A 230,686-nucleotide genomic window follows, 5' to 3' on the forward strand; every position below is an offset into this window, starting at 1 on the left:
GTCAGCAGCATCAGCAGCACTTTTGGATTAAATAAGCTCTTGACTTCTTGCTTGAGACTGGAAGGCTTGTCCTGCTGAATCACCGGAATGTAACGAATAATACCGAAGAGAGAAATCAAGCCGATCACAACAATGGCTCCAAAGGAAGCGCGCCAGCCGAGCTGCTGTCCGATAAAGGTGCCGAAGGGCACGCCAATAATGTTCGCTACCGTCAATCCGGTTAGCACCATAGAGATGGCCCCTGCCCGCTTATCAGGACGAACCAGCCGGGCAGCGATCAGGGAACCGGCACCCAGGAAGGTTCCGTGCGATAACGCAGTAGCCATACGGGCCGCAATCAGAAGCTCGTAGTTAGGAGCAATGACGGAAAAAAGATTTCCTAGAATGAATATGGACATCAGCAGACACAGTAGCTTCTTTTGTGGAACCTTATGGGTTAATACAGTAAGCACAGGTGCACCAATGGCTACACCAAGCGCGTAACTGGTGATTAATTGCCCGGCTTGCGGAATCGTAACATGAAGATCATGGGCTACATTGGGCAGAAGTCCCATAATGACGAATTCGGTCATGCCGATGGCGAAGGCACCAAGGGTTAACCATAGCAAGGAGGGGGGAAAGCGATTAGCTGTCATATTTTCTTGAGTACTCATAAGTTTCTTGTATCCTCCTGAAAAAATAGTAATGCGAGTATATCATTCCAGGCGACATCTGGCGACCCATTTTGCAAGAATTTTACATACTAAGCTGATAAGGTTTGTGTAATTTACAAAAGCGACAGGTTGGAAGGAGCCAATTATGTTATTTTGGTAGTATGATATGAAGATAGGGAATGACGTTGTAAGGAATAATCCGGGGAGGATATAACGATGACACTTAAAGTGGTACATAGGATTACGGACTTAATCGGGGATACGCCTTGTGTGCGGCTGCAACGGCTCACAGGACCGCAGGATGCGGAAGTATATGTGAAGCTGGAGTATTTTAATCCAAGCGGTAGTGTTAAAGATCGGGCCGCGGGCAACCTGATTGCCGAGGCGGAAAAGGCGGGGCATCTAAAGCCCGGAGGCACCATTATTGAACCGACCAGTGGCAACACGGGAATTGGTCTTGCGATGAATGCGGCAGCCCGAGGTTACCGCGCAATTTTGGTGATGCCTTCGAATATGACGAAGGAACGGATCAATATTTTAAAAGCCTACGGGGCTGAGGTCGTACTGACACCAGCGGAAGAACGGATGCCAGGAGCGATTCGCAAAGCTCTTGAACTGGGGACAGAAATTGAAGGAAGTTTTATCCCACATCAGTTTGAAAATGAGGCCAACCCCGATATCCACCGTACAACCACAGCACTTGAAATTTTAGAGCAGACGGAAGGAAAGTTGGATGTGTTCGTCGCTTCTTCGGGAACGGGTGGGACCATTACGGGAACAGGTGAAGTGCTGCGCCAGCATTTGCCGGATCTGCGGATTGTTGTGGTCGAGCCTAAGGGTTCGCCCGTACTGTCCGGGGGAAAGCCCGGTCCACATAAGCTGGTGGGAACGAGTCCGGGCTTTGTTCCTACCGTGCTGAATACGGAGGTGTATGACGAAATCATCCAGGTTTCCGATGAGGATGCGATTGCTGTGACACGAGCAATTGCTGCTCAGGAAGGGATTCTCGTCGGGCCCTCCAGCGGAGCTACAATATGGACGGCCATTCAGGAAGCTCGGCGTTTGGGAGCAGGCAAACGGGTACTCTGTATTGCCCCGGATACCGGAGAGCGTTATCTGAGCATGGGGATATTCGGATAAATAGACGCGAATCGGGGCCAAAGTGATACATGACCGTAAGTAAGTGGTAAAATAATTGTGTGATAGCGGTTTCAAGAGCTGTTTGAATATTGATAGCACGAAATATTTGAGGATTGAAGGAGGAGCAGCATGAAGATTATGCCTATACAGAAACGAGGGATCTCCAATAGTCGGCTGGTGCTCGGTTGCATGCCTTTTGGTGGAGAATGGAGCCATGCACCGTTTACACAGGAGCATGTTGTTGAAGCGGAGAGAGCTGTAGATGCTGCACAATCCATCGGAATTACGATGTTTGATCATGCGGATATCTATCGTATGGGAAAAGCGGAAGAAATTTTCGGTCGGATTTTAAAGGGACAGCCAGGCTTGCGTGAACAAATCGTCATTCAATCCAAATGCGGAATTTTTCTGCCGGATGGTACGCTCCCGGGTCGTTTTGATTTCTCATATGATCATATTATGGAGTCCGTGGACGGTATCCTGAAGCGTCTGAGTACTGAATATTTGGATATCCTGCTGCTGCACCGCCCCGATCCGCTGGTAGAGCCGGAAGAAGTAGCAAAGGCGTTCAGCGAGCTTAAGACATCCGGCAAAGTACGGCATTTTGGCGTTTCCAATATGAATGTAAGCCAAATTCGTTTTCTGGAGCGCAGCCTAACGGAGCCGCTGATTGCTAATCAGCTGGAGATGAGCCTGGCACATCTGCATTTTATAGATCAGACCGTACACGTGAACCAGCAGGCAGGGACGAATGTACATTTTGGCGAAGGTTTGCTGGAATATTGCCAAACCGAGGATATTCAGCTCCAGGCTTGGGGACCGCTGGCGCAGGGGCGTTTTAGCGGAGGTTCTCTGGAAGGAAAACCTGAGCATATCCGTAAGACGGCAGAACTGGTGCAGAAGCTGGCCTCTGAAAAGGGGACGACACGCGAAGCGATCGTCCTGGGCTGGCTTATGAAGCATCCGGCACGGATTCAGCCTGTCATTGGCAGCGCCAATCCTGAACGAATCCAAGCATGTCAGGATGCAGAACGCCAGAGCGAACTGATGACCCGTGAAGAGTGGTATCAATTGTATGTAAGTGCGCGCGGACAAGCCTTGCCGTAACTGGTACTGCGGACTAGCTTGTTACAGCAGACGTGTGCGGATGTAAGTGTATGACCTCGTTTCGTTTATACGTACTGTAGTTTAATAGGCTCTCCTTTCGTCTCATTAACAGACGGAGGGAGGGCCTTTACATGGATAGATCCTAATTTCTGCAGCAGCTATTCCTCTTCGTACCGTGCGAGGGCTTTGGCTGTTGTTTCTTTCATTCGTGAGATTAGCCGTGAGCCTTGGATGACCTTGACACGTTTGCCAAGGAAACGGATTTTGGATAGCACATATTCACATTCGTCTGCCTGGAAGGTGAGCGTAATACGATAGGTATCAGCTTCCTGTACATATTCGACCTCTTTTTCAAAACAGGAAAAAGCATATAAAATACGAGACATTTCACCGTTGTATACAGGAATAATTTCAATGATGCCCTGTTCTTTGCGCGACTCCAGTATACCGAGTATTCGTTGGGTAAACTTCTCGGCTTCTTCAGGAAGAATCTCATCCTCCGTAACGGTTACGATGTTGGATAGTTTAGTAGACATGAATGCGCGATGTCGGCGATTATACCATAGCAGACTCCATTCTTTTTTGACCATGGAAAACTCCAGCTTATAGGGAAATCCGGACATTCGCTCATGCAGGCGACCGTTGCGCAGTTTGTAAGTCATACAGATGCCGGAGCGGGATCGCAGAATGGAACGCAATTTACGCAGGAGCGGATGATAAACCGAAGCAGCAGGAACTCCTGCCTTTTCGCGTAGGCTGCCATCGGCCTCCAATGGCTCGTCGTCTGCAAGTAATTGCCGAAGCTTATCAAGTGTAGACGGGGTAAAAGCCTCTGTCGCTGCCGAGTCTGCAAGCATGGACTTAAGCCAGACTCTTTCCTGCGAGGTGGTAGCAAAAGCGCCCGATTCATCCAACCGTGAGACAATCTGATAGTTAAATATTTTCTCGAACAGGCTCATAATAGGCTTGCAGCTCCTTCCATTCCTGTCTGAATTCCTTACGCAGCCGCTGGGGCTCCAATACCTCACAGCTTGATCCGAAGCTGCGAATCCACGGTTTAATCTCAGTGATTCCATTCACTGTGATTTCGTAGATAAAGGATTCACTTTCTTCCTCCGTAATCGTACCCCATTGTCCTTGTGACAGCACACGTTCCCGAATAAAGTTGCGTTTTGCCCCTTCGGGATTAAAAAAACGTACCCTTACCTTCACGGGACGACCCGTATCAACAAGCCAGCTGTACCGCATTTTTTCCTCCAACACGGCTAACAGGTCGGCATAAAGCTGTTCTGGGACAGGCTTGCCCTCCACCAATTGGGTCATGCCCTCCATACGAAATTTCATGATTCCTTTGCCGCCCACATGACCAAGCACGTACCAACGTCCATATTGATGATCATAGATGACTTGCAAGGGCAGAATGGTATGTTCACGGCCTTCAGTCTCTTTTTCAAATCGTGGGTTGGTGTTCTGTGACCCGTACATGCTTCGTTTGGATGCCGAAAAATATAAAAAGTTTACGCAGCGGCGTTGCCGAATGGCATGCAGAAGCGGATGAATATGGGCTTCGTCCAGAATGCGTGAATAATAATGGTATTTATATAAAAAAGGCTCTGCCATCTCCCGATCTCCGAGCTGACGGCGCATGGCCTTTTTAAGATGATCTCGCAACAGATATCCCTGCACAGAGGGGAGCTGAGTGTTGGCCATAACGTCCACAAAATCATATAAGTCCAGTAATTCCTCGTCCGTCAGTTCTGTCACCAGATCGTTACGGACAGCATAGCGATAGGGTCTGCCGCCAGGCTCCTTACGAACTACGCCGACTTCGACCAGATATTTCAGATCAGAACGGATTGTTTTTTCATCCGGCAGTGCACTGTCGGAAGGCAGCCCATTGCAGCAAGCGTCCAGCAGTTCCATGGTGGTCATAGGCTGTGATTGCAGCGCTGTCAGCAGAAGGGATAAGCGGACGCTTTCCGATTCCTTGAGCGATTTGGCCCGAAACAGGAATAACAATAACGGATCAGCGGATTCGTAATAATTAAAGCGCAGCATCTCATTAAAATCATGTCCCTGTTCCGCAGGAAGCTGCTGTTGTACGGATTGGACGATTTCCTTGAGGCGCCGGATCGTCTTATCAAAGGTATGTACCGAAATGCCAAGTCTGTCTGCAAATTGCTGCCGATTATAAGCGCCGCTGGTTAGTGTGAGCATACGCAGGAACTGAATTTCTTTATCAAAACTCTCTCTCGCCATGATGCATTCCCCGTTTCTGTAGCCGTTCTCCGAAAATAAGTATCCCTTTATTCTAACAGGGAAGGGATGCAGGAAAAAGGTAATTTATTCATCTTTGTAATACTTTCACCATGTTCATGACTTCCAAAATAAAGGATTATAGGGATATAAGGTAGCACGATAAGTAAAAAGTCATACATAACAGAAGGGTGAGGCAACATGTTTGGACGATTCAAAAATGAAGTGTTATATCCATGGGGAGGTAAGCTTTCGATTTATGAAACGATTAAGCAGGGATTGGACTCTCAGGGCAGGCTTACGGATGATCATTTGCCGGATGATGAAGAATACTGGGCAGGTCACACGATGCGTTGGGTGGCAGGAGGGCTGGATGGAGCGTTTGGGCATCACGGCGCTGGCGGAGATGAAGAGACTGAGAAAATTAAGGAGCTAGCACACTTGTTGTCCAGACAATGCCGCAAGCCAGGGATGAAAACAAGACGTGAGACGTATGTACGCTTGATGGAGGAAAATGCGCTCAGCCTGATTGATCCGCTGCTAGATGCGGTGCGCGAACATCCAGCAATTCAGCCGGATCGATTGTATGAGGAAGCGCGTTGGCTGGCCGAACACGGAGCACATCGCAATGTGGTGAAGGTCGGTATTGCGCTGCTCGGATTGCTGGAGACAGAGCAGCACCACGAGCTTATTTTAACGCTAGCCAAGCATGATGAATTCACGCTATATGCGGCTGTAGCTATCCGTAATATTTCGGAGCAGGCCAATGAGCAGTTGTATAATTTAGCCTTACAGGTACATGGTTGGGGACGTATTCACGTAGTAGAACGGCTGGAGCCGGCGCGGCAGGAAATACGTGATTGGTTATTACGGGAAGGATTCCGCAATAATGTCATGTATGAGTATCTTGCTTATGAGTGCGCTCATAAAGGCGAGCTGCATACAGCCATCGCTGTACCGCATATTGATCGGGAGTTGTTTGACGGAGCAGGCGATATACTGTCGGCTTTGCTGGCGGCAGGCGGACCTGCGGAAAGTATAGACGATTATGAGCATGCCGCAATGGTCATAGGTAACTACCTTCGTCATGCTAAGACTATGTGTACGACTGTGAAGCATCTTACGATCATCATGGATATTGCGGACTTCCTCGATGAAGAAGACGATTCATGGGAGGCACGTTATGAGCATGAATGGACGCCGGAATTACGTAAACGTTACGCGTCGGTATGCCAGCAGATGATGGACGATCCGCAGTGGATGAAGCTGGTAGAGCAGGAACTACATCATGCAGATTCACCGCATCTTCACTGTGCCATTCGCGCAGCTCGAATGCTAGCACTAGATGTATGGCCCGTGCTATTTGATCAATTAAGCAAACACCCAGTCAAGCCTAATCTGTACTTTGAACTTAGCAAGACAGAGGATGAACAGCGGGCATGTAAGCTGGTGGCTTTTGCAGAAAAGCACTTGCCTCTGGGAGAGATAGCTTCCGGTCCTGCTGATGTGCCGGGCTTTGGACCGGAGTATGAAGCGCATCAATGTCTGGGGATGCTGCTGCAACTATTGTCTTCTTACGAAGGGATGGGACAAAAGCTAGTTGCTACCGGACTTTGGAGCCCGGTGACCTCCAATCGCCGTGCAGCGCTTCATGTACTCAAGGAATGGCCTTCTGAGATGTGGGGAGAGGCAACGATAGAGCGCCTTCGCTGCTTATCGGAAGCTGAAACGGAGGAGTCGATCAGAGAACAGATTCGGGAAATACTTTAAGGATAAGGGAGGGAACAACATGACAGATGTGAAGCATGGGCAGGGTTTCATTCAACCGGAAATGCGCGACACGATTTTGCGTGAGCTGCGCGCGTTGGAGCAGGAAGAGCAGGTGCGCATTGTGTACGCCTGTGAATCAGGCAGTCGGGCATGGGGGTTTCCTTCACAGGACAGTGACTATGATGTACGATTTATTTATGTAAGACCCATAGAATGGTATTTATCTATTTTTGATAAGCGGGATGTGATTGAGCGGCCAATCAGCAATATGCTGGATATAAACGGTTGGGATTTGAAAAAGGCGCTCCATTTATTTCGCAAATCCAATCCGCCTTTGCTGGAATGGCTGCAATCTCCGATTCCCTATCTGGAGCAATATTCAGTGGCCGATCAGATCCGTGCAATCTCGCCGTTAACCTTCTCTCCGAAGTCCTGTATGTATCACTATCTGAATATGGCACGGGGAAACTATCGGGACTATTTGCAAGGTGAACAGGTGAAAATTAAAAAATATTTTTACGTGCTGCGTCCGCTGCTGGCCTGTGGCTGGATTGAACGTTACAACAGTATGCCTCCTATCAAATTCGTAGACTTGCTAGCGGAATTCATTCCGGTAGATACCGAACTTTATCAGGTGATCGAGCATTTGCTAGAGCGTAAAAAAGCGGGCGAGGAGCTGGATATGGAGCCGCAGCTTTCGGTGGTGAATGATTTTATTGAGCAGCAAATTGCTTATTTTGAACAGAAGGCGCCTTTGCTTCAGCATATGGAGGGCGGACGGGATCAGCAATTGGACGAGATGTTCCGCGCTGCGGTGAATGAAGTATGGAAAACATAAGCTGGGAAGGAGAAGTGGAGTATGCACATCACGCTAAAAGCAACCGGAAACAATGCCGGGATGATTTCGCATTTGCTCGCCAAGAACCCTTACAATACGTATGATCGCACGGAAAAGGGTGCTCGTGTACGCATGGTGTACACCGTTTTTACGGAGGAAGAGGCAGAAATCGTCATTCAGGCCTCGCCAGATTCGATAGATTTGGTCAAAAATAGTCCGGATAGCTATGACATTACACAATATATTAATGATCGGGAGTTTGTAACCAGCAGCTTGTTTTGCACCTATATTCGCGGCGCGCTTGGCACGGCCTTGAACGGCAAACCCAAGGAAGACTATGCAGCATGGGTGACGCATCCTTTTGCGCTGGAGTTATCGTTTGGGCCTGTTGCGTCAGATTTGCCGGATGCTGTGGTGGAGGGACTATTTGCGCCGCTGGGCTATCAAGTGACCATCGAACGAGGGAAAGCGGATTATTCTTTTCAACTGAAAAATCGAAGCACCGTCAGATATGTCACGCTAAGTGGCCATCAGACGGTGCAATATGCGCTGCGTCAGTTATTGCTGTTAATTCCAGTGTTGGATAATTATAAGCACTACTATATTAGCGAAGAAGAGTTTGATAAGCTGAAACGTTACGGTGAAGGCTGGCTGCAAGAGCATCCGCTGCGCGAGCTCATCATTCGACGCACGCTTCATTTTACCAATCTGATTGAGCAATTTGAGCAATCTGATTCTGCTGCTACACAGACTGAAAAACATGCGGTCCAAGAACAAAACCATAATCACGAACAGGATCAGCAGCAAGATCAGTCACTGGAGGAAGGAAAGCAACAGCCTGTAATGCGGCTAAATGAGCTGCGGTATCAAGCCATTATGGATGTGATTCGCAAGCTGCCCCGAAGACAGAAAATCGTAGATTTTGGATCAGGGGAAGGGAAGCTTTCGGCTCGGATGGCTCGAATGAAGGGCATTGAAGAGATTTGGGCGGTGGAGCCGTCTGCATATGCACAGGTGAGGGCTGTGGAGCGTTTTGCCAAGCTGGAAAGGCATGCCGATGCAATTCGCCCTACACCTATGATGGGCTCTCTCTTTTATTATGATGAACAACTGCGGGGAAAAGATGTGATGATCCTGTGTGAAGTCATTGAGCATGTGGATAAGCATCGTCTGAATCGGGTGATGGATACGATTGTGACAGAATATCAGCCGGGTGTGCTGATCGTGACGACTCCCAATCGAGAATATAATGAGGTGTACCGTATGGATCAGCAAGAGCTGCGGCATGGCGATCACCGTTTTGAATGGAGCAGAAGCGAGTTTCGTGAACGATGCGAGCATTGGATTGAGGAAGCTCCTTATTCATTAGCGCTGGAAGGGATCGGAGAAGAGGTCGAAGGCTTTGGACAACCGACCCAAATGGCTGTATTTACGCGCAGAAAGGAGCCGAAGAATTCATGAGCATTTCATCCGAACGAACGATTAATCTACCGCATGCTGGACTGGTTGTGTTGGTAGGGGCCTCGAATAGTGGCAAAACCACTTTACTGGACAGGCTGGTGAGCGAAGGGATTCTATTGAAAACGGAAGTGGTATCCTCAGATCATTTTCGCCAGCTGGTCGGAGATACGGAATTTATAGACTGGAGCGGACTTCCAAGGCTGGAATCGGACGTGCTGTTTTATGAGTATCAGCAGATGTCAGCCAAGGCGTTTGAGGCGATGGATACCATTCTGGCTATGCGCTGTCGTCTGAATAAGCTGACGGTTGTGGATGCCACCCATCTGTATGCTGAGGATCGCCAGAAATATGTACAGCTGGCAGCCAAAGCGCATGTACCAGTGATGGCCTTGGTGCTGGATGTGCCCGAATCTGTGCTGCTGGAACGTGATGCAGGTAGGGCGCATCCCCGTGGTCGCCAACGGGTCAAGCAGCAGGCACAGCTGTTAAAGCGGAACCTGCGCGGTATCCGGGAAGAAGGTTTTAACGCTTGTTATGTCCTCAAGGATGTAGAAAAGCTTAACTTCGCCCGCCGTGCTCAGCCGCTGTTTCATGATATAGGTGCAGGCATTGATATCATTGGTGACATCCACGGGTGCTACCGGGAGATGCTGGAGGTGTTAGAGCGGCTCGGATATATGGAAGATACGGAAGGACTATACCATCATCCATTAGGCAGAAGACTGGTATCCGTTGGGGATGTGATGAGCCGTGGCCCAGAATCGTTACTAGCGGTGCAGTTTTGGAAAAAGCACGTGGATGCCGGACTCGCCTACATGATTGATAGCAATCATGGCTGGAAAATCGGTCGTTATCTTGATGGAAGAAAAGTAACTCTCAATCATGGAGATGAACGATTCGCAGAGGAACTGGTTCAATATGAACAAAAGGTGGGCAAGGCAGCAGCGGAACAGCTTAGAGGCGAGCTGAGGGATTTTCTGCTACATGCGCCCTCTCATCTTATTTTCGGCAGAAATGGGTTGCGACACCTGGTTGTGACTCATGCGGGGATTAAGGATCATTTTATTGGCAAACAGTCGGCACGTATTTCTGATTACTGTCGTTATGGAGATACGGATGGTCAGGATGCAGACGGAAAACCAATCCGCAAAGATTGGTTCGTAGACCATGAATCGGGAGAAATAGTAGTATGGGGACATGACCCGAGACCGCAGCCTACGATTGTGAACCAGACGGTGAATATTGATCAGGGTGTGGTATTTGGCGGCATGCTGACCGCTTATCGTTATCCGGAAAAGGAATTTGTCAGCGTTCCGGCTCATGAGAATTATGCGAATGACCCCGATAGCCCACTTGTCCGGTGGCAGAAAAAACGGTTTTCCCCGCCGAATTTACGTAAGCTCATCGCTGGTTACAGTGTACTGACGGAATCGTATGGCGAAGTGCGCGTACAAGGAGAATGGGTCAAATCCGCTATAGATACCGTGTCACATGTGACAGTACCGATGGAGGAACTGGTGTACATTCCACCAACTATGAGTCCTGCTCCCACGGTTTCCGCAGAAGAAGGATATCTGGAGCATCCGCGTGAGGCGCTGGCTTATTATCGTGGTCAAGGCGTACAAACGATGGTAGCGGAGAAAAAGCATATGGGTAGCCGGGCGATTTTGCTATTATTCAAAAACGAACAGGCTGCTGTCGAATATGTAGGATACCCGACATTAGGCACGATCTACAGCCGCAGCGGCCGCCCTTTCTTTGGACCAGGCCTTGCGAAGCAGGTCTTGGAAAAGCTGAATGCCGATCTACAGACTGCCGGGTATTTTGAGCGGAATCAGACGGATTTCGTGTTGCTGGATGCAGAAATAGTACCGTGGAATCTCAAGGCTCGGGAACTGATTGCCGCACAGTATGCGCATGTGGGTGAAGCAGCTCTGCTGGATCGCAGTAAGCTGGTAGACAAGCTGAAGCAAGCGAAGGCTGCAGGCCGGGAGGTTGGAGACTGGCTGGAGGAAATGGAACGGAAATATGGCAATGCCGTAACGTTCCAAGAAGCTTTTCAAAAATATTGCTGGGATGTAGACGGGCTGGATGAAATTCGTATTGCACCGTTTCATACACTGGCCCACAGCGGCCGGACGTTTTTTGACCAATCTCATCTTTGGCATATGGAGCACAACCGGGAGCTGGCAGGACTGTCCTCGCTGTTTATGGAGACAGAGTATCGGGTCATCACGGACGAAGCAAGCGAGGAAGAGGTTATCCGCTGGTGGAACGAGATGACAGAGGATGGTCATGAGGGCATTGTGATCAAGCCGGAACGCTTTTTGATGAAAAATCGGGACAAGATGATTCAGCCTGCAATCAAGGTGAGAGGCCGGAAGTATTTGCATATCATTTACGGTATGGATTATCTTGCCCCTGAGAATTTAAAGCGTCTGAAGCAGCGCCGAACGAACAAAAAGGAGCGTCATGCCCTGATGGAAGGAGCGCTTGGTATGGAGGGCGTGGAACGTTTTGTCCGTAAGGATACGGTGGATCGTATTCATGAATGCGTCCTTGCCGCGCTATCTTTGGAATCGGAGCCGATTGATCCGAGATTGTAGTTTGCGAAGGAGGGATTGAGATGGATAGGAGTACACCGTTAATTGATATTGGTGTGAACTTGATGCACCGTTCGTTTCATGCAGATCGGGAACAGGTGGTAGAGAGAGCAGCGGCTGCAGGAATTACACCGTTAATTATTACCGGAACCAGTGTCCGGAGCAGTCGGGAGGCTGCTCAGTATGCGGCTCGTTATCCGGGTAAACTGTACATGACGGCTGGCGTGCATCCCCATGATGCCAAAAGTTGCAGCACAGATACGATTCAGCAGCTCCGCCAACTTGCGGCTCAGCCGCAGGTCGTATCCATAGGGGAATGCGGGTTGGATTATAACCGTGATTTTTCTCCGCGTGATGTACAGCGCCGATGGTTTGGAGAGCAGATTCAACTGGCGGGGGAGCTGCATATGCCTTTATTCCTGCATGAACGAGATGCGCATGAGGACTTTGTCGCTATGTTGCGAGAGCATCAGGGGCTTGTTGATAAAGCGGTGGTGCATTGTTTTACCGGTACTGCACAGGAATTGCATACGTATGTGGAGATGGGACTGTATATCGGTATTACGGGCTGGATCTGTGATGAACGGCGCGGCAAGCATCTGCGGGAGCTGGTCAGGGATATTCCATTGGACCGGTTGATGATTGAAACGGACGCTCCATTTTTGACCCCGCGTAATTTGCCCGTGAAGCCCAAAGAAGGGCGTAATGAGCCGGTGTATCTCGCTCACATCGCCGCTACGATTGCCGAGTGCACAGGCCGCAGCATGATGGAGATCGAAATTGCGACGACGGAAACGGCCAAACGTTTCTTCGGATTATAGGATTGTCAAAGCCATGGATGTGGTATATATTATAGTGAATTAAAAAGCATTGTCGGGAGCTTGAGATAGTCAGGCTGAGAGGGTGGCCCTTGCCGCCGACCGTGAAATCTGATCTGGGTAATGCCAGCGTAGAGAAACCTAGAACACCTTACAAGAAACAGGAATACCGCCGATTAGCGGCGGCTAGTCGATGGATACGTTTCATATCCTATATCAAGTTAATGAGCTACAGTCTGTAAAAAGTTGCAGACGGACAAGCGTGTCTTGTTCTGTACCTGACTTTGGCTTGGTTTCAGTGCAGTAGACTGCTGTGCTATATGAGATATGTCGACAACTGATAATGTATGGTGATCATTTTATGACTGCGCATAAAGCTTGCCTGGAGATTCAGCTCCGGACAGGCTTTTTTTTATGGCCAAATGGCCTATTTTAAAGAAAAAGGGGAGCGTATCAACAATGAATACGAATGTAAGAGCGTCCAAAGGGCTGAAGCTGACTGATATTTTGGTCACGATTGTAATCTCCGTGGTATTCGGGCTGGTCTACAAAATATGGGGACCTGCCTATGATTTGATGAAACCATTCGGTCTGCACGCCGAACAACTAATGTATGGCATGTGGTTTATGGCTGGCACGTTCGCTTATCTTATCATTCGCAAACCGGGTGTTGCGATTTTGGCAGAGGTGGCCGCGGCAACCGTCAGTGCTTTTTTGGGAAGTGAATGGGGCATGTCCACCTTGTACTATGGTTTGCTGCAAGGCTTGGGAGCGGAGCTGTTCTTTGCGATTTTTCTGTATCGGAACGCCAACCTGTGGGTTGCTTCACTAGCTGCGGCAGGAGCGGCTGTCACTTCTCTGATTTTAGACTTCAGCTATGGGTATATTGATCAGCTATCGACCTGGAACTATGTTTTGTATATTGGATTTCGGATGATTGGCAGTATTGTGATTGCTGGAATATTCGCTTTCTATCTGGCTAAGGCATTGGAAGTAACCGGCGTTACGCGAAGTTTGAGACCGGCAACGGAACAAGATTATAAGGGGCTGGATTGATGAGTCCGACCAACGAAAATGTGGTGGCTTCGATCACCCGTCTTCGGTTGAAATTCCCCGGTGAGCAAGAGCTGCTTTTTCACAATATGTCCTTATCTGTTCGCAAAGGGGAAAAGCTGCTGCTACTGGGGCCGAGCGGATGCGGCAAATCAACGCTGCTTCAGGTGCTGAGCGGTCTGATTCCACGCACGATAGAAGTGCCTATGAAATGCGATGCTGCCGTGATCCCGAGTCTCTCTGGTATTGTATTTCAAGATCCCGACACACAGTTTTGTATGTCATATGCAGACGAGGAACTGGCTTTTGTATTGGAAAATAAGCAGGTTCCAAGGGAGCAGATGCCATCCCGTATTCGCGAGCTGCTAATGCAGGTTGGTCTTCCAACGGATGATATACATCTGCCCATTGCCAGCATGTCACAAGGAATGAAACAGCGGCTGGCGATTGCATCGGTGCTGGCTATGGAACCGGAAGTGCTTTTTCTGGATGAGCCGACAGCCTTGTTGGACGAGGAAGGTACTACACAGGTGTGGGATACCATTCGCAACATTTCGGCAGACCAGACGCTGGTGATTGTAGAGCATAAAATTAATGAAATTGTCCAGGATGTGGATCGGATTGTGGTGCTTTCTGCTCAAGGGGAGATTATTGCGGACGGAAGGGCGGAAGAAGTATTTCATATACACCGGCAGGTATTATCCGAGTATGGCGTATGGTATCCGGGAGTATGGGATGAATCGTCTTCACCACGTTGGAATGATTCTATGAAGCAGCAGAATGATGCGTTGCTTGCGGATAGTCTGTCCACTTCAGCATGTACAACAAATTTGCTGGAGTTGGAACATTTTAGCGGACTTCGGGGAGGGAGCTCAGTCATTTATGTGGAGCAAGCGCAGGTGAAGCCTGGCGACTGGATTGGTGTGGTCGGTGAAAACGGGGCTGGCAAAAGCTCGCTTCTGCTCTCTATGATGCGCTTACTTCACACGCAGGGGCGTTATCGCGTGTGCGGAGCTGAGGCAGGCAATACGGATCAACTGGCTGAGCGCATTGGGTTCGCGTTTCAAAATCCAGAGCTGCAATTTGTAGCGAACACCGTGCGAAGTGAACTGGAGTATTCGTTACCCAAGAGTTTGTTTACCGCTAAACAGTGCAGAGAACGAGTGGATCGAATGCTTATGCAGTTCGGATTGGAGCGACTGGATGAACGCCATCCGTATCAGCTCTCGCTGGGCCAAAAAAGGCGGCTGAGTATTGCTACGGCAATGATCCGGGAGCCGGAAGTGCTGCTGCTGGACGAACCGACTTTTGGGCAGGATGCGCGTAATACCTTTGTCATGCTGGATATGTTGGAACAGCTAAGAGCGGCAGGCACGGCCATTGTGATGGTTACGCATGACCCGGAAATTGTCCGTCGATATTGTACTGATATATGGCGGATTCAGAAAGGGGAACTACAGTATGAGTCTGTCCTTTCCTCATCATGAAACATGGCTGCATCGTGTGAATTCGGGCCTAAAGCTCGTAATGTTTTCTCTGCTGTTTGTGATCGTTATAGTCATCCATGATCCGAACGTTATGTTTAATGTTACATGTGCTATGCTGCTGTTGCTTGTCTGGTCAGGCCATCCATGGAAGCGGCTGCTGCTGTACGGATCTCCCTTTATATTGGTGTTTATTTCAACCTCAACAGGCATGATGATGTTTGGCAAAGGAGTGACGACCTGGTGGACATGGGGCCTGATCCATATTACGCAGGAAAGCTTTTACCGAGGGATGCATCTGGGCTTTCGTGCACTGAGTATGGCCGCAGCAGGGTTGCTGTTTGGTTTAACGACTCGTCCGGTGAGCCTTTTTTATTCACTGATGCAGCAATGGAAGCTCCCTCCCAAGTATACGTACAGCTTTTTGGCAGCTATGCGGTTGATGCCGATGATGCTGGAGGAATTTCAGGCTTTGAGACATGCCCACCGTATTCGAGGTTTGCACCAGCATGTGTCCAAATGGAATATGTATGCCACACTGCGCAGGTACGCAATTCCGCTGCTCGCTCAAAGTATCCGGCGTGCGCAGCGCATTGCTATAGCCATGGAAGCCAAGGGCTTTGCTAATGAAACCAAGCGTACGTATTATTATGCAATCGGCTATTCGGCTGTAGATATTATATTTATTTTGTATTTTGTGGTGCTGCTGATGCTAGCTTGGGGACTTGGTACCTGCTTTCCTTATGTGGGGGTATGGGATGTACGTTAATTGTTGTCAAAAGGCTTTGCCCGATTTCTGCTCTGTGGTATATTAATGCAATGGGAATTGACGGCTCGTACAGACCCGCCTGGGCTGGCGGGCTTATTACATTTTCCCGCAGTAATGGATCATCAGGAGGCCAAGTTTCATGATTACGCTGCATCAGGTAAACAAGCATTATACCACCTCAAGCGGCCCATTTCATGCGGTTCAATCCGTGTCTCTTCAAGTGGAGGAAGGGGAAATTCACGGTATCATAGGTGCCAGCGGTGCCGGCAAGTCTACGTTGCTCCGGTTGATGAATGTATTGGAAAGGCCGGATGAGGGAAACGTGGTTGTGAACGGGGAAGATCTGACTCGCATGCCGGAAAAACGTCTCCGTGAAGCGCGGCGATCCATAGGGATGATTTTTCAGCATTATCATCTTGTTCATAATCGGACGGTAAGTGGAAATGTAGCAATGCCGTTGGAGCTGGCAGGTGTCGCGAAAAAAGAGCGAGCGGAACGCGTGCGCGAATGCCTGCAATTCGTTGGTTTAGCGGATAAGGCAGAACAGTATCCGGCACAACTGAGCGGAGGCCAAAAGCAACGTGTGGCGATTGCCAGAGCATTGGCGAATCGTCCTGCGGTGCTGCTTTGTGATGAGCCGACCTCAGCCCTTGACCCGCAGACGACCGCTGATATTCTGGGCGTGTTAAGGGAGATCAACCGTGAACTGGGAGTTACCATTGTAATCGTCACACACGATATGGACGTGGTACGCAATATTTGTACCCGTGTATCCGAAATGCGGGACGGGCATTTACTTTCAACGAAACATGTAGCTGACCCTATGGTAGGTTCAACCTTGGAAGCAGGTGAAGCTGATGAATGACATGTTGAACATCATTGCACAGTATCAGTCAGAGATATGGAAAGCCATCGGGGAGACGTTTATCATGGTGGGGATTTCTATCGCAGCAGCTGTACTGTTAGGGCTTCCGGCAGGAACGATTTTATATTTGTGTGGTAAAGGGCAAAAATATGAAAATCGACTGCTCTTCACCATACTGAACAGTCTGGTCAATGTCATCCGCTCGTTTCCGTTTTTGCTGCTCGTGGTGTTTATGATTCCATTTACACGTTTGGTGGTAGGCACGGCGCTGGGCACGATGGCAGCTACGGTTCCCTTGTCAGTGGTAGCCATCGCCTATTATTCGAGACTGGTGGAACAATCGTTGCTTGAGGTGCCCAAGGGTGTGATTGAAGCCGCTACGTCTATGGGAGCATCCACGCTCCAGCTTATTTTTAAATTTCTATACGTGGAAGCCCGTTCCGGACTTGTACTGGGTTTGACCACATCCACCATTAGCTTCATTTCCTACTCCACGGTGATGGGCATTGTGGGCGGCGGCGGGGTAGGCGATTTTGCCATCCGCTATGGTTACCAGCGGTTTGAAACAGGCTTGATGGCGTTCACCATCGTCGTTATGATTATTTTCGTACAAACGATCCAGTTCACCGGAAGCACCATATCCCGCCGGATCGACAAGCGGTAAACGGCAGATTGTATGGCAATTCACTTGCAACACCCACTATGGGAAATAAAAATAACTTTACAGTACCTCAAAAGCGGAGAGAAGGATTTGAATCTGGAGAAGCGTTAGCGTTCGCCTTTGAAATGGGATTCAAACCTATCATCACTTTAAATGAGAGAATCCCATTTCAACAGCGATCGGAAGAACAATCTGCACGCGAAGCGGCTCGACCTCCCACTGTAACTCATTTTTTATCTTCCCAATCACAACTAATTTGGAGGTTCATCATCGAATGAGTCGGAAAAACAACATGAAAACGAACTTGAAATTACTTACACTATTTGCAGTGGTTATGCTGCTGGTTGCCGGATGCGGTGGTCAGAAGCAGGCTACACAAGAAACAACAACTAAAGAAGCAACATCCCAAAAAGAAGTGACCTTGAAAATAGCCACGCTGATCCCACCGATGACAGATGTGCTGGATATCGTGAAGCCACTGCTTAAACAGGACGGAGTCAATCTGGAAATTGTTGTGCTGTCAGACAATATCCAACCGAACAACGCATTGGCAAGCCGTGAAGTGGATGCTAACTTCTTTCAGCATGCTCCGTTTATGCAACAATATAATGAAAGCAACAAATCTGATTTGGTAGCGGTAAAACCGATTTACAACGCCATTTATGGCGCGTACTCCAAAAAATACAAGAACGTTAAAGACCTGCCCGAAGGTGCGACGATTGCCATTGCCAATGATCCGGCTAATACCGGACGTTCTTTGGTAATGATGGAGCAAAACGGTCTAATCAAGCTTAAAGAAGGTGTAGGCTATAATGCTACACAGGCTGATATTATTGAGAATAAGAAAAAGTTTGTGTTTAAAGAAGTGGATTTGTTGATGCTGGCGCGGTCGCTGGATGATGTGGACATGGCTGCCATGTATCCTGCATATGCCAAGCCGCTCGGTCTGACACCGAAGAAGGACGCGCTGATTACCGAAAAAGATGATACGCACTTTGCCATTAATTTGGTAGCGCGTAAGGATAATGCAGATTCCGATGCCATTCAAAAGCTGGCAAAACGAATGACCGGACCGGAAGTACGCAAATTTTTTGAGGACAATTACAAGGATAGCGTTGTTCCAGCATTTTAAATAAATAAGTATTGAAACATTATTTTTGATGATATTTGACCTGTATAATGGAGTGCAGTCTGTGAAGAGCAGATGGTCTCCCTTGTGCAGGTCTTTTTCTTTTTCATCCTTAATATGGGTAAAATTCATCGAAATCAGGGTACAAAGTCTTATTTTTTAAGATTTTAGTGTATTACAGCACTGTGAATTTTGGTCATAAAGGGTGATAGAGTAATGATAAGGAACCTATTAAAATAAATATACGAACAAACATTCGTTTTATGTTTTGTTAACGATGTTTGTAGGAGGGTCGAGAAATTCAGCTGACAACGGTTCAAAAGCGTCAATAAAAAGGAAGGGAAACAATATGAAGCTGTTTGTAACTGTAAAAAGTTTGGGAAAGCGTAAACCCGCACTCGCACAACAGGAAATAGAGCTGAGCCCTACTCCAGAAACATTGCGAGATTTGATTACAGCAACCGTTGCCCTGAATGTTCAAAAGCTACGGGAAAAGCAGGAGAGTGTCGCGCTGATTCCGTTCCTCACGGGAGAGGAAATTCAGGCACAAGGCGAGACAGGCAAAGTTGGATTCGGTTCCATATATAATGATGGTGTTCCTAATATTGAGGCTGCCGTGAACACGGCGATGCAGGCCTTTGAGGATGGTTTATACAGGGTTTTTGTATGTGATGAGGAAGCGATTGAACTGGACGCTCCTTTGTCACTTCATGCAGGGGATGAGATTGTATTTATACGCTTCACAATGTTGGCTGGAGGCCTATGGTAGAGGAGGAGACGAAATATGCATCAGGAGAACAATGAGCAAGAATATTTCGCCACACTGAAAGAGCGCACGACGCAACTGGGTGGACAACAGCAGGAGTTGTCTCAGTATGTTGTGGAACTGGGTAAGCTTCATTACATACAAGAGGTTGAGGAGCCATTTATCAAATGTCAGCAAATACTGAAAGAACGGGCGGCAGAAAGCGGAGAACCGCTGTTCAAGCCACTGGCAGAAGTGTTGCGTTCTCTAATTGGACAAACAGCTGGCGATGTGTTTGCACATCTAACCGAGCATGTGACCGAATATCCTTACAGCACTGGGTATGAGCGCAGACCGTTTCGCACTTCGGATATTACCGCTCATACTTCCCGGGTTTATAAAAAAATGGTGCAGTTGATCCGAATGGACTGTATCGGATTCTCTATAATGGATTATTTAACGAAAAAGGATTACGAACCAGGCAGGGATTACCGGATTCAGGAAACGATTGGGGATTGGATTGCTTACGAGCTAGACAACGGCAATTCACAGGTGCTAGAGGCGCTAAAAGCTATTATTTATGGGGATAATCAGGCGGCGCTACTTACGCGCAATATGATTAAAGGCATGCTGCTAAGCCATCAAGATGAGAATTATCACATGATTGGCGATCTGCTGGCAGCGGCCAGGCTTCAAGAGGGATTACGCCAAAGCATTGTGGAGCAAATGGATGAAGGAACTCCTCAGGCTCTCATTTATCTGTTAAAGGTGATCATCGACCAAGGCTTCATTCGATACAGTTCGGTAGTGCGGGCGCTTGCAGTCTGGACGGGCATGGGCCTGGAATCCGCCAATCAGCGGGTCGTTCGCCAACTGATCGAGCAGGCATATGAAGCATTGACTCGCAGTGAACTGCGCCAGGAATGGCTGACCAGCTCAAATGCTAACGAACTATATATGAGTTTGTGGGCTACGGCAGTACATGAAGAACGTGATTTATATGGACAGGTTCGCCAACTTATGGAGCAGGGAGCAGCATACCAGAAGATTGTAGCACAGTATGTACTGTCTAATACTAAAAACAAGGATCTGCGCCTCGGAATTGCGAGAGAATATCTGGATGAGACGGACCCGGAGCTTCGCTATTGGATACTGACGAACTATACAACTGATTATTTTTATGAATGGGTAGAAGGCGGGACGGTCGCGGATCGAATCGTTAAAGTGGCGCGCACTCCTTTGCTGGAGAGCAAAGAGGAGCGTCGTAAGGATTTTGAACGACTTCATAATCTATTTGTACATATGAAAAAGGGTGAGTCTACCGAGCCTTCCAAGGTGCTGGATTATGTAAACCTGTATCACCGCTCGGATGCACCTATTCAAAAAATGCTGTATCTCGCTGGTTATGATATGGATGCTTCCTGGATTGGGGAAATTATAGCCTTAAAGGATCAGATTAGCCCTAATCTGCGCGGCGAGATATTGAATCATTTTGTGCAGAACCCTGAGGATGCGGTACAGCGTGATTTTATTTTTTCCAGCTTGTCTGACAAAAGTATGAGTATCCGTGAGTTCGCTGTGGCCAAGGCGCGCAAGCTGACGCTGTCGGAACCAGAAATGCAGCAAATGGAAGCTTTATTAAAGCTCAAGACAGGCTCGTTGCGACAAAGTGTCATTGGTGTGTTGCTTTCACAATCGGAAGATCCGCTCGCTGGCTCATTGGAACGCTTGCTTCGTGCGAAGGCGGAACTGCAACGATTGGGTGGACTGGAAATATTGACAAAGATATATGCAGACCCGGATCGTGCCCAGCAGTATGAAAATCTGCGGGCTTTAGCGGATATCATTCAGCAACCCACCGCCAAAGAGGAGCAACTGCTGTCCAAGCTGGGACAGGAGGATGCTTATACAGGGACAAACGGCTTTGGCTTGTACGATCCGAATGTCAAGGAAGCTTGGTTGGAAGAGAAGGTTGATCTGGGTGATTTCCGAATGGCCGATGTTTTTGCTAGTCCATTGGAGAAGCTCAAGCAGTTCTTGAGTGGACTGGATGAGCTTGTTCATCATCATCGTGATGTGGAATATACTGCGGAGTATTATTCAGGCTACAAAGATACATTGCTTATTGGGACGAATCTTCGCCCTCTACGACTGGTTCAGGTCGATGAAGAAGTAGATTCCAGGCTGTCTTTATATCCTCTTTATGAGGAATGGGAACGTTATTTGCAGGAAAGCGGCATAGAAGCACGTGATCTGCTGGAGCTTGTTTTTTATGATCGATTGGAGCCAATGGACCGAACGTTGGATCGCTACTATCGATATTTCTCATTTAACTTTGGCTATTCAGAACAAAGCAAGCAAAAGCTGCTAGAAGGATGGCGTAAAGACTTCGCCGAACAAATGTATCCTTTAGAGCGGATTAACGAGGTTCAAAAGTGGATGGCAGAGCTGACCTATTCCGATCAGGTAAGCACATTAATTAATGCTTATTTTATGGACACAGCCGGTTCCGAAACATTTGACGTAATCGACCTTGCCTTCAATTCACTAATGCAAAGTATGCCTAAGGATAGACCTGTAGAGGATATGGGAATGTTTCATTTATTGTCCGGCCCGTGGTTGGCATTGGAGAAAGGGCGAGTCCATGATAATGAGTCCTTTAAACGTTTTTTCCATACCTTTGTGAACTACGCAGAATGGCCAGGCATGGAAAATCGTTTTTATTCTCCGCTGGATCTGGAGGATCACTTCAAAGCCTATGAAAAAGGACTGATCAGTGTAGGTGAAGTGTATCGGGAGCTGCTGGCCGGTAGTGAAAGCAGAAGGCATATGAGCACCTTAACCAATGCTCGTAATACATGGATTTCCAGCAAGCCAGAATTTTTGGAGATACGTCGTACGGTTATTGATCGACTGCTAGAGGTTGAATTGGTTCGAGGCGATTTGCCTACCGAAGCCACGTCAAAGGTGATGGGTCTGAGCCGGATTGAAGGCATGGATTATTTTATCCGTATTCTGGAGGGGCTCGACAAGGAAACGTTCGTGCGTGGTTATGTGTATGGCTACGGTGATCGTATTACCAAAAAAGAATCGTTCAGCCACTTGCTCAAGGCATGTTATCCAAGTGATGGCGAGGATGCTGCATTACTCAAGGAGAAGCTGAAGAACACTAAAATTACAGATAAACGTTTGTTGGAGGCGGCAATGTATGCCCCACAATGGATTGAGATTGTAGCAGGCTATCTCGGGTGGGAAGGACTTCGCAGTGCAGCATGGTACTTCCATGCGCATATCAATGAAGGCTTTTCGGCTGAGAAGGAAACGATTGTAGCTCATTATTCACCGATAGCTCCGCAGGATTTTAATGATGGTGCCTTTGATATTCACTGGTTTCATGAGGCCTATGAGACGCTGGGCGAGGAACGATTTGATCTGCTGTACGACTGTGCCAAGTATATTTCGGCTGGAGCCAATCATCGTCGATCCCAATTGTTTGCGGATGCGACGTTGGGTAAGCTGAAACGGAGTGAAATGGAAAAATCAGTGGAAGACAAGCGAAACAAAGACCATTTGTTGACCTACAGTTTGATTCCACTTGCCGAGCCGCCTGAACCAGATGTCCGCGAACGTTATGATTTTATCCAGAAGTTTCTGGAACAAAGCAAGAAATTCGGGGCACAGCGTAAGGCTAGTGAGGCACTGGTTTCACGGATTGCGCTCGGGAATTTGGCACGTAATGCAGGTTATGATGACGTAACCCGTCTCGTCTGGGACATGGAAGCTCGCAAGCTGGATGATCTCCGCTCTTATTTTGAGCCCCATGCCTTAGATGAGGCTACAACGATACAACTGGTCATTGATGATGAAGGAACGGCAGATATTGAAATTGTCAGCAAAGGGAAGACGCTGAAATCCATTCCGGCTCGTTTCAAGAAGGATGAGTATGTTACGGCGTTGAAAGAGCTTAAAGGAGATCTGGTAGACCAATATCGCAGAGCTCGCAAAGAATTAGAACGCTCTATGGAGTCTGGTACGACCTTTATGGTGAAGGAATTAAGAGGATTGTTAGGCAATCCTGTGCTTGCTCCGCTGGTGAGGACACTGGTTTTCAAAGCTGGTGATCACCTCGGTTATTTTAATGGGGATACGTTAGTGTTGACTGCTCCTTCTGCTGAACAGCATACTATTGGAGAAGAGGATAAGTTGGTTATTGCACATCCACTTCATTTGTACGAAAGTGGTCGTTGGAGCGAATTCCAGAAGGACTTATTCGACCGCCAGATACGCCAGCCATTTAAGCAGGTGTTCCGTGAGCTGTATCTGCTGAATGCTGATGAACGTGCCAACGCGACAGTTTCCCGTCGGTATGCGGGACATCAGGTACAGCCGAATAAAACGGTATCCTTACTAAAAAGTCGCCAATGGACAGTCAGCTATGAAGACGGACTCCAGAAGGTGTACTATGCCGAGAATCTGATTGCGAACCTGTATGCCATGGCCGATTGGTTCTCACCAGCGGATACTGAGGCTCCTACACTGGAGACCGTGCAGTTCTTTGATCGGACAACATATAAGAGCGTGCCTTTGGAGGAGGTTCCACCTGTTCTGTTCTCTGAAGTTATGCGGGACGTGGATCTGGTCGTCAGTGTTGCTCATGTAGGCGGCGTTGATCCAGAGGCTAGTCTGATAACCGTTGAAATGCGTAAGGTCATTGTACAGGAATCCCTTCGTCTGCTGAAAATTAGCAATGTACGCTTAGATGGGAATTACGCACGTATAGATGGGAATCTTGGCGAGTATGCGGTGCACCTCGGAAGCGGTGGGGTCTACAAGCAAGCCAAGGGAGCACTGCACATTATTCCGGTGCATTCGCAGCATCGTGGTCGCATCTTCCTGCCGTTTCTGGATGAGGATCCAAGAACAGCCGAGATTCTATCCAAAATAGCGTTGCTGGCTGATGATCAGAAAATCAAGGACCCACAAATTCTTGAACAGCTTCAAGCGTAGGATAGAAATTGTAATATAGAGAAATTCATAATTAACTCAACGTTCGCATCTAGACAAGGTTTCAAATCATCGACTGTGCAAGTGGAAGCTAAGTTTAGCTGCGGAGGTTGAGTTATTTAATATCAGGTATGCATCGAGCTCGAATAAGGAGTTATGCGTAAAAAGTTGTTCCTGTGTTTTGAAGGGAAGCTTACGACATCACAATTGACGATAATAGGAGAATACAGCGATGGTAAATAGCATCCTTTTACAAGAGTACACAACTGAGTATCAATCGCAAGTTGTCGATTTAATTTTACATATTCAACAGAACGAATATAATATCGCCATCACTAAAGAAGATCAGCCTGATCTGCTTGATATTGAAAACTTTTATCAGCATGGTAACGGCAACTTCTGGGTGGCTCTTCATGAAGGAATCGTAGTAGGGACGGTTGCCTTACTAGATATCGAAAACCATAAGACGGCGCTCAGAAAGATGTTTGTCAAACAAAACTATAGAGGCAAAACCTTTAATGTTTCGAATCAATTACTTCAGCATGCCATAGGATGGGCCAAGGAACGGTCTGTTGAGGGAATCTATCTTGGAACAACACCGCAATTCGTAGCCGCTCATCGTTTTTATGAGAAGAATGGATTTGTTAGTATAGTTCTTGATGAATTGCCAATGGGCTTTCCAGTTATGAAAGTAGATAAAAAGTTTTACAAATACACCATTCAATAAATGGCCTGAACCAAGACGATCCTAAAGGAAATTCCTGCTCAAAACTGACTTCGTGCTCGCCTCGCTGCCTTCCTGCCGAGCTGCAATACAAACTGCCGCCGAGCAGGAATTTCTTTTGTTTAGGACAGGTGTTTGCTAGAATGAAGAAGACCGTGTAAGCCAATGTTAACTATACAACTGGGAGGGATACAAGTATGAGCAAAAAGATTAAATGGGGAATTGTCGGTACGGGATGGATCTCAGATCAGTTTGTTGCCGATCTGCAACATGTTACGAATGGAGAAGGATACGCCGTTGGATCACGCAATATTGAAAGCGCTACCGAATTTGCAGCCAAGCATCAAATGGCACAGGCTTATGGTAGCTATGAGGAATTAGTGCAAGATTCCGAGGTCGATGCTATTTACATAGGGACTCCTCATCCTTTTCATAAAGAAAATGTTCTAGCAGCTCTACGAGCGGGCAAAGCCGTCTTGTGTGAGAAACCCTTCACCGTCAACAGCAAAGAGTTGGAGGAACTAATCCGTTACGCCCGTGACCATAAGCTATTCCTGATGGAAGCCATGTGGACGCGTTTTTTGCCTCCGATACGCCAAGTGCAGGAGTGGCTACATGCGGGACGTATTGGTGAAGTGAAGTTGGTGAAGGCGGAATTCGGTTTTCGCATAGATTGGAATCCAGAGGGAAGATTATTGAATCCCGAGCTGGGCGGAGGGGCATTATTAGATGCGGGAATTTACCCCGTTTCTTTTGCTTCGATGATCTTTGGCCCTGAACCAGAGCATGTATGGAGTACTGCTTATATCGGGGAAACTGGCGTTGATGAGACATTTTCAATCATGTTGGATTATGGAAAAGGACGTACAGCTATGCTTAATGGGGCAGTTCGTCTCGGACTGACGAATGAAGCTTATATCCATGGAACCAAGGGCTATATTCACATTCCGTCGTTCCTGAATGGTACATCGGCTACTTTAGTTGTGGACGGTGAAGAGGCGCAAAACTTTCAGGATGATCGTTCCTCTACAGGCTATGCTTTTGAGGCAGAAGAAGTTGGGCGCTGCTTGAACGAAGGTTTGCTCGAAAGCTCTACTATTTCTTTGGATGAATCATTAGGAATTATGAAATTGATGGATCAGATTCGTTCACAGTGGGGACTTCGGTATCCGTTTGAATAATCACATTGAATCCACAGTGCTTCCAGGGACCGTTCAGGTTCCTGGATTTTTTTGTTACCCAAACTTTTTTTATACATAAGTATTCCCAATTTCCTAAATAGAGGCTTTGGTCGCACGCTAAAAAAGACCATAGAAGCATGTCAAAGTGTGGGACATATGAATCATTTTTTATGATTATAAATAGTTAAAAATACGTCATTAAAAAGTTACAAAAGTGTAATCTTGTGATCGGTTAACTGAATTGTTAGCGTTCTCTTTTTATGAGAAAGAATGAAGGTCCTAGTGTTCTCCTTCCAAAAACTTTCAATGAAATTTCCGAAAATGTGCGGTAGGGTGGTAAACGTGTCACTTGAGCCATTGCGGCTTTTGCTGATTTGCTTGCTTACCCCGTGGCTCTGGATTTTTGTTGGAGCTCGCAGGGTCGAGAGCCTTTGCAAGCCTGTGAGCGTTGAATAGGCATTCACCTCATGACCAAACATCAAGGAGGAATTACAAACGTGAAAGTAAAATCAACATGGGTGTTCCGTATGGTGATGATGACAGTCATTGCGGCTGTTGTGATCGGACCTATGCATATTGCAGGAGCGGCAGGAAGCCGGACAGATCGGCCTTGGATGAACACGTCCATGTCGGCTGAGAAACGGACAGCATTGCTGTTACAAGAAATGACGCTGGAAGAAAAAATAGATCTGGTGACTGGTAAGGTCAACAATTATTATGGATTTTATAATAATTCGATGGAACGGTTGGGTATTCCAGCGTTAAAGATGGCAGATGGACCTGCGGGTGTGCGGATCGCCAATCCGGATGTGCAGGACAAGCAATCAACTGCGTTGCCGGCCCCTATTGCACTGGCTGCAACGTGGGATACTCAGGCTGCCAAACAGTATGGAGATTTGATTGGAGACGAGGCTTTTAATACAACTCATAATGTGGTGCTTGGACCGGGGATGGATATTGCCCGTATTCCATGGGGATCGAGAAACTTTGAATCTATGGGCGAGGACCCGCTACTGCAATCGCAAATGGTGACCGCTTATGTCAAAGGTGTACAAAGCCATCCTGTTTTGGCGACTGCGAAACATTACCTTATGAATAATCAGGAGACGGAGCGTTTCACGACAAATGTCAAAGTCAGTGACCGTGCGCTGCATGAAATTTACATACGCCCGTTTGAGGAGGCTATTGCCAAGGCAGATTTGGGCGGAGCTATGTGCTCCTTTAACAAGGTCAACGGCGAATCGGCATGTGAGAACAAGACCATCCTGACAGACCTTTTGAAAAAGGAAATGCAATTCAAGGGCTTCGTGATGAGTGATTATGGCGCGAATCTGAGTACAGTCGAATCGGCAAATAGCGGCTTGGACCTGGAAACACCGGGAACCCCTTATGGTAAATGGGGAGATCAGCTGCTGGATGCGGTCAAGACTGGTAAAGTAAGTGAACAAACGATTGATGATAAGGCTAAGCGTATTCTGGTGCAGATGTTCAGTAAAGGTTTGTTTGATCACCCGGCTCAAAATAATCAAATTGATGCCCGTGACCATGGTAAAACAGCCCGTCAATTGGCTGAGGAAAGTATGGTGCTGCTTCAAAATAAAAACAACGTATTACCGTTGTCTCAAGATAAACTCAAATCCATTGCTGTGATTGGTCCAGATGCAGATAACGGCACCGTGGCAGGCGGAGGCAGTTCGTTGGTGAACCCGACGTACACGGTGAGTCCGCTGGAGGGCATTCGTAATCGTGTAGGCAAAGGAGTTACCGTCCAGTATGCACCGGGCACGGATCCTATTTCTGCGGGGGACATTATGCCAGGTCCATCAGCTGTTCCGTCATCGTTGCTGACCACATCCGATCAGAAAGAGAATATCAGTGTTGGATATGCGACTTATGGCGATGCTGAGCAGGGACTGCGAGGCGAATACTGGACGAATAACAAGATGGAAGGCAATCCGGTTCTTGTGCGCAATGATGATCAAGTCAATATGAACCTTGGCTTTTATAATTATCAGGGTTTCAATGCGAAGTCCCCTAAAGTTCCCAATACACCAACGACCCTGAACGGTTTGATATCTGCACGCTGGACAGGGGCTATTGCAGCTCCCAAGGATGGTGACTATGCATTGTCATTAACCAGTTTGGGATCAAGCAAGTTGTATATTGATGACAAGCTATTTGTAGATAATCAGGGTACGAAGCTGGAAACAACGAAGAAAAACATCTCGTTCAAAGCGGGGGAAAAACATAAGATACGTATTGAATATCGTGCCGATTATCCGACAAATGGTCGCGATTCTGGCGGTATGGTTCGTCTGGGCTGGGAGCCTCCAGCAGATACGACAGACAAGCTGATTGACAATGCTGTAAAGCTGGCCAAAAGATCGGATGTTGCGATTGTGGTCACGCGTACGTATGAGAGTGAAGGCTATGTGGAGCGTTCCGATATGGAGCTGCCGAACAATCAGGATCGGCTGATCCGTGCGGTTGCCGCTGCCAATCCGAAAACCATTGTGGTACAAATGAGCGGCAGAGCTGTGCAAATGGACACCTGGCAGGACAAAGTTCCTGCGATCGTACAGGCATGGTTTGCTGGTCAAGAGCAAGGGAATGCCATAGCGCGCGTCTTGTTTGGGGATGTAAATCCTTCTGGCAAGCTACCGGTAACCTTCCCGGTTAACGAGCAGTCTACACCTGTATCCTCACCGGAGAAATTTCCGGGAATCAATGGAGTGGGTGACTATTCAGATGGTATTTTTGTAGGCTACCGTGGATATGAAAAATCGGGTATCCAACCTGCGTTCTCCTTTGGACACGGTTTATCCTACACGACTTTCGGATATAGTGATTTGAAGGTAAAACAGCATGCGAGTGGAAAGAAATCCGATCGTACAAGTTCAGTCGAGGTTTCGCTTAAATTGAAAAACACTGGGAAAAAAGCTGGAGCTGAGGTTGTACAGGTATACAGCGGTAAGCTCCCGACCAATGTAGAGACCCCATCCCGTCAACTGGCAGGTTGGGCCAAGGTGGAATTAAAGCCGGGCCAAGAGAAGAAAGTCCGCATTGAGCTTGACCCGAAAGCTCTCTCTTATTGGGATGAAAAATCCAAAGCATGGGTTATGCCATCTGGTGAAGTTCCGATTTATGTAGGCAGCTCCTCTCAGGATACAAGACTGACAGGAAGTGTTACGATTCCGGCAACCTCTACAGAAAAGGCAAAAAAGTAATCCCGTTATATTCCTTTTAAAGTGGTTAAATTTCAAGAGAGCACGGGCACTAGCACCGGCTCTCTTTTTGCTATAAGTAGGTAACCATTCTAATAGGATCTAATAGGTATGCAAAGGGAAAACCTAGTGAAAGCTGTAATAGTAGGAACGATGGAGACAGGATGATTATAGAGAGAGGAGGATATAGATGAAGAAACTCCAAAAACAACGACGTTCTGACTTCTTGCTGCTTATAGTTGCAGCTATCATCTTGATTGGTGCTATTCTGGTCAGTCTGGCTATGCAGAATGGTGTGAACACGGCAGGCGAAAAGAATGTCAGTATGTGGCTAACCACACCGGACCCCGCGAATCGTCTAACACAGCAAGCCCCAATTCCATGGAGAATAGACGACAGTAACGAAGCTGCAGCGAGTGCGGATACACTGACGGTTGAGATTAGACCCAATATTCGTTACCAGACGATAGAAGGGTTTGGTGCAGCCGTGTCCGGTTCGTCCGCATATCTGATGAATCATGGCATGTCTGCCAATCAACGTGACCAGTTGCTCAATGATTTGTTTACAGCTGGCGGCATTCAATTAAGCTATATTCGCCATACCATTGGAGCATCAGATTATTCAGTGGATGAACAGGGACAACCTAGCAGCTATACTTACGATGATGTGGCAACCGGCAAGGACTATGAGCTAAATCATTTTTCCATTGCCAAGGATCGGGATGTGATCGATGTGCTGAAGCAAATTCTGAGAAGAAACCAGGATCTACGGATTATGGGGACTCCATGGACGGCCCCGCCCTGGATGAAATATGGTGAGCAGATATATAACGGCTGGTATTTGGACTATACCGATCCGCGTGTCTATCAGGCGTATGCTGACTATTTCGTTCGTTATATACAAGCCTATGCGAACGAGGGAGTCCCAATTCAGGCGATTTCCATTCAAAATGAACCGGAATTCACCACGTCCAAGTATCCCAGCATGAGTATGGGAGCAGTGGAGCAGGCGAAATTTATCAAGCAATACTTAGGCCCTGCTTTAAGTCGAAACGATTTGTCTACCCACATTATTGCCTTTGACCATAACTGGGATACAGGGAGTGAGTATGCCAAGACCGTGCTGGGAGACGAACAGGCTCGAAGCTATACGCACGGAACAGCCTTTCATTGCTACCAAGGAGAGCCGACAGCGATGACAGACGTGCACGATGCTTTTCCGGATAAGCCTGTCTATATGACAGAATGCAGCGGAGGAGCATGGAGCCCGGGCTTTGGAGATGATTTAAGCTGGGATATGTCCAAGCTGATTATTGGCGCACCTCGAAACTGGTCGCAAAACGTCCTCTTTTGGAATATTGCACTTGATCCATCCGGCGGTCCGGCCAATGGTGGATGTACCAACTGCAGAGGTGTAGTGACCATCGACCCGTTAAGCGGTGCCGTTACAAAAAATGTAGAATACTATGCGATTGGACATGCCAGCAAATTTGTTCGTCCAGGTGCGGTACGTATTGATTCTACCCACTATAGTGGAAGTATCGAAACAGTCGCTTATCGTAACCCCGACGGTACGCTGGTCCTGATTGCCGCCAATACGGGAGAGAACACCAAGACCTTTAAGGTTCGGCAGGGAAATCAAGTTTTCAAATCAACCCTTCCATCCAAGTCAGCAGCTACCTTTCAATGGGAGCCTACAACTTCCTGATACGGTCTCTACATCAATGTTTATAAAAATTTTAGAGTGCTTAGCCCTAACTGGCTAAGTGCTCTTTTTTTTCTACCAAGTTCCAATTGTGAATAAATAAAATTTTAATATTGTTCAGAATCGGTTCAGAAGCGGATGATAAGATCTTTTCACTAACAAAAGAATGAACCGTGAACGAGGAAAAACTGGTGATCAAGAACCAATAAAGAATGGCAGAAGGCGCTAATTGTGACGTTGCTGGCAGGTATGGCATGAAGACCACAGCTTTGTTCATGTGGAAAAGAAAGGGGACACGTCAGTAATTGTGAGTAAAGCGAATACAGTATCTTTTACCGATCAATCCAATATGTCATCCCAAGCGTTGCAGGTGGTACAGGAGGCTGTGAAGCAAGGGCTGATCACCGGTTATCCAGATGGCTCATTTCAGCCAGATCAACCACTGACGGGTAAGGAAATGGCCGCTTTGCTGGCTAATGCACTTAAGCTTGCCGTAACGGCGAAAGCAGTAACTTTTAATGACACACAGGGGAGTTGGGCCCTTCCTTATATAGAGGCGGTGCGTGCGGCAGGTCTAATGACTGAGGACCCAACGGGAGCTTTCCACCCGGGTGCTCCGGTGAGTCATGAGGAATGTGGCAGTTCTATAACGAATCCAACACCCACACCTAACCATGTACCTGTTACAGCCACAGTTCCTCCCGATCAATATGGCATTGTAGGTTCTGAAGATACACTAGTAGATTTAAAAAATGTATTTTTTGGTGCTGATCAGGATGAGCTATCGTATCGTGCGATCACTTCAGATGTAAACGTAGTAAAAGCAGAAGTAGCAAGTCAACAGCTTACGTTAAAGCCCAAATCAGCAGGAAGCACACAGGTGTTTGTGACAGCAGAGGATGGGAAAGGTGGTAGAGCGAGCGTGTTTTTCACCTATACAGTCACTGGCTCTACTTATAGCTCAACTTTGATCTAATTAGATGTTACAAAGCTCGACGTTCACGTTGTATTTAGGGGTACCGCCTGGCAGAGCGACTATATTTCAGGTTCATTAGGAACCACAGGAGGCATTTCTTTTGTTCTTTTCACAATATGTCGATGGTGGAGACGGTCGCATCGTGCTGCAATTGTTTTACAACCGAGAATGTGACTTCTCTCATAAAATAGAAGGATATGAGCTGGAGGTTCACCAATTCATGAAAAATACGAACCGCATGAACGTGTCCAGCATAGCGCTATATCCGGTTAACCCATTAATACCGTATCTGATCATAAACAGCATCTTTTACGATTTTATAGATGTTACAAATGTTTCCTATTTTAATCAAGAGGGTCATTTTTATAACCCAAGCGAATTTAATACGGTCGCATATGTACTAAAATATCATGGAACTGTGGTAGATGTGCTTGGAGAGCCTCATTCGCAGGATCAATTGTTTCCTCAAGGTGGGACATTTGTTCGTAAACAAGGTATAACATGCGGATCGCCCGTTTTTAATCAGCAGAATGAGTGGATTGCATACCCGAAAGGTACTTATCAATATGTGGGAAGGCATACACCTTAATTGTGTATATTGGGGGGAGGCAAAAAAACTTCGAACAGAAAAGCTGAAGGTTTTCACTGCATGTATCTTACAATATTTGGCAGACTTACTTTTGCGAAATTAGTTTATAAGGATTGCTTGGTAAAAAATTAGAGATTTCCATACAGATTTGGTTGGATGCTTCTAATGGAGAAAGATGTGTAGTTATGCATGAGTTATGCTTGGCAGTAGCTTGCTTTTCAACGTTTCCCATCAATCTACCGGGTCATATTCTCCGGCTAACACAAGAATGGAAGAATTGTAACAAAAGATTAAGACTTCAATGAGCCAGAATTATAGTATCCTTGAATGAAAGTTCAACACTCCAAGGAGTAGTTTTCCTTCGCGGTCTCTACTCCTTTTGGCATTAAGCTATAAAGGGAAACGTTTGTTTAATCAAACAGCGGTAGTCTAGGACTTTATTTTTCGTCCAAGGCTGCTGCTGTCTTTTTTTTGGGGACAATCGGATACTTATTTTATCGAGTTTGCCGATTTTGAAAATTGAAAAGACGCTTGGAACTGTATATCTAGTCTAATATTTTACTTACTTATGCTTATGCCAGGTATTTTTTTATGATGTAGTTTTCCTATATTTATAACCAAATCGTTTTTGCCTCTGTTAACTTCCCTCGTGTCCTCAATGCAATTGAAGTAGCGATCCGTTATCAATTTTGATTGATTTGTCTTCTGTTATTAGTACAAGCATTTTTCATCCTCTTAGCATGTAATAGAGCATGAGGGGAGGTGAATCCAATTGGCTAATACACGTCGTCCAGTAAAAAAGAAAATAACGCAATATAACTCTCCAGAACACAGATGTCACAGAAGATGTCGCAGAGCTTGCTGGTATGGTGACCACTGGGATCTTTGCGAGGAATGCAGAGTAGACCATAACGGAAACAACAACAGCTCGCGCAAAAATAGTGGTAAAAGCAGCGTTGTGAAGAAAGTGAAAAAAATCAAGAAAACTTGCAAATGTGGAAAACGATAAGTAATCAAAAACATCTGTTTGCGCTTAAAAGCCTTCTCTGTTAATACAAGAGGGGGCTTTTAAGGTTATAAAACCACAATAAAAAACATATCGGGGGATATATCATGGGATGGTTAGCAGAGGGCGTAAAGAAGAAAACAATGACCATTCGAGAGTCTACGACATTATGGAGGCATACAATACATATGAAAAATGTATCTATATCACTAAAGCGATGAAAATAGTAAACACCTGGATTAAAAACTGTGGTACTAAGATTAAAAATTCCATTTTTATTTCCTCCTTATTAAGTTTTCTTCTTACGAAAATGTTGAACATAAACTACGACCCTAAACGATGTATAACTTTTTTCCTAAATTTCTAATGTACAAAAATAGTATTATATGATCAATTGATAGTCATTTACTATAAAATGATTAAAAACACTAGAAAATTTTAAAAAATATCACTATAATAGATGTGATAATGACAAATATTATAAAAAATGAGGTCTTGATTCCAATTCTAATTTAGCAAATGTACATCCGAAGATTTTACTTAAATAGATCAAAAAAATAATGGGAAGAGGGAATTTTGAATGAAGAAAAAATGGTTTACGCTACTTGCTACACTTACAATGGTGGCTGCATTAGGTACTTCTGTATCCGCTGCACCTGTTGTTCCGTCGGCTGATACTTCAGTTTCGGTTTCTGCTTCTGAAGCTTTAACAAAAGATCAAGCTACATCCGAAACTGCTGTCGATCAATCCGAGCAAGAGGCTCAAAAAGTTGTCACAAAATACTTAACTGCTATGCACGAAAAGAATTTTTCGGATGCAGTAAGTCTGGTCAAAGATTCGCGGTATCTAAGTGAAGAAAAACAAATTCAGAAGTATGAGGAATACAGTAATAGAACTGATTTTGACAAAATTGAAGTTGTTGGTGCCCAAAAAGAGTCCAATTCGAGTGTAGCAGTTACAGTCAAAGAGGATGGGGAAAAACAAAATTTGAAAGTAATCAAAGATGGTGAAGAGTGGAAGTTAGTTCTTGGTGATGGCAATCCTGCAACCGTTAAAGCACTGAATCCATCTGAAATTTCTACAAATGCGGCTGTAGACTATTATAGACTTAGTGGGGTTCAATATGGAACTGTACTAATTGGGGGCGACGCATTTTCTGTTGGTTCATCCCATTCGGCGACAATCAAAGGATGGCAAGACACAGGTATTAGTGACGTAAAAGCTGTTAATAGATATGAGATTGTGCAAGATGTATGGAATGGATGGAAAGAATGGAGTGTTCCACAGAAGGTATCTGGAAACAGTTCTGAAAAAGATTCTAGTACCTGGTACAGTAGATCTTTTGATGGTATCCCGGCAGGTAGTGGATATCATATCAGAATTACTGGACTAACCACACCAGACGGTTACGGTGCAAGCGGAGCAGGGAATGTTTACGTAAACTAAAAGGTGAATTTTTTAAAAAAACAGGTTTCTTATTACTGAAACCTGTTTTTTTCTTTTTTTTACTAGCTTTTACAGTTATACTATCTTGTAGAGGGAGGTGAGTGAAAATTGAAAAAGGCAAAAGTATTTTTTATTATGTTAATCGCTGGTCTAATTGTAACCGAACAGGCGGTTGATATTCTTACGACTCGTGGACGTGGGGAAGCAATTTACAAAATGGGTATGTTAATCCCTGCCCAAGATTTTTATCTATACTTATATGGGTCCATTTTTTTGTTGATAGGGGTCTTACTTATCTTGTCCCCTTTACTATTCAGAAAGTTTTTTATGACCAGAGAAAAAAGAGTATCAACTAGCTCTAAAGTAAAGTGGAATTTGAAAAGAGCGGTAGTATTTTCTATTGTGTTAATCGCTGGTCTAATTGTAACCGAGCAGGCGATTGATATTCTTACGACTCGTGGACGTGGTGAGGCTATTTACAAAATGGGTATGTTAATCCCTGCTCAAGATTTTTATCTATATTTGTACGGGTCTATTTTCTTGTTGTTAGGGATTTTGCTTATCTTGTCTCCTTTTCTATTTAGAAAGTCTTTTATAGCCAAGAAGAGTGTCTAAGGTTTGGAAACAATAGGGGTTGGTAAGCATGTCTACTTGCTCTGATTGCAGTCATAATAGGTATTATTTTGTTCGGATTTCTGTTTACTTATTTGTTTATCGTTATCAGAAGATGGAAAAGAAAGCGGAATAAAATGACTTGATTGGAATGAAAAAGACGTTTCTGGGAAAGCAGGAACGTCTTTTTAATGTTCCTCGTGCTTGGCATGTTCCTCGGCTCAATTGTTGTCTTCCGAAGACATTGGGATCTCGTACCAGTTCCTTCAGTTGAATTGTTTTCATTCAAAAAAACGAACGCTACATTTGAAGCTGCAATGCTGATTGATTGAGAAGTAGGGGGTTTCTGGAGAAATTCAGGAGAGCCCTTTTTAATACATGGTTGAAACTAAAGGCTGGTTTTAACCAGCCGGGGTATCTGTAGCAAGTAGACTGGCTGATCGACAAGTAAGGGAGAGACTCCCTCTGTTTCATATTTAATAAATAAAAATTTGACATCAATCAAATCATATTTCCCTCGGTTGTCCTCCAAAAAGTCTTGAAGATATCCCATCTCTCACTAACCATTAATAATGCTACTTTTGAGAGCTTCTTTTTCACTAGGAACCATACCTAACAGGAGAGAGGCAATACCTGCTGCCAAGCTAGGTGCAGTGTATCCTTTTGTAAATGCGATCATTAATGATCTCCTTGTACTTAAAGTTTTTAGATGATTATAATGAAAATATAGTTTATATTTAGACTTTTTGAAGTTGTAGAGTCCTAATATATCCAAACACTTCAATTACAAAGGAGAGAATTCATTTCATGAGTATACATTTAGAGTTGGATTCCTTGTCGGTTGAAAGGCTAGCAATGGTCCTTTCAGGACGGCCAGGCATGTTCAAGTTGTTTTATGATACAGAGGATTGTGGATGCAACGGCGTACTTACCATTTTGGTGATCGATGCACCGAATGCAACCGACACAGCAATTCAGTCCGATTCGTATTCTTTTTGGGTAGATCGGCAGCAGGAGCAGCAGTTCGATAGCCAAATGCGGCTTGAGGCAGATCCAAGTTACCCATCGTTCAAAGTAAGTAGCGATGCTGGTATATTGAGCAGCAATGTTAGAATTCAAGATCGGCGTGTAAACTCGTCCAAGGCGTGATATGCGGAGGTAATAAAAATATTAAGCACCAAAAAGCAATGCTAAATTAACACCAGCTTCCCAAAAACGAACCTTGTTAAGCCCATAGGGCAGAGGTTCGTTTTTACAATAATCTTTATGATAATTTCAGAAGGACGATGAGATGATGAAAAACTTGCTCGTTTCTGGCTATCGTGCCCATGAGCTGAATATTTTTAGTCAAAAGCACGAAGGTATTCCATACATTAAAAAGGCGATTGCAGGCAGACTGATTCCCCTGATCGAAGAAGGGCTGGAATGGGTAATTACCCCTGGTCAATACGGGGTGGACTTGTGGGCTTGCGAGGTCGTCATTGCATTAAAGGAGCAATATCCTCACTTAAAATGCTCTATTATGATGGCTTATCAAAATATGGAGGAAAAATGGAAAGAGGATAAAAAGGAATATTTTCAGCAGATTTGTGCCGAAGTTGACTATGTGGGAGTGGTTAGCCGCCAGCCGTATCAGGGAATATGGCAACTCAAGGCACGGGATGAACTCCTTTTCCGCAAAACAGACGGTTTATTGCTTGTGTACGATGAGGATGCCGGAGAGGGCAGCCCACGTTTTATGAAGGAACTGGCATTGAAAAAACAACAGGCAGAAGGCTATCAATATATCAGTATTAGCTCAGAGGATATCCAAAGCATAGCTGACGAAGAACGATTATTCATGGACCTCTGATTTTTAAAGCATTAGCCCGGATTTTTGAACAAAAAGGACGGAATCGTCCCTTTACAATGATGTAAGCGCTATCATAAGATTTAAACAACCATAACTTATCAGTCATATAAAATAAATTCATTGAAAATACAAACCATGAAAGGAGCTAATGATCAGATGAACAAAAAATTTCGGCATACTGTGTTGCTCTGTCTCGGTGTCATGTTGTGTGGAGTGGTCACTCCAATGGATAGCCCAATCTCAGCTGCGTCTACGAGGCAAATGGAGAAGCTGAACAGGGGAACTGTCGCAGTGAAGGTACCAGAGGGTATACTGGTGAGCTGGCGTTTATTGGGTACGGAAGCGGATTCGGTTGGCTTCAATCTGTACAGAGGGTCAAGCAAGGTGAATGATGCGCCGATTACATCGAGAACCAACTTTCTGGACAAGGCAGGTACGACATCATCTTCGTATACCGTTCGTGCCGTGGTCAATGGAGCAGAGCAGGCCGCTTCTCCAGCGGTAAAGGTATGGAACAACAACTATCTGGACGTTCCCATCCAGCAGCCTGCAGGAGGCACAACCCTGGATCATGTGAACTACACGTACAATGCCAATGATGCCAGTGTGGGGGATCTCGATGGGGATGGCGAATATGAGATTGTGTTGAAATGGGACCCTTCCAATTCTAAGGATAATTCGCAATCCGGTTATACGGGAAATGTATTTTTGGACGGATATGAGCTGGATGGAACACGCAAATGGCGAATTGATCTGGGACGGAATATTCGGGCTGGTGCACACTATACGCAATTTCTCGTCTATGATTTTGATGGAGATGGTAAAGCAGAGGTTGTATGCAAGACAGCAGACGGCACGGTAGATGGTACAGGAGTAAAGATTGGCGACGCTTTGGCTGATCATCGCAACACGAGTGGATATATTTTGAAAGGTCCCGAGTTTCTAACTGTGTTCTCAGGTGATACAGGCAAGGCTCTTAGCACGATTGACTATGTACCTCCGCGCGGAACGGTGTCCAGCTGGGGAGATAACTATGGTAACCGTGTGGATCGTTTTCTCGCCGGGGTTGCTTATCTGGATGGCGTAAGACCCAGCATAGTGATGGCACGTGGTTACTACACGCGCACCGTTCTAGTCGCATATGATTGGCGGAACGGCAATCTAAGCCGCCGCTGGACCTTTGACAGCAATAGCTCCACCAATGCCGGGACGGCTGGACAGGGGAATCACAGTTTGAGCGTGGCAGATGTGGATGGAGATGATAAGGATGAGATCGTGTATGGCTCGCTGGTTGTAGACGATAACGGGGTGAAGCTGGCTAACACGGGGATGGGACACGGCGATGCACTTCATGTAGGCGATTTGGACCCGGATCGTTCAGGTTATGAAGTGTTCAAGGTGAACGAGGACAAAAATGCCACTTACGGAGCCGCCATGTATGATCCGCGTAATGGCAACATTTTATGGGGCGTAAAAACAGGCAAGGATACCGGACGAGGCATGTCGGCAGACATTGATCCGCGTACCAAAGGAAACGAGCAGTGGGCACCGGGCATTGGGTTACGTTCAGCCAAGGGAGAGCTCATTACCAACACGATGCCGTCCTCCATTAACTTCGGAATTTGGTGGGATGGGAATCTCCTCCGTGAACTGCTGGATCATACCTCCTCAAGCGCTGGTAAAATCGACAAGTGGAACTATACGAACTCGACGACTTCCAACTTGCTTACGGCCACAGGGACGAGTTCCAATAACGGGACCAAAGGAACGCCGTCGCTGCAGGCTGATCTGTTCGGTGACTGGCGGGAGGAAGTCATTTGGCGCAAAAGTGATAATTCGGCGCTTCGTATCTATACAACACCTTATGAGTCAGAACACCGATTTTACACGCTTATGCATGATCCGGTGTACCGCCTGAGTGTGGCCTGGCAGAACGTAGCCTATAATCAGCCACCGCACACCGGATTTTATTTGGGAGAAGGGATGTCCAAGCCCCAGCAGCCGAACATATACACTCCTTGATGTGCAGCAGCTCGATAGTGGGGTGAGTGCAGGTTAAATGAATAGTATCAGATAGGGCTCCAGGCTAATCGGGGCTCTTTTTGTTATGGGCATAGAAGAGTACGTATGATTTCCATAATAATGGGAACACTAGTTCTTATCGAGGTAATTTATGTATGGAAAAGGAGGCGGAATCTGTGAGTTCTTTAACGACAGAAAGCATGATCGAGCTCGTAACTAATGTCGGATTCCCTGCAGCATTAAGCCTGATTCTGTTAAAATACATTCTCGTCACCCTTAACCGTAGATTGGAGCAGCTGGACCAATCTATGAAGCAAATGTCACGATCCCTGGAAGAGATCGAGGCAAAGCAGGAGAAGCGGTCAGAACCTACGCTCCCGGTAAATACGGACAAACTTCGCGCAGAATGAACAAAAAAAGGCAAATAGAAACAATTTAGCAACCCAATCGAGAAACAAAATTCTTATAATAGAGACGTGTGCAGTTTATGCAGACATATGATTATGGAGGTGTATAGAAGTATGAAAATAAATACGAAACTATCCGCACTATGTGTTGCGGCCACACTTTTGAGCGCGGCACAGGTTGCCGCTGCTGCGCCCGCTGTGTCCGCTCCAGCGAACGCAGCGCAACCAAGCGTCGCCGTTCCGTCAGCTACCGTACCGGCCCAGGTGCCAGCACCAGCAGCATCTGCGTCTGTTACGACGCCGGCTCCTGCGCAAGCGCCGTCAGTTCCAGCAACAACAGCCCCAGCCGCAGGTTCCGTCCAAACGGCTAAACCAGCAGCTCCGTCTGCACCAGCATCGCGCCCATCTACGTCGGTAGCGCCAGCGGCTGTCCCGTCCGTACCATCGACTGCCAAGCCGTCCAAGCCGCAGCAGCCGTCCACTTCGGCGCCAGCTGCAGCTACGGCTACCAGCGTGAATCCAATCCAGCTGGACAAGCTGAACCATGAGAGTGCGATTCCGCTTGTGCTGGAGGCACAGTCTCGTTATCAGTATGCCACCAGCGGTGGCAAATCGTTGGGCCAAGCGTTCCAGTTGAATGGTAAAAGCTACCGCTATTTGTCCGAGGACATCGGCACGAAGACCAAATTGATCAACTATCTGACGCAGGCCTATACCAAACAGGCCAGTGAGCAATTTGTCAGTAAATTTTTTGTTGAGGTCAATGGCAGACTAGCTCAGTTGAATGCAGATGGCGGCAATTTGCTAGAGTTTAGCCGGGCTACGGCGAAAATGGTAACCATGACTCCGGTGAAGCGCAGCTACCTGCTGACCGTGCCTTATCCGGCAGAAGCCAAACAGCCAAACGAGAAAATCACCGTGAATTTTGAAAAGGTCGGCAGCTACTGGAAGGTTAGCTCCGCGCCGCATGTTATTTTCTAAATTAAGATTTTGCAACGTTCTTTATAAATAGGGTAAAGTGATGTTAAGGCTTGTTTCGTAAGCCCTAATTCAACGCAGGGGAGTGCTGTGCAATGATGACACCCATCAAGGTAAAAAACGTTAAGGATATTGAGAAGATCAATCAAATCGTATCCAATTATACGTATGACATCTGGATTCATGGCAAAAGCGGCATGGCAGATGCCAAATCCATTTTAGGCATGTATGTGCTCAAGCTGGATGAGCCGCTAACTCTGGTTGTACCTGACAACGTCAATCCCAAAAAGCTGTTCAAGGAGTTGGAGGAATTTATTCATTTTCCTGCTCAAGCAGAATAAACAGCAAAGAAGCACCTGCAGACACTGCATACGCTATTTTTCAAAATGAATGCAAAGAAGCCATAGAACTCAGGTTCCACGGCTTCTTTTTTAATGTTCCTCCTCGTCCAAAAACGGGAGATTCACCGAATAGTACATAACCCCCATAAGCAGCACGCCACCCACCAGATTCCCAAGCGTAACCGGAACGAGATTATGGATGACGCCAGCGACAGAGACCGTACCCGGATGGTCCAGCACGAGCGCAATGGCGAAAGTACACATGTTAGCTACACTATGCTCGTATCCCGAAATGAAAAAGCAGAATACAAACAGCATCATAGCGAACATCTTTGCGCCATTTTCCTTCATAAACATCGGCACAAAAAAGGCGAGGCAGACCAGCCAATTACACAAAATAGCGCGGAAGAATAGCTGCATTGCAGGCGCTTCCATTTTATGCTCAACTACGTTCAAAAGAAAGCTGTTCACGCTGGAGGAGTCAAACAGCCCTGTCAGGTATATAAGGAGTGCGAATACCCCCGCACCTAACAAGTTACCTCCATAGCTGGCAGTCCACAATCGAAGCACCTGACCCCAGCGCAGCTTTTTACGGAGCGCAGCATAGGTGTAATAGAAGGTGTTGCCAGTAAACAAATCACCGCCGCCGTACGCGATCAGAATGATGGCTGCCCCAAAGGTGAGCGCCGCCATGGGATAAGTGAATGGAGAATGCTCCATGTAAAAAAAGTTACCCGTCTTGAAGGCGACAATAACGCCGAATCCGATAAACATACTCGCCAGCATGGAACGCGCCAAATACCGGAGCAGGCTTTGCTTGTAAATTTTGTACTTCTTCAGGGCTAGCTGTTCGACATTGCGTAAGCCTTCCGTTTCCATACCAACGACAACCTCCTATTTTCTCATATCTAAGTCATTAAACCGACTTGATTTTTCCCGAAACATGCTCAGCGTGTCAAACAATTCTGTTAGCTTAACAAACCAAGATTTTGCAGTCCGTATAAAATACCGTCTTCATCTGCGCGTTTTGTGACCATTTTAGCAGCGGCTTTGGCTTCATCACAACCGTTCCCCATCGCGACACTGTTATGTATAGTTGTCAGCATCTCCACATCGTTTAATCCATCGCCAAAAGCGTATTGATTCTCATCGGCAATGCCCAGTCTGGATGTAATTTCGCGGATTCCCTTTGCTTTAGAGCCAGAGTGAGGAACAACGTCCACTGAACTTGGATGCCAGCGTACAAAGTCAAATGCTTTGAATACCGCTTCATAGTAAGGCTCTTCTTCTGCTGTACACATTAACAGCGTCTGATATATATCTCTCCCTTGGAAATAGAGCGGATCGTACCCAACCGAAATCTTGGCCTTAAGCGTTTGGACCGATTTCTCCACAAGCTCATCGTTAGGAATATTGGCCTTCATGTCCATATGATCCATATATACGAGAGCATGATTATGTGTGAGTGCCAGATCAGTCATCGCTTGCAAGGCTTCTCGATTTAGCGGATTGGTAGCGACGACTTCCCCACGGAGCACGACATATTGCCCGTTAAAGCTAACGTAGGAATCAATTTCTAACTGCTCGCGGATATCCTTGAACATAAAAGGCGCACGTCCTGTTGCGATGGCTACCTCATGTCCTTGCTCTTTCAAAGCAAAGACTGCTTTTTCTGCCGTTAACGGCATCTTCTTTTCATCGTCCAGTAATGTACCGTCGATATCAAAAAAAATAATTTTTTTGTCTGACATGTCCTTACACCTGACTTTCAATAATATATTGTCGAAATAAACTCATATGGATTCATTATATCAAAGGAACTGCTTCTGGATACACAAATACGTATAAATCCTCATGAATGTCCGACCTCTATAGCTTACAATATGAAATAAGGATTACTGTAAACTTTAATGTCTATCTCCTATTTTCGAAGATGGGATGTGATCACCATGACAAAAATCCAAGTCACACCGGAGCAGCTGGATAACGTGGCCTCCCAATTTGCCAATGCCCACGGCATACTGTATAACCAGCTGAACGGTCTGGATAGCACAATGAACCGCCTTCACAGCCAGTGGGATGGTATGGAGAGAAATCGTTTTTATAATGACTATCGTACAGCTAAATATACGCTTTCTTCTATATTAAATAAGGTTCAATCCATTGAAATTGAGCTGAAAAGCATTGCTTTGAAGTTTAGAAATGCGGATGCTGGGAGCACACGTGGCTTCTGGTCAGCCTTGGCAGCAGCGATGAACGCTAGTGCAGCGCTGGCGGGTAGCGAAGAGGCTGGAAATCATGCTGAAGATATCGTGAATTCACCCAAAAATATAGACGAGTGGGAGCAGGCAGACGCGGATAAATATCATCAATATGAGGAACTATTGAAAAACGCGGAGACCATCGGCGACAAGCAAGTCATGCAGAAAATCCACGACCAGATGAATGTCCTGCGGCTGCAATACGAGGACTCGGTTACTCGCACAGATTACAATACAGGAGAGACTTCCAAGATCACATCCGATTCCCTTGTTGCCGTCACTGAACTGACAGGTAAAGACGGAAGCAAAACAGATATATCTATAGATAAAAAAGGAAATATTATAAGTTATGAGCAAAATACGGACAAATACGATTACTGGGTCCAAAAGCATACTCAATCAGCCGGAGAACACGCTCTAGGTAAAACGGCCCAGACCGTTACCGGATATGGAATGGGTCTTATTTTGTCGCGCGGGACTGGCGTCAGTGGAACAGGTTCGGGCGCAGCCTCCGGCTGGGGGGAACACGTTGTCGGCGTTGGTGGCGGTATGATCAGTGACAAGGTGCTGTTCTCTGTTCCCGATGAGGGAGAAACCCGTACCATGATCTACCGGACAAATAAAGAAACTGGGCATGTCGAGAACATGATCATCGTCACCAAAGGTGAGAATGAAATGAAGTATCGCTATTGGGAGGATTATAACTAGGTCTTGAGCAGTGAGAGATCATAACGTGAATACGAGTATCTATAAAATCTACAGACTTTTTCAAGACTAAGCGAGCGGAAGTGGAAGACTGCGAAGCTCATCAGTTGGTAAAATCTGTAGATTTTTTCGTGCACATATTTCTAAAATTCTATTAGAGTTATTTAATTGTTACATAGTATTTATAATTTAAGCAGCAATTTCATGGGGCAAAGGACATCTGACTCATGTAGTGTCTTTAATTTATGTTTTCAAATTTAGAGCAATCAGAGCTAAGAGCAAGGTTCAAAAAAAGAGTTTAATATCATAATTTGGATAAATACAATAATATAATAAGTGTGTATATTTGTTTATCTTTTAAAAATATTTAACAATTGCATAATTTAATTTTATTTATTTTTATGTAGTGAAAATAATGAAAAAAGCTATTCTTTCAAGAAAACGACTTTATCTAATGATAATCAACAAATTTCTACATTTTGCGACCTTTTATTTACAAAAATGTAACATTCGAAGGTTGACTTATTCATTGACTTTGTTGAAATAAATCGTTATTTTAATTCGTAAAAGGAGTAAAACATGGGTTGGAATAACGATTGATAAATTATTAATACAAGCTTATTAAATGCTAGTGCACGGTAATTACATATGATTTAATTTGTTTTTAAATGATTCTTTTTTTCATTAATTATGTCGATCATAAATTTCTGCTTTAATACTATAAAGGTTATAACTTGCAACAGAAGTTAAATTTGAAAAGTACACATATTCAGGAAGCTCACTGGAGAAGAGGTTTTCAGATGAATAAAGTATCTTTTATTTTTCCTGGGCAGGGTTCGCAATATGTAGGAATGAGTAAAGAACTATGGGATAATTTTACTGTGGTAAAGCGTTTATTCGATGAAGCGGATGATATCTTAGGTGTAAAACTCTCAAAACTTTGCTTTGAAGGAGATTCCCAAGAGCTTCTTCAGACCATGAATGCCCAACCAGCCTTACTTACTGCCAGTCTTGCTGCATACTATGCTAGCAGAGAAATACTGGAACTGGAACCTCAACTGTTGGCCGGTCATAGTTTAGGAGAATACTCAGCATTGGTGTGCAGCGGTTTTTTCTCCCTTCAAGATGGACTTCAAATCGTGAGAAAACGAGGAATGTTCATGCAGCAGGCTACAGCCAATGGGGTAGGGACTATGGTTGCTGTTGCGAATGTTTCTGCTACTATTCTGGAGAGCTTATGTCAAGAGATATCTACGGATCGTGATGTTATATCTATTGCCTGTCACAATTCAAACAATCAGTACGTGCTATCGGGACATACAGAACCTATGGCTCGAATAGTGGAGAAAATCAAACGTCTAGAACATAGTAAGGTTAACTATTTAACAGTAAGCGGGCCTTTTCACAGTATTCTGATGAAGCCTGCAGCAGATAAGCTTGCCGCAGAACTAAAAAAAATCCCGCTACGCAAGGGAAGGTGGCCGGTTGTTTCCAATGTAACAGCCTTACCACATGATGAATTCTCAATTTATGACTTGCTGTACAAGCAAATGATAAGCCCTGTACGTTGGACAGATACGATGGATTATTTATACCAGAATGGTATTACTGTTGCGCTAGAATTAGGTCCGAGAAAAGTACTTGGACAGCTAATGAAAGAAAGATATCCTAGTATCTCTACTTTTTCTATTAATACCAGTTCTTCTTTAAAAGAAGCGGACAAGTGGCTAAGTAAGCAGCAAACTACACGCAAATTTACACTTGAGCGTCTGGAGGAAGGCTTTGCAGCAGCGCTTATTGCACGAAATCGAAACGGGGATTACAAACAACATATGGAGGGAGTTGTTTACCCTAGTCAGCAGATCCGAAATAGGATCAATCAACTTCATAATCATAAAAATGATACCGTTTATAATGCGGTTAATACAGAGGTGTTAGAGCTCATTCGTACTATTCTCACTACCAAGCAAGTGCCCGAGCAAGAACAACAGACGATTCTTAATATGATCTAAATAAGATTCATCAATGATGTTGGAAATTGTAAATTTATTAACTGGAAGCTAATAAATCTTACGATATACGGGGGGAATAGCATGTATACAAAAAGGTTCAAAACCCTGGTTGATGTTATTACAGAACGGGGAAAGAGTGACCATAAATTTATAACCTTTATTGAGTCGGATCAAAACGAAACAACACTTACTTATAAAGATTTATATTGGGAAGCTCTAGCGTTTCTGGAGAATCTTCAGAATGCAGGAGTGAAGCAGGGACAGGAAATCGTATTTCAAATAGAAAATAATCGTCATTTTGTGAAAGCGTTTTGGGCTTGCATTCTTGGTGGTATGATCCCGGTACCTGTCAGCATCGGTAACAATGATGAGCATAGAATGAAGCTTTTTAAAATCTGGGATGTTCTTAACGATCCTTTTTTACTCATCGAGCCCAAAATATTAAAAGACCTTGAGAAATATACCCTGAAAACCAATCAGAATAACCTATTCGAAAATATCCGCCATCGTCATCAATTACTTCTTCAAGACCATGAACAACCTAAGCAATCCTTTGCAAAGATATACACCCCTCAATTGGAGGATATAGCATTTATTCAGTTTTCCTCCGGTTCCACAGGTGATCCTAAGGGAGTCATCCTAACACATCATAATCTCATTCATAACACAAGTGGAATTATAAATAGGACGGTCGTCACAGAGCAAGATTCGTTCTTGCAGTGGATGCCTCTAACCCATGATATGGGTTTAATTTACAATCATATTACCCCATTAGTTGCTGGAGTGAATCAGTACATTATGCCGACTTCGCTGTTCATTCGTCAGCCAGTACTTTGGATAAAAAAAGCTAGTGAACATCAAGTAAGCATTATATCCTCGCCGAACTTTGGATATAAGTATTTCATGCAATTTTTCAAACCCGAAAAAGCAATGAACTGGAATCTGTCCAAGATCCGTACCATCATCAATGGTGCTGAACCTATCTCTACTGAATTATGTGACGCATTTCTTGAGACATTAGCTCCTTTTGGATTAAAAAGAACGAGTATGCGAGCATCATATGGTTTAGCAGAAGCATCGGTTGGAGTTGCTATCCCGCCAATTGATGCTGACTATATAACCGTTTATGTTGATCGTAAGCACTTAAACATTGGAGAGTCTGTCTTGGAGGTAGACAAGACTTTTCATAATGCTCTGCCATTTGTTGTAGTCGGTCAGTCGTTAGATTATTGTGAAATCAGAATATGCAATGACGAGGATGAGGAAGTCGCAGATCGCGTTATTGGGCATATACAAATCAAAGGTGAAAATGTTACAAAGGGATACTATAACAACGAAAATTCGACATCCAAACTTTTGACGCTAGACGGATGGGTGAGAACTGGCGATCTGGGGTTCTTCCGTGAAGGTCAATTAGTCGTCACAGGGAGAGCAAAGGATATCATATTTGTAAATGGACAGAACGTTTACCCTCATGACATCGAGCGTATCGCTGAGGAAGTAGAAGGAGTCGAACTTAATCGTGTGGCGGCGTGTGGAGTTCGTGTTAATGGGATGGAATCAGAGGAAATTGTGGTATTTGTCGTATCCAAAAAGACGATAGAAAAATTTTCTCCAATTGCAACTCAATTAAAAAAACATTTGTATCGTCATGGAGGATGGGCGGTTCACGATATTATACCTATTAAGCAAATGCCCAAAACGACCAGTGGGAAGTTGCAGAGGTATAAGCTTGCGGCTCAGTATGAAGCGGGACATTATCAGGAGACTTCATTAGTTTTAAAAGGGATTATGGAGCAAGAAAACAAAAATCAAAAATTGCCTACACTTTCGTTTGAGATCGAAAAAGTACTTCACGATATTTGCTGCGAGGTATTACTTAGGGAAGAGGTTGATACGAGAGACAGCTATTTTGATTTAGGAGCCAATTCCCTACAACTGGTTCAGATTACAGACAAAATTGAAAATCAGCTGGGGATTAAGCTTGCAGTTACCGATTTGTTTGATCATCCCTCAATAGCTCACTTGGCAGAATTTTTAGCGAGCCCTACTGATTCTGAACAACAGCATATTCCTACGGATGATACGGATCACAATCATAGCAAGGACGTGGCTATTATTGGGCTCTCTTTGGACTTACCTGGTTCTTCATCTGTGTCACAGTATTGGGATCATATTGTCCAAGGCGATGACTGTATCGGGAACTTAGGCTCTCAACGTAAGCAAGACGCCATCGATTATTTATCAGTTGTGGATCAAAGGAAGGGAGAAGAAGAGTTTATAGAAGGCGGCTTCCTAGAAGAAATTGATAAATTTGATTATGCGTTCTTCAAGCTGAGTCCTGTGGAAGCTAGCTATATGGACCCTAATCAGAGATTGTTCCTTCAGACGGCATGGCATGCACTTGAAGATGGGGGTTATGCAGGGGATCGGATTCATGGACAAAAGGTAGGAGTTTACGTCGGCTTCTCAAAAGTGGGCTACGATTATGAGCGGATGCTCTCTAAAGGAGAACCGGACAAATTTCACCAGTATATTGTTGGAAATTTACCGTCAGTGCTGGCAAGTCGGATTTCTTACTTTCTTAATTTAAAAGGTCCAGCAGTAACAGTAGATACGGCGTGCTCCTCTTCACTTGTCGCGATTCATATGGCTTGCAAGGCGTTAGCGACGGGGGATTGCAAGATGGCGATTGCCGGAGGAATCCGAACGATGCTATTACCAGTGAAGCTGGGACTAGATATGGAATCGCCAAATTACAGAGCTCGTACCTTTGATGCAGAAGCGGATGGAACAGGTGTAGGAGAAGGGGTTGCAGCGGTTCTGTTGAAGCCTCTCGATCAAGCTTTGCAAGACGGAGACCGTATTTATGCAGTAATAAAAGGAAGTGCGGTGAATCAGGATGGTACAACGGTAGGAATTACTGCGCCTAGTCCTTCCGCACAGGCAGAAGTGGTGGAGGCGGCTTGGAATGATGCGGCTATTCACCCGGAAACTCTGTCATTTATCGAAGCCCATGGAACGGGAACTAAACTGGGGGACCCTATTGAGATTGCGGGATTGACACAAGCTTTTGAAAAATATACGGACAAAAAACAATTTTGTGCAATCGGTTCGGTCAAACCCAATATTGGTCACTTATTTGAAGCAGCAGGAGTATCCAGTCTTATTAAAGCAGTTCTGATGCTGCAAACGAGGAAGAATCCTCCGTTGGTTCATTTTAAGAAACCTAGTTCCCGTATTAATTTTGAATTGTCGCCGTTTTATTTGACAACAGAAGTAGCCGATTTAAGTTCAAATGATGCCCCACTTCGCTGCGGAGTAAGTTCTTTTGGTTTCAGTGGAACCAATGCTCATGTTGTTATGGAGGAGTTTATAGAAACGCGAACACATGAGGAATCTGTAAACACGCCGGATGGTGTTCATCTTTTTACGGTTTCTGCAAAAAATGAGCGAAGCCTGCATCATTTGGTTGAGGAATATGTGGACTATTTACGCCTAAATCCAGCGGTTTCCTTGGAGCAGATGTGCTATACCACACATATCGGCAGAGCTCATATGGAACATAAATTAGCAGTTATCACTTCCAGCTTAGAGGATTTATTACACAAGTTGGAGCGATGGACTTCCGGGAACCAACAAGAGAATGTACCTGATATGTATATAGGTTCTCATAAACAGAGCGTTGATCATAAACGGGAAAAAGATGATACGGTAGGTCGATTGATTACAGCTATTAGAGCAAGTGCACATACAGATATTCACGCTCTACGCCAATTGGGTGAACTGTATGTCAAAGGTATGGCTATTCCGTGGCAAGCGCTTTATACGGATGAGATCAAAATAATCCAGTCGCTGCCTTTGTACCCTTTTGAACGAAATCGTTGCTGGTTTACTCCAAAAGTAGTGCAGATAAGTAACGTAGGCAGGGAGGAGAGACGTATGGAGTCCGCGTACCCAAAAGAGCTGCAAGCTACAGATCAGATCGACTACACAGCGAATATTTCCAAAGTATTAAAAGATGTAATCAGTAAAGTTTCTGGTTTTACGGTGGAACAACTGGATGAGCAGATGCATTTTCTAGAAATGGGCTTGGATTCAATTATGCTAGTTCAAGTTCAAAAAGAAATTAGAGAACAATTTAATGTGGATGTTCCCATGAACCACTTTTTTGAAAGTGTCACAAACCTGGATCGTCTAACAACGTTTATTTCAGATTTGACATATACCACCCAATCAGTTGCGGCTGCGGATGCTCTAAATACGGTCGATGATCGGACAGAAGTCAATCCGGAAAATACGGTTGCTGCAAAGCCTTCGTCCGAGTTGGGTGGCCTGGAAAAGTTACTCTCTCAACAAATTGAATTACTGAACAACCAACAGCTGGGACTTACTCAAGTGTTGACCAAACAACTGGAGATGCTTAGTGGCGGTCAAGGAGGAACTATTCAGGCAGCACCGTTAACCACAAACAAAGACACAGTCAGTGTTCAGCCTACATCTCTGCATGTTGTGGCAACTGACGTGCCTATCACTTCTACAATTAAAGTAAATCCAACTACTGAATCCAAACCCTTTGTACCCTATCAACCTCTACTGATCGGTGAGGAAAGTGGATACAGTGCGCGGCAAAATGATTTCTTACAGCGTTTTATTAAACGATATACTCAACGAACCCTTGGGTCCAAGAAATACACACAGGAAAGTCGACTGGTTCATGCTAATAATCGTCATGTATCTGGGTTTCGATCCTATTGGAAAGAAATTGTATATCCTATCATTTCAGAGAGCGCTTCGGGTTCAAGGATATGGGATGTGGATGGGAACGAGTACATTGATCTAACTATGGGTTTCGGGGTTCATTTATTGGGTCATAATCCAGCTTGGCTAACCGATACTTTACGGAGCAATGTGCACGACCGTACGCCTTCGATCGGCCCTATGTCGAATACAGCAGGTGAGGTTGCTGCCTTGATTAGCGAGCTGACAGGTGTGGAGCGGGTTGCCTTTTACAATTCGGGGTCAGAAGCTGTTATGGTCGCTTTACGTTTGGCTAGAGCAGCTACAGGACGCTCCAAAATAGTACTATTTGCTGGTTCTTATCATGGAACATTCGATGGTGTACTTGCCGTGTCTGATCCGAACTCAAGCGGGGGAGAGGCTTTGCCCATGGCACCGGGAATCCCTTCGAGCATGATGGAGGATGTAATTGTACTCCCTTATAATCACCCGGATTCTATAAAAGCTATCAAACATTATGCACATGAACTTGCCGCCGTATTGGTGGAGCCTGTACAGAGTCGAAGACCGGATTTGCAACCAAAGGAGTTCTTGGAGCAAATTCGCCAAATAACAGCACATTCGGGAACGGCACTTATTTTTGATGAAGTAATCACAGGATTTAGAATTCATCCAGGAGGTGCTCAAGCCTGGTTTGGAATTAAAGCTGATTTAGTTACTTACGGAAAAGTGGCGGGCGGAGGTATGCCTGTTGGCATAGTCGCCGGAAGCTCAGAATTTATGGACACCGTAGATGGAGGTGTGTGGTCGTTCGGAGATAACTCCTATCCAGAAAACACGAATATTAAAACGTTCGTAGGTGGTACTTTCTGTACACATCCGCTGACCATGCATACGGCTCTAGCCACTTTGAAATATTTGAAGTCTGAAGGGCCGAATCTTCAGGAACAACTGAACCGAAGAACCAACGAATGGGTAGCAGAGCTGAATACTTATTTTAAGCAAAATAGTGTGCCTATCCACATGGTGAACTATGGCTCATTATTCCGGTTTGTTTCGTTTGGCGACATTGAGCTCTTTTTCCATCTGCTGATTGACAAGGGAATTTACATATGGGAAGGTCGCAATTGCTTTTTATCGACTTCTCATACAGATGGAGACCTTCAACAAATTACACAGGCTGTAAAGGAAAGTGTGAAGGAATTGAGAAAAGGGGGATTCCTACCTGACCATACGCCATCACCAGATGGAAATGGAAGCCGAAAAAATGATGTGGTTCCCCTCGAATCCTCATCGTTCCCTTTAACAAAGGAGCAGCAGCAAATTTGGTTTGCTACGCAATCCAGAAGTGATTCATCTACTGCATTCAACGAAATAGCAGCATTGCGAATGCAGGGTCAACTGCAGCTTGATACTGTAAAACGTTCAGTACAGACAATTGTGAATCGGCATGAGTCGCTACGGACGGTTGTTGACCCCAATGGTGAAGAACAGCATGTTCTTGAGAATGTGAATGTGGTCATCTCACTGAATGATTTCTCAGGATTTCCTCCATCAGAGCATAAAGAAAAGGTCAAGCAATGGTTTGAGGAAGAGGGGCAAAGAACGTTTGATTTGACGTCCAAAGAACCATTGTTCCGAACTCACATTTTACGTTTAAAACCGGATGAACATATTGTAGTATTCACGTTTCATCATATTATTGCGGATGGTTGGTCAATGGCAGTGTTTATCCGTGAATGGGAGCAAGTCTACACTTCTTTCTGCAAAGGAGAAAATATAGTCAAGCTGCCTGTACCGCCAAAATTCAAGGAATTTCAAGCTTGGCAACAGTTGGAACTAGAGCGTGCAGGAGTGAGTGAGGCAGTTTCTTACTGGGCACAGACATTGGATTCCGTCTCTGTCGCCATGGACATTCCGTCAGAGGACGGTGGTATGAAGAAACCAGCGTATAGTGGAAGAAGAATAAATATTCGGGCAGACAGTACGCTGACGAGAAAATTGAAAAAACTTAGTATTAAAGCGGGTAACAGTCTGTTTGTCACACTTTTGACAGCATATAAAGTATTTCTGCACCGTTTAACGGGAAACACCACGATAGTAGTAGGTATTCCTACCTCTGGTCAGTCTAGAATGGAACAAGTTAATTTGATCGGAAACTGTGTTAATATGCTGCCGATTGTGAGCCATATTACCAGCAAAGAATCATTATTTAAGTATATGACACAAGTTAAGCGAGTCATGCAGGAAGTCGAACCCCTTCAAAACTACTCTTTTGCTGATCTAATTGAGCGTATAGAAAACATACTGATTCCTGAAATGAATGTCATCTTCAACATGGATCGACCGATGCAGAATTTTCATTTTCATGGACTGGATGTTGAATTGATACCGACACCGATCCTGTACTCCAAATATGACATGTTTCTCAATGTGATGGAGGTTGAAGGAGAGCTTTGGTTTGATTTTGATATTAAAGCTAGCTTGGCCGCATCAGAAACAATGCAGATTTGGGCAAAGTACTTTTTGCACATCCTGAACACGATTGCTGATGGGCAGGAACGGGATTTTGTAGATATCTCACTCTTAAATCAGGATGAACTGAAATATGGGGCTAAAAACTACAGGGACTATGTGGAACTCGAATCCAGCGACATTACGGACAATGATTCACCAAGAGCCATCTATTTACTGGATCATTATCTGCAACCTGCGCCTGTGGGGACGATCGGGGAATTGCATGTAGTACAGGAAAACGAATCGCCTTCCGAAAATTTAGTATATTTACCGACAGGAATCCTGGCTTTGCGAACCGCAAACGGTGAATTGCGATTGTTGGGACCTGTTCAGAAGCGAGCCTATATAAAAGGACATGCCATATATACTGAACAGCTTGAACGATTTATTACCTCTATTCCACAAATTAGCGAATGCCAAGTGATAGCCCAGAGCATAGAGGGCAGAGCAGACACACATTTGGTTGCCTATGTTACGAGTCCTGATGATGGAATAGAGGAAATTCTTCGCAAGCAATTGCGAAATCATTTGCAAGACCAATGGGTACCTCAACAGATCGTTCAGCTTAAAAACATGCCCTTAAATTCGCAGGGATATGTAGACTTGTCGCAGCTTTCTACTATGAAACAAGTTGTTAGCAAAGAACCTGTTGAGGCAGTTAGTAGCACGGAGAGAAAAGTAGGAGAAATTTGGGAAACAGTGCTGGGATTGAATCGTGTTAGATCTGATGACAATTTCTTTGATCTAGGAGGAGATTCGTTGAAGGCGACTCTCTTGCTTGCCAGAGTTCATCAAGAGTTTGGCAAACGAATCCCTTTGAATGTACTTTTCCATTCACCGACAGTTTCGACCTTGGCCAAGGTGATCGAAGGAGCCAAACAAGGAACAGCCGTTTCTATTAAAAAGCTCGAAGAATGTACGCATTATGCAGTATCAGATGCCCAAAGGCGTATGTTTGTCTTACAGGATATGGGGATAGGTACAGCCTACAATATTACGGGTCAGGTGCGTATTGATGGGGATCTAGATATCCCTCGTCTTCAGAAGGCTTGCCTGGATTTGATCCGGCGTCATGAATCATTTCGTACTTCTTTTAATATCGTGGATGGCGAAATTGTACAAGTTATTCATGATGAGCCGACTTTTGAAATCAAAGTCACAGAAATATTGGAGAAAGATGCAGACGAGATGAGTCGCTTGTTTGTCCGTCCGTTTGATTTGCGCCAATGGCCACTTTTCAGAGCAGAATTGTTTCGCTTTGAGGCTAATAAACATATGTTGGTCATGGATATGCATCACAGTATTGCAGATGGGCTTTCGTTATCCATTTTCCTTAATGAACTCGTACAACTGTACCGGAGTGAAATTTTAGCTCCGATCCAAATTCAATATAAAGATTTTGTTGCATGGCAAAAGGAACAGTATACCAGTAATCGTTTGTTTGAACAGGAACATTATTGGAAAAATGTTTTGAACGGAGAATTACCTATACTGGCAATGCCTACGGACTTCCCTAGACCATTACATCAAAGCTACGAAGGGGCTGTATTGTCGTATAACATCACTTCAGCGATGACAGAAGAATTAAAGAAGCTTGCCAAAAATACGGGGACTACAGCTTTTATGATCCTGCTTGCGGCTTATAATATACTGCTCGCAAAGTATACGGGTCAGGAAGATATTATTGTAGGAACAGCGGTGGCAGGGCGTCAGCATCCGAACACGGAAACGATGATGGGGATGTTTGTCAACACGTTAGCTTTGCGGAACCGTCCGTCTCCTCAGCGTAGTTTTCATTCATTTTTGCAAGAGGTCAAAGAAACGACTCTACGAGCTATGGATTATCAAGACTATCCTTTTGAAGCATTGATTGAGAGACTGGATATCCGTCGTGACCAAGGACGCAATCCTTTGTTTGATACGATGTTTGTCATGCAGAATTTTGAGATGAGTTCTCTTGAAGCCAATGGAGTAAAATTTCATCCAAGTGAATTCAATCCAGGGATTTCCCAATTCGACTTGGTACTAAGTGCTGACGAATGGCAGGAGGGGCTAGCCTTACGCTTCAATTATTGTACCCAATTGTTCCGATCAGAAACGATTGATCGCCTTGCTAGCCTCTATATACAAATACTACGCTCCATTTTGAAACAACCTTGGAGCGAGATTGGGAAGTTGGAATGGTTGCCTGAGGAAGAGAAGTTACAGCTAATACACGGCTTTAACACTTTTGATCCGCCATCTTCATCGATAGTGAAGAAACAAGAAACGCTGCACTTGCAATTCGAAGAGCAAGCCCTCAAAAGTCCGGATCAAGTAGCTGTAGTTCATCAGGGACATGTGATTACTTATAAAGAGCTGAACGAGAAATCAAATCAGCTGGCGAGGGCATTAATGAAGCGGGGAGTAGGGGCAGACACTGTAGTCGGATTAATGGCGGGCCGTTCATTAGATTTGGCCGTGGGTATGTTGGCTATTTTAAAAGCCGGTGGTGCCTATCTTCCAATCGACAGTTCTTATCCAGAAGAACGAATTCACTTTATGCTTGAGGATAGCGGGGCTCCGCTCCTGTTGTTGAATGACTCATCTAATTACAATGCTACTACTTATGAAGGCTTAGTCCTAAATATGGACGATGATGAGTGGTATAAAACAGAAAGCAAGTTGTCTTCCAAGTGGGAATCGGATTCAAGTCATTTGGCATATGTGATCTATACATCGGGCTCAACCGGTACTCCTAAAGGAGTTTGTATTGAGCATCGAGCGATATTAAATACGTTATCTTGGAGAATAAATGAATACGCACTAGAAGCAACAGACCGTATCCTGCCATTGCTGTCTAGCTCATTTGATGCTTTTGTGGGTGCCTTTTTTACTCCGCTGCTGTCTGGAAGTACGGTGGTGCTGCCTACGAATGAGGAATTGAGTGAATTATCGGCTCTGAAGGCCTTAATTTTATCAAGTCATATTACACATCTCGTGTGTACTCCTTCCATGTACATGTCTGTTATAGAGGGTCTGGCTCCAGATGAAGCCATGTCTCTCAAGGTTGTAACGTTAGGCGGTGAGAAAGCAACGAAACGGTTGGTAGAAGCCAGCCAAGCCAAACATCCCGGCATTCAATTGTTCAATGAATATGGCCCAACAGAAAATAGCGTAGTTACAACGATGTTACGAGATATGGGGCCTGAAGAAGTGGGGTGTATTGGAAAGCCGATTCCCAATACGGGTGTTCTCATTCTGGATCAATACTTGCAGTTGCGACCAATAGGACTTCCAGGAGAATTATGTGTTTGGGGTAAAGGTATTGCGCGAGAATATCGTAATCGTCCTGAGCTTACGGCGCAGAAATTTATTCCGCATCCTTATTTGGACAATATGAAGCTCTACAGAACAGGAGATTTGGCGAGATGGTTACCTGACGGAACGCTAGAGTATCTTGGCCGAGCAGATCAACAAGTTAAAATCAGAGGCTACCGGATTGAGCCAGGTGAAATTGAAAGCACATTGTTGGCTCACAGAGCGGTAAAAGAGGCAGCAGTAGTGATTAAAGGAACAGATGACAATCCGTATTTATGCGCTTATGCCGTTTTGCGGGAATCAGTTACAGTAGATATTTTGAAAGACTATTTGTCGTCAAGCCTGCCTCACTATATGGTACCAGCCCATGTAATTTTGTTGGATGCGATGCCGCTGACAGCAAATGGTAAAGTTAGTAAAAGTGCATTGCCTGAACCAGGTGGTCATCTCAACAAAGAATTACAGCACGTTGGGCCCAATAATGAAACGGAGCAGCTATTGATCGAAATGTGGCAGGATCTGCTGGAGATTTCGCCGATTGGTATACACGATCATTTTTTTGAAATAGGTGGGCACTCGATGAAAGCTACTCTGTTGACTGCGAAAATCAACGAGGTCTTTCATATCGAAATTTCGACTCAAGATATATTTGGGGCACCAACAATCGAAGCACTCTCCAAGAAAATACTTGCTGCCAAGCCAACAGATTATCGACGAATTGAGGCAGTGACTGAGGAAGCTTATTATGAGGTTTCTCCAGCACAATCCAGATTGTTGGCCGTGCTGCCGCTGGATGAGACGGGTGTGGCTTACAACATGTCGGCAGCATTGATGATCGAAGGACATGTAGATCGAAGAAGAGTGGAGCGTACCTTTGAACAATTAGTAGCCCGGCACGAAGCATTTCGGACCTCGTTCGGATATGTGGATGATAGAGCGGTGCAATTTGTACAACCAGAGGTAAGCTTTGAACTTGGCTTTGCCCGGGCTGCTGGTGATATTACGACAAAGGGTATAGATACATTGATTCGTAATTTCATACGGCCTTTTGATGTTGGTAAAGCCCCACTATTTCGGGCGGAGCTTCTTCAAATGGATCGGGATAAATGTATGCTTCTTATTGATATGCACCATTTGATAGCCGACGGTACTTCTATCGACACCATTATTAACGAATGGAACAAGCTGTACAAGGGAGAAGAACTGCCCGTTTTACCGCTTCAATACAAAGATTACTCTGCTTGGCTCAGATCGAATACAGAAATTCATGCAAAGCAGGAACAATATTGGCTTGAGCAATATAAGGGAGAACTGCCCGTTCTAGATCTACCTACAGACTATCAGCGCCCACAATTGCAGAGTTTTGTTGGAGATATGGTGAAAATTGAGCTGTCCGAAAAGCTTGTAGAACAGTTGAACCTCACTTGTCTTCAAACAGATAGCACTCTCTTTATGCTCTTATTTGCTGCCTATAATGTGCTGTTGGGGAAATATGCGGGACAAGAAGATGTCGTAATTGGTATTCCAACGTCTGGACGAACGCATGCAGATACCAACGGGATCGTAGGGTTATTCGTTAATACACTGGCCATTCGGAACCATCCGGCTAGTCATAAGAGCTTCAAAACCTTTTTGAACGAAGTAAAAGAAAACACGCTACAAGCTCTGCAAAATCAATCGTATTCATTTGCCGAACTGGTTGATAAGCTGTCCATCAAGAGAGACTTGAGTCGAAATCCGTTATTTGACACGATGTTCTCCTTTATGAATACGGATGCACAGCAGTGGCAAGCTGATAACCTTTACTTTGAGTTATATCCGTTCAAAACGGGGATTTCCAAATTCGATCTTGTACTGAATGCCGAACAAAAGGCTGGGAGAGTTCATCTAGAATTTGAGTACAGTACAAAACTGTATAAAAAAGAAACCATTGAGCTTCTCGTCGAGCATTACCTAAATGTATTAGAGGAAATAGTCCAAAACGCTGATATGGCATTGAATGACATTAATCTCCTAAGCGCAACAGAAGCGGCTGCTATAGAGGAGCGTTATAACAGCACTGATATAGCTTATCCACAGCCGAGACCTATACATCATTATATTGAGGAGCAGGCTGGCAAAAGACCTGATGCTAGAGCCGTTATCTATCAAGATCAGGTGCTGACCTATAAGGAATTAAATGATCAGGCGAATGCGATAGCAGGCGATTTGTTGGCTAAAGGAATTGGACTTGGAAGTTATGTACCTATACTCATGGAACGGAGCCTGGAACTGGTAGTATCCATACTGGCTGTTATGAAAACAGGGGCTGCTTTTTCGCCTCTTGATACAGAGTGGCCTATTGATCGCTTACAGAGCGCCTTGCAGGATTTGGGAAGTTCTATCCTATTGGTCAATTCAAGTACTCCTATCAGTTCAGAAATAAATGCTGGAGAGTATCTAGCTATAGACTGCTCTGTAGTCGAAAAGAGGAGTAACGCTATCAGTAACCCGGTAGTAGATGTAGATATGGAATCACCAATCTATGTCATCTTCACTTCGGGTTCAACCGGCAAACCAAAAGGAGTTATTGCTGCCCATAAAGGAATCACCAATCGTTTTCTATGGATGAATGACTATTTTGGAACATCGGCTGCACAAAGTGTTCTCCAGACGACTCATCATGTATACGACAGCGCGGTCTGGCAATTGTTCTGGCCATTAATGAACGGTGGCACAACTGTTTTGCCAGAAACAGGCATGACAGTGGATGCTACGTACATGACAAATATTATTGAACAGGAGCGTATTTCTTTTACAGACTTCGTTCCATCCGTATTTAATGCTATTGTCAACCAGTTAGATCAAAATTCAACTCGAACTAAGCAATTGGATTCTCTTCAACAAGTTATTCTTGGTGGTGAGGAAATTACGCCATCGACAGTTCATACGTTTTTAACCATTTTTCCTCATGTTCAAATCACGAACCTGTATGGTCCAACGGAGGCAAGTATTGGCTGTGTTGCTTATCGAGTGACAGGAGATGAAGACAGAATTCCGATCGGAAAGCCAATTGCCAATACCAAGATTTATATATTGGACTCTGGACTAAAGAGGGTTCCCGTAGGAATTACAGGAGAAATGTATATTGCAGGTACACCACTTGGGATTGGATATTTGAATGATCCGATCAAAACGAAGGCCAGCTTTATAGATAATCCTTATTCAATGCCTGGCTATGAAAAGCTCTATAAAACGGGGGATTTAGCTAAATACTTGCCTGACGGTAATATTGCATTCCTGGGTAGATCCGATTTTCAGGTCAAAATTCGCGGGTACAGGATTGAACTTAGTGAAATTGAATATCATCTTTTAGGCATAGCTGAAATTCAGGAAACTGTCGTGATGGTCAAAGAAAATAAGGGAAGTTCTTATTTATGCGCTTATGTGGTATCAGCTAACCCAGTAGATACGGATCGTATCAAAATACAGTTGGCTAAGGAGCTTCCTGATTACATGATACCTTCGGTGTATGTTCCGCTTGACATGATTCCCATAACACCAGGCGGAAAGATTAACCGTAAAGCATTACCTGAACCTGACTGGAGCGGTGCCTTAGAAGTAGAGTATGTGGAACCAACAGGTGAGACTGAAGTATTGCTGGCCCACATATGGGAGGAAGTGCTTGCCGTAACAGGCGTAAGTGCGACTCACAACTTCTTTGATTTGGGAGGAGACTCTATTAAGGGTCTGCAAATCGTCTCACGTTTGAACACGCATGGCTACAAGCTAAGCATTAAAGAATTATTTTTGTACCCTCAGATTAGACAATTGAGCCCATTCGTTAAGGTGATCCGTCGGAAGATTAGTCAGGAAGCCATTGAGGGAGAGCTGCCTTTAACGCCAATACAGCAGCGATTCTTCTATCTACAGAAGGTAAGTCCTCAGCATTTTAATCAGTCCGTCATGCTATTTTCTGAAGACGGTTTTGAAGAGCAAGGGATTATGGCTGCATTTGACTGCATTGTTAAACATCATGATGCCTTAAGGATGACATTCTGTCAGAGAGAAGATCGCATCGTTCAATACAATGAAGGACTAAACAATCAACCACTATCCTTGACGATAAAATCACTGCCTGAAGGTCTACCAGCAGAAGCATGGATTGAGCAAGAAGCGACGGCTATTCAAAGTAGTTTCGATCTCACCACCGGTCCTTTAATGAAGCTTGGATTATTCCGGACTGCTGAAGGGGATCACCTGCTCATTGCGGTTCATCACCTGGTAGTTGATGGGGTTTCGTGGAGAATTATTTTACAAGATTTTACGTCCCTTTATCAGCAATATCAGCAGGGGACAGCACTACACTTGCCAGACAAAACGGATTCTTACCGCTCATGGGCACAAGAAATAAGCCAATATGCAACAAGCGAGGAGCTGGCGCAGGAACTGGAATACTGGGCACAGCTGGAGCAAACTCAGTCCGGAGCGTTGCCTAAAGACAGATCCTATGAAACCAACATGTTGCGTGATAGTGAAAATGGAAGTGTATCACTTGATAATGAGAACACTAGCAAATTGTTAAGACAGGTGCATCAGGCCTACAATACTGAAATTAATGACATTTTGCTCACTGCTCTTGGATTAAGTATCAAAGAATGGACTCAGCAGTCTCGTGTGTTGATCTATCTTGAAGGGCATGGGCGAGAAGAAGTATTTCAGGAAATGAACATTTCCAGAACTGTTGGCTGGTTCACAACAATGTATCCATTTTTACTGGAAGTGGACAATGCGCATGATCTCTCATATCAGATTAAGAACATCAAAGACAGCCTTAGAAGGATACCGAACAAGGGCTTTGGGTATGGGGTATTAAACTATGCTCAAGTGAATGAGTCTGGTGTGACTGCATTTCAGGCCGCTCCTGAAATTGCCTTTAATTATATGGGGCGTTTTGATACGGAACTAGATACAGATGTATTTACACTTTCTAAATTTTCCTCTGGAGAAGAGGCTAGTCCCTTCACGGAGAGATCTGTAGCGTTAGATATCAACTGCATTATTAATGAAAGCGAACAATTAATTATTACATGCAACTATAACAAGCAAGAATACCATCAACAAACCATTGAACAACTATTATTTTTATTCCAAAAACATTTGACGAATCTAATCGACCATTGCTGCAGCAAACAAGTAACGGAACAAAGTCCAACTGATTTTCTCTATGACAAGTTGTCAATCGATGAGTTTCAGAACCTGTCCCAACTCTTAAGTAACAAACTAAACTTGTAGCAAAGTGGTGAGCCGTATGAGAAACGCACTCATTCAAAACATTTATCCATTGACACCCATGCAGGAGGGGCTTCTATATCACTCCATTTTAGACGAGCACTCAGAAGCATATTTTGATCAAACGGTCATTACCTTAAATGAACGGTTGAATGCAGAGACGCTGAAGGAAAGCTTCCAAACCCTGATTGACCGTTATGATGTGTTACGGACTGTGTTTGTTTATAAAGAAACAGACCAACCGTTACAAGTCGTGCTGGCTAATAAAGAAGCAACGATTGATTATAGAGACATTACTGAATTAAATGAAGCAGAACAACGTTTATATGCTGATAATTTTACGATTAATGATCGGAAAATGCGTTTTGATCTTGAAAAGGATCTCCTGATTCGGATAAGTGTTCTTGCATTAAGTGATACAAGCTGCAAAATGGTTCTAAGCTTTCATCACATCATTATGGATGGCTGGTGTATTGGTACCATTGCGAAGGATCTGTTCCAAATTTACAGAGCTTATTCCATCAAGCAGAAGCCAGAATTGGACGCTGTATTTCCGTATAGCCGATATATCAGTTGGTTAGGGCAGCAAAATAAGAAGACAGCTCTTGCTTATTGGGAACAACAATTATCAGGTGTGGAAGAGCAAAGTGGCTTACCTCTTAGCAGCAAGTCAACTGAGGATGGAAGCTACAAGCTGAACAACCATATTTTCACCCTGGATGAGCAGTTAACCCGTGGTTTGGAAATGATAGCACAACAAAATCAGGTAACCTTAAGTTCTGTATTTCATGGGATATGGGGTCTGTTGCTGCAAAGATACAATAACACCAAGGATGTGGTATTTGGTTCCGTTGTTTCCGGTCGTCCAGCTGAGCTGGAAGGGTCGGAGAAAATGGTTGGATTATTTATTAATACGATTCCTGTACGTATTTGTCATAAAGAAGCACAAACATTTTCTCAGATAATCAAACAATTTCAGCAGAACATGATGGAATCGGGGAAGTACCATTTTCTATCCTTGGCTGATATCCAGATGCTAACCCCACTGGGTAAGAACTTGATCCACCATATCATAGCGTTCGAGAACTACCCAATTACTGAAGAGCTTGCGGGTGGCGAAGGAGAACAGCTTGTTTCAATTGTGGAAACCGAAGGTTTTGAGCAAACGAATTATGATTTTAATATTGGAGTCATTCCTGGTAAAGAATTGAAAGTTAAGTTCGGCTATAACAGTATTGCTTATCAAGCTTCAGATATTCAAAGAATTGAACTGCACCTAAAACAAATAGCTGAACAGGTAGTCTCTAATCCGCACATGGATGTGGACGATATTGATTTGCTTTCTGGCGAGGAAAAACACAGAATCCTGCGAGATTTTAATGATACAGATGCCTTGTATCCTCAAAGTCAAACGATTCAACAGCTTTTCGAAGAGCAGGCGGCGCTGACGCCGAATCGTTTGGCAGCAGCATTTGCTGATGGGCGGTTAACTTATCTGGAATTGAACGAACGGGCTAATCGATTGGCTCGCGTCTTGAGGATGAAAGGGGTGCAAACTGGCCAGATTGTTGGGATTGCAGCCTATCGCTCACCGGAGATGCTAGTCGGGATCATGGCTATTCTTAAGGCAGGGGGGGCTTACTTGCCAATCAATCCAGAGGATCCTCTGGAACGAATTCAATATATAGCGGGTAACAGCGGAACTTCCATCCTGCTGGTGCAGCAGGAAATCCAATCTACATTGAAGGATCTTTCACAGAATATCAGCGTGCTTGCGATCGGAGCAGACTGGGCAACTGAAAAAACTAATCTTGAACCTTACAGTGGGCCGGAGGATGTAGCTTACGTAATTTATACTTCCGGTTCTACAGGTAAGCCTAAAGGGGTTATGATTCGTCACACCTCTATAGTGAATCGACTTCATTGGATGCAAAAAAAGTATCCGATTGGTGTGGACGATACCATTTTACAGAAAACACCTTACACCTTTGATGTTTCTGTATGGGAACTATTTTGGTGGGCTATAGCCGGAGCTTCAGTCTACTTTCTTCCACCTGATGGGGAGAAGGATCCCAAGCTACTGGTGAACACGGTGGCAGAGCAGAAAATTACAACCCTTCATTTTGTACCTTCCATGTTGTCTGTTTTTTTGGAGTATGTTGAGCAGCACCAAGCAGAGGGAAAACTCAGCAGTATTAAACGAGTTTTCGCTAGCGGGGAGGCACTAACAGTAAAGCAAGCCAGACGGTTTAATACTCTGCTTCGAAAGCCGAATGGCACAACTCTGCATAATTTATACGGACCAACAGAGGCAACAGTGGATGCAACATGGTTTGATTGCCCGGATGGAGATGATTTGCAGAGTATTCCAATCGGTAAGCCGATTGACAATAACCGGTTGTACATTTTGGATCAGGAGGGGAGACTGCTTCCTGTCGGTATTCCGGGGGAACTTTATATTGCTGGTACAGGAGTAGCCCTAGGCTACATTAATCAACCTGATCTAACGGACGAAAGATTCACAGATAGTCCCTTCGTTATCGGAGAGCGCATGTATAAAACAGGGGACTTGGCAAAGTGGCTTCCTGACGGCAATGTGGAGTATCTCGGAAGAACAGACCATCAGGTGAAAATTCGTGGATATCGTATTGAGACTGGAGAAATCGAAAAGGTCCTGCTCTCTCATCATGACATCAGAGAGGCCGTTGTTCTATCTAGAAAAGACCAAGAGGACGAAACGTATTTATGCGCTTATATTGTGTCTGACCGTGAACTCTTAACACAGGAAATACGATCCTATTTGAAAGCGTCTCTACCCTTGTATATGGTACCTGCTCATCTAATACAGATTGCTGCGATACCTCTTACGACTAATGGAAAGGTGAACCGAGGAGCGCTTCCTGAGCCCCATCATGTGATTCGGGAGCAGGGGTTTGTAGCTCCTCGTACAGATACAGAAACTCGTCTAGTACGTTTGTGGGAGGATATTCTGCATGTGAGCCCAATAGGTGTACACAGCCATTTTTTTGAACTGGGTGGACATTCGCTGAAGGCTACAATACTGATCGGGAAAATTATTCGAGAATTCCAGGTCGAGTTGCCTATGCGTGAAATATTTGAGTATCCAACTGTGGAAAGTATGAGCAAACTCATTGAACGTACCATCGGGAGAGGGGCAGGTACATTTACCGAAATTGCTCTACTTTCTGGTCAAACCTATTATCCAGTTTCCTCCTCGCAAAGACGTCAGATGATACTACATCAACTTGAGGGAGCGGAACTGGTTTACAATATGCCTTCTGTCATGCTCGTTCAAGGCCATCTGGATCAGGAGCGGTTGAAAATGGCATTCACCACTCTGATTCACAGGCATGAAGCATTGCGCACTTCATTTTCATGGATCAACGGAGAGCCAGTTCAAAGCGTACATGACGAAGTAGAATTTGAGTTGAAGATTCATAGTCTGACCAGCAAAGAGGATTTAGAGGAACAGCAAATAGAAACGGTGCTAAGTGAATTTGTCCAACCGTTTGACCTGAGCCGTGCCCCTTTATTAAGAGGCGAGCTGATTCCGTTGACAGAGAACCAAAATATGCTGCTGGTTGATTTGCACCATATTATTTCGGATGGCGTTTCTATGTCTATTATTATGGATGAATTTGTAAAAGCGTATGATGGACAAGCACTTCCGCCTCTATCCGTTCAGTACAAAGATTATGCTAGCTGGCATAATGAGCAAGTAAATCATGGATTTATTAAAGATCAGGAATCCTACTGGCTGGACATCTTTAAAAATGAGCCACCTGTACTGGAGCTACCAACGGATTTTCCAAGACCGTCTATTCAAAGCTATGAAGGTAACACGGTATCTCGAATCCTGGGCGATGATATAACAGAGCCACTTCATAAACTCGCAGCTGAAACTCAAAGTACATTATTCATGATTTTACTGGCTGTATATAACGTTGTTTTGTCCAAGCATGCACGACAAGATGACATTGTCATCGGTACGCCGGTTGCTGGGAGGAGACATCCAGATACGGAAAAGATCGTCGGCATGTTTGTCAATACGTTGGCACTGCGTACTAGCCCTTCATCGGAGAAGAGTCTTTCTGCTTTTTTGGATGAAGTTAAGGAAGCGGTTTTATCTGCTTTTGAGCATCAGGAATATCCCTTTGAACAATTGGTCGAAAAGCTTGCGCTACGGAGAGATGTGAGCCGAAGCCCGATCTTCGACACCATGTTTGTTATGCAAAATACAAAAGGGCAACCCCTACAATCTAGTGGGTTGGAATTCAAACCGTTTCCGTTCAATCCAGGTGTTTCCCGATTTGATTTAACCTTGAGCGCGGAAGAAACAGGCAGCTATCTTCATTTAAATTTGGAGTACAACAGTGCTTTGTTTCAAAAGGATACTGTCGAACGCTTCTTGGATCATATGGTGGTGGTGCTAAGGTCTTTTGTAGCTCATAGCACACAAACGATAGGTGATACAGATTTATTAACAACGGTAGAAAAAGAAGTGATTTTGAAGAAATTCAACGGGACGGCTGCGCCTTATCCAAGGGAGAAGACGATTCATCAATTGTTTGAGGAGCAGGTGGAGCGAACACCGGAACATCCGGCAGCCCTATACCAAGATCGGCAATTGACGTACCGGGAGCTGAATACCCAAGCGAATCGGGTGGCTCACGTCCTGCGGAAGAAAGGAATCGGGCCCGACCAGATGGTGGGCATCGCAGTTCATCGATCGCTGGAGATGATCGTCGGCCTGCTGGGGATTTTGAAGGCAGGCGGGGCGTATCTGCCGTTACATCCAGAGGACCCGGAAGAACGGCTGGGATTCATGCTGGAGGATAGCGGGGCATCTATCCTGCTGACCCAGCGGAATCAGTTGGACCGCCTTCGTCCGCACGGAGCCGACCGCGAGCTGATCGCTATCGAAGATTTGCTGATGGAGGGGATGGAGCTTACAGGAGAAGAATGCGAGAAGAACCCGGAACCTGTTAACCGCTCGAGCGATTTGGTGTACGTGATCTATACGTCAGGCTCCACCGGCAAGCCGAAGGGGGTCATGATTGAGCACGCTTCATTGATCAACCGTCTGCACTGGATGGAACAACGAATTCCGTTTGGAGCGGAGGATGTGATCCTGCAAAAAACGCCTTATACCTTTGACGTATCGTTGTGGGAGCTGTTCTCGTGGGCGATTCAGGGAGCGACAGTATGCTTTTTGGAGCCAGGAGGCGAGAAAGACCCGGCAACGATAGCCGAAACGGTGGAGGCCAACGGGGTAACAGCAATCCATTTTGTGCCATCCATGCTGGGAGCGTTCCTGGAGTATATCGAGCACAGCGGAGCCGCCGGGAAAATGCGGAGTGTACGGCGAGTATTTGCCAGCGGGGAAGCGCTGATGACAGAGCATGTCCGCCGGTTTAACCGTTTGCTGGGAGCCGAAGGAGCCACGCTGCACAACCTGTATGGACCAACGGAAGCGACGGTAGAGGTGGCGTATTACGACTGTCCTGCGGAACAGGAACCGGAGAGTATTCCGATTGGGAAACCGATTGATAACGTGAAATTGTATATTTTGGACCATAAAGACCGATTGCAGCCAATAGGCGTACCGGGCGAGCTGCACATTGGAGGGGACTGCGTAGCCCGAGGATATGTGAATCGGAAAGAACTGACGGAGGAGAAGTTCGTAGCGGACCCCTATACGTCAGAGGGACGGATGTACCGGACGGGAGATTTGGCGAGATGGCTGCCGGATGGAAACATTGAATATATGGGTCGGATTGACCATCAGGTGAAAATTCGGGGCTACCGGATCGAACTGGGTGAGATTGAAGCGGCAATACTGGCCTACGAAGGGGTCCAAACGGCAGTAGTGCTTGCTCGTGATGACCGTTCTGGGGGAAGTTATTTATGCGCCTATGTTGAACATGCCCAGGAGTTCAATATACAAGCATTAAAGGCTCGTATTAAAGAAGTTCTACCCGAGTACATGGTGCCTGCTTATATCGTATCTATGGAAGCTATGCCTTATCTATCGAGCGGTAAGATCGACAGAAAAGCATTGCCTGAGCCTGATCACAGTCTGTCGATTGAGGTAGATTATATTTCTCCTTCCAATGAGGTTGAAGCGTTGATGGCCGAAATCTGGCAAGAGGTTCTTGGCTATGCTCCTATCGGAACGAATCATAACTTTTTTGAATTGGGCGGAGATTCAATTAAAGCTATTCAAATTTCCACACGTCTAAGTAAGCACGGATATCGTATGGAAATTAAGGACCTTTTCCGTCATCAAACGATAGGTAGCCTGACTCCGGATCTAAGAGCAGTCAGTGTTCAAGCCGAACAAGGGATTATTGAAGGAGAGGCTGAGTTATCGCCTATCCAACGATGGTTTTTTGAGCAAAAGTTCACGGAATCGAACTATTGGAACCAGGCTGTTATGTTGTATAGCCAAAAGGGATGGAAGGAAGAACTGGTCGATCAGGTGTTGTGTAAGCTGACAGAGCATCATGATGCCTTACGAATGACATATACAGCGAGTCTGGACAGAATCACTCCCGTCATTCATGGTACGAATCGAAAGGCATATGCTCTTACTGTTCTGGATGTAAGCCATGAGGCATCCATTGAAGAGGCAATCCAAACCCTTAGCGAAGCGATTCAGCGGCGTATGAATTTGGAAGAGGGTCCACTTGTGCAAGCAGGGTTGTTTCACACGGCTCAAGGTGATCACTTATTGCTCGCGATTCATCATTTGGTGGTAGATGGAGTTTCTTGGAGAATTCTATTGGAAGATTTGGAGCAAGGGTATATGCAGGCGCTTAATAATGAAGAAATTCTCTTCCAGGCGAAGACCCATTCTTGGAAGGACTGGACCCATCGCCTGGGTGATGATGCAAAGGGTGCGCGTCCAGCTCGTTACAAGCGTTATTGGGAGAATGTGATCCGTCATGCCAGTAAACCGCTTCATAAAGACTACCCGGTCGCTGACAGAAGAGGGAAAGACCTGAAAATCTGCAGCGTAAGGCTTTCCAAGCAACAAACAGATCGTCTGCAGAAGGATGTACACAAGGTTTATAGTACGAATGTAAACGATCTACTGTTGACAGCCTTTGGACTGGCATTGAGAGACTGGACTGATAATGATGAATTTACCATTTTTCTGGAAGGGCACGGACGGGAACAGATCTTTGATGATATAGATATAACCAGAACGGTCGGCTGGTTTACTACGATGTATCCTATTCATCTGGATATGAAGCATAATGCCGATTTAGCTTACCAAATTAAGCTGACCAAGGAAGCGTTGCGACGTGTTCCTAATAAGGGCATTGACTTCGGAATTCTGGATTATATGACCCTACACGATTTGAAAAGTACTAATCAGGGACATTTTGCACCTGAAATCCGGTTTAATTATCACGGCCAGATTGATTCAGGCTCCGTTGCGCCTTTATTTGTCGAATCAAAGTATTCTCCGGGCCGGACAGTAAGTGAGGAGACCGAGACACCATTTGTGCTTGATATTAATGGCAGTATCGAACAGGGGATATTAACCCTCGGGATTGAGTATAGCAGTCGTGAATATGCTGAATCGAGTATTCAAAAATTGGGAAACTTCTTGCAAAGTCGTTTGCTAGAAATTATTGAGCATTGCTCTGAAAAGAAGGAGAAGGAATGGACTCCCGCAGATGTGAGCGATGATGAGAATCTTTCAATTAACGATTTGGATGAGATTATGGCCTACTATAAAAATAATACATCTTCCTAGGCGGTGGATTATGAGTAAAGATCTGCAAATTCAAAGTATATTCCGATTAACCCCGATGCAACAAGGAATCTTGTTCCATAGCCTGCTAGATCAAACTTCGTACGCCTATTTTGAACAAGTGAATCTTACCTTGAACGGCTTACTTGAGGTAGAGCTTCTGGATCGAAGTCTTTCTGTTCTGTTTGAGCGCCATGAGATATTGCGCAGCAATGTTTTTCACGTCAATATTGAAGAGCCTAAATTGATCGTATTTCGGCAGAAGCATCCAGCAATTCACTTTGAGGACATTTCTTCACTAACGCAATCTGACCAGGTGACCTATATAGAACAGTTTGTTCAACGTGATAAGGCCAACGGATTTGATATTACCCGGGATGAGTTATTCCGGGTCTCCATATTGCAGTGTGCGTCTGATGTATACAAGCTGATCGTTAGCTTCCACCACATCATTATGGATGGATGGTGCTTAGAAATCGTTTTGAAAGAATGGTTCCAGATCTACACATCATTGCAAAAGAATGAGCCAGTTCAATTGGGGGAAGCTCCTTCTTATGAAAAATACCTCAAGTGGTTGGACAAGCAGGATACAGATATAGCGCTTACGTTTTGGGAGCGATATTTGGATGGTTTTGAACAGCAGAGTATCTTGCCTGCGAATGGTAAAGGGAGCCACGTTGATTACGATCCACAGCAGCAAATCTTTAGCTTTGATTCGCAATTAACGGGTCAGTTGGAATCACTGGCCAAAGAACTCAAGGTTACTTTGAGTACATTGTTTCACTCTATCTGGGGTTTGCTATTGATGAAATACAACAACACCCGCGACGTGGTATTTGGCTCTGTCGTTTCCGGTCGTCCGTCAGATATTCCGGGAGCAGAAAACATGGTAGGCCTATTTATCAATACTATTCCAGTGCGTATATCGAGTGAAGAGGATCATCTTGTTTTTTCGGATTTCGTCCAGCATGTACAACATTCGGTTATGGAGGCGGGGCAGCATCATTATGTGCCCCTTGCTGATATTCAGGCGGGTAGTTTGTTGAAGAGTAATCTGATACACCATATTTTGGCCTTTGAAAATTTCCCGGGTATGGAGGAATCTTCTGATCACGAGAACGAAAACAGTTTAGCGGTTTCGGAGATGGCTGGCTTTGAACAGACTAATTATTCGTTCAACCTTAACGTTGTCCCCGGTGAGAAACTGCGGATGAAATTCAGCTATAACGGTCTATTATACGAACCAGAATATATAGATCGATTAGGTCGACATGTTGAGGAAATCGCCCGCACTGTAGTTTCGTCTGCTGATATAGTTTTGCACGAAATAGATATCATTCTGCCAGAAGAAAAAGAAGTGATTTTGAAGAAATTCAACGGGACGGCTGCGCCTTATCCAAGGGAGAAGACGATTCATCAATTGTTTGAGGAGCAGGTGGAGCGAACACCGGAACATCCGGCAGCCCTATACCAAGATCGGCAATTGACGTACCGGGAGCTGAATGCCCAAGCGAATCGGGTGGCTCACGTCCTGCGGAAGAAAGGAATCGGGCCCGATCAGATGGTGGGCATCGCAGTTCATCGATCGCTGGAGATGATCGTCGGCCTGCTGGGGATTTTGAAGGCAGGCGGGGCGTATCTGCCGTTACATCCAGAGGACCCGGAAGAACGGCTGGGATTCATGCTGGAGGATAGCGGGGCATCTATCCTGCTGACCCAGCGGGATCAGTTGGACCGCCTTCGTCCGCACGGAGCCGACCGCGAGCTGATCGCTATCGAAGATTTGCTGATGGAGGGGATGGAGCTTACAGGAGAAGAATGCGAGAAGAACCCAGAACCTGTTAACCGCTCGAGCGATTTGGTGTACGTGATCTATACGTCAGGCTCCACCGGCAAGCCGAAGGGGGTCATGATTGAGCACGCTTCACTGATCAACCGGCTGCACTGGATGGAACAACGAATTCCGTTTGGAGCGGAGGATGTGATCCTGCAAAAAACGCCTTATACCTTTGACGTATCGTTGTGGGAACTGTTCTCGTGGGCGATTCAGGGAGCGACAGTATGCTTTTTGGAGCCGGGAGGCGAGAAAGACCCAGCAACGATAGCCGAAACGGTGGAGGCCAACGGGGTAACAGCAATCCATTTTGTGCCATCCATGCTGGGAGCGTTCCTGGAGTATATCGAGCACAGCGGAGCCGCCGGGAAAATGCGGAGTGTACGGCGAGTATTTGCCAGCGGGGAAGCGTTGATGACAGAGCATGTCCGCCGATTTAACCGTTTGCTGGGGACCGAAGGAGCTACGCTGCACAACCTGTATGGACCGACCGAAGCAACGGTAGAGGTAGCGTATTACGACTGTCCTGCGGACCAGGAACCGGAGAGTATTCCGATTGGGAAGCCGATTGACAATGTGAAATTATATATTTTGGACCATAAAGACCGATTGCAGCCGATAGGTGTACCGGGCGAGCTGCATATTGGAGGGGACTGCGTAGCCCGAGGATATGTGAATCGGAAAGAACTGACGGAGGAGAAGTTCGTAGCGGACCCCTATGCGGCGGGGGGACGGATGTACCGAACGGGAGACTTGGCGAGATGGCTGCCGGATGGAAACATTGAATATATGGGTCGGATCGACCATCAGGTGAAAATTCGGGGCTACCGGATCGAACTGGGTGAGATTGAAGCGGCCTTACTCGCGTACGAAGGTATCAAGGCGGCTACAGTACTTGCCCTTGATGATCGAGATGGTGGCAAATATTTATGCGCATATGTTGAAAGCGGAGAAAGTTTGAACACATCTATTTTAAGGGCACATTTGAAGGCACTTATACCGGATTACATGGTGCCAAGTCATTTCGTTCGGCTAGATGTTATGCCGCACCTGTCCAGTGGCAAGGTTAACCGTAAAGCGCTACCCGAACCGGATCATGGGATGCGAGCCATCAGCTACGTTGCACCAAGAAACGAAACGGAAAGAAAACTAGCCGAGATTTGGGAGAAGTTGCTGGACATATCCTCCATCGGTATACATGACAACTTTTTTGAACTGGGTGGACATTCACTAACGGCGACTCGACTTATGTCTCGAATCAATAAGTTGCTGCAAGTTGAAATTCCACTCCGTGATATTTTTGCACATCCGACCATCGAAGAAATGAGTGTTTTGATCTGCGGACCAGAGGTTGCAGCTGGGACGATGATGGATATTGCTCCTGCCGAGCTACGCGATTCTTATCCGGTAACATCCGTTCAAAAGAGACAAATGATTTTACATCAGTTTGAAGGAGCAGAAACAGCATACAATATGCCCTTTGCCTTACTGATGGAGGGAGAACTGGACATCCAGCGGCTGGAGCAAGTGTTCAGGGATCTAATAGATAGGCATGAGGCATTGCGGACATCATTTGAGTGGGGCACAGAGGAGCCAGTACAAAAAATTCATAGTGAGGTTCCATTTCAACTGAGTTTTCAACAAGCTGATGATATCGGAATAGAAGCACAGGACAAACAGATTCAAGCGATATTCAAAACGTTCGTAAGACCGTTTGACTTAGGTCAGGCTCCATTGTTGCGGGCGAAGCTGGTGCGTATTTCGGACAATAGGCATATTTTAATGGTAGATATGCACCATATTGTTGCAGATGGTGTTTCCATGAGCGTTTTGGCTAATGATTTCACGACATTGTATCACGGGAACTCACTGCCACCATTGCGTATTCAATATAAAGATTACGCCGTTTGGAATAGTGAGTGGATCAAAGAAGGAAACTTGATTAAGCAGGAACAATACTGGCTAGATTTGTTTTCGGATGAGCTTCCTGTCCTTAATCTACCAACTGATTTCACGAGACCTCAAGTACAAAGCTTTGAAGGTGACCGGTATTCTTTTCAAGCTGATAAGACACTTCGTGAAGGTCTACAACAATTTGTTACAGAAAATCGGACCACTTTATTTATGGTACTGCTATCGGCTTACAACGTATTGCTGCATAAGTATTCAAGCCAGGAAGATATCGTGGTAGGGTCTCCAATAGCAGGTCGTAATCATACGGATTTAGAAAATATTATGGGGATGTTCGTTAACACACTTGTGCTGCGCAACCGCCCAGCTGCTGACAAAACGCTCAAGCAATTTTTACTGGAGGTGCAAAGAAGTAGCCTGGAAGCATTCGAACATCAGGATTATCCAATAGAAGATCTTGTGGATAAACTCGATCTTCACAGGGATTTAAGCCGAAATCCTCTGTTTGATACGATGTTCTCTCTAGAAAATACCGATTCGGTAAGCTTACAAGCTGACGGGATATCCATATCGCCCTATTCTGTTGAAGCTGGCATAGCCAAAGTTGACTTAACGTTAACAGCAGAAGCGGATCAAGAGGGACTCTCTTTTCGAATTGATTATTGTAATAAGCTGTTTTACAAAGAAAGTATTGAGAGAATGTCGAAGCATTATTTGCAGATTTTACAGACTATTGTGGACTCTGCGGATGCACGGATTGGCGACGTAAACATGGTAACTGCATCCGAAGAAGAGATTTTGTTAACGAAATTTAATACGGTACCCGCTTCTAACGAGAAAGATAACCGAAAATTGCTGCATCAGCTCTTTGAAGAGCAGGTAGCGAAGACGCCGGAGCGTGTCGCAGTATCGTTCGAGGAACAACAATGGACTTACAGCGAGTTAAACGATAGAGCGAATCAGCTTGCCAGAGTGCTTAGAGAAAAAGGAGTTCAGGCCAATACGCTTGTAGGCATGATGGTAGAGCGATCTTTTGAAATGATAGTCGGAATCCTAGGGATTTTAAAGGCTGGGGGTGCGTATGTTCCTCTGGCACCAGATTATCCTGCGGAGCGAATTAGTCTGATGCTATACGATTGCAAGATAACACTATTATTGGCTTCCCATCATGTCCTGACTGAATCAACTTTCATAAAAGAGGCAGGAGCAGATGGGTTTGCAGGGGAAATCCTTGATTTGGATCAGCTCGATACTATCGTTAAGGATTCGGATTCTAGTAACTTACCTTATGTGAATGAACCGGATGATTTGGCATATGTGCTATATACCTCTGGCTCAACAGGTAAACCAAAAGGGAATCTGACCATGCATTATAACGTGGAGAGATTGATTAAAAACTCCAATTATATCGATCTTACGGAACAGGATATTCTCTTGCAGTTATCCAACTATGCCTTTGATGGGTCAGTCTTCGATATATTCGGCGCTCTGGTCAATGGTTCTAAGCTGATTCTCTTACGTAAAGAGAATATGCTGAATCCAGAAAAACTGTCTTCCTTAATTCGAAATGAAAGTGTCTCGGTATTTTTTATTACTACCGCCTTGTTTAACACGTTGATAGAAACCAATATTGAATGTTTTACTACAATTCGCAAAGTACTTTTTGGTGGAGAGCGGGTTTCGCTACCGCATGTGAGCAAGTTGTTTGAACATATCGGGCCCCATAAAATGCTGCACATGTACGGTCCTACCGAAAGCACGGTCTTTGCTACTTGTTATGGTGTAGATCAGATTCATGAACGGAAAGGTACAATTCCGATTGGAGCCCCGATTACAGGTACTACTGTGTACATTCTGGATAAAAATCTTAAATTGCAGCCTATTGGTATACCGGGAGAGCTTTGTATAGCAGGGGATGCACTATCCCAGGGCTACTTGAACCTACCTGATTTTACAAACGAAAAGTTTATAGACAATCCATTTAATCCAGGCGAGAAAATGTACAAAACAGGTGATATTGCAAAATGGCTTCCAGATGGAAATATTGAATTTGTAGGCCGCCAAGATCATCTGGTGAAAATTAGGGGTTTTCGTATAGAGCTTGGTGAAATTGAAAATCAACTACTGTCCCATGAACGTATTAAAGAGGCAATAGTTGTAGCTAAATCGGATCCATCCGGCCAAAACCGTATTTCTGCATATATGGTGACAGATGGGGAATTAAATACTTCAGCTATTCGCCGTTACTTGGCGAAGTATTTACCAGATTACATGTTGCCATCCAGCTTAATCCTGCTGGACAGTTTGCCACTGAACGCTAATGGCAAGGTGGATCAGAAGAAACTGCCAGAGCCTCATATTAACTTAGACTTGAGCACGCTGTATGAACCACCAACAAGCCCTACGGAAGAGAAGTTGGTCAAAATTTGGGAAGGCGTGCTGGGACAAGAGGGAATTGGAATTAGTCACAGTTTTTTTGACCTTGGAGGAGACTCTATTAAGGCCATTCAAGTGATCGCAAGGTTGAGCCAAGAGGGATTAAAGCTGGATATGAAGGACATATTTCAGCACCCTACTGTTCAGCAAGTAGCACCATATGTCCAACGTCGTTCCAGAATCATTGACCAGAAGGCGGTAACAGGTGAGGTACAGCTAACTCCAATCCAAAGATGGTTCTTCGAAAATGTACAGGATGATCGGAACCATTTTAATCAAGCAGTTATGTTGTTTACTAGTGGTGTATTTGATGAAGAAGCCCTAAAGACTGCTTTGGAGAATATTATTATTCACCATGATGCCCTACGAATGGCGTATGAGATTGGTCAGAGTTCTGTTTGCCAATACCATACGGAAACGCAGTTAAGGCCTTTTCATTTAAATATTTATAATCTACAAGGAAATAACGATGCTGAAAGCAAGATTGAGGAAGAGGCGAGTCGGCTACAGGCTACCATGGACTTAAGAGCAGGCGAGATGATTAGGGTGGGCTTGTTCCAAACAGATCAAGGCCAGCATTTGCTGATTGCTATTCACCATTTGGTTATTGACGGGGTCTCCTGGCGAATCTTATTGGAAGACTTGGAGAGCGCATATACCCAGGCATTACAGGGTAAGGCTATCGCTTTGCCGGATAAAACGGACTCTTTTCAGTATTGGTCCGACCGGCTTGCAGAGTATTCGAACAGTCGGACTTTACTGAAGGAGAAGGCATATTGGCAGCAAATTGAAGGTGTTCAATGTGAGTCCCCATTTCCTCAGAAGAGCACAGTTACTGATGAGGGTGGAGTGAAAAAAGAAAGAACGAGCATAGCTGTCCGGTTGGACAAGCAAAATACACAGCTACTGCTTGGAACTGCTCATCAGGCCTATAATACCGAAATTAATGACTTATTGTTATCAGCACTTGGTTTGGCTATTAAACAATGGGCGGGTAGTAAAATCTTCGCTATTAATCTTGAAGGACATGGCAGGGAAGAGATTATGGAGGAGATTGATGTTACTCGAACCATAGGTTGGTTTACTTCGATGTTTCCTATTGTTCTGGATATGAGGGATAGTGAAGATATTTCATCTGTTATTCGGCGAACTAAGGAAATGATTCGGCATATCCCTAATCGAGGGATTGGCTATGGAGTTCTGAAGTATTTGACCGATGTGGAACATACTCAAGATTTAGATTTTAACATACAGCCACAAATCAGTTTTAATTATCTGGGACAATTTATGGATGGTACGCAAGAGGGGAGCTTTGAATCGTCACCGCTATCTCCGGGACGTTCTGTTGGTGAAGGGGCAGAAAGTCATTTTACACTGGACATTAATAGTATTGTTTCCCAAGACCAACTGTTACTTGAATTTGGATATATTCGTGGCGAGCATGCAGACCATGCTATTGAACAATTATCCCTTATGTATATTGAGCATTTAAAAATGTTAATTAATCACTGTACAAGCATTTCACAGAAGGTTCTCACCCCATCTGATTACCAAGACCATACTCTCTCTATTCCTGAGCTAGATCAGATTCTCAAGCAGTTTGGTGGGACTGAACAAGTAGAGCATATTTACCCGTTAACACCTATGCAGCAGGGAATGCTGTTCCATTACATGATGGAGCCGGAAACTACAGCTTATGTGGAACAAGTCGCGATTGAAATGGAAGGTGAACTGCAGCAGGAACTTCTGGAACAGAGTTTTCAAGAATTGTTGGCAAAATATGAAGTATTACGTACGAATTTTGTGTTTACCAGTATACGTGAACCTCGGCAAGTAGTGCGTAAACATCAACATGCAGAGTTTCAGTTTTATGACCTTACCGGGATGGATGAGCAAGAAATTACCGCTTATCTTGAGGATCACAAAAAACAAGATCTTCTGCGTGGATTTGATTTATCCAATGAAGCACTAATACGTATAAATGTATTAAAAACAACTCCTGATAAGTTCCTTATGATGTGGACCTTCCATCATATGATTATGGATGGATGGTGCGTAGGGATTGTCTACCACGATTTTATGAGCATGTATCTAGATTTGAAAAATGGTAGACCGCTTAAGTCTGAGACAGCCCCTGCTTATTCAACTTATATCCGTTGGCTGGAAAAGCAGGACAAAGGGGAGTCCATGCAATATTGGAAACAGGCTTTGGATGGATATGCGCAATGTGCAGTTATACCGAAGACGTTCAAATTGCAGGCTAAAGAAGGTGGTTACCGGACGAGTCAGCTGGAATTTTCGTTAGACCAAACAATGACACGACGATTAACAGAGATTGCATCTCATAATCGGATTACAGTCAACACGTTGTTCCAATCCATATGGGGGGCATTGCTTCAAAGATATAACAATACCAACGATGTAGTATTTGGAGCCGTAGTTTCAGGGCGACCGCCAGTAATCCCAGACATTGAGAGCATGGTAGGTATTTTCATTAATACTATTCCCGTGCGAATTTATGGCGAGGAGAATGAAAGCTTCATTGAAATGGCCAAGAGAGCTCAACAAAGCTCCATCGAATCTGTTAAGTATGAGTACACATCATTAGCGGACATTCAGTCCGTAACCACACTGAAGCAAAGCCTGTTAGATCATATTATTGTGTTTGAAAATTACCCTGAGTATGGCGAAGAAGAGGCGCTACAGAAGCACAATCTGAAAATTCATGTGCGAGATATGGCCTTTTATGAACAGACAAACTATGACTTTAATCTTATTGTTTCCCTGAAAGACGAACTGAACATTAAATTTCTGTACAACGCTGATACCTTAAGTAGAGAATTTGTGGAACGTATAAAAAATCATCTAAATGGCGTAGTCCGACAAATCGTGGATAATCCAGAGATGAGTATATCCTCGATTGAAGTAACTTCTTTACCGGAGAAAGAAGTGATTTTGAATGAATTTAACAATACGACAGCGATCTATCCGCGAGCGAAGACAATCCATCAATTGTTTGAGGAGCAGGTGGGGCGAACACCGGAACATCCAGCAGCCCTTTACAAAGGACGGCAGTTAACGTATCGGGAGCTGAATGCCCAAGCGAATCGGTTGGCTCATGTGCTGCGGGAAAAAGGAGTAGGACCTGATCGTGTGGTGGGGATCGCGGTTCACCGATCGTTGGAGATGATTATCGGACTACTAGGAATCTTGAAAGCAGGTGGAGCCTATCTGCCGCTGAATCCAGAGGACCCTGAAGAACGACTGGCGTTCATGCTGGAGGACAGTGGAGCATCCATTTTATTGACCCAGCAGGAGTTAGTGGAGCAGCTTCGCTGTCATGGAACAACCAGGGAACTGATCGCTATCGAAGATTTGCTGGTACAGGAAAAGGAGCAAACAGAAAGAGAAAAGAATCCGGAATCGATCAATCGCTCGACGGATTTGGTGTATGTGATTTACACCTCGGGATCTACGGGTAAGCCTAAAGGAGTCATGATTGAGCACGCCTCGCTGATCAATCGTCTGCACTGGATGCAAAAGCGGATTCCGTTTGGAGCGGAGGATGTAATCCTGCAAAAGACACCGTATACCTTTGATGTATCGTTGTGGGAATTGTTCTCGTGGGCCATCCAGGGGGCAACGGTATGCTTTTTGGAGCCGGGAGGAGAGAAGGACCCGGCCACAATAGCTGAAACAGTTGAGTCTAACCGGGTAACGGCATTGCACTTTGTGCCGTCGATGCTGGGCGCGTTTCTGGAATACATGGAACACAGCGGAGCTGCGGGGAAAATGCGCAGTGTACGACGGGTATTTGCCAGCGGGGAAGCGCTGATGACAGAGCATGTGCGTCGGTTTAACTGTCTGATAGGAGGCGGCGGTGCCACGCTGCACAATCTGTATGGGCCAACGGAAGCGACCGTGGAGGTGGCGTATTATGACTGTCCTGTCGAGCATGAACCGGAGAGCATTCCGATCGGGAAGCCGATTGATAACGTAAAATTGTACATTTTGGATAAGAAGGACCGTTTGCAACCGATAGGGATACCTGGCGAACTGCATATTGGAGGCGACTGTGTAGCGCGAGGATATGTGAATCGGGAGGAATTGACGGAAGAGAAGTTCGTAGAAGATCCATACGAGCCGGGAGGACGGATGTACCGAACAGGGGATCTGGCCAGATGGTTGCCGGATGGAAATATCGAATATATGGGCAGAATCGATCATCAGGTGAAAATCCGCGGATATCGGATCGAACTGGGTGAGATTGAGGCGGCTTTGCTTGCGCATGATGGAGTTCGGGCAGCGGCAGTACTTGCCCGTGCTGATGACCGAACGGGGATGCCTAGTTTGGGGGCGTATGTTGTTGCCGAACCTCATGTGACAACGGCAATGTTGCGACAAAATTTATCTGTCTCAGTTCCAGAGTATATGATTCCAGCCTATTTTGTATTCTTGGATCAGATGCCGCTCACGTCGAGTGGTAAGATTAATCGTCGTATGCTATTAGAGATTGAGCTGGAATTTGGTACCGGAACGGAATATGTGGAGCCAAGCAGTGAGCTGGAAAAGGAATTAGTTGAGATCTGGATGAGTGTACTTGATATTGAACATGTGGGTATCGACGATAATTTCTTTGAACTGGGAGGACATTCTTTAACGGCTATTCAGCTTGCATCCAGGTTACAGGGGATTTGGAGTAGTGAATTACGGTTGAGCAGTATCTATCAATACCCTACGGTCAGAGAGTTGGCACTACATGTGGAAGGGATGGAAGAAAACCATTCTGCACTTGCTCAACAATTTGATCAAATTATAGCGTTGCTGCATCAAAAGCTGAACGTTAAGGGATGGTTACAACAAGAGCAATTCAATGGAAAATCTTATATCGTTCTGCATCTAGAAGATGGAGCCATTTCTTTTGAAAAAGAGATTATGGAACTGTTGGACATGAAATGCGATGAATCAATTCAGCCTCATTACATCACTTGGCATGGAGAAGAAACCCTGAGACTGGAAGAGGCCAATCTTGAAGACATTAAGAGCATATGGACAGAAAGAATTGACAATGATTTGGACGTTTTCTCCAAAGCTATTTTAAGCCTAGGAGTGATAGAGAGGCTGCCTGTTTCTCCAACACAACGTTACCATCTCCAACATAGTGATATTTCTGGCACGATTATTCCGCTAGAAAAACATATGAACATGGAATATGTGGAAGAAGCGATTCGGCAGATTATTCGAGAGCAGGATTTGATGAGAAGTACGCTGTGTGAAGAAAACGGAGAATTGCAGTGGCAAGTAAGGGAAGCACCAGATCATCTTCCTGTACCACTGGTTGATATCTCTATGTACGATGAAGATACACAGCAAGTGATTCTGAATAATATCGTCTGGCCTTATTTTTACAGGCAGCATGAACTGAGCAATTCACTCTTATATCGGATATTGATTGTGAAAAAGAATCTGAAAGACTACATGCTTATATTACCTTTTTCGCACTCGATCTTTGACTTTATGAGCAGTGAGATTATTAAGCACCAGTTCAACACTTATTATGAATGTGTACGAGCTGGAAAGGAAACGCCTAAAGGGAGCAGAAATCGTTACTCTGATTTTACAGCTCATATTATGGAAGGACCTCAGGGTGTTGATGATCTGGAACTAGCTACTACCTATAATCTAGATAAGTTTGATCGTGCAATTGGTCGTATAACCGATTTTGTAAGTCAAAAAGCAGTACTTGAAGGGCATACAACTGTCATTTGGGATTTGAAATCTTCCGAGAGAGCAGTTCACTTGGACAACACAAGTCATTGGGAGGTTGCATTCTTTACGTTCACTGCTTTTTGTAAAATGTATTTCGAGCTTAGTCAGGTACCCATTTGGGTAACGCAGTATGGCCGAAGCTTTGGAGAGAAGCGTTACTATGATGTTATTGGTGAATTTGTGGATCATATCCCGATACTAACAAATTTAGACCAAAACCTGGTATCTCTAGAACAGCAGGTTCGCCAAAGTGTTCAATGGGCAGCTGAACATAATATCAGCTTTGCTAACTTAATGTATAACCCGGATGTACAGAACGATTATCCTTTATCTGGAGGATACTTGCAGCAGGCTTTGGATAGAATGCCAATTGTATTTAATTTCCTTGGTGAGCTGAGAAGTGAGCATCAACTCCTACAAACGGTGGATCTGGGTAATGTCAATGTTGAAGGAAGAACACGAATCTTATGCGAAGTTTGGCATGATAGCGAGTCTAATCTGTTTGTGGCACTAACTCTACCTTTTTCAGAAGACGAAAGTATAGTACGGAATCATCTACAAAGTGCCTTGGAGCAATTGGAAAGACGCTGGGCAACCGTTCTGTAACTCTTGCCCTAACCGAATAGGGGGATCTCATGAATCAGCCAAAGGAATTTTCGTTTTATGCTCGCCGGAACCTATTTATTTTTTCTGTGACCAGGCTTATATCGGAGCTAGGAAGTTCGATTTTTAAGTTTGCTTTAAGTCTATATATTTTGGATATCACCGGATCGGCCACTGTATTTTCAATGGTGTTAGGCTTGTCCATTCTGCCCGGAGTATTTGTCAATATTTTTGCAGGGGTAGTTATAGACCGGAGCAATAAGAAGAAAGTGCTTGTCATAACCGAAATATTAAGCGGAATAGCGCTACTAATCTTTTTACCCATTTTCTTGTTGGATTCAACCAATGTCATGTTACTTGCCGTGTTTTCCGTTATATTAAGCCTAATTCAATCATTTACGTTCCTAACGCTGAACGCCTCAATTCCTAACTTAGTGGAAAGAGACAACGTTCATAGCGTAAACTCTTCCTATCAAAGTATAGGAGCAATCATAAATGTACTGGGCCCGATCCTGGGTGCCATAACTTATCGAGCTTGGGGCTTGGAAACGATTGTGATGATTAACGGAATAACATTTATTTCGGCCGGATTGATGCAACTATGGTTACAATTTAGGAAAACTGATGAACAAACGGTATCCTCAAGTTATTTAGACAGTGTCAAAGATGTGTTTGCGTATATAAACAAGCAAAAAGCCATAATGTATTTACTTGTTATCTTTGTTGGTATCAATTTTATGCTCGCTCCATTAGTCCAGGTTGTGCTGCCGTATGTGACTTATCAGGAACTTCAACTTTCAGCTCAGCAACTATCTGTTATTCAAGGAGCCTGGTTCGTAGGAGTCATTGCGGGAGCCATTGTGGTTTCACGTCGGAAAGTACATCAATTTGTTATTACCAAAATATTTATCCTGTTTCAGCTTCAAGCCATCTTATTCCTAACATGGTGTTTCCCATTATTGTTTCCCTCAACATCAGGAAGCCTGATACAGATGACGTTCATCTTCATTATGATTTTGGCAGTAACCGGATTTTTTAATTCAATGAGCAATGTTCCCATGATTTCTTATGTGCAGCTGTATACTCCAGAACATATCAGAGCCGGGGTGTTTGGTGTAATCAGCTCGATCACTATGCTAGCAACTCCGCTCGGAATCGGGTTGTACGGAATACTATTGGATAGAATCCATTGGGTATACCTTCCTCTGGCATCGGGAATAGTTGCTCTGGTGATGGGGATCATGGCTCATAAGAACAAAGCATTACGTAACTTTTTCAGTCAAAATGCCGAACCAGTCCTTAATAGCGTAGGTGAAAAAGAACGAGTATCAGCATTATAAACTGAATTTCTGCCCATGATGATGTGATTGAAGGACCTGATGTTAATGGAAAGGCCAACTTATGTTGGCCTTTTGGTCTTTCAGTTATTTTTTGCTTTGAGTCACTTTCCCCTTCACATCACCGATGCTTACTTTTCCATTGCCGCTCTGAATAATGACAACATCTTTTGCAACTTGATCAATATCCAGAGAGCCGTCACCTAACTCAATATATGCAGTACCCCCTATTTTATCTGCTTGAATATGTCCGTTTACATTTTCAATATTGACATCAGATGAGCTATTTTGAATAGTAATCCCACCATCTCTGTTGGTTAAATCAATGGCTCCACCGATTTCTTTAAGCGTGATATTACCATTCACATTTTCAATGCTTACATCCGAGGCTAAATTCGTTACTTGAATATCTCCATCTCTATGTGGATGTTTAATTTCTAGTTTCATTTTTTCCGGAATGGTTAGCTTGACATCAACTGTTTGGGGACCTGTTGACATGAATTGTCCCTCGAAAAAAGTATTAAGAGTAGCTACACCATCTTTTCCCTCCAGACTTAATTTTAGCTTATCCATGTTGCTGCCATTAGCAACGACACTGGCTTGTATTTTATCTGTATTCTTGTTTCCGACAACTTCAATTTGACCGTTGCTATTATCTAGAACTAAGCTGGAAATACCGGCAGATGATAATTCAAGTTCCTTGTTTAAAGATGTTGCAGGTTTGGATGAACAGGCTGTAATTAACAGTAACATTGAGATCATCACTAAAGTAGTGAGCCATTTCATTACAATCACTCCGTTTCAGAATAGTTAGTATAGATTTAGATTACATCCCGTTTTGTAAAAATAGGATATGAAACGAGATGCATAGCGACCAGATGAAGTAGAAGGAGGAACAGTGAGAAGCCCAAGGTCATTCCTTCCACTGGCGTCGTTCCAAAAAAATAAGGATTGAGATCTGTACTGGAAAACACAAAGTATTTTGTCCAAGGCCATCCATTCATGGTGATACTCAGGACGAATCCTGCTATAGCTGCCAGCATAGAGAACACAATAGAAAATGTAACACTGCGAAATGCTGCAGAAATCATAAATGCAAATGTCAACACGATAACCATAAAAGGTATATTAAATAAAAACCCTCCTAACAAGGCTTGAATCATATCTGCCTGCTGAATGGTTTGATCCTTGACGAAGAAGTAGGGATCGCCGATCCCCTTAAAGCCAAACATTAATCCACCGAAAAATATGGCAGCCAGAAAAGTAAGCAAAACCAAAAATATTCCAAACAAGAGAGTTGCAATATATTTAGAAAAATAAATTTTTGAGCGTGTAGCTGAACGTGTCAGTAAAAATTTGATTGTACCGGCAGAAAACTCAGAGGCTACAATATCGCCAGCCACGATAAGAGCTAAAAGAGAGATACCTACAATTAAATTTCTGGATTGGCTCACTGTAAAACTCCAAGCATTGGATTGAGGAGCGATGTTATGGTCCAAATAATACTGATTCATCAAAATTTTTTCTGCTGCCATTTTTTTCTCAATGGGTAGAGCGTCTGACTTTGCTGCATCTCTCGTTAGCTTTGAATTTTCATGCTGTAAGAGTGTTTTCCATCCTTCATTGTACTCAGTCATACCAGAACTTTTTAAATTAGCCATCTGGATTAATACATACAAAATAAGCAGTATGATGATAAGCCAGGTACGTTTACGCTTATAAATCTTCATGTTTTCATTGCGAATTAACTGAATCACTTTTCAATTCCCCCTGTGATTTCAATGAATTTATCCTCTAGTGTCTGTTTCGTAATCTGAACGCTGTATATGTTCACCCCCGTATCCATAAGTTTCTTTGTAATACCCGGAATTTGATCCTTTGTAATGTCAACTTGTAGAGTTTGTTGATCTGCAATAATTTCTTTCCCCGCCAGCATGGACTGGAATACAGGAAGAGCCAATTCCGGTCTGTCTACCTCAAACCGAACAGGAGCAAGCCGATTATCCATCATCTCAGCTACATTATGGATACCAATCAGTTTTCCCTTATTTAAAATCGCTACCTGATCACACATCAGTTCCATTTCAGCCATAAGATGGCTAGAAATAAGAACACCAACGCCTTCTTTTTGAGACAGATTGATTAAATGTTCCCGAAGCTCTCTTATTCCTGCTGGGTCTAAACCATTGGTAGGCTCATCAAGTACAAGTAAGGAAGGTTTATGGGCCAGTACAACGGCTAATCCCAGTCGCTGCTTCATTCCTAGAGAGTAAGTTCCCACTTTCTTATCAATGCTGTCCTCAAGTCCGACGAGCGAGATTACTTCCTGAATACGTTCCGAAGAAACCCCTGGAGACATTCTTGAGAAATGAATCAGATTGTCATAGCCGGATAAATATTTGTACAGATCTGGATTTTCGACGATAACTCCAACATGTCTCATTGCCTTTTCAAAGGAGCGATCAATATCTTGGCCGTGGATAAATACCTGGCCTCCCGATTTTGAACTTAACCCCACGATCATCCGAATAGTGGTCGTCTTGCCCGCTCCATTTGGGCCAACAAGACCCATGATTTCCCCCGCCTTTACATCCAAGGACAGTCCTTCAACAATGGTTTTCTTTCCAATCTTTTTACTTAAATTACGAATCTGTAATAGTGACAACAACGATTCCCTCCCCGCCAACAGTTTGATTGTCTATAAAGTATCAGGAGTGCAGTCATACTCCCTAGTGACAAAATGTCATGACCTTGTTATGATGTGAAAAGATTGAAAAAATTACCTTAATTTAAGAAGAATGGGGTACTTACATGCTTGGATGCAATATGCGCTGGTCTTGGCAGGAATGGATTGTTGCTGTATTCCGAATCTTGTGGTTGATTTGCTTTGTTTTGCTATCGTATCAAGACCGCCCATCTTTCCCTTTCACTGTTGTATTTATCTCTGTTCTCGTTTGCTATTCAATACCTTTGTTCATTGATCGAATTCATTACCGCTGGTATTTGTTGGCGGAAGTATTTCTAGTGGGTGGAATTTCTTTGCTATTTGCTCATCAATATGAGCTTGTCCGACTATTTCTGCCAGCTGTTTTTACGATTTCGTTTTATAGCCGTGGCCGTTCACATGCGGTAACTTTTCCTCTTGCGTTGGTGATGTTTTGTCTGGGAGGAAGAGGGGCGTTTCATTGGACGATAGAAGACGTATTCCAGAACCTAGTGGATGCTTCGTTTGTATACGGTATTGGTTTCGGATTACAAATGGCATTTCGTTCTATAGATCGGATCAAACAAAAACTCGAATTAATAAAAAAGCAGTATCAAACCCTGGAGCAGTATTCGACTCAGGTTGAACAAATGACACTATTGGAAGAAAGATACCGCATGGCTCGCGAGCTGCATGACTCGATTGGTCATACATTCACTTCCATTATCTTAGGTATGGAAACATTACGTCCTTATATCTCTTCTGAAGAGGGGACTGAAAGATTGCAGTCTGTTCTTCAACTTGGTCGCACAGGGCTCGAAGATATCCGAAAGCAAGTTCATCAGATGGACCCTATGGAGGAGGATCCATCTTTGGATCTATCCTTGCTAAATATCATTAATGAATTCAAAAAGAATACTGCCATTCGTGTTGTGTTCAGAACGATGGGGGAGCCGCTTCCTGTCATAAAACAGTCAAAACTGACCTTGTACCGCTGTTTACAAGAATTATTGACTAATGCCAGCCGACATGGGCATGCCAATTCTATTCAGGTGCTTCTTCACTACGACCGTAACCAGATCATTTTGCAGGTGCAGGACAATGGGAAGGGAAGTGACGAAATTAAGTTCGGGTTTGGTCTTTCAGGAATGAAAGAGCGGCTTTCGTCTCTTCAAGGCAAGCTATACCTTCATTCCAAAGAAGGCGAAGGAACGATTGTGACCTGTTCTATACCATTGCTTCAGGATACAGATGTTAGTAATCCAGAGATCAAGGTATTGTTGGTCGATGATCAATTACTAATTCGGGACAGTTTAGGCCTATTGCTCAAAAACGAACCTGATTTTCGAATTCAAACGGCGGAAGACGGAAACGTTGCTGTAGATCAATGTGCCAGCGACCCGCCAGACGTTGTATTAATGGATGTACATATGCCCCAGATGGACGGTATTACTGCGACGAAGCTAATTAAAGAAAGCTGGCCTAACATACGTGTAATTATGATCACCACCTTTGATGACATTTCGTATGCTACGAAATCACTTGCTTTGGGTGCTGAAGGTTATGTACTAAAATCAATTGATCCAAGAGAGCTGGCTAATACGATACGGCTAGTGCATCACGGAGGAACGATGATAACCCAAGAAGTAGCAAGTACATTGTTTCAGCAAATGACAGGGACGATGAAGAATCCTTATGGACTGACAGAGCGGGAGTTGGAAATTCTACATTATTTAACTGAAGGACACCGTTATAAAGCAATTGCAAGCAAGGTTCACTTGTCTGAAGGAACAGTTCGAAACTATATTTCGACCATATACTCAAAAATGCAAGTGCAGAGCCGTGACGAAGCAATTGAAAAAGCTAAAACAGAGTTGCTTACAGACTATTAATAAAATGCAAGATGGGTAGACTGCGTTTGTCACTTGTTTAAACAACGTGAAAGAGATATCCTACATTAGACAGAGGTTTTCAGCTTCGGAATTAAAAGAGTAGCTATATACGACCGAACCTAATAGATTGAAGTGAAAATAGCGTCGTCCTAAATTTGGTCGACGCTATTTTTGTATGCTGTGATCCGCAAGTATGTGCAACGTTTACCTTAGCAAAACCGTATATGTAGAATAGCAACTGTATTTTATTGCATATCCATAGAAGTCTACCATACTACAAACTTGCATTTGCGCTATCAAATGGGTGATAATGGAAGAGATACTTTCGACAGAAAATAGGGCTAAAGATAGAGAGGATACCTACAAAAGGTAGATCGGATTTACCGCATTTTTGTATATTATTGTAGAATAAGATCGTAATTCAGGTTATAGTAAAGGAAGAAATTAACTAGGATAGATTATACCCAAATACGTAATTGTGGAGGGAAATATGAGTACATTTAAAAATTGGTTGAATACAACTAAAAAAGGACTGGGCGACCAGGTTAAGAAATTTAAGAACAAAGATTTTATGGAAGCTGTTGTTGCAGGTTGTGCATTAGTGGCATTTGCCGACGGTACTATTAGTCCGGAAGAAAAAACAAAAATGGCCGGATACATAAATATCAGTGAGGAATTGAAAGTGTTTGATATGGGTGAGGTCATCAACCGTTTCAATCACTATGTAGCAAACTTTGAATTTTCACCTGAAATCGGCAAACAGGAAGCGTTAAAAGCGATTGGTAAATTAAAAGGCAAGCCTGAAGTAGGTCGACTTGTCGTCGGCGTATGCAGTGCCATTGGTGCAGCTGACGGTGACTTTGATGCCAATGAGCAACGGATTGTTGCTGAGATTTGTGGTGCGCTTGGTTTGAATCCGTCTGAATTTAGTCTGTAAATTTTACGGAAGGGAGGTGTGTTAATCAGTGGCTGTAATTAATCTGGTCAAAGGCCAGAAAATTGATTTGACCAAGGGAAACACAGGACTAACCAAGGTTATAGCCGGATTGGGATGGGACCCCGTGCAGTCCAAAGGATTTTTTGGTTTCAAGAAGCAACCCAATATTGATTGTGATGCTTCTGCCATTTTGCTGGATGCCAACGGGAAACTAACTCAATCTGACAATGTAGTATGCTTCCATAATAAAAAAAGCCCGTGCGGCTCAGTCGTGCATTCCGGTGATAATCTGACCGGAGAAGGTGACGGCGATGATGAACAGATTATGATTGACCTGGCACGGATTCCGGCCAATGTCGATAAAGTGCTTGTTGTTGTGAATATATATGATTGCGTAAACCGGAAACAGGATTTCGGCATGATCGAGAAAGCGTATATCCGCATTCTGGACGGTGCTAATTCTAAGGAACTGGTGACGTTTAATTTATCTGATAATTTTGAGGGAATGACTGCACTGATCTGCGGAGAACTCTATCGCCATAACGACGAATGGAAGTTTGCTGCAATCGGTGCAGGCACCCATGCCGTACATATTGATGTGCTGGCTCAGCGTTATATGTAATTTTAGATTGCTCATACAAAACTAATGAGAAACGGGGTACTTACTCATGGCAATTAACTTATCTAAAGGTCAAAAAATCGATTTGACGAAAACAAACCCAGGCTTGTCCAAAATCACGGTTGGTCTCGGCTGGGACACCAATAAGTACGATGGCGGTAAAGATTTTGACTTGGACGTATCCGTATTTTTGGCGAATGCGGACGGCAAAGTGGAAACGGAAAAGAACTTCGTCTTCTTTAATAATCCACAAAACGAGAACGGTTCTGTCGTTCATACCGGAGATAACCGCACAGGTGAAGGTGACGGAGATGACGAGCAAATTAAAGTTGATCTGAGCAATGTACCTGCTAACGTAGAAAAAATCGCTTTTACGATTACGATCTATGATGCACAAGAACGCAGCCAAAACTTTGGACAAGTGTCCCGTGCCTACGCACGTATCGTAAATGAGGCAAACAATGAAGAATTGGTTCGCTTTGATCTGGGAGAAGATTTTTCGATCGAAACAGGCGTCGTGGTAGGCGAGTTGTATCGCCATAGCGGTGAGTGGAAGTTCAATGCCATTGGCAGCGGTTACCAGGATGGTCTTGCAGGCTTGACACGTGATTACGGCTTAGCTTAAAAAATCTACACAAAGAAGGCAGGTATGCAGTATGACGATTAGTCTTTCCAAAGGACAACGTATTGATTTGACCAAAACGAATCCAGGCTTGACTCGTGTTGTCGTAGGTCTTGGCTGGGATACCAATAAATATAGTGGCGGCGCAGAATTTGACTTGGATGCTTCGGCTTTCCTGCTATATGAGGACGGTAAAGCGAAGGCAGCTGACGATTTTGTATTCTACAATAACCCAACAGGTGGAGCGGGTGCTGTTACCCATACAGGCGATAACCGCACAGGTGAGGGCGACGGGGATGACGAGCAAATTATTATTGATTTTGCAAAGTTTCCTGCAAATATCCATCGTATCGGAATTACAGTTACGATTTATGACTATGAGGCACGTGCGCAAAACTTTGGACAAGTGTCCAATGCCTTTGTACGTGTGGTAGATGCGGCAACGGATCGTGAAGTGTTGCGCTACGATTTGGGAGAGGATTTCTCCACCGAAACAGCTGTGGTATTCTGTGAATTTTACCGTCACAATGCAGACTGGAAATTCCAGGCTATCGGTAGTGGTTTTGCTGGTGGATTGGGTGCGCTTGCTAAAAACTATGGCTTGGACGCTCAATAATATCCACATGGGGGTGGTGTCCAAAGGGCGCTACCTCTTTCTTTTTAAGCCATTGAAGGGCGTACGCTGAACACGACAAACGGACAGAAAGGTGACACAATCATGGCTGTTATCGTAGTAAAGGGGCAGAAGGTGGATTTGACCAAAACGAATCCGGGCCTGAGCCATGTCAACATAGGGATCGGTTGGGAGTCCTCAGCGGCTCTGGAACTTGATACTTCTGCATTTTTGCTGGGCCCTGGAGGGAAAGTATCAGGCGATGAGGATCTGATCTTTTACAATAATCCGACTACACCTTTTATCACCTATTCAGATGGACAACAGTTTGGTGACAAGAAACAATTTTCCCTGGACCTAACCAGAATACCTTCCCATATCGAGAAGATTGCGTTTACACTGACCATATATGATGCGGATCAGAAACGGCAAAATTTTGGACAGGTTCAAGGCGGATTTATACGTTTTGCTCATCCGATAAGTGGAGAGGTTTTACGATTTAATTTGGATAGTGGCTTTACAGTCGAGACGGCCATTGTAATAGGCGAGCTGTACCGCCATAACGGTGAATGGAAATTTAATGCGATAGGCGCAGGTTTTTCCGGTGGATTGGATGCGTTGTGTGAAAATTTCGGCATTGAAGTGGAAAATAATCCGGCCCCTCCGGTGCCGGTGCCTACACCACCTCCAGCACCTCGACCAGCACCCACACCGCCGCCTGCACCTCCTGTTCCAAAGCCAGAGCCATCTGCAACTCCGGTAAATCTGAATCTGCGGAAAATTGAGCTGAAGAAAAAGGGCGATACCATTAACCTGAAAAAGGGCTCAGGCGGATTAGGTGAAATCCTAATCAATCTGAACTGGAATCAGGTACAGCAGAGCAAGGGCTTTTTCAGTCGTGGCTCCAAGGGTGTCGATCTGGACCTGGGCTGCTTGTATGAGATGAAGAACGGGGATAAAGGTGTCGTTCAGGCGCTTGGGGAAGTTTTTGGTTCTCTAAATCGCTTCCCGTACATTGCTCTGGATGGTGACGACCGTACGGGCTCTGTGAAAACAGGGGAAAATCTCCGTATTAATGGGGCTAAAATTTCTGAAATTAAGCGAATTTTGGTGTTTACCTTCATTTATGAAGGAGTCACGAACTGGTCACAAGCAGACGGGGTAGTCACGCTGTACCAGAAGGACGGGCCAGACATTATCGTTCATATGAATGAACATGACAATCGCAAAGGGATGTGTGCGATTGCAATGATCCAAAATGTGAACGATGAAACGTTTAGTATTGAGAGACTCGTACAGTTTTATGGCGGTCATCGTGAAATGGATCAGGCATATAACTGGGGCATGCGCTGGACGCAGGGTAGTAAATAAATTGAATTATCGGAGGCACTCTTTTCATGTTGAATGATTTATTTAAAAATATCAGCGAGAACTACGGGCATTTCTTTTCATGGACTGATGTGGTAGGTACGCTTACTGACCCGGTGAGTTGGGGGATTATTGGAACTCTCATTTTGCTGGAAGGTCTTTTGTCGGCGGATAACGCCTTGGTTCTCGCAGTTATGGTTAAGCATTTACCAAAAGAGCAGCAAAAGAGAGCCTTATTTTACGGGATTTTAGGTGCGTATATATTCAGGTTTCTGGCCATCGGCTTGGGTACCTTCCTAATTAAGTTCACGCTGATTAAGGTGCTGGGTGCGGCTTATCTGCTCTACATCGCTTACAAGGGCTTATTCAAGTCCGAGGGTGATGGGGAAGTGAAAAACAAACCTACTTCTTTCTGGAAAACCGTATTAATGGTCGAACTGATGGATATTGCCTTCAGTATTGACAGTGTCATTGCCGCTTTTGGTGTGAGCGAGAAAGTATGGGTTCTGTTCCTGGGTGGTATACTCGGCGTTCTGATGATGCGTGGTGTTGCACAAGTGTTCCTCAAGCTCATTGATAAATTTCCGGAACTGGAACAGACAGCCTTTATTATGATCGCCATTATTGGGGGTAAAATGTTGGCTGCTGCTTTTGGCTTTCATATGTCGCAAGTATTATTCTTCGGCATTTTGATTGCCGTCTTTGTAGGCACAATGATTCTTAGCTCGGCAAAAAGAAAGAAAAAGGCCGACAAAGAGGCTTAATGTACAAAGTATAGCGAAATCCCTCCTGAAACTAAGGGGGGATTTCTTTTATACCCGAGGCACAGGGCTTCAGTCAGGCGAGATAGAGCAAGAGGAGGGGAAGGGCCCTGAAATATTTTAATGATTTAACCTCTGAGGAAGTAGAAGCGATCTTCTGTACTCCACCGATGGAGTTTCATAACCGTTCACCCAAAAATATATTGGCTTATGCCATAGGAGCGGCTTTGTACATGCCGGCAACCCGCTCGGAGGTAGCGGAAGAGATCAAAAATGGAAAGCATGAAGGACTAACCACAGTCATTCTGGACTTGGAGGATGCTATAGGGGATCAGCAGGTCGAACAGGCCGAAGAATCGCTGGCACAGCAACTGCTTCTACTATTGTCCTATGTACGGACAGGGATGATGAGTGAACAGCAATTACCTTTGCTGTTTGTACGTGTGCGCTCTGTGGAACAGCTGGAACGACTGCTGAACAGTTTGGGAGAAACCCTGGCGCTGCTCACGGGCTTTGTCCTCCCCAAGTTCTCTTCTGATAATGGACGGGCGTATTTTGCACTCATTGCTGAATATAACCGGACTATGCATACAGGGGCAGGAGACGCAAGCCGTACGCCTGTGTTGTATGGATTGCCGATTCTCGAAAGCTCTAAAATTATTTATCGGGAAACTCGTTGGAAAGAACTGCTGGCGATTAAAGAAATTTTGGATGAGGTTCAGGAATATGTGCTGAATGTACGAATTGGGGCCACCGATTTCTCCAGTCTGTATGGGCTGAGACGCAGCCCGGATATTACGATTTATGAAATTGCCGTCATTCGGGATTGCATCGCAGATATTATTAACTTGTTCGGACGCGTGGACTCGGACTATGTCGTTTCCGGTCCTGTATGGGAGTATTTCTCTCACCGAGAACGTATCTTTAAACCTCAATTAAGAGTATCGCCCTTCGAAGACGCATTTGGGAAGCCGGGACGCTACTTGCGAATGGACTTCATCTCAGATGCAGTGGACGGACTGATTCGCGAAGTCATGATGGATAAAGAGAATGGGATTATTGGCAAAACGATCATTCATCCGTCCCACATTAAGCCGGTACAGGCCATGTATGCGGTGACCCATGAAGAGTATATGGATGCACTTGAAATTGTTGAACGTAACGACGGTAGCCTAGGTGTATTCAAGAGCACCTATGCCAACAAAATGAATGAAATTAAGCCTCATTTGAATTGGGCTTATCGTATTATAAATAGATCTAAAGTATACGGGGTGTTACATGAACAACAACATTTTGTCAGTCTCTTACCCAACCACGAAAACACATCTGCTGCCAATTCTGGAGCAGTTCAGCGTTAAAATTACGGAGACTCATAATCCATTCCGTCTTCCTGTGGACAAGCTGTTTGCAATGGCGGCACGGGTCAATAAAAAGCGTTCGTTTTTGTTTGTCAGCAAGGTGCTGGGCAAGCATATTCCGGTAAAACCATACACCTCTCTGTTAAGTGGGGCGGCACTGGCGATCCTCCTATATAAAGAGCTTGTCCCACAGTCAGGACAACAGATGGATAAACTGATTGGAGAGGCCGTGAGAGGACTCCTTGACCCGAATTATGCAAAAGAGGCCTATCAAAAGCTGATGGATGAGCGTTTGGCTTTTTCTTTTCCAGAACCGATTAAATTTGTTGGTTTTGCCGAGACCGCTACAGCACTGGGACACAGCATGTATCGGTTGTTTGATGGCGGTGCCACGTATATTCATACGACACGCGAGGATATTCCGGGCCTTCGGCCTATTATTCGGTTTGAAGAAGAGCATTCACATGCTGTTGATCATCGTTGTTATGCACTGAATGAGGATGCTTTTGCCGGAGATGGACCCATTGTGCTGGTAGATGATGAGATTACGACGGGAAAAACAACGCTTAATATTATACGGGATATTCAGGAACATTTTCCGCGCAAACAGTATGTGATAGCTTCGTTATTGGACTGGCGGACAGACAGCGACGAGCGAGCTTTTGCTGATCTGGAAGCAGAGCTAGATATTAGGATTACGCCTCTAAGTTTGCTCAAAGGAAAGATAGAAATACAGGGAACACCGATACTGGATCACGCAGAATATGCCGGACAGACCGGGAACGCAGAGCATGCAGCCACTAGCACCGCAGAGGTTAATAAAGATTTGTCTGGAACAATTGACCGCTGTTTTGAAGAGGATGCTTCCGCTTTTGAGCGGATATCACATACCTCCATATCTACCGACGGGTACGCCAATACAGCTCCTTATCTTAAATATACAGGCCGTTTTGGTCTACAATCCGCCGACAATCCAGCGCTGGATGCAGAAATCGCGTACACAGCTGAACGACTGAACCAACTTCGTTCAGGACAACGAACACTGGTAATGGGTACGGGGGAATTCATGTACATTCCAATGCGGATTGCAGCGGAGTTAGGCCCGAACGTATATTATCAGTCCACCACACGCAGCCCGGTGTATCCCCATAGAGAAGAAGGGTATGGCGTCGCAAGTGGTGTGACCTATCCCTCACCTGAGGACAGTACGGTACGCAATTTTATTTATAATGTAGAGCCAGGTCAGTATGACGAAATATTCGTTTTGCTGGAAAGAGAGTCGGACCCAGAGCGAATGAAGCCCATGTTGGAGGCATTGAGCGGTCTGGGCTGTGATAAAGTGCATGTCGTTTATTTTAATGGTTTAACTAGGCAGGAGAGTAAAGGAGCGCGGATATGAAGCAAGCACTTATGGAGCAAATACAGCAGAAGAACATTCATCCGCCCGTACCGCTAGGCAGTTATCCTGCCTCGGATGTCACTTTTTTATTAAAGGATTTGAGCCGGGTTGCGTTGGAAAAAGGGACGGAGGATCGGGAAGAAGCGATACAGTCAGGCGTCCATTATTCAGAAATGCTGCCAGTGGAATACCAGCCCACAGCAGAGTATATTGGATTGTTTCACGAAACGCTTGCCCAATCTGCCGAAAAGGTTGCATTAGCGGCAGCTTCTGTGGCTGAGATGATTGTGAGAAAAAGAGGATTGAACACGGCGATTGTTTCTCTTGCCAGAGCAGGGACGCCTATTGGTATCCTGATCAAGCGTTATATTGACTGGAAGTATGGCGTATCCTTGCCGCATTACAGTATTTCTATTATTCGTGGCAAAGGCATTGACCGGAATGCTATTTTGTACATTCTACAGCAGCATGGGCTGGGGATTGAACTTCAGTTTGTCGATGGCTGGACGGGGAAAGGCGCCATTCGTCAGGTGTTGATCGAGGCCTGCCGTGAGATGAATGCAGATTACGGACTGCGCCTAAATGATGATCTGGCGGTGCTGGCCGATCCGGGTAGCTGCTCGGAGACCTTTGGTACACGAGAAGATTATTTGATCCCGAGCGCTTGTCTGAATTCAACCGTATCAGGTCTGATGAGCCGGACGGTATTACGCGATGATCTGATAGGTCCGGACGACTTTCATGGGGCTAAATTTTATGAATCCTGGCGGTCGGTGGATCAATCCAATACGTTTGTGGATACGGTGTCCGGTTATTTTCAAGCCGTGGCTAAAACGGCGGCTGCCTATGCGGAACAGATGACATTGAATCCGCCTGTCGTGACGTGGCAGGGCTTACGGGATATTGAGGCGATTCAGCAGGCATTTGGGATTCGGGATATTAATCTGGTCAAGCCGGGAGTGGGGGAGACGACTCGCGTACTGCTCCGCAGGGTGCCATGGAAAATTCTGATTGACCGTGAAAATAATCCGAATCTTCAGCATATTATGCTGCTGGCCAAGGATCGTGGAGTGCCTGTTGAGGTATTTGAAGGATTGACCTATTCCTGTTGCGGAATCATCAAGCCGCTCAAGGGGGGACAAGAATGATCTACGCCAGTGACCTGGATCAGACGCTGATTTACTCCAAACGCTCGCTTGGCGTGCCGCTGGAGTCCCCTGGTCTGTTGCCTGCGGAACAGATCGATGGGGCGACGTCGGCCTTTATTTCTGTACAAGCTTTGCAATGGCTCAAGACACTACCGGCAGATGTCATGTTTATGCCTGTGACGACTCGGACCATGGAACAGTATAGACGAATCACCGTGTTTCAGACGGAGCTGGTTCCCGCATATGCCGTGACGAGTAATGGCGGAAACATCATTGTCGGAGGCGAGGTGGACCGAGAGTGGAATCGACGTATTCACGAACAAGTACGCCGCGATGGTGCTCATGCGGAAGAGGCACGTCAGGTGTTCGGACAGGTTCTTCATGAAGACTGGGTCATAAACGAGCGTTTTTGCGATGAACTATTTTATGCTTTTGTAATTGAACGGGATCGGATGCCGCTGGAACAGGTGCTGGAGAAGGCGCGGATGATGCATGAAATGGGCTGGGAGGTATCCATTCAAGGGCGCAAAGTATATCTGGTGCCTGCGGCCGTGAATAAACAGGCAGCCGTGGCGCATATCCGTAACCTCACCAATGGGGGAGCTGTAGTTGCATCCGGTGACTCTTTACTGGACCGTTGTCTGCTGGATTATGCCGACTATGCGATTGCCCCGCGTCATGGTGAATTGTATCGGGAACAGCAGCGGGATAAGCTAGAGGTCAATTACCGATTTACGGAAGTGTCGGGGGTTTATGCAGCAAATGAAATTATGGAATATGTCTATGAAGTGCACGGGAGCGTGTCAGCGGCTCGTACTTCATGATTAAACTAATAGGGGACGTGGCGCTGTGAAGAAGGTCAAAGTGTATTTTAACCGCTGGTTTTCGGTGGTGTATCATTATATGAATGCTATTCGTAACAATGAGGACGGTATTCCGTTCGAGATCTATGCCACACACTCTGATCCGCAGCACATGGCACTGCAGGCCAGTGATGTAGCTGAAGTAGAGCCGCGCACGAGCGGTGTGGAGTATGCACAGTTTTGTGCTGATTTTTGCAGACGCCATGAAATTGATATCTTTATTCCGCGGTGGAATATGCTCGATATTAGCAAGCATCTTTATTTGTTCGACGATATTGGTACAGAAGTAATGGTGTGCCGGGATACCGAACTGCTGGAGCAATTGATGGAGAAGGATCTTTTTTATGAATCTATTCGTCAAAAGGATATTGTCGCCATTCCCGATTATGCCATTGCCAGTAATGCCGAGCAGTTTAAACAGGCTTACGAGTCATTAATAGCGCTTGGGCACAAGGTGTGTTTCAAGCCATGTAATGCAGAAGGTGGAATGGGCTTTCGTATCATTGATAATGAACGTGATCCGCTGGAGGAACTGTTCGGCCATGCACTGAATCATATTTCGTTCGAGGAGGCCTATCGCGTATTGTCTTCCACAGAGACGTTTCCCAATTTGATGGTGATGGAACTGCTGGAGGGATACGAATACAGTATCGACTGCTTGGCTGACCGAAACGGAAAATTGTTAGCAGCTGTTCCGCGTAGGAAGGCAGGAGGACGATTACGGCTGCTGGAGCAGCATCCTGAGCTGTTGAAGGTGGCAGAGAAGGTCGCTGAGGCGTATCACATTCCGTACAATTATAACATTCAAGTGAAATATAACGGCGAGCAGGCCAAGTTGCTAGAGATCAATCCGCGGATGTCTGGAGGACTTCATGTATCGTGCTTGTCTGGTATCAATTTTCCTTACCTGGCGGTGAAATCGGCTTTGGGTTATGAAATCGGTTCACTACACCCGCAATACGACATTCTAGCCAGTCACATCGAGCAGCCAATCACGATACGCAAATCCTTACATTGACATAGGCAAATATTGTTTTCTACAATATGGTAAGGGTTTACGTCAGGAGGTATAAGCTATGACTTCTAAAATGTGGGGTGCCACGATTGCTGTGGTCAGCTACCTGATTGCGCTTTTACTAAGTTATTGGTTGCCGTTGTTTGTGTGTCTGGCAATCCCGATCATTTGTATCGGAGGATACAGTGCTGTCATGGCTGTTCGCCATCCTCGTCCTAATCTGACCGGTTCCGTGATTCCGGTGATGCAGGAGCAGGCTGATCAGGCACAGCAACATAAAAAGGAAATCGCCGCACCGCGAGAGTCTATAACAGGACAAGCACGTTTGCCGGATCAGGTGAGCAGTGAATTTGCTCAGGTCATGGAGTATTTGGAAGTACTGGAGGATATGGTGATCTCCGAGGGGCAGAAAGATGCGCTTGATAACGAGATTGTCGAGAAGGCGCTGGCTCTATTTGCACGTTTGCAGCGGGTCATCCCGCTTTTGCATGAATTGAACAATAGTGAAGTGAATCACACGGTTCGGAGATTGATTTTGAAGGACTTGAATGGACTGATTAACCCGTTTCTTCGTCTCAGTGGCGACGCGAAACGGACCAACCGCAGGACGCTACTAAACGGATTGCGAGATGTAGATAGCAAAATATCTGTAATTGTATCCACGGTGGAGCATAAGGACCTGATGGAATTACAGAGCAAAGCAGAGCTTATTCACCAGCGGTACAGCAGCTCCGAATTGTAGGTTATTTTAATAGAATACAAAATCAGCAGCATAGCTGCTCTGAAAAACACTATTAGCTTTCAGCAACAGTTGTTTTCAGAATAGGAGGTTAGCATGATGGCGACCCCATGGGCTGAATTGAAAAAAGAAGATGAACAAAAGGTGACTGAGGAGGCTTCACAGCTGATTCAAAAGGTATCGCAAAGCGATGTTATGAGTCTGGATACCTTAATGGATGACATTGGCAAGCTGGGGGTTAAAACGCAGGAACGGGCGGGACAAACCCTTAAAATGTTGGATCGTCCGGTAAACGACCTCATGTCCGGTGATCGGGCTGAGGTTTCAAATATGATCTTAAAACTCCGGGATGAATGCGAAACGCTCCAGCAGAGTAAAGATGTAGGTTTTTTTGGCAAGCTCCTGCGTAAAAGCCCGTTGAAAAACTATATCTACAAGTATCAGTCGGTGAAGACGAACATCGAGAAAATCATTACTGCCTTGAGAGATGGCAAGGATAATCTGGAAGAGAATATCGTCAGCATGAGACAGTTGAAGAAGGCTTCCATTGAAGAAATCTACAATTTACAGACGAAAATTGCCTTTGGTAATCGCTTGAAAGAGCTGTTCGAAACCGAGATTGCCAAGCCGGAAAATGAAAATCGTAAGCCTCATCTGGAGCGGGGATTGCGCAAAGTGGTTACTCGCACACAGTCGATGACTGAAATGATTTTGTTATACAATCAGGCGATTGCAGCAACGGATATTATTAATGATAACAATGATAAACTGATTGATTCTGTTAATAATGCGATTGATAAAACATCGAATCTGATCACCGTATCGGCTATGATCGCGATGGCACTGGCGGACCAAGATAAAATTATTTCAGCCGTTGATGCGACTAACCGTACGATTGAGGATCAATTCAAGGAAAATGCGAAGCTTCTCAAAACGACGACCGAGAGAACAACGGATCTGCTTAGCAAGCCTTCTATGTCATTGGAGGCTGTGAATCAGGCGATTGGTGATTTGGTATCTGCTTTGGATCTGTCTGAAAAATCGAACCGTCGAATTATTGAAAGTTGCCACGATTATACAAGTAAAATGACAGCAATCAATGCCAATCTTAGCCAGCGTTTGGGCATCGAAGGGAAAGAACAATCCAAACCACTGAAGGACAACCATTCTTCTGAGGGGCTAAGTTCGTTTTTGAACTGATAACTAATACTCAATAAACAAAATAATCTATGAAAAAAGACGCCAGGGTGATTCCAAAAGGCGTCTTTCTTTGGTTTGGCAGCGGAGCATAAAGGACATGATGAACATATATAGCATTCTCGTGCATAAACTCTTAAAAAGTGAAATGACAAAGGAGAGAATGAGCGTATGATGTCCTTTATTTTGGGGTGTGTGATTGTCTTTTTACTCGTGGCTGCCAGTAGTGAAAAAGCAGACTCTATTGTGGAGTTAAATGAAACTGTGAAATAAAATTTTTTATTGAAAATCATGCATTTTCTGATAGGATAGAGTTAAATATTGGAATCCCAAAGGAGAATGCATGCTGGAATTTTCATTTGAAATCATCGATGAATCGAAAATCAACATTGTATATCAGTATGGGAGCAGCAGCTTCAATTTTAATTTATTTTTTAACTACGGTGTGTGGACGCTACATCCCTTTGATGGGATTCTGCTGCAAAACAAGGAAATGTGCCGTCTGATCGTTACGGATCTGTTTAAGAACAAAGATTTTCATGTCATGCTGGCACGTGAAAATATTTTATTGTCAACCCTTCGTACCTCTATTGATCTCAATCCCGAAACTCGGGGAGAGCGATATCAGGAACAGGATTTTGATGAGCTGTCTGAATTTGCTGAGTCACACAGCTTTGAAGATGTGCTGCAAATCGAACAGGATTCCATCCGCGAGCGTATGGATTTTTTCCAAAACATTATCCAAAGGATGTATATGGAAGGATTCGGTCCGGAAGACAATGATTTTAACAAGGTGCAAGCGATCCTCCGCATTTATAAGGCTGCACATGACCAACTCGGAGAATTGAGCGACTTTCCTCTAAGTGGCGACGAGCGACGACGCAGATGGTAGATTAGACGAGTTCCCGTCATGGCTGCAAGAAGCAAAGGAAAAGCGCATTTATTAAAATAAAAAAAGAGAGAGTCCCATGAATAAAATCCACGGAACTCTCTCTTTTTTTGTAGATCAGTTACAAAGCGGCAGGACAAGTGATTTACTCTTGGTCTAATTCACTCCTACACCTACTCTAAAACATGTAGAAGCTCTATTGGCGGTTGCCAGTGGAGCGGGCAGAATTGTTCTGGTGAAGCGAAGCGTTTGGAAGAACAATCTGCACGCGCAGCGCCCACCAACCGCAAGAAAGCTCCTCATCCCCCTAACTCATCCCCATTAATACTATCGAGCAAAATATAAGTCCCGTTCCGCACCCCGAAGTATATACCTTGAGGTGGCGGAACATGGATGTTTTCCAGGCTGACAGAGATTCATCGGAACGCAAACGTTCATTTTCCTCCTGCAATGCCTTGGATTGACGAATGAACAACTGCCCGATGTCGGCAAATCCCCGCAGAAAGAGGGTGAGAAAGCCACTTTGCAGGACATGGAAGATTGCACCGATTACCAAGCCTAGCAATCCTAACAGAAATAGTAGATTTGCAGTAGCCAGGTTTTCACGACCGTACACGAGATGGGGGGCGGCGTATAGAAATCCTAAGGTACCGATAATCAGGGCAGTGATCCCAAAACGTAAAATCATTATTTTACGACCCGTTTTGCAAAACGGAGATCTGGATTCGAACGAGCATCGAATACGATGCCTTGAATTTTAGGACTAATTAATGCAGTGTCCGCAGAGAACTGGATCGGTATAATCGGCAAATCTTCCATCAATACATCTTCCGCCTGATGAAGCTGTTCAAAGCGTTTAGCCGGATCAAGCTCAAAGGTTGAGGATTCGATCAGTTTGTCATACTCCGGGTTGCTCCAGTTGGTAAAGTTGTTCGAATTTTTGGAAGTATAGTGTCCCAATACGCCAAGTGGATCAAGGAAGTTTCCTTCCCAGCCCATACGGGCAATCTGGAAGTTCTTTTGTTTAAAGGTATCAATGTATGTTTTCCATTCCTGATTCTCCAGCGTCACTTCAACGCCCAGATTCGTTTTCAGCATTTCCTGAATAGCTTCAGCTACTTTTTTATGCTTGTCCGACGTGTTGTACTTGAAGGTGATCGGAGGCAGCTTGGTCAAACCTTCTTCTTTCAGTCCTTCAGCCAGCAATTGTTTTGCTTTTGTTGCATCAAACTCATAGTATTTTTTCGGCGCTTCATCACGGAAGTCCTTACCAGATGGTGTTGTTGTTCCGTATGGAACATAACCGTATGCCGGAGTTTCGCCACCTTTGGTTACGTTGGTAGCCAGTGCTTCACGGTCAATGGCGTAGGCAATGGCCTGTCTGATTTTTTTATTGTCAAACGGCTTTTGTTTTACGTTGAAAGAATACGTGTACACACTGAAAGATGGGTGCGACAGGAATTCCTTGCTGCTCTTTTCCTGATCCAATGTATCCACTGGAAGGCTCAGGATCAGATCCAAATCACCTGTTTTGTACATTTGATAATAGGTTGTGGAGTCTTGCACCATTTTGAAGTTAATCGTTGCCATCGTAATGGCATCTTTGTTCCAGTATTGATCGTTTTTCGTCAGCGTAATTTGCTCGTTATGTTTCCATTCCTTGGCTACATACGCGCCGTTGCCGACAATCGTGTTAGCTTCTGCTGCCCATTTGTCGCTTTTCTCCACAACAGCTTGGTTCACAGGTAAATAGGCGTGACCCACAGCAATCGTAGGGAAGAAGCTCAGCGGTGATTTTAGCTCAACGACAAGCGTTTTATCATCTTTAGCCGTAACTCCTACGTCTTCAATTTTACCTTTGCCTGTGTTGTACGCTTCGGCACCTTTGATGTAGTAGAGGGCAGAAGGATCATAAGCAGCCGTTTTCGGATTCAGTACCCGTTTCCAGGAGTATTCAAAATCCTTAGCTGTCAGCGGGTCACCATTCGACCATTTTGCACCGTCACGAATGGTAAAGGTGTATGTTTTGCCGTCAGGAGACACATCTACTTTGCTGGCAGCACCTTCTACGATTTTACCGGCTTTGTCGTATGTATACAGCCCTTCGTACAAGTTATCAATGACAAAATAGGACGTTGTATCTGATGCGAAAGCAGGGTCCAGTGTATAAGGCTCGCCACCTGCCAGATTGGCTGTAATTTCTTGCGGAACATCTGCTGGAGACGCAGCGGACGAGTCATTGCTTGCTGTCTTATCCCCAGTGCCAGAGCATCCTGCCAAAGCCGTTACGGCTAAAAGTAAGATGATCGTCATCCAATGCATTTTTTTCATCGTGGTTTTCCTCCATTATTATGGTTAGTTATTTGAACGTTGTGTATAAATCTCAAAACGATTTCAAATCAGCAATATTATAGAGAGCGAAACGATCAGCCGGGATTTATTCATCCTCCTTTCCGGCAGGTATGCCGCGTGTGCGCACTTCCATAAAGGAGCTGCCGTTTTTTCTGCGGTTAGGCGAGAAGCTGCGGATCATGATGACACCCCTCCTTGTCCAATTTGGATATCTGCGTTGTTAATGCTGTGAACGCGGGTCAAGTGCATCCTGAAGCCCGTCTCCAAGTGTATTGAACGCCAGCATGGTGAGCGATATCATCAACCCGGGGAAAAATAGGCGCCACCATTGGCCACTTAAAATAACGCCGAGCGAATCGTTGGCCATCGTCCCCCAGCTGGCTGAAGGAGACTGAATCCCCAGACCGAGAAAACTCAGGAACGATTCGGCAAAAATAGCCGACGGAATAGTAAACGTCAAATTTACGATAATGATTGCTGCTGCATTCGGCAGTAGATGCCTGAAAATGATGCGTGAATGAGATGTCCCCAAGCTGCGGGCTGCCAGTACATATTCCTGCTGCTTAAGCTGTAGGATTTGCCCACGTACTACCCGGGCCATGCCGACCCATCCAGTAATAGATAAAGCAATAATCATCGTGAGCAGGCCGGGCTTCATAATGACGAGCAGCAGAATGATGACCAGCAGATAAGGAATGCTGTACAAAATCTCAATAATTCGCATCAGGACATTGTCGATTCGGTCGCCCATTTTACCATGGCCTGCACAATAACCAGCTACACAGCCGACGAGAATGCCAAGCACTAAATCAATGGCAGCAGCAGCAAAACCAATCATAAGTGAAATTCTAGCTCCGGCCCATGTCCGTGCCCATACGTCCCTGCCCAGATCATCCGTGCCAAACCAATGCTCTTTCGAAGGAGAGAGATTCGTCTTCAAAAGGGACTGGTCACTCGGAGCATAAGGAACCATGGAAGGTCCGACAATCGCCAGCACAATAATAATGATAAGTAGGGAAAGCCCCAACAGAGCAAGCTTGTTGTTAAAAAGTCTGCGAAGCCGATCCCGCCAGGGTGACTCTTGGGGTCTGGTCAACGTGGGGGTGGGCATCTGGCTGCGGTCTACAAGACTAAAAAGGCTGTCCTTTTCGACAGTAGGTGCTGCTTTCATGTTAATCTCCTTTGCTGACTAATTTGATTCGTGGATCGACAAGGCGATAGGAAATATCAATTAAAAATAAGGTGACGACCAGAATGGCACTGTAGAAAATGGTCGTACCCATAATGACTGGATAATCCCGGTTAAAGATACTGTCTACAAAATATTTACCGATGCCGGGAATGGCGAATATTTTTTCGACGACAAAGGTACCTGTAATCACGGAAGCGAATAGCGGTCCGATAAAGGACAGCACCGGAATCAATGCATTGCGTAGTCCGTGACGAATGACTACTGCCCAAGAGGACAATCCTTTCGCTTTGGCGGTGCGTATGTATTCCTCATGCATGACTTCCAGCATACTTGTCCGCATAAAACGGGCGATAACAGCAAGAGGTGAAACAGCGAGAGCTAGCGATGGAAGCACCGTATGCTGCCAGGTTCCCCATGAGGCGACCGGAAGCAGATGCCATTTGACGGCAACATACTTGATTAACAGTGGTGCCAATATGAAGCTGGGTATGGAAATACCCACAATGGCGATAAACATCGAAATATAATCCAGTGGTCGATTATGGTGTAAAGCAGCCAATGTTCCAAGCGCAATACCGGCTATAATCGCAACCACGATGGATTGAATACCCAGCAGTGCAGAAGGTGGAAAGCCTCTGGCGATAAGCATATTTACGTCAGTCGTTTTCGATTGAATAGACGGCCCCATATCCAGCACGAGGAGATTTTTGAGATACAACACATACTGCACAGCGAGCGGCTTGTCCAGATTGTACCTAGCACGCATGTTTTGCAATACGGCCTCCGGAATCGTCTTGGAATCGTTCGAGAATGGATCTCCCGGAATGATGTGCATGATAATAAACGTTAAAGTGACGATAATCCATAACGTAATGAGCATCGTGAAAAGACGTTTTAAAATGTACATGGGACTTTATTTCTCCTGTCTATCAAGCTGATTTACATTCTATTGCTGCTGAATCTTCGAAATAAATAAAAGTATATAAGAATACTAGGAAATGATAAAACGGATAAGGTAACATGTCAAGGTAAGGTTTTACATTATAGAACACAGGTCAAATTTTCGTCACAAGTTTTCCATGTTTATAAGGCTAAGATTCCGCTGATTCCTCTCGACGAGTATCCTGCGGTATGTTATGATGATACTCTGATAACGTGTTAACGAACTAAAGCGTTTGCCACCTGTTTTTGAATACGGGGGTCACCATTGTTGGAGGGGAATAAGATGAGAAAAGCAGCCATGTTTACGATGATGATTGGGTTGATTATGATCGTGTTGGCCGGATGTTCCGGCGCTAAGGATAGCAGCAAGTTGATTATTGGAATTGATGATAAATTCGCGCCGATGGGCTTTAGAGATGAAAATAATGAGCTGACCGGTTTTGATATTGATTATGCGAAGGCGGCAGGGGAACAAATGGGCAAGCAAGTGGAATTCCAGCCGATTGACTGGTCTGCCAAAGAATCCGAGCTGAACAGTGGACGTATTGATCTCATTTGGAATGGATACACCATTACAGATGAGCGTAAGGAAAAAGTACTGTTCACGAAGCCATATTTGAAAAATAGTCAGGTCATTGTTGTTCCAGCTACCTCCAGTCTTTCCAAGCTGGCTGATCTGGCGGGCAAAACGGTGGGACTCCAGACGTTGTCCTCAGCAGCCGATGCATTGGATGCGAATCCGATTAAAAGTAAATTGAAGTCAGTGTCCGAGTACCCGGACAACGTTCTCGCTTTGACAGACTTGAAAACTGGTCGCCTGGATGCAGTTGTCATTGATGAGGTTGTTGCCAAGTATTATATGTCCAAGGAACAAGGGACGTATAAGCTGCTTGATGAATCACTGGCTCCTGAGGAATACGGCATCGGCGTGAAAAAAGGGAACGAAGAGCTGTTGAAGCAACTGCAATCTGCTTTGGATGAGCTGCACAAGAACGGAAAAGCGGCTGAGATTTCAAAAAAATGGTTCGGTGAAGATAAAGTATTAAATTAATATGTAATGTAATGAATTAAGGGTTTAGGAGTCGAAGGTTATGAGTATGGAATATATTTTACGAATTATGAAGCCTATGCTTGAAGGGGCACAGATGACGGTTATTTTATTTTTCATTACCCTCATCTTGTCTATTCCGCTGGGGTTTATCGTTACACTGCTGGCCAAAAGTCGGTTTAAACCTATTGCCTGGCTGATGCACACGTACATTTATGTTATAAGAGGCACGCCGCTTTTGCTGCAATTATTGTTCTTTTGTTTTGGTCTGCCAATGTTGCCTGTCATTGGCGAGTACCTGGTACTGGACCGTACAACGGCTGCGGTACTGGCATTTGTACTGAATTATGCGGCTTATTTTGCAGAAATTTTTAGAGGCGGAATGTTGTCGATTGATAGAGGGCAATACGAAGCTTCGCAAGTGCTGGGCTTAAGCAAGTCGCAAACGCTGATTAGAGTCATTGTGCCGCAAATGGTACGGATTGCTTTGCCTGCGGTAACCAATGAGGCGACGACCCTGGTGAAGGATACAGCTTTGCTGTATGCGGTAGCGGTACCGGAACTTTTGCATTTTGCCAATACAGCTGTAAACCGCGATTTTACGATTGTGCCTTATGTTGTAGCGGCCGTTATTTATTTGTTGATGGCTTTGGTGCTTACCATATTCTTCAGAGCGCTGGAAAAACGCTTTAAATTTGAGTAAAAGGAATGTCGGATATGAACACAAACGCAATAGAAGTAACCGATTTGAAAAAATCGTTCGGCCAACTCGACGTTCTGAAAAGAGTGAGCTTTAATGTTAAGGCGGGCGAGGTTGTAGCTGTCATCGGTCCTTCAGGCTCAGGGAAAAGTACCATGCTCCGTAGTTTGGTACACCTGGAAGATGTGACGGGTGGGACGATTCGCATCCATGATAAAGCACTGGTGGAAAATGGTCACTATGCTCCGGCAGGTGATATTAAGAGCATTACTACCGGAATGGGCATGGTGTTTCAGCATTTTAATCTGTTCCCTCATTTGACGGTGCAGGATAATCTGGAACTGGCTCCAAAGCTGGTGAAAAAGGTGAGCAAGGCTGAGCTGCGACGCCAGAGCGCCGAGTTGCTGGCTAAAGTCGGCTTGGCGGATAAAGCGGATGCGTATCCGTCCCGATTATCGGGGGGACAGAAGCAGCGTGTAGCGATTGCCCGGGCAATGATGATGAACCCTGATATTTTGCTGTTTGACGAGCCAACCTCGGCCCTTGATCCCGAGCTGACAGGCGAGGTGCTGCGAGTGATCAAAAAGCTGGCTGAGGAGCACATGACGATGGTCATCGTGACGCACGAAATGAATTTCGCGAGGGATGTGGCGGATCGCGTCATTTTTATGGACAACGGAGAAATTGCGGAATCTGGTACACCGGAGCAGATTTTTGGCAATCCGCAGTTGGAGCGGACAAAGGTGTTTTTGAATCGGGTGGAGGCTTAAAAACATAGTTCTTTCCAGGGGAGGCGCTGCGCGTGCAGATTGTTCTTCCGATCGCTGTTGCAACGGGATTTTTTCATTAATATGACACCTGGTAAGGTTAAAACCCCGTTGCAAAGGCGAACGCTCCGCTTCTTCAGAACAATTCTGCCCGCTCCGCTCACCGACCACCTGGTATGTAATATGTTTTTAAGCAGGAAGTGTGAGTAGGAATAAGAGAAAGGGAGATGGCAAAGCGCCATCTCCCTTTTTTGCAGTTGTTAGGTTGCAATAAAAGCTGACACTGGCTAGTTCATTTCTTAATTCATGAATTCATTTCTTAATTTGCGGAATTCTTTAGGTGTTTTATTATAATGTTTTTTAAACGACTGAATGAAGTGATTTACGTGATTGAAGCCCGCTCTGTGGGCTATTTCAGTGATAGTATATTGTGTTGAGGTTAGTAATTCACTGCTTTTCTTGATGCGGTATTTAATCAAGTAGTCGTAAGGTGTCATATGAATAGTTCGCTTAAAACTACGAGTGCACTCTGAAACACTTAAATGTGCTATATCGGCAATTTCTTGCAGGGTTATGTTGTTGAAGTAGTTTTGATGGATAAAGGTAAGCATCAATTGAAGTCTTTCCTGTTGTATTTTCACGTATTTAGGTGCTTCCTCAGAAGAAAGCGAAATATTAGATATTAAGATGAACCATAATTGTGCTGTTTTGATGGCTACTTCATATTCCCATCCCCAACTTTTTTTCATATCAAACTTCTGTTTCATATCCCACAGCATTTGTAGTATTTGAATTTGCCATTCAGCATCTCCCTTAATTATTAGTGACATTAAGGAGGAATTTGTATAAGGCAGTACATAATTTTTTTCCATCGCGCTATCTGCATAAAAGCCCAGCAGCTTCTCCGGGAAATTAAAGCTGACATATTGACCGTTGTGTGAAAGCTGGGTAGTCACGTGAAGAACACCTTTATTAATTAAAATGGCCTGGCCTGTGTCTAATTCATGATCAACCCCATTCACTTGTATAACAAGTTTTCCCTTAGTAACCAAAGTGATCTGTAGTTCTTCATGCCAATGTAGATCGTTAAATCCTCTACCTTTAGGAATACTTTCATGAACCGAATGGGTGTACATGATGTATGGAAATGAAACATCGGGATAGAGAATGGTCTCGTGCAGTTGTTTTTCCATTGAAGAAAGATTCCTTTCTTATGACGATATTCCTATATAAATGAAAGATATACTTACACAAAATAAATAAAAGCGGTGATATTATTATACTCAGTTCAGTTTATTATTCAATTGTTCTGTGCACAGACAATGGGTCAAAAACATCTGAGAGGGTCATTATGAAAATAAATAAAACATCGCTATCTTTGAATCCGTATTTTTTACTGTTCATCAGTATTTTGTCGGTTTCCGTCTCTTCCATCATGATAAAATCTTCACATACTCCAACCTCCGTGGCTGGAATGTATAGATTGTATATGTCAGTCATATTAATGCTTCCTTTTGTACCCTGGAAAATGCTCCGCACCTCAGATATGACCAAAAAAGATTGGGGTACCGTTTTCATGGCTGGTCTTTTTCTCGGATTACATTTCTTATTCTGGATGGAATCTTTGGCGCATACCTCAGTTGCGAGCTCCATGGTCATCTTATCCTTGCAGCCTTTATTCGTAATGATTGGTTCATACTTTATGTTCAGAGAACGAGTAAACCTATTCACTATTTTTTGCTTGATCGCTGCTCTTATCGGTTCAATCATTATAGCTTGGGGAGACATAGGGACTTCGAAAGGGGCATTAATCGGAGATGGGTTATCCCTATTAGGAACAATCTTGGTTTCGGCTTATATGATAGCAGGGCAGAAGGTAAGCCACAAAATAAGTGCAAATTTTTATAGTGTGATTGTCTTTTTTCTTGGCGGCAGTGTCCTGCTAGTCTACAATTTGGTGAATCATTATTCCTTGATCGAATATGACTCGTCGGATTGGACGTATTTCTTATTACTTGCAGTAATTCCAACTATTTTTGGTCAATATATTTTTAATCTGCTGTTGAAGTCAATGGGGGCAACTACGGTGTCAGTGGGTATTATTGGAGAGCCTGTTCTCGCCATCCTTCTCGCCTACTTATTCTTGGGAGAAATAATGTCTGCATTTCAATTCATAGGTGGAATCATGACTTTATTCGGTATGGGGATGTATTTTTGGGCAAAATCGCTAAAGTTTGCGGTTGCAAAATATTAAAATTGTCTACGGTTTATCGTGAAATTTAAGAAAATAATGGATGAGGGGAATACTTACATGGCAACGATTGATGATTTTTTGAAACTCGATGTTCGGGTTGGAACTATAATTAAAGCTGAGTTTTTTGCAGAAGCCAAAGTACCTGCTATGAAACTTGAAATCGATTTTGGACAAGAGATTGGAATAAAAAAATCGAGTGCACAAATTACAAAAAGATATATGGCGGAGGAGATTATAGGAGAACAAATCATAGCTGTAGTCAACTTTCCTCCTCGACGGATAGCAGGCTTTAATTCAGAGGTATTAGTCCTTGGAGGTATCCCCGAGAAGGGGGACGTGGTCTTATTGAAACCAGGTATTAAACTACCTGATGGAACACCCATCGGATAATAAATTATTCCTGTTTCATCTGTGACCTTTTCATGAAGAAGGGAATTGGTTGCGAGTATAGAATTAATACCTTAGAAAACTACTAAATTTTGGAGGTTGGTAGCATGTCTGTAGTAGCTCAATATCTTCAGGAATGGCTAAGGCACAGATCGGTGTTGCAAGAATTGGTTGAAGTCATTCCTGATGAGCATATTGACTTTAAGCCTTGGGACAATGCGATGCCCATGGGTTCCCTAATCGTTCACATAGCCAGTTCTATGAAAATGTTCGTGGATACCGTAAAAAATGGTACCTTCACTCCACCGACAAAAATAGACGAATATCACACAATAGCCGATGTACGCAACATCGTCGATCAATTGACGGAGGAAACAATCCGAGAATTGAAGGAATTAAATGCTCAACAGCTAGAACAGGAGATTGAATTTAGGAACTTTCTCGGCACTGGGAGCTTCTGGCTATCCATGGCGAAAGACCATGAGATTCACCATAAAGGTCAATTATTTACGTATGTACGAATGGTTGGAGTAGAAAATGTGCCTTTTATGATTAAGCAACCACCTCAAAATAAAAACTAACGTTCGATGTATTATCTAACGAGCTCAACACCTCAAACAGTAGATTCATAAATATAATGAAACGGCAGCCATAAAAACGGCTGCCGTTTTCTCCATTAAGGAGCAGCTTTATCCTAATGCCTCTCCATAAGCTTAGCTTACTCTGAGAGCGGGATATCTTCTTCTGATTGGTTATTTGAAGAAGGCTTTTTATTGAATGCCAATAACAATATCAGTCCGATGATACATATTACACCTACCCATTGAAAAAAACCAAAAGGCTCTTTTAACCAAAACACAGTTGTTAGAACAGCAGCTAGAGGTTCCAGACTACTTAGAAAGCTTGTTTCTTTTGGTGAAAGACTCTGTAAGCTTTCTATATAGAACCAAAATGCGATCATTGTGCCGAATATGATCACGAACGCTAGATATAAAATGGTTTCTAGTGACAAGCTTTGAAAGTCTATCTGCCAAGGTGGATGGACCAAGCTTAGTCCAAAACCGCCGATGACCATCGCCCAACCCACAATAACTAGGGAATCGTATTGCTTCAGAAGAGGTATTGCGTATAAGGTATAAAAAGCCAGGGCTATTGCTGATAAGATCCCCCAAACGATTGCGACCGTCGGAACGGATAGCTGAGAAATGGAGCCGTTTGTTAACAAGAAGAAACAACCCACTAAAGCCAGCAAAATCGCTGACAGATCCTTTCGTGTGAAGACAGTGTGCTTTCGCAGAATTAAATAAATGATAATCATTATAGGCGCTAAATACTGTAATAGTGTCGCAACAGCAGCATTACCTCGTTGGATCGATGCCATATACGTATATTGAACTGACAGCATACCAACCAAACCGTAGACAACGAGTTGGAAAGCAGTCCTTCTATTTTTCCACACACCCCATATTTGTGTACGGTCTTTTATTAAAAATTGAAGGGCCAAGAGTAAAACACCAGCAATGAGCAAACGTGTTGTTACAAGCCAATTTACATCGATTTGTTGAAAAAGTTTTTTTGCAACGGTCCCACTGATCCCCCAAAATATAGCTCCTGTGATAACAAGAAATAATCCTGTTTTTCTAGCTGATTTATCCATGAATGCTCTCCACCTTGAAATATAATAATAGTGTTATAATAGGTGAAAAAAATTTTAAATTATACCTGAATTTGATGTTAAAATATAAATATATTGAGGTCGTGATGATTTGCAAATAAAAGATTTCATAATTGGCCAAAACCTAAAAGAACTAACCGAGCATCGGACGGTCGTACTACCGGTTGCATGTTATGAAACAACGATTAACCAAAATATACATGGATATATACCACTGCATTGGCATGATGAAATTCAATTTGTTCTGGTTGTAAAAGGGGAGGCGATCTTCCAAATAAATGAGGATAAACGAATCGTACGACAAGGTGATGGGTTATTTATAAATAGTGGCTGCCTACATATGGCGGAAGATCAGAATCAATCGGGTTGCGTCTATGTCTGTTTAAATGTTTCTCCTCATTTCGTTTTATCACAAGAGCTTTACACACCTTACGTAGCTCCTTACATTCAAGCGACAAATTTACCTTATGTATACATAGATTCTGACGAGCTTTGGGGGAAAAACATTTTAGATGCCATGTTGAAGATTAATCAATGTATTCAACATAAATCTCCATACTATGAAATCGATATTACGATGTATTTAACATTAATTTGGAAAAACCTAGTCATGAATGGCTTTCCATTAGAATACGACCAGGTGGAAATGGTAAAGAATCAACGGATCAAACAAATGTTAAACTGGATCTATTTGCATTATGCTGAAAAAGTCACATTAGATGATATTGCAAAAGCTGGTCAATTGAGTCGTTCGGAGTGCTGCCGATATTTCAAACGAATTTTAAAGGTAACTCCGTTGAATTATGTAATGGATTATCGGATTCAAAAAAGCTTAGTCTTATTGCAACAAGCAGAATCTAACGTTACAGAAGTTGCCTATAAGGTTGGATTTAACAGTACCAGCTATTTTATAGAAAGATTCAGAAAAGCGATGAACATGACACCATTAGCCTACAAAAAATTAAAAATGGATGATTGATATTCAGGGCTTTTTTATCTACCACGCTAAGTAGCGGCGGAATCTAAAAAGACAGGATCGGTTAATGTCCTTATCCTGCCTTCTTGCATGTTATATGTTTTCTACTGTACTAAATGATCCAGCTCTGGCTGCAATTTGTTCCGCAGCACATACAGCATAATAGCTCCAACAAGGAACGCGACGGCATCCGCAATGACGAGCGACCAGACCACCCCGTGGAAGCCACTCATTCGATTGGCAATGTATAGCACGGGGATCAGAGTAATTCCCTGTATGACGGACATAATAAACGCAGCGGTTCCCTGCGCCGTTGCTTGGAAAATCCCCGTAAACAACGTGGTCATCCCCGTAATGAACAAGGATAAGAAGGTCACATGCAGAATGTAGCTGCCCATTACAATTAATTGCGGGTCATTGGTAAATAAACCAATTAGATGGTCGGAAATCAGATAGACGATGATGCCAAACACGACTGCCAAGGCCAAAATCGCTTTGATTGTAAATCCAATGGTTTGTTTCATTCGTAATTTATTCGCTGTAAAACTAAAGGCAATCAATGGTACAACACCCTCGCATAAGCCCATCAAAATAAACTCAGGAAATTGTAATAAACGTGAGGAAATTCCGTAAGCCGCTATGGCCTGATCCCCATACTCGACAAGAAAATGGTTAAAGACGAGTGACATTGCACCCATGAAGAGACTCATAATAAACACGGGAACTCCGATTTTGAATACATTGCTCAGGATATCCTTGGTAGCCTTGAACCATTTTATGGAGATGGTTAAAAATTGACTCTTATATCCCATATGGAAGGCGTAGAATATACTCGCAACCACATTAGAAATAACCGTAGCTGACGCAACGCCGATCACGCCCCAATGGAAAACGAAGATGACCAGCGCATCGAGAATAATATTCACGACAACACTGAGTATCATACCGATCATCGACGTAATTGCAGCACCCTCCGAGCGCACGATATTCTCCAGTGTGAAGAATAATACGACGAATGGCGAACCTATAAGCATAATCGTGACATAGTCCTTCGTGAAGCCGAAGGAATCAGGTGTAGCCCCCAGACCCTGAACGAGTGAATCGATCAACGGGAGACCAAGGGCCATCAAGATAAGACCGAGAACTAAACTGCTGTAAAAGGCGAATGAAGACACATTCTTTACATCAGCATACTTTTTCTCTCCCAGCAATCGGGAGATAAACGCACCGCTGCCGATACCAACCAGGTTTCCTACCGCCATAATGGCCGCGAATAACGGCAAGGTTAGTGCGAGTGCGGTTAACATGGCGGTATTGTGGAGAGTGCCAAGGAAATAGGCATTTAAGATGGAATAGATGACACTCATTGACGTACCTAGCATCATCGGTACAGCGAAGTGAGCTACGGCTTTAGCGATCGGTGCTTTTTCAAAGTAATGGAGGTTTTTTGCATCCATGCGAGTCACTGCTTTCTTTATTTATTTGGCCTAATCTAACACCGTTAGATTGAACCTTACAGTGTTAGATGTTATCATGAATTAATAAATCTGTAAAGAATAAACTTACACTGTTAGATTAAAGGGCGGATAACCGATGAAAAAGCAGCAACCTCAGATTTCGGAAGGTAAGATCTTAGAAGCTTCGTGGGAGCTTCTAGGGGAGGATGGTATCGAGAAATTCAGCTTGAGACGATTGGCCGATCGGCTGGGGATTCAGGCTCCCTCTCTATATTGGTACTTCAAAAGCAAGCAGAATCTCTATCAGCGTCTGGCCAACCAGGTATCGAAAACGATTCTGGAGGAGTTTCATTCCGAGGGGGACTGGAAGGAGCAACTGAGGGAGCTGGCGGTAACGATGCGGAGTGTACTGTATCGGTACCCCTGCTCCACGCAGCTCATGATGATGACGCTGCCCCACGAACCGGACATCATCCGGTTCACCAACCGTATGCTGCTCTGCGTGGAGTCGGCGCCGCTTGAGCAAGAGCAGAAAATGCAAGTGGTTACAACGCTTGTGAACTATGTCTCCTACTTCGTCCTGGACGATTATCAGCATGAACGTAATGTCTCCGCGCTCCTTAAGGATAAGGACAAGGGAGCACTTCCGGGTGAAGAGATGGTTCACCTTCTGGATTCCATGAGTGAGACAGAAGTAGGACTATTCCGGCGGATGTTCAAAAATGGGCTGTTCGAACTGATGGGAACCGATAGAGCATTTGAGTTCGGATTGAAGCTGATTTTGTTGGGGATTGAGCAGGTGATCAAGGAGCAGGAAAGTAGTATGTAAAAAAAACGCCCATCCATTATTGGATGGGCGTTTTTAATTAGGTTTGCGTTTACCCTAAATTGTTATTGAATATATAACTTTATTCCCCACTATAGCAGCTCAATATAAATTTTTTGAAAAAATTTCGTTGCAACAGCGAGCGGAAGCACAATCTGCACGCGCACGCTCACTTCCTTCGTCGTAACTCATCCCACAATACGATTAGGTTGAAATCCTATATAAATCGGTTGAAAATGTTGATTTTACCAATGGACAAGGATTTGTACAATAGAGTTGTAGCGCTTACATTTCCAAGGAGGTTGCGGCGAAATGAAGAGACTTCAGGTGATTGGCAAGCAAATCAGGACCCCGAGATCAAAAAGGAGGCCGTGTTGATGAAATTTAAGGGAATATTGGCGGCGTTTTTGTTTTTAACCACAGCGTCTGTGTTGTTTGGGGCGCATACGGCAGAGGCTCATGAGCTATCTAATGACAAGCTGACAATCCAGACAGGAGAGCATGGGGAAATTTCATCTATTCGTATCAAAGGAGATGCTTTTCCGACTGAATATGTCATGAACGCATCGGTGACACCTGAGCAGAACACGGCAGATCATCAGTGGCTAGGGGAGCTGATGTTCACGTACCGACTGGATGAAGGTAGCTGGACGAAGGCATGGACAAATAAGTCGGCAGACGCACGTAAGATTACGACCAGCGGCAACCGTGTTACGGTCACGTATGAGAACTCAAATAATGCAGAAGGCATACGCAATTTTAAAGTCATTGAAACCTATTCAGCGGAGTCGAATGGTTCGGTACTGTGGAACATACAGGTACAGAATACGAGTGGCAAAAAATTAGAGATTGGCGATTTTGGATTGCCTTTACCTTTTAATGAGCAGTGGACCTATGGTGATGCGATTTACGAAACGAGAGTCGTGACGCATTCCTTTGTCGGCAATAACGGCTCCTATATTACAGCTGGGCGTCCGAGCGGCATTGGTTCTTCGCTGCTACTGATTCCTGATTCCACCACAGGTGCTGGTTTTGAGTATCAGGATCATTGGCGAGATGAGGAGCATCCGGGCAGCAAGTGGGCCTGGAATCCGGCCAACGAAGGCAAATGGCTGGAGGGATTGAATGTATTTTATATTCATTCCAATGTGATCAAGTCCACCAACCGTGGATATTTACCCAACACAAGCCTGATCCTGAATCCCGGTCAAAGCAAAAACTATGGCTTCAAGTTTCTGGCGGTGAAGGACGAGCATGATGTAAAAGATACGTTGTATCAAGAAAACTTGGTGGATACTACGGTCGTACCAGGCATGATTGTGCCTACGAACCAAAAGGCGAAGGTGGATCTGCGTACCAAGCAAACGATCAACAAGGTGACCTATCCAGACGGAACCGTTATTCCGCAGACGGATAGCAAGGCCGGAGGACACCACATTTATGAACTGAAATTTACTAAGCTGGGCCCGAATTTCATTACGGTGGAATACGGCAATGGCAGCAAAACGGTTTTGCAATTCTATGCCATCGAGCCGATTGATCAGGCGCTACAACGGCACGCTACCTTTATGGTAGACAAAACCCAGTGGAACGTGCCAGGTGATTTGCGCGATAAGGTATTTGACGATTGGATGATGCATACCAAATCCAAACGCAACATTTTCAACGGCTATTGGGGCTGGGGGGACGATTGGGGTCTGACCCACGGACAGTTCCTGGCTGAGAAAAACACACTCTCTCCAGTCGCCAAAGAGGTGCGGGCTGTAGACGATTATTTGGAGACAGCGATCTGGACGAATCTGATGAATGGACATCATGAGGACTATTTAATTCATGATTTCCTGATGCCGGAGCCAAATGATACACCGACCTACCGGGGATATGCCTACCCGCATGTATACAACACGTATTTCAGTATGTATAAGATTGCCAAGGAATACCCGGATCTCGTCACTTACAAGCATCCGAAGGAAACCTATTTGCTGCGGGCCTATAACATTTTCAAAGCTTTATATGAAGGACCTGTTGCGTACAACTGGGAAACAGGTTTGATGGGTGAGCTGACCACACCGGATATTATTCAGGCCCTTCATGATGAGGGCTACGATGATGAAGCGAATGATCTCAAGGAAAAAATGGATCGCAAGTATAACAATTTTAAAAATACAAAGTATCCTTACGGTTCTGAATATAGCTACGACAATACAGGCGAAGAGGCTGTATATACGTTAGCCAAGCAGAATATAGATACAGAGGGCGAGCAAAGTAAAGCCCTGGAAATGATGGGGAAAATTAATGCCAAAACTCGTGCGTCACGCGGTCATATGCCTGTATGGTACTACTATACCGATCCGGTGACGATTACCGGGGAGAACTGGTTTAACTTCCAGTACACGACTTCACTTGCGGGATATGCGATGGATGACTGGATTCGTCATCATGAGGACAATCATCGCGAGGAGCAACAACGGCTGTCCTATGCTGCCAAAATTGCCAATGTCGGAGCGATTAACTCCGGGCAAATCAGCTCGGATCCTGAGAACATCGGGGCGGTCGCATGGACGTATCAAGCGGAAAAAGGCAATAACGGAACAAACGGCACCGGCGGCGGTAAAAACGTCCCGCTCTTTAACGGCTGGCGCGGCATGAGCGGTGAGGCTGACCTCGGATTGTTCGGTGCACTTAAAACCTTAAGCGCGGATATCGCGGTTGATCCGATATTCGGATTGACGGGCTACGGTGCAGAGGTGAGCAAAAGCGGTAACGTGTATACGATCAAGCCGCTGGACGGTTTGTTCAAACGGGTCAATTTGATCACGGAAAAGCTGTATATCGAGCTGGAAAAGGATCAGTATACTGAAGCCAAGCTGGCAACATCCAAGGATAATGTATGGCTTCAGTTGAAAAATCAAACGCCGGGCCAAGCTCATTCTACGTACGTTACATTTGATGGTTTAAAGAAAGGAACGTACCTGGTTAAAGTGGGGGGACAATCGCAAGGCAAGTTTAATGCGTATGCACCAAGCAATAAGCTTAAATTGGAAATTGGTACAGCATCCTCCTATACGGTAGAGCTGACACCAACCACACCAGATCCCAACAAAGCACCTGTCGTTGATGCAGGCAAAGATTCCAAGGTGAAGCTGCCAGATCAGATTATTCTGAAAGGTACGGCTACAGATGATGGGCTTCCGCAAGGAAAAGTGACAAGCGAGTGGAGTCTGGTTGAAGGACCACAGAACGCGAAGGTCACATTCAGCAACAAGACATCAATACGTACGAAGGTGGATGTTTCCGAGCCAGGAACGTATATCTTCAAGCTGACAGCCAGCGATTCCCAGTTATCAGGAGAGGCTAAAGTAACTGTGATCGCTGAACCGGCGGCACCGTTACCTGAACGGCTTGCCGTTTACAAGTTTGACGAAACAAGCGGTGCTCTTGCTGTAGATTCATCAGATAGCGGCAATGATGCTAACGTTAAGGGGACCGTGGCATGGGCTGCGGGTAAAACAGGCAATGCTGTCAGTCTGAACGGCAAGGACAGCTATGTGCAGCTTCCGGCGGGAATTGTCAGTCGGGCACAGCAATTGACCGTATCCGGTTGGGTCAAAGCGAATAGCCTGAGCGATTATGTGCGGATTTTTGACTTCGGCTCCGGGACCAATGAATATATGTTCCTGACCCCTAAAGCCGGGAACCGGATGCTATTTGCCATTACGAATCAGGGTAACGGGCAAGGACAGGAACAGACGATTGATGCCCCTGTATTGCCGACAGGCGTATGGAAGCATGTTGCGGTCACGCTTTCGGGTTCCACAGGTATTTTGTACGTGGATGGGAAAGAAGTGGGACGCAATACCAATCTGACATTGAATCCAACCAGTCTGGGACAGACGAAAAATAATTTTATCGGTAAGTCCCAGTACCCTGATCCATATTTCAATGGTCTGGTGGATGACTTCCGGATCTACAGCCGTGCTTTGAATGCAAACGAGGTAGCAGGTCTGGCCTCTGGTACAGCACAGAGTCTGGTGGCAACTGAGAACATTACTGCATTAAAAGAGGTGAATGTAACCACTCATGTGGGTGAAAAACCTGAACTGCCAAGCGTAGTGGAAGCTACGTATGGAGAAGGCTCCACCAAATGGGTAGCTGTGGAATGGGAGGATATGGACCCTGCACAATATGCTGCTCCAGGTTCGTTTGAATTGAAGGGCAAAGTGGAAGGGACGGAGTTGAAGGCAATAGCCAAGGTGACCGTAATTGAGGGAGGGGCCGTGGCTTCACCGGCAACATCAGTTAGCCCGGAGACTTCAGTAACCCTGCCAACTACGACATCCCCGGTAACATCTGCCTTACCGCCTCGGCTTATCAGCCCAGCTAAATCAGTGGGGGTATCCTGAAAGGGCGGCAATAACGCATAGTCATGACTAATCTTTCCCATCGTCGCTTTCCTCCTGAAAAGGGGAGAGTGGCGGTGGGTATCCTTGCATATGAGGTGCAAAACCGCGAACAAAAAGGTGAATGGGGGACAAAGTATGAGCAAGATTACATTTCTGGGTGCAGGCAGTACGGTATTTGCTAAAAATGTGCTTGGCGATTGTATGTTGACACCTGCTTTGCAGGGCTTTGAACTGGCGTTGTTCGATATTGACCCCGTAAGGCTGAAAGATTCGGAGAATATTTTATCCAATTTGAAAAAAACAACAGGGAGTACCTGTGTGATTCGCTCCTACACTGACCGCAAGGAAGCGCTACGTGGAGCAGCCTATGTAGTAAATGCCATTCAGGTGGGCGGCTATGATCCGTGTACGATTACGGATTTTGAGATTCCTAAAAAATACGGTCTGCGCCAAACGATTGCCGATACGGTCGGCATTGGCGGCATTTTCCGCAATTTAAGAACGATTCCGGTGATGCTCGATTTTGCAGCAGACGTGCGCGAAGTATGCCCGGATGCACTGTTCCTCAACTATACAAATCCGATGGCTGTGTTGACGAATGTAATGAACGTACACGGCGGTGTCCGGACAGTAGGGCTGTGTCATAGCGTACAGGCGTGTATACCGGAGTTGTTCAAAAGTCTTGGACTGGAGCAGGCAGGGGTAAAGGCGAAAATTGCAGGTATCAATCATATGGCATGGCTGCTCGAAGTGAGCAAGGACGGGGTGGATTTGTATCCTGAGATTAAAAAGCGGGCTGCCGCCAAGCAGCAGGAAAAGCATCATGATATGGTGCGCTTTGAAATGATGCTGAAATTCGGCTATTACATTACGGAATCGTCCGAGCATAACGCAGAGTATCATCCGTATTTTATCAAACGGACATATCCAGAGCTGATTGAACGGTTCAATATTCCTTTGGATGAATATCCGCGCCGCTGCGTGAGCCAGATTGAACGCTGGGAGACGATGCGTGAAGAACTTTTGGGCAATCAGGATCTGCGCCATGAACGGTCGAACGAATATGCTTCTTATATATTTGAGGCAATTGAAACCAATCAGCCTTTTGCCATTGGCGGTAATGTGATGAATACAGGCTTGATTACCAATTTGCCGAAGGAAGCCTGTGTGGAGGTGCCCTGCCTGGTGAATCGTAATGGGGTTACGCCGACCTTTGTGGGTGACTTGCCGCCCCAATGTGCTGCACTGAACCGAACGAATATCAACACCCAACTATTAACGATTGAAGCTGCGATTACGGGGAAAAAAGAACATATTTATCACGCCGCCATGCTGGACCCGCACACTTCAGCTGAGTTATCCATGGATGATATCGTTTCTCTGTGTGACGACCTGATTGCAGCGCACGGGACATGGCTTCCCGCTTATGTGTAAGGGAGGCCAATGAATGGGGGGCAGAGGGCGTCAAAAGTTTGCCGGGATTCCTACGATCCGTGGGAAATTTATCGTATTGACGCTGGTACTGACCGTCATTCCGATGGTAGTGCTGACCTTTACCTTTTACCGGATTGCGGCCCATTCTCTTGGTGAGAAGTCAGAAGCACTGGCAATGCAGTCCCGGCAAATGAGTGAAAATTACGTTAATGCGACACTCTCCGATTTGAATGATCTAACCAACGCCATTCTCAGCAATCCTGATGTGCAGTCCACACTGGAGACCAAGCCAGAAGATGATTATGAATACTTGCGGAACGACGAAACACTCAGCATGGTCGTTCGTACGCAAACCCAGACCAAGCCGTATATCACGTCCTCGCTCATCTATGCCGCCAATGGCGGACTCAAGCATTCTCTCTATCAAGGGAATGTTTCGGTCCGTTTTGGCGGCCTTCCTACATTAAAGGAAGCACGTGTGTACTACCGCCGTCTGCTCGCCGAGCAACCTATGATGTGGATGGCTCATCCGCCGTTTGAATCAGGGCGCGGGATGGCGGAGGATCGTATTTACGTCGGGAAGCTGCTGCGAAAAACGACTGGAGATTATGAGCCGCTTGGATTTTTGCTGTTGGAAATCGACAAGGCCAGTCTGTTTCGTGGGCTTGCTTTTCATGAAACAGACAGCAATACCCAGATGTGGGTGCTCGATCAGGAGGGCGAGCCTGTATACCGATTGCCGGAGCAGAGCATTGCGGACCCATCGCTATTGCGACAAATCGCCAAATCTGCTGTGGATAGACCCGTGCTTACGAAGGACTGGAGAACATGGAACGGCCGCCAGACGATGATTTCCTACGGACCGTTAAACGAGGGACAATGGACGCTCCTACAAAAAGTCGATCAGTCCGTACTATTCGAGGACGCGCGGCAAATTGGGGCCTGGACCATCTGGACCTTTTTGATTGCACTGGTGTTGGGCTGGATGCTGTCTTATCGGCTAAGTGATACAATTCGTCGCCCCCTGCTTCAATTGAGCCGATTAATGGCGGTGGATGGGAGTGTGACCACCACGGCCTCAGCCCAAGCTCCTGAAGCTCCTGCTTCCGTTGTATTTAACCCTAAGGATGAGGTAGGGCAGATCGGGGAGCGATTTCTTCATATGATGCAAAAAAATCATGAGCTGTACGGGCAAGTATACGAAGCGTTGCTGTCGCGCAAACAGGCCGAGTTTCGCGCGCTTCAGGCGCAGATTAATCCGCATTTTCTGTACAACACACTGGAGTCACTGAAGGGAATGGCGCTGGCGAATGGGCAGCGGGATATGGCAGAGGTGATTGGTGCCTTCGGTAAATGCTTTCGCATTTCGCTAAGTTATGGTCGAGAGCAAATCAGTTTGGGACAGGAAGTCGAGCATGTAAGCGCCTATGTAAAGGTACAGCAGTTTAGGTTTCGGAATTCGTTCGAGTGGATATGCGAAGTCGAGGAGGATATTTGCGGGTTTTACGTACCCAAGCTGATTCTCCAGCCACTCGTTGAAAATGCCATTTACCACGGTTTGAAAGGGCGTACCGACCGCGGCTATATTATGTTATCCGGTGCGAGGGAAGGCGATGCTTTGCGTTTAACAGTTAGCGATGATGGGGGCGGTATTGGAGCCGAGCGTCTGGACGATATTCGGAAATCGCTAGATGCCGAGCGGGGGAGTGCGATTGGCTTTGGACTCCGCAATGTACATGAACGTCTTCGGCATTATGGTCCCCAATATGGTCTGTCTGTGACAACCGAGCTGGGTCAGTACACCTCGGTTACCTTACTGGCACCCATTCGAACCGAATAAGAAAGGGGAGGATGGCATGTACCGGCTGCTGATTGTGGACGACGAATATCATATTCGGGAGGGACTGAGGCTGATGGTGGCGGAAAGTGGCCTGTCAGTGGAAGTCAGTGATATGGCGGAGGACGGCGCAACGGCATTACGGTTGTATACGGAGCGGCGACCGGACATGATTTTACTGGATATTAATTTACCGGATATGAGTGGGCTGGACATAGCCAAAACCATTCGGGAAAAGGATCAGCAGACCCCGCTGTTATTCCTGACAGGGTACGAATCCATGACGTATATTCGTCAGGCCGTTTCGCTTCAAGCGGTTGATTATTTACTCAAGCCAGTGACAAGCGAAGACTTTGAAGCGGCTCTGAGACGGGCTGAGGATCGCATTGCGCAATGGCGTAGAAGCGAGGAGGAAGCTATTCACCGTCATCGTTCATTGGAGCCATTGTACAGGGAGCACTTGCTGCTGGATCTGCTCCAGCAGCGGCGCCCCGCAGCCGAGGTCGTTCAGGAGATGGACGGGCTGGGATTTTTCGGCGAGACGAGCAGACCGCCTTATACTGTGCTGTGCTGTGAGCTGGAGGAGGCCTCGCAGCAGGTAGCATCCGCTCCTAGCGAGTCGCAGAGTTCCACCAATAAGAGCACGCATGTATTCGCCGAGTTGGCTTGGGAGGCTGCGGCAGCAGCCGGGACGAAGGCGCATGGTGCGGCGGTTTCCCGTGATCGGCGTGTTGTACTGCTGGCGGCGGCATCTTGCAGGGCAGCGGAGCAGACGGCCCGGCAGATTCGTCAGGCGGTGCAGGAACGATTGAGTCAGGGGATGTCCATCGGGATTAGCCGTCCCGTACAACAGATGGAGCAGCTTCCTGAAGCATATGAGGAAGCAGTACAGGCTGTGGAGCATCGGGGGTGGGTGGGCTATAGCCAGATCATCCCCTTCGAGAGCATTCAGGCGGCTGAGCCGAACAGTAGTCATTTGCTGGAGAAGGAATTGCTGATGATTACGGAAATTCGTGCCGGCAATGATGCTGCTGTACATGCGATTTTGCAGGAATGGTCTGGACAATTAGCGGGCTTGCCCGTCAATCAGGTGAAAATGATCGTCACTCAGCTTGTTCTGTTCGTTATGCGTATTGTTCAGAGCGATGCATCCGAAGGACAAACATCCATACAGCAGCAGGACCCATTATTGGAACTGTCCCGATTGCGGCACGGACCTGAGATGATTGATTATGTATCGCGCTATTTTGTCCGGGTGGGTCGCCAAGTGCGGGAATCGCGCGAAAAGGGGATTCCGCGCAAATTCCAACGGGCCAAGGAATGGATTCGTGAGCACCTTCAGGAGGATGGCGGATTGAACCGTCTTGCAGCGTACATGAATATGAGTCCCAAGTATTTGAGTGCCCGTTTTAAGCAGGTTACAGGTGAAAGCTTCGCTGAGTACCAGACGCGTGTGCGCTTCGAGCGAGCCCGGGAATTGCTGTTGGACCCGAATCGTAAGGTAGCAGAGGTGGCGGAGGCTGTGGGCTTCGCAGATACGAACTACTTTAGTATTGCCTTTAAAAAGCATACCGGATTAACGCCAACGGAATTCCGCAAAACATTTTTGTAAACGCGCTGTTAAAAAAATCATACCAAAACAAAGAGAGTCTGGAGTCGTTAGGTGGTCGGCTTCGGGCTCTCAGCGCATAATAGGCTTGTAAGGAGAAACCAGTTCAGGAAGGGGCCGGTTGATTTGCGAAAACGAAGGTTACGGACATGGATGGCTCTGGTGATGACGGCGATGCTGACAGGGCTGACGGCGTGCAGTGGTAGTGCTGGCGAACCGGCTAATCCCAATGCGGTCGAACTCAAGTTTATGTACTGGGGGAGCAATGACGAAAAGCAGGCAATGGAAAAGATGATTCAAAGCTTTAATGCATCCCATCCGAACATTCGGGTGAAGGGCGAGCATGTTCCTGGTGACTACACCACGAAAATTAACACTTTAATGGCTGCCAATCAGCTTCCTGATATCGCCTACCTGGGCGATTCGCTCACGATGAAATGGGCAAGTGAAGGTAGACTCCTAGATTTATCCTCCTATTATGACGAATATCCCGAATTAAAAAACAAGCTCAAATCCTCCTATCTTTACAGCGAACCTGGCAAGTCTATCGGCAATTACACTGCGTTGGAAGTGATGCAGCTATTTTACAACAAGGAATTGTTTACAGAAGCAGGGGTACCCGTTCCTCCGGCTGATCCTGAAAAAGCGTGGACATGGGATGAATTCCTGGAGATTGCCAAAAAGCTGACCAAGGATCAGAATGGCAAGCACCCGGGAGACAGCGGATTTGATCCGAAAAATATTGTGCAATACGGCTTTGCCTTTGGCAACGACCGCAGCTCCTGGGGGCCGCTCTTAGCAAGCAATGGCGGAGGTTTAACCGACAAAACAGGCAAGAAGTATACTCTGAACCGCCCTGAGTCGGTAGAGGTGTTTCAGAAGCTGCAAGATCTGGTTTTCAAGGAGCATGTTTCTCCTGATTTGATCCAACAGCAGGACATGCCGTCCAATACGATTCGGCTCCAGACCAAAAAGGTGGCTATGGTGGTAGACGGAACATGGTCCCTGCTCGATTTTTCAAACAACAAGCAGCTGCAATGGAGTATCGGCGTTTTGCCGAAGCTTAAAGAGCCCAAAACGATGATCGTTGCGGGGGCCACAGTTATTTTCCAGAGCACCAAGCACCCGAAAGAAGCGCTCGAATTTTATTTGTACCATAACAATCCTGAAAAGGTGGATCTGTTCAAGTCCGGTCTGTGGATGCCTATCGAAGAAAAATATTATACCGACGAGCAGGCCATCCAGTCGTGGACGAATAATGCAGCACATCCACCGGAATTTCAGCAGGCTGGCATTGAGTATGCCAGAGATTATGCGATCAAGCCGTCAACTTCGACTCTTCGCAACTGGCCTGATATTGGTTCCAAGCTGACCCCAGGGCTGGATCTAATCTGGACGAACAAGAAGACGCCGCAGCAGGCGCTGGATGAACTGGAACCCATTATTCAGCCACTGCTTCAAGGAGTGTATCCGGATGAATAATGCGGCAGGACAGCTGCGAAAGGAGAACGGCCCATGAAGCGACCGAAATCAGGAATGATGCGCATGGAGCGAAACTGGGGTCTGCTATTCGCGCTGCCTGCCATCCTGGGATTAATGATATTTACGATTGGACCGATTGTGGCATCGTTCGTATTCAGCTTGACCGATTGGACGATTGGTGGACAGATGACCTTTATTGGATTGGATAATTACCGAACCATTTTGACCGAGGATACTACCTTTTCCCAATCCATGTTCGTGACCACGTATTATGCACTGGGCAGCGTACCTCTAGGCTTGGCGGCAGCTTTTATCATTGCACTGCTATTAAATCAAAAGGTAAAGGGTTTGTCGGTGTTCCGCACGATTTACTATTTACCTACCATTGTGCCGAGTATTGCCAACACGATGCTGTGGCTGTGGATGTTCAACCCAGATTTTGGTCTGTTGAACTCGCTGCTGGAGAGTGTTGGACTGCCGGGGAGCAAATGGATTTATGACGAGAATACTGCAATACCCTCGCTCATCATGATGAGCACCTGGGGGATCGGGAATACGGTCATTATCTTTTTGGCGGGACTTCAGTCGGTTCCCACCCATCTGTATGAAGCAGCTGAGGTAGACGGCGGCAATAGACTGCATAAATTTTTCCATATTACGATTCCCTCGATGACACCAACCATCTTCTTCAATTTGGTTATGTCTTTAATTAGCACCTTTCAGGCATTCAATCAGGCGTATGTCATGACAAACGGGGGACCTAACAATTCAACCCTGTTCTATGTGTTCTACCTGTGGCGTACAGCCTTTACGGAGACCAAAATCGGCTACGCCTCAGCGCTGGCCTGGATCTTATTTTTCGTCATTATGGTCCTAACTGTTCTGATTTTCTCCACGTCCAAAAAGTGGGTTCACTATGAAGGGGGGGAACGCTCATGAATCAGGTTACTTCTTCTGTCAAACCTTCAGACACACCGCAACATCCACTTCCACAGCCTGAACGCTCCCGAAGTCCTGCTACCGCCGCCCGTTCCAAACCATTCCAAATCAGTCGCATCGTACTGTATATCGTTTTAATGATAGGCAGTGTTTTAATGCTGTTGCCATTTGTATGGCTCATTCGTAGCTCTCTGATGGGAACATCGCAAATTTTCGTATTCCCGCCAGAGTGGATACCCTCTCCTTTTCAATGGAGCAATTACCCAGAAGCGCTGACTTCGGTACCGTTCGGTAGGTATTTTCTGAATACGTTCATCATTGAGGTGTGTGTGCTGGCAGGAGTAATGATGACCTCGATTGTGTCGGCGTTTACCTTTGCCCGCCTGCGCTGGCCTGGACGTAATCTGATTTTTTCTCTGCTGATCGGATCGATGATGCTGCCTTATGCGGTGACGCTCATACCTACTTTCGTCATGTGGCGTGAACTGGGCGGGTTGAATACATTTCTGCCGCTGATTGTTCCTGCATGGTTTGGTGGAGGGGCGTTCAACATCTTTCTGATGCGACAATTTATGCTGACGATTCCGCGCGATCTGGACGAAGCCGCTTATATGGATGGAGGTACACCGCTAACTGTATTATGGCGCGTCATTATTCCTTTATCTTCGCCTGCATTGATCGTGATCGGGATATTTACCTTTATTGATGTGTGGAACGACTTTTTGGGCCCGATTATTTATTTGAGTGACGAAAAGCATTTTACACTGGCGCTGGGGCTGGCGACTTTTCGGGGATTGAACAATACCAATTGGCCTTACCTGATGGCGGCATCCAGCACGATTTTGGCTCCGATCGTCCTGATATTTTTTATCGGACAACGCTATTTTATTGAAGGCATCACACTGACAGGGATTAAAGGCTAAAAAGGAGGCTGATGTAGCTTTGGATAAACCCAACGGTTCAGCAAAACGGTTACAGGGTGTTCCAGGCAGACTGGCTCGGTTACGCTCGGAATTCCCGGCTCTAGGGATAGATGCACTACTTATTACACATGGACCCAATCGACGATATATGACCGGATTTACAGGCTCCGCCGGAATTGCGCTCGTTACGCAGGAAGAGGCTTTGTTGGTGACGGATTTCCGCTATATGTTGCAGGCAACAGATCAGGCAGCAGAATATTCAGTTATTCGGCATGAGGCACAAATCTTCCAGACCATCGCTGACCTCACAAGTAAATTGGGTGTTCGTAGACTGGGTCTAGAGAGTCGGCATGTCTCACTTCAACAGTCAGGACAGCTTCAAGCCGCACTAGGATCGTTGGAATACGTGCCAACGGAGGATGTAATTGAACGGCTGCGTGACGTGAAGGACGAGGAAGAGATTCACACCATCCGTGAAGCTGCGCGTATTACCGATGCCGCCTTTACGGAAGTGCTGAATTATATTCAGCCTGGAGTTACAGAGCGGCGGATTGCGGCGGAACTGGAATATCAGCTCCGGCTCGCAGGCGCGGAATCAGGCGGTTTTGCGTTCATTGTTGCTTCAGGTGAACGCTCGGCCCTGCCCCACGGACTGGCCAGTGACAAGGAAATTGGTCAGAACGAGTTTGTCACGATGGATTTTGGCGCAAATGTGCGTGGTTATCTGTCTGATATTACGCGTACCGTATTCGTTGGAAATCCATCAGAACGGCACGAGGAACTGTATGCTATTGTGCTGGAAGCGAATATGACGACGATTGCAGGACTTCGCCCTGGCATGAGCGGTCGGGAGGGAGACAGTCTGGGGCGGAATGTGATTGCCTCCTATGGCTATGGAGAACAGTTTGGTCACGGATTGGGCCACGGCTTTGGCTTGGAGATTCATGAGCAGGTGCGACTGTCCCGTGAGAGCCAATCTGTGCTTGTACCGGGACATGTCATTACCGTGGAACCGGGCATTTATATTCCGGGCTTCGGCGGAGTTCGGATTGAGGACGATGTACTGATCACAGATGACGGTGCCAAGGTGCTGACTGCCTCGCCCAAGGAGCTGCTTTTGTTATAAAACACACTGGCGTTATAGATAACTATCCATGGCTTGAAAATAATTCCAATAAACGAGATGGAGGGATCAAATGAACACGCGTAAAAGGAAAACCAAAGTATGGCTGATCACACTGGCAACTTCTCTCATTGTGGCTTTGACACCAGCTCTTCCGGCTCAACAGGCTTATGCCGAGGAAGAATCGGATGTAAAAGTCATCGACATCTTTAGCCGGACGGTGAACGACTATGGTATAGATCTGGTCGATTGGCAAGGGTATCTGGCGAACCCATATGTGAAGCTAAAAGTGAAGCCGCCTGCCAATGCCGCTTTTCCGTTAACCGTTACGTTAAAAGCGCAAGGCACATCCCGACTGATGATGGATTTGCCAAGTACGCTGTCGGCGCAAGGAGCAAGCAAAACGCTGACTTTTGCCAATGCACAGGAGGAGAAGGATTTCCGGCTGGCCATTCATCCTGACCGGATTGGAGGAAACGGTGAAATAGAGAACTATACATTGTCTATGTCCGTTGCCGAAAATAACGGTCACACAACCACTCAGTCTATTCCGATTCGTGTGCTGGATCAGGACGATAATGAAGAACCCACAATCCCCCTCCATTTTGACTACAGATTCGATACGATCAAGCCTTATTTCAATGACGCGGCTACCAAAAAAGCCGCAGAGCTGGCAGTGAAGGACTGGTTCTATTTCTTTGATCTGAAGCCATTTGATGAGGTTCCTGCCAATGCGGAAGTAAACCATTTGCCAGGAGATGATTGGCAAAATGAAATACAGGTGACGAATAACAAACCCTACAAAGGCATGTGGGTATTTATGAGAGGGCTAAACGGGCCGTATTCTACGGGCTTTCCGGCAGCGAATGGCAATTATCATACACGTAACGGTGTGACCGTCCCAGGGAACTTAAACCGTTCCTATAGTCTGATCCTGGATTTCTATGATGATGCCATTCCATTCACATCGGTGGACGATGAAGAATGGTATCAATCCGATCTGTCCAAGGTGACGGATGTGCATGGGCTGATCATGCACGAATTCGGTCATGCAATTGTATTCAGCGACACGTTCCCAGGCGTCAAGGCGCTAAAGGAAGCGGCTGGCAATGACCCGGATATTATGGCCTATCAGCACAGACCGGCTGCATTGGACGACAGCTATCATCTCTCTGGAGAGCTTGCAGAGGTCGATAGATTGAGCGGACAAAATGGAGGCTGGCGCCACCTGTTCCCGACCCGGCGCTGGATGAACACGAAGCTTTCGCTGCTTGTAGCAGAAAAGGCAGGCTGGCCGCTGCGCAAGGACCTGACTCTTTTCCTCGCGCCAGAAATCATAACAAAGCAACTGCCAGCACCCGTCAAAGGAAAGACATACACGGCGAAGCTGGAAGCCAAGGGAGGCGTACCATTTTACGATTGGACGGTGACCCGCGGTCAACTGCCCACAGGCTTTACACTGGACCGCTTTACAGGAACGATTAGCGGAAAAGCAGACAGCGGAGCAGCCAACAAGACGTATACGTTCACGATACAGCTGCGGGATTATGACGAGCTAAGCAAGCCTGTCACGCAAAGCTTTACGATCAAGCTGTAATGAATGCCCCCAAGAGGCGGCTGTCCCGAATGTCCTGACTGAACTTGGATGGGGCTGAATGACTATAAAGCAACTTGCCAAATAGAGCTTTGGGGCAAGCCGCCGGATTGTTTTCCATTCATATGGAAACGGTTGAAGGGAGGGAAAACGAATGAAACACGATGCGGCGGATCTGGTCATTGTAGGCGGTGGAATCATCGGTACAGCTATCGCTTATTATGCAGCTAAATCTGGTATGAAGGTCGTGCTGGCTGAACGAGGGGAAATTGCTGGAGGTACTTCTTCCCGATGTGATGGAAATATATTGGCAATCGACAAAGAGCCCGGCTTTGACAGTCGGATGTCACTGTTATCACAGAAGCTGGTGGCAGAGCTGGCTAAGGAACTGGAAGATGAATTTGAGTATCGTGCGCCTGGAAGTATTCTGGTCTGTGAAAACGACCATGAGATGCAGGCCGCAGAGCAGTGGGTCACCCGCCAGCAGCAGGAAGGGCTTCCGTTTCGCATGCTGGATCAGCAGGATTTGCAAGAGGAATGGCCGCATCTAGCCAAAGATTTGCCGGGCGGACTGGAGTGTGCGACAGATTCTACTGTAAATCCGGTGCAGATGACGTATGCCCTGGCCAGGGCCGCGCGTCGGATGGGAGCCAGGCTATTGCCGCGCATGCCGATACAGTCGGTTCTCAAGGACGAAAGGGGAAACGCCTGCGGAGTGGAGACGCAAAACGGCGTGATCCATGCTGATGCAGTAGTGTTGGCCGCAGGTGTATGGACACGCAGCATCGGTGATTCGGTAGGTTTGGACCTTCCGATTATACCGCGCAAAGGACATATACTGGTGTCTGCCCGAATGCCTTCGATCGGAAACCGCAAGGTGATGGAGTTCGGTTATCTGATGAGCAAGTTCGGAGGTCAGCGGAGTGTAGATGAGGTTTATGAAAAATATGGTGTAGCGCTGGTATTTGAGCCCACCGCATCCCAGAACATTTTGATTGGCAGCAGCCGTCAGTTTGTCGGTATGGATACAGGAGTTGATCAGCAGGTGATTCGCTTAATCGCCCGCAGAGCCCTTCGCTTCTTTCCTGCCTTGGCCAATGTGCCGCTGATGAGGGCGTATACGGGTTTGCGTCCATGGACCCCTGATCATTTGCCCATCATATCCGCAGTGGATGAAGTACCGGGGCTATTTATCGCTTCAGGCCATGAAGGAGATGGTATTAGCCTGGCGGCGGTTACGGGTAAGCTGGTGACCGAAATGGTACGCGGCGAACCCACTTGTATTCCGGTAGAGCCGCTGCGTTATGACCGATTCGGAGAGGCTTTTACCAGCCACGATATTCACGGGGAGGTAACTGGATGAGTGCAGCGGGCAGAATTACTACGATTGATACTCATACGGGAGGCAATCCGACGCGGACAGTCATCCACGGCGCGCCTAAGCTGGTAGGGCATACCATGCTGGAAAAGATGACTTATATGGCAGCGCACCATGATGATTTTCGCCGTCTGCTGATGTTTGAGCCGCGTGGTCATGAGGTGATGTCAGGCTGCATTTTAACAGAGCCTTGTCATCCAACTGCAGATATGGGTGTGGTCTTTATAGAAACAGGCGGCTATTTGCCGATGTGTGGTCACGATACGATTGGCGTCTGCACGGCACTGGTGGAAGGTGGCCTGATTGCTGCGGATAAAAAATTTATATTGCTGGACACTCCGGCAGGCCCGGTTCAAGTACGGCTGGATATAGATGAGGGCAAGGTGAAACAAGTAACGTTCACCAATATTCCTTCCTTTGTGTACCGCCGTGAGGTGGAGGTTCAGGTAGAGGGCATCGGTCGAGTTACTCTTGATATTGCCTATGGAGGCAACTTTTACGGCATTATAGAGGCGGCCTCCATCGGTCTTGTCCTGGATCAGAGCAATGGAGCAAAAATTGTACGAACAGCGGTACAGATTCGGGAGGCGGTGAATGCTGCTGTTGAGGTAGTACATCCTGAAAATCCGGTTATTCAAGGATTGACGCATATTGAATTTTACGGAGAACCCGTGGCTTCACAGGCCGATTGTCGCAATGTTGTCGTCATTCCGCCGGGCGGTATTGATCGCTCTCCTTGTGGCACAGGAACCTCAGCCAAGGTAGCGGTGCTACACGCCAAGGGAAAGCTGGGCTTGCATGAGGCGTTTGTGCATGAAAGCATCACTGGCTCCATGTTTCGGGCTGAAATTGTGGGCGAGACGCAGGTAGGTCCTTATCCGGCCGTGATTCCGCAAATTACAGGCTCGGCTTGGGTGACGGGACATCATCAATTTGTGCTGGACCCTGACGACCCGCTGAGAGAGGGATTTTTGCTGATGTGAGCATTTTGCATCATTTAAATAAGTAAATAAAAATGGGAGAGGGTAGGTGAGTATATGGCACGTTTTGAAGGTGTATATGTGGCCTTGGTTACACCGTTCACGGCAGAGCTGGAGGTTGACCATAAGCGTCTGACCGAGCTGTGTGAGCGTCTGATTGCAAGCGGTATTAGCGGACTGGTACCTACGGGATCGCTGGGAGAGTATGCTGCTTTGTCTCCAGAGGAACGATCGCAGGTGGTGCATACGGTCATTGACGCTGCGGCGGGACGTGTTCCTGTTGTAGTCGGCTCGGCCGCTCCATCCACTAAACAGGCGGTACATTGGGTGCAGCATGCCAAGGATGCCGGGGCAGCGGGTGTCATGGCGTTGCCGCCCATTAATTATAATCCATTGCCCCATGAGGTAACGACTCACTATGAAGCATTGTCAGAGGTAGGCCTGCCGATCATTGCGTATAACAACCCCCATGATTACAAGGTTGACCTGACCCCGGATATTCTTGCGGACTTGTCACACATTGAGAATATTGTAGCAGTCAAGGAATTTTCCGGGGATGTACGGCGTATTCACGCTATTTTGGACCAGACAGAGCTGGAGGTCATGGTCGGAGTAGATAATCTGGCGATGGAGGGAGCATTGTTCGGCGCGACAGGCTGGATTTCGGGGGTACCTAATGCGTTACCAAAAGAAGGAGTAGAGCTGTTCCGGCTTGCGCAGGCGGGAAATTTGGCGGAAGCGTCCGCGTTGTATCGCAGACTATTGCCGCTGTTCCACTACGATGCCAGTCCGCAATTGGTGCAGTCCATCAAATATATGATGGAGCTGGCTGGATTCCCGGTCGGTCCGACACGGCCGCCCAGACTTGCGTTGCCACAGGCGGATTATGACCGGATTCGTGAAGCTTTTGAGGTGGCAGTTCGTCCGAGCGGGGTTTCATCTTGAATGGGGGTGAAGACGATGGAGAGCCGAAATTGGATTGGCGGTGAGTGGCTGAGCCCTTCCGGCGAGGAGATGGTGGTTCGTAATCCTTCGGCGTTGCAGGAAGAAGTGGGGGTCGTCCATTTCTCCAATGAGCGTGATATTGCCCAGGCCGGGGAAGCAGCACGACTGGCACAGGCAGGATGGGCAGCATTAAGCCCGGCAGCACGGGGAGCTTACTTGTTCAAAGCAGCCGGGTTGTTGGAAACAGCCGCACCTGAATTGGCTGAGCTGGCCAGCAGAGAAATGGGCAAGCCGATTACCGAGATGCGAGGAGAGGTGATGCGAGGTGTCCACCTGCTTCGATATTATGCGGCAGAGGGTGTACGTTCCATCGGTACAGTCATTCCTTCGAATGAGTTGGGAGTACTCCAATACACGAAGCGTATCCCGCTGGGGGTAACGGCTGTCATAACGCCGTGGAATTTTCCGGTAGCGATTCCGCTGTGGAAAATCGCTCCTGCACTCTTGTGTGGCAATACGGTCATTTGGAAGCCTGCCGAACATGCTTCATTAACCGCAGTACGGATCGCTGAGCTATTTGAAGCGGTGCAGCTTCCGCCCGGCGTACTGAACCTCGTCATTGGGCAGGGGAGTCGTATAGGCGATGCCCTACTGGAGCATCCAGCATTGGAGGCGGTCAGCTTCACGGGTTCTACCGCTACAGGTTTGGGCATTGCTGAACGGTGCGCACGTCGGAACATCAAATACCAGACTGAGATGGGCGGCAAAAATGCTGCCGTGGTGCTGAAGGACGCGGATGTGTCGCAGGCGGTGGCGATGATTGCCAGCGGTGCCTTTCGATCAGCCGGACAAAAATGCACGGCCACCAGCCGGGTGATTGTAGAACGGTCTGCCTATGAGACGTTCACAGAAGCTTTACGCCAAGTGGTGGAAAAAATCCAGATCGCTCCAGCGCTTGACCCCGGTGCGTATCTCGGACCTGTGGCATCCAAGAGTCAGTACGAGAAGGTCATGTCCTATGTATCGCTAGCTCGCCGGGAAGCTGATATTTTGGCGGAAGGTGGAGCCGCCGCCGGGACAGATAACGGTTATTATGTGCGTCCACTGCTGGCGGCTGGTCTGGATTCGTCCCACACCTTGATTCAGGAGGAGGTTTTTGGCCCAGTCATCAGTGTCATACAGGCCGACGACTTTGAGGATGCGATTCGGCTGTGCAATGATTCTATTTATGGGTTAAGCGCTTCCCTGTTCACCCGCGATTTGCGGCTTGCTCATCGGTTTCTGGATGAAGCGGACGCGGGAATGGTACGGGTTAATCAGGAGACGGCGGGAGTTGAGTATCAGTCTCCGTTCGGTGGTCTGAAGCAGTCAAGCTCACATACCCGGGAACAGGGTCAGGCGGCGCTGGATTTTTATTCAGCGATTAAAACCTGTGCGATCAGCTATGCGTAAACGCGCGATGGGACGAAGTGATACGGTTGGGACGGAAGTGCAGGGGGAAAAGACCCATTATGCAGAAAACCAGTATGCTGAATCTCCGGGTGTGCAATCAAAAACGTTTGGCGCGTCAGGCCATGTGCTTGTGTGTCGATGTGAAGAAGTGAGTATTGCACAGATGGAGCAGGCTTGCCGCATGGGTGTGGATACTGTTCGCCAGCTTAAAATGGCTACGCGGGTGACCATGGGGGCATGCCAGGGCAGGGTATGCCGACAATTAGTGGAATCATGGTTTTACAATCAGGTTCCTGCTGCCCGCCGGGAGGCGGAGTTGTTATCTCAAAGGCCCCCGGTGCGTCCCGTAACGTTCGGTCAGCTGGCAGAAGGAGGTTCCCTATGAGCCGTGCACGTATCGTAAATCATCCGATTTTGGGACCCAAGCCAGAGCGGCGGCAAGTATCTTTCATGTTTGATGGTCGTCCCATGCAGGGATTGGCTGGAGAACCACTAGCGGCAGCGCTCCTCGCCAGCGGTGTCCGTTTGCTGAGAAGGCATGAGGAATCCGGTACGGCCAGGGGCGTATACTGTGCTATTGGGCACTGCAACGAATGCCGTCTGACGGTTCATCCGTTTGGTACGGTTCGTTCCTGTCTGACCAAGCTGGAAGAAGGTATGGTGGTGGAAACTGGACGGCAGCTTTCGAATGAAATCACAGGGAGAATTGTGACATGAATAAAATGGCACATCTCATCGTCATTGGCGCAGGTCCGGCCGGACTGTCTGCAGCGGCATCGGCTGCTGAACAAGGATTGCCAGTCACGGTACTGGATGAGTTTACTGAGCCGGGTGGACGTATGCCCGGGCAATATCATGAGGAAGGCAGTCAAGGCTGGTGGATCGGAAAGCATGTTTCGGATGAGCTGATTACCCGTTGCGCGGAGCTTGGGGTGGACATTCGCTGTGGCGTTTCTGTACATGGCATGGAATATACGACAACGTGGGAAATTTCCACTTCCTGTGGATTGCTCACGGCTGAGTACGTATTGCTGGCAACCGGAGCGGCTGAGATTCCCGTTCCGCTGGATGGCTGGACGTTACCGGGTGTAATGTCCATCGGGGCTGCGCAGGTGCTGACCAATGTTCATTACGTCAAGCCGGGAGAGCGCGGCATCATCGTAGGCATGAACGTATTGTCGATGGCGATTGCCCGCGAACTGTCCGTCGCCGGGGTGAAGGTAGCGGCGATTACACTGCCGTGCGCGGGTCCGCTGGCTGGTGTAGCGGCAGATCCGACAGCCTCCGCGAAGCTGCTGCTTCAGCTGTCAGGGTTGGCGCCTGCCGCCTGGATGCGCGCCGGCGGCAAGCTGGCAGCGACGATGCGGATGGAGAAGCTCATCGTGCGCTGCTATCCCCACAGAGGCTTCCGTCTGTGGGATATCCCGATCCGTTTGCGGACAGCAGTGCAGTCCGTCAACGGGCAGGACCGGGTCGAATCCGTGACCCTGGTCCACGTTAAACCGGACGGCTCGCCGATTGCTGGCAGCGAGCGCGTCGAACCCGCCGACTTCGTGGCGCTGAGCGGCGGCTTGTATCCGCTTGCCGAACTGGCGGCGGTAGCCGGGTGCAAATTCGTGTACAGCCCTGAACTGGGTGGGCATGTTCCACTACATGGTGAGCGAATGGAAACCTCGCTCAAAGGGCTGTACGTTGCCGGCAATATTACCGGCATCGAAAGCGGGCTGGTCGCCATGGCTCAAGGGCGATTAGCAGCCGCTTCCATGATCCAAGCTGCTGGACTTGGCGGAGCAGGCGGGGAACAACGGGTGCAGGAGGCAATCCGTGAGGTTCATTTTGCACGAAAACATGCGTTGATTCAATTTCATCCCGGCATTACAGAAGCGAGAACGCAGCTGTACCAGCAGTGGGGGCAAATCTCTTCTGGGAGCGGCGCGTAACGGCTCGTTAGGTTGGATATACGTTTTTTACTCCAAATTTGCCTTAAAGGAGGAACGGAAGATGACTCTTAAAGCAAAGGCTCATATGCAAGCAAAGCCGTTCGCACTGAACGAGGTAGTATTGACCGAAGGTCCCTTCAAGCAGGCGATGGAGCTAAACCGATCTTACCTGTTGGAGCTTGAGCCTGATCGTCTGCTGGCGCGTTTTCGGGAATATGCCGGGCTTGCGCCCAAAGCGCCTCAATATGAAGGCTGGGAAGCGATGACTATTTCTGGTCATACGCTGGGACATTATTTGTCCGCTTGCTCCATGATGTTTGCTTCAACAGGCGATGAACGTTTTAAGGAGATCGCACATTACATTACGGATGAACTGGATGTTTGCCAGGCGGCGCATGGTGACGGATATGTATCTGGTATTCCTGGGGGAAAGGAACTTTTTGAAGAGGTATCTGCCGGAAATATTCGTTCGAAGGGCTTTGACCTGAACGGTGCCTGGGCTCCTTTGTATACACTACACAAGTTATTCGCTGGTTTGCGTGATGCGTATCATCTGACAGACTGTGACAAGGCATTAGGTGTAGAGCGCAAACTGGCGGACTGGCTCGAAGGAATTTTGCAGCCGATGAGCGATGAGCAGATGCAGCAGATGATGTTTTGCGAATATGGAGGCATGAATGAGGTATTGGCGGATTTGTATGCGGATACCGGGGAAGAGCGCTACTTGCGGCTGGCTGAGTGCTTCTGGCACAAGCTGGTGCTGGACCCGCTTAGCTCACAGGAGGATTGTTTACAAGGCATTCATGCCAATACACAGATTCCGAAGCTAATCGGGCTTGCCAAGGAATATGAGCTCACGAATGACACGAAGCGTCGGAAGACGGTAGAATTTTTTTGGGAGCGGGTGGTGGATCATCATTCGTATGTCATTGGCGGCAATAGCTTTGGAGAATATTTTGGCGCGCCAGATGGCTTGAATGATCGCATCGGACCGCATACGACGGAGACATGCAACACCTATAACATGCTCAAGCTGACTAATCACCTGTTTCAGTGGAATGTTTCTGCCAAGGAAGCGGACTTTTATGAGCGAGGTTTATTCAATCATATTTTGGCTTCTCAGGACCCGGTTCACGGGGGTGTTACGTATTTTCTGTCACTGGCCATGGGCGGGCACAAGCATTTTGAAAGCAAATTTGACGATTTCACGTGCTGTGTCGGCACAGGGATGGAAAACCATGCGAGCTACGGCAGCGGTATTTATTTTCACGATCACGATAAGCTGTATGTCAATCAGTTCATTGCCTCCACGCTGGAATGGAAGGACAGAGGCGTTACGCTAAAACAAAACACGTCCTATCCAGATGCAGATCATACGACGCTGGAGATTCAATGCGATCAACCTGCCTCATTTATGCTACTCATCCGCTATCCATATTGGGCTGAAAAAGGAATTACCATTCGTGTAAATGGCAAGGAACAATCGGGTGTATCGGAACCGGGCAGTTTTGTCTCTATCGCCAGAACGTGGATTGACGGGGATGTTGTAGAGGTGACGATTCCGATGTCGCTGAGATTGGAGCAGATACCAGATAACCCGGATCGGGCGGCTGTCATGTATGGACCGCTGGTGCTGGCAGGTGATCTGGGACCCTTAGAAGATCCTAAAGCCAAAGAGTTCCTCTATACCCCGGTATTCATCCCTCCAACAGAAGAACTGGATCATTGGATACAGCCCGTGGAGGGCAAAACGAATACATTCCGTACCTTAAAAGCAGGGCATCCCCGAGATGTGGAACTGTCTCCGCTGTATAAAATGCATGACCGTACCTATTCAGTCTATTGGGACATTTTTACGAAGGAAGCATGGCAGGAGGCGGAAAAGGAATACACAGCAGCACGCGAAAAGCTGGCGATTCTGGAGCAGTGCACGATTGACTTTGCCCAACCCGGAGAAATGCAGCCGGAGCGGGATCACAACTTTCAGGGAGATGCTTCGACTCGCACCGGATATGTGAATAACCGACCTTACCGGAATGCGGGAATTGACGGCTGGTTCTCTTTCGATTTGAAGACAGATCCGATTGCTCCAATGCTGCTGGTTATCACGTATACGGCTACGCTGGAAATGCCAAACTGTGATTTTGATATTTTGATTAACGATCATCTGCTTGAGCATTTTAGTGAAGGCTTTGATGAGGCTGACAAGTTTTACAACGTGAATGCCGCTATTCCGGCTGCATATCTGGAGGGTAAGGATATAGCCACAGTGACCTTCAAAGCCAAGCATGGACAGCGTATCCGCAGATTGTTTGGGCTGAGGATGGTTAACAAGGATGTGTATGAGCAGCTATATCAAGCTGGGAGTCCAGGTGCACATGAATGATTTTTTGAGCTGTTTCGTGAGAAAATTAACGTTTGATTTTTAACCAGTAATGATTTATGATGTAAGAAATATTGGATGATGCTGGAATAATCCATAGGATATGAACTGATATATTCATAGTTTTTGCGCGTGAAGCACACGGGCTGTTTCTTCCTTCAGAGGGGAGAGGCAGCCCTTTTTTAATGAGATTTTGCAGAAATATAAGTTATATAAGGAGGCAATTCTATGATTTAGAGCGGGAGATTTCTCATAGGAAATGATTTTTAGAGTAGTTATATTAGTTATTTTTCTTATAGATTTTGTAATTGGGAAACCCTATAATATATAAGTTGTATCCAGTATTTTCCGAAAGTGGGGATGCGATGAGTTTATGAGATTAGAGTTGATATACATAGTTTATAAGTTTAAGCAGACAAAGGGGATCGAGAGATGAGTATGAAAAAATGGGTGTTGAGTTTGACCGCAGTCACGTTGCTATGGGGCGGGGCAAGTACGATTCCAATGGCGGAGGCGGCAAGTAGCACCAAACCAATTGAAGTCTTATTAAATGCGAAAAAAATACAATTCCCGGATGCCAAACCTTTTCAGGATAGTAACGATTATGTGATGGTTCCAATCCGGTTTGTATCCGAGGCATTGGGTGCTAAGGTGAGCTGGGAGAAAACAGGCGGCCAATTAGCCGTGTCGATTAATAATGATGCACATGCTGTTAATATGACAGTGGGGCAAAACACCGCTACCGTGGATGGGCAAACGAAAACGTATGAAACGAAGATTATCTTGAAGCAAAACCGTACTTTTGTGCCGCTGCGGTTAGTGAGTGAGGGTTTGGGACAGACGGTAGAATGGGATAAGGTCAGCCGCTGGGTCTGGATTGGGAAGAAGGAAATCGCTGCGCTGGAGGATACGGGGCATCAGGCGGTGAGTATTGAGCCGTATAAGAAGGCGATTGGGACAATTCCCGCCCTTTTGAATAACAGTTCAGATCAGCCATATGACAAAGTTAGGATATTTAAACAATCTGATTTACCTATTAAGCTGCTTAGGGATGTTTATTCTGTTGAGCCATACACAAGCCATAAGGGTGTACCTTACCTAAAAATGAGAATTAAAACGAAGTCTACAGCAGGTGGAATTTTTTTCATTACTAAAAATAAAGATTCACGTCTTCGTCCTCCTTTGAGAGAGATGACACAAGATAATGGTGATGGGACAAAAATGGTGTATTATCCGATTTATTCGTCTGCAGATGAACTATTTCATGGTGTAAAAAACTATAAATCTTTGAAGCTCCAAGACATTGAGTACATCGGATTCCGTTTGCAAGCAGATGGATATATCCCTCTGATGGTCAACCCGTGGAAAGGTAATTAAGTGTATGAATAAGACACAGCGCATTCTGGCCGTATTGCTTGTGGGGGTACTGCTCTTATTGCAGCTCCCACCTTTTTCTTTTTCAACAGATAAGGTAGCAGCCGACACAGAAATCACACCGCTGTCTTACTATGCAGTTAAGAATGATCGCTACTTTGTCGGCATGATGTACTATGACATGTGGAAAAATACTGCTGGTGTATGGGTTACAAATGGTAAAGAGCCCGGAAAAGGTATGTACGGTGAGGCTACATTTACTTACAAGTTTAATTTTCCGGGTAGAAAAATAAAAAGTCTTGAAGCAGTACTTTATAAACCTAATGACGAAAAAAATAAACTGAATCCTGACTATACGAAATACTTTCAGAAATCTCGATCTGATCTTTACGATGATTTCTCTGATTACATAAGTAAAGGAACAGATAGTGAAAAGGATATCCGTCCCTTTCAAAAGCAAGGACTTGGTACGGATACCACCGTCATTCCGATAACAGTAAATATAAAACTGGATCCGAACGTCCAAGCAGAAAATATCAAGGAAGAGAGCTGCCCTACCTGTGCCAAAGAAGTAGAAGCCTGGCGCATCTACCAGCCCATTCTATTCAAGATCGAACTGGAGGGTGGTCTGATCGTCAAGCATTTTACCACTGATGGAAAATCGCTTAACAACGTATTTACACCAATAGAAGATGAACTTAAACCTGATCAACCGTATGATTTCACCCCGCCAACCAATCCGAAATATGAGTATGTGGGTTACAAGAAAAGCACGACAGGTAAACCGCCAAGCGGAGATATCTTGCCGGGAATTGTACCCGGGTTTACCTATGACGGTTCTTTTGAGCAGTTTACCGCTTACTTGTATTACAAAGAAGCTCAGGGCTGTCCTAAGCCTGGAGAAAGCCAAGAGGGAGCGCCCTCAGATTGCCAAGATCATGAACAGCCAACGAATGGTGTTGTCTGCTCCCGTCCCGTTCCAGGCCTGCGCTTGGAAACTGCCGAACTGGACCCAGTAGTATCTGCTGTGATCAAAGCGGACCAGCGTGGTCGGGAACGATTTGACGTATCCAAAGGTATTCCTACCTCTGAAAGCCTGTACGGTCATGTACAAGCCAAGAGATACCTTTTTCAACATAAGTTTGTGAACATGACGGGTCAGTGTACATATACAGTAAACGTAAAACGGGAGTACCGCTTGAGTTGGCGGCCTAAGAAAAAGTCTCGGCGGAATGAGACGGTGAAGCGAACGTATACTTACCAAATTGTCCGTCCGTACTCCTATTGGAAAATAGACAACTTGGAGGTATATGGCATCAAGGAGGCTACGTTGCGAAACTATGCGTTACCCAATGAAGCAATCACCCTGCGTCCGCAATCCTATACTCCCCCTTCTTATATTGCGGCGACCCAGGGTAACTTTTATCCGCCCCCTGCACCAGGCACAGTGGACGGAGGTAGTCGCAGCAAAAATGGCGGCAGCAGCAAGCCCAGTGTGCCTGATGATCGCAGTGTACTGAAATCTAAGGCAGAGGAGGCAGTTAAGGAAATCGAAGTGGAGAACGATACTTTGACCTTTGAAAACAAGATCATTATGAATCCAGAGCGCGTCAAGGTAAATGGCCCTAAACCAGGTGTGATTCCCTCTTCCGGAGCGATTGGGGCCGAAGTGCTGTACAGTCCGGATCATGTGATTGATAAGCATAAGATGAATAAACCCAACACGCCCAGCAGTGGTAACATCACTTACGCTATTCTCAAAGGAAATATCAATGGAGGTGCGGATAAAACGTTGCCGATACAGGGAATCAATACGGTGACTGTCCACACTCCCGTAGTGAATCTGTCTAAAGTATCGGATGATGCTGCTCATAATCAGAAAACCCAACCTACGAAGGGGCGATCCGCACTTATTTTGGAGCGTCCTTTCCGGGTGACGATTTCGACAACAGGTCCGCATTTGAATATTCCCGGCTATGGTGATCGGGAGTATGCCAAATATGTACGAACCAAGCAGGTGCGCTTTCCGTTCGATGTGTACGACCAAGGAAAGACGCATTTTTATCCGCGAGGTACCTGGATCGACATTCCGGTGCTGCAGTTGGACACAGACTTTTATTTACCCGTATGGGTCGATGAAGGCAATTATACAGTTGAGTTCCGCACCATTGCCGAAAATGCACCGGATGGATTTACCGAACAGCGCCATGCCAACACGGATATCGCCCATCATGTTGCCAATGATGTGGTGAATATTGAAGTCATCGGACGGATGTATGATTTTCATATCACGGATATTGCTGATTACCATTGGGAGCGAGTATTTCGACAGCAAAAAGGCAGCCCTGTACATAGCGGTCTGTCCTATTGGACAGGGCTTGGCAATATTGACGGGGAGCCCAGAGGGAACACGGAGCCCTTCACATTGCCTGTTCGCCCAGGTAGTCACCCACATGAAGGTTACGCAAATGTGGCGGTCAAGACAGGCTACCATTTCAAGTTTGACCTCAAAACCAAAGGCAATATGTTCGGCGCACAGGATGGAATTCGCATTACCCCTTCATTTTATTGGGTGAGCAAAGATGGGCGACAGCGGGAAGAGGTGGATTTGTATACACATGCAGGTAGCCGAAAATTTATCCGTGTAGGATCGGCAGAGGACCGGGAAAAGCGATATGTTATTTTGAATGAACGGCTACGCAATGTCCCTATGGAGGAAATGCAGGATACAGCAGCCTACCAATATCAACATGGACTGAGTGAAGCAGAGCGAAGTCAGTTAATGCTGGAACATTATGTGGCGCTGTATGTCCAGCGTATTACACGTAGCAAGACCTGGGTTGGACGCTACGACTGGCTGGTGTTGCCTGCGGCTGTGCGTACCTTGATCGGTCCAAAGACAGACCTGCCGAAGGGGGTTGATGCCGATCGTGCGAATGCAGCGATTCAGCGCTGGTATGGCGAGTATAGTCTGCCTGCTGATGTGTACGCCATCACCAAAGCGACGGATTTGCGCGAGGTCAGTCACCGTCAGGAGCTAAACGAGCATACAGATATATTCAAGAAGACAGGCTTTATAGTGGTTCGTTTTAATTTGGAATCACTCCGTCAGGGGGACACCAAGCATCCACATTTGCAATATATCAATGGCCCGCTTTTGAACCAATGGCAACTGGAGGGATATCGTAGAGAGATAAAGGACCCGCACGGACACACCTTTCATTTACAGGATGGAGATGTCGTGTTTTATCATGCAGACCAGTCCAGCCGGGATGATTTTCGTTCATTTGTCCCTCACTAATTGGGAAATATACAAATTAAAGATAACCTAAACTTATCCTTTGCTTGTATAACCAGTAAAAAACAGTTGAATAAGCAGGAGAAGGGACGGGTTAATGTAAAGCGAGCCAAATGAGCAAGCCTGGATTCTCATCCAGGCTTGCTTACTCTTGCATTGATGTTATTGGGCTGGCACAGGGATTTTCATTTCCAGTTCTTTGATATACGTTTTGTCGCCTTTCTTCACTTCGTTGCCAACCTTGTCATTCACTTGTCCCACAATGCTCCAGTCGGTAGGCTTGACGGTCAAAGTGAACGGCTTAATCGTCACGTATTTCGTGCCCGGTTTAAGAGCATCGTATAGCTCATCCACATGATATTTTGTCTTAGGCTTGCTGTGGAAATAACCGAATTTGCGCTGCTCTAGAATGTTGCCCTGATCATCTGCAATATCGTAATACATCATCGTTGGCGCATACTTTCCCGTCTGCTCCTGAGAAGCAGGCACTTCACCTGTACTGTCCAGCACTAGACGAGTCGTTGTTGAGGTGGATTTCAGCTCCTTCACGGTATAGCTGAAGTTATTGCTGGTCTTCGTCTCATTCGGTTGGACCACAATCATGGTGTTGTCGATTTTCACCGGAACTTTGAATTCATAGGGCTCGTTGACACCTGTCATCGAAGTTTTAACCGTCAACTCAAACTCGTCCGGCAAAGATCCTAACTGCATGAATTCCCCCATGACGGAATTCTTTTTATGCGGATCATCACCGTATATGAATTGTTGAGAGTCAACCTTTTTTCCATTAATCTGTACTTCGGGATGCTTAAAGTAGCCCTTAAGCTGATTCTTCTCAGGCACTTTATGTGCCTTTACCCATTCGCCATCGCTATTTTCAGTTTTGGCATCCATAGGTACATAAGGGCTTATAGAGCCTTCCGGCAAATTCTCACCTTTACGCTCAATGGAGAAGGACAGGCGTGTACCGTCATACAGAACATCGCTTAATGTCAGCGTAATTCCGTCATGCGTCACACTTTCATTAGGATGACTGAGAATGCCCTTATCTACAGCAGTCTGAATTTCATCCGAGCTCAATCCATAAAAAATACTGCCAATTCCGGGAATCTGCTTGAGTGTAGCCGCCATCGTGGGTGATACAAACCCGGCGCCTACCACTCCTGCCCCTAATATGCCAACTACGGATGCCGCCAGGACAGCCCGTTTTGCAAACTTTGGTTTCGTCGTCTTTCTTTGTATGGCTCTATTTTCAATCTCCTTCATAATTTGATCACTCATACTGCCTCTGGGCATGACAGATTCATGGATCCAATTTTCCAACGGGTCCATTTCACGCTCATAAGGTGGTGTTAGATGTTTGTCCATTAACAAGTTCTCCTTTGCTTCTGTGGTCCAGCAGCTTGCGCCGAAGCCGCTCATATTTTTTGCGGATGGTTGCCGACTTTAAGCCCATGATGCTGCTAATTTCCTCAAAGCTGTATTGCTCGACAGCCTTCAGTAGCAGAATATGACGTTCTTCTGGGGTAAGATAAGTCAGCAGCTCTTCAATCACACTTATATAAGGTGATACTTGGGCGATGGACTCTTGTTCCTTGACCTGCTGAACCAGTTTGAGCCAGCGGCTGTGTTTCCTTTTGATATTCATTAAGTGATGATAGGCTATCTTGTATAGCCATGCCGAGAAGCTGGTCTGTCTGCTGTATTGATGAAGATGCTCATAAGCTCTGATAAAAATGTCCTGAACCGCGTCCTCTGTGGCTTCATGATTCTTCAAAATATAAAAGCAGTAGGTGTACATCTGACGCTCGAATTGCCGAATAATGATTTCATAAGCCTGCTGTTCACCAGCCTTGATACGTTCTATGGCCAGCTCAATCTGGCTGTATTTGTCCTGTGTATCCCCGGGGATGGTTGCCTGCAAGAGCTCACCTCCTTGTATTTATGTCTATATAACAATCGCAACGGGTCATTTTGTGACATCATTTTTGTGGAACCTTGATAGGTATGTATGTTTGATCACAGCTCGTTCATTTTATCATTTTATGATATTCGGATATTCTCACTTCAACTAACATGGTCGACTCACAAATGGACCGTTTTAAACGGTCTAATGGGGTCATTTCAATAGAAACGGACAACAACACGGATTTGTGTAGAGAAATACTCGGATATTTAAACGCGTTTGGGGGAACAGCAAAACTATAATAATAAGGAATTTAAATTATGTAAGCGCAATCATTTTCTGTATTTGCTTGTCATCACAATACAATTGAGGAGGACGAATTGGATGGCTCAAAGGAAAGGCGCATGGCAAAAGGGAACCTTGACCGCCGCGTTGGCAGCAATGCTGGCGATGACGGGCACGACTGGAGGAGTGGCTGCGGAAGACTTATCCGAACCCACGCTGCAGGCAGAATCAGCAATCGCAGTAGAACAAAACCGTAGTGGCAGCATTCAGCTGGAAAAGCTGGATCGCGGTCTGGTAGCTGCGGCGACGCAAGAGGGTGTATTTTTAAGCTGGCGGTTATTGGCCCAGGAAGTGAATGGCTACAGTTCAACAGGGCTGACAGGAGCAGACTTTAACGTATACCGTGATGGCAAGAAAATCGCGACGGTGACGGACAGCACCAATTATCTGGATAAGGAAGGAAACGGAAATGCGGTGTACAGGGTCGCTTCAGTCGTTAAAGGGAAAGAAAAGGATCGCAGTGCCAAAGTGAAGCCATGGCAGCAGGGTTATTATGAGCTTCCTCTGCAAAAGCCTGCTGATAGCGTAACACCCGCAGGTGAATCCTATACTTATTCGGCCAACGATATGAGTGTGGGGGATGTGGACGGAGACGGCCAATATGAATTTTTTGTAAAATGGGACCCATCCAACTCCAAAGATGTATCTCAGAAGGGGTATACCGGAAATACGTATGTCGATGCGTATACGTTCGAGGGCAAGCTGCTGTATCGGATTGACCTCGGTGTGAATATTCGCTCAGGTGCCCATTATACACAGATGATGGTGTATGATTTTGACGGCGATGGCAAAGCCGAGCTGATGTTCAAGACCGCTCCGGGGACCAAGACGATTACTTTTGACAAAAAGGGCAAGCCCAAAAAAGAAAAATATATTACCCTGCCCCGTGAGGATCGCAAAGCCGGAATTACACATAAAGATGATTATCGTTTGAGCCGCACGGATTATTATGAGCATGTAGTGAATATGTTTATGAACTGGACGAAGCATGAAGAAGTGGTCAAGGGGCAGTGGCCTGCTACGCTGGAGGAATGCTTTGGTATTGCTCCAAAGTATAGCTACCCGTTATCCCGAAAGGATGCGGAAAGCCTGACGGATTACTTTATGGATGTGTATGCTCCTGCGCGGAGCGACAAAAACAAGCTGAGAGAATATGAAGGTTTCATTGTGGATGGACCGGAGTATTTGACCATTTTTAAAGGGAAAACAGGTACCGAGCTGGAGACGATTCGCTATGAGCCAGAACGCCACGACGATGGACTTATGTGGGGAGACTACGCTATGGCCCGGATTGAACCTGCTAACCGTGTGGATCGTTTTCTGGCAGGAGTAGCATATCTGGATGGACGCAAACCATACGCCGTATTTGCACGCGGATATTATACTCGCTCCACCTTGGTCACTTATACGTGGGATGGTCGCCATCTCCAAAAACATTGGATGGTGGACAGTGGCTGGGCACCGATGACCAATCCGTTTAATGATAGCCCGCACGGACGGGATGGAACGGACCCGAAATTCGGCACCTTGACTACACAAGGAGCGCATTCGCTGAGTGCCGCAGACGTGGATGGAGACGGCAAAGACGAAATTGTATATGGCTCCGCCACGATCGACCATGATGGCAGCCTGTTGTACAGTTCATTTGATGTTATGCCTCCTGAAAGCGCAATTCCGGGCCAAACCGCCAGATTGGGACACGGTGACGCGCTGCATGTGACCGATATTGACCCTGATCGGCCAGGAAAAGAAATCTTTATGGTGCATGAAGGCGGCACCTATGCCCCTTATGGTTATTCGCTGCGGGATGCCAAAACGGGTGAAGTCATCTACGGTGGGTATTCCGGTAAGGATACAGGTCGGGGGATGGTCGGTGACATAGACCCGGATCAGCGAGGACTGGAGACTTGGGCCATAGGCTTGTGGACCGCTGCGGGCAAACAATTGGATACCAAGATGCCGGGTACCAATATGAGTATCAAATGGGCGGCTGATATGACCACACAAATCGTGAACGGGGCGATCGACGTAACCCCAACCATTGAAGATTGGAAACGAGGCACATTACTCACCGCAGCAGGTACCAAAACGAACAATTATACCAAAGGAACGCCATCGTTGGTCGCTGACATTTTCGGAGATTGGCGCGAGGAAATGCTTGTCCGTACAGCGGATAGCTCGGCGATCCGTATCTATTTGAGCACCGAGCCTACAACGCATAAATTGTACACGTTGATGCATGATCCGCAGTATCGTGTGGATGTGGCGCGTCAAAATACCGGCTATAACCAGCCGTCCTACACGAGCTTTTACTTTGCATCCGATATGAATTGGGCGAACGTGCCGATTCCCAAGCTCTATACACCAAGAGCCTTGATGAATGAAGAGAGCAGTGACGAAGCGGATGAGGTAGAGGCAACGGAGGTAGATGAAAAAGAAGTCGATGAAACCAAAGTTGATGGAACAAAAGTCGATGGGGCAGAAATAGATGAGAAGGAAATAGAGGGAGAGTCAGCGGTCCCTGTAGTTCCTGTAGTTCCAGCAGAGGATCAATAAACGATTAGCCGGAGACTAAAACTGTATCACCCCATCCATTAGTTAATAGACCTAGAAAAATGGCAAGCCTCTAAATCATCAGAGGCTTGCCATTTTGTATTCTTAAAGTTTAAGAGTATAGACGATTCTATCCATGGTTGGTGTTTCTGGTTTTAGAACATCTCTAAAATAGAAAATTTGCTGAAAGCAGCGGAGAGAAACGGAACGATTGCGAAAAAGCGTCAGCGGTCGCCTTTGTATCCGGATTTTTACCACTAAGCTATTCAATAATATCCGGATACAACAGCGATTGGAGCAACGTTCCGTTCGCGGAGCGTCGCCAGACCCCCTCTTTTACTTTTCTATTTGTAAAGGAGTCGATTCTCTAAATATCGGCTCAGTTCTGATATGCGTAATCTGATAAGGCCTGGAAGAATCTTTGACCCGCGCCAATAGCATCTCAGCCGCCATAATCCCCATTTCGTTGTTGTAAATATGCACGGTGGATAAATGAGGCTCTACAATCCGGGATTCAGGAGCGTTATCAAACCCAAACACAGCAATATCTTCGGGAATTTTCAAGTTTTTGTTTTTGAGCGCTTTCATGACACTGACGGCGATAAAATCATTGGCGCACACGAACGCAGATGGAAGCACGCTCATGCCCTCCAATTGTTTATCCATCCAATCCGATTCGGAGAAAAAATTTCGGTCCTGATCAACGATGCAGCAAGATAAATCCACACTTTGGCCTGCTTCGATTAAAGCACGGTTATATCCAACCCACCGCTCGTTGAAGCTTTTGCAATGTTTATAATCCCCAACAAAACCGATCCGCGTAAATCCACGATCAATCAGGCTTTTGGTAACAGAATAAACGCTATGTTCGTTTTCCATCAACAATAAATCCGCTTTCAAATCAGGACAAAAAATGTCCACCGAGCAATCAATAAAGATTGTAGGCAGTCCCAAACTCGTAACGAGCTCACTATACTGTGGATCGAACATTTCAATACAAATGATTCCGTCAACCTTAGAGGCTTCAAAATTATTAGGCAGTGTTCCCGCTTGGATTTCGTTTTCCCGCACAATATGAATCGACAAATTATACCCTTCTGCACTTATTCTTTTTTCCAGCCCACTGATCAGAAAGGAGCCAAAATGCGAGCTGTTCGGCAGATTGCATGTAAACAGGGCAATGTTACCTTGGTTCTTAGGGATGATACTGTCAGTTTCCACATAGGCAAATTGCTTATATTTGAGCTCGATCGCTTTTTTTATGACCTTGTTCCGAGTATCAACCGGGATGCTCTCACTACCGTTAATGGCTTTGGATGCGGTGTTTCGGGAGATTCCCAAAGCGTCAGCAATGTCTTGAATGGTGACTTTTTCTTTCTTCATAGACAGGTTCCACCTTCACTTAATAAATGGATTGCCTGAGAGGTACAGTTGCCTCTGCCAGCTTTCCGTTCAGACCTAAAATGTATCCTAAATGTATAATAGTTCGCATAAAATAGCAATGTTGAGATTACAAATGTATAAAATATTTTTACATTTGTAAAGTTTATTTAATAGCCTGTATTTATCTTTATCAGATCGAAAAATGAACTGAAATTCAAATTTGTATAAGCTGGATAAAAAAATGCTCATTGAAACAGAGAGGGTACATTAGGGCCGCATAAGTGAAGCGGTCATTGTTAATGGGGAACTTTCAGATTTGGACCATAGGGGATGATTATTTTTTTTTTGTTACAAAAGCTCAGAATGACAATAATATTTTGGTCAAATGTAAATAAAATATTTTACAAAAGTTATTGACGAATGATAATTTGATTTGGTAAATTGAAGATGAAAAATGTAAGCCTTTTCAGTTGTCTTGTACAGACGGTTATTACAGATGGGGGGAACGCACATGGCAAACTTGGCTAAGGCAGCTCAGAGACATGCCGCACTGGGGGAGCAAAGGTCCATTCGCAGCAAGCTGGACTATATTCGCAAAAACTATTTTCTTTACGTACTGCTGGCGCCTGCACTGATTCTTACGATTCTTTTTAAGTATGTTCCGATGTATGGGGCCATTATTGCATTCAAGGATTTTAGCCCGCTTAAAGGGATATGGGGAAGTGACTGGGTTGGACTAAAATACTTCACTAAATTTTTAGAATCGCCCAATTTTACGGATATTTTCTTTAATACGCTGAAACTGAGCTTCTATGGACTTGTACTCGGGTTTCCTGTACCAATCCTGTTAGCGGTCATGCTGAATCAAATCCGCAAGGCGGGATTGAAAAAGAATATCCAGCTTGTGTTGTACGCCCCTAATTTTATTTCGGTCGTTGTCATTGTGGGAATGCTGTTTATTTTCTTGTCTCCGACCGGACCTTTGAATCAAATCATTGCATCGGTGACCGGCAACCCTGTGATCTTTATGACAGAGCCTGAATATTTTCGCTGGATTTATATCCTGTCTGGAATTTGGCAGGGGGCGGGGTGGTCTTCAATCATTTATGTAGCTGCGCTCGCTAATGTTGATCCCGAACTGCATAATGCGGCAAGTCTGGACGGAGCCAACCTGCTTCAGCGCATATGGCATATTGATTTGCCGACGATTAAACCGATTATGGCGATTGTTTTTATCCTGGCAGCAGGAGGAATTATGTCGATTGGGTTTGAGAAGGCGTATCTTATGCAGACATCCATGAATTTGCCTACTTCTGAAATTATTCCTACCTATGTGTATAAAGTCGGCTTGCAATCCGGCAATTATGCTTATTCTGCGGCGGTCGGGCTGTTTAATTCGGTGATTAATGTGGTTTTGCTGCTGACCGTTAACTTTATCGTCAAGAAGCTCAATGAGGGAGAAGGGCTTTATTAGGAAAGGAGCCTCTTTATGCATGTCAAACATTCCAATCTGGACCGCTTCATCCTAGGTGTGAATTACATTGTGCTCACTTTAGCTGTTTTGATTATTGTAGTTCCCTTGGGTTATATCGTGATTGCTTCGTTTATGGACCCGACCGTTTTGTTAAGCAAAGGGCTATCCTTCCGTATTTCGGATTGGAGTGTGGAGGGATATCGGAAAATTTTGTCCAACCCGGCGATGCTCCGTGGGTTTGCCAATTCGGTGTTCTATTCTTCATGCTTTGCCTTGATCTCTGTGACGGTTTCGATTTGCGCTGGCTATGCCTTATCGGTGAACAGCTTGGTGGGGCGAAATTTCTTTATGACATTGTTTATCATCACCATGTTTTTCAGTGGAGGTCTGATTCCAACCTATTTGTTGGTCAAAAATTTAGGGATGCTGGATACCGTATGGGCTATTCTTCTTCCCGGTGCAATCAATGTGTGGGATCTGATTTTGGCACGAACGTTCTTTAAAGGTGTACCTAATGAATTAAAAGAAGCTGCCAACGTGGACGGAGCCTCGGACTGGACGATATTCTTTAGAATTGTCCTGCCGCTGTCCAAACCCATTATCTTTGTCATTGCGCTATATGCCTTTGTTGGTCAGTGGAATTCTTATTTTGATGCCATGATTTATCTGGATAATGCACAGCTGCATCCGCTTCAATTGGTGCTGAGATCGATCCTGATCCAAAACCAGACGATGCCTGGCATGATTAGTGATCAATTAGCAATGGCGGAACTGAAACGTCTTTCGGAAATGATCAAATATTCATCGATTGTCATCTCCAGTCTTCCACTGCTTGTGATGTATCCCTTTTTCCAAAAGTATTTTGAAAAGGGCGTTATGGTCGGCTCTTTAAAATAACAGATGCCGCACACTTCATTTGCTATATGTGCTTTTTACCATTATCCGATGGAGGTCATCCAGATGAAAACAGTCAAAACTGCCTCATTTGCCGCACTGGCGGCGATCTTAGTTCTTTCCGGCTGCGGCAGCAGCAATTCTTCTAATGAGAGCGATGCAACAGATGTGAATGGAAAAGTGACGCTCAACTTTATAACCCAAAGCTCTCCACTCGCTCCGGCAGACCCGAACGACAAGCTGATCAACAAACGGCTGGAAGAAAAAACGGGCATTCATATTCGTTGGAAGAACTTTACCAGTGACCAGTTTGTGGAAAAAAGAAATCTGGCTATTGCCAGCGGCGATTTGCCGGATGCAGTGTTCGACGCGGGCTACTCGGATTATGACTTGCTCAAGCTAGCCAAAGACGGTGTCATTATTCCGGTGGAGGATTTGATTGAACAGCATATGCCGAATTTTAAAAAGGTATTGGAGCAATCACCGGAATATAAAACGATGTTGACTGCGCCGGATGGACATATTTATTCCTTTCCGTGGATTGAAGAATTGGGGACAGGAAAAGAAGCGATCCAGTCCGTGGATGATTTGCCGTGGATTAATGTGGAGTGGCTGAACAAGCTGGGCTTGTCCATGCCAACAACGACCGAAGAGCTGAAGCAGGTCCTAATTGCCTTTAAAACAAAGGACCCCAACGGCAACGGGCAGGCGGATGAGATTCCATTATCGTTTATAGATAAGCCTGGCGGCGAGGATTTGGCCTTTTTATACGGAGCCTTTGGGCTGGGAGAGAACTGGGATCATACAGTAGTGACGAACGATGGGAAAGTCGTATTTACAGCAGCGGATAACGGATATAAGGAAGCAGTCAAATATATTCATGATTTATACAAGGAAGGGCTGGTGGACATAGAGTCCTCCCAGCAGGATTGGAACACTTATCTGGCCAAAGGGAAGGATCACCGCTATGGTCTGTACTTTACATGGGATAAGGCCAATATTACAGGCCCGAATAAAAAATACGATCTCATGCCGCCGCTGGCTGGACCGGATGGACATGTGAATGTTACACGGACGAATGGCATCGGCTTCGATCGCGGGCGCATGGTGATCACCAGTGCTAATAAGAAGCTGGAAGCGACCGCCAAGTGGATTGACCAGCTGTATGATCCGATCCAGTCTATACAGAACAACTGGGGAACTTACGGGGATACCAAGCAGAAGAATATTTTTGAGTATGATACGGCAAAGGGAATGCTGAAGCATCTGCCGCTGGAAGGCTCGGCTCCGGTGGAAATCAGACAAAAGACGAACATTGGTGGACCGTTAGCTGTATTGGATGAATACTACGGAAAATACACAACCCAGCCAGAAGATGCGACATGGCGATTGGGTTTGCTCAAAAAGGTGATGGTTCCGCATATGCAAGCGGATCATAATTATCCTAAAGTATTCTTCTCTATCGATGAGCTGGATCGATTATCGACCATTGAAACCGATCTATTCGCCTATGTTCTTCGTAAACGTACGGAATGGTATCAGAACGGCAAGGTCGAAGAGGAGTGGCCGGAATATTTGCAGGAGCTGAATAGTCTGGGATTACAGGAATGGCTGCAAATCAAACAAGCGGGTTATGACAGAAGCACAAGTAAATGAATCTTTTTTTGAGGGAGATGGAGTATATGAACGTGATTAGGCAAGAGAAATATCGCCCATCCTATCACTTTTCACCAAAAAGCGGATGGATGAATGATCCGAATGGAATGGTTTATTATGAAGGACGCTATCATTTGTTTTATCAGCATCACCCATTTGGCACCACATGGGGACCTATGCATTGGGGGCATGCTGTCAGCACTGATTTGATGAATTGGGAGGAGCAGCCAATTGCCTTGGAGCCGGATGAGCTAGGAACGATTTTTTCCGGGAGCGCTGTAGTGGATGAACAGGATACATCCGGATTTTTTGGCGGCAAGCCGGGCTTGGTAGCCATTTTCACCCATCATGCTTCGCTTCCGGGGACGGAACAGGTGCGGCAGTGCCAAAGCCTTGCCTATAGTACCGATTCGGGGAAAACCTGGATTAAATACACAGGCAACCCGGTGCTGGAGGATAAGGAATGCATTGATTTTCGGGACCCGAAAGTGTTTTGGCATAAGTCTACAGAGCAATGGGTGATGGTGCTGGCCTGCGGTCAGACGATTCGAATCTATCATTCTCCGAATCTGAAGGAATGGACTTTTGCCAGTGAATTTGGACACGGCATTGGTAGTCATGACGCGGTGTGGGAGTGCCCGGATTTATTCCCGCTATATGTTGATGAGAAACGCGAACAGGTGAAGTGGGTCATGCTCGTAAGCATTGGCGATACCCCGGGGATTCGGGAAGGGTCTAGAACACAGTATTTTACGGGTGAATTTGATGGGACAACATTTGTGGCAGATGCGGAAAGTGAAAAAGTCCGCTGGCTCGATTATGGCAGAGATAACTACGCAGGTGTGTGTTGGTCGGATATCCCGCCAGAGGATGGACGACGCCTGTTTATGGGCTGGATGAGCAACTGGAGATATGCCAATCAGACACCGACGGAGCGCTGGAGAGGTGCCATGTCCATTCCGCGAGAACTCGCGCTGGAAACGAGAAAGGGCACAGTTGCGCTTGTTCAGCGCCCTGTTCGGGAGCTGGAGGGATTAAGAACCCCTGTCCTGTCACTCACAGAACCATCTTGGGAGGAAGTGCGGAACGCATTGTCTGCCTTGCAGCTGGATTGCTACGAACTTGTGGCTGAATTTGCAACCACTGGAGACTTTGGCTTTAAAGTGCGGGTAGCGGATGGACAAGAGACACTCGTCGGTTATACTTCCGCCACGCAGGAAGTATACGTAGACCGGACACGGTCTGGTCGCTCGGATTTTCATGAAGACTTTGCAGGCAGACATGGGACCTCATTAACAATCTTACCGGATCGCATGGACATCCGCCTCTATGTAGATCGCTCGTCTATTGAAGTGTTTTTCGATCGCGGACAGGTAGCCATTACCGACTTAATATTTCCTGATGCAGAAGCTAAGACCCTTGAAATATTCTCAGCAGAAGAGCGGGTTACGTTATTTTCGCTGGAGCTTTATGCGCTAAAATGAGATTTTCTTCATAATCCGTACTGGAAGGTAGGAAATTGGCGATGAGGATAGAGCTCACAAACACGCGCACGAATCTGACGAACTGGCAGATTAAAGGGCAGGGACACATAGAAAATAACATCCAGGGACTTTTGTTGAGGTCAGAGCCACAGGAAAATGTGATGGCTATGTCTGGAACTACATCGCAGGATTTTACTTTTGAAGCGGATGTGATGGTCACAGACATACAGGCAGACGCTACCCTAGTATTCCGTTCCAGTGAGGATGGATGGTCTTCCTATATGCTTCAAATCGTGCCAGCTGCCGGATTATTACGGTTGCGCGATGCTGCCGGGGATATCGAAAGACTCAAAGAGGAACGGCCAGTAGAATTACAAAAAGGAGATATTTATCATCTCAAGGTGAAGGTAGAAGGCTCGCGTCTTAAAGTGTACTGGGATGAAGGGTATAGCCCGATTATAGATGTGGTCGATACGACGTACGCATCAGGATATTTGGGACTGAATGTCTGGAATGGGTCGGCATTATTTCAGAACATTCAAGTCAGTGATATGGATACGAATGTAGATGAACCGCTCTTGATCCGTGGAAAATGGCAACCGGACCTCAAAGGGCAAAAAGCTGAGGGAACAAGTTCTGAAGGAGCATTGAAAATATTTAGTACGACAGCTGCCGATCTGGTCATGGAAGGTAGTGTGACGCTGAATCCTTCTGAACCGGGAATGGAAGCAGGACTATTTTTCAGAGGGAATCAGGTGGGAACAGAGGGCTATATTGCTTCTGTGCAAGGAGAGAATCATCAGATCCGGATACATCTGAGAAAAGCGAACGGAACGTTGATTACAAGCTCGGTGATGACGTATCTGGATACATCGGGCAGTAAACACAGTTTGGAAATCATTGCACACGGAGAGCGGATTCGCGTGTTTGTAGATGGCTACACGCCTGCTGCGATTGACATCGTGGATAGCAGTTATTCCGGTGGTTTTACAGGCATAAAGGCAACTGGTGGGACGGCTTATTTTCAGGATTTCTACCTTACCTCCGTCTCGAATTACTATACCGAAAAATATCGCCCACAGTATCATTATTCCCCTGCCAGAGGTTCAGCCAGCGATCCGAACGGATTGGTATATTTCGAGGGAGAATATCATCTATTTCATCAGGATGGTGGACAATGGGCACATGCAGTCAGCGTGGATTTGCTGAATTGGAGAAGGCTTCCTTTGGCATTAAAGTGGAATGATTTGGGTCATATCTGGTCCGGCTCGGCTGTAGCTGATCTCAGCAATACTTCCGGATTGTTCAGCGACTATGGCGGGAAAGGGATGATTGCTTATTACACCTCCTATAATCCCGATCAGCCCAGGGGAAACCAGAGAATTGGCCTTGCTTACAGCACAGACCGGGGGCGGACATGGCAATACCCAGTAGACCACTCGATTGTAATTGAGAATCCGGGCCAAAATGAAAACGATCCTGGCAACTGGGATTTTCGTGATCCGAAAGTGGTATGGGATGAAGCGCATCAGCGCTGGATTATGGTCGTGTCGGGAGGTGACCATATCCGCTTCTTTACCTCCGCCAACCTATTAGATTGGAGCTGGACGGATAACTTTGGCTATGGTGATTATATACGGGGCGGGGTATGGGAGTGCCCAGATCTATTCCCGCTCGCGGTAGACAAGAGCAACACCTCTAAATGGGTGCTAATGATTAGTACTGGAGCCAGCACGAACACTCAAGGCTCGGATGCGGAATATTTTATCGGTGAACTGACATCTGATGGCAAATTTCAAAATGATCTTCCGCCGGGGAAGGTGTTGAAAACCGATTGGGGCAAGGAATTCTATGCCTCGATGTCCTTCTCCAATGTACTCGGCGGGCGGCGTATCATGCTGGCATGGATGACGAATTGGGACTACCCTTTCAGCTTCCCAACTTCACCCTGGAAGGGGCAGTTTAGCATCCCAAGAGAGTTATCGCTAAAAACAACCCATGAAGGCATCCGCTTAATACAGCATCCGATATCCGAACTGACTTCGCTACGTTCTCATTTATTTTCGCTAGAACATGCAAGTATCACGGAATCTTCTCCGAATATACTGGAAGGCTTGAAAGCGGGTGCCTATGAAATTGAAGCGGAGTTCGAATTCCCTTCCGTTGGGATGGCATCGACTTTTGGGTTTTACGTACGGGAAGGCGGTGAGCAAAGAACGGTAGTCGGCTATAAAACAGATGTACAACACATGTTTGTAAATCGTGCTGAATCAGGGCTTACTGATTTCTCTCCTCTATTTTCAACGCTTCATGAAGCATCGCTGGCACCGGTCGGGAATCGAATTCAAATGCGTATATTTGTGGACGAATCCTCAGTCGAGGTGTTTGGTAACCGTGGAGAAGTCGTATTTTCTGATATCATTTTTCCAGATTCGGCGCGTAGAGGGATGAGCTTCTATACTCAAGGTGGTGAGGTGAAAATTGTTTCTCTTCATGTGTATGCGCTACACAATCGCTGGAGGGTTACAGAGGTTTCACCCATCAGACTGATCATGGATTACACTCAGCTGGAGCTTGCGGAAGGACAGTCGAAACGTCTGTATGCGAGTGTGGAGGATCATTCCGGGAGAAAAGAACATTTGCTGAATTGGGAATCCAGCAACCCCGCAGTCGTCAAGGTGATCTCGTCAAATGAAGGCTACGCGATCACGGAGGCACTTTCCCCTGGAGAAGCCATTGTTACAGCCTCCATCCCAGGAGATACGGTAAGAGCAAGTACCTCTGTCACTGTGCATGGCGGGATGTTTTATACCAACCTTTCAGGTTGGGTGCCGGATGTCTCCGCATCCCACTGGATGGTGACGACGGATGGTATGCGCGGAAGCTATATTAGCGATGCAAATTATATGGCTTCTGAGCAGGCGAAAGATTTTACGTATGAGGCTGATATGAAGCTGTATGGAAATGGGAGCGCTGGGTCCATGATTTTTCGTGCCAATGCTGACGGGGCGAGTGGCTATTATTTGAATTTGGACCCGAACATGAAATCCATTCGTCTTTTTTATAAAAAAGAGGGTCGATTTGAGGAGCAGCAAGTGCTGGCCAAGGTTCCAAGATTTGTACTGCCGGGAGTAACCTATCATATTAAAATCCAAGCAGAGGGATTACGCCTTCGTATAGAGATTGATAACGAACAGGTAATGGACTTGGAAGATGATACATTTGCCGAAGGGCATTTTGGTATCAATGTATTTGGAGGGCAGGCTTTTTACCAACATGTAAGGATCGAGAAAATGTGATATGAATTTCTTATGTCAGAAGGAGAGCTGTATATTACGAGCTCTCTTTTTTGCGTCTTTTTTAGCCGGAGCCTGCAATTTGCTGGTTAAACGAAAACCTTTAGGAGGGTATAATAAAATATAGTGCTATATAAAGTGCGTATACATGGTGTTACAGCAGATTTGGATTCATACAACCATTAGATGCTGATCTGGAAGGACGGCTAGGGCCATTGGAGGAATGCTTGTGGGGATGATGTTCTCTTTTCTAAAAAAATATCGGGTTCCAGCTATCGCGGCGCTCGTGATGATGTTGCTGGAATTGACGGTAGAGTTATCGCAGCCGTATTTGATCTCCAAAATCATAGATGAGGGCATTCGACAGCAGGATTTGCCCGTCGTCTGGTTATGGGGCGGTGTACTGGTGGGCAGTGCCGTTATCGCTTTTATGGCAGGGATATCCAGTTCCTTTTTTGCTTCACATGCAAGTCAGGGTTTTGGCTATGATGTGCGGGAAAAGCTATATCAAAAGGTGCAATCCTTTTCTTATCCGGTGTTCAAACGGTTTGCTACTTCGTCGCTGATTACGCGCCTGACGGGAGATGTCACGCAAGTACAAGATACAGTGTTTATGAGCCTGCGATTTATGACACGAGTTCCGCTGGTGGTGATCGGCAGTATTGTGATGGCCTTGGTTGTACATTTTAGGCTTGGGCTGCTACTGGCGGTTATGGCCCCGGTGCTGTTCGTATTTGTGCTGGTGATGATGCGGAGGACTGTCACTTTGTTTAAAAGTGTCCAGCGGCGCTTGGATGACGTTAATGGAGTAATTCAGGAGAATCTGACAGGCATTCGGCTTATCCGGGTTTTTGTGCGGATGCGACATGAAATTGAACGTTTTGCTCATTACGGAAGTGAATTGATGAAAGGGACGGTGTTCGCTCTACGCTGGACAGAAACGACGATGCCGTTCATTTTGTTTACGATGAATGCAGGGATTATTGCAGTACTTTGGTTTGGGCGCGGTCAAATTTCCACTGGAGATGCCAGTGTAGGACAGGTGGTTGCAGTCGTTAATTATTCCCTGCGGACGATTGGAGCTTTGTCTGCTTTATCCGGTATCGTTGTGGTATTTTCCCGGGCTACTGCATCTACAGGGCGGATTCGAGAGGTTTTGGAAACACCTAATGAAGAGGGGAGAGAGCTGAAGGGTGTTCCAACTCAGGATACACGGATTGAGGGACAGGTGGAAATGGATCGGGTGAGCTTTCATTATCCGGGCAGTGATTTGGCTGTGTTAAAGGATATATCCTTTAAGGCACGACCGGGTGAGCGGATCGCTATTATGGGAGCTACTGGTTCGGGCAAATCCTCACTTGTACAGTTGATTACACGTCTGTATGAAGAAGATGCAGGTCATGTACGCTTTGACGGAAAGGACGCTCGTCAAATGGATGGCTCCATACTACGTGAGGCGATTGGCTATGTCCCCCAAGAGGTGCTGTTATTTACCGGCTCGATTCGGGATAATATTGCCTGGGGGCTGGAGCATGCCAGTCTGGAGCAGATTCAGGAAGCCGCGCGCATGGCACAAATCCATCCTATGATTGAACGCTTGCCGCAAGGCTATGACACCATGCTCGGACAGCGTGGTGTTAATCTGTCCGGCGGACAGAAGCAGCGGCTGTCGATTGCCCGCGCACTGGTGCGCCAGCCGGCAGTGCTGATTCTGGACGACAGCACAAGTGCGCTGGATGTGGGAACGGAAACCGCATTGCTGAATGCACTCGATGGCCTGTCCTGTACGACATTTCTCATCACGCAGAAGATTAGTTCAACTGCATCAGCAAATCAGATTTTACTGCTGGATGAAGGGCGCCTGATAGCTAGTGGAAACCATGATCATCTCATGGATAGCTCAGAACTGTATCGACGTATCTATGAATCACAATACGGAAAGGAGGAGTCGCATGCTCAAGGAACTCATTGAACCGTTCCGTCAGCCTACGCCGGAATCCGGTGTGCTGCGAAACCCGGCTGGCGCTGAAGGACGACGCAAGGCCAAAGCGAAGAACTGGTCTGGCACGGTAGGGCGAATATGGGCTTATCTGGCCCGTCGCAAGGCCAAGCTAATGCTGGTCCTGTTCATGGTGTTGCTCAGCTCCGGGCTGTCGCTGCTGGCTCCATATCTGGTCGGTGTAGCGGTGGATGATTTTCTCGAAGGGCCGGGTGGACGCACGTGGATTTATTTTCTCATAGGTTTAGGGGCTGTGTATCTACTGAACTCGCTGACCTCCTGGCTGCAAAATATCTGGATGATCGAGATTGCCCAAGAGACGGTGTACCGCATGCGTTTCGATCTGTTTTCACATTTGCATCGACTCCCCATTCCTTTCTACGGCAAACGTCAGCAGGGAGAAATTATGAGTCGTCTGACCAATGATATCGAAAATGTCAGTTCTACGCTGAACAGCTCAGCCATTCAGATTTTTTCGAGCATATTGACGTTAATCGGTACACTCACTGTGATGCTGTGGTTAAGCCCGCTGATGACCCTGCTAACCTTTATCGTAGTGCCATTAATGGCAGCCGGGATGCGCTGGATTACACGCCGCACCGGGCCTTTATATAAGGAACGGCAGAAGAACTTGGGCGAACTGAACGGATACATTGAAGAAACGCTGTCCGGTCAGCAGATTATCAAGGCATTTTCACAGGAGAAGAGAGTCATCCGTGGTTTTCGTGAGCGTAATGACCGTATTCGGCTGTCGGGTTTCTGGGCACAAACGATTTCAGGCTTTATCCCCAAGCTGATGAACGGACTGAATAATCTCAGCTTTGCTATTGTAGCAGGGATCGGCGGGATTTTAGCCATTCGCGGCTCGATTACGATAGGGACGATTATCGTATTTGTAGAATATGCTCGTCAGTTCACTAGACCGCTGAACGATTTGGCTAACCAGTGGAATACACTGTTGTCCGCCATTGCCGGAGCTGAGCGCGTATTTGAAATATTGGACGAAGACGAAGAGTCCAAGGATGAACGCGGCGCAGTAAAGGTGAAGCATGTGGAGGGAGCTGTACAGTTTACGGATGTTTTCTTCGGTTATGATGAGGGAAACGCTACGCTGGAAGCCATCTCTTTTGAAGCTAAACCTGGTGAAATGATCGCGCTCGTCGGCCCGACCGGGGCAGGAAAAACGACACTGATCCAGCTCCTTTCCAGATTCTATAGCCCAGACAAGGGAACGATTACGCTGGACGGGCGTGACATTACGACCATAGAGCGTGAAAGCTTGCGCTCCCGTATGGCGTTTGTGCTACAGGACACCTTCCTGTTTCAGGGGACCATTCGTGAAAATATCCGCTTCGGCAGGCTGGATGCCACTGATGAGGAGGTTGAACAAGCATCGAAACTGGCCAACGCCCACTCCTTTATCATGCGGATGAAGGACGGGTACGACAAGGTGCTGGAAGCGAACGGTAGCGGCATCAGTCAAGGGCAAAAGCAGTTGCTGGCGATTGCTCGTGCGATTTTGGCCAACCCTTCTATCCTGGTGCTCGACGAGGCGACCAGCAGTATTGACACCATCACCGAGATGAAAATTCAAGAAGGACTGGAACGGCTCATGCAGGGGCGAACAAGTTTCGTCATTGCACATCGGTTGAATACCATTCGTCAGGCTGACCGGATTTTGGTCTTAAAGGACGGTCGTTTGGAGGAGCAAGGTTCTCATGAGGAGTTGCTGGCTCACAAAGGCTTTTACAGTAATTTATATTATGGTCAGTTGAGAAAACAAAGCTCATAAGCTGGCTTGATCAACAGACTTACAGGCATACTTAAAAAGGGCTACCGTGGGGTGGCCTTTAAGTATGCCTTTTTATAGGTATGTATAATTAAAGACTTTACATAGATATTGCACAATCCGTATTTGTGATCAGAGACGTTTGAAATTGAGATACTTACTGATTTCACATTTAATTAGTATACCCATACCCCGTATATGTATGTTAACATGGGCGTGCAACAATAAAATTTCGCCTCAAAGGAGAGAGATCCTCATGAAAGTCGCCATCATGCTTTTCGATGGAATCACAGCATTAGATGCCATAGGTCCATATGATGTATTTGCTGCTACACTGAAATGTGAAGTGAAGTTTGTCGCTAAGAAAAAAGGGTTAGTCAAACTGGACTCAAACATGGGCTATTTGCATGCCGATTATAGTTTTTCTGAAGTACCTTCAGCTGACATTCTTGTTATTCCAGGTTGCAGTCCGCCAAATTATAAAACTCCAATGAATGACGAAGAAACATTAAATTGGATTCGCCAAATACATGAAACTACAAAATGGACCACATCGGTTTGTAATGGCTCTCTGATTTTAAGCGCCGCAGGCTTGTTAAATGGAACCATAGCCACAAGTCATTGGGGTTCCTTAGACCTGCTCCAATCTCTTGGAGCCATTCCAACAGATGAGAGAGTGGTCCGTCAGGGCAAAATCGTTACAGCAGCTGGTGTCTCCTCTGGTATTGACATGGCACTCCAGCTCATCGCATGGGAACTGGGAGAAGATATGAGTAAGGGAGTCCAATTGATTTTGGAATATGATCCTCAGCCTCCGTTTGACACGGGTTCACCCCAGAAAGCACCTGCTATATTGGTAGAACAAATAAGAGGTATGCTGCAAGAGTTTGCAAAACGGGAGCCTTATGTGTAAGTCCTGCATTAGGTTCTGTATTTTTATTTACAAAGCCCCCTAATTCAACTAATATGGTTTACACATAGTAAAAGATTACAGAGTGTAAACCATTGGAGGGGGTTACAAACATGAGCAGCTTACCTAAGTCTGCTACATTTCCGCTTTTCATTTTGATGCTGAATCTGTTTATTGCTTTATTGGGTCAAGGCATGGTGATTCCCATTCTGCCTGAATATTTGAAACAATTTAATGCGGCAGGAGCTGCTGCGGGGTATCTTATTGCCGCTTTTGGAGCAGCACAGTTTATTTTTTCACCTCTGGGTGGGCAACTTTCGGATAGATACGGGCGTAAATCAATGATCATCACCGGTCTGTTTTTAACCGTCATTTCGGATCTCATGTTTGCTGTATCTACGACATTGCCCCTTCTATATATTGCTCGGTTTATTGGAGGGATAGGTATTGGATTAATGGTTCCTTCCAATATGGCCTATGTCGCTGATATTACCACTCCTGAAACTCGCGCTAAAGGAATGGGGTACTTGGGTGCTTCCATGAATTTGGGGATGGTGCTTGGTCCGGGGTTAGGCGGTATGATCGCTGAGTTGGGCATTAGGGTGCCTTATTTTTTTGCTGGTGGGCTTGGACTTGTAGCAACGCTGCTTAGCTTGTATATGCCAGAGACACTGCCCAAGGAACAACGAAAACCTGTTGGCCAACGGGTCCGTAGGGAGCCGATTCGAAAGCAAATTCTGAATTCATTTCGGACGTCCTATTTTCGTTATCTCCTCCTTATATTGATCATGACATTAGGCTTGATGAATTACGAAACGGTGTATGCTCTTTTTGTGGAACGAAAATACGGTTTTGATGCCACTAAAATCTCAATGATCATTACGGTTGGTGCCATAATAGGCATCGTGGTGCAGGTATGGCTGCTTGATTACCTCATCAAGAGACTTGGCGAGATGAAGCTTATACGCCTCTCTTTGATCATGACAGCCACTGCTTTACTGTTCATGCTTATTAAGATCAATTTAGGTTATCTGCTGGTGGTATCGGCTCTGTTCTTTGCTTTTAACGCCTTCTTAAGGCCCACAGTAAGTACAATGATTGCCAACTCGGCTGGAGATCGTCAAGGATATGCTGCCGGACTGAATACGACGTATACCAGCCTAGGCAGTATATTGGGGCCTATTTTAGCGGGTTTGTTGTTTGACAAAAACATTCATATTCCTTATATTTTTGGTGCACTAATCCTTGCATCTGCCCTTTTCTTAACCTTTCAAACATCAAAAAATGAGAAACGGATGGTTGCTAATGACTGAGAACTGGCACCAGAACTTGAAAAACAAAAATCGGGAAGAACTCATTGCGGCTGCGAAGGAACTTTTTATGAAGCAGAGCTTTCTCAAAGTGAATATTAAGGATGTATGCCATGTGGCTGGTGTAAGCCGGGTTACATTCTATAAGCATTTTCAGTCCATGAATGAAATAGTTTTTGAGGTCCAAATGGAGATCCTTGAAAGCATGACTGAATTTGTTAGAAGAGCACCTACAGCCGAAATGAATGGTAAGCAGATGCTTACTTCGATGCTTGATGCATGGATTGATTATGCTTGGCAACATCCAGATTTCATCAAGTTTATTCTGTTATTCGACCTGCATTACGAAGCTTATGATTCAAATGAAGAACTCAAAGAACGATATAAACATTTTGTTAGCCAAGGAAAGGAACGACATTTCCTGATAGATGCTCTGGAAGCTGGAATCCAAGATGGATCCTTAAAGTCGGATGCTGAACCTTTACAGACTGCTCATTTTGTCTTTACCTCTATGATGGGTTTACTCCTAAAAATGAGTCTAACTTCCAATGACGAATCGAATAACAAAATTCAGGATATAAACATTGCTAACCGATTTGTAGGGATGCTGGTTCAGTATCTAAGTTCAGAAAGTGATGAATCCTCTATTTAAGACAGGTGGACGCCATAGAACAACAAGGCTCAGTCTGCTAAACTGTGAAAATAGAACGGGTACATATACGTTGCCATATTAGCCTGATTTATTTTGCGGAGGTGCGGGGATGAACGGAAGTCTGTTTGAGCCAGGACTGCGGGACGGGGATTATATTCCCCGTTTTTTTGCTTACTATTACAAGCAATGGCGTGACTATACGATGTCTTACCACGATCATCATTCCACTGAAATTATGTATATGATTTCTGGCTTGTGCAGGATAGATGTACAAACCGGAAAGAATACGGAAGAAAGCATTACGCTGCGCAAAGGCGAGTTTATTATGCTGGATGCAGGCGTCCCACATCGGTTGGTGGTGGAAGGAGAACAACCGTGCCGGATGCTGAATGTAGAGTTTGGTTTTAAGGAAGGGGTGAGGGTAGGACCATCTATCCAACAAATAGCAGCGGAGGAGCAGGAGGTCACGGCCTTTATGTCGCGACCATTCCCGTATTTGGTGCTATCAGACCCGGAAGAGGTATATTATGCGCTCAAAAGTCTTGTGCTGGAGCTGGATCAACGTAAAGAACAGCCGGGTGCCATGGCAGAAATGCTTTTTATGCAATTGCTTGTACGAATTGCACGTTTACGGGAAGAGGCAGAGCGCAGCAATACGCAGCAAACGGATATGTACGTCAAGCGATGCATTGAATTTCTCCATCTGAACTATGACCGGGATATTGCAGTCAAGGACATGGCCGCAGCCGTCAATCTGCACCCAGGGTATTTGCATCGAATTTTCAAAAAACATACGGGGCTAACGCTTACCGCGTATTTAACGATGCTGCGAATGGACAAGGCCTGTATGCTGCTTCAGCAAACGGACATTCCCATTCAGGAAATTGCCGATTATGTTGGCGTCGCCAGCAGACAGTATTTCCACATGTTGTTTAAAAAGCACACAGGCAAAACTCCTGTTGAATACCGCACCGCCGTCGAGCGTGATGTGAGGAATTATGCGGAGGAGGGTGGAAGCTAAAAAAAAACCTCTGAACCATTACCGATTTAGGTCGGTATGAATTCAGAGGTCGTGTGATTTCAAGCATTATAAAACGTATCAGGCTTCTTGAGAGCTAAAGTTTGGATCATTTTTCGAGCCACATATTTTCCATCTGTTCAAGTGATCTCCCCTTGGTTTCGGGAACTTTACGCCATATAAAGACTACGACGAACAGCGAGATGGCTCCGAATATCCAGAAGGTATTGGACGGACCAGCTGAACTCAGCAGAGGGGGGAATGCCTGGGAGACCAGATAATCGCCGGCCCATAATGCCATCGAAGCAATGGCGACAGCTTTGCCGCGAATGCGGTTCGGAAAGATCTCCGAGATCATGACCCATACGATTGGCCCAAGTGATATAGCGTAGGAGGCCACGTAGATCAATATCATGATGAGCACGAGCGGTCCAGTGGTTAGACCCATTTTGAATGCGGCTCCAATAATGATCAAGCAGAGGGTCATCAGCGAGGTACCGATCATTAGTAGAACTTTTCGTCCCGCTTTGTCGATCAGCCATACGGATACGATGGTAAACAACACATTGATCAACCCGATCCAGATGGTCTGGGTCAAAGAAGCGTCCGTACCGAGCCCCATTCCTTTAAAGATGACCGGTGCATAATACAAAATGGCATTGATGCCGGTAATATGCTGCATAATGGCGAGCATGATACCGATAAAGAGAGCGACCCGAATACCGGGAGCGAACAATTGTTTCAATGAGTCATTCTCATTTTTGAACGATTCCTTGATATCAAGTACTTCCTGTTTAGCGGCTTCTTCACCGTGAATTTTCAGCAGAATTGGCAGCGCTTCATAAGGCCGATTCTTTTTGATAAGCCATCTCGGGCTTTCGGGTATGAAGAGCATCAGGAGCATAAAGATCAGTCCCGGAACAGCTCCCACTCCGAACATCCAGCGCCAGGCTGTTGAGACACCCCAGGCTTCATCCCCCAGGCTGACGATCCACGAATTCTGAAAATAAACGAGGAAAATACCCGTTACGATCGCCAGCTGATTTAAAGCAACCAAACGGCCACGGTATTTGGCGGGAGCGATCTCCGCGTTATACACCGGACAAATGGTGGAAGTGATTCCTATGCCGACGCCGCCGATCATACGAAAGATAACATACCCGGTGAACGTATCTTGAATTGCAGAGCAGATCGAGCCGACGACAAATAAAAATCCGGCGGCCAGCAATACCTTTTTTCTGCCGATCCTTTCACTCATGTAGCCGGAGAGAGCCGCACCCGTGATGCTCCCTACAATCAGACTCGACACTGCCCAACCGACCTGAAATTCGCTCAGCGAAAAACGCTGCTGTAGGAATTCAACTGCTCCCGAAACTACCGCGATATCAAAACCGAACAGTATGCCTCCAAGCGCAGCTACGATGGATACCAACGTCACAAAAAGCATATTGGGTTTTTCTGATTGAAGCGCTTTCTGTTGAGCGCTTTCATTATGGATGATTACTCCCATATGATCATCTCCCCTCCAGATTCCTAGAACCTCATTCCGTTCTTCGAGGAGAAGTATAACATGCGCTTATAAAAGAAAGGCCGGTGATCGTCTTCAATAAACGGACCTTTTCACGCACGATTTTGGCTTCGCTTCCCGAATTGGAGACGGAGGGGCTAAATCTAGCATTACCTTGTCATTCGAGCTTAAAAAAATCCATGCCGATGGTCGGCATGGACGAAGCTCTACGATTTTTGACCTTTGAACTCCGTGGGAGGAACGCCCGTTATCTTCTTAAAGACACGGCTAAAATAGTTTGGGTCCTTATAACCCACTTCAAAGCTGATTTCCTTCAGGGCAAGGTTGCCCTCCTTAATCAAAGAAATAGCTTTATCAATCCTTAACCTGGTTACGAAGTCGATGAACGTTTCTCCATATTCCTGTTTGAAAATTTTACTGAAGTAGTGAGGATTCAAGTGGACGAAATCAGCCACTTCTTCCAGTGAAAGGTCATCGTTGAACCGTTCCTCGATATACATCTTTGCTCTGCCCAGCATAGTCAGTGTTTGAACCTCCCGCTGTTCGCGTATCCGTTGTAATGCTGACATGACGTACGTCTGCTGAAGCATTCCATTCTCCTCTTTGACGGCAAGCACAGAGGAGTTTCCAGCCTCTGACGACTTCAGTTCATCAAAGTGGCAGTAACCTCCATCGCGCTTGCGTAGGGTGGAGGCAAAAACGGCTTCGAAATAGGACTTGCGAAGTCCTTCCTCGCCGCTATGCAGCGAGCCGATTCCAATAGCTGTCTTTATGCCAAATTGCTGCTGGGCCAGCTCGGAGAGCTGTTGAACAAGATGCTTAATCCGCTGTTGCCAGTCGTTTTCGCTGGTGGCAGGCGGCTTTTGTAAAAAAGTGGCCACATGATGGTCGATCAGGGAGCTCACAATGGAATTGGGGCCATGTGTTTTTACATAGCTTCGGAAATGATCGTAAATTTTCTTTTTGTCCTGCTCGTCTGCATATCCTTCAAAGGCAGCAATGATGGCGCTTCCCTGATCAAGAGGAAAGTCCAGCCATTCCGACAGTTGAGAAGCGCTCGAATCCACCGTCTGGTCGACCATAAGCATTAAAGCCAGCTCATTTTCTGCGAGCGGCATCAGCTGTGAGATTTTGTGCCTAAGCTCCAATTCTTCCGTGCGTGCTCGCTTCTCGCATTCAATTTCTTCAATCAGTCGTTTCAGTGTACTGATGATTAGTTCTCGCTTCGCTGGCTTCAGAATGTATTCTTTTACGCCCAAAGAGAGCGCCTCACGTGCATAAGCAAAATAATCATAGGCGGTGACGAGCACGAAACGGATATCAGGAAGACGCTCCTTTAATTCACGAAGCGCCCCAAGCCCGTCAATTCCGGGCATATTAATATCCAGAATGGCAATATGAGGCCGGTGCTCTTCCGCACATTCGATCGCCATGCGGCCGTTGTCGGCATGAATAAACCGAAATACCCCCGGCATTGCCCGTTCCACTATCAATTCCAGTCCTTCCCTCTCCAAAGCTTCGTCATCCGCGATCAACAACCGATACATTCGTCTGCTCACTCTCCTTCTTGACTGGAATTCGTATTGTTATGGTAGTACCTAATCCGATATGGCTTCGGATTTCAACCATTCCTTCCTTTTCGTAGAACAATTGCAGCCGCCTAAACACGTTTTGCATTCCAAGTCCTGTTGAACTACTGCTTTCAGCTCCACCTTCTAAACGGAGCACGGACAGTCGGGTTTCCTCCGTCATACCCTTTCCGTTGTCTGAAATTTCAATTTGCACGTCCTCGCCCGCTCTCGACAGCGTCAATGTGATAATGGCTCCGTTTTCCATATCAGCTACACCATGAAGAAAGGCGTTTTCAATAAATGGCTGAATCGTCAAGGCCGGAATTTGCTGCTGAAGTACGGAAGCGTCAAAGTGAAGATCAAAGCGAATTCTGTCCCGGAAACGCGCCTGTTGGATGGTTACGTATTCGCTTATATGATCCAGTTCCTCCTGGAGCGTTACAGGTTTGTCCAGCTTTTGCAGACTGTACCGTAGTAGATTGGACAGCGAAACGATCAGGTCGCTGGTCTTCTCCGCCCCTTCCAGGATCGCCAGTTTGGAGAGCACATTTAAGGTATTGAACAAAAAGTGCGGGTTAATTTGATTTTGCAGGGCCAGAAGCTCTAGCTCTTTCACAAGCCGCCGCATTTCCAGACTCTGTTTATCCTTTTCGATAAGGATGCTCAAATCAGCGGACATTTGCAAAATGGCGTCTGCCAATACGCCTAGCTCGTCATCTCGCCGCGGTTGGGGCTCGATATTCAGATCACCTGTGGCGATTCGCTTCGCCAGTCCGACCAGTCTGCCGACAGGGCCCGTAATGCTGCGCGAGACCCAGATGGCAAGCAAAACCCCCATCAGCGCGTTCATGCCGAACAACGCCACTCCCAATCCGTTCATTTGCTCATTCTTGTTCCGAATGTTCTCGATGAGCGGCCGGTAATAAGCCAGTTCAGCATCGATCAGTCGCTGGCCCTCCTCATGAATATAGCCGACGGTTTTCTCCGCTTCAATGTAATGCTCAAAAGCCGATTGAGGATCTTGTGCCTTTGCATCCAGAACTGCAGCTTGCTTCTGTTCAAGAAAGGTGGCTAACAGATTCATGTAGTCCTCCTCGGCAAAAGAAGGATCGGTCGAGTCAGAGACTTCCTGGATTCTGCATTTCAGCTGTTTCAATTGGTATTCCGTCGGGCCCTGCACACCCGTATCGTCTCTTGGATTGAGCAGATAGGTGTAGAGGAGATTTAAGTTACTCTCCGCCGATTCGGAGGTTTGTTCGATGAGAAGAATGCGGCCAAGCATTTCATCGTAGCTCTGTTGGACGACCTTCCCGCTTTGGAATACAAAGTAAGCGATGATATTGGCGAACACAACTAGAAGAGGGATGAACAGAAGCAACTTCGTTCTGATCGTCATCGTCTGTCATCTCCAGACATGTTGTCAGGAGTGTCCGCATGCACTTCATATACCCTGGTGTATGTTAATTCCTGGGGATCATGTCCCTTTAGATAATCATTCAGCAATTTTATAGCCTTAGCCCCCATTTCCATTGGCTGTTGAACAAGGGTGAGCTCGATTTTGCGATGTTTGATAGCTTTCAACGTCTCGGCCATATCGTCAAAAGCGAAAATCTGCAAATTCCGCACGCCGCGCCGCTCCGAGGCTTCCAGAATGCCAAGGCCGTCCAGCGCACTGAATCCGACCATGTAGTGAATCTGCGGATAATGGGTGAGCATGTTCTGAGCTTGCTGGGCTGCCTGAAGCCGTGAAATGTTGGAGGAGCGAATCTCCACAATGCGGAGCTTGGGATAGCGGCTGATCACAGAACGAAATCCCGCAAGTCTGAGCCGCTGATTCTCGACGCGCTCGCTGCTGATCATAACTCCAATATCGCCATGCTCCCCAGAGGCCTTCGCCAACAGCATGCCCATCTGTTTTCCTGCTCCTTCGTTATCCGTTCCGACGTAAGCCAGCCTTCGGGAGTCCGGCTCATCCGTATCGATCGTGATGACAGGTATGCCAAGTGCGGCAGCCTTGTTGATTAATCGTCGATACTCTGGATCATTTATCCCTTGAACCAGAATCGCATCTGCCTTGGCGGCGATCGCTTTATCCAGCAGTTTGATCTGCTCGGACGGATTAATGCGGTCCGGTCCGATATAATCGAGCCTCATACCGTACTGCTCCGCTTCCTTTCGAGCTCCTTGTTCAATGGACCGCCAATAATAATTGTCCAGCTCTTGTGATATCAATACCACTTTTGTATCGGAACCCCCGTCGTTTGGTGAAACCGTCTTCAATTGTTCTGCAAATTGGTGAATTTGAAGAGAAGACAGAGTGAACTGAAACAACAGCCAGGCAAATAGCAGGAAGACGGGAATAAGGATAAATGTCCATTTACGGTTTGACATGTCTTGCTCCTTTGGGAATATTTAGAGACACAACTCATTATACAGTAAACAAGAGAAGCACACGCAGCTTCGTCAACGGCAAGTAGCATCTGTTGATGCGAAAGTTAGGATTTTTGACACCTAAGTTTGAATCTGGTCATGATTTTGATAACTCTTTCTACAGGCATATTGCTACAATGACGGTATATTACAATTCTAATTACCGGAGGTTGAATGCCGTGTCATTTAAAGTAGCTTTTATTGGAGCAGGAAGCATCGGTTTTACCCGTGGAATTTTGCGAGATCTGTTATCAGTACCGGAGTTTAACGATATTGAAGTGGCTTTTACGGACATCAGTCAGCACAATCTGGATATGGTTACTGAACTGTGTCAGAGGGATATTCGTGAGAATGGGTTGTCCATACAAATACAGTCCTCTACGGATCGAAAGGTAGCTCTAAAGGATGCCAAATACGTCATTTGTACAATCCGTGTCGGCGGTCTGGAAGCCTTTGCGACCGATGTGGATATTCCGCTAAAATACGGTGTGGATCAATGCGTGGGCGATACATTATGTGCAGGAGGCATCATGTATGGCCAGCGTGGTATCGCTGAAATGCTGGAGATTTGCAAAGATATCCGTGAGTTAAGTGCACCGGATGTGCTGCTGCTGAACTACTCGAACCCAATGGCGATGATGACCTGGGCCTGCAACAAGTACGGTGGCGTGCGTACGGTTGGTCTATGTCACGGCGTCCAGAATGGGCATCACCAAATTGCCGAGGCGTACGGTCTGGAGAAGCAGGATGTGGACATTGTATGCGCCGGAATCAATCACCAAACATGGTACATTCAGGCCTCGCATAAGGGTAAGGATCTGACAGCCGGACTGCTGGAAGCTTTTGAACAACATCCTGAATTTAGCCGCACCGAAAAGGTACGCATCGATATGCTTCGTCGTTTTGGCTATTACAGCACAGAGTCGAATGGTCATCTCAGTGAATATGTGCCTTGGTATCGGAAGCGTCCGAATGAAATTCTGGACTGGATTGATCTGGGCAACTGGATCAACGGAGAAACAGGCGGCTATTTGCGTGTATGTACGGAAGGACGTAACTGGTTTGAAACAGATTTCCCTAACTGGATGAAGGAAGATCCACTGGAGTACAAGGCAGAGCATCGAGGTGAAGAGCACGGCTCATACATTATTGAAAGCCTGGAAACCGGGCGTGTGTACCGGGGGCACTTTAATGTCGTGAATAACGGTGTAATTTCCAACTTGCCGGACGATGCGATTATTGAAGCTCCTGGATATGTGGATCGGAACGGTATTTCTATGCCGCAAGTTGGAGAACTGCCGCTGGGTCCTGCTGCCGTGTGCAATGTTAGTATTTCCGTTCAGCGTTTGGCTGTTGAAGCGGCTGTACATGGAGACGATAAGCTGCTGCGCCAAGCGTTTATGATGGACCCGTTAGTGGGCGCGGTGTGTAACCCGAAAGAAATTTGGCAGATGGTCGATGAGATGCTAGTGGCACAGGAAGCATGGTTGCCGCAATACGGGGCAGCGATTGCCGAAGCTCGCCAACGTTTGGCTGCAGGCGATCTGATTCCAACCCAATCTTATGAGGGAGCAGCACGGCTTAAGGTGAAGACAGTTGAAGAAATGCAGCTGGATCGGGATGCTGCCAATAAAAACGCAGGACAATCTGACAAAGGCAAGGATCGCGAAAAAGTACAGAACAGCAATGCGTAACAACTATTTGGTACAATTGCAGTAACGCTCATTCCATGGACCTGCTAATGAGCAGAGGGGGATTGAACAACAATAAAAGGGTGTTTTCATGGTCGTAGGCCTGAAACATCCTTTTTTTGCTGTCGATAGGTTAACGATTGGCGTAGATAGCAGCCTAAAGTTTATCCTTGTCGATTTGGGCTGACGGAAATTAAAGAATACAGTCTTGTTTTTTATGAATCCACACTTTTACTGTCGACTCTGAATCTCCTGAGGGCTTGTCATAGCAGGGAAGTTCAACAAATGATAGAACCAATCTCAAAAAAAGAGAGACCATGCCGAACCGTCGGTGTGGCAATTCATATGCCGAATTAATAATTGTAGTCCTTAATTTATTCAATTTACAGCAGATTTCCAGCTCACTATAATCTAACATAGGAGGTGACAAAAAGGGGAAAAATGTGAGCGCATGAACAAATAGAAAGCGCTTACCTTTCGCAACTATGAACGCTACTTTTTCTAGGGAGAGAGTAGGCGTAACACACATTTAATCATATAACAATCAGGTGCCGACATAGGAAGATTCAACAAAATCTACGGAAAGATAGGTGAAGCAATTGAAAACAAAGCAAGTGCTTCGTAAAGGAATGAAGTATGCTTTTGCGCTATCACTCGTCGCAAGCAGCTTTCTACCAGGTGCAGGATTTACGGATAAAATACATGCAGAATCCCATGTCGATAATCCTTACCAAGGGGCGACAAAATACGTTAGCCCTGATTATGCGGCTAGTGTCGACACATCGATTGCCAAGGTTACGGATGCGAATCTGAAGGCAAAAATGCAAACGGTCAAAACATTCCCGACAGCCGTTTGGCTTGATCGTATCGCCGCTATTAACGGCGGTGGAGGCAAGCTTGGCTTGGAGGCACATTTAGACCAAGTATTGGCGCAAAAGAAAGGCAACACACCGATTACGGCGGAGTTCATTGTGTATGATCTGCCCGGACGGGATTGTCATGCCTTGGCTTCCAATGGTGAATTGCCGCTGACCCAGGCAGGTCTGGAAACTTATAAAAAGGATTATATTGACAAAATAGCTTCTATTTTTGCAAATCCCAAATATAAGGATATTCGTATCATTGCGATCATTGAACCGGATAGCTTGCCAAATCTGGTAACCAATCTGGATGATCCGAAATGTGCGCAAGCCAAGTCCACAGGGATTTACGAAGCTGGTGTTAAATACACAATGAATAAGCTGAACGAGATTCCTAACGTGTACAAATACGTAGATATCGGTCACTCTGGTTGGTTAGGCTGGGATAACAACCGTTCAGCAACGGTATCCCTGTTTACAACTATTTTCAAAGACACGAGCAAAGGTCTGTCCAGTGTAGATGGCTTTATCACGAATACAGCCAATACTTCACCGCTGACAGAACCTAATTTGCCTGATCCAAACCTGAATATCGGTGGGCAGCCGATCAAATCGTCCAAGTACTACGAATGGAATCCTAATTTCGATGAATCGGATTTCGCAGAGTCCTTGCATAGAGATTTTGTCAGCGCAGGCTGGCCGAGCTCACTCGGTATGTTAATTGATACAGGCCGTAATGGATGGGGAGGACCTAACCGTCCGACTTCCGCAGTCGGCAATGATATTAACTCCTATGTAAACTCCGGTCGTGTAGACAAACGCTCACACCGTGGTAACTGGTGTAATAACAGCGGAGCAGGTATGGGAACGCCGCCACAAACGGCTCCAGCTGGTCATATCGATGCCTATGTCTGGGCGAAACCTCCAGGGGATTCCGATGGTTCCAGCTCACTCATCCCGAACGATGAGGGTAAAGGCTTTGACCGTATGTGTGATCCTACCTATACAACCAAGGATGGCACATTAACAGATGCTTTGCCGAATGCACCTATTTCAGGAGCATGGTTCCATGATCAGTTTGTAATGCTGGTACAAAATGCGTACCCTGCAATCGTGCCTTCCACTGGTGGTGTAGACCCAGCGCCTACTGCTCCAGCTGTACCGTCAGGCTTAAAGGCTGTTGTGGGCAATGCTCAAGTAACGCTGACTTGGAATGCGTCTACTGGTGCCGAGAGTTACACGGTAAAACGCGCGACTAGCGAAGCAGGTCCTTTTACAGCCGTTGCGCCTCTTGTAACGGAAAGAGAGTACACGGATAAGGGACTGACGAACGGAACAACTTACTTCTATGTTGTAAGTGCTACGAATGCGAAAGGAACAAGTAAGGATTCCGCAACGGTAAGCGCTGAGCCAAAAGGTACACCGACAGATCCAACGAATCCTACAGATCCAACAGGTGATCTGGTTGTAATGTATCGTGCTGGGGACACGGATCCAGCGAATAACGCTGCCAAGCCTTTCTTTAACCTCAAAAATAAAGGGACAACACCAGTGAAGTTGAGCGAGCTTAAAATCCGCTATTACTTCACGAAAGATGGCAGCCAAGAGCTGCAATCTGCGGTAGACTGGGCGCAAGTAGGTAATGATAACGTGCTGCGTACCATTAAAGACAACTATATTGAAATTGGATTCAGTGCTGCTGCCGGCACGCTTGCTGCTGGGGCGCAAACAGGTGATATTCAGATCCGCATGAACAATAGCGACTGGTCTAATCTGAACGAATCCAATGACTACTCCTTCGATCCAACCAAAACCTCTTATGCTGAATGGAACAAAGTAACATTGTTCCACAACGATAAGCTGGTATGGGGAATTGAGCCTTAGGAATAGGTGAATATATACACTTGAATAACTGATAATTGTTGAAAAAGGGCTGCGGCACAACTGCTGTAGCCTTTTTTAACGTCTTCAAATAAAGAATTCGATGACCAAGGGAATAAGCATTCAAATTGTGTATAATGAAGAAAGAATACTAATCTACTGTGGGGGTCAACAACCACTTTTGGCAACATCTCGGTAGAGAAGGCAATCGCAACTCACTGCTGAGCGATTTTTGCGTCATTTTCTTAGCCGGGTGGTATAAAAAATAATCTAGAGATTGCCGATGAACCTGCATCGGCAATCTTTTGTGCATACATGTTTTAATGTCTTTCATATAGAGGAGGAGATTCATTTGTTTTCTGCTGCTCAACGACTGCCTTTGCTGGAACATATGTATAATCATGCCCCGACAGGAATCGTGATTTTGTCGAGGGAGGGGAAGTGTCTTTATGTCAATCCCGCCTTTTGCAAAATGGTCGGATATGAGCAGGAGGAATTACTGGATATCCGATATTACCATCTCTTGTATAATGAGGCTCAGGATCAGCAAGGGCTGAGGGAGGCCTATGCAGGTTGGCTAAAGGCTACGGATCAAGTCTACAAGACAGAGCTGCGTTTAAAGCATAAACGGGGAACAACTGTCTGGCTATCGCTGGAATTAACCATATTTGATGATGAGGCTACCGAACAATCTTATTTGATTGCGTATGCAATGGATGTCACGGAGAAAAAGGACATGGAGCAGGTGCTTTCGGACAATGAGGATTTGTACATGTTGATTACCGAAAATACGCCGGATGTCATCTCTTACAGCACGGCAGACGGCATACTTCAATATATTTCTCCTTCGGTGGAAAAACTCCTTGGCTATACGAAGCAGGAAATGCTCGGCAAAAAACGGCTTCAATTTTACCATATCGAAGATGCCGATTACATGCGTGTACATGGAATGTTCAAGGAAACAGGCATCATGAAGCGGCGTGTACGTCATAAGGACGGGCATTATTTGTGGCTGGAAGTATCGTACCGTATTATTCGGGATGAACAGGGCAAGATCAAGCGAGTTCTATCCATCGGACGAAATATCACAGAGCGCCAGAAGAGCGAGGAGAACCTGGCAAAAGCTCAACAGTTGGCGATGTTCGGCTCATGGGACTGGGATCTGGTCAACAATGTTATGCATTTTTCCAAGGAATTTCGCAGCATATTTGGCTATCGTGTCAAGCCGGTTGAAACAAGTATTGACGCTTTCATGAAGGCAGTTCATCCCGAAGATACGGAACGGATGAAGCAAATTATCAACAACGTGATCTTAAAGGGAATTCACGAAGAAACCTTTTACCGGATTGTATTGCCCAATGGGGAACAGAAGGTACTGCGCTCGATCTGGGAAGCTGAGATGGACGAGCATGCAGGCAAGCCTGTTCAAGTAGTCGGGATGATACAGGATGTTACAGAGCACCGGGAAATCGAGCAACGTCTTCGTGAAAGTGAAAACCGTTATAAGTCACTATTTCAGCATAATCCACTCGGGATATGCGCCATGAATATGGAAGGTCATATTTTGAGCGTGAATCCGAGTTTGGAGAAGCTTACGGGTTATACGAGGGATGAGCTTCTTGGAGCTGAAATACTTGTCATGGCTTCCTCTGAGGAACAGGACAAAATCAAACGACATATCGAAATGGCCAAACAGGGGGAGACACAAACCTATGAATCGGAATTCATACATAAGGAGGGGGAGCGTCTATTCATCAAGATGACGAATATCCCGATTTTCGTGCAAGAAGAAATTGTAGGCTGTTACGGGATTATAGAGAATGTTACCCCTCTTAAAAACTACATTGCTCAGATTGAAAAGCTCAGTAACGAGCATTCGCTTATTTTGAATGCAGTATCCGAAGGAATTGTGGGTTTGAATACCGAAGGACATGTCCGCTTTATGAACCCGGCAGCTGTTGAGATGTTCGGCATAGGATCAGCCAACCCGCTGAACGGTTCATGTATAGACGTCATTCGCCATGCTGACGAAATAGGCAGCCATTTTCCGGACGAGCAGGCTTCTATTCTCCAAGCGATTCGCAGCGGCGCTTCTTATCAGGCAGAGGAAGCTGTATTTTGGAAAAAAGACGGGTCCAGTTTTCTGGCCTCCTATCGAATCAGCCCTTTGATGGATAACGGCGAACGAAAAGGAGCGGTGATGGTTTTTGTAGACAGGACGAATGAAAAGGAGATTATTCGGGCCAAGGAGTCTGCCGAACGCGCCGATCGAGCCAAGTCAGAATTCCTGTCTGTGATGAGTCATGAGCTTCGTACACCGATGAACGGCATTATAGGCATGGCAGGATTACTGGCAGACACGGAATTAGATGAGGAGCAGCGTAGCTATATCGATATTATTACCAGCAGTAGCAACGCTTTGATGCAGATATTGAATGAGATACTGGATTTGAGCAAAATCGAAGCTGGCAAAATGTCGTTGCTGCATGAGTCTTTTGTGCTGGAGGATGTGGTTGGCAGTGTAGCTGACCTATTTATGACGCAGGCTATGGAAAAAGGAATCCAGCTAGAATGGCATATAGATCAGGAAATGCCAGGGATGCTAGTCGGTGATCATGTGCGTATCCGACAGATATTGGTGAACTTGGTGAGCAATGCGATCAAATTTACGGAGCGAGGGCGTGTAAATATTTTTGTGGAGAGAAAGGCTTACAGCCGCCGTAAAAAGAAATGCCTGATTGAGTTTAGTGTAACGGATACTGGAATCGGCATCCCGGCAGACCGTCAGCATTTGTTGTTTCAGCCTTTTTCCCAGCTTCATCCGGCACTGAACCGGAAATATGGAGGGACAGGTCTTGGCTTGTCCATCTGCAAAAACCTGGTCAAGCTAATGGGGGGTTCCATTGGTGTAGATAGTGACGAGGCCAGAGGAGCAACATTCCGGTTCCAACTGGATCTAAAACTGCCGGAAGGGCACACACTTGCGAATATAAGCCGTGATCAGCCTTATGATTCAAAGGAAGGCTAAAAAGAAATAGCCGTGATGCATTCTGCATCGCGGCTATTTTTTGTAAGAAATGTCCAAAGAAAAGATTGACAAACTGTTCTAACTGTACTATTAATGATAGTACAGTTAGAACAGTTGAACATGTATACATGAATTTGAGCCAGTGTTGAAAGGAGGAAGTCCATGTTCGAGCTGGATATCCGCAGCCGTAAGCCGATCTACGAACAGCTTATGGAGAAGGTTAAGGAAATGATCGTGTACGGATCGCTTCAGCCGGATGAGCAATTGCCTTCTGTACGGGCATTGTCCGCTCAACTTACGGTGAATCCGAATACGATTCAGAAAGCGTATCGCGAGCTGGAGCGCGAAGGATATATTTATTCCGTCCAGGGCAAAGGCAGCTTTGTCACGCCTACCCAGCAGCAGCCGCAACAAATAAAGCGGGATGAGATTCGGGCGGCATTGTTAAAACTGATGATCGAAGCTGTCCATTTCGGTTTTACACAGCAGGAAGTGGACGACATATACGTGGAAGCTATGCAAACAAAGGAAAGGGGGATGTCCCTTGATTGAATTAAGGGAAGTCACAAAGACATTTACGGAAGAAAAGGCTGTCGATCAGCTCGCCCTGATGGTAAAGAAGGGCTCCATTTTTGGACTGCTGGGCTCGAACGGGGCAGGGAAAACGACCTTGCTCAAAATCATTGCCGGGATTTACCGGCCGGATACTGGTAAGGTGCTAATCGGTGGACAGCCGGTGTATGAGCAGCCTGAAGTCAAGCAGCACATTCTGTTTTTGCCGGATACCCCTTATTTTTTCCCGCAAGCGACAATTCGTCAGATGGCCCGGTTTTACCGCTCCATTTATCCAAGTTGGAGTGAAGAACGCTACACACAGCTTACGGAGATTTTCAAGCTGGACCCCAAGCGCAAACTTCACCGTTTTTCCAAGGGGATGAAGCGCCAAGCCGCTTTTTTGCTTGCCTTGAGCTGCATGCCAGAGCTGCTGGTTTTGGATGAACCCATTGATGGTCTGGACCCCGTGATGCGTAGAATGATCAAAAATCTCTTGTTCCAAGAAACCGCAGCACGTGAGATGACCGTCGTGATCTCATCTCATAATTTGCGTGAGATTGAAGACATGTGTGATCATGTCGGCATTATGCACCAAGGTCGGATGCTGTTGGAAAAAGAGGTGGATGACCTTAAATCCGATACGCATAAGGTGCAGGTTGCCTTTCGGGACAGCATGCATGAGGAAGCTGTCTGTGGCCAACTTTCGGTTGTACATAAGGAGCGGAGGGGCAGTGTTCTGCTGCTTATCATCCGGGGTGAGCGAGAGCGGATTGCAGAAACGATTGAAGCGTATGAGCCGCATGTGTTCGATTTGCTGCCGTTGACGCTTGAAGAAATTTTCATTTATGAAATGGAGGACGCAGGTTATGACATCCAACCGATTCTTCTGTAGCGGCGGCGTAATTCGCCAATGCCTGAGACAGCATGGCTGGATCGGTCTATTGTACTTGGCAGGATTGCTGTTTACAGTACCGCTGCCATTGTTTATGAGCACTGGTGATGAACAACCGCGAGTGGTTTTAAAAAGCTTGTTCGATAGCACAAACTCGGGTAATGAATTGCAAAAATTAATTTTAATGACCGTACCCGTGCTGGCAGGTGTGATGCTGCTTCGTTTTGTTCAGCGACAGGGGCCATCCGATTTGTATCATAGCCTACCTTTGCGTAGAGAGCATCTATTAACGTCACATTTAATTAGCGGTCTTGTTCTTTTACTTGTACCTGTATGGCTGACTGCGGGAGTAACTGCTTGGGTTAACACGTCAGTCGAACTGCCTTATATTTTTCAAATTAATGACGTTGGATCGTGGGCTTTGGTTGTGTCCGTCCTTACGATTTTCTTGTTTACTTTTACTGTGTTTGTAGGGATTTGTGTGGGACAATCGTTGCTACAGACCGTAGTAGTGTATGTTTTGCTGCTATTGCCTCAGTTTCTATTCATGATGATAGGGCGTTTTCTGGAACGTAATTTATACGGATATGTGCGGGTGCGAGAAACCGTTGTTCAATATATTAATGGCTCGGAGTTTCGCAGCAATAATAATGTTTGGGAAAACTTATCGCCGTTTGTACGCATTATGGACAACTTGCCACAGCGCGCCTTTTCTTACATGGAGCTACTCGCCTATCTAGGTATCTCTGTGCTGTTTGTCGCCTTGAGTTATGGTTTGTATCGTAAACGCTTGGTCGAAAAGGCGACTCAGGCTATAGCGTTTTCTTTCTTTCAACCTTTGTTCAAGGCAGGGGTTATACTATGCGCCATGCTTGTACTAGGCGATTATTTTTATAATGCAGGTACAAGAGGAGCTAATTGGTCGATTTTCGGATATGCACTTGGAGCTATTTTAGGCTATATCGTTGTAGAAATGGTCGTCCGCAAGACGTGGCAAATTGTGCGTGTTCGTGCTTTGGTGGAAATGGTCGTTTACGGTGTGATCATGGGGCTGGTACTGTATATCCCGATTTCAGGTTGGTTGGGTTATGAGGGACGGATTCCAACAGCACACTCCGTAGAAAAAGTTTATGTCGGGCAAGAGGAGCCTCTAGGGGGAGATGCAGAAAAAGAAGCTTATTACTCCCAAGATAGGGCCTATATCGCCTCTGTACTGAATTTACATCGAGAACTCGTACGTGCACATGCAGCTGGCGAGAAAATGTTGTCCAAAAACCTGGCCGTCGAATCGGCATTCATAGTCTACCGTTTGGATGATGGTTCCACCATGACTCGCCGCTATACATTCCCGGAGAAGCCTTTCCGGACAGAACTGACTAAAGTGATGGAAGCAGAGCCTTATAAAACGGTGAGATACAAGCTGGATAAGCTGCAAGGAAAAGCAGAGACGATCAATATCGAATCCGTAGATGATAATGAAAGACGAGTGGTTTTAACCAATCCCAAAGAAACTCGTGAATTTGAAGCTGTACTCAGAGAAGAAGTATTAAATATGAGTTATAGCGAAATGCAATCACATCGATACCCTCTGGGGAATGTTTCTATTACAAATAAAGAGTCATCCTCTACCAATAACGAACCGAGCTGGCATCGTGAAATTTCATTTAATTGGCCGGCTTCATATCACAAGCTTACAGATTGGCTAGAGCAAAAAGGGTATGCGGATAAGGTCATCATTGATTCCAAGGATATTTTTTCGATACGGGCTGTTCCTATTATTTCTCAGGAAATGGAGCCTTATCAACCCAATCAATATATTGAAGACTATAAAATATTTAGAAGCATTCAACAAAAGCACAAAGCAATAACGATTGAAGATCCGAAGCTGTGGAGCACTGTACTGGAAAAGCGTAGATCTAATAGCTATACTCCAGATATGGCGAAAGGCACTTACTTGGTTCAAGTCAAGATCAAACCTTTATTTAGTTCAGATCCCCATACACGCTATTACTATTTTACTCCGAACGATATGACACCGGAGCTTGCCAAGGCATTACCGGCAGTTCCTTAAGCTCCTACGAGGGACAGTATCTGGTTTAGAGGGAATATGGACGGAGGTAGATGAACATGGGATGGTTCGGACACGACATATAACAACCTCATCGACGGGCAAGAGCTCCTCCACATTAGAACGGACATAAATAGAGACCAGAGTGATACAACGTAGAACATACAGAGAGAAGAGTTCAATATTGTACAGTCCAATAGTGGAGGAGCAAAAAAATATGAAATATACAGAAGATCGTGAATTTCTACAGTTGTTGGATCATCATAAACAGTCATTTTCCGGATGGGATTTTTCATTCATTTCGGACACGGGACGAGTGGCGAGCGAACCTTTGGACTGGTCTTATGCCAGCAAGGCTTTGGCGTTGATGCATGCCTCGAAGGCGATGCTGGATATGGGAACAGGCGGGGGAGAGTTCTTGTCGCAGTTGCGCCCTTTTCCAGAGATCATATGTGCGACAGAGGCATATGCACCGAACGTACCTATCGCCAAGCAAAGATTGGAGCCGCTGGGTGTGCGCGTGATGGCTATTCATGATGACGATTCCCTTCCGTTTGACGATGCTGGGTTCGACCTTGTGCTGAACAAGCATGAGTCATTTTCGCCAGCGGAAGTGCACCGTATTTTGCGTTCAGGAGGTACGTTTTTGACTCAACAGGCAGGAGGCTTGGATTGTGCAGGCCTTAACGCCCGCTTGGGAGCACCTGATTACGTGTATGCGGACTGGACTCTTCCTCAAGCAATTGCAGGTTTGAAAAGTAATGGTTTTGAAATCGTAGAGCAGCGGGAACAGTTTCCGATCCAGCGCTTTTACGATATTGGAGCGATTGTCTATTACTTAAAAGTCATTGAATGGCAGATTGCAGACTTCCAGCCAGAGAAATATATAGAACAGCTGTATAGTCTGTATTTGGATATTAAACGTGATGGTTATTGGGACGTGAAGCAGCATCGTTTTTTAATCCATGCCAGAGCGATATAGAGAAGATTCGATACCAAAGAGGCCTATCCTGTAGGGGAGGCCTTTTTGTCATTTTTACTACCCTTTCGTATACTAATCTTTACCATAATTGTACAATGAAGAAGCAATAGCTTACAGACTCATTTCATTTATAAGATATAGGGGGATGTACATGTCTGAACCAAAGGAAGTTATAAGCAAGCCGAAAGAGGGCAATTCTGTGCGGATAGCATGGTTTTGGCCATGGCTGGTCGGTACGTTTATGTTTGGATTGTTTTCAGTCATGTTTAATATTATTTGGAGTATGGTTGTAGCACCTCAAGTGCAGTATTTGCTGAGGCATGAAGGTGTGACGGATATAACCGTGGTTGTAATATTGCTGCTATATGTATGGCTGGTCGGTCTCATTTTTGCAGCTTATGGTGCTTTGAGTGCGCATATGTCCAACATGGGCAAGCTTCCGTTGATGCTGACAGGGCTAGCATCCTTATTATGCGGGCTGTGGTTGTGGATTATAGGACTACGAGGATCTGGCGGCCAACTTGCCGAAGTATCTGGAGGAGCGTGGGAGCTTTTTGCACTCTATCACGCTTGGGCGGAACCTATACTGGAAGTATTGGGGTCATATACACAGCTCGGTGGAATCTGGTTTCTGCTGACCGCACTGCTGCCCATAGCTGGCATGGTAGTCGGTGTTGGGGTAGATCGCTATCCAGCGGTGACCGACCAGCACGGAAAGGTGGACCATAGATGGCAATGGGTTGTAGCTGCAATATCTGCTGCGCTCATCATTGTGCTGACGATTACGCTCATGCTTCCTCAGCGTCCGTACATTGCGGAGAGGGATTTTCCGGTAGTAGATGGCGCTACAGCGGCCATTCCATTCGCACAGGATATGCTGCATGAATTGACCGGAATGAACAAGGTTCGTGCGGCTCACGAACTGAGATTCAACACAACGCATCAGGCTTATGTCAATCTGATTGAAAAGAAGGCGGATCTGATACTGGTGGCGGGTCCATCCGATGAGGAATTGCGCCTGGCGAAAAGTCGGGGAATTCAAATGAAGCTTACACCTATCGGGTGGGATGCGTTTATTTTTCTCGTTCATAAAGGCAATCCGGTTAACGGACTTTCTTCGGAGCAGGTGCGCAGCATATATGAAGGATCTATTCGTAACTGGCGTGAAGTAGGGGGCAAGAATCAGCCGATCGTTGCTTATCAGCGGGAGGAAAACTCAGGAAGCCAAACATATATGCAGAAGGAAGTGATGAAAGGTCAGGACATGGCTGAACCGCCTCGGGAACTCCGAATTGGTATAATGGGTGAGATGATTAATGCAATTGCTGATTTTGACAAGGATCACAACGCGCTCGGTTATTCATTTTATTATTTCGCAAATGTGATGCATAATCGTCAAGAGGTCAAATTTTTATCTATTAATGGAGTGGAGCCCGACAAAGAACACATTCGTTCGAAACAATATCCATTCACAGCCCAACTGTTTGTAGTTACACGCGAAGGCGAAAAGCCACGTGCTTCGATGCAACGATTACTCGAATGGCTGCAAAGCGAAGCAGGAACTCAGGCCATTGAAAAAGGCGGCTTTGTTCCTGTAAACTCGTAATCCTATAACGATTCGAATACAGTCAGTATCGTATATTCACCGCAAGAGTGAAACCAATACAGCAGGGTAATACATAGAATATGCTTTGCTGTGAATACAATACCCGCGCAGCAAGTATATCAACAACTTAAGGGGATGAACAAAAATGAAGAAAAAAACATCGGTTTGGGTGCTTTTACTCGCCGTAGCCATAGTAGCAGCAGGTTGTGAAACAGGATCACAAACAGGACAAACGGCTCAGAATAAACCAAAGGATTCTGCATCGACACAAGTCAATGATTCGGGAGCCACTGTAGATACACCGGAACAGCAGACTGCTTCTGACGGCAAAAGCAGCACATCCCCGTCCAGCACTGACAAAGCAGTGGAGACAGGAGGGCAAACGAAGACAGATGCTAGTATAGCGAACGTCCGCATGGACAATATTACCGCGCTGCGATTAATCGACGGTCAATCCGGCTGGATCGGCGGTAATGGATGGATTGCCCGAACAGACGCGGCTCCATCCGGTTCAGTCGGTTCAGCTTGGAATGTGCAGTATCAAGGCAAAGGTACGGTTCAACAGATTTTTGCCTTGAATGGAGAGCAGGCCTGGGCTGTTATGGAAGATAGTGGTTCACTGCTGGCAACTCACGATGGCGGCAAGCTTTGGGAAGCTGTCGGGACTGTACCTGAGCAAGGACAAGCGGGCTTTTTACACTTTGTATCATCCAAGGAAGGATTTAGTGGCAACCAATATACCAAGGATGGTGGACAACGCTGGTCTTCGCTCCCTGTGCCTAGCCACATGGTAGGACAGCCATATTATCATGATCGGCAAAACGGCTGGGCAGTAACCCAGAAAACAGATCGCTCGATCCAGATTTTGCACACCGTTAACGGGGGCCAAAATTGGACTCCTGTCATGTCGCGGACAACCGAGGGGCCTCTGAACGGAGTAACTATTCGATCGGTAGAACGGGGCAACGCATGGATTGAGCTGGTTGGAGATACAGGGATGAATCAGACGTCGTATTCGCTTTGGCATACGGCTGATAGCGGACAAAGCTGGCGTACTGTACTGGCGAATTCTACTGCCGGCGGCGGTCCTGCACCAGGTGTTAGCCAGCAAGACAATCAGGTTACCAAAAATGAAGGGACGGCACCAGGCATGCTCTATGCGGTTAACAGCAGTACCGCTTTGATGGGTGGGTACTGTGCACCGTGTGACAAGCCTAATACGATTGGTTGGACCAATGACGGAGGCAAGACGTGGAACAATGGCAAACAAGGCTTTGATGGTTATGGCGGTCAGCAAATCGGGATGGCCAATGCCAAGGAAGGCTGGGCTATTTTCTCGGATTCAGAGCAGGCCCCGATCCTATATACCACCTCGGATGGTGGTCAGCACTGGACGCAGAGTCATGTATTTGACAAGCCTGTGACACCAGGCTCCTAAGGAGGGAATGTAGTTGAGTCAACATAAGAGAAGTGCGATTACATGGACGGACGGTCGTGAAGTACCACTCATTGGGCAGGGCACGTGGTATATGGGCGAAAAAGCCTCCCTTCGGCAGGAGGAGGTGCGTGCGCTTCAACTTGGCTTCGAGCTGGGGATGACGCTAGTAGACACGGCTGAAATGTATGCGGAGGGCGGCGCAGAAGAGATCGTCGGGGAGGCCATTCGAGGCCGCCGGGACGATGTGTATCTCGTCAGTAAAGCCTACCCTCATCATGCGGACCGTCAAGGATTGGCTCAAGCCTGCGAAGCAAGCCTAACCCGAATGGGAACCGAACACGTGGACATGTATCTGCTGCATTGGCGCGGGAATATTCCACTAGAAGAGACAATACAAGGTATGGAAAAACTGCGTGAGCAAGGCAAAATCCGCAACTGGGGCGTGTCCAATCTCGACAAATCCGATATGGAGGAGCTTTGGAGCCTGAGTAATGGCAAAGCCTGTGCTGTCAACCAAGTGCTGTATCACGCGGCTTCGCGAGGTATCGAATATGATCTGCTTCCTTGGAGCCGTACGCATGGGGTGCCTGTAATGGCCTATTGCCCGATTGCCCAAGGTGGACGCCTGCGACGAGGACTACTGGAGCATCCCGTTATGGTAGACATTGCTGCCAGCCACGGAGTAACTCCATCGCAAATCGCACTCGCATGGGTTATACGGGACGGTGATGTGTGGGCAATCCCCAAGGCGGTACAAGAATCGCATGTACGAGAAAATGCAGCGGCAGCAAGCATTCAGCTCACCCCTGAACAACTTCAACAAATAGACGAAGCTTTTCCTCCGCCAACGAGGAAGCAGCCGCTGGATATGGTTTGAGGAAGGAGGGGCCCGATGACAGAACCAGAGACAGAACTACACGAGGTAGATGATCATCTCGACTATGGATTATCCGTTGTATTTATCGGCTTTAATCCCAGTCTGAAATCCGGCGAGGTAGGACATCATTACGCTAATCCGCGCAACCGCTTTTGGCGCATACTGGAGGGGGCTGGCTTGACCCCTCGCTTATACGATCCATCGGAAGATTGGGAGCTGCTAAAGCTGGGTTTCGGTTTTACCAACATTGTCTCCCGTCCTACCAGAGGAGTGGAGGACATTACCCGTGAGGAATACGCCGAAGGACGTCTGAAGCTGCATGCGAAGCTAATGGAATACCGCCCGAAGGTCGCTTGCTTTGTCGGCAAAGGCGTGTACACCGAATATAGTAAAAAATCCAAAGCGGATTGGGGATTTCAGCCTGAACCGCTAATCCCCGAAATGCATGAATTTGTGGCACCTTCGTCTAGTGGACTGGTGCGCATGTCGCTGGAAGAAATCACGGATATTTATCGCCGTCTCCAAACGTTCCTTTCGTCAGAAGCCGTCTAAAATGCGGCTACGTTTGGTAGATGCAGCATACAAAGAACCATACACTTTAATCCTTACTGGGAAAAGTGTATGGTTCTTTGTGCTGCTTCTTTTCTATTGTAAGGTTTTGGTTTGCCATGCCTGTTCCACAGGAACATAAGGATACCCCAGATCACGGGCGACTGCTTCGTAGGTGATATGTCCGTTCAGGACATTGGTACCGCTAAGCAGCGGCTTGCTTCGTCGAAGTGCCTCTTGCACACCGAGATCCGCAAGTTGGAGAGCGTAGGGGAGCGTCGCGTTCGTCAGAGCGAGCGTGGAGGTTTGTGGTACTGCGCCAGGCATGTTCGCTACTGCATAGTGAATAACGCCATGCTTTACATAGGTTGGCTGATCATGTGTTGTGATGTGGTCAATCGTCTCAACAATGCCACCTTGGTCAATGGCGACATCGACGATCACTGAACCGGGTTGCATTGTCTGCACCATGGCCTCTGTTACGAGCCGCGGGGCTTTGGCACCAGTGATCAGGACAGCACCGATCAGCAAATCACTTTGCGCCACGGCTTCAGCAATGTTGGAAGGGGTGGACACCAATGTATGGAGCTGATTACCAAAAATATCGTCCAGTTGGCGCAATCTTTGCAGGCTTAGATCGATCAATGTAACATCTGCGCCGAGACCGATAGCGACCTTGGCAGCATTGGTGCCGACCACCCCTCCGCCAATAATAGTTACTTTACCGCGTTTGACCCCTGGCACACCTGCCAGAAGGATGCCTTTACCGCCTTTTGGTTTTTCCAACAGCTGTGCTCCGATTTGTACAGCCATTCGGCCTGCAACCTCGCTCATGGGGGTAAGCAACGGTAGGCTTCCTTCCACATTTAGCGTTTCATAGGAAATGGCGGCTACGCCGTTGTCTGTTAAAGCCCGGGCCAGTGCGGGCTCGGCAGCCAGATGCAGATAGGTGAACAAAATCAAACCTGGTCGAAAATACCCGTATTCAGAGGGGAGCGGCTCTTTTACTTTGATAATCATATCCGCCTGGGACCACACATCTGCCGCTTGCTGAACAAGGATCGCACCCGCAGTGGCATAATCTCCGTCTGTATAGCCACTTTCAACCCCTGCATGGCTTTCTACAAACACTTGATGTCCGTGTTGAATCATTTGAGCAGCACCCGCAGGTGTCAGAGCGACACGATTTTCATTGTTTTTAATCTCTTTTGGAATCCCAATTCTCATTCGTTTCACCTCTCCTAAAAATAATTGTTATCCAACGGCAAATAATTGTTTTTAGGGCAGCTACGCTGCAGAATCAATGTTTGCTGATCATGTTCTCTAGGGCAGCTACGCTGCAGAATCAATGTTTGTTGAACGTGTTTTAGGGCAGCTACCCCTGCTATGGTTTACTGTTGGATGCGACCAAACGAGCTTAGAAAATTGCACTATCATTTGTATGCAGCCTGCTGATTAGTTACATGGACTCAAGCCGATAAATGCAATTCATGTTAGATTAGGTACAGTTTACAAGGGGTGCGACTCCTTCGCATCATACATTTTGTCGGATTATCTGACTTGAAGGCTCGACTTTTTGATGAATATATGTCATGTAAAATGACATAAAGACATACACATAGGGAGAATGCCGATGAAAGGTAAAAAAACATTTACCATTGCGGATGTGCTGGAACGTCCTGTTTTCCGGCGGGCGAAGCTGGCAGCGGGGGAACATGGCGTAGATCGCCGTGTGGGTTGGGTTCATGTGCTAGAAATCACCAATGTATCCCCCTTTGTGAGCCGTCATGACCTAATTTTGACGACCGGTCTGTGGTTAATCCGGAAGGGGGGAGAGCGCGCTGAGTATATGGAGCAGCTGATCTGCTCGGAAGCCGCAGGATTGTGTGTGGAGCTGGGCACAAGCATCCATGAGATCCCCTCTGAAATACTGGAGCTGGCGGAACGGCATCACTTCCCGGTCATCGTATTTGAACAGCCGGTGCGTTTTGTTGAAATTACACAAGATATTCACTCCCTACTTATTAACCGACATCATGAACTATTAAAAGATCTGGAGCGATTTTCGCGTCAGCTTCAGCAGGAAACCCTACGCAGCACCGATATGAACGCCCTCTTGCGTGTGCTTCATGACTACGCTACCCGGCAGGTCATCTACATGTCCTCCATTGATACCAATCGATTCGTGCCTTCCGTCCAGCCGGATGTGGCAGACCATATTGCGGATTTTTATGCCAATGAAGTGGAATCCAGTATGACTGCTGATCGTGAAGGGCACCTGCTGTTTCACCTGAATGATTCCACTGCCGTCTTGTTTCAGCCTGTTGTATGCTTCGGTCAGGTGTTTTCCGCTGTAGGTGTGGTACTGCATAATGAAATGCCGACGGAAGAAATGTCGCTGCTCATTGATTACACAGCCAAGGCGGCCGCTACATTGGTACTGAGAACACAGTTTCTTGAAGACCGATTGTTACGTAATCAAAATGAACTGATTCAGGATGTATTGAACGGCCAGCTTCCCAATGAAGAACAGGCCCAGACCCGGATGGGACTGCGATTGTTAACGAAGGGTCGGTATTTATTTTGGGCAGGAGTCATCGAGGTAGAGCATCAGGACAAGGACGCGAGTCAGGTGCGCAAGGAATCCATCAATCAGGATGTATTAGTGCTGCTTCGTTCTCTATTGAAAAAAGAAGTGTTGCACAATCTGTTGATGATGAAAGGAAGTCAATGCTACATCCTTTGTGCCAAGGAGGAATTAACGCTGCGTTCCGAAGCGCAGATGAAAAAAGTGCTGGCCCATACGGTCCAATATATTCAGAATTATGCCGCAGGACAGCTTGATAAAGTGCGCATTCATGCAGGCTTTGGTAAGGTAAGGCACCGCATGACCGGGACGGACCGCAGTTTTGAAGAGGCATATCAGGTCATTGAAGTCGCGCGAAGCGTCCCGGTCATGAAGGATCGGCTATTTTACGACAGCATCGGAATCTATCAATTGTTGAAAGCAGTGCCTCGCATTCCTTTTTTACAAGAATTTGTACAGGACCATTTGGGCGAGCTGATTGCGCATGATCGTGAGCATCATATGCAGCTTCTGGATACGCTGGATGCCTACTTTCAATGTCATGGCTCCAAGCGTGATACCGCCGGAGTTTTGTATATTCATAGGCAGACTCTTTATAATCGACTGGATAAAATTAATGAAATCGTAGAGGGGAATTTGGCAGACCCTGACAAACGTCGTTGTCTGGAGATGGCACTCCTGGCTTACCGGATGCTTCAGGCTGAAAATTGATCCTAAATAACTAGTTCTATTTTCTATTCTACTCATTTACAATGCGTGTTAACACTGAGATAATAGAAGAGATAACGGAAATATCTTGAAAGGGGATTAATATGAATATAAAAAAATGGATTGCCGTCCCTCTTATTCTGTTAATGGTAGCTTTGACAGGTTGCCAGGCAGTAGGCGGATTTGATGTAAGTAAAAATTTATTGGGAACACTTGATGTGAAATCCCAGCAGACAACGGAGAAAATTTCTCTTAAATTAACTCCAAAAGAAGGAATCACGCAAGGAGATCAACAAATCGTAGATTTGATTAATTCGATTTCGGTGACTGTAGATGAAGCTAAGGTACAATCGGAGGAAGTTGCTTCCGCCAAGGGTACTTTACACATTGATAAGTATAATTTGCCATTTGAGCTTGCTTTGGATCGCCAAGGTATGGCTATTCACCTGGAAGGTGCCAAAAAACCTTATTACATATCTCTGAACTCGCAAGAGCGTTTGAGCGGTCTGCCTGCTGGGTTTGATCCTTATGCATATTCCAAAGACGTGAGAGATCTGACCAAAACAGCCGCTGCACTTATGCTTAAGCATGCTCCTAACCCTTCGACCATTTCTGCAACATCTGTAACCGAAGAAGTATACGGTGAAAAAGACAAGGTGAAACTGACCCGTCTCCATACAGAACTGCGCGGTGATGAACTGGTTGCATTGGTAAAACCGTTCCTGACAAATCTGGCCAAGGATGAAGCTGGCTTAAAAGAATTGATCGGCCAAGCTATTGATGTGACTAAAACCATCGCTTCCGGCGTAGCTATTGAGGGTAGTGATAAAGTAACAACAGAACTAAATGAAAACAAAGAAAAGCTGGTCAACGAGGCTTACACTGAGGTTAAAAAGTATTTGGACCTGGCTGTGGCACAGTATGATGTAGGAGTCAGCACTATGTATGCACAGGCACCTGAAATCAAAACAGTCCTGAGTGCCAACACGGTGCTGAAAAACGACATGTATTTTGATGAAAAAGGAAATGTTCGCAAAGCGCTGACAGACTTGACAGTCGCGTTGCCAGATGTGGACGATCTTCCGGTGAAGTCCTTTACCATTCTGACCGAGACTCAAGCCTGGAACGTCAATGGTAGTGTAACGGCCGATAAAGTAGATCTTTCTAACGGCGTTATTGACTTGAATACACAAGCTGAATTAACTCCAGGAGCGACGCTGCGCAATTTTGAAGCAAATTCTCCGATCTACAATATTTTAAAAAATGATTTGGAAATTACAAAAGTAGAAACAATTTTCGATCCTAAAGACGATTACTACGTTTTGGAGAATCGTGGAGGTACGGCCTTCATCCCACTGCGTGAACTGACAGGTGAATTGAGCTCAGAACTAAAATGGGATGCAGCTGCCAAACAAACAACTGTAATTGATGATATTACTGGTAAGACGATTAAGCTGAAAAGCGGCTCTAAGCAGGCTGTACTGGAAGGGAGCACATTGACGTTGCCACAAGCTCCATATACGGATGAATATGGCACATTGTATGTTCCTTTCAAATCTGTTGCAGAGGCACTTGGCGCTACTGTAACTCGTAACAATGCTGGAGAATATGTACTGAAACGCGATTAAAAAGAAATCAAAGTACACCTTCTTCTTCTTAACGGTTATTACATGGAATGAATCAGGTATAAATACAGGAACCAGTCCGGATTAGGGGCTGGTTCTTTTTTAGTTATATTGGTAAAATGCTCATAAAAGCGATTAAAATAAGCGCTTACAGATTAAAATTGTGCCATACTTTTACACAGGAAAAATTGAGATAATTAAAGCATCATTCTGAGTGGAAAACACATACAAGTAGGGGGATATACGATGAAAGATATGGAGCTATTGAATTCCAGCGAGGGACAGATGGTGCTTGCTCGAATGTACGGTCAACAACAAGTTTCCGAGCAAACCTCTAGATATCAATCACTTATACAGGCGTATCAGGAGCATTTTGATGTAGGGGATATTGAATTATTTAGTGCTCCAGGGCGATGCGAAATTGGAGGGAATCATACAGACCACAACCACGGGAAGGTGCTGGCAGGCAGTATTACACTTGATACGATCGCTGTAGCTGCTAAAGTAGAGGAATCCGTTATAACATTCTTTTCTGAAGGCTACCAAACGAAATACGTCATTGATTTAAACGACTTGGCACCAAAACCGGAGGATGACAGTACGATGCTGCTGATCCGTGGCATTGCAGCTGGTTTACTTGAATTCGGGTATCGCATCGGAGGATTTCAGGCTTATATATCGAGTAATGTATTCTCTGCTTCAGGATTAAGCTCTTCCGCTTCGTTTGAAATGTTGATATGCACAATATTAAATCATTTTTATAACGAGGGAGCATTAGATACTGTTGCTAAATCCAAAGTTGGTCAGTATGCGGAGAATGTCTATTGGAACAAGCCTTCGGGGCTGCTCGATCAGATGGCTTGCGCATATGGCGGCTTGATTTCCATTGATTTTGAAAATCCCAAGGAACCGATCATTAATCCAGTCCATTGGAATTTTGAACAAAACGGGTACTCCCTGGTTATTGTAAATACAGGTGGAAATCATGCTGATTTAACGGATGACTACGCAGCGGTGCCGAACGAAATGCGTGCTGTGGCTCAGTCTTTAGGCGCTTCTGTTTGCCGTGACTTAATGCCCGAGAATCTGTATGCCAATCTCAAAATGGTTAGGGAAAAAGCTGGGGATCGGGCAGTACTTCGTGCTTTGCATTTTTTTGAAGAAAATAAGCGTGTGGATGAGCAGGTGAAATCGCTGGAGGAAGGGCGCTTTTCTGATTTCTTAAAGCTCGTCACCGAATCTGGTAACTCTTCCTGGAAATGGCTGCAGAACGTTTATAGAAGTGGGATTGATCGGGAACAAGATGTATCGGTTGCACTGGCTTTAACGGAAATGTATTTAAAATCAATTGGTGATAGCGCATGCAGGGTACATGGTGGCGGCTTTGCTGGTGTGATCTTGACGATTCTTCCCAATGATCATGTGGATGATTACAAGGAGTGGATCAGCGGAATGCTGGGAACTCCAGTGCTCGTTGTCAACGTCCGTGAGGATGGTGCTGTTAATGTAAGCGAATTGATCAATGCTGAGCGGACTCGTAGCAAGTGTACTAACTAGTCAGTCAAAGACTTTAACCTATAGGTTAAAGTCTTTGTTCTTTTTATGGCCGATACAGCTTAGGCATGCGTTATAATAGAGAGATGGAAGTTCTAATGAAGGAGGGCCTGTCATGGCAATATATCCGTCCTGGTCCTATTCACAATCAAGGGCCCAAACGTTCGACGAATGCTTACGCAAATACTATTATCATTATTACGGCTCGCATAATGGCTGGAATTCGGCACAGGGCACTGAAGAACAAGTTACGTTGTATCGGCTTAAGCAACTGAGCAACTTATATATTTTATTCGGGAATATTACGCACCAAATGTGTGAATCGGTCATACGTGGGTGGATGGAAAAAGGGGCTGTCCCGCGCACAGCATTTCTGGAGACCGCTATGAAGAGCATGTTGAATGACAGCTACAAGGAATCCTTACACCGTGAGCTATGGCTGCAAGATCCCAAAAATCGGGTCATGCTGGCCGAAATTTACTACGATGATGAAGTGCTTCCGGAACGGATTGCCCGGATTAAGGAGCGACAGCACGCGGTGGTACACAATTTGTACCGTACCGCAGTTTGGCGTGAGCTGCAACAGGGCCAGGCCCGAATCGTTGAGGTGGAAAAATGGGATACGATGCTCCTACATGAGACAAAAGTATATGTCAAAATGGATTTGCTCTATCGTAGAGACAACGGAGACATGGTTATTGTAGATTGGAAAACAGGTAAGGAAGGCGACTTCTCCGACCAGTTATTTTTGTATGCTTCCTATGTGCAGGAGCATTATCAGCTTCCTTTGGAGAAAATTGAGGTACGGGTAGAGTATTTGATGACAGGAGAGCATGAAGTATATCGCCCCACACCAGAGGATATCGACAAGGTAGTTGGCAATGTAGGACGTTACATCGAGGAAATGAAGTCCTGCCTCGATGATGATTACTATAATCGACCCAAGCCCGAGTCTTTCTTTACCCCGATGCCTTCACGCAGGGTCTGCGGCGGCTGTAATTTTCGCGAGGTGTGTAAGTACCGCGCGGTCTGAATCGAGAAATTAACATAAAAACGGAGTAGGTGAAATGGTGCTACGCAAGCAATAGCGGTGGGAAGCACCATCCACCTGCATAATAGCTATAACTCTCTCAAATTCTGAAACCGCTTTCCAATTCGGAGAATACAAGGTATGATAAGGGTATTATTGGAAATTGTGAAGGGGGACAATGGAAAATGCCGAGTACAGGACACACACGTATTCTTTTTCAAGGAGATTCCATTACAGACGGAGGAAGGGGACGGAATGAGGACGCGAACCATTGGCTGGGTCAGAGCTATGTGTATCTGATCGCTGGGACACTCGGGAGTCGACTGACTGCTACACAACCGGAATTTGTAAACCGGGGTGTTTCGGGGGATCGGGTTTCGGATTTGTATGCTCGTTGGAATGAAGACACGTTTAGCCTACAGCCGAACCTGCTCAGTATTCTAATCGGAGTGAACGATGCCTGGCGGATCGTGGAGCAGGAGCCGTCCGGGGTGACGGACCGATTTGAACGAGCCTATTGCCACCTGCTGGAGGAGACGCGTGAAGTGATGCCTGATACCGGGCTGGTGCTGTGTGAGCCGTTTATTTTGAAAACGGGAGCTACCGAGGCGCGCTGGGACACTTGGCAAGAAAGAATAACGGGCTACCAGCGTATTGTACGTCAACTTGCCGACAAATATGGGGCCGTATTTGTGCCGCTCCAGAGCATGTTGAACGAGGCCGCTACCAAGGCGGACGCTTCCTATTGGCTGCATGACGGGGTTCATCCGACAGCGGTCGGGCACCAGTTAATAGCCGATCAATGGATAGATATCGTGCAAAAGAGTCCGCTGGCGATTCGTTAACAAAGACATACATAGTCTATTCCTTATCATTTTTGGGTAATACACGATTATGGACATCATTACTTATGTTATGGTTCCAACCAAAAATGAATGTCAAAGGGGGTGCTTCTTGCTTCGGCATCAACGGAGCAAGAGAGGGCTATGGAAACGATAAATATCATTCTAGTTATTTTACTTATCACTTTAACAGCTTTTTTTGTGGCCTCAGAGTATTCCATTATCCGTGTTCGGGTATCTCGTATCAACCAATTGGCCTCAGAGGGCAACAAAAATGCGAAAGCTGTTAAAAATATTCTGTCTCGGCTCGACGAGTATTTATCCGCTTGTCAGCTTGGAACCACATTAACTTCAATGGCGCTAGGCTGGTTAGGGGAATCTACAGTTGAGAAGCTGCTACATCCCCTGTTTGTGTTGGCGCATATTCCAGCTGGACTAACGGGAGTGCTCTCCTTTTTGCTGGCTTTTCTGATTTTGACCTATTTCGAGGTGGTCGTTGGGGAACTGGTACCCAAAACCTTCGCCATACAAATTGCCGAACCGATGGCATTGTTTTTTGCCCGTCCGATTACGGTATTCTATAAAATAACGTATCCTCTGAATTGGGTGCTCAGTCGTTCTTCACGTGTCATTACGGGGCTTTTTGGGCTAAAAAAAGTATCCGAAGAAGATGCAGCACTCAGTGAAGCCGAGCTTCGACTGGCGTTATCTGAAGGGTTTCGTAGTGGTGAAATTACACCGACAGAATATCGATACCTGAACAATGTATTTGATTTTGACGACCGTGCGGCGCAGGAAATTATGGTACCGCGTATCCACATCCGTTCTATATCTCACCAGGCAACGGTAGCCGAGTTTATGGAGCTGATCGAGGACAAAGTTTATAATTTTCTACCTGTAGCTGAACATGGAGACCGGGATCGTATTATCGGGATGATTCGTGTGAAAGAAGCTCTGCATGACTTGGCCCGTGGGCATAGCACAGGAAATACAACGATGGCTTCTTACATTCATCCGGTGCTTCAGGTGATTGAGACGGTTCAGGCTCGGGATCTGCTGATTCAGATGCAAAAACGACGTATTCCAGTAGCGGTGCTGGTGGATGAATATGGTGGAACGTCTGGGCTTGTCACCCTAGAGGACATTATGGAGGAAATTGTTGGAGACATTCCTTCCTATACGGATACCGAAACCCCCGCAGCGCTAACACCACTCATTACAAAAACAGATGATCATCGTTACATACTCAAATCACAGGCGCTTATCCATGAGGTCAATCGGCGCTTGGAGACAGATATTGAGGCCGGGGACGTATATACGATTGGCGGTTGGATGCTTTCCGAACGTTTTGATATCCAGCAAGGAGACAAGCTGACCAGCGGATTATGGGAGTTTACTGTACTGGAAAAAAACAGTCACCAAATAGACACAATTGAAGCGGTTAAAAAGGCGATTGTTGAACAGAAGGATGACAGTTATTCTCAATGATGGAAAATGGCATGGCGAAGCAATAGATCGCTTCAGATGTGGCGAATGGCCTGCAACGTAAGCGGCAGCGCGATTCGTCCACTTTTTTTGACGCAGTTTGCTGCCTGAATAGAAGGTTGTTTTTGTAGTTAGGTCAGGAGACTTAAGGATCTGCATCTTTATGCTTATAAATATAGGTGTCTGTGAAAAATACTACTAGAAATGTAGCAATTTTATGGTAAAATGGAATCAAATTTGAGTTTTTTGGGGTGGGCTACAGTACATGAAGATGTCACTAGGTACGAAAATGGTTACTGCATTTGTCTTGATTTCAGCAATAACCTATGGAACAAGCGCTTTTTTTATTTTTGTACTCAAGGACTGGCTTGCTCATGGTACACAGGAATGGGTATACACCTCGATTATTTTGTTATTGGGTGTCCTGTGGAGTGGCATTTTGGGCTGGTTGATCTCAAAATTACTTACACGGCCGATTGTTAGATTGGCCAAGGCGGCAGAGGAAGCTTCGGCGGGCAACCTGTCTGTCGTCATTCCAGAGCGTCGTTCAGATGATGAAATCAAAGTGTTGTACGATGCATTTCGGCATCTGATGTTGAACATTAAAGATATGTTCAATGAGATCTCGTATAGCACCAGAACAACTTCGCAAAGTGCAGAAAATCTGAGCTTGGCTATTGTACAGGCTACGGCGCAAATCGAGTCCATGTCTACGGTAGTAGAAGATATTTTGGATGGCGTAGAGCAGCAAAAGCAAGCATCTGCCCAATCAATTAAAACAGCGGATCGAATGCTGGGCGATTTTAAAATGATGCGTAGCAAATCGGGACATATGTTGGAACTGTCAGGCCATATGGAGCATTCGGTGGATTCAACGCAGACTGTATTTTCATCCCTGATGGATGGCATGGGTGAGCTGACAGCTTCACATAGTCGTTCACAGCAGGTGATTGCACGACTGGAAAAAGAAGCTTCACAAATTGAAGCGATTACAAGCACGGTGAAGGATATTGCCGAACAGACCCATCTGTTGGCGCTGAATGCTTCTATAGAAGCGGCACGTGCGGGAGAAGAAGGGAACGGCTTTGCTGTAGTGGCGCACCAAATTCGCGCACTGGCCGCCCAAAGTACGGAGTCTGTACAGCAAATTAATGCTATCGTTAGCCGTGTACAGTCACAAATCGTAGAGACTGTGGAGTTGATGCATCAGCAAACGTCTTTAGTCAGTGCTGAGGCGGAACGGACAAGCTCTGTCGACCAGACGCTGAACCGTTTGAACGCTATTGTACGTGAATTTGTCGAAAGCATTCGCACCATGGAAGAAGCCGTAACAGAGCAGACGAATCGGGTGGATCAAACCTTTGAGCAGATTCATCGTATCCAGCAAATGTCAGGGGCGTTCTCTGAAGGTGCTCACAAAATTTATACGGCTGCTCATGAGGAGACGGCTATTATGCAGGAAATTTCATCCTCTTCCGAGGACTTGAAAGTGCTTACGAATAAACTCATGATGAAAACACGTGGAATCAACTATAACTAAAAACGTCATGTGAGGCATGATGCATACCCATAAAAACGTAGCTGCTACACACCGGAAAACGAAGCAAAATGGTTCTCCGGTGTGTGGTGGCTATTTTTTAATTTCAAAAAATTCACATTGTTTTCTGGGATGGTAAGCCAGGTCACTGACGCTAGACTGCACAACGATGGTCTGATCGTCAAAACGGATTATCGTCCCGCCTGAGCCAATCAATTGGTCATCTTGAAATACCCGGACACGAAGATGACGTTCCAGTGCCTCGCTGAAATCCTGATCTGTAATTAATCGGCGATTAATCGGCATGAGTGTTCTCCTTTGAATATAATATCTTTTATCATAAAGGTTAAGGTATTGAACAAGCAAGAAAGACGGCTAGAACATATTCGACTATTTGGTATAAAATAGAAGATACAAAGAGAGAAAGAAATCGAAGGGGGCTTTCTATGGACTGGCTATGGTCAGGGTCTTGGTTCGATGCGTATGCGCCGGAAGGGTTCGAAGCCTTTACTCCGTCACATGGGTTGGCTATACTGGGGCTCATTGTATGTGCTTTGCTGCTGTGGCTAACGCGGGGATGGGTTCGGTCAAATAAGCCTGTAAGTGAGGGAATTCGCTGGTTATTAATTACGGTCCTCATTCTCTCAGAGGTGACTTTGAATATATGGTATGTGGCACAGCATATTTGGGATGTCCAGACATCATTGCCCTTGGAATTGTGCAGTGTGACACTGCTGTTGTCCATCCTGATGCTTATGTTCCGCAGCCGTTGGTTATATCCGGTCGTCCTGTTTGCCGGAATTGGAGGAGCGCTCCAAGCAGTACTTACGCCTAATTTGGCTTATGCCTTTCCGCACTATCGTTTTATCCATTTTTTCGTAGCTCATAGTGCTATTATTTTGGCTGCCCTATATATGACCTGGATCGCAGGACTCCGACCGACATGGAAGAGTGTAGGGGGAGTTATGCTATTCCTCAATGGCTTGGCGTTGATGGTGTGGATTGTAGACCGTGCGTTTGGTGCCAACTACATGTTTCTGGCCGGAAAGCCGTCGACACCATCGATATTGGATGTTTTGGGGCCATACCCTGTTTATATTTTGGCAGAAGAGGTCATTGCACTGCTATTCTTTTCTCTTCTGATGCTGTTGTTTGAGGTGCTGCCAGGAGGCAGATTGTATGTCCGCCTTCGCAAAGGAGCTGTGCATGATGCTGACAGGGCGTTATAAAATAGTTGTAAAGCCATGCAAAAGCAGCCCTTTCCACTAGTAATGACTTGGGATAAGGCTGCTAAGAATGTCTGAGCAGTAGCTTATACGGGGACAACGATCCCCTTTATGCTTAACGCAGCAGCGATTCTGCTCCGTCTACATAGATCTCTGTACCCGATACATGAGATGATTCATCTGAGGCGAGAAACAGGACCAGATTGGCGACCTGCTCTGGCTCACCGGGAGCATCCTCCAGCGGATGCTCTCCGCCCTTCGGAAATTCGACTGGAATTTGTACCTTCTTCAAGTCTTCGGTAGGGTACGTGTTATCATCAATTTTCGTGTCGATAGCTCCTGGGCATATCGCGTTGACCCGTATTTTGTAACGTGCCAGCTCCAGCGCTGCCATTTTCATAAAAGCAACCTGAGCCGCCTTGGTAGAGGCGTAAGCTGAGAACCCAATACCCGAAAAGGTTCGGTTACCGTTGATGGAACTGGTGATGATAATGCTGCCGCCGTGTTCTTTCAGGTATGGAACAGCATATTTAACGGTGGCGAAGGTGCCGCGTAGATTAATATTTATTGTGCGGTCCCATTCCTCCAGCTCCATGGTCTCGATAGGGGCCATGGTGCCATTAATGCCTGCGTTGGCGAACACGATATCCAGCTTTCCGTATGTTTCCACGACTTTAGCGAACCCCTGCTGAATCATGTCTGGCTTGGCAATATCACATTCCAGCACAAGTGCTTCACCGCCTGCCTGCTCAATGATTGCTTTGGTCTCCTCTGCATGCTCAGGTGTCCGATCCAGCATGACCACCTTGGCGCCTTGTTCTGCAAAACGAATGGCGGTTGCTTTACCGATTCCTGAACCGCCGCCGCTGACCACTGCTATCTTTCCTTGCAATCTCTGCTCTGCCATTGACTATTCCTCCCATTCCGTTCATAAGCTAAACCTGACTCGTTATTCCAATACCTCTGAACGTTGATGGTGAAACAGTAGCCGCTGTATTTCACCCCATTTGCGAAATATGGTAACATAGGCGAACCAGTAGAAACTTATAGCCCAAATATATAGATTCTGAGCAAGTATCGGAGAAGACGCGAGTGACGGAGGTGAATCGAATTGGACAATAAGAGACAGGGCCAATCCGAAATAACAGACTCTATAGCACAAATTGGAAAAATGAAACCATGGGTCATGAGCGGTTCCAGCATTCAAATTGATCCGTTGTTTCCCTATTATGCCAATCGGTCGCGGGATAGCATAGCGGATGAGATCGCCCTTGCAGGCTACCAGACCGTGCATTATTTTGTCGTGCGTGAAAATGAAGTGGACGGAGCGCTTGTTGCTGCTTTCCAGCGTAGAGGCATCGCGGTGTGGGCGATGGTGCTGGGCAACGGTTCTTTTGGTGTGTCCCAGCTGCCGCCAGTGTGGAAGGAATGGCGCATGGAGCTGCTGCGCGAGCCCAATGATGGTTTTCAGCGGCTTTCGCATTTTGCCCAGGAATATGTGGAATGGAAAAAGAAAGCCGCTGCCCGGCTCGTCACCGATATTCCGTTTGACGGCTTTGAGGTGGCGGAGCCTTATTTCCCCGAATGGAACGGGCTGCGCAGTGGAGTGTACGGGGATATTGGACCGCATGCGCAGCGTGCCTTCCGCGCGCGCTACGGTGAGGACATTCCGAATTTCCGCGATAAGCATGCGCGGAACTACTACCGGAAGGTCCCGAAGCTGTACGCGCAGTGGGTCGATCTGCGCGTGGACGCCGTGAATGGGCTCATCCGTGAGCTGGTGAACGGCGCAGGCGGTGTGCGTGATGTCCGGCCGGACATCTGCGTGGCGACATGGTCGCTCGCTGTGAGCGGGCGTGGCGATATTCCCGGTCAGCTGCGGGAATGGCAGGGTCTGGACGCGGTAGCCATGATCGGGAGCGTAGCCCCGGATATGCACGTACTCCAGACCCATTGGCCAGACTGGATGCGTCGCCGTCTGCCGCCACAGTATATTCGCGGCTATGCTCGCATCGCGCAGTCCATACGCGCCGCTTATCCGGGCTTGCCCCTCGGAGTGCAGGCGGATATCGGTTCGCTCGCGCGGATGGTTCGGGACCGCGAGTGGACACGGCAATTCGGGGCTACCGCCCTGGAGGGCGACTACAACGCCTGGACTGCGTATGAATACCATCTGGGAGGCTACATGTACGATGAGCCTCCAGTACCTCTTAGGGCGGAACGTTCCGCCGAAGATGAGGTGGTTATTTCTTTCAGTAAGCGAATTGCAGCCCCGGTTGTGGGCGAACTTCGTATTTGGAGCCGGGAGGACAGCGCAGATTCAACTCGCGCTTTGAACCGCAAGCTAGCGAATGATTCACTAACACTGCTAGAGCTTGTGGAGGCAGCAGCAGACGGAAACCGTCTATTGCTCCGTGTACGTAATTTACCATCCAGAACATTTAGTATGCGTATAGACGGTGTGCAGGATACACCAGAGCTGTGGCTACTCAAGGGAAGAAAGGCGCATCGCAATCTTCTCGAACATGAAGTAAAGGTTCCTTAAAATTTGGGTAATAACAAAATAACAGCTGTATAACGGCTCATTTGCCGGAGCATCATGAATTATATATTAAGGCAACATCTTTTCATAACATAAACAATAGTGGAGTGAAAAAGGTATGTGGGATTGGGATTACCTGATTCGGGTCATGTTTGCCGGATTGTGTGGCGCATTAATCGGCTATGAACGCAAAAGTCGGATGAAGGAGGCAGGCATTCGCACGCATTTCATTGTCGGGATCGGGGCGTCGCTTATGATGGTGGTATCCAAATATGGTTTTCAAGATCAGACTGTATGGTCTAACCTATCGCTGGACCCTTCCAGAATAGCAGCACAGGTTATAAGTGGAGTTGGCTTTATCGGCGCAGGAATGATTTTTACACAAAAAAATAGAATCAAAGGGCTAACTACCGCTGCGGGCATCTGGACTACCGCCGGGATTGGTATTGCTGTCGGTGCAGGAATGTATGGGCTTGGCGCGGGTGTAACGCTGTTTATTTTGGCGGCTCAGTCCTTGCTCCATAGTCGTTTTTATCAGATGGCTACCCCGTCCACACGGCAAGTGGTAGTTCAGGTTGATAATGAGCCGGGTGTACTGAATCAAATTAAAGAGCTGCTGGAGAACAAAAAGCTGACCATTCACAGCTTTCACGCCGAGCGCATCAATAACGGTGAGCAGTTGATGGTTCATATGCTTCTAAAACTGTCTCGGTCAGAGGGAGTGGAGGAATTGTTGTCACTGCTGCAAGAGATGGAAGGCATCCGCTCAGTCGAGACCAAATCCAATTAAACGAGTTTACTGCTTATTAAGTAACTTTTGTCGAACGCTGTAGACTCATTTAACAGTAAAAAAATCTAAAAATAATGATTGAAAACGCTTCCTTTTGTGTATATACTCTTACTACATCACAGAATCAGCAGCTTAGAAAGTATCAGGGGATAAGCAAAAACGACCTCATGCGTATGCACAAGGTCGTTGCGGTTATCCCGTTATGAAAGACGGATTATTTTACTTTGACGGGTTCTGGATATTTTTTACCCAGCGTATCTACAGTAACTTTTTTCATTGTAGCTGGTTTGGTAGGTTTGTCATTGCTATCCCGTTTGGAGTTGACGATAGCGTCGACCACGTCCATTCCGGACGTTACTTTACCGAAAGCGGCATACTGACCGTCGAGGTAGTCCGCATCGTCAACCATGATAAAAAATTGCGATCCGGCTGAATCCAGATCCGCTGAGCGGGCCATGGATAATACGCCACGTGTATGTTTGAGTGTATTGTTAACGCCGTTGCTCTTGAATTCCCCTTTGATACTGTAGCCGGGGCCGCCTGTACCGTTACCTTGCGGATCACCACCCTGAATCATAAAGCCGGGGATGACGCGGTGGAAAATGGTACCGTTATAAGCTCCCTTTTGCACCAAGGAGATGAAATTGTTAACCGTGTTCGGTGCTACTTCCGGATACAGCTCAAGCTTGATTTTCTTGCCATCGTTCATGACAATCGTGACAACTGGATGTGAAACAGCCTTGCTTTTGTCTTTAGTTGCAGCGGGAGTTGTGGTGCTTGTCCGGCTTGCAGCTTCCACATCGGTGGCTTTTGTGCCACATCCGGCAACCAGCACGAGCATGATGGCCAGCAGGCACAATGTGTACCATGGGCGTATCGATTTTCGGTTCATTAATATTCCTCCTGAAAGGTTGGATGGTGTAACATCCTAATTTATAGTTTGGGGACAGCGCAGAACACTTTTCCATTTACTATCATACCTTTTTTGTTGGGGATAAGGAAATACGGGTTTGAAAACCGTATTCTTGACCCATACTGCTGCTATTCCCAAGGAAAGGGGCAGGATCATGATGGAGGTAGACAAAAAACTGGCTAAAGGTCTCATATGGGGTATGGCGTTCAGTCTGCCAGTTTGGGTAGGGGTGCTGTACTCAGTACAACATATTCGTGACTGGCTATAACATAAAGTGTAAAGATAGGCCAAAACCGCAATGGTTTTGGCTTATTTATATTTGTGCCAGTCCAAATTGCTGTTATTCAACAGATGTTCAAAGTTGTTGTCCAGCTTCTTTTGTTCAGCTTTTTTTGCTTCAAGGGCACGTTGCCGTTCGTCTTCTTTACGCTTGTCTTGTTCTGCTTGCGCTTCATTGGCTTGAGCCTTAAGCTTGTTCAGCACGTCCTGACTCAACAGATCCTTTAAGGTAGCAGGTTTGTCCTGAGCCGCAGGAGTAGCAAAAGACGAATTTCTCTTTTTAGCCATATCATCATCTCCATTCCATTCGATTATATCAGCTTCTTCGTGGTTGTTCCACGATGAAAGACTAAGGTTTACGGTAGACTTTTCTAATTTAGAGGGTAATAATGGAATGAACAGAAGGGACGTGTGGCAGCATGCATCTATATTGGAAGCGAAACCTGATTGTTTTGTGGATCGGAGTATTGTTTTGCAGCATGGCCTATTCCGTGTCGATTCCGTTTTTACCTATTTTTCTGAATACGGAATTGGGGGTTAACGATCAACTGGAATTATGGTCAGGAATTGCCTTTGGAGTTACTTTTTTAGCGAGCGCGCTGATTGCCCCGTTTTGGGGCTCGCTGGCAGATAAGTATGGACGTAAGCCGATGCTGATTCGTTCAGGGTTTAGCCTGGCTGTATTGTATCTGGTATGTGCTTTAGTGACAGACCCATATGTATTTGTAGGAGTTCGCTTGTTTCAAGGACTTCTCTCCGGATTTATTCCTGCGGCGATTGCGCTGGTCGGAACGGGCTCGCCTGAAGAAAAAACGGGCTATGCCCTTGGCATTATGGCGACTGCTGGAGCGACTGGCAGCATTATAGGTCCGCTGATCGGTGGTGTGGTGAGCCATTATTATGGCAATCGAAATGCCTTTTTTTTCTCAGCGGCTCTTGTACTGGTATCTGCGTTCATCGCGACATTTGGCGCTAGAGAGGATAGCTTCAAGGGCACCAGCACCCGCTCGCATGTTCGGGATGATATCAAAGAGGCTATTGCTAATCGGCCATTGTACTTTTTGCTTATCCTGGCGGGATTAAGTACCTTTTCCGTCATGTTATTGGAACCGTTAATTACGGTGTATGTACTTGAAATGGGCGTGGACCGTAGCCATGCGTCTTTAAGTTCCGGGATTGTATTCTCAGCTGTAGGCATCGCGGCAGTGCTGATGGCTCCCCGATGGGGCCGGATTGGAGGGAAAATTGGCTTTGCCCAAGTGTTGCTGATTGGGCTGATCGGTTCGGGGATTGGGAACATCTTGCAGTTTTTTGTAACCAACTTTGTTGGTTTTGGTGCGCTTCGGTTTGGATATGGATTGTTTTATGCGTCTGTCATGCCGGCGATTAATGCCATGACTGTGGAAGTCACCAAGCCGGAGTTTCGCGGACGAGCCTTTAGCCTGAATCAATCAGCTACCCAACTCGCGACGATGGCGGGGCCGCTGATTGGCGGCATGCTTGGGAGTTGGATGCCCATTCGCTGGATCTTCGTATTAAACGGTGGCATCTTGCTGGTTGCAGCGTTGTTGCTATGGGCGAAGGGAAAAAACGTTTTCCCGATTTCAGCCCAAAATAACGCAACGGATCAGAATATTCATTCTGCCGGATAGGCCAATTAGATAATTATCCCAAACCCTTATTTTTAGTATATTATTCATAACCCTTTACACTGATCATATGACAGGGAGGGATATATTATGATAAGAGACGACATTTTGCGTCAACAGCTTGAGAATGCCCGTCAAAAGCTGTATATTTTACAAGCAAAACATGGCTTTAATCATGCCAGTGTGCTCAAACAGTCTGTAATTATGGATAACCTCATCAATCAATATAACCACCTTTTTTATATAAAAGAAAAAAAGCCGACTGCATAGATATAACCAACTGGGCGAGATCTTTTAAAAAGGCCACTCGCCCTTGTATTGTAGGGCTGCAATATTTTTAGGTACGGTTAGTTTGATGCGCACTCATCAAGACCCCTATAATAACGACCAAGCCGCCAATGATTTGGCGCCATGTAATCATTTCGTGCAATAGTAAGACAGAGAACAACACCCCAAATATCGGAACCAAATTCATTAAAGAAACGGAACTGCTCGGTGACAGCTTGATTAATCCGTAATTATAAAGCAAAAATGCGATAACGGAGCAGAACACACCCAGATACATGAGCAACATAAACGATCCCGTTGTCGGAGCCTGCCAGCTATCCTTTTCTAATAGGGCTAACGGTATGAAAAAGATACTACCTGCAACGGTTTGATAAAAAGATAACGTCACCGGCGGATATTTGTCCACAACCTTACGCGTCATGAAAGTGTAGAACGCCCACGCAAATCCGGTACCAATCAATATTAAATTTCCGATGAGTTGATTCTTACCATCCGAGCTTTCGCCAACGGAGGTTAAGAAATATACCCCGATCATGGCCAGTGCTATGCCGCAGACTTTATATTTGGATAATTTGACTTTATACAAAATAAATTCAAGCAGCGATGTAATTGCGGGATACGATGCGACAATTAATGCTGCGTTGGAAGCGGTCGTCAGGCTAACCCCTATATTCTCCATTGAAAAATAAAGAGTGATTCCCAAAACCCCACTAAACGAAATCGTAGCCAAATCCTTTGGCTTTACTTTGACATGTTCTTTTTTGATCAGCAGAATGATACCTAGTACGATGGAGGCTATGATAAATCTGGATAGACCCAAGGTAAGAGGAGGGAACGTCGTATAGGCTGCTTTGGTGGCAATAAACGATGTGCTCCAGATCAATAGGGCTAGAATCGTAGAAGTATAGTAAATCCGGTTGCTTTCGCTGTGATGAGCTATGACTTTGTTCAAGTTATATCCTCCCTGAGTTCATCCCCTATGAAATATGATGGTGATAGTAGCTACTATAGTTACTACTATGAAAATGCTACTAAAAAGATAATTTGTATATCAGTTTTTGTCAAGGGGAAGTGATATAGTAAGGAAGAACATGAATTGAGGAGAAGACGTCATGAAATCAAAACCAAACATATTAGAAATTCTACGTGATTTGAATTTTAGTGAATATGAAGCCAAGGCTTATGTGACCTTATTGGAAAGCTCTCCACTTTCGGGATATGCCGTTTCATTGAACTCTGGAGTACCGAGATCCAAGATTTACGAGGTTTTGTCGGGAATGGTCAACCGTGGGGACATCATGGTAAGTCAAGAAAATACACCTCTATATGTGCCGCTTCCTCCACATGAATTGATTGCCCAGAGAAAGCGCAAAGCAGAGCAGATTTTCAACGTTGCGCAAGAGAGTTTGGAGCAGTACACAGCATCGTTTCAAAACAGAGAGAACATTTGGAATATTTCGGGGTATGAAGCCATTATCAATCGCATCAATGAAGGCGTGAAGGGAGCAAAACACCGAATTTTACTGGAAATTTGGAAAGAGGATGCCGAGGTGTTCCGGGATGCCTTAGAGCTAGCTGCTCAGCAAGGAATTGAGGTGATCCTTGTAGCATATGGTGATCTTAACTTTGATTTTGCTACTGTTTACCGCCATGATATGAGTGAGGAGATTACGTCCGAAATCGGTGGTCGATGGATTGTGCTTAGCGTGGATGACCGGGAGGTTGTAGCTGGCATACTTTCACTTGGTGATGACAGCCGTGCTGCATGGACGCTACACCCGGGTCTTGTAATGCCGATTACGGAAGTGATTATTCATGATATTTATATCATGGAAATCCTATATGAGTTCCGTGAAGAATTGGAGGCCAAATTCGGCCCTAATCTAATCCATCTTCGTAATAAATTCGCTATGGGTCCGAATGGAAAAGGATATTATGTTCCTTTGACTGAAAAAAGTATTAAACGTGTATAGAGTTTGTCCGAGGTCCGATACGCAAAAATAAACAGGCCCATGGAGTATGATTCCATGAGCCTAATTTATTGAGTGCTGTCTTCTGTTATTTTACGGTTACAATCACACGCTGATAATGTTTCAAAGAATGTTTACCATTGTCCTGTACTTCTGCAATGATATGAATCGTATCCCCAGACTTCGCATCTGCCGGAACTGTAAAACTTGCAGTATTTGTGTCGCTACCTTGCAGGTCAATCGTGTTTACTTTCTCGCCTTCAGCTAATTCTCGGTGAAGCCCAAGCTGCATATCACCCAGCATTTCAGGTTTAACTTGCGCGGGTTTGACCTTAGAATCTTCATAGGTGTCAGCTTCGAAATATCTCCACCATTTATAGGTCAATGCATCACCGTCAGGATCTGTTCCTTCTGCATGTAGAGTTATGTTCTCCCCTGGACTAGCCGTTAGATCTAATCCTTCTTTAATGGTCAATGTTGGATTATGGTTGGCATCTTTATAGTCGGAAGCAATAGCCCAATCTGCACGGGCAGCAAAGTCATTTTGAATATCATCAAACCAACGCATCAGAGAGTACTCTGCTTCGAATTTTTTCGTATGCACATCATAATCTAACACCGTATTTCTAAATAATTTATCGTTAACGACACCAAAACGACCTCCCCAGCCACCATAGGTTGGGTTTTCCATGCTCCGTAATCCGTTATCAATTAAATAGAAGAAGGATGGAGAATCTCCTTCGGAAATAAAGTCATACTTGTCGTATTGTGGATTTTTCTTCAAGTAGGCTTCACTGCCTCTTTGTTCTTCATCCAATTCACCTTTGGTGATATTGCCGTCGCCCATCAAGGCATACATATTCAGCAGCTTGCCATGACCGTCTTTAATGTTTTTGAAGTTCCATTCCCCGTGTAACTTGCTGTTTACTTCTTTCGTGTGCATTTTCCAAGCATAAGCGAAATGCCAGAAGTTAGATTGGTCATTGATAATTCTGATGTCAGGCCAATTTTTGGCGATGTAATTATTGTAGCTATCGTCCTGATCCAAAATGATGTACAGAACGAGTTTATCACTTACTTTTTTCCGAATCGTTTCCCATTGATCTGTATTTTTATATTCGTCTTCAATGGATTTTAGAGCTCTGGCTGTGGTATTGGTTCCTCCCCAGGTTTGTACATACAGATCTCTTTTGTCATTGTCTAGGAAAAGTGTTTTCAGGAAATTCGAGCCTTCCGTTTCCTTGTCCATTTCACCTTTGTTTGAAATATTTCCGATCTTGGTAACGCTTTTAATATATTCTGGTTTTGGATACCCTTCAGCATGTTTGATTAGGTTGGGGTAAATCTCTCCGTAGGCATCAATCATATCTGTTACCCATTGGGTTCCGGTCCATCTGAATGGCTTGATGCCGGCCTTTTCATCACCTGCATAATGATATACGGAGCTAGTCAGTACAATCCCGGACAAATCCATTTCGTTAGAGTAGAGAAGAAAGCGTATGACTGAGTTCATATCATCTACTTCTCCGTCAGTAGTAATAACCGTTCTAGCCTTGGTCGCTTTATTTTCCACTTTATTTCCCGCTGGTTGTTCTGTTGGAGCAGCGCTTTCATCCTTTACGACGGCTGGCGACTTACCACTGCAACCACTGATGATTAAAATACATATCATAGCTAACACAAAAATGCTTAACCCTTTTCTTTTTCTCATTTCTGTTCCCCTCTCTGAACGTTTCTATGATGATTTTTTAGGATTATAACCATGTAGGTATTGTTATTATTCAAGATTTAGGCATAAAAAAAACCTAAACATATATATGTCTCAACAAAAGTCGAGCATATATACATTTAGGTTTTGCCTGCATGATCAGTCACAATCCTGATTAGATTCTACATCATAATCTGACAAAATGAAAGCGGTTTATGATTCTTAGCACAAAATTAGTTTTACGCTTTGAATAAACCGGATTCTTTAACTTCAGACAGGAAGTTGTGGAATTCAGGGATGTTCAGCTGTTGCTGAGCATCGGACAAAGCGACTGCCGGGTTCGGGTGAACTTCTACCATGATGCCGTCGGCACCAGCAGCCAGGGCAGCCTTGGCACAAGGGGCCAGGATGTCTTTACGTCCTGTAGAGTGAGTTACGTCCACCAATACAGGCAGATGGCTTTCCTTTTTCAAAATCGGAACAGCGGAAATATCCAGCGTGTTACGTGTCCATTTTTCATACGTACGAATACCGCGTTCAATCAGCATGACTTGTGTATTACCACGGGATACGATGTACTCAGCAGCATGAAGGAACTCTTCCATGGTGGCAGCCAATCCGCGTTTGAGCAGAACCGGAGTTCTCGTTTCACCCGCAGCTTTCAGCAATTCAAAGTTGTGCATGTTGCGCGCGCCAATTTGAATGATATCGATGTAAGGGATCGCTTCCTCCAAATGTCTTGGATCGACGATCTCACTGATTGTAGCTAGCCCGAACTCGTCGCCAACGCGTTTGAGAATTTGCAGGCCTTCAATACCCAGTCCTTGGAAATCATACGGAGATGTACGTGGTTTGAACGCACCACCACGCAGAATCGGCACACCGGCTTCCTTGAGAGCTGCTCCTACCTCGCGCGTTTGTTGATAGCTTTCCACCGAGCAAGGTCCTGCAACCATGATGGAGGCTTTGCCACCTACCAGTGTGTCTTTAACCTTGATAACCGTGCTATCCGGCTGATTTTTGCGGCTGACAATCAAATGTTTTTTGTGTTCTTCTTTTTGATAGTTCAGAGAAGCCTTGAAAATATTTTTGAACAACTGGCGAATTGTAGCATCGTCGAAAGGTCCACGATTAGCTGCAATCAGCTTGTCCAGCATTTGTTGCTCGCGCACTGGATCAAAGTCAGGCACTCCTTGAGCTTCTTTCAATTTTCCAAGCTGTCCCGCCAGTTCAGCGCGTTGGGACAGCAGCTCCAGCAATTGCAAGTTTGTAGCATCGAGCTGTTCCCGCAACAGCTCCAAAGAATTTTCATTGGTCGACATACAGTACACCCTTCCCGAATTTAAATTGTTTTTTCTTTCAGCCCTTGGACTTTTTGCAGAAAATAACACAAAAAGGCACTCGTCGCAAGGGACGAATGCCGTGGTACCACCCTAATTACAGAAGTATACATGCAAGTCGTCAACGTCATTCAATCGACGGCAGTAACCTCTGAGCTTGATGCCCGTAACGGGGGCTTCCGGAAACCTCTACTGCGGCCAAAGGAATGAATCCTTCTGTCGTCGGTTCAAGGCTCGACTCGGGAGTGAATTTCAACGCGGGATAGCGGTACGCTCTCAGCAATACGTACCTTTCTGTGGGAATCCGATGACGCTTACTTGTCTCCGTCTATGTCTTTGTTCATGGTATTCAAAAGATTTGACCTTATTTTAAACAAAGTGGATGCAGAAGGCAAGCCCTGATTTCCGATTCTAGTTTTTGCATTCCCTATCTGTTCTTTCATCTTGCTTGATCTCTGGGTTCGGGCTTCGCTGATGCGACTCCTCGTGGGTTATCTTCGGCTAAGGTATCATCCGTATGAGTCTTGTCCGCAGTCCTGCGGTCATCCTCTTCTACAGGATTCAAGGCTTTATAGCGTTTGTACTCCATATCAGCCTGAGACATCGGATCTTTATACATAGGAGATTGGTCAACTCCTTTCGGTGTATATACTTCATTACCCGCATAGCAGGATGAGAAATCGCTTTCTTATATCCTGTCATATGCAGTAATTAATCCAGAATATCGTCACTGTCCAGTTGCTCTTCTTCATCCCCGTCTGTACCGTTCAGCAAATCTGTACCATGCAGGAATTCAGCAGGCGCAGAGGGATCAACAGGACTATTCGGTGTTAGTTCATCGGCATCAGGCACGTCCTCCAGAGGAGTATCCGGCCCCTCAATCAGATTCTCCCAGTTTGTTTCTGCATTTTGCAGGGAAGGCTCAAAATCATGATCCTGTAGCTCAGTCTTTTGATTGTCGCGATTTGCCATCTAACTCAGCTCCTTTACTTTTTGTTGCTTATTTCGACCTTACCCAAACCGCAGAATGGCTAAACTTAGAGTTAGTGTGTCTGTAAGAAGTTAAAATCATGCGAATAGAGATATGCTCTTTCCCAATTAGCGTTTTTTTGGTAACTGCTGTGATATGATAAAGAGGAGTTGGAGGGATATGAATTGGAATGGTACATGTTTGGTCCGATGATTAGCCGAATCCGAGTCGGTCAAAAGGCGTCTACTCCAGGTTATTCGCGTACCGTTATTCGGCGTCCGGATGGTTTATATTGGACAGACGGCGGACAGGCCGGAAAAATAGTAGAAATACGCGATTATTTATTCTCCGATATTTGGACGATCTATGAGGATGAAGAATGTGAACCTTGGATAGGGCTTAGAGAGCAGATGGAGCAACGCGAACAGGAAATGATCATTAATCAATATGAAGATTTTACAAATAATGATTAAAAAGAACATGATACCCTTATTATGAAGAAGGTATGAACATCATCGTATAGAATAATATAATTTCAGGAAGATAAAAATGTTAAAACATATACAAATTTGTAAATCCTACTACGTAACTTTGAGGTGCTTAATATGAGGCATGTGCCCAAAGCTGTCGCCGCTCTGCTAGCGGTCATTGTGATACTATTGTCGCTGGACCACATTGGCTATGCGGCCAAAATGACCCCGGAAAGGGAGTACAAGATCCCCTCCTGGGATATGAGATGGGGAGCAGAAGACGAGGATGGCTCTTTAGATGAGGTAAATGATCACAGTAAGGTCTGGATGCATATTGAAGATGATACACAGCTACTCAAGCAGCCAGGCAATAGAGGCACCGCCTGGATTCGTATTAAGCTACCTTCGTTAAATGATGAAACACCAGCGGTGCTTTTTGAAAATATTTATGGCAGGCACATTACGCTGTATAAGGATGGTACCAATTTTTATGAATCGTACCGTGGCTATAATTATGAGAATAATCGTATTCTGATTCCGCTGAAGCCAGAAGACAGTGGTAAAACATTATACATATGGACGGAAAGCAGCAAAAATAGACTGGGCATTATCGGAAATGTGATGACTGGTGATTATCGTGACTTGTTGGGAAACTTGGTCAGAATGGATGTCTTGGATATTGTACTAGGCAGTACATTTATCTTTATCGCCCTGGTGCTATTGATTTGCTCGTTCTTCCTGTTCCGTCCAAGTATGGCGATGTGGTTGTCCCTAAGTGCGATTGTATTGTCTATCGGTCTGATGATTGTAACGTATTCACCGTTTTTATATACGTTCTATCGCGGCTATGGCAAGCTGTATTTACAACTTTTTGATGTGGCGCTATTTATTCTGCTGCCTTCATTAGCCTTCTTTTTTGAGCAAAATATCAATTCTATTTTACTGATTCGGAAATTCAGAAAATTGTTAACCGCCTACTCTTTGTTCTGCTTCATCATCATGATTGTGAATTTAGGAGCACAGGAGCGACTCAACGATGTATATTATTTCTTTAGTGTAATCGTCCTCGGTATATTGCTCGTAGCTTTGATGGTACTTTTGGTATTTGCTTCGGTTCGCATGGCGCTTAAGGGAGACCACGAAGCGATCATTTTATCGACAGGCTTTGCATTTTTTGCAGTCATCACTATCGCAGAACTCAGCTGGTTCTTTATCCGGGACGGACACTACAATATGTTTTTATGGAAATGGGGCGTGTTCGGTTTTGTCCTGGCATTGATTGCGATCTTGGGCAGAAGGCTGGCGGAAAAGCACAAGCAGGTGGTTCGGTATTCCAGAGAACTGGAGATGTTCAATAATGAGCTTCAACGTTCAGAGAAAATGGAGATTATTAGCGATTTGGCTGCATCTGTAGCTCATGAAGTGCGCAATCCGCTTCAGGTTACACGTGGATTTCTTCAGTTGATGAGCAAGCAGGAGGATGGTAAAAACAAAGACTATCTGCATATCGCTCTGGAGGAGCTGGATCGAGCGTCCGCGATTATTACCGATTTTCTGACTTTTGCCAAGCCGGAGTTTGACCATACCAAAACGTTGACCATATTGGATGAGTTCAAGCATATTGAAGGAATTATCAGTCCAATGGCAAATTTGCAAGGTGGCAAAATTTCGCTGGATATTCCCCAGGAAATTAAAGTGCGCGGGAATTCCTCCAAATTCAAGCAGGCATTTATCAATATTATCAAAAATAGTATTGAAGCGCTGCGAGAACAGGGACATATTCATATATGGGCTTATGTGGACAATGGAGAAGCAGTCATTCATATTCGGGATAATGGTGAAGGGATGGATGCTCAGACCTTATCCAGACTAGGTGAGCCTTATTTTTCGAATAAGACTAAAGGCACGGGTTTGGGGATGATGGTGACATTTCGGATTATTGAAACGATGAATGGTAAAATATCTTTTACAAGTGCAAAAGGGGTGGGAACAGAAGCGACCATCCGCTTCCCCGTAGCCGGATAACATCCGGCTTTTTTGCTTTCGGAGAAAACGGAGGGAAGCTTGCTGAGCCCACCCGCCTGAGATTAAGAAGTATAGATTAAATAAGCTACAAGTGCCAATCTACCACATCGAGCGAGGCTTCTGGGATGTAGCAAGCACACCTGAAGGGTTTGGAGGGATTACTAGATAGAACTGGTCAGACGTTTCCTCTACCGTTTTGATTTGGATATGATCGGGGATCACGACTCCTAACACATCACGAATTGCAGATTTGGGATCTGCCATCAGTTTTTCTCTGAAACTGGCATCCTCCCAAGCTTTTTGAATGACTTGTGTTTGAAGAACTTCAGTAGCCATCAAAAATCACCCTCTCATTCGATTGGTTATATTTACCTAGTCAGTATACCACGTAAGACTCAGAAAAATCTAGCATTACTTCATATTTTTGGAGAGCCAATAATCAAGCCCGCCTCTTCGCAAATGTGAGCGTCCGCCTTCAATTTCTGCTGCCTCTTCGCTGAGTTCTGCTGCAATGGAATGTGCGAACCTATGCAGGCCGTGGATAGTAGGCTCCATCGTCTCTAGCTCCTGAACGGCTTGATTCGCAATGTTCACATAGCTAGCGAGTGCGCCTCGCACATAAATCGCTTCCTGAATTTCTTGTGGTCCTAGTCCTTCACAGTACGGCTTCTTCCGTTCGGCGCTAATATGGGACAATAGGCAGTTATAGCTATGCTCCATCAAATCCTCTGCCCAATCTGCCCAATCATCCGACATTTGGAGCACGAGCAGGGTCAAATCCGTCATCGCTGTAACGATCTCGATCAGGTCAGCATGGTCTGCGAGCAGTAGAGCACCCGTTCCGGCCATTTTTAATGGACTGGCTTTCAGTGCGACCTTATTTCTGTCACCTTGAAAATAGTCTGCTGCTCCTTCGGATACCACACTAACGGCCCATTCGTCCACATACGTCCGGGCATATGTCCAAAAAGGGGAGGTTGCCGGAAAAAGCTCCTGATAAATGTTTTGGCACTCGGTATAGAAAAGCTGGCTTAAGGCAAGTTGCGTTTTACGGTTGTCTGCTGCTGTGTCCATCACGTCGTCTTGGATTAAATAATGAGCCATGACGAACACGTTGCCGAGTGACAGCTTACGACATGTTTCGGGAGGCAGTCCGGTGAGTTCCTGCAGCCAAAATGGAAGCAAATAGCATATGTAATTACGAGTACTGTCTTCACGCAACGGATTAAACCGTGCCAGGTAGTCTAACCCCTCTTGCTGAAAAGGAGCCGGAAATGTGGCCGTCCGTTCCTCCGCTTGACGAAATACCTTTTCCAATTCTTCTTTGTATGCAAAATACCACTCCATGGCCATCACCCGCATCTCTTATAAATGTTTTTGTAGCGACTTCTAGTTGTTACCCGCCATTGTACAACAGATTGCAATTTTCAAGAATTTGTTATTTTTAAATAAGAAATGTTGTGAAAAACATATAAAATGAATAAAAAAAGCTGAAAGAGAAAATATAGATGAAAAAGGATGAAAGGAGGGGCCACAACATGAAAAAACAATGGAAATTGACCGCTGCTATCCTATATGGAGGAGTGATGATGTATGGTACTGCGAGTGCAGGAGCATCTGGTATTGAATCGGGTAATCCGTTGCAAGCTCTCACTCCCAACGATTCTGTCCAAGGAGAAGCCCACCAGTGGAATATTGATCCACAGGATGACCACGGGCATGGACATGTGCATAGACATAGACACGGCAAAGGGCCGGGCGGCTTGAATCACCATCTCAACGAGAAAGTAGCTAGGCTGCTGGGTATCACCCCTGTCCAGTTAGAGAAAGAGCTGGGGCAAGGGAAATCGTTAGCCGAGGTAGCTAAAAGCAAAGGCATTCGCGAGGATCAACTTATTGATAAATTGAAGAATGAAATGACTGTGGATTTGAAGCGGCTTGTAAATCGTAAAGGTCCGATTACCTTCGATCGTAAGTCCGGGACTTCGAATGAGGCTCAATTGAAGCGTTAGTCTGAAGTAGAATCGTTTTACGACAAAAAAGGATGGGGAGAACCCATCCTATCCTTATATTTCAACTTCCTTCATAAAGTGACTGTTGTGAGGAGAATCAGCTATCTTTAAAAAGCTTAAAAAAATCAATGGTTTCATTAAAATCTTCATCATCCGTATAAATGTTCATGATCTTGCCTATTTCGATTGCAAAATCTACATACTTATTGGGTTTAGCAGATATGATATTCTTGTGGATCTCCAGACCCGATGGATGACTCACATGATTTTTAGGGGAAACACCTGCTAGCTCTAATAGTTCAGTGGCAGAACAAATGGTTGCAATCACTTTATGATCATTATTCAGGGTATGAATGAGAGCTAGAAGTTGTTTGTTTGTCTTTAATTGAGTGTTATCTCCACCAGGTATAATGAGGAGTTGAATGTCCTCCGCAGCCACTTCATCAAGGGCTACCGCAGGCGTAACTTTAAAATCCTCATAGGAAATAACAGGTTCTTTGGTTACTCCAATCGTAACAATATCCCCTTTGGTTTTCATAAAATAGGTTGCCAGCATAATTTCAAAACTAACATAACCATCATAAATTAGAACATGTGACTTCATTTATACACCCACTAACAATTTTTTAGTTTAAGTCCGTTAAAAGCGTCTTTAGGAAGATTACATATAGTCAGAATATATCATCTTGAAGAGTTTAAATCCATATTTTACAGCAATATCAATAAGTTTTGGTAATCTAACTTGTTGAATTTTGGTCAGTATGGATTCAAATTAAAAAAATAACCAGTCACCTTGAAATTAACAGCGACTGGTTATTGAGTTTTGCTCGGATGCGAGTGAAGTGAAACCTACAATAGCTTTTAAGCTGGGAAATACGGCTATGTGACACGCCAATCCATTCAGCATATTCGCCTTGCTTGGCTGTGGGATGCTCACGAATGAGGCTTCTTAGATGTTCAACCAAAGTTGTGATGACGATCAAATGACGCTGTTTCCTTTCAAATCGTGTATGCATTTTTTACATAAAAATGAATCTCTGAAATAGCTTAAATCCTGAACCGAATAGCATAAATGGCAGCAAACGCCGATATATTTCCGCATACTTAACAATCCTGTTTCAACATCCAAGTAAAATTCCAAAGACTCGCCAGCTTGAATTCCCATAGAGTTTCGCAATTCCTTAGGAATAACAATCCGGCCTAACGTGTCCAAGGGACGTGTCATACCTGTATTTTTCAAGTGACCTTCTCCTTATCATAATAATCTATCAACCAATAATCTCCTAATAAAAAAATAAAAATCTATAAAGTAAAAGTATTTATCGATGTTCCAAAAGATGGTATTATCATGAATGAAAAACGATAAGTATACTATTAGTTTCAAAACTATATGAATTATTGAAATGGGAATCTATGAAGATGCTGAAAGGGTGGTTTATCCATGGAAATCACACCTACGATACAGGCAGAAGTTCAAACCTATCTAAAACGCAAAAGCTTAACCATGACCGAGTTTGGTCACACGATCGATTTGAATGTAGGTACAGTTAGTGGTATTGTGACGGGCAATCGATCTATGTCGGTTCACCAACTGGATAGTATTACTGCGGGAATGAATTTACCACCGGATTATTTTTACGAACGCTATATTGAAGAATGCATTGAAGAATGTCCGCTCAACTGGAAAAAAATCAGCCCGTTCCTGTACCGATGCATTGAGCTAGGGCGATTGGACTGCTTGCAGCGAGTTGTCATTCTATTATTGGATAACCCTAATTATCTGCCATCGCTCTTTGAAGTCGCCGAAAATGTGTACAAAGACGGTTACAGCGAAGCAGCCGCATACCTGTACAAAAAGGTAGCTGAGAGCGAGAAGCAACAGCATTCAGAACGATTGGCAATCTGCCAATATCGCTTGTTCCAAATCAAAGTCGGACAGGATCGGACTGTAAACCTTCAGGCTGCCATTGAATTTGCACCTTTTGTGGATCGCTTAGACGAGATAGAACAATTGGATGCTTTAAAAGATTTGGCGAATGTCTATAGATCATTAAGCATGTGGGACAAGGTATATGAATTCGCACATCAAATGGGTCAGTTAGGACAACTCCAATATCATTTGGTTCACAATTCCAAGCGAAAAGGAACAGAGCCACGAAAAAAGCTAAGCAGACCATTGTTTGTATACATAGTTTATGCCGAATTGTTGTGTGCTAACGCTTGTGATGCCAAAGGCAACCATGACCAAGCATTAGAGCATATTCGTGGTTATGCTGATTTAAATTGGGTAAAAGAGCAGGACTCTGATACGCTTTATTGGAAACGCAAGTATCAACAGTGGGCGAAAATTAATACTTATGTTAACAGGCTTATGTCTGGTGATATTAGTGTTCTGCCAGATTACGTAGAACATATAGCTGCCGAAAAAGAGATTTTAGCCGAGCTATTGAATGTCCTTGAAGTGGCTAATCGCTATAATGTAGATGTAGATCATATTCTCCGACGGTTTGAATCGCAAATTGCAGCGTATCAGGAGTCACCTTCTTCTGACATGTACACACAACAAGTGTTAACAGAAGAATACGTAAGGTTTTGGTACAAGATAGCCAAGTACAGCCTAAATAAAGGCAGATATACATATGGTTTCAAATGTTTATTAATCGCCTTTGAAAAAGCTGTTACAATTAACCATGTATTACTCATTGCCAATTGTTTTGGATTATTTCTTCATTTCAAAACAAATGCGGCACCTAAAACACAAGCTCAGTTCCATTCTATTTATGAGGAGGTGTGGGAGAAAAATGATCAAAAAGATGGCTTTTTGCTTGGCGGTAACTAGTTTCTTACTGGTATTCACAGTACCAGCTCAAACTGCAAATTTAAGCCATGGCACGATCCAAGTTCAAGGACACATTGGTGGATCTTGACGAGTACTAATTCATTTTATTGGCCAGCTTATTGCTGGTCTCTTTTTGTATTATTTTGTAATTTTTTGCTTCAAAATTGATCCTGGCCTATTTGTACATCCCTTCTTAAAATGAAATTCATGAGGAGGTATGTAGGATGAACAAGGATGAAAAGGTAACGTTAATTCAACAAATGGAACACGCCAGACAACACATGCATGATCTTTACGCAGAGTATGGCCTAGGACATGCCTGTGTACTGGAGCAGTCTATGCTTTTGGATGAACTGATTAATCAGTTCAACCGTATGTTTCAGACCAGGAAGCAGCCTCACCAAGTTTTGGACCAGATCCTTAACAACGACGATGGTATGCTGAGTTCATCCCCCCATTCCTATTATGCAAAACTGTGATTTCTCCCACGTAATGCTTATAATTATTCAATATAATGACTTATTTTAAAATAAAATACATATCCATGTCATAAAATGTTAATCAGTTTGGAACATGACTCATCACACTTAGACAGCAAAAAAGCAGGGCTCAATACGTGAGCCCTGCGAAAGTCCTTGATGTTGCTTGAAATCCCTATGCTGATACGCTGAGGCAAAATGACTAGCTAAGCTCCTGTGTGCTTTTGGAAGAACGTTTGGAGGAGAGAAACTGAAAATTAGGCCGCCAGTTCAATCGCTGTCTGCCTTTGGAGCCAACAATCCAGTTGCCGCCAGGCAGATGGGCAAAGAGCCAGCTGATACCGAGAGAAGCACTTGCCACGACGACAAACGTAATGAGCGTAGCTGTAAAATGATGATCCCCTAGGGCAAGCGGACGGGTGTAAAAGGATATGAAGGACAGCACGAGCGCATGGGCCAGATATCCTCCGAAGGAATAGCGTCCGATCCAGTTTAGCATACGACGAAACGGCTCGGAACGCTGGTCTTTTTGCAGATGAAGTAGCAGCCCATACAACAAAAGCAACTGCGAGACAATCAGTACGAAGGTGCTTGGCTTCAGATAGGTAGAAATATTGAGATTGATCGTATCGCCCGACTGGATCAGCATCGTATGACCCATGAGCATGAACAGACCAATAAAAACAAATACATTCCATGGCAACGTCTGCTGGGCCAATCCCCGCCAGGTGTCCGTCATATAGGCGCACACTGCGCCCAGCATAAAATAGAAAAAATACATAACAAAGTTATAAGTGCGGTAATCTAACAAAGTCTGCCCAAAGGACGGCAACCAAGCGCTCCATGCAGACATGTCATAGTAGGACCATTGTAACAGCAACGCATAAGCCGCAGCAGCAATCAGCATAACAGCCAAAACAAGCTGCTTGCGCTTTTTGGTGCTATAACGACGTAGAAACGTTCGAATCTGCTCGGTTGCTTTTGCAAATAAAGGAAACCAAATATAAAACTGAAAGATCATGACCACAAACCATAGATGATATCCGCTGACGGGAATAATCATTTCCTCGAACATACCTTTGTAAAAGGATATATTTCCCCACTGTGCGGTTGACCAGTTCTGAGTACACACCCAATAGACAACCGTCCAGCAGAGAAAAGGAACATAAATATCTCGAAACCGTCTGCCAATATAACGGGAATAGCCAATCGGTTTGTTACCATTATAAAATAGCAACGCCGCAGACAGGAAAACGAACGTCGGTGTGCCAAAACGTGTCAAATGGTACAGCATCGCGAGCATAACGGAATCCGGTTGTTGGATGTCGCTGCGATAAATATATTCGCCAATGCAATGCTGAAGCACGACAGCGAGGTAGGCAAGACCCCGTAGTTCTGTCCACTCCGCGATACGCGGCTTGCTCATCCATATCACTCCTTTTCCTCAAGATTCGCACATGTTTTTCCTAGCACAATTGTAGGTATTGTACCGTAGGAACATTAGTGCAGGATTAACGCTACCTGAAAGTATGGAGAGTGAAGTGGTTCCAATTTAATATGATTGCGTTTACAATCTAAATAAAAACAAAGCAAATTTAAATTTAAGGATACGCATAGGAAGAGGAGAGGAAGGATGAAGAAAACGCTGCTGGTGTACATGCTGTTGATTGCGGCCTTTGCTCTCTATGTGTTCAGATATGAACAATCCGAGCGGTTGAATGGAGCTTGGGAGGAAAAAGGGCTGCGAGGCAGCATCGGAGAAACGTATATGATGATTACGTTCCAGTCCGGTTTGGAATATTGGAAAAGCGGGCTCAAAGGCTTCGAGGATGCTGGGGATGCCTTGGGGGTAACGGTGGAGTACCGGGGGGCGACCCGGTATGATGCACAGGAGCAGATGACCATCATTGAGCAGGCGATTGCCCGTAAACCCGCAGGAATTGCCATATCAGCGATTGATCCACACTCCCTGATCCCGGTCATTAACAAGGCGCTGGATGCGGACATTCCTGTCGTGCTGTTTGACGCTGGAGCGCCGGGGAGCCGGGCGTATACATTTTTGGGTACGGATAATTATAAGGCGGGCGTGACCGCTGCGGAAAAAATGGCTGAGCTGTTGGGACGTGAAGGCCAAGTCGCTGTTCTGACACTGCCGGGGCAGCAAAATCATGAGGAACGCTCGCGCGGCTTTCGCGATACCATTCAGCGGCAGTATCCTGCCATGAAGGTGGTGGAAGTGGTAGATGGTCGTGCTGACGTGATGGTGTCCAGGGATGAATCGCTAAGGTTGATGAAGGCTTATCCGAAACTGGCGGGTATTTTTGTGACCGAAGCCACCGGAGGAACAGGTGTGGGTGAGGCGGCACTGAGCCAAAAAGGCAGTCATCCGCTAAAAATTATTTCTTTTGATACGAATAAAGCGACACTGGATATGATTCGTGATGGGACCATCTCGGCAACGATTGCCCAAGGGACATGGAATATGGGCTATTGGTCACTTCAATATCTGTTCCATCTGCATCATCATTTGACGATTCCTGCACCTTCTTCGTCTGGAGATAACACCCCGCTGCCCGTGCGGGTGGATACTGGGATTTCCGTCGTCACCCGAGCGAATGTAGATGATTACTATGCAAAATAAATATTGGAAGCGCATCCACTTAGGGATGCATCAAATGATGCCGAGGTTACGCTTGCGCAATATGCCTTTACGCTATCAGCTCATGGTGCTGTTCTTGCTGTTTGGCATCGTGCCTTCACTGGGACTAGGCCTGCTGGTGAATTGGACGGTGGAACGGATTATTGAGCGGCAGGTGGAAAACCATACGATGCAGTTAATTGGCAAGGTGAACGAAGCACTGGATACCAAAATGGAAAATTTACAGAACATGACGTATCTGATTGCGTTTAATCCTGAAATTGGGGAGTTTTGGAAAGGGCGGACGCTGGCTGATGGTCACGCGGGTCATACGAGTAGTGTAATGCCGGGAAATCAGGGGGAGCGAGCCAAGAAACCTCTCCTTAACCAGGCTCCCGGCTCTAAGCAGGTTGTAAGTTCCGTACAGGAGCAGGATACCTTGTATGAAATGAAGCAATTTTTGCAGGGCTTTACCACTTTATATCCTGAAATTGCCGGGATTCTGATCGTGAACGAAAAAGGAGATTATATCAGCAATGAAATGTATGCTCGAAGCACACGCAGTCTGACGGAAGAAGACTGGTACACACAGGCGGCGCAGCATGCAGGGATATTCACTGTGCTGGGACAGCCAAGTCACCGTAATGTGACCACTCATGTCCGGTACAAGGACAGTGAAATTGTCTCTGTCGTCCGTTCGGTCACGGATTCGGAGACAGGACATGTACTGGGTGTAATTATGATTGATCTTAAGCTGCGGGCTGTGTCGCAAGCTGCCAGAGATGTAACCTTGGGCAAAAGCGGGTATGTCATGGTGACAGATGCCAAGGGACGCAGTGTATATATGCCAGATATGCCTTTGATTGAGCGCATTCCGCCGCAATGGTTCGGGCCAGAGGATAGCGGGATGTTTACCCGTGAAGCCGGAGGCAGGGAATTGCTGTTCATGTTCCAGGCTTCCGAGTTCACGGGCTGGAGAACCGTGGGAGTATTCCCGGCACGCGAATCTACACTGGAAGTGCGGCAAATTCAGTTCTACGTTGTCTGTTTTGTTTTCATTGTATGTCTGTTTGGCTTAACGGCATCCTTGCGATTGTCCAGCTCTATCGCGCAGCCAATTTTCCGGCTTATGTCTTATATGCGTACGGCAGAGACGGGGGATCTTACGGTTCGCCAATGGAGTGAGCGCGGGGATGAAATCGGAATGCTGGGCCGGAGCTTTAACCGGATGCTGGAGCAAATCCGCCGTCTCATGTCGCTTAGCGAACTGAGGGAACGACAAAAACGGGATGCCGAACTACGCAGTCTTCAAGAGCATATTAAGCCGCATTTTCTATACAATACGCTAGATACCATTCATTGGATGGCCCGAAAAAATGGAGCAGACGACGTATCCGATATGGTGGGGGCGTTATCGAGATTGTTCCGCCTTGGACTGAGCAAAGGGGATGACTTTATTCCGCTACTCTCTGAGATTGAGCATATCTCAAGCTATATGCAAATCCAGCAAACCCGTTATCGTGACCGACTTCGCTGGGAATTAAATGTACCCGACGGGCTGAAGGATCTGTTTGTGTTGAAGCTTATGCTTCAGCCTGTGGTGGAAAATGCGATTTACCACGGCATTAAGGCCAGACGTGGTCCAGGCACGATTTGCGTAGAAGCTAAAGCCGAGGACGGTAAGCTGCTGCTGACGGTACGTGACGACGGTGCAGGGATGACGGCAGAGCGTCTGCGTGAGCTGCGTGAATGGCTGGAAATACCGCTGGAGGCGATGGAAGGAAAACGGAAACAAAAGGAAGTTCGTACAAATGGCAGAAGCTACGGCATGCTGAATGTACAAGCGCGTATCCGATTGTCTTTTGGCGAGGAATATGGAATTACATTGGACAGTAAGGAAGGGACAGGTACCTGCGTTACAATCACTCATCCGTTGCTGCTGGATATGGCGCAACTGAAGAAGCCTTATGACAAAGGAGAGGGTCAGGATGACGAAATCCAAGGGAACAGACAACGCGACAACGGCGAGTCTGATTGACCAAGCCATACCAGAAGTAAGCATAGCCACGGCTAAACGTTATCAAGTATTGATCGCAGATGATGAGCCAATCATTCGTGAGGGGATTCGGGACTGCCTGGACTGGATGGCTCTGGGCATGGAGGTTGTAGCCGAAGCCGAGGACGGTGAAGAAGCGCTGAAGCTGGTTGGTCAGCTTAGCATCGACATCGTGCTGGTCGATATGAATATGCCATTCATGGATGGAATTGAACTGATTCGGCGGCTGCGGGAAGGACGCTCGGAGTGCCGTTGCCTGATCATTTCCGGGCATGATGAATTTGCTTATGCACAGGAAGCTGTCCGGCTTGGCGTAGAAGATTATATTCTGAAGCCGGTAAATGCGGATCAGCTTCACGCTGCATTGTCACGGCTTCGTCAGCGACTGGACGAGGAGCACAAACGCGCCGCCTATGTAGAACAAGCTGCCGGGCAGATTGAACGGAATATTCCGCTGCTGCGTCAGCGGTTTTGCCTGGAATGGCTGGAAGGACAGCACACGGGAAAAGACGTCATGGAGCAGTTGGCGTTTTTACGTCTTCCATCCCGGCCGCCTGTACAAATCGGCGCGGTACGGTGGCCTGCAGCAGAAGCACGGCAGACGATTATGCGTGAGAATGACCGCCAGTTGTTTCTTTTCGCCGCTGAAAATATTATTGGCGAACTGCTGGAGGACCGATCACATGTGTTGTTTCGCGATGCGAACGGGCTGATCGGCATATGCCTGTGGCAGGAGGCACCCGAGACGATCGGCGCTTCTATAGAGCAGGCCATTGGACGCTACCTGAATATAGCGGTTCACACCCATGTGGAGTCCAACACGGGTGGGCTGGAAGGCGCAATCAATGCGTACCGGGTGAGCCGGGATCGGGTGTACGGTGAAGCGCAGCTATCTCCCATCGTACGCCGGGCACGGCAGCTTATTCAGGAAGGTTATGCCGATCGCGAGCTGACGCTGGAAGCTCTTGCCTCGCGGCTACAGGTATCGGCTGTATATCTCAGCCGTGTGCTCAAAAAGGAGCTCAACGACAGCTTCGTGACCCTCGTCACGCGTGCCCGTATCCGCAAAGCAGTGCAGCTACTGGACTCTACGACATTGTCTGTGCTTGATATAGCAGAACGTACGGGATACGATAGTCAGCACTATTTTAGCACTGCTTTTAAAAAAGCCATGGGCGTGTCTCCTGTGCAGTACCGTAAGGGTGGGGGAATTCAGGAAAATTCGTCGGAATAGGAATGTTGGATTGCGGAATTGCCTTGCGCCCTCTCATGATAATCTGGCTAAAAAGTGTGTGTGTAATCACACCCGCACGTTCAGGGGTTTGTTACGCTGTAGATAACGAACAAATATCTATCAATATTTGGAGGAAAACGATATGTTTTGTTATCAGTGTGAACAGACGCCGAGTGGCGGGTGTAAAGTCATTGGAGTATGCGGGAAAAATGAGACGGTAGCGAGCTTGCAGGATACAATGATTTTTGCATTAAAAGGGATTGCTGCCTATGCAACACATGCTCGTCAGTTGGGATATACCGATCCTGAGGTGGATCGGATCACGCATGAAGCGTTATATATGACCTTAACCAATTCTAATTTTAATGTACAAGAGCATTTGGAGATGGCAATGAAGGTCGGAAATGCAGCTGTACGGATCATGGATGTGCTGGATCGTGCCCATACGGATCGTTTTGGCATTCCACAGCCGATTACTGTCAGCCAAAATAAAATCGAAGGTCAATGTATTGTCGTGACCGGACATAATCTGTACGCGCTGGAGGAATTACTGCGGCAGACCGAAGGAAAGGGCATCAATATCTACACCCACTCGGAAATGCTGCCAGCGCACGGTTATCCGGCGTTGAAGAAATATCCACATCTCAAAGGGAATATCGGTAAAGCCTGGTATGATCAACGCAGATTGTTCGAGGAGTTCCCGGGCGCGATTCTTGCCACGACCAACTGTGTTATGCCGATTAAAGGCACATATGCAGACCGCTTCTTCTCTTATGAAGTAGCAGGGCTGGAGGGTGTTGCCAAAATTGTGAACGACGATTTCTCTCCACTAATTGAACGCGCGTTGGCCCTGCCAGCCGCAGATGTAGACTCTGAGCAGGTGCTTACGACTGGATACCATCATGAGACGGTCATCGGGCTGGCACCTGAGATCATTCAGGCCGTCAAAGACGGACATATCCGCCGTTTCTTCGTCATCGCGGGCTGTGACGCACCAGGCAAAGGCGGCAACTATTACCGCGAGCTGGCGACATCCTTGCCGAATGACACGGTCATTTTGACCACGTCCTGTGGTAAATTCCGCTTTAATGATGTGGACTACGGCACTGTTGGAGCTACTGGCATTCCACGTTATATTGATTTGGGGCAATGCAACAATTCCGGTTCTACTGTGAAAATCGCTCTGGCTTTAGCGGATGCTTTTGGTTGTACGGTGAATGAGCTGCCTGTCAGCATTGTGCTGTCCTGGTTTGAGCAAAAAGCAGTTGCCATCCTGCTAGGCTTGTTCAGCCTTGGCATCCAGGATATTCGCATTGGGCCAAAGCCGCCTGAGTTTATTTCTTCTGGTGTACTGGATGTACTGGTGGAGATGTTTGGCTTGAAGCTAATTACGACCGCAGAGGAAGATATGAAAGCGATGCTGGCGTTGTCGTAAGAGGTAGGTGGGGAACTGCAGAGTGCAGTTCCTTTTTTTTGTTTCATCGTTCATCCATTCTAATAAATATATCCGTAAGAATCTTTAAGGCCAGCTCAGTATCTTTGGTTTCACGAGTTCTTAGGAGAGACAAA

General features: G+C 45.9%; 159 protein-coding genes, 1 pseudogene and 1 other annotated feature (2 of these 161 running past the window's edge). Of the genes and pseudogenes, 122 read left to right on the forward strand and 38 right to left on the reverse strand.

The features are described 5' to 3' along the window. Positions 1–653, reverse strand: the 5' portion of a protein-coding gene (locus tag ACUC6J_RS04715; protein ID WP_016819870.1) for an MFS transporter. It extends 556 nt beyond the left edge of the window; 653 of the gene's 1,209 nt are visible here — the first part of the coding sequence; its start codon is at positions 651–653; its stop codon lies beyond the left edge, outside the window. 216 nt (positions 654–869) lie between these two features. Between ACUC6J_RS04715 and cysK the strand changes: the two genes are divergently transcribed. Then, positions 870–1,793 carry a cysteine synthase A gene (gene cysK, locus ACUC6J_RS04720; protein ID WP_031462943.1) on the forward strand — a complete coding sequence of 308 codons (924 nt, stop codon included), beginning with the start codon at positions 870–872 and terminating at the stop codon, positions 1,791–1,793. A gap of 129 nt (positions 1,794–1,922) precedes the next feature. Then, positions 1,923–2,900, forward strand: coding sequence for an aldo/keto reductase (locus ACUC6J_RS04725; RefSeq protein ID WP_016819885.1), 978 nt, complete (start codon positions 1,923–1,925; stop codon positions 2,898–2,900). Between the two features lie 158 nt (positions 2,901–3,058). Here ACUC6J_RS04725 and ACUC6J_RS04730 read toward each other — a convergent pair whose 3' ends face one another. Then, positions 3,059–3,859, reverse strand: a complete 801-nt coding sequence (locus ACUC6J_RS04730) for a WYL domain-containing protein (RefSeq protein ID WP_103042202.1) — start codon at positions 3,857–3,859, stop codon at positions 3,059–3,061. Further along, positions 3,834–5,159, reverse strand: coding sequence for a helix-turn-helix transcriptional regulator (locus ACUC6J_RS04735; RefSeq protein WP_025364106.1), 1,326 nt, complete (start codon positions 5,157–5,159; stop codon positions 3,834–3,836). Before ACUC6J_RS04735 ends, ACUC6J_RS04730 begins: the two co-directional genes overlap by 26 nt. Before the next feature lie 198 nt (positions 5,160–5,357). Here ACUC6J_RS04735 and ACUC6J_RS04740 point away from each other — a divergent pair, with 198 nt between their 5' ends. The 27 genes from ACUC6J_RS04740 to ACUC6J_RS04870 all read left to right on the forward strand — a co-directional run bounded on the left by ACUC6J_RS04740 (position 5,358) and on the right by ACUC6J_RS04870 (position 41,420). Next, positions 5,358–6,926: a limonene hydroxylase gene (locus tag ACUC6J_RS04740; RefSeq protein WP_447249825.1), complete on the forward strand. Its 1,569-nt coding sequence runs from the start codon at positions 5,358–5,360 to the stop codon at positions 6,924–6,926. A 19-nt stretch (positions 6,927–6,945) separates the two neighbouring features. Beyond that, the gene (locus tag ACUC6J_RS04745) at positions 6,946–7,764 is read left to right on the forward strand and encodes a nucleotidyltransferase domain-containing protein (protein WP_107734984.1); all 819 of its coding nucleotides are present in this window, start codon (positions 6,946–6,948) and stop codon (positions 7,762–7,764) included. Positions 7,765–7,785: 21 nt separating this feature from the next. After that, positions 7,786–9,225: a 3' terminal RNA ribose 2'-O-methyltransferase Hen1 gene (locus ACUC6J_RS04750; protein ID WP_447249826.1), complete on the forward strand. Its 1,440-nt coding sequence runs from the start codon at positions 7,786–7,788 to the stop codon at positions 9,223–9,225. Continuing rightward, positions 9,222–11,831: a polynucleotide kinase-phosphatase gene (locus ACUC6J_RS04755; protein ID WP_447249827.1), complete on the forward strand. Its 2,610-nt coding sequence runs from the start codon at positions 9,222–9,224 to the stop codon at positions 11,829–11,831. Before ACUC6J_RS04750 ends, ACUC6J_RS04755 begins: the two co-directional genes overlap by 4 nt. Positions 11,832–11,851: 20 nt before the next feature. After that, on the forward strand, positions 11,852–12,649 hold the full coding sequence (locus ACUC6J_RS04760; protein ID WP_447249828.1) for a TatD family hydrolase: 798 nt from the start codon (positions 11,852–11,854) through the stop codon (positions 12,647–12,649). 456 nt (positions 12,650–13,105) lie between these two features. Then, on the forward strand, positions 13,106–13,702 hold the full coding sequence (locus tag ACUC6J_RS04765; RefSeq protein WP_016819893.1) for an ECF transporter S component: 597 nt from the start codon (positions 13,106–13,108) through the stop codon (positions 13,700–13,702). After that, positions 13,702–15,186 (forward strand): ABC transporter ATP-binding protein, encoded by a 1,485-nt coding sequence (locus tag ACUC6J_RS04770; RefSeq protein ID WP_447249829.1) that lies wholly within the window; start codon positions 13,702–13,704, stop codon positions 15,184–15,186. Before ACUC6J_RS04765 ends, ACUC6J_RS04770 begins: the two co-directional genes overlap by 1 nt. After that, positions 15,161–15,952 (forward strand): energy-coupling factor transporter transmembrane component T family protein, encoded by a 792-nt coding sequence (locus ACUC6J_RS04775; RefSeq protein ID WP_447249830.1) that lies wholly within the window; start codon positions 15,161–15,163, stop codon positions 15,950–15,952. The genes ACUC6J_RS04770 and ACUC6J_RS04775 overlap by 26 nt, the downstream gene beginning before the upstream one ends. A 139-nt stretch (positions 15,953–16,091) precedes the next feature. Continuing rightward, positions 16,092–16,817 carry a methionine ABC transporter ATP-binding protein gene (locus ACUC6J_RS04780; protein ID WP_113050975.1) on the forward strand — a complete coding sequence of 242 codons (726 nt, stop codon included), beginning with the start codon at positions 16,092–16,094 and terminating at the stop codon, positions 16,815–16,817. Then, positions 16,810–17,481 (forward strand): methionine ABC transporter permease, encoded by a 672-nt coding sequence (locus ACUC6J_RS04785; protein ID WP_016819897.1) that lies wholly within the window; start codon positions 16,810–16,812, stop codon positions 17,479–17,481. The genes ACUC6J_RS04780 and ACUC6J_RS04785 overlap by 8 nt, the downstream gene beginning before the upstream one ends. A 271-nt stretch (positions 17,482–17,752) precedes the next feature. Continuing rightward, positions 17,753–18,610: a MetQ/NlpA family ABC transporter substrate-binding protein gene (locus tag ACUC6J_RS04790; RefSeq protein ID WP_447249831.1), complete on the forward strand. Its 858-nt coding sequence runs from the start codon at positions 17,753–17,755 to the stop codon at positions 18,608–18,610. Between the two features lie 346 nt (positions 18,611–18,956). Further along, the gene (locus ACUC6J_RS04795) at positions 18,957–19,376 is read left to right on the forward strand and encodes a hypothetical protein (RefSeq protein ID WP_016819899.1); all 420 of its coding nucleotides are present in this window, start codon (positions 18,957–18,959) and stop codon (positions 19,374–19,376) included. A 15-nt stretch (positions 19,377–19,391) separates the two neighbouring features. After that, a complete protein-coding gene (locus ACUC6J_RS04800) occupies positions 19,392–24,359 on the forward strand; it encodes a DUF5724 domain-containing protein (RefSeq protein WP_447249832.1) in 4,968 nt (1,655 codons plus the stop codon). Positions 24,360–24,588: 229 nt separating this feature from the next. Beyond that, positions 24,589–25,083: a GNAT family N-acetyltransferase gene (locus ACUC6J_RS04805; RefSeq protein WP_447249833.1), complete on the forward strand. Its 495-nt coding sequence runs from the start codon at positions 24,589–24,591 to the stop codon at positions 25,081–25,083. Between the two features lie 194 nt (positions 25,084–25,277). Continuing rightward, positions 25,278–26,261: a Gfo/Idh/MocA family protein gene (locus ACUC6J_RS04810; RefSeq protein ID WP_025364117.1), complete on the forward strand. Its 984-nt coding sequence runs from the start codon at positions 25,278–25,280 to the stop codon at positions 26,259–26,261. Positions 26,262–26,758: 497 nt separating this feature from the next. Further along, on the forward strand, positions 26,759–29,488 hold the full coding sequence (locus ACUC6J_RS04815; RefSeq protein ID WP_025364118.1) for a beta-glucosidase: 2,730 nt from the start codon (positions 26,759–26,761) through the stop codon (positions 29,486–29,488). A 187-nt stretch (positions 29,489–29,675) separates the two neighbouring features. Beyond that, entirely contained in the window at positions 29,676–31,193 is a 1,518-nt protein-coding gene (locus ACUC6J_RS04820) for a glycoside hydrolase family 30 protein (RefSeq protein ID WP_447249834.1), read from the forward strand. A 304-nt stretch (positions 31,194–31,497) separates the two neighbouring features. After that, positions 31,498–32,166 carry an S-layer homology domain-containing protein gene (locus ACUC6J_RS04825; RefSeq protein ID WP_290403527.1) on the forward strand — a complete coding sequence of 223 codons (669 nt, stop codon included), beginning with the start codon at positions 31,498–31,500 and terminating at the stop codon, positions 32,164–32,166. A 100-nt stretch (positions 32,167–32,266) separates the two neighbouring features. Further along, positions 32,267–32,755, forward strand: coding sequence for a hypothetical protein (locus tag ACUC6J_RS04830; protein ID WP_025364121.1), 489 nt, complete (start codon positions 32,267–32,269; stop codon positions 32,753–32,755). A 1,586-nt stretch (positions 32,756–34,341) separates the two neighbouring features. Next, positions 34,342–35,208: a hypothetical protein gene (locus tag ACUC6J_RS04835; protein WP_447249835.1), complete on the forward strand. Its 867-nt coding sequence runs from the start codon at positions 34,342–34,344 to the stop codon at positions 35,206–35,208. Between the two features lie 108 nt (positions 35,209–35,316). Continuing rightward, the gene (locus ACUC6J_RS04840; protein WP_447249836.1) at positions 35,317–35,823 is read left to right on the forward strand and encodes a hypothetical protein; all 507 of its coding nucleotides are present in this window, start codon (positions 35,317–35,319) and stop codon (positions 35,821–35,823) included. An 804-nt stretch (positions 35,824–36,627) separates the two neighbouring features. Further along, the gene (locus ACUC6J_RS04845; RefSeq protein ID WP_013369597.1) at positions 36,628–36,969 is read left to right on the forward strand and encodes an iron-sulfur cluster biosynthesis family protein; all 342 of its coding nucleotides are present in this window, start codon (positions 36,628–36,630) and stop codon (positions 36,967–36,969) included. Positions 36,970–37,114: 145 nt separating this feature from the next. After that, a complete protein-coding gene (locus ACUC6J_RS04850) occupies positions 37,115–37,672 on the forward strand; it encodes an SLOG family protein (protein ID WP_025364125.1) in 558 nt (185 codons plus the stop codon). A 156-nt stretch (positions 37,673–37,828) separates the two neighbouring features. Then, complete coding sequence (locus ACUC6J_RS04855; protein WP_447249837.1) at positions 37,829–39,694, forward strand: rhamnogalacturonan lyase; 1,866 nt, start codon at positions 37,829–37,831, stop codon at positions 39,692–39,694. A gap of 176 nt (positions 39,695–39,870) precedes the next feature. Continuing rightward, a complete protein-coding gene (locus tag ACUC6J_RS04860; RefSeq protein WP_447249838.1) occupies positions 39,871–40,104 on the forward strand; it encodes a hypothetical protein in 234 nt (77 codons plus the stop codon). 111 nt (positions 40,105–40,215) lie between these two features. Next, positions 40,216–41,082 (forward strand): DL-endopeptidase inhibitor IseA family protein, encoded by an 867-nt coding sequence (locus ACUC6J_RS04865; protein ID WP_290403522.1) that lies wholly within the window; start codon positions 40,216–40,218, stop codon positions 41,080–41,082. Positions 41,083–41,174: 92 nt separating this feature from the next. After that, entirely contained in the window at positions 41,175–41,420 is a 246-nt protein-coding gene (locus ACUC6J_RS04870) for an HPr family phosphocarrier protein (protein WP_016819915.1), read from the forward strand. A gap of 90 nt (positions 41,421–41,510) precedes the next feature. Here the strand turns inward: ACUC6J_RS04870 and ACUC6J_RS04875 are convergent, their stop codons facing one another. Further along, on the reverse strand, positions 41,511–42,299 hold the full coding sequence (locus ACUC6J_RS04875) for a formate/nitrite transporter family protein (RefSeq protein ID WP_016819917.1): 789 nt from the start codon (positions 42,297–42,299) through the stop codon (positions 41,511–41,513). Positions 42,300–42,388: 89 nt separating this feature from the next. Further along, positions 42,389–43,171: a Cof-type HAD-IIB family hydrolase gene (locus ACUC6J_RS04880; RefSeq protein ID WP_447249839.1), complete on the reverse strand. Its 783-nt coding sequence runs from the start codon at positions 43,169–43,171 to the stop codon at positions 42,389–42,391. 198 nt (positions 43,172–43,369) lie between these two features. Between ACUC6J_RS04880 and ACUC6J_RS04885 the strand changes: the two genes are divergently transcribed. The 6 genes from ACUC6J_RS04885 to ACUC6J_RS04910 all read left to right on the forward strand — a co-directional run bounded on the left by ACUC6J_RS04885 (position 43,370) and on the right by ACUC6J_RS04910 (position 83,905). Beyond that, positions 43,370–44,389 carry a WXG100 family type VII secretion target gene (locus ACUC6J_RS04885; protein WP_447249840.1) on the forward strand — a complete coding sequence of 340 codons (1,020 nt, stop codon included), beginning with the start codon at positions 43,370–43,372 and terminating at the stop codon, positions 44,387–44,389. 797 nt (positions 44,390–45,186) lie between these two features. Further along, complete coding sequence (gene fabD, locus ACUC6J_RS04890) at positions 45,187–46,398, forward strand: ACP S-malonyltransferase (RefSeq protein WP_447249841.1); 1,212 nt, start codon at positions 45,187–45,189, stop codon at positions 46,396–46,398. 81 nt (positions 46,399–46,479) lie between these two features. Further along, entirely contained in the window at positions 46,480–62,229 is a 15,750-nt protein-coding gene (locus tag ACUC6J_RS04895; protein ID WP_447249842.1) for an amino acid adenylation domain-containing protein, read from the forward strand. A 16-nt stretch (positions 62,230–62,245) separates the two neighbouring features. Beyond that, positions 62,246–70,015, forward strand: coding sequence for an amino acid adenylation domain-containing protein (locus ACUC6J_RS04900; protein ID WP_447249843.1), 7,770 nt, complete (start codon positions 62,246–62,248; stop codon positions 70,013–70,015). Positions 70,016–70,025: 10 nt separating this feature from the next. Beyond that, positions 70,026–82,568 carry an amino acid adenylation domain-containing protein gene (locus tag ACUC6J_RS04905; RefSeq protein ID WP_447249844.1) on the forward strand — a complete coding sequence of 4,181 codons (12,543 nt, stop codon included), beginning with the start codon at positions 70,026–70,028 and terminating at the stop codon, positions 82,566–82,568. A 29-nt stretch (positions 82,569–82,597) separates the two neighbouring features. Then, the gene (locus ACUC6J_RS04910) at positions 82,598–83,905 is read left to right on the forward strand and encodes an MFS transporter (RefSeq protein WP_019686267.1); all 1,308 of its coding nucleotides are present in this window, start codon (positions 82,598–82,600) and stop codon (positions 83,903–83,905) included. Positions 83,906–83,989: 84 nt separating this feature from the next. Here the strand turns inward: ACUC6J_RS04910 and ACUC6J_RS04915 are convergent, their stop codons facing one another. From ACUC6J_RS04915 to ACUC6J_RS04925, 3 genes are read right to left on the reverse strand one after another with little or no spacing between them, the layout of a single operon-like run. Beyond that, positions 83,990–84,688, reverse strand: coding sequence for a DUF4097 family beta strand repeat-containing protein (locus tag ACUC6J_RS04915; protein ID WP_025364135.1), 699 nt, complete (start codon positions 84,686–84,688; stop codon positions 83,990–83,992). A gap of 35 nt (positions 84,689–84,723) precedes the next feature. Continuing rightward, positions 84,724–85,659 carry an ABC transporter permease gene (locus tag ACUC6J_RS04920; RefSeq protein WP_017426299.1) on the reverse strand — a complete coding sequence of 312 codons (936 nt, stop codon included), beginning with the start codon at positions 85,657–85,659 and terminating at the stop codon, positions 84,724–84,726. Continuing rightward, the gene (locus ACUC6J_RS04925) at positions 85,656–86,567 is read right to left on the reverse strand and encodes an ABC transporter ATP-binding protein (protein ID WP_017426300.1); all 912 of its coding nucleotides are present in this window, start codon (positions 86,565–86,567) and stop codon (positions 85,656–85,658) included. The genes ACUC6J_RS04920 and ACUC6J_RS04925 overlap by 4 nt, the downstream gene beginning before the upstream one ends. A gap of 146 nt (positions 86,568–86,713) precedes the next feature. Between ACUC6J_RS04925 and ACUC6J_RS04930 the strand changes: the two genes are divergently transcribed. The 15 genes from ACUC6J_RS04930 (at position 86,714) to ACUC6J_RS05000 (ending at position 102,029) form a co-directional block, all read left to right on the forward strand. After that, entirely contained in the window at positions 86,714–88,498 is a 1,785-nt protein-coding gene (locus ACUC6J_RS04930) for a hybrid sensor histidine kinase/response regulator transcription factor (RefSeq protein ID WP_430210996.1), read from the forward strand. Positions 88,499–88,988: 490 nt separating this feature from the next. Beyond that, a complete protein-coding gene (locus tag ACUC6J_RS04935) occupies positions 88,989–89,435 on the forward strand; it encodes a tellurite resistance TerB family protein (RefSeq protein ID WP_013369616.1) in 447 nt (148 codons plus the stop codon). Positions 89,436–89,463: 28 nt separating this feature from the next. Then, a complete protein-coding gene (locus ACUC6J_RS04940; protein ID WP_017426303.1) occupies positions 89,464–90,057 on the forward strand; it encodes a TerD family protein in 594 nt (197 codons plus the stop codon). A gap of 46 nt (positions 90,058–90,103) precedes the next feature. Then, entirely contained in the window at positions 90,104–90,679 is a 576-nt protein-coding gene (locus ACUC6J_RS04945) for a TerD family protein (protein WP_016821472.1), read from the forward strand. A 31-nt stretch (positions 90,680–90,710) separates the two neighbouring features. After that, the gene (locus tag ACUC6J_RS04950; protein ID WP_447249845.1) at positions 90,711–91,292 is read left to right on the forward strand and encodes a TerD family protein; all 582 of its coding nucleotides are present in this window, start codon (positions 90,711–90,713) and stop codon (positions 91,290–91,292) included. 102 nt (positions 91,293–91,394) lie between these two features. Continuing rightward, a complete protein-coding gene (locus ACUC6J_RS04955; RefSeq protein WP_090888378.1) occupies positions 91,395–92,660 on the forward strand; it encodes a TerD family protein in 1,266 nt (421 codons plus the stop codon). Positions 92,661–92,686: 26 nt separating this feature from the next. Next, positions 92,687–93,421, forward strand: a complete 735-nt coding sequence (locus ACUC6J_RS04960) for a TerC family protein (protein ID WP_447249846.1) — start codon at positions 92,687–92,689, stop codon at positions 93,419–93,421. 167 nt (positions 93,422–93,588) lie between these two features. Continuing rightward, positions 93,589–94,776, forward strand: a complete 1,188-nt coding sequence (locus ACUC6J_RS04965) for an HpcH/HpaI aldolase/citrate lyase family protein (RefSeq protein ID WP_242210556.1) — start codon at positions 93,589–93,591, stop codon at positions 94,774–94,776. A 52-nt stretch (positions 94,777–94,828) separates the two neighbouring features. Further along, complete coding sequence (locus tag ACUC6J_RS04970) at positions 94,829–96,175, forward strand: phosphoribosyltransferase family protein (protein ID WP_447250285.1); 1,347 nt, start codon at positions 94,829–94,831, stop codon at positions 96,173–96,175. After that, complete coding sequence (locus tag ACUC6J_RS04975) at positions 96,172–97,323, forward strand: cysteine protease StiP family protein (protein ID WP_340864304.1); 1,152 nt, start codon at positions 96,172–96,174, stop codon at positions 97,321–97,323. Before ACUC6J_RS04970 ends, ACUC6J_RS04975 begins: the two co-directional genes overlap by 4 nt. Then, on the forward strand, positions 97,320–98,147 hold the full coding sequence (locus ACUC6J_RS04980; protein WP_340864305.1) for an HAD family hydrolase: 828 nt from the start codon (positions 97,320–97,322) through the stop codon (positions 98,145–98,147). Before ACUC6J_RS04975 ends, ACUC6J_RS04980 begins: the two co-directional genes overlap by 4 nt. 25 nt (positions 98,148–98,172) lie before the next feature. Then, a complete protein-coding gene (locus ACUC6J_RS04985) occupies positions 98,173–99,204 on the forward strand; it encodes an ATP-grasp domain-containing protein (RefSeq protein WP_045244154.1) in 1,032 nt (343 codons plus the stop codon). A gap of 58 nt (positions 99,205–99,262) precedes the next feature. Continuing rightward, positions 99,263–99,943, forward strand: a complete 681-nt coding sequence (locus ACUC6J_RS04990; RefSeq protein ID WP_017426310.1) for a hypothetical protein — start codon at positions 99,263–99,265, stop codon at positions 99,941–99,943. A 96-nt stretch (positions 99,944–100,039) separates the two neighbouring features. Beyond that, positions 100,040–101,140: a toxic anion resistance protein gene (locus tag ACUC6J_RS04995; RefSeq protein ID WP_016821463.1), complete on the forward strand. Its 1,101-nt coding sequence runs from the start codon at positions 100,040–100,042 to the stop codon at positions 101,138–101,140. A gap of 340 nt (positions 101,141–101,480) precedes the next feature. After that, a complete protein-coding gene (locus ACUC6J_RS05000; RefSeq protein ID WP_250251549.1) occupies positions 101,481–102,029 on the forward strand; it encodes a hypothetical protein in 549 nt (182 codons plus the stop codon). A 304-nt stretch (positions 102,030–102,333) separates the two neighbouring features. On the opposite strand, the gene ACUC6J_RS05005 is transcribed toward ACUC6J_RS05000, so the two are convergent. The 4 genes from ACUC6J_RS05005 to ACUC6J_RS05020 form a co-directional block, all read right to left on the reverse strand. After that, positions 102,334–102,714: a DUF3899 domain-containing protein gene (locus ACUC6J_RS05005; protein WP_039276833.1), complete on the reverse strand. Its 381-nt coding sequence runs from the start codon at positions 102,712–102,714 to the stop codon at positions 102,334–102,336. Beyond that, positions 102,714–104,357, reverse strand: coding sequence for a peptide ABC transporter substrate-binding protein (locus ACUC6J_RS05010; protein ID WP_031462971.1), 1,644 nt, complete (start codon positions 104,355–104,357; stop codon positions 102,714–102,716). The genes ACUC6J_RS05005 and ACUC6J_RS05010 overlap by 1 nt, the downstream gene beginning before the upstream one ends. 241 nt (positions 104,358–104,598) lie before the next feature. Then, the gene (locus ACUC6J_RS05015) at positions 104,599–105,549 is read right to left on the reverse strand and encodes an ABC transporter permease (protein ID WP_019686282.1); all 951 of its coding nucleotides are present in this window, start codon (positions 105,547–105,549) and stop codon (positions 104,599–104,601) included. 1 nt (position 105,550) lies between these two features. After that, positions 105,551–106,477, reverse strand: coding sequence for an ABC transporter permease (locus ACUC6J_RS05020; protein ID WP_016821456.1), 927 nt, complete (start codon positions 106,475–106,477; stop codon positions 105,551–105,553). A 318-nt stretch (positions 106,478–106,795) separates the two neighbouring features. Here ACUC6J_RS05020 and ACUC6J_RS05025 point away from each other — a divergent pair, with 318 nt between their 5' ends. The 3 genes from ACUC6J_RS05025 to ACUC6J_RS05035 are packed head-to-tail and all read left to right on the forward strand — an operon-like array spanning position 106,796 to position 109,030. After that, positions 106,796–107,563 carry an amino acid ABC transporter substrate-binding protein gene (locus tag ACUC6J_RS05025; RefSeq protein WP_031462975.1) on the forward strand — a complete coding sequence of 256 codons (768 nt, stop codon included), beginning with the start codon at positions 106,796–106,798 and terminating at the stop codon, positions 107,561–107,563. Between the two features lie 40 nt (positions 107,564–107,603). Next, entirely contained in the window at positions 107,604–108,263 is a 660-nt protein-coding gene (locus ACUC6J_RS05030; RefSeq protein ID WP_016821454.1) for an amino acid ABC transporter permease, read from the forward strand. A gap of 14 nt (positions 108,264–108,277) precedes the next feature. Next, positions 108,278–109,030, forward strand: a complete 753-nt coding sequence (locus tag ACUC6J_RS05035) for an amino acid ABC transporter ATP-binding protein (RefSeq protein ID WP_017426316.1) — start codon at positions 108,278–108,280, stop codon at positions 109,028–109,030. Positions 109,031–109,326: 296 nt separating this feature from the next. On the opposite strand, the gene ACUC6J_RS05040 is transcribed toward ACUC6J_RS05035, so the two are convergent. Beyond that, complete coding sequence (locus tag ACUC6J_RS05040) at positions 109,327–110,220, reverse strand: AraC family transcriptional regulator (RefSeq protein WP_447249847.1); 894 nt, start codon at positions 110,218–110,220, stop codon at positions 109,327–109,329. A gap of 158 nt (positions 110,221–110,378) precedes the next feature. Between ACUC6J_RS05040 and ACUC6J_RS05045 the strand changes: the two genes are divergently transcribed. The 3 genes from ACUC6J_RS05045 (at position 110,379) to ACUC6J_RS05055 (ending at position 112,249) form a co-directional block, all read left to right on the forward strand. Continuing rightward, positions 110,379–111,281 (forward strand): DMT family transporter, encoded by a 903-nt coding sequence (locus ACUC6J_RS05045; protein WP_447249848.1) that lies wholly within the window; start codon positions 110,379–110,381, stop codon positions 111,279–111,281. Positions 111,282–111,338: 57 nt separating this feature from the next. Continuing rightward, the gene (csaA, locus tag ACUC6J_RS05050) at positions 111,339–111,671 is read left to right on the forward strand and encodes a chaperone CsaA (protein WP_447249849.1); all 333 of its coding nucleotides are present in this window, start codon (positions 111,339–111,341) and stop codon (positions 111,669–111,671) included. A 104-nt stretch (positions 111,672–111,775) separates the two neighbouring features. Then, entirely contained in the window at positions 111,776–112,249 is a 474-nt protein-coding gene (locus ACUC6J_RS05055; RefSeq protein ID WP_017426319.1) for a DinB family protein, read from the forward strand. Between the two features lie 137 nt (positions 112,250–112,386). Here the strand turns inward: ACUC6J_RS05055 and ACUC6J_RS05060 are convergent, their stop codons facing one another. Then, a complete protein-coding gene (locus ACUC6J_RS05060; protein ID WP_447249850.1) occupies positions 112,387–113,325 on the reverse strand; it encodes an EamA family transporter in 939 nt (312 codons plus the stop codon). A 109-nt stretch (positions 113,326–113,434) separates the two neighbouring features. On the opposite strand from ACUC6J_RS05060, the gene ACUC6J_RS05065 reads away from it, so the two are divergent. After that, the gene (locus ACUC6J_RS05065; RefSeq protein WP_447249851.1) at positions 113,435–114,322 is read left to right on the forward strand and encodes an AraC family transcriptional regulator; all 888 of its coding nucleotides are present in this window, start codon (positions 113,435–113,437) and stop codon (positions 114,320–114,322) included. Between the two features lie 101 nt (positions 114,323–114,423). Here the strand turns inward: ACUC6J_RS05065 and ACUC6J_RS05070 are convergent, their stop codons facing one another. After that, positions 114,424–115,776 carry an MATE family efflux transporter gene (locus tag ACUC6J_RS05070; protein ID WP_447249852.1) on the reverse strand — a complete coding sequence of 451 codons (1,353 nt, stop codon included), beginning with the start codon at positions 115,774–115,776 and terminating at the stop codon, positions 114,424–114,426. A gap of 136 nt (positions 115,777–115,912) precedes the next feature. On the opposite strand from ACUC6J_RS05070, the gene ACUC6J_RS05075 reads away from it, so the two are divergent. From ACUC6J_RS05075 to ACUC6J_RS05170, 20 genes are all read left to right on the forward strand, one after another. Next, on the forward strand, positions 115,913–116,605 hold the full coding sequence (locus tag ACUC6J_RS05075; RefSeq protein WP_103042222.1) for a TetR/AcrR family transcriptional regulator: 693 nt from the start codon (positions 115,913–115,915) through the stop codon (positions 116,603–116,605). Between the two features lie 374 nt (positions 116,606–116,979). After that, a complete protein-coding gene (locus ACUC6J_RS05080) occupies positions 116,980–121,005 on the forward strand; it encodes a DUF5695 domain-containing protein (RefSeq protein ID WP_447249853.1) in 4,026 nt (1,341 codons plus the stop codon). 135 nt (positions 121,006–121,140) lie between these two features. Continuing rightward, positions 121,141–122,439, forward strand: a complete 1,299-nt coding sequence (melA, locus tag ACUC6J_RS05085; protein ID WP_029514410.1) for an alpha-glucosidase/alpha-galactosidase — start codon at positions 121,141–121,143, stop codon at positions 122,437–122,439. 13 nt (positions 122,440–122,452) lie between these two features. Then, positions 122,453–124,279, forward strand: a complete 1,827-nt coding sequence (locus ACUC6J_RS05090; RefSeq protein WP_045244145.1) for a sensor histidine kinase — start codon at positions 122,453–122,455, stop codon at positions 124,277–124,279. Between the two features lie 16 nt (positions 124,280–124,295). Continuing rightward, positions 124,296–125,888, forward strand: coding sequence for a response regulator (locus ACUC6J_RS05095; RefSeq protein ID WP_025364152.1), 1,593 nt, complete (start codon positions 124,296–124,298; stop codon positions 125,886–125,888). A 123-nt stretch (positions 125,889–126,011) separates the two neighbouring features. Continuing rightward, positions 126,012–127,367, forward strand: coding sequence for an ABC transporter substrate-binding protein (locus tag ACUC6J_RS05100; protein WP_225164849.1), 1,356 nt, complete (start codon positions 126,012–126,014; stop codon positions 127,365–127,367). Between the two features lie 33 nt (positions 127,368–127,400). After that, positions 127,401–128,306, forward strand: a complete 906-nt coding sequence (locus tag ACUC6J_RS05105; RefSeq protein ID WP_017426328.1) for a carbohydrate ABC transporter permease — start codon at positions 127,401–127,403, stop codon at positions 128,304–128,306. Then, the gene (locus tag ACUC6J_RS05110) at positions 128,303–129,229 is read left to right on the forward strand and encodes a carbohydrate ABC transporter permease (RefSeq protein ID WP_016821430.1); all 927 of its coding nucleotides are present in this window, start codon (positions 128,303–128,305) and stop codon (positions 129,227–129,229) included. The genes ACUC6J_RS05105 and ACUC6J_RS05110 overlap by 4 nt, the downstream gene beginning before the upstream one ends. 19 nt (positions 129,230–129,248) lie before the next feature. Continuing rightward, positions 129,249–130,355, forward strand: a complete 1,107-nt coding sequence (locus ACUC6J_RS05115) for a M24 family metallopeptidase (RefSeq protein WP_016821429.1) — start codon at positions 129,249–129,251, stop codon at positions 130,353–130,355. Between the two features lie 70 nt (positions 130,356–130,425). Beyond that, positions 130,426–131,949 (forward strand): Ig domain-containing protein, encoded by a 1,524-nt coding sequence (locus ACUC6J_RS05120; RefSeq protein WP_102998678.1) that lies wholly within the window; start codon positions 130,426–130,428, stop codon positions 131,947–131,949. Between the two features lie 151 nt (positions 131,950–132,100). After that, positions 132,101–133,309: an NAD(P)/FAD-dependent oxidoreductase gene (locus tag ACUC6J_RS05125; RefSeq protein WP_447249854.1), complete on the forward strand. Its 1,209-nt coding sequence runs from the start codon at positions 132,101–132,103 to the stop codon at positions 133,307–133,309. Next, entirely contained in the window at positions 133,306–134,307 is a 1,002-nt protein-coding gene (locus ACUC6J_RS05130) for a proline racemase family protein (RefSeq protein WP_447249855.1), read from the forward strand. Before ACUC6J_RS05125 ends, ACUC6J_RS05130 begins: the two co-directional genes overlap by 4 nt. A 54-nt stretch (positions 134,308–134,361) precedes the next feature. After that, positions 134,362–135,249: a dihydrodipicolinate synthase family protein gene (locus tag ACUC6J_RS05135; RefSeq protein ID WP_330720315.1), complete on the forward strand. Its 888-nt coding sequence runs from the start codon at positions 134,362–134,364 to the stop codon at positions 135,247–135,249. Between the two features lie 15 nt (positions 135,250–135,264). Next, positions 135,265–136,701 carry an aldehyde dehydrogenase family protein gene (locus ACUC6J_RS05140; RefSeq protein WP_017426334.1) on the forward strand — a complete coding sequence of 479 codons (1,437 nt, stop codon included), beginning with the start codon at positions 135,265–135,267 and terminating at the stop codon, positions 136,699–136,701. Further along, entirely contained in the window at positions 136,694–137,086 is a 393-nt protein-coding gene (locus tag ACUC6J_RS05145; protein WP_240753581.1) for a (2Fe-2S)-binding protein, read from the forward strand. Before ACUC6J_RS05140 ends, ACUC6J_RS05145 begins: the two co-directional genes overlap by 8 nt. Continuing rightward, positions 137,083–137,418, forward strand: a complete 336-nt coding sequence (locus tag ACUC6J_RS05150) for a (2Fe-2S)-binding protein (protein ID WP_017426336.1) — start codon at positions 137,083–137,085, stop codon at positions 137,416–137,418. The genes ACUC6J_RS05145 and ACUC6J_RS05150 overlap by 4 nt, the downstream gene beginning before the upstream one ends. Beyond that, positions 137,415–138,641: an NAD(P)/FAD-dependent oxidoreductase gene (locus tag ACUC6J_RS05155; protein WP_447249856.1), complete on the forward strand. Its 1,227-nt coding sequence runs from the start codon at positions 137,415–137,417 to the stop codon at positions 138,639–138,641. The genes ACUC6J_RS05150 and ACUC6J_RS05155 overlap by 4 nt, the downstream gene beginning before the upstream one ends. A 61-nt stretch (positions 138,642–138,702) precedes the next feature. Next, positions 138,703–141,027 (forward strand): beta-L-arabinofuranosidase domain-containing protein, encoded by a 2,325-nt coding sequence (locus tag ACUC6J_RS05160; RefSeq protein WP_447249857.1) that lies wholly within the window; start codon positions 138,703–138,705, stop codon positions 141,025–141,027. Between the two features lie 429 nt (positions 141,028–141,456). Beyond that, complete coding sequence (locus ACUC6J_RS05165) at positions 141,457–142,401, forward strand: copper amine oxidase N-terminal domain-containing protein (protein WP_447249858.1); 945 nt, start codon at positions 141,457–141,459, stop codon at positions 142,399–142,401. A gap of 4 nt (positions 142,402–142,405) precedes the next feature. Beyond that, a complete protein-coding gene (locus tag ACUC6J_RS05170; RefSeq protein WP_447249859.1) occupies positions 142,406–145,699 on the forward strand; it encodes a DUF5704 domain-containing protein in 3,294 nt (1,097 codons plus the stop codon). Positions 145,700–145,858: 159 nt separating this feature from the next. Here the strand turns inward: ACUC6J_RS05170 and ACUC6J_RS05175 are convergent, their stop codons facing one another. Beyond that, positions 145,859–147,064 carry a DUF4179 domain-containing protein gene (locus ACUC6J_RS05175; protein WP_447249860.1) on the reverse strand — a complete coding sequence of 402 codons (1,206 nt, stop codon included), beginning with the start codon at positions 147,062–147,064 and terminating at the stop codon, positions 145,859–145,861. After that, positions 147,036–147,620, reverse strand: a complete 585-nt coding sequence (locus ACUC6J_RS05180) for an RNA polymerase sigma factor (RefSeq protein WP_103042232.1) — start codon at positions 147,618–147,620, stop codon at positions 147,036–147,038. Before ACUC6J_RS05180 ends, ACUC6J_RS05175 begins: the two co-directional genes overlap by 29 nt. A 366-nt stretch (positions 147,621–147,986) precedes the next feature. Between ACUC6J_RS05180 and ACUC6J_RS05185 the strand changes: the two genes are divergently transcribed. Further along, entirely contained in the window at positions 147,987–150,503 is a 2,517-nt protein-coding gene (locus ACUC6J_RS05185) for a rhamnogalacturonan lyase (RefSeq protein ID WP_447249861.1), read from the forward strand. 333 nt (positions 150,504–150,836) lie between these two features. On the opposite strand, the gene ACUC6J_RS05190 is transcribed toward ACUC6J_RS05185, so the two are convergent. Next, a complete protein-coding gene (locus tag ACUC6J_RS05190; RefSeq protein WP_016821413.1) occupies positions 150,837–151,883 on the reverse strand; it encodes a substrate-binding domain-containing protein in 1,047 nt (348 codons plus the stop codon). 511 nt (positions 151,884–152,394) lie between these two features. On the opposite strand from ACUC6J_RS05190, the gene ACUC6J_RS05195 reads away from it, so the two are divergent. From ACUC6J_RS05195 to ACUC6J_RS05245, 11 genes are all read left to right on the forward strand, one after another. After that, a complete protein-coding gene (locus ACUC6J_RS05195; RefSeq protein ID WP_016821412.1) occupies positions 152,395–153,357 on the forward strand; it encodes an ABC transporter permease in 963 nt (320 codons plus the stop codon). Positions 153,358–153,372: 15 nt separating this feature from the next. After that, positions 153,373–154,254, forward strand: a complete 882-nt coding sequence (locus tag ACUC6J_RS05200; RefSeq protein WP_013369666.1) for a carbohydrate ABC transporter permease — start codon at positions 153,373–153,375, stop codon at positions 154,252–154,254. 63 nt (positions 154,255–154,317) lie between these two features. Continuing rightward, on the forward strand, positions 154,318–155,907 hold the full coding sequence (locus tag ACUC6J_RS05205; RefSeq protein ID WP_447249862.1) for an ABC transporter substrate-binding protein: 1,590 nt from the start codon (positions 154,318–154,320) through the stop codon (positions 155,905–155,907). A 26-nt stretch (positions 155,908–155,933) separates the two neighbouring features. After that, positions 155,934–157,391 (forward strand): glycoside hydrolase family 32 protein, encoded by a 1,458-nt coding sequence (locus tag ACUC6J_RS05210; RefSeq protein ID WP_447249863.1) that lies wholly within the window; start codon positions 155,934–155,936, stop codon positions 157,389–157,391. Positions 157,392–157,432: 41 nt separating this feature from the next. Then, positions 157,433–160,690 (forward strand): GH32 C-terminal domain-containing protein, encoded by a 3,258-nt coding sequence (locus tag ACUC6J_RS05215; protein WP_447249864.1) that lies wholly within the window; start codon positions 157,433–157,435, stop codon positions 160,688–160,690. A gap of 232 nt (positions 160,691–160,922) precedes the next feature. Beyond that, positions 160,923–162,659, forward strand: coding sequence for an ABC transporter ATP-binding protein (locus tag ACUC6J_RS05220; protein ID WP_447250286.1), 1,737 nt, complete (start codon positions 160,923–160,925; stop codon positions 162,657–162,659). Beyond that, on the forward strand, positions 162,640–164,478 hold the full coding sequence (locus ACUC6J_RS05225; protein WP_016821407.1) for an ABC transporter ATP-binding protein: 1,839 nt from the start codon (positions 162,640–162,642) through the stop codon (positions 164,476–164,478). Before ACUC6J_RS05220 ends, ACUC6J_RS05225 begins: the two co-directional genes overlap by 20 nt. 253 nt (positions 164,479–164,731) lie before the next feature. Next, the gene (locus tag ACUC6J_RS05230; protein WP_031463013.1) at positions 164,732–165,388 is read left to right on the forward strand and encodes a DJ-1/PfpI family protein; all 657 of its coding nucleotides are present in this window, start codon (positions 164,732–164,734) and stop codon (positions 165,386–165,388) included. Between the two features lie 110 nt (positions 165,389–165,498). Beyond that, positions 165,499–166,698, forward strand: a complete 1,200-nt coding sequence (locus tag ACUC6J_RS05235) for an MFS transporter (protein ID WP_290404630.1) — start codon at positions 165,499–165,501, stop codon at positions 166,696–166,698. Further along, entirely contained in the window at positions 166,691–167,347 is a 657-nt protein-coding gene (locus ACUC6J_RS05240) for a TetR/AcrR family transcriptional regulator (protein ID WP_354006039.1), read from the forward strand. The genes ACUC6J_RS05235 and ACUC6J_RS05240 overlap by 8 nt, the downstream gene beginning before the upstream one ends. A 109-nt stretch (positions 167,348–167,456) precedes the next feature. Further along, positions 167,457–168,368, forward strand: a complete 912-nt coding sequence (locus ACUC6J_RS05245) for an AraC family transcriptional regulator (protein ID WP_016821404.1) — start codon at positions 167,457–167,459, stop codon at positions 168,366–168,368. A gap of 106 nt (positions 168,369–168,474) precedes the next feature. On the opposite strand, the gene ACUC6J_RS05250 is transcribed toward ACUC6J_RS05245, so the two are convergent. The 4 genes from ACUC6J_RS05250 to ACUC6J_RS05265 form a co-directional block, all read right to left on the reverse strand. Next, entirely contained in the window at positions 168,475–169,875 is a 1,401-nt protein-coding gene (locus tag ACUC6J_RS05250; protein ID WP_044786399.1) for a sugar porter family MFS transporter, read from the reverse strand. Between the two features lie 224 nt (positions 169,876–170,099). Next, complete coding sequence (locus ACUC6J_RS05255; RefSeq protein ID WP_447249865.1) at positions 170,100–171,440, reverse strand: AraC family transcriptional regulator; 1,341 nt, start codon at positions 171,438–171,440, stop codon at positions 170,100–170,102. After that, entirely contained in the window at positions 171,415–172,860 is a 1,446-nt protein-coding gene (locus ACUC6J_RS05260; protein ID WP_447249866.1) for a sensor histidine kinase, read from the reverse strand. The genes ACUC6J_RS05255 and ACUC6J_RS05260 overlap by 26 nt, the downstream gene beginning before the upstream one ends. Further along, entirely contained in the window at positions 172,857–173,855 is a 999-nt protein-coding gene (locus tag ACUC6J_RS05265) for a substrate-binding domain-containing protein (protein ID WP_019686311.1), read from the reverse strand. The genes ACUC6J_RS05260 and ACUC6J_RS05265 overlap by 4 nt, the downstream gene beginning before the upstream one ends. Before the next feature lie 218 nt (positions 173,856–174,073). Here ACUC6J_RS05265 and melA (ACUC6J_RS05270) point away from each other — a divergent pair, with 218 nt between their 5' ends. From melA (ACUC6J_RS05270) to ACUC6J_RS05320, 11 genes are all read left to right on the forward strand, one after another. Next, the gene (gene melA / locus ACUC6J_RS05270) at positions 174,074–175,588 is read left to right on the forward strand and encodes an alpha-glucosidase/alpha-galactosidase (protein ID WP_113050942.1); all 1,515 of its coding nucleotides are present in this window, start codon (positions 174,074–174,076) and stop codon (positions 175,586–175,588) included. A gap of 587 nt (positions 175,589–176,175) precedes the next feature. Beyond that, positions 176,176–178,329 carry a glycoside hydrolase family 6 protein gene (locus ACUC6J_RS05275; RefSeq protein ID WP_113050941.1) on the forward strand — a complete coding sequence of 718 codons (2,154 nt, stop codon included), beginning with the start codon at positions 176,176–176,178 and terminating at the stop codon, positions 178,327–178,329. Positions 178,330–178,678: 349 nt separating this feature from the next. Then, positions 178,679–181,354 (forward strand): PAS domain S-box protein, encoded by a 2,676-nt coding sequence (locus ACUC6J_RS05280; protein WP_016821397.1) that lies wholly within the window; start codon positions 178,679–178,681, stop codon positions 181,352–181,354. Positions 181,355–181,516: 162 nt separating this feature from the next. After that, positions 181,517–181,906, forward strand: a complete 390-nt coding sequence (locus ACUC6J_RS05285) for a GntR family transcriptional regulator (RefSeq protein WP_016821396.1) — start codon at positions 181,517–181,519, stop codon at positions 181,904–181,906. Further along, the gene (locus ACUC6J_RS05290) at positions 181,899–182,801 is read left to right on the forward strand and encodes an ABC transporter ATP-binding protein (protein WP_290402808.1); all 903 of its coding nucleotides are present in this window, start codon (positions 181,899–181,901) and stop codon (positions 182,799–182,801) included. The genes ACUC6J_RS05285 and ACUC6J_RS05290 overlap by 8 nt, the downstream gene beginning before the upstream one ends. Continuing rightward, entirely contained in the window at positions 182,776–184,872 is a 2,097-nt protein-coding gene (locus ACUC6J_RS05295; protein WP_017426356.1) for a DUF6449 domain-containing protein, read from the forward strand. Before ACUC6J_RS05290 ends, ACUC6J_RS05295 begins: the two co-directional genes overlap by 26 nt. A 214-nt stretch (positions 184,873–185,086) precedes the next feature. After that, positions 185,087–185,851: a class I SAM-dependent methyltransferase gene (locus tag ACUC6J_RS05300; RefSeq protein ID WP_016821393.1), complete on the forward strand. Its 765-nt coding sequence runs from the start codon at positions 185,087–185,089 to the stop codon at positions 185,849–185,851. A gap of 151 nt (positions 185,852–186,002) precedes the next feature. Beyond that, a complete protein-coding gene (locus ACUC6J_RS05305) occupies positions 186,003–187,457 on the forward strand; it encodes a PstS family phosphate ABC transporter substrate-binding protein (RefSeq protein ID WP_447249867.1) in 1,455 nt (484 codons plus the stop codon). 145 nt (positions 187,458–187,602) lie between these two features. Next, positions 187,603–188,895, forward strand: a complete 1,293-nt coding sequence (locus ACUC6J_RS05310; RefSeq protein ID WP_447249868.1) for a WD40/YVTN/BNR-like repeat-containing protein — start codon at positions 187,603–187,605, stop codon at positions 188,893–188,895. Between the two features lie 13 nt (positions 188,896–188,908). Further along, positions 188,909–189,772 carry an aldo/keto reductase gene (locus ACUC6J_RS05315; RefSeq protein ID WP_193190720.1) on the forward strand — a complete coding sequence of 288 codons (864 nt, stop codon included), beginning with the start codon at positions 188,909–188,911 and terminating at the stop codon, positions 189,770–189,772. 15 nt (positions 189,773–189,787) lie between these two features. Beyond that, the gene (locus ACUC6J_RS05320; protein ID WP_193190722.1) at positions 189,788–190,324 is read left to right on the forward strand and encodes a mismatch-specific DNA-glycosylase; all 537 of its coding nucleotides are present in this window, start codon (positions 189,788–189,790) and stop codon (positions 190,322–190,324) included. Between the two features lie 93 nt (positions 190,325–190,417). On the opposite strand, the gene ald is transcribed toward ACUC6J_RS05320, so the two are convergent. After that, complete coding sequence (ald, locus tag ACUC6J_RS05325) at positions 190,418–191,548, reverse strand: alanine dehydrogenase (protein WP_447249869.1); 1,131 nt, start codon at positions 191,546–191,548, stop codon at positions 190,418–190,420. A 406-nt stretch (positions 191,549–191,954) separates the two neighbouring features. Between ald and ACUC6J_RS05330 the strand changes: the two genes are divergently transcribed. The 7 genes from ACUC6J_RS05330 to ACUC6J_RS05360 all read left to right on the forward strand — a co-directional run bounded on the left by ACUC6J_RS05330 (position 191,955) and on the right by ACUC6J_RS05360 (position 201,692). Beyond that, a complete protein-coding gene (locus ACUC6J_RS05330) occupies positions 191,955–193,619 on the forward strand; it encodes a PucR family transcriptional regulator (protein WP_447249870.1) in 1,665 nt (554 codons plus the stop codon). 101 nt (positions 193,620–193,720) lie between these two features. Next, positions 193,721–195,244 (forward strand): copper amine oxidase N-terminal domain-containing protein, encoded by a 1,524-nt coding sequence (locus ACUC6J_RS05335; RefSeq protein WP_039276867.1) that lies wholly within the window; start codon positions 193,721–193,723, stop codon positions 195,242–195,244. 243 nt (positions 195,245–195,487) lie between these two features. Continuing rightward, positions 195,488–196,798 (forward strand): galactokinase, encoded by a 1,311-nt coding sequence (locus ACUC6J_RS05340; RefSeq protein ID WP_447249871.1) that lies wholly within the window; start codon positions 195,488–195,490, stop codon positions 196,796–196,798. Between the two features lie 112 nt (positions 196,799–196,910). Continuing rightward, a complete protein-coding gene (locus ACUC6J_RS05345; protein ID WP_039276873.1) occupies positions 196,911–197,828 on the forward strand; it encodes a PD-(D/E)XK nuclease family protein in 918 nt (305 codons plus the stop codon). 182 nt (positions 197,829–198,010) lie between these two features. After that, positions 198,011–198,670: an SGNH/GDSL hydrolase family protein gene (locus tag ACUC6J_RS05350; RefSeq protein ID WP_258957389.1), complete on the forward strand. Its 660-nt coding sequence runs from the start codon at positions 198,011–198,013 to the stop codon at positions 198,668–198,670. Positions 198,671–198,811: 141 nt separating this feature from the next. Then, on the forward strand, positions 198,812–200,155 hold the full coding sequence (locus ACUC6J_RS05355) for a hemolysin family protein (protein ID WP_016821382.1): 1,344 nt from the start codon (positions 198,812–198,814) through the stop codon (positions 200,153–200,155). A 262-nt stretch (positions 200,156–200,417) separates the two neighbouring features. After that, positions 200,418–201,692, forward strand: a complete 1,275-nt coding sequence (locus tag ACUC6J_RS05360; protein ID WP_016821381.1) for a methyl-accepting chemotaxis protein — start codon at positions 200,418–200,420, stop codon at positions 201,690–201,692. 90 nt (positions 201,693–201,782) lie between these two features. Here ACUC6J_RS05360 and ACUC6J_RS05365 read toward each other — a convergent pair whose 3' ends face one another. Further along, the gene (locus ACUC6J_RS05365) at positions 201,783–201,995 is read right to left on the reverse strand and encodes a hypothetical protein (RefSeq protein ID WP_016821380.1); all 213 of its coding nucleotides are present in this window, start codon (positions 201,993–201,995) and stop codon (positions 201,783–201,785) included. A 140-nt stretch (positions 201,996–202,135) separates the two neighbouring features. On the opposite strand from ACUC6J_RS05365, the gene ACUC6J_RS05370 reads away from it, so the two are divergent. Next, positions 202,136–202,918: a YwaF family protein gene (locus tag ACUC6J_RS05370; RefSeq protein ID WP_447249872.1), complete on the forward strand. Its 783-nt coding sequence runs from the start codon at positions 202,136–202,138 to the stop codon at positions 202,916–202,918. A gap of 112 nt (positions 202,919–203,030) precedes the next feature. On the opposite strand, the gene ACUC6J_RS05375 is transcribed toward ACUC6J_RS05370, so the two are convergent. Next, positions 203,031–203,822 carry an SDR family oxidoreductase gene (locus ACUC6J_RS05375; RefSeq protein ID WP_016821378.1) on the reverse strand — a complete coding sequence of 264 codons (792 nt, stop codon included), beginning with the start codon at positions 203,820–203,822 and terminating at the stop codon, positions 203,031–203,033. Positions 203,823–204,026: 204 nt separating this feature from the next. On the opposite strand from ACUC6J_RS05375, the gene ACUC6J_RS05380 reads away from it, so the two are divergent. Both ACUC6J_RS05380 and ACUC6J_RS05385 read left to right on the forward strand, forming a co-directional pair. Next, on the forward strand, positions 204,027–205,460 hold the full coding sequence (locus ACUC6J_RS05380) for an N-acyl-D-glucosamine 2-epimerase (protein ID WP_447249873.1): 1,434 nt from the start codon (positions 204,027–204,029) through the stop codon (positions 205,458–205,460). Positions 205,461–205,575: 115 nt separating this feature from the next. Next, on the forward strand, positions 205,576–206,247 hold the full coding sequence (locus ACUC6J_RS05385; RefSeq protein ID WP_016821376.1) for an MgtC/SapB family protein: 672 nt from the start codon (positions 205,576–205,578) through the stop codon (positions 206,245–206,247). Positions 206,248–206,461: 214 nt separating this feature from the next. Here ACUC6J_RS05385 and ACUC6J_RS05390 read toward each other — a convergent pair whose 3' ends face one another. Both ACUC6J_RS05390 and ACUC6J_RS05395 read right to left on the reverse strand, forming a co-directional pair. Then, positions 206,462–207,139: a peptidylprolyl isomerase gene (locus tag ACUC6J_RS05390; protein WP_017426371.1), complete on the reverse strand. Its 678-nt coding sequence runs from the start codon at positions 207,137–207,139 to the stop codon at positions 206,462–206,464. A gap of 330 nt (positions 207,140–207,469) precedes the next feature. Then, the gene (locus ACUC6J_RS05395; RefSeq protein ID WP_025364192.1) at positions 207,470–207,727 is read right to left on the reverse strand and encodes a YqkE family protein; all 258 of its coding nucleotides are present in this window, start codon (positions 207,725–207,727) and stop codon (positions 207,470–207,472) included. A gap of 131 nt (positions 207,728–207,858) precedes the next feature. Here ACUC6J_RS05395 and ACUC6J_RS05400 point away from each other — a divergent pair, with 131 nt between their 5' ends. Next, a complete protein-coding gene (locus ACUC6J_RS05400) occupies positions 207,859–209,091 on the forward strand; it encodes an MFS transporter (protein ID WP_447249874.1) in 1,233 nt (410 codons plus the stop codon). Positions 209,092–209,178: 87 nt separating this feature from the next. Next, complete coding sequence (locus ACUC6J_RS05405; protein WP_013369715.1) at positions 209,179–209,358, forward strand: aspartyl-phosphate phosphatase Spo0E family protein; 180 nt, start codon at positions 209,179–209,181, stop codon at positions 209,356–209,358. A gap of 67 nt (positions 209,359–209,425) precedes the next feature. Here ACUC6J_RS05405 and ACUC6J_RS05410 read toward each other — a convergent pair whose 3' ends face one another. Further along, entirely contained in the window at positions 209,426–210,328 is a 903-nt protein-coding gene (locus ACUC6J_RS05410) for a DMT family transporter (protein ID WP_447249875.1), read from the reverse strand. A 160-nt stretch (positions 210,329–210,488) separates the two neighbouring features. Between ACUC6J_RS05410 and ACUC6J_RS05415 the strand changes: the two genes are divergently transcribed. After that, entirely contained in the window at positions 210,489–211,349 is an 861-nt protein-coding gene (locus tag ACUC6J_RS05415) for a TrmB family transcriptional regulator (RefSeq protein WP_031463027.1), read from the forward strand. An 85-nt stretch (positions 211,350–211,434) separates the two neighbouring features. On the opposite strand, the gene ACUC6J_RS05420 is transcribed toward ACUC6J_RS05415, so the two are convergent. From ACUC6J_RS05420 to ACUC6J_RS05435, 4 genes are all read right to left on the reverse strand, one after another. Continuing rightward, positions 211,435–213,057 carry a nucleoside hydrolase-like domain-containing protein gene (locus tag ACUC6J_RS05420; protein ID WP_447249876.1) on the reverse strand — a complete coding sequence of 541 codons (1,623 nt, stop codon included), beginning with the start codon at positions 213,055–213,057 and terminating at the stop codon, positions 211,435–211,437. Positions 213,058–213,293: 236 nt separating this feature from the next. Then, positions 213,294–214,376: a bifunctional 3-deoxy-7-phosphoheptulonate synthase/chorismate mutase gene (locus ACUC6J_RS05425; protein WP_013369718.1), complete on the reverse strand. Its 1,083-nt coding sequence runs from the start codon at positions 214,374–214,376 to the stop codon at positions 213,294–213,296. A gap of 84 nt (positions 214,377–214,460) precedes the next feature. Further along, positions 214,461–214,734, reverse strand: a binding site (T-box leader). 99 nt (positions 214,735–214,833) lie between these two features. Next, complete coding sequence (locus tag ACUC6J_RS05430; RefSeq protein WP_016821368.1) at positions 214,834–215,013, reverse strand: hypothetical protein; 180 nt, start codon at positions 215,011–215,013, stop codon at positions 214,834–214,836. Positions 215,014–215,105: 92 nt separating this feature from the next. Further along, on the reverse strand, positions 215,106–215,366 hold the full coding sequence (locus ACUC6J_RS05435) for a hypothetical protein (RefSeq protein ID WP_013369720.1): 261 nt from the start codon (positions 215,364–215,366) through the stop codon (positions 215,106–215,108). Between the two features lie 183 nt (positions 215,367–215,549). Here ACUC6J_RS05435 and ACUC6J_RS05440 point away from each other — a divergent pair, with 183 nt between their 5' ends. Continuing rightward, positions 215,550–215,837 (forward strand): hypothetical protein, encoded by a 288-nt coding sequence (locus tag ACUC6J_RS05440; RefSeq protein WP_013369721.1) that lies wholly within the window; start codon positions 215,550–215,552, stop codon positions 215,835–215,837. A 132-nt stretch (positions 215,838–215,969) separates the two neighbouring features. After that, positions 215,970–217,859 carry an ATP-binding protein gene (locus ACUC6J_RS05445; RefSeq protein WP_017426374.1) on the forward strand — a complete coding sequence of 630 codons (1,890 nt, stop codon included), beginning with the start codon at positions 215,970–215,972 and terminating at the stop codon, positions 217,857–217,859. A 99-nt stretch (positions 217,860–217,958) separates the two neighbouring features. Here ACUC6J_RS05445 and ACUC6J_RS05450 read toward each other — a convergent pair whose 3' ends face one another. Both ACUC6J_RS05450 and ACUC6J_RS05455 read right to left on the reverse strand, forming a co-directional pair. After that, positions 217,959–218,195, reverse strand: coding sequence for an NHLP leader peptide family RiPP precursor (locus ACUC6J_RS05450; RefSeq protein WP_016821365.1), 237 nt, complete (start codon positions 218,193–218,195; stop codon positions 217,959–217,961). Between the two features lie 75 nt (positions 218,196–218,270). Next, complete coding sequence (locus tag ACUC6J_RS05455) at positions 218,271–219,206, reverse strand: hypothetical protein (protein ID WP_025364196.1); 936 nt, start codon at positions 219,204–219,206, stop codon at positions 218,271–218,273. 191 nt (positions 219,207–219,397) lie between these two features. Here ACUC6J_RS05455 and ACUC6J_RS05460 point away from each other — a divergent pair, with 191 nt between their 5' ends. Then, a complete protein-coding gene (locus ACUC6J_RS05460; protein WP_016821363.1) occupies positions 219,398–219,871 on the forward strand; it encodes a hypothetical protein in 474 nt (157 codons plus the stop codon). A gap of 97 nt (positions 219,872–219,968) precedes the next feature. On the opposite strand, the gene ACUC6J_RS05465 is transcribed toward ACUC6J_RS05460, so the two are convergent. Together ACUC6J_RS05465 and ACUC6J_RS05470 are read right to left on the reverse strand one after the other, a co-directional pair. After that, positions 219,969–220,475, reverse strand: a complete 507-nt coding sequence (locus ACUC6J_RS05465; RefSeq protein ID WP_019686333.1) for a DJ-1/PfpI family protein — start codon at positions 220,473–220,475, stop codon at positions 219,969–219,971. A gap of 184 nt (positions 220,476–220,659) precedes the next feature. Continuing rightward, positions 220,660–221,111, reverse strand: a pseudogene (locus ACUC6J_RS05470) (AbrB/MazE/SpoVT family DNA-binding domain-containing protein). A 201-nt stretch (positions 221,112–221,312) separates the two neighbouring features. On the opposite strand from ACUC6J_RS05470, the gene ACUC6J_RS05475 reads away from it, so the two are divergent. Both ACUC6J_RS05475 and ACUC6J_RS05480 read left to right on the forward strand, forming a co-directional pair. Further along, the gene (locus ACUC6J_RS05475) at positions 221,313–222,710 is read left to right on the forward strand and encodes a helix-turn-helix domain-containing protein (RefSeq protein WP_277375739.1); all 1,398 of its coding nucleotides are present in this window, start codon (positions 221,313–221,315) and stop codon (positions 222,708–222,710) included. Between the two features lie 224 nt (positions 222,711–222,934). Continuing rightward, positions 222,935–223,189: an aspartyl-phosphate phosphatase Spo0E family protein gene (locus ACUC6J_RS05480; RefSeq protein WP_016821360.1), complete on the forward strand. Its 255-nt coding sequence runs from the start codon at positions 222,935–222,937 to the stop codon at positions 223,187–223,189. A 202-nt stretch (positions 223,190–223,391) separates the two neighbouring features. Here the strand turns inward: ACUC6J_RS05480 and ACUC6J_RS05485 are convergent, their stop codons facing one another. Then, positions 223,392–224,615: an acyltransferase gene (locus ACUC6J_RS05485; RefSeq protein ID WP_447249877.1), complete on the reverse strand. Its 1,224-nt coding sequence runs from the start codon at positions 224,613–224,615 to the stop codon at positions 223,392–223,394. A 207-nt stretch (positions 224,616–224,822) separates the two neighbouring features. On the opposite strand from ACUC6J_RS05485, the gene ACUC6J_RS05490 reads away from it, so the two are divergent. The 4 genes from ACUC6J_RS05490 (at position 224,823) to hcp (ending at position 230,552) form a co-directional block, all read left to right on the forward strand. Next, complete coding sequence (locus ACUC6J_RS05490) at positions 224,823–225,830, forward strand: substrate-binding domain-containing protein (RefSeq protein ID WP_017426379.1); 1,008 nt, start codon at positions 224,823–224,825, stop codon at positions 225,828–225,830. A 34-nt stretch (positions 225,831–225,864) separates the two neighbouring features. Continuing rightward, a complete protein-coding gene (locus ACUC6J_RS05495; RefSeq protein ID WP_447249878.1) occupies positions 225,865–227,865 on the forward strand; it encodes a cache domain-containing sensor histidine kinase in 2,001 nt (666 codons plus the stop codon). Further along, positions 227,816–229,117 (forward strand): response regulator transcription factor, encoded by a 1,302-nt coding sequence (locus ACUC6J_RS05500; RefSeq protein ID WP_447249879.1) that lies wholly within the window; start codon positions 227,816–227,818, stop codon positions 229,115–229,117. The genes ACUC6J_RS05495 and ACUC6J_RS05500 overlap by 50 nt, the downstream gene beginning before the upstream one ends. A 142-nt stretch (positions 229,118–229,259) precedes the next feature. Beyond that, positions 229,260–230,552, forward strand: coding sequence for a hydroxylamine reductase (gene hcp / locus ACUC6J_RS05505; protein WP_447249880.1), 1,293 nt, complete (start codon positions 229,260–229,262; stop codon positions 230,550–230,552). Between the two features lie 43 nt (positions 230,553–230,595). Here hcp and ACUC6J_RS05510 read toward each other — a convergent pair whose 3' ends face one another. Then, positions 230,596–230,686, reverse strand: partial view of a helix-turn-helix domain-containing protein gene (locus tag ACUC6J_RS05510; protein WP_016821354.1) — the final stretch only. It continues 257 nt past the right edge of the window; 91 of the gene's 348 nt are visible here — the last part of the coding sequence; its start codon lies beyond the right edge, outside the window; the stop codon is at positions 230,596–230,598.

The sequence above is a fragment of the Paenibacillus sp. JJ1683 genome, from assembly GCF_053006485.1.

Coding starts and splice junctions, on each gene's coding strand:
- ACUC6J_RS05255 (WP_447249865.1), bottom strand. CDS start 171,440: ATGTATCGGTTGTTGATCGCGGATGACGAAGCTTTGGAGAGGGAAGGA.
- ACUC6J_RS04775 (WP_447249830.1), top strand. CDS start 15,161: ATGAGTCTGTCCTTTCCTCATCATGAAACATGGCTGCATCGTGTGAAT.
- ACUC6J_RS05365 (WP_016821380.1), bottom strand. CDS start 201,995: ATGCCGATTAATCGCCGATTAATTACAGATCAGGATTTCAGCGAGGCA.
- melA (WP_029514410.1), top strand. CDS start 121,141: ATGAGCAAGATTACATTTCTGGGTGCAGGCAGTACGGTATTTGCTAAA.
- ACUC6J_RS05435 (WP_013369720.1), bottom strand. CDS start 215,366: ATGGCAAATCGCGACAATCAAAAGACTGAGCTACAGGATCATGATTTT.
- ACUC6J_RS04915 (WP_025364135.1), bottom strand. CDS start 84,688: ATGAAATGGCTCACTACTTTAGTGATGATCTCAATGTTACTGTTAATT.
- ACUC6J_RS05105 (WP_017426328.1), top strand. CDS start 127,401: ATGAAGCGACCGAAATCAGGAATGATGCGCATGGAGCGAAACTGGGGT.
- ACUC6J_RS04945 (WP_016821472.1), top strand. CDS start 90,104: ATGGCAATTAACTTATCTAAAGGTCAAAAAATCGATTTGACGAAAACA.
- ACUC6J_RS04760 (WP_447249828.1), top strand. CDS start 11,852: ATGGATAGGAGTACACCGTTAATTGATATTGGTGTGAACTTGATGCAC.
- ACUC6J_RS05060 (WP_447249850.1), bottom strand. CDS start 113,325: ATGGATAAATCAGCTAGAAAAACAGGATTATTTCTTGTTATCACAGGA.
- ACUC6J_RS05230 (WP_031463013.1), top strand. CDS start 164,732: ATGAAAGTCGCCATCATGCTTTTCGATGGAATCACAGCATTAGATGCC.
- ACUC6J_RS04735 (WP_025364106.1), bottom strand. CDS start 5,159: ATGGCGAGAGAGAGTTTTGATAAAGAAATTCAGTTCCTGCGTATGCTC.
- ACUC6J_RS05395 (WP_025364192.1), bottom strand. CDS start 207,727: ATGGCTAAAAAGAGAAATTCGTCTTTTGCTACTCCTGCGGCTCAGGAC.
- ACUC6J_RS05320 (WP_193190722.1), top strand. CDS start 189,788: ATGACAGAACCAGAGACAGAACTACACGAGGTAGATGATCATCTCGAC.
- ACUC6J_RS05155 (WP_447249856.1), top strand. CDS start 137,415: ATGAATAAAATGGCACATCTCATCGTCATTGGCGCAGGTCCGGCCGGA.
- ACUC6J_RS05310 (WP_447249868.1), top strand. CDS start 187,603: ATGAAGAAAAAAACATCGGTTTGGGTGCTTTTACTCGCCGTAGCCATA.
- ACUC6J_RS04725 (WP_016819885.1), top strand. CDS start 1,923: ATGAAGATTATGCCTATACAGAAACGAGGGATCTCCAATAGTCGGCTG.
- ACUC6J_RS04740 (WP_447249825.1), top strand. CDS start 5,358: ATGTTTGGACGATTCAAAAATGAAGTGTTATATCCATGGGGAGGTAAG.
- ACUC6J_RS05035 (WP_017426316.1), top strand. CDS start 108,278: ATGAACACAAACGCAATAGAAGTAACCGATTTGAAAAAATCGTTCGGC.
- ACUC6J_RS04975 (WP_340864304.1), top strand. CDS start 96,172: ATGAAGCAAGCACTTATGGAGCAAATACAGCAGAAGAACATTCATCCG.
- ACUC6J_RS05300 (WP_016821393.1), top strand. CDS start 185,087: ATGAAATATACAGAAGATCGTGAATTTCTACAGTTGTTGGATCATCAT.
- fabD (WP_447249841.1), top strand. CDS start 45,187: ATGAATAAAGTATCTTTTATTTTTCCTGGGCAGGGTTCGCAATATGTA.
- ACUC6J_RS05195 (WP_016821412.1), top strand. CDS start 152,395: ATGGCAAACTTGGCTAAGGCAGCTCAGAGACATGCCGCACTGGGGGAG.
- ACUC6J_RS05445 (WP_017426374.1), top strand. CDS start 215,970: ATGAGGCATGTGCCCAAAGCTGTCGCCGCTCTGCTAGCGGTCATTGTG.
- ACUC6J_RS05295 (WP_017426356.1), top strand. CDS start 182,776: ATGACATCCAACCGATTCTTCTGTAGCGGCGGCGTAATTCGCCAATGC.
- ACUC6J_RS05130 (WP_447249855.1), top strand. CDS start 133,306: ATGAGTGCAGCGGGCAGAATTACTACGATTGATACTCATACGGGAGGC.
- ACUC6J_RS04970 (WP_447250285.1), top strand. CDS start 94,829: ATGGCGGCACGGGTCAATAAAAAGCGTTCGTTTTTGTTTGTCAGCAAG.
- ACUC6J_RS05150 (WP_017426336.1), top strand. CDS start 137,083: ATGAGCCGTGCACGTATCGTAAATCATCCGATTTTGGGACCCAAGCCA.
- ACUC6J_RS05025 (WP_031462975.1), top strand. CDS start 106,796: ATGAGAAAAGCAGCCATGTTTACGATGATGATTGGGTTGATTATGATC.
- ACUC6J_RS05075 (WP_103042222.1), top strand. CDS start 115,913: ATGAAAAAGCAGCAACCTCAGATTTCGGAAGGTAAGATCTTAGAAGCT.
- ACUC6J_RS04845 (WP_013369597.1), top strand. CDS start 36,628: ATGAGTATACATTTAGAGTTGGATTCCTTGTCGGTTGAAAGGCTAGCA.
- ACUC6J_RS05140 (WP_017426334.1), top strand. CDS start 135,265: ATGGAGAGCCGAAATTGGATTGGCGGTGAGTGGCTGAGCCCTTCCGGC.
- ACUC6J_RS04835 (WP_447249835.1), top strand. CDS start 34,342: ATGAAGAAAAAATGGTTTACGCTACTTGCTACACTTACAATGGTGGCT.
- ACUC6J_RS05210 (WP_447249863.1), top strand. CDS start 155,934: ATGAACGTGATTAGGCAAGAGAAATATCGCCCATCCTATCACTTTTCA.
- ACUC6J_RS04790 (WP_447249831.1), top strand. CDS start 17,753: ATGAGTCGGAAAAACAACATGAAAACGAACTTGAAATTACTTACACTA.
- ACUC6J_RS05335 (WP_039276867.1), top strand. CDS start 193,721: ATGAATATAAAAAAATGGATTGCCGTCCCTCTTATTCTGTTAATGGTA.
- ald (WP_447249869.1), bottom strand. CDS start 191,548: ATGAGAATTGGGATTCCAAAAGAGATTAAAAACAATGAAAATCGTGTC.
- ACUC6J_RS05010 (WP_031462971.1), bottom strand. CDS start 104,357: ATGAAAAAAATGCATTGGATGACGATCATCTTACTTTTAGCCGTAACG.
- ACUC6J_RS04730 (WP_103042202.1), bottom strand. CDS start 3,859: ATGAGCCTGTTCGAGAAAATATTTAACTATCAGATTGTCTCACGGTTG.
- hcp (WP_447249880.1), top strand. CDS start 229,260: ATGTTTTGTTATCAGTGTGAACAGACGCCGAGTGGCGGGTGTAAAGTC.
- ACUC6J_RS05165 (WP_447249858.1), top strand. CDS start 141,457: ATGAGTATGAAAAAATGGGTGTTGAGTTTGACCGCAGTCACGTTGCTA.
- ACUC6J_RS05350 (WP_258957389.1), top strand. CDS start 198,011: ATGCCGAGTACAGGACACACACGTATTCTTTTTCAAGGAGATTCCATT.
- ACUC6J_RS04885 (WP_447249840.1), top strand. CDS start 43,370: ATGACAAAAATCCAAGTCACACCGGAGCAGCTGGATAACGTGGCCTCC.
- ACUC6J_RS04875 (WP_016819917.1), bottom strand. CDS start 42,299: ATGGAAACGGAAGGCTTACGCAATGTCGAACAGCTAGCCCTGAAGAAG.
- ACUC6J_RS05285 (WP_016821396.1), top strand. CDS start 181,517: ATGTTCGAGCTGGATATCCGCAGCCGTAAGCCGATCTACGAACAGCTT.
- ACUC6J_RS04960 (WP_447249846.1), top strand. CDS start 92,687: ATGTTGAATGATTTATTTAAAAATATCAGCGAGAACTACGGGCATTTC.
- ACUC6J_RS05080 (WP_447249853.1), top strand. CDS start 116,980: ATGAAATTTAAGGGAATATTGGCGGCGTTTTTGTTTTTAACCACAGCG.
- ACUC6J_RS04765 (WP_016819893.1), top strand. CDS start 13,106: ATGAATACGAATGTAAGAGCGTCCAAAGGGCTGAAGCTGACTGATATT.
- ACUC6J_RS05415 (WP_031463027.1), top strand. CDS start 210,489: ATGAAATCAAAACCAAACATATTAGAAATTCTACGTGATTTGAATTTT.
- ACUC6J_RS05020 (WP_016821456.1), bottom strand. CDS start 106,477: ATGTACATTTTAAAACGTCTTTTCACGATGCTCATTACGTTATGGATT.
- ACUC6J_RS05200 (WP_013369666.1), top strand. CDS start 153,373: ATGCATGTCAAACATTCCAATCTGGACCGCTTCATCCTAGGTGTGAAT.
- ACUC6J_RS04785 (WP_016819897.1), top strand. CDS start 16,810: ATGAATGACATGTTGAACATCATTGCACAGTATCAGTCAGAGATATGG.
- ACUC6J_RS05220 (WP_447250286.1), top strand. CDS start 160,923: ATGATGTTCTCTTTTCTAAAAAAATATCGGGTTCCAGCTATCGCGGCG.
- ACUC6J_RS04900 (WP_447249843.1), top strand. CDS start 62,246: ATGAGAAACGCACTCATTCAAAACATTTATCCATTGACACCCATGCAG.
- ACUC6J_RS05330 (WP_447249870.1), top strand. CDS start 191,955: ATGAAAGGTAAAAAAACATTTACCATTGCGGATGTGCTGGAACGTCCT.
- ACUC6J_RS04870 (WP_016819915.1), top strand. CDS start 41,175: ATGATGACACCCATCAAGGTAAAAAACGTTAAGGATATTGAGAAGATC.
- ACUC6J_RS05500 (WP_447249879.1), top strand. CDS start 227,816: ATGACGAAATCCAAGGGAACAGACAACGCGACAACGGCGAGTCTGATT.
- ACUC6J_RS05475 (WP_277375739.1), top strand. CDS start 221,313: ATGGAAATCACACCTACGATACAGGCAGAAGTTCAAACCTATCTAAAA.
- ACUC6J_RS04820 (WP_447249834.1), top strand. CDS start 29,676: ATGAAGAAACTCCAAAAACAACGACGTTCTGACTTCTTGCTGCTTATA.
- ACUC6J_RS05185 (WP_447249861.1), top strand. CDS start 147,987: ATGGCTCAAAGGAAAGGCGCATGGCAAAAGGGAACCTTGACCGCCGCG.
- ACUC6J_RS04895 (WP_447249842.1), top strand. CDS start 46,480: ATGTATACAAAAAGGTTCAAAACCCTGGTTGATGTTATTACAGAACGG.
- ACUC6J_RS04810 (WP_025364117.1), top strand. CDS start 25,278: ATGAGCAAAAAGATTAAATGGGGAATTGTCGGTACGGGATGGATCTCA.
- ACUC6J_RS05090 (WP_045244145.1), top strand. CDS start 122,453: ATGGGGGGCAGAGGGCGTCAAAAGTTTGCCGGGATTCCTACGATCCGT.
- ACUC6J_RS05125 (WP_447249854.1), top strand. CDS start 132,101: ATGAAACACGATGCGGCGGATCTGGTCATTGTAGGCGGTGGAATCATC.
- ACUC6J_RS05250 (WP_044786399.1), bottom strand. CDS start 169,875: ATGGGAGTAATCATCCATAATGAAAGCGCTCAACAGAAAGCGCTTCAA.
- ACUC6J_RS05040 (WP_447249847.1), bottom strand. CDS start 110,220: ATGGAAAAACAACTGCACGAGACCATTCTCTATCCCGATGTTTCATTT.
- ACUC6J_RS04805 (WP_447249833.1), top strand. CDS start 24,589: ATGGTAAATAGCATCCTTTTACAAGAGTACACAACTGAGTATCAATCG.
- ACUC6J_RS05490 (WP_017426379.1), top strand. CDS start 224,823: ATGAAGAAAACGCTGCTGGTGTACATGCTGTTGATTGCGGCCTTTGCT.
- ACUC6J_RS05405 (WP_013369715.1), top strand. CDS start 209,179: ATGATAAGAGACGACATTTTGCGTCAACAGCTTGAGAATGCCCGTCAA.
- ACUC6J_RS05015 (WP_019686282.1), bottom strand. CDS start 105,549: ATGAAAGCAGCACCTACTGTCGAAAAGGACAGCCTTTTTAGTCTTGTA.
- ACUC6J_RS04980 (WP_340864305.1), top strand. CDS start 97,320: ATGATCTACGCCAGTGACCTGGATCAGACGCTGATTTACTCCAAACGC.
- ACUC6J_RS05245 (WP_016821404.1), top strand. CDS start 167,457: ATGAACGGAAGTCTGTTTGAGCCAGGACTGCGGGACGGGGATTATATT.
- ACUC6J_RS05045 (WP_447249848.1), top strand. CDS start 110,379: ATGAAAATAAATAAAACATCGCTATCTTTGAATCCGTATTTTTTACTG.
- ACUC6J_RS05135 (WP_330720315.1), top strand. CDS start 134,362: ATGGCACGTTTTGAAGGTGTATATGTGGCCTTGGTTACACCGTTCACG.
- ACUC6J_RS04935 (WP_013369616.1), top strand. CDS start 88,989: ATGAGTACATTTAAAAATTGGTTGAATACAACTAAAAAAGGACTGGGC.
- ACUC6J_RS05175 (WP_447249860.1), bottom strand. CDS start 147,064: ATGGACAAACATCTAACACCACCTTATGAGCGTGAAATGGACCCGTTG.
- ACUC6J_RS05385 (WP_016821376.1), top strand. CDS start 205,576: ATGTGGGATTGGGATTACCTGATTCGGGTCATGTTTGCCGGATTGTGT.
- ACUC6J_RS04965 (WP_242210556.1), top strand. CDS start 93,589: ATGGAGTTTCATAACCGTTCACCCAAAAATATATTGGCTTATGCCATA.
- ACUC6J_RS05355 (WP_016821382.1), top strand. CDS start 198,812: ATGGAAACGATAAATATCATTCTAGTTATTTTACTTATCACTTTAACA.
- ACUC6J_RS05160 (WP_447249857.1), top strand. CDS start 138,703: ATGACTCTTAAAGCAAAGGCTCATATGCAAGCAAAGCCGTTCGCACTG.
- ACUC6J_RS04850 (WP_025364125.1), top strand. CDS start 37,115: ATGAAAAACTTGCTCGTTTCTGGCTATCGTGCCCATGAGCTGAATATT.
- ACUC6J_RS05055 (WP_017426319.1), top strand. CDS start 111,776: ATGTCTGTAGTAGCTCAATATCTTCAGGAATGGCTAAGGCACAGATCG.
- ACUC6J_RS05190 (WP_016821413.1), bottom strand. CDS start 151,883: ATGAAGAAAGAAAAAGTCACCATTCAAGACATTGCTGACGCTTTGGGA.
- ACUC6J_RS05240 (WP_354006039.1), top strand. CDS start 166,691: ATGACTGAGAACTGGCACCAGAACTTGAAAAACAAAAATCGGGAAGAA.
- ACUC6J_RS04865 (WP_290403522.1), top strand. CDS start 40,216: ATGAAAATAAATACGAAACTATCCGCACTATGTGTTGCGGCCACACTT.
- ACUC6J_RS05455 (WP_025364196.1), bottom strand. CDS start 219,206: ATGGAGTGGTATTTTGCATACAAAGAAGAATTGGAAAAGGTATTTCGT.
- ACUC6J_RS05465 (WP_019686333.1), bottom strand. CDS start 220,475: ATGAAGTCACATGTTCTAATTTATGATGGTTATGTTAGTTTTGAAATT.
- ACUC6J_RS05225 (WP_016821407.1), top strand. CDS start 162,640: ATGCTCAAGGAACTCATTGAACCGTTCCGTCAGCCTACGCCGGAATCC.
- ACUC6J_RS04930 (WP_430210996.1), top strand. CDS start 86,714: ATGCTTGGATGCAATATGCGCTGGTCTTGGCAGGAATGGATTGTTGCT.
- ACUC6J_RS05360 (WP_016821381.1), top strand. CDS start 200,418: ATGAAGATGTCACTAGGTACGAAAATGGTTACTGCATTTGTCTTGATT.
- ACUC6J_RS04855 (WP_447249837.1), top strand. CDS start 37,829: ATGAACAAAAAATTTCGGCATACTGTGTTGCTCTGTCTCGGTGTCATG.
- ACUC6J_RS04910 (WP_019686267.1), top strand. CDS start 82,598: ATGAATCAGCCAAAGGAATTTTCGTTTTATGCTCGCCGGAACCTATTT.
- csaA (WP_447249849.1), top strand. CDS start 111,339: ATGGCAACGATTGATGATTTTTTGAAACTCGATGTTCGGGTTGGAACT.
- cysK (WP_031462943.1), top strand. CDS start 870: ATGACACTTAAAGTGGTACATAGGATTACGGACTTAATCGGGGATACG.
- ACUC6J_RS04750 (WP_447249826.1), top strand. CDS start 7,786: ATGCACATCACGCTAAAAGCAACCGGAAACAATGCCGGGATGATTTCG.
- ACUC6J_RS04795 (WP_016819899.1), top strand. CDS start 18,957: ATGAAGCTGTTTGTAACTGTAAAAAGTTTGGGAAAGCGTAAACCCGCA.
- ACUC6J_RS05095 (WP_025364152.1), top strand. CDS start 124,296: ATGTACCGGCTGCTGATTGTGGACGACGAATATCATATTCGGGAGGGA.
- ACUC6J_RS05430 (WP_016821368.1), bottom strand. CDS start 215,013: ATGTATAAAGATCCGATGTCTCAGGCTGATATGGAGTACAAACGCTAT.
- ACUC6J_RS05340 (WP_447249871.1), top strand. CDS start 195,488: ATGAAAGATATGGAGCTATTGAATTCCAGCGAGGGACAGATGGTGCTT.
- ACUC6J_RS05000 (WP_250251549.1), top strand. CDS start 101,481: ATGCTGGAATTTTCATTTGAAATCATCGATGAATCGAAAATCAACATT.
- ACUC6J_RS05400 (WP_447249874.1), top strand. CDS start 207,859: ATGCATCTATATTGGAAGCGAAACCTGATTGTTTTGTGGATCGGAGTA.
- ACUC6J_RS05030 (WP_016821454.1), top strand. CDS start 107,604: ATGAGTATGGAATATATTTTACGAATTATGAAGCCTATGCTTGAAGGG.
- ACUC6J_RS05005 (WP_039276833.1), bottom strand. CDS start 102,714: ATGATTTTACGTTTTGGGATCACTGCCCTGATTATCGGTACCTTAGGA.
- ACUC6J_RS04905 (WP_447249844.1), top strand. CDS start 70,026: ATGAGTAAAGATCTGCAAATTCAAAGTATATTCCGATTAACCCCGATG.
- ACUC6J_RS05425 (WP_013369718.1), bottom strand. CDS start 214,376: ATGTCGACCAATGAAAATTCTTTGGAGCTGTTGCGGGAACAGCTCGAT.
- ACUC6J_RS05205 (WP_447249862.1), top strand. CDS start 154,318: ATGAAAACAGTCAAAACTGCCTCATTTGCCGCACTGGCGGCGATCTTA.
- ACUC6J_RS04880 (WP_447249839.1), bottom strand. CDS start 43,171: ATGTCAGACAAAAAAATTATTTTTTTTGATATCGACGGTACATTACTG.
- ACUC6J_RS05265 (WP_019686311.1), bottom strand. CDS start 173,855: ATGTCAAACCGTAAATGGACATTTATCCTTATTCCCGTCTTCCTGCTA.
- ACUC6J_RS05145 (WP_240753581.1), top strand. CDS start 136,694: ATGCGTAAACGCGCGATGGGACGAAGTGATACGGTTGGGACGGAAGTG.
- ACUC6J_RS04770 (WP_447249829.1), top strand. CDS start 13,702: ATGAGTCCGACCAACGAAAATGTGGTGGCTTCGATCACCCGTCTTCGG.
- ACUC6J_RS05345 (WP_039276873.1), top strand. CDS start 196,911: ATGGCAATATATCCGTCCTGGTCCTATTCACAATCAAGGGCCCAAACG.
- ACUC6J_RS05450 (WP_016821365.1), bottom strand. CDS start 218,195: ATGGCTACTGAAGTTCTTCAAACACAAGTCATTCAAAAAGCTTGGGAG.
- ACUC6J_RS05495 (WP_447249878.1), top strand. CDS start 225,865: ATGATGCCGAGGTTACGCTTGCGCAATATGCCTTTACGCTATCAGCTC.
- ACUC6J_RS04955 (WP_090888378.1), top strand. CDS start 91,395: ATGGCTGTTATCGTAGTAAAGGGGCAGAAGGTGGATTTGACCAAAACG.
- ACUC6J_RS05070 (WP_447249852.1), bottom strand. CDS start 115,776: ATGGATGCAAAAAACCTCCATTACTTTGAAAAAGCACCGATCGCTAAA.
- ACUC6J_RS05260 (WP_447249866.1), bottom strand. CDS start 172,860: ATGACGATCAGAACGAAGTTGCTTCTGTTCATCCCTCTTCTAGTTGTG.
- ACUC6J_RS05305 (WP_447249867.1), top strand. CDS start 186,003: ATGTCTGAACCAAAGGAAGTTATAAGCAAGCCGAAAGAGGGCAATTCT.
- ACUC6J_RS04755 (WP_447249827.1), top strand. CDS start 9,222: ATGAGCATTTCATCCGAACGAACGATTAATCTACCGCATGCTGGACTG.
- ACUC6J_RS04745 (WP_107734984.1), top strand. CDS start 6,946: ATGACAGATGTGAAGCATGGGCAGGGTTTCATTCAACCGGAAATGCGC.
- ACUC6J_RS05110 (WP_016821430.1), top strand. CDS start 128,303: ATGAATCAGGTTACTTCTTCTGTCAAACCTTCAGACACACCGCAACAT.
- ACUC6J_RS05485 (WP_447249877.1), bottom strand. CDS start 224,615: ATGAGCAAGCCGCGTATCGCGGAGTGGACAGAACTACGGGGTCTTGCC.
- ACUC6J_RS05480 (WP_016821360.1), top strand. CDS start 222,935: ATGAACAAGGATGAAAAGGTAACGTTAATTCAACAAATGGAACACGCC.
- ACUC6J_RS05120 (WP_102998678.1), top strand. CDS start 130,426: ATGAACACGCGTAAAAGGAAAACCAAAGTATGGCTGATCACACTGGCA.
- ACUC6J_RS04780 (WP_113050975.1), top strand. CDS start 16,092: ATGATTACGCTGCATCAGGTAAACAAGCATTATACCACCTCAAGCGGC.
- ACUC6J_RS04995 (WP_016821463.1), top strand. CDS start 100,040: ATGGCGACCCCATGGGCTGAATTGAAAAAAGAAGATGAACAAAAGGTG.
- ACUC6J_RS05420 (WP_447249876.1), bottom strand. CDS start 213,057: ATGAGAAAAAGAAAAGGGTTAAGCATTTTTGTGTTAGCTATGATATGT.
- ACUC6J_RS05390 (WP_017426371.1), bottom strand. CDS start 207,139: ATGAACCGAAAATCGATACGCCCATGGTACACATTGTGCCTGCTGGCC.
- ACUC6J_RS05375 (WP_016821378.1), bottom strand. CDS start 203,822: ATGGCAGAGCAGAGATTGCAAGGAAAGATAGCAGTGGTCAGCGGCGGC.
- ACUC6J_RS05215 (WP_447249864.1), top strand. CDS start 157,433: ATGAGGATAGAGCTCACAAACACGCGCACGAATCTGACGAACTGGCAG.
- ACUC6J_RS05235 (WP_290404630.1), top strand. CDS start 165,499: ATGAGCAGCTTACCTAAGTCTGCTACATTTCCGCTTTTCATTTTGATG.
- ACUC6J_RS04800 (WP_447249832.1), top strand. CDS start 19,392: ATGCATCAGGAGAACAATGAGCAAGAATATTTCGCCACACTGAAAGAG.
- ACUC6J_RS05460 (WP_016821363.1), top strand. CDS start 219,398: ATGAAAAAACAATGGAAATTGACCGCTGCTATCCTATATGGAGGAGTG.
- ACUC6J_RS04950 (WP_447249845.1), top strand. CDS start 90,711: ATGACGATTAGTCTTTCCAAAGGACAACGTATTGATTTGACCAAAACG.
- ACUC6J_RS05370 (WP_447249872.1), top strand. CDS start 202,136: ATGGACTGGCTATGGTCAGGGTCTTGGTTCGATGCGTATGCGCCGGAA.
- ACUC6J_RS05170 (WP_447249859.1), top strand. CDS start 142,406: ATGAATAAGACACAGCGCATTCTGGCCGTATTGCTTGTGGGGGTACTG.
- ACUC6J_RS04990 (WP_017426310.1), top strand. CDS start 99,263: ATGACTTCTAAAATGTGGGGTGCCACGATTGCTGTGGTCAGCTACCTG.